The organism is Pseudomonas sp. MAG733B (assembly GCF_036884845.1).
In the GTDB taxonomy this organism is placed as follows: domain Bacteria; phylum Pseudomonadota; class Gammaproteobacteria; order Pseudomonadales; family Pseudomonadaceae; genus Aquipseudomonas.
Map to the genome: position 1 here is coordinate 3,597,123 of NZ_CP145732.1, position 230,686 is coordinate 3,827,808.

Sequence of the window (230,686 nt, forward strand, 5' to 3'; positions counted from 1 at the left end):
CCTGATCGGCGGTGGGCGCAGTAATCATCGGGCCAACGCCCAACTGCACGCCTTCGGTCTTGAGCAGGAAAATATCGAACAAGTTCAGATCACCTTCGCCGGTGCTGTAGCCGCTGTTCGGGTCCGGGCGCGTGCTGATCGGCGCCGTGACACGTATCAATTGCGGGACGCCAATGAAATCGTTGGGCGCAATCGGCAGCGTGCCGCGCACCAACAGGTCATTGGTATGAATATTGGAATCGTAGAACTTCGGGGTGTAGTAATCCTGCAGGCTCATCCCCGGCGCGATGTTCAACGGGTTGTTGCTTTTGTTGGCTGTCTCGGCGTCGTCCGCCTGAGCAAAAATGAAAGGCGCAAGCGAACTCACCAGAATAACGGCGCCCATCCCCATTTTTTTCAACATGATTCCCCCGGTTCCCTGGTGGCTCATCAGATGACTCGGCACTTGCTGGCCGTTACGACGTAATCTCTTTTGGTATCAAGCCTGTAGGACACGTCTGGTTGACGCTAGCAGCTAACCGCGGTTTAGCCAGTCGAAAGGATTAATTCTTTGGTTTTGTGCGCAAAGTCTCACGAGTTTTGTGTACTAAAAGGTTAACAAAAACCAGATGTCAGGCATGTCAGTGTCTGCAATCCGAAAAAGCGATAAATATCTCAGGCATATAAATATGTACCGCACCTGACCTACATCCCATCGACATGCTGTGCCCTACAGACAAGGAGAGACTGTATGGCACAAAACACATTGAACGATGGATCAACAGGTGACGTAGTGATCAGGCCTGGACCGCCGGCCTCCGGCGGTGGTTCGGGTGGTGGACATGGTGGTGGTGGGGGGAATCGGGTCGGTGCTTCGGGCAATTTCGGTGGCCCGAGTGCAAAGACCATAGCCCTCAGGAAACAGGCCAATCTGGAGCGAAAGGAAAAGGAGGCAAGGGAGAAGGCACAAGCCGCAGCAAAAGCTCAACAAGATTTGGAGACGGCCCGTATCCAGACGCGGCAGCAACTGCTCGCAGGGTTGGCGCAGCGTCAAGTCGCTTTTAAAGCTGAGACCGATCGAAACTTCGCTGTCAGGTTTGAACAACTCACGCAATCACTTGAGCATGAAATTTCGGCGGCGCGTAAACCACCCGATGTTGGTGCTTCGGGGGAGCCTTGGCAGCTTTATTCCATCAACAAAATAAAGAGCCAAATCGACGGGCTCAGCGTCCGCAAAACCGCAGATCTCAATGAAAAAAACAGGATTGCGCGCTCATACGATGGACATGATCCATTCTTGCGAACTGCGACCGACTATCTGGCTCGACTGGAGCAGTTCGGCGATGCACTTGCAAGCGGTCATCAGATTTGGGAAAGCGCTTATAACGCGGCACACGAAGCCAGATTGTTGTCGGCACAGATCAATGTTCTCGGCGATAAAAACAACGCGCTGACCAGGGAGCATACCGAGTGGGTCGAAAGGCTTGCGCAATGGGAAAGGCAACGCCAGTACGCCGAGCAACGCGATGCGCGTGTTCGTTTCAAGCGGCAGGCCGATGCAGATACGCGCATCGAGCGAGTGAAGCATGCCAATACCTGTCGTTTTCCGGTCAAGCAGTCGATGGCTGGTATGTCAGCCCTTGCTGTCGCCGGCAGTACGTGGGTTGCAGGCGCGGCGGATGCATTGGCAATCGCCGTAACCCGATCGGTGGTTTTATTGACCGAAGCAGCGGTTACGCTCACTGCCGGTCAAGTTGCGATATTTGTCGGAGGAATGGCTTATCCATCCGAGCTGGGTAACGGCGAGCTAACACCTGAGCAACGAGCTCGCTTGTTTCATGCTGTTGCCGTACCGGCGCACACGCTGGAGCTTCACGACAGTAGAGAGTTGCAAACAATCGCTGACGCGGGCGGCTCGGCGGAAGTGGAGTACCGGCTGAAGCCGTTAGCGACAGACGAGGGCGCTGCAATCATCGCCACCAAAACCGGAGGCGAGATTGATTCGCGGGTTCCAGTGGTGAATGCATCGCTGGATCCGCTAACCGGTGCATACACCGCTGAAATCCCCGGTTCCCCAACCCGTTATGTGGAGTTCACGCCGGACACTGCACCTCAAGCGCAGCTGCCCAACCAGACGCCCTTGGCCGTCACGCAACCACAGGTTCAAGGCATACCGGCCGGTGTCGATTGGCGCATTCAGGATTGCATCGTTTGCGTTCCTGGTCTTGAGCCGATTTACCTGTCTTTCGGCGTTCCACCTATGGGGACGGGAGTCGTCACGGGCACAGGTCAGCAAGGGACCAAAGACTGGTGGAGTTTGGCTACTCAGCCTGTGGGTGCCGCCATTCCGGCGCTAATCGGTGAACAGTTCCGGGGTCGGGAATTCAATTCGTTCGAGGCCTTCGACGAAGCGCTCTGGCGAACGCTGGGAGAGCATCGCGAACTTGTATTGCCGTTCGATGAGTTGAATAAAAAACGCATTGAACAAGGTTTTGCCCCTTATGCGCCGAAAAGCACATGGGTCGGTGAAAACCGCGAGTTCGAACTGCGGTATCAAGAACGTCCGGAGTTCTGGACCGATCCTTTCAATCTCGACCAAATCAGCATCAAGGTGCCGAACAGTGCCGAGGGTTGGATTGGAGTTGTACCTGCGGTTGTTCCTTGGCCGATCCCGCCGGCCAGTAGCTGGAAGCCTTTGGTGCCGCCGGGCAGTGAGCAGCTTGGTTCGACGACATCACCGATCACGCCGACCGATCCGTTGGTTTATCCCGGCAGCCCGGCCATCCCCGTCCTACCGCCAAACGAGACGTTTCCGGCTGTTGACGAAGGGGAGATAGGTGCGAGTATTCCTGGGTATCCGGGGGATATGGAACTGCCTTCGCCGGATGCTCTGTTTCGTGATCGGCGGGATGATCCGGGTGTGGCAATCGGAGTAGGTCCGGCCGTTTCGGGGGTATGGTTGGGTCAAGCGGCCCGTGAGCAGGGAGCGCCGATTCCTTTGCAGATTGCAGATCAGTTGCGATGGCAAGAGTTTCGAAATTTTCATGGGTTTAGACGGGCGCTTTGGAAGGCAATCGCCGCGGATCCAGAACTCAGGACTCAGTTCACGCCCATCGATTTACACTTGATGAAAAAGGGAAATGCACCCTATGCACCAGCAGATGATAGAAACGGAGGCCGAATTAAGTATGAAATCCATCATCTCGAGGAAGTTGCTCAAGGGGGGGCGGTTTACGATATGGGCAATCTGGTAATCATGACGCCAAGACGCCATATCAATTTTCACGGAAAAGGAAATTGAAGATGATTTTCAAAGAAAAATTTGAAGACTATACAGAAGCCGAATTTTTAGAGTTTCTACGTGAGCTTTATGAGGAGAGGGAGGACTTATCCGCGGATGAGTTTGATGAACTCATTATTCAGGGTGTGCACCACTTTGAGTTGATTACTGAGCATCCAGATCGCTCTGACGTTATTTTCTATCCTAAGGACGGTTGCGTAAGTACACCGGAAGATGTGCTTAGGGTCATTAAAGGTTGGCGAGCCGCCAATAACAAACCCGGTTTTAAATCCGAATAAATTTGAGCCTTCAACTTAACGGCACCTGCTTGCAGCGAGCAGGTGCCGTTGACTTCGGCTGTCCGCCAAACAAACGCAAGGAACTACCAAGGATGGAACTTAAAGCATCACTCAAGGAATACACCGCATCGGAATTTCAGACACTGGTCAACAAAATCTGGGCAGTCGATTTGCCCAAACAGGACCATGATGAGTTGATCAACCATTTCGACCGGATCGTCGGTCACCCCCAAGGGGCGGATTTGTTGTTTTATCCGGACGACAGGTTCAGTTCCAACAGCGCAGCGGGAGTTGTACAACTTGTCAGGGGCTGGCATCAAAAACAAGGTATCGCTGCGTTCAAGGAAGAGGCCTTGCCCGTACTGTCTCCATCGCTACCGATGAGCCCTATCACCCGAGGCTACGCCGAAGTGCAAAGGATTGCTGCAGATGTGGCTGTCTCGGATCAGGCGGTTGAAACTGCTTTTGCAGCGTTTGAGCAGAGTACTTCGCACTTGCGAAGTGAGGCAGGTGCCCAATTGGATATCTCTTCTCAAGAATCGAGCATCCGCACGCTCGAACGAACTCAGCGTGAAGCGCTTAATACCATCAGAAAATTCGCGTTCTGGAAGTGGCGCATTGAGAGCGTTAACCGTAGCGTACAGAGCAGTTTGAGGTTTGCTCGGACTGATCAGGGACAGTGGCAGAGCATCGCGTATCAGATCAACGCAACTTACAATCAGTACCTTGCGCGGTTGACGGTTATTAATCCGCGTCATCAAAGGGTTAATGAAGAGGCTGAATCATTGTTGAACATTGCGCAGGAACAATTGATCAGTTCACGTCAGCTTGCAAAACTCGGTCCGGCTCATGTGGCTTTCGTGATCAACGGGATATTGGACTTTGTCGACAATCGTCCTGCCGTGTTGCTACAGGGTGAACCCTCGGCGCTGGAGTTTTTGCAACAGGTTGAACTGCAAAAATCCCTCCGCTCGGCAGTGGCTGAATTTACATGGCAGGACGCTTCCGGTACTTCACGGAAAACAATCGAGCGCGCGCCTGTTCTGAACTTCGGATTTTCCAGTCGTGCAGATACCCAGGTCTTTGGCCTTAGCGTTCCATTGTCCGAGTTGATGCCTATCGAGGGTGAGGCTTGGCAAAACCTCGCGCAAAGCGGGGCTGAAGTGGATGTTCCGTTCAGGATGGGCTCCACAGTTGTTACGGTCGCACCAGGCTCTCAGCTCTTGGGGATAGAGGGCGTCAAGTCAATGTCGCAGGTCTATGTCGCAGCGTCTCAGGCAAGTAATTCAACACTCAAGGTGCCGGTGAAGTTGGCACGTCAAGAACAAGGCGCACAATCGTTCAGTTTTACCGCTGATGGCACTGCGCCGGTTACGATCTGTTGGTCCAATGCGCCTTCTCTTGGAAACAGTCAACTCCGAGACCCGGCACAATCGAATCCGTTGAGCTTTATTCAATCACCACCCGTGCCAATACTTGAACCCTTGAGTGATAACAAAGGTGCTCATTTTGACGACTACATCGTGGTCTTTCCTGCTGAGGCGCGACTGAACCCCGTTTACGTCATGCTTCGAAATCGACAGGAATACCCGGCTTAACGGGTGAACGTCGAGCGTACGACCACGTCCATGGACGAATAGAAAGTCCAGGACGTGATCGCGTGATCAACGTATAGCTTCCTTGAAGGAAGTATTCAGCCCTTGTTCTTCAGCCCAAACACCCGTTCCTCCTGCTCACGCAATTCCGGCGTTAGCTCCGCGCCAAAATCATCCAGCTCGAACACCTGACGAATCTCGATTTCGGCTTCAGTGCCCGGCATCGGGTTGGGGCAGCGTTTGACCCATTCGATCGCTTCTTCTTTCGACTTCACCTGCCATAGCCAGTATCCGGCGATCAGTTCCTTGGTTTCGGCGAACGGGCCGTCTATTACCGTGCGTTTATCTCCGGAGAAGCGCACGCGGGCGCCTTTGCTGCTCGGTTGCAGGCCTTCGCCGGCGAGGAGGATGCCGGCCTTGGCCAGTTCTTCGTTGTAGTTGCCCATGGCCGTGAGCAGCTCTTCGCTGGGCATGATGCCGGCTTCGGAATCCTGGCTGGCCTTTACAATGATCATGAAGCGCATGGCGATGTCTCCGCTGGATTTGAATGATTCAGTGATAGTCGTTTGATGGGATGCGAATTCGACACGGGTTCAAAAAAAGTCTCTGACGGGGCTGGGGCACCACATTCGTTGTGGGAGATCTATGTTGTATGTGCCGCCGTCATCGCGGGCAGCCCGCTCCCACAGGGTATCGGGTTGTCGGTGAGAGCAACTCTCCACAATTTGTATCCGGGGTAGGTCACCGGACAATTTCGTGGTTAACTTCGGCCTCTTCAAAATTCTCTACAACAACGTTCAGAAGGACTCAGTTCATGGCTCAAGTCACTCTTAAAGGCAACCCGGTTCAAGTCAACGGCCAACTGCCTCAAGCCGGTTCCAAGGCGCCAGCCTTTTCCCTGGTTGCCGGCAATCTGTCCGACGTCACCCTGAAAGACTTCGCCGGCAAGCGCAAAGTGCTGAACATCTTCCCAAGCGTCGACACCCCGACCTGCGCCACTTCCGTGCGCCAGTTCAATGCCAAGGCCAGCAGCGTCGACAACACCGTTGTGCTTTGCATTTCTGCTGACCTGCCGTTCGCCCAGGCGCGTTTCTGCGGCGCCGAAGGTCTGGAAAACGTACAGAACCTGTCGACCCTGCGCGGTGCCGAGTTCATCGAGAACTACGGCGTGGCCATCGCTGACGGCCCTCTGAAAGGCCTGACCGCCCGTGCCGTTGTGGTACTGGACGAAAACGACAATGTTCTGCACAGCGAACTGGTCAAGGAAATCGCTGAAGAACCGAACTACGAAGCGGCACTTGCTGTTCTGAAATAAGCATCACTTTACAAAGTTTAACGGCCTGGCCCTGTCCAGGCCGTTTTCATTTGTGTTTCAGTGTCTTGGATAAATCTCCTGTTACGTAAGCCGAAGGTAAATTGCCGGTAAAGGCGCTTTGCTTAAGACCCGCCAGTGCTTATCGTTCAGCCTCATGTAAAGAAAGCTCACGCGCCCAATGGTTGATCACTCAATGCAATCCTCCGCTTCCCGTAGTCCCCGTCGCTGGCTGTTCGGCCTGCTTGTCCTGCTGGTCATCGCCGCTCTGTGCTGGAAATTCTGGCCAGGCAGTGCTGCGCCAAAAGAGGGTGCGGGGCAAAAAGCCGTGGCCGGGCATACCGGCAAGGCGGGCGGAATGCGTCCAGGGTTCGGCGGTGCGACCGGGCCGGTTCCGGTGCGCGTAGCCCCGGCGGTCAAGGGTGATTTCCCGCTGTACTACAAGGCGTTGGGCACGGTCACTGCGCTAAACACCATCAACGTGCGCAGTCGCGTCGGCGGTGAGCTGATGAAGATCAATTTCGAGGAAGGGCAGATGGTCAAGGCCGGCGACCTGCTTGCCGAGATTGACCCGCGTCCGTACCAGAACGCCTTGCTCCAGGCCGAAGGCACCTTGTTGCAAAATCAGGCGCAACTGAAAAACGCCCAGGTGGATGTCGAGCGTTATACCGGTTTGTATCGGGAGGACAGCATCGCCAAGCAAACCCTGGACACCGCCGTCGCGCTGGTCGGTCAGTTCCAGGGCACGGTCAAGACCAATCAGGCGGCGGTCAACGACGCCAAGCTCAATCTCGAATTCACCAAGATCCGCGCGCCGATCGCCGGCCGCGTCGGCCTGCGCCAGCTCGATGTCGGCAACTTGGTAGCAGCCAACGACACCACGGCGCTGGCGATCATCACCCAGACCCAACCGATCAGCGTGGCTTTCACCCTGCCGGAAAACAGCCTCGACACCGTCCTCGCGCGTTATCGCAGCGGCGCTAAATTGCCGGCCGAGGCCTGGGATCGTGGCGATACCAAGTTGCAGGCCACTGGCGTATTGCAGAGCCTGGACAACCAGATTGACGTCACCACCGGCACCCTGAAATTCAAGGCCCGTTACGACAACCGCGACCAGTCGCTGTTTCCCAACCAGTTCGTCAACGTGCGTCTGCTCGCCGACACCCTCAAAGACGTGGTGCTTGCGCCATCCGCCGCGATCCAGTTCGGCACCAATGGCACGTTCGTCTATGCCCTGGACGGCGACAAGAAGGTCAAGATCCGCCAGTTGAAAATCGGCGCCAGCGACGGTGAAAACACGGTGGTCACCGAAGGCCTTTCCGCAGGCGACCGCGTGGTGCTGGAGGGCACCGACCGCCTGAAGGACGGTAGCGACGTGGAAGTGGTCAACGACCCACAACAAGTGCCGACCAATCCGGCCGGCCACCTGCAGGGCAAATCGGCGGCCAACACGCCTGAGCCGGCGACCACTGACAAGGCGAAAAAGGGCGGCGCATGAATCTCTCGCGGCTGTTCATCCTTCGCCCGGTAGCCACCACGCTGAGCATGCTGGCCATTATCCTGGCCGGCGTGATCGCTTATCGGCTGCTGCCGGTATCGGCATTGCCTCAGGTCGATTACCCGACCATTCGCGTCATGACGCTCTATCCCGGCGCCAGCCCGGATGTAATGACCAGCGCCGTGACCGCGCCGCTTGAGCGGCAGTTCGGGCAAATGCCGGGCCTGACGCAAATGGCATCCACCAGTTCCGGTGGCGCCTCGGTGCTGACCCTGCGTTTCAGCCTCGACATCAATATGGATGTCGCCGAGCAGCAGGTGCAGGCCGCGATCAACGCCGCGACCAACCTGTTACCCAAGGACTTGCCGGCGCCGCCGGTGTACAACAAGGTCAACCCGGCCGATACGCCGGTGCTGACCCTGGCCATCACCTCCAAGACCATGTTGTTGCCCAAGCTCAACGATCTGGTCGACACGCGCATGGCGCAGAAAATCGCCCAGATCAGCGGCGTCGGCATGGTCAGCATTGCCGGCGGCCAGCGTCAGGCCGTGCGGATCAAGGTCAATCCCGAAGCCCTGGCGGCCAATGGCCTGAACCTGTCGGATGTGCGCACGCTGATCGGCGCGTCCAACGTCAACCAGCCCAAGGGCAACTTCGACGGCCCGACCCGGGTTTCGATGCTCGATGCAAACGATCAACTGACGTCGCCCAAGGACTACGCCAACCTGATCCTGGCCTACGCCAACGGCGCGCCGTTACGGCTCAAGGACGTGGCGGAAATCGTCGACGGTGCCGAGAACGAACGTCTGGCCGCATGGGCCAACGAAAACCAGGCCGTGTTGCTGAACATCCAGCGGCAGCCCGGTGCCAACGTCATCGAAGTGGTCGACCGCATCAAGGCGTTGCTGCCGAGCATCACCGACAACCTGCCGGCCGGCCTCGACGTCGTCGTGCTGACCGACCGCACCCAGACCATCCGCGCCTCGGTCAAGGACGTGCAACACGAACTGCTGATCGCCATCGCGTTGGTGGTCATGGTCACTTTCCTGTTCCTGCGACGGGCCAGCGCCACCATCATCCCATCGGTGGCCGTGCCGCTATCGTTGATCGGTACCTTCGGCGTGATGTACCTCGCGGGGTTCTCGGTCAACAACCTGACCCTGATGGCCCTGACCATCGCCACCGGTTTCGTGGTGGACGATGCGATCGTGATGCTGGAGAACATTTCCCGGTACATCGAAGAAGGTGACAGCCCGCTGAACGCGGCGTTGAAGGGTGCGAAGCAGATCGGCTTCACCCTGATTTCCCTGACCTTGTCGCTGATCGCCGTGTTGATCCCGCTGCTGTTCATGGCTGACGTGGTCGGGCGGCTGTTCCGCGAGTTTGCCATCACCCTGGCGGTGGCGATCCTGATCTCGCTGGTCGTGTCCCTGACCCTGACGCCGATGATGTGCGCGCGGTTGCTCAAGCGTGAACCGAAGGAAGAAGAGCAGGGCCGTTTCTACCGCGCCAGCGGTGCCTTCATCGACTGGATGATCGCCGCCTACGGACGCAAATTGCAGTGGGTGCTCAAGCATCAGCCGCTGACCCTGATGGTCGCAATCGGCACCCTGGCGCTGACAGTGTTCCTGTACATGGTCGTGCCCAAGGGCTTCTTCCCGGTGCAGGACACCGGGGTGATCCAGGGGATTTCCGAAGCGCCGCAGTCGATTTCCTTTGCGGCGATGAGCGATCGCCAACAGGAACTGGCCAAGGTGATCCTGGCAGATCCGGCGGTCGAGAGCCTGTCGTCCTACATCGGTGTCGACGGTGACAACTCGACGCTCAACAGCGGGCGACTACTGATCAACCTCAAGTCCCACAGCGACCGCGACCTTAGTGCGACGGAAGTCATCGCACGCCTGCAACCGGAACTGGACAAACTGGTGGGCATTCGCCTGTTCATGCAGCCGGTGCAGGATCTGACTATCGAAGACCGTGTCAGTCGCACGCAGTACCAGTTCAGCATGTCGTCGCCGGATTCGGAACTGTTGAGCCTGTGGAGCGGGCGTCTGGTGGAAGCCCTGGCCGAACGCCCGGAGTTGACCGACGTTGCCAGCGATCTACAAGACAAGGGCTTGCAGGTCTATCTGGTGATCGACCGCGATGCCGCCTCGCGGGTCGGGGTGTCGGTGTCGAACATCACCGATGCGCTGTATGACGCCTTCGGCCAGCGGCAGATTTCCACGATCTACACCCAGGCCAGCCAGTACCGTGTGGTGCTGCAATCGCAGTCCGGCGAGAAGATCGGCCCGCAGGCGCTGGACCAGATCCACGTCAAGACCACCGATGGCGGCCAGGTGCGGCTGTCCAGCCTGGCGCATGTCGAAGAGCGTCAGGCGCAACTGGCGATCACCCACATCGGCCAGTTCCCGGCGGTGATGATGTCGTTCAACCTCGCGCCCGGCGTGGCGTTGGGGCATGCAGTCGAGATCATCGAACAGGTGCAAAAAGACATCGGAATGCCGATCGGCGTGCAGACCCAGTTCCAGGGCGCGGCCGAGGCGTTCCAGGCGTCGCTGTCGAGTACCTTGCTGCTGATTCTGGCGGCGGTGGTGACCATGTACATCGTGCTGGGCGTGCTCTACGAGAGCTACATTCACCCGATCACCATTCTCTCGACCTTGCCTTCGGCGGCGGTCGGCGCCTTGCTGGCGTTGATTCTCAGCGGCAACGACCTGGGGATGATCGCGATCATCGGCATCATTTTGCTGATCGGTATCGTCAAGAAGAACGCGATCATGATGATCGACTTTGCGCTGGATGCTGAGCGCAATCAGGGCATGGACCCCGAGACGGCGATCTATCAAGCGGCGTTGCTGCGTTTCCGGCCGATCCTGATGACCACTTTGGCCGCGCTGTTCGGTGCGGTGCCGTTGATGCTGGCCACCGGTTCCGGTGCGGAATTGCGCCAGCCGTTGGGTCTGGTGATGGTCGGCGGCTTGTTGCTGAGCCAGATTCTGACGCTGTTCACCACGCCGGTGATCTACCTGTACTTCGACCGCCTCGGTCGGCGTTGGGGTCGTAAGCCTGAATCCGTGGAAGCGGTAGAGCAGCCATGAACCTGTCAGGACCTTTCATCAAGCGCCCGGTCGCGACCATGCTGCTGAGCCTGGCGATCATGCTGCTGGGCGGTGTGAGTTTCGGCCTGTTGCCGGTGTCGCCGCTGCCGCAAATGGACTTTCCGGTGATTGTGGTGCAGGCCAGCCTGCCCGGTGCCAGCCCGGAAGTGATGGCATCCACCGTGGCCACGCCGTTGGAGCGCTCCTTCGGCGCGATCGCCGGGGTCAACACCATGAGCAGCCGTTCCAGCCAGGGATCGACCCGGGTGATCCTGCAATTCGACCTCGACCGCGACATCAACGGCGCGGCGCGGGAAGTGCAGGCGGCGATCAACGCCTCGCGCAACCTGCTGCCGAGTGGGATGCGCAGCATGCCGACCTACAAGAAGGTCAACCCGTCCCAAGCGCCGATCATGGTGCTGTCGCTGACCTCGGACGTGCTGGAAAAAGGCCAGTTGTACGACTTGGCCTCGACCATCCTGTCCCAAAGCCTATCGCAAGTTCAGGGCGTGGGTGAGGTGCAGATCGGCGGCAGCTCCCTGCCGGCGGTGCGCATCGAACTCGAACCGCAGGCGCTGAACCAGTACGGCGTGGCGCTGGACGATGTGCGCAACACCATCGCCAATGCCAACGTGCGTCGGCCGAAGGGCTCGGTGGAGGACGATCAGCGTTTGTGGCAGGTTCAGGCCAACGACCAGTTGGAAAAGGCCAAGGATTACGAATCGCTGATCATCCACTACAACGGCGGCGCGGCCCTGCGCCTGAAGGATGTGGCCAAGGTCAGCGACGGCGTCGAAGACCGCTATAACAGCGGTTTCTTCAACGACGACGCGGCGGTATTGCTGGTGATCAACCGGCAGGCCGGCGCCAACATCATCGAGACGGTCAACGAGATCAAGGCTCAACTGCCGGCGTTGCAGGCGGTGTTGCCGGCCAGCGTCAAGTTGAACGTGGCAATGGACCGCTCGCCAGTGATCAAGGCCACATTGCATGAAGCGGAAATGACCCTGCTGATCGCCGTGGTGCTGGTGATTCTGGTGGTGTTCCTGTTTCTGGGTAACTTCCGTGCGTCGCTGATCCCGACGCTGGCGGTGCCGGTGTCGCTGGTCGGCACGTTTGCGGTGATGTACCTCTACGGCTTCTCGCTGAACAACTTGTCGCTGATGGCGCTGATCCTGGCCACCGGGCTGGTGGTGGACGATGCCATCGTGGTGCTGGAGAACATTTCCCGGCACATCGATGCGGGCATTCGCCCGATGAAAGCGGCGTATCTCGGTGCCCAGGAAGTCGGCTTCACCTTGCTGTCGATGAACGTGTCGCTGGTGGCGGTGTTCCTGTCGATCCTGTTCATGGGCGGGATCATCGAGAGCCTGTTCCGCGAGTTCTCCATTACCCTGGCGGCGGCCATCGTGGTGTCGCTGGTGGTGTCGCTGACCCTGACCCCGATGCTCTGCGCCCGTTGGCTCAAGCCGCACACGCCGGGCCAGGAAAACCGTTTGCAACGCTGGAGTCAGCGGGCCAACGAATGGATGGTCGGCAAATACGCCACCAGTCTCGACTGGGTACTGCGCCATCGGCGCCTGACGTTGCTCAGTTTGTTCGTGACGATTGGCGTTAACGTTGCGTTGTATGTGGTTGTTCCTAAAACATTTCTTCCTCAGCAAGATACCGGCCAACTGATCGGTTTTGTGCGCGGCGACGACGGTCTGTCGTTCAGCGTGATGCAGCCGAAAATGGAAATCTTCCGCCGCGCCGTGCTCAAGGACGAAGCGGTGGAAAGCGTCGCGGGCTTCATCGGTGGCACCAACGGCACCAACAACGCGTTCATGCTGGTACGCCTCAAGCCGATCAAGGAACGCAGCATTTCCGCGCAAAAGGTCATCGAGCGGCTACGCAAGGAAATGCCCAAGGTTGCCGGTGCGCAACTGATGCTGATGGCCGATCAGGACCTGCAATTCGGCGGTGGCCGCGAGCAAACCACGTCGCAGTATTCCTACATCCTGCAAAGCGGTGACCTGGGAGCGTTGCGCGAGTGGTATCCGAAAGTCGTCACCGCGCTCAAGGCCTTGCCCGAGCTGACCGCGATTGATGCCCGCGAAGGCCGAGGCGCGCAGCAAGTGACCTTGATTGTCGACCGCGACCAGGCCAAACGCCTCGGTGTCGACATGGACATGGTCACGGCGGTGCTGAATAACGCCTATAGCCAGCGGCAGATTTCGACCATCTACGACAGCCTCAACCAGTATCAGGTGGTGATGGAGGTCAATCCGAAATACGCCCAGGACCCGATCACCCTCAAGCAGGTGCAGGTGATCACCGCCGATGGCGCGCGGATTCCGTTGTCGACGATTGCCCATTACGAAAACAGCCTGGAAGACGACCGCGTCAGCCACGAAGGCCAGTTCGCCTCGGAAAGCATTTCCTTCGACATGGCCGAGGGCGTGACCGTGGAGCAGGGCAGCGCCGCCATCGAACGGGCAATTGCCTCGGTGGGCCTGCCGGAAGATGTCATTGCGAAAATGGCCGGCACCGCCGATGCCTTCGCCGCGACCCAGAAGAGCCAGCCGTGGATGATCCTAGGTGCGCTGGTGGCGGTGTATCTGGTGCTGGGCGTGCTGTACGAAAGCTACATTCATCCGCTGACCATTCTCTCGACCTTGCCGTCGGCGGGTGTCGGCGCCTTGCTGTCGATCTATGCGCTGGGCGGCGAATTCAGTCTGATTTCGTTGCTGGGCCTGTTCCTGCTGATCGGCGTGGTGAAAAAGAACGCCATCCTGATGATCGACCTGGCGCTGCAACTGGAGCGGCATCAGGGCATGGCGCCACTGGAGTCGATTCGCAACGCCTGTTTGCAACGTTTGCGGCCGATCCTGATGACCACCCTCGCGGCAATCCTCGGCGCCTTGCCGTTGCTGCTGAGCCGTGCCGAAGGGGCGGAAATGCGCCAGCCGCTGGGGCTGACCATCATCGGCGGGCTGATTTTCAGCCAGGTGCTGACTCTTTACACCACTCCGGTGGTTTACCTCTATCTCGACAAACTGCGCCATCGCTTCAACCACTGGCGTGGGGTGCGTACCGATGCTGCTCTGGAAACTCCGCTATGACTGACCGTTCGCTGTTCAAACTGGCTACACCGCTGATCACCGCCCGAGGCTCGCGTTTGCTGAGCCTGTCGCTGTGCGTGGCGATGCTCAGTGCCTGCGCCATCGGCCCGGATTACCAGCGTCCGCAAACCGCCGAGCCTGCGCAGTACAAGGAAGCGGCCGGCTGGCGTCAGGCCAGCCCGAGCGATTCCCTGGCCCGTGGTGCGTGGTGGGAGCTGTATGGCGACCGGCAACTCAATGGCCTGATCGAAAAACTCAACGCGTCCAACCAGACCGTTGCACAATCCGAAGCCCAATACCGGCAGGCCCAGGCGTTGGTGCGCAGCGCCCGGGGCGCGTTTTTTCCGACGGTGGACCTGACCTTGGGGAAAAACCGTTCCAGCCAGGGCACCGGCAGTAGCAGTTCCAGCCTGACCAGTTCGTCCAGCGGTATTCGTGACACCTACACCGCCCAGGCTGGCGTCAGTTGGGAAGCGGATATCTGGGGCAAGCTGCGCCGAGGCCTTGAAGCCGACACCGCCAATGCCCAGGCGAGTTTTGCCGATCTGGCGGCGATGCGCCTGAGCCAGCAGTCGGAACTGGTGCAGAACTACCTGCAACTGCGGGTGATCGATGAGCAGAAGCGTCTGCTGGAAGCGACCGTCGAGGCCTACCAGCGTTCGCTGAAAATGACCGAAAACCAGTATCGCGCCGGTGTGTCCGGCAAGGACGCTGTGGCTCAGGCACAGACCCAGCTCAAGGGCACCGAAGCCGATATGGTCGACCTGATCTGGCAACGCGCCCAGTTCGAAAACGCCATTGCCGTGCTGATCGGCTTGCCACCGGCCGAGTTCAGCCTGGCGGAGACAGAGAACATTCCGGCATTGCCCGAAGTGCCATTGAGCCTGCCGTCGCAACTGCTGGAACGCCGCCCGGACATTGCTTCCGCCGAGCGTTCGGTGATCGCTGCCAACGCCAACATCGGCGTGGCCAAGGCCGCTTATTACCCGGACCTGACCCTGAGTCTGAACGGGGGTTACAGCAGCAGCACGTCGAAAGATCTGTTCAGCGTACCGAACCGCTTCTGGTCGGTCGGCCCGCAACTGGCCATGACCTTGTTCGACGGCGGGCAGCGCTCGGCGGAGGTGGATCGCAGCGAAGCGGCCTACGACGAAACCGTGGCCAAATACCGCCAGACCGTGCTCGACGGTTTCCGTGAAGTGGAAAACTATCTGGTCCAGCTCAAGGTGCTGCAAGACGAAGCCGTGGTGCGGCAACAGGCGCTGGATGCAGCCCGCGAATCGCTGCGCCTGACCCAGAACCAGTACAAGGCCGGGGTCATTGCGTACCTGGACGTGGTCGTGGTTCAGGCGGCGGCGCTGAGCAATGAACGCAGCAACCTGGACTTGATGCAGAGCCGCCTGATCGCCAGCGTGCAGTTGATTGCCGCGCTGGGCGGTGGTTGGGATGGGCAACTGTAGACGGCTCCTACATGGGCGGGGTGGGTTGCTCTAGAGGGTTTAGGGTCGATCAAACAAGCGTTTCATCGGCTTGATGGCCCTTTGCTAATTTTGTGAGTGCGTTCTCATTTGGAATCAGTACAATCGCGCAAAATTTGCGCCCTCGAGAACGGAAGCAGTACGGGGGTGATTGCGAGACATCCCCATGCTCATCGGTAGTTATTCCCCCACGCTCGTCATCATCTCGCTGTGTGTGGCGATTCTCGCCTCATACACCGCCCTCGACCTGACAGGCCGCATCGCCACTGCCAAGGGCCGCGCCGTGCATTTGTGGACGGCGGGCGGCGCCTTCGCCATGGGGGTGGGCATCTGGTCGATGCACTTCATCGGCATGCTCGCCTTCAAGTTGCCCATCGATCTGGGCTACGACATCGGCATCACCTTGCTTTCGCTGCTGACCGGCATTCTCTCCAGCGGCTTTGCCCTGTGGCTGGTCAGCCAGCCGCGCCTGCCGCTGTGGCAACTGGCGTTCGGTGCGCTGATCATGGGCGCCGGCATCAGTGCCATGCATTACACCGGCATGGCTGCCATGCGCATGCAGCCGGGCATCGACTACGACCCGACACTGTTCGGCGCGTCACTGCTCATTGCGGTCGTCGCTTCCGGCGCGGCGCTGTGGATCGCGTTCCACCTACGCCAGCACACACCTTACGTGCGGCTGATTCGCGGCGGTGCGGCAATGATCATGGGCGTAGCCATCGTTGGCATGCATTACACCGGCATGGCTGCGGCGCGCTTCGCCGATGGCAGTTTTTGCGGAGCCGCGGTAGACGGTTTGAATGGCAAGGGCCTGGATAATCTGGTGCTGATCACCACCCTGGCGGTGCTGAGCATTGCCTTGCTGACTTCGATCCTCGACGCCCGGCTCGAAGCCCGCACCGCAGGCCTGGCCCAGTCGCTGACCGAAGCCAACCGCGAACTGACACAACTGGCGCTGCACGATACCCTGACCGGTCTGCCGAACCGGATACTGCTCGCCGATCGTATAGACCAGGCGATGTCGCGGGTGAACGGCGAGGGCGGTTGTTTTGCGCTGATGTTCATCGATCTGGACGGCTTCAAACCGGTTAACGACGCCTTTGGTCACCATATGGGCGACCAGTTGCTGCGGGAAGTCAGCCTGCGCCTGCGCGAGGACTTGCGCAGTCAGGACACGTTGGCGCGCATCGGCGGCGACGAATTCGTGTTGCTGGTGCAGCTCAGCGAACAAAACGACGCGATGGGCCTCGCGGCACGGCAGGTCGGATTGATTGCCCGTTCGTTCCGGGTCGCCGAGCATGATTTGCAGATCTCGGCCAGTGTCGGCATCGCGCTGTACCCGGGCAACGGCCAGACCGCCCACGAATTGCTGATGAACGCCGATGCGGCGATGTATCACGCCAAAGGGGCGGGCAAAAACGGCTACAGCTTCTTCGACGCCTCGATGAACAGCAACGCGCGCAAGCAACTGCAATTGCTGCAAGACCTGCGTCATGCCCTGGAGCATCAAGAATTCAGCCTGTATTACCAACCCAAGTTCGATGCCAACAACGGCCGGCCGGTCGGTGCCGAGGCGCTGTTGCGTTGGGAGCACCCGACGCAGGGCATGCTGCTGCCGGACAAATTCATCGAACTGGCTGAAAAAACCGGCCTGATCATTCCGATTGGCGAATGGGTGCTCAATGAAGCCTGCCGCCAGATGCGTGAATGGTACGTGCTTGGCTACACCGACTGGCGCATTGCCGTGAACCTGTCCGCCTTGCAGTTCTGCCACGCCGGGCTGGTGCAGAGTGTGGCCAAGGCGCTGGCCACGCACCATCTGCCGGCCAACAGCCTGACCCTGGAAATCACCGAAACCACAGCCATGAGCGATGCCGATGCGAGCATGACGGTGTTGCAGGAACTGTCGGAAATGGGCGTCGATCTGTCCATCGATGACTTCGGCACCGGCTATTCGAGCCTGATGTACCTCAAGCGCCTGCCGGCCAACGAGCTGAAGATCGACCGTGGTTTCGTGCGTGATCTGGAACGTGACAGCGATGACGCGGCCATCGTTTCCGCCATCGTCGCCCTCGGTCAGGCACTGGGGCTGCGGATCGTTGCCGAAGGCGTGGAAACCGGCGTGCAGCAGGACTTCCTGACTCAACTGGGTTGCGATTCGCTGCAAGGCTACCTGCTTGGGCATCCGTTGCCGGCCGAACGCTTCATGGTGGAGATTCATCGCGCGGAGCAATTGGAGCTCGCCTGACTTGTGGCGAGGGAGCTTGCTCCCGCTGGGTCGCGAAGCGGCCCCCGACAACTCTCAGTTCCGCGACTGCTACGCAGTCGAGCGGGAGCAAGCTCCCTCGCCACATCGGTTGGCAACAGGCCCATGCAAAAACCGCAAAGGACGGTTATTCTTGGCCCCGACCGCTTACGCTTGAAACGGGGAAAGCTTGCATGGAAAAAGTCATCGTCATCACCGGCGGCAGCCGCGGCATTGGAGCCGCCACAGCCCTGTTGGCCGCCAGACAAGGCTATCGGATCTGCATCAACTATCAGGCTGATGAGCAGGCAGCGCTCAGTGTGCTGGAGCAAGTCCGCGCATTGGGTGCGCAAGCCATTGCGGTGCGCGCCGATGTCAGCATCGAAGACGAAGTGATCGCGCTGTTCAATCGGGTCGACAGCGAGCTGGGCCGGGTCACGGCACTGGTGAACAACGCCGGCACCGTGGGGCACAAGTCCCGGGTCGACGAAATGTCCGAATTCCGCATCCTGAAAATCCTCAAGACCAACGTGCTGGCGCCGGTGCTGTGCGCCAAACACGCGATCCTGCGCATGTCGCCAAAGCACGGCGGGCAGGGCGGCAGCATCGTCAACGTGTCGTCGGTTGCCTCACGCCTGGGCGCGCCCAACGAATACGTCGACTACGCCGCTTCCAAGGGCGCGCTCGACACTTTCACCATCGGCCTGTCCAAGGAAGTGGCGGGTGAAGGCATTCGCGTCAATGCGGTGCGGCCCGGTTACATCTACACCGACTTCCATGCCTTGAGCGGTGACCCGGACCGGGTCAGCAAACTGGAGTCTGCAATCCCCATGGCCCGTGGCGGGCGACCGGATGAAGTGGCCGAGGCGATTGTCTGGTTGCTGTCGGACAAGGCTTCGTATGCGACGGGGACTTTTGTTGATTTGGGCGGTGGTCGTTGAAGTCGGATTGAACATAGCGACTTTGAAACTCTAGTAGTTTTTCTTTCAAGAATACTAACGCAACAAGCAACGCTTCCTGTAATCAGGGTGCGTTGTTTGTTGCGTTAAATCTTGCTGCGTGGTGTTTGATATATCGTGCATTACATGTGATTTATGTATGGCTTGAAAGTATGGCGTGTCGATCTTACTCTTGAGTCGACTTCGCAGTTGGCGAAGTTTTAATTTAAATAATGGAGATGTGCGTAAATGGATCTTTACAAAGATGAAGTCGCTTTTTGGGATGAATTTGTTTTGCGTTATTTGCACCGGGAATACTCGGGCCTGGCATCGATTGATTATCTGACTGGAGCTGCTTACTTGGCAGACCAGATGATTATTGAACGTCGCAAGCGCAATGTGGTGGAAGACTGATATGAGTCAGGACGATTTGAACAAATCAATTATCGCTCATCTTTTCCTGGCGGGAAAGCCACTGGTGTTGAATTATCAACTGATGGAGAAGCGGCTCGCGCGACCGCGCTTAACATCGGCGCAACGCACGGAATATAACCGTCAACTCAAAAGCGAAGGGGGCTTTTTAACCGTTGCGGATCGCGACGATGATGAGCCATTGTTGATCCATTTTCGCTCGGAAAAAGATCGATACACCTTGCGCGTGGCCACACCCGGGAAGTTTTTTGGTTATTTCCTGAGTATGGAGAAAATACGGGAAACCAACGGGCAGACGACGGACGTCGGAAATATTGTGGTGACGCCGGAGAATCCAACACGCTTTTATATGAATGTGTTTGGTCAGGGTAATCTACGGTTGTTCAATGTCGCTCGAAAGCGTGTTGTGGATCCAGATTTGTCAGTTGCTCCGATTGTGGGTGAAACCGTATCGTTCATACAGGATCAGGTTCAGGGCCCTACTTATATTTACAATAGTAAAACGTCACTCGAAAACGATGGGCAGCAATACTTCTCCGACACATTCCTGAGGGCCGAGCATGTTATCTGGGACCCGGCACCCGCTGAGTTTGAAGTGCAAGTCAGAGGCGCCGGTGTCTTGGAGTTAGACGATATAGGCTGAGGCTTATAAAACAAACTGTGAACCGAGGCTGATCGCCCGGTTCACGTCGGCGCGCGGCCCGGATGCGATGCCGGCCGAGGCCTTCAGAAGGACCTGACAATCCGCCCCAACGTCTCCATCGCCTTTTCTGAGTCCTCGGTCCACGGGCTGCCGTAATTCAACCGAATGCAATTCCTGAAGCGCTGCGCCGGCGAAAAAATCGGCCCCGGCGCGATGCTGATCCCCTGGGCCAACGCCATCTGAAACAACTTCAACGAATCCATCTGCGCCGGCAGCTCCAGCCACAAAAAGTAGCCGCCCGCCGGTTGGCTGACCCGCGTTTGCGCCGGGAAATAGCGGGCGATGGCGGCGAGCATCGCGGCTTGCTGATCTTCCAGCGCATGACGCAATTTACGCAGGTGCCGGTCATAGCCGCCGTGTTGCAAGTAATCGGCAATGGCGGCCTGGGCCGGCATCGAGGCGCAGAGCGACGTCATGAGCTTCAGCCGTTCGATCTTCTGCGCATAGCGGCCGGCAGCGACCCAACCGATGCGATAGCCCGGCGCGAGGCTTTTGGCGAACGAACCGCAATGCATCACCAGGCCTTCGGTATCGAACGCCTTGGCCGGTTTCGGCGCCTGCTGTCCGTAATACAACTCGGCGTAGACATCGTCTTCGATCAGCGGCACTTGATGCTGGCGCAGCAACTCCACCAGTTCCTGTTTCTTGGTCTCGGGCATGGTCGCGCCCATGGGGTTCTGGAAACTGGTCATGCACCAGCAGGCCTTGATCGGGTGGCGTTCCAGGGTTTGCGCAAGCACGCCGAGGTCGATGCCGTCGCGCGGATGCACCGGGATTTCCACGGCTTTGAGTTTCAGCCGTTCCAGTATTTGCAGGCAGGCGTAAAACGCCGGGGCTTCGATGGCCACCAGGTCGCCGGGTTGGGTGACCGCTTGCAGGCACAGGTTCAGCGCTTCGAGGGCACCATTGGTGATCAGCAGTTCTTCCATGGGCAACATCAGCCCGCCGACCATGTAGCGCAGGGCAATTTGCCGGCGCAGTTGCGGGTTGCCCGGTGACATGTCAGTGACCACCATGCGCGGGTCCATCTCGCGACTGGCGCTGGCCAGTGAGCGCGACAGCCGTTGCAGCGGAAACAGCGTGGGGCTGGGGAATGCCGAACCGAAGGGCACGGTGTTCGGGTCCTTGATCGAGTCCAGGACCGAGAACACCAGTTCGCTGACGTCGACTTCCGTGGATTCGTTGACCTGGCTGCTGATCACCGGCTCGGAGAACGGCCGCGGTGCATTGGCATTGACGAAATAGCCGGAGCGCGGCCGGGCGCGGATCAGACCACGGCGTTCCAGCAGGTAATAAGCCTGGAACACCGTGGACGGGCTGACCCCGTAAGTCTGGCTGGCGTAGCGCACCGACGGCACGCGCTGGCCGGGGCCAAGGACGCCGGTGCGGATCAGTTCAGCGATGTCGTCGGCGAATTTTTCGTAGCGTTTCATCGGTATCCCACAATGGAATTGTCTCGAATTGCTGTTGTGGCGAGGGAGCTTGCTCCCGCTGGGGTGCGAAGCGCCCCCAAAAACTTACGACTGCTTCGCAGCCGAACGGGAGCAAGCTCCCTCGCCACAGAGCACCGCAGTCTAAAGCCTTAACGATTCATCGGCGCAACAAACCGGCTCTTGGCCACGCTGTAGATGCCGGGCTCATCACTGTCGACGACCTTGAAGCTGATGCCCTGCGAGCTGCTGCTCGGTCGGTCTGTAGTCATCGCCACCGATACCGGCACGTCGACAATCTCGCCTGGCGCCAGGCTTAAATCGGTCTTGCCTTGCAACTGGAAGCCGTCACCGTCGACGAGCGCCAGTCGATAGTCCTGGCGCTGCTGGGTCTTGTTGATGACCTTCAGGCTGTAGATGTTTTCGATCTGCCCCTGACTGTTCTCGCGGAACAGGCCACGGTCCTTGCTCACGTCCAGCGACACCATCGGCCGCTCGACCAGTGCGACGACCAGCGCGGCGATCATCACCAGCAACACGGCGGTGTAGCCGATCAGCCGTGGCCGCAGCAGGTGAGTCTTGCCACCCTGCAACTGACGCTCCGAGGTGTAGCTGATCAAGCCGCGCTCGTAGCCCATCTTGTCCATGATCGAATCACAGGCGTCGATGCATGCCGCGCAACCAATGCATTCCATCTGCAAGCCATCGCGGATGTCGATGCCGGTCGGGCAGACCTGTACGCAGAGCTGGCAATCGATGCAATCGCCCAGGCCAACCTCGGCCGGTTTGACCTCGCGTTTACGCGGGCCACGGTTCTCGCCACGCGCCACGTCGTAGGAAATGGTCAGGGTGTCTTTGTCGAACATCACGCTCTGGAATCGCGCATACGGGCACATGTGCATGCACACCGCTTCGCGTAGCCATCCAGCATTGATGTAAGTCGCGCCAGTGAAGAACAGCACCCAGAACAGGCTTACGCCGCCCATCTGCAAGGTCAGCAGTTCTTCGGCCAGCGGGCGGATCGGGGTGAAGTAGCCGACGAAGGTCAAACCGGTCAGCAGGCTGATGGCCAGCCACAAGGTGTGCTTGGCCGAGCGGCGCATCAGTTTGTTCAGGCCCCAGGGTGCGGCTTGCAGCTTGATCCGCTGGTTGCGCTCGCCCTCGGTGATTTTCTCGCACCACATGAAAATCCAGGTCCAGGAGCTCTGTGGGCAGGTGTAGCCGCACCACACGCGGCCGGCGAACACGGTAATCGCAAACAGGCCGAACGCGGCAATGATCAGCAGTGCCGAGAGCAGGATGAAATCCTGCGGCCAGAACGTTGCGCCAAAGATGTGGAATTTGCTTTCGGAAAGGTCCCAGAGCACCGCCTGACGGCCGCCCCAGTTCAGCCACACCGTGCCGAAGAACAGCAGAAACAGAAATCCCGCGCCGCTGATGCGCAGGGAACGGAACAGGCCGGTGAAGCTGCGGGTGTGGATCAGGTTGTCGCTGGTTTTGACCTTCATCTTCGGGCGTGAAGGTTCGAATGTTTCAACGGTTCGGACGGGGATTCTCTCGCTCATGGTCTTTCGCTCATCAGCCTCCATCAGGCATGAGCACTATGAGCAGCGATCTGTTTGCATAACAGACTCAGGTATTGCTTTAAAAACCGGATCAGATGCGCATTGCGAAACAGCCTGCGACAAGTTGAAGCACCTGTCTCGGCGGGCCGCCAGCGCCTATATCAGGCGGTGGCGGGGGTTGTTGATCCGGGTCAGTCAAATCACCGAATCACTGTCGGTGGCCTTCAAGTGCCGGCGTCCGTCCACCGCACCTGCTACGGTCAATGCATCGGCTTCTGCTTCGGTGATGTAGATGCGCTGGCCGTTGAGGTCCACCGCCGACATGGCTTTGGCGCCGTCAGTGACGATGGTCACGTCGGGGCACAAGCGAATTTCTTCGCCGTTTTCGGTGGTAAAGAAGCAGGTCTCGTTCTCGATGCGTACGGTCATGACGTGATCCTTTTTCAACGGGTATTAAAACGTTAGGGCGTCTGTACCGGCCATCGTTCTGTGCAACCGATTAATGGTCGACGCGGTCCATCCTCCATGACCCTTCGCGAGTACTTCAAAAGGACAGCACCATGAGCGCCTGGTGGCATGAAGTCTGGGTGACCCTGCAAGCGGAATTCGCCGATATCGGCGATGCCTCGCAACTGACCCGCATCACCGTGCGCCTGTTGATGGCGGCCGTCCTGGGCGGGATTCTCGGTTTCGAGCGCGAGCACAAAGGCAAGGCTGCGGGGGTGCGTACCCACATGCTGGTGGCGATCGGCGCGGCGCTGTTTGTGCTGGTGCCGCAGATGTCGGGTTCGCAGGCCGACGCGATGAGTCGGGTCATACAGGGTGTGATCGCCGGGATCGGCTTTCTGTGCGCCGGCACCATCCTGAAAAACCAGGAGGGCGATGAAGGCCACGTCAAAGGCCTGACCACGGCGGCCGGCATGTGGATGACCGCCGCGATCGGCGTCTCTGCCGGGCTGGGAAAAGAGGCGACGGCGGTGCTCAGTACGTTGCTGGCGCTGCTGATACTTGGGGTGATGCCGCGGATCGTGAGCCTGTTCGAAAAAAACGGGCAGGACGACGGCAAGGATTAGCAGATCAGATCGTTCCCTACAAAACGCGTGGGAACGATCAACTGTCTTCATTCCGGCGCAACAATCACCGGTGGCATGGTCGTCGGCGGTTCTTCCCGTGGCGGTGGCTGGATGCCCGGCGGGTCTTGTTCGGGCACGGGCTGCGGATCGGTCGGTGGAATCACCGGGTTGTCGATGTTTGGATCGGGTGTTTCAGCCGGGAATGGATTGTTCATCTTCCTGCCTCCAGTGGCACATGGCGTGAGTCGTGCTTAAGTTGATTGACCGCTGTGCAAGGGATTTGATTCCAGCCAAATGCCGATGAACTTTTCCCGGTGCCCGTCGCTCGGAACCTAAGTGAGTTCATTCCGGGGCGGATTGCCTGACGGGGTGACAACCAGACACAAGAGCGTCCTTGGGGCGTACAGGAGTGATGCTCGATGACGGCTGAAAAACCGAATGAATTGAGTTACAACCCGCACATTCCACTGTCGCAGGCTTTATTGCTGCCGCGCATCGTGATCGAAAACACCATGCCGATCCTCGATGGCGGGCAGTTCGCCGTCAAGGCCGTGGTGGGCGAGGACGTGGTGGTCACCAGCAAGGTGTTTGCCGATGGGCACGACAAACTGGCCGTGCGCATTCGCTGGCGGTCCGAGGGTGATGAGGTCTGGCAAAGCGAAGCCATGAACGACCTGGGCAACAACGGTTGGCAGGGCCGGTTTCGCGTGGTGAACCAGGGCCGTCATGTGTTTTGCATCGAAGCCTGGATCGACCAGTTCGCCAGTTTTCGTTATGAACTGGAAAAGAAGCACGCCGCCGCGGTGCCGGTCAGCCTGGAATTGCAGGAAGGCCGCCTTCACGTGCAACAAGCCGCCGAACGCAGCGAAGGGCAACTGAGTGAACAGTTGGCAGCACTGCATCATGAATTGTCGGGCCTGCTCGAAACCGAGCAGATTGCGCTGTTTCTGCACCAGCGTAGCGCCGAACTGATGGCCCTGGCCGATCACCGCGCCTACCTCAGTCTCAGTCCCGAGTACCCGGTGGACGTCGAGCGAGAGCTCGCGCAGTTCGCCAGTTGGTACGAATTGTTCCCGCGTTCGATCACTGACGATCCGGCCCGCCATGGCACCTTCAACGACGTGCATTCACGGCTGCCGATGATTCAGGACATGGGTTTCGACGTGTTGTACTTTCCCCCGATCCATCCGATCGGCCGCAGCTTTCGCAAAGGCCCGAACAATTCCCTGACAGCCGGGCCGGATGATCCGGGCAGCCCGTATGCCATCGGCAGCGAAGAGGGCGGGCACGAGGCGATTCATTCACAGCTCGGCACCCGCGAAGACTTTCGTCGGCTGGTGGCGGCGGCCAAGGACTATGGCCTGGAGATCGCCCTCGATTTCGCCATCCAGTGTTCCCAGGACCACCCTTGGCTCAAGCAACATCCGGGCTGGTTCAATTGGCGTCCCGACGGCACGATCAAATACGCGGAAAACCCGCCGAAGAAATACCAGGACATCGTCAACGTCGATTTCTATGCCGCCGATGCGATTCCGAGCCTGTGGGTCGAATTGCGCGACATCGTCGTTGGTTGGGTCGAGGAGGGCGTGAAGCTGTTTCGCGTCGACAATCCGCACACCAAACCGTTGCCGTTCTGGCAATGGCTGATCGCCGATGTGCGGGCGCTTTACCCTGACGTGATTTTCCTCGCCGAAGCGTTCACCACGCCGGCGATGATGGCGCGGCTGGGTAAGGTCGGTTATTCCCAGAGCTACACCTATTTCACCTGGCGCAACACCAAACACGAACTGGCCACGTATTTCAGCGAACTCAACGAGTCACCGTGGCGTGAATGCTACCGGCCGAACTTCTTCGTCAACACGCCCGACATCAACCCGGCATTCCTCCACGATTCGGGACGCCCCGGCTTTCTGATTCGCGCGGTGCTGGCGACCATGGGTTCGGGCCTGTGGGGCATGTATTCCGGTTTCGAACTTTGCGAGTCGGCACCAGTGCCGGGTAAAGAGGAATACCTCGACTCCGAGAAGTACGAGATCCGCCCCCGGGATTTCACTGCACCCGGCAACATCATTGCAGAGATCGCCCAGCTCAACCGTATCCGCCGGCAGAACCCGGCCCTGCACACGCATCTGGGGCTGAAAATCTACAACGCCTGGAACGACAACATTTTGTACTTCGGCAAGCGTAGCGCCGACGGCAGCAATTTTATCCTGGTGGCGGTCAGCCTCGATCCGCATAACGTGCAGGAGGCGAACTTCGAATTGCCGCTGTGGGAAATGGGTTTGCCGGACGACGCCAGCACCCAGGGCGAAGACTTGATGAACGGCCATCGCTGGACGTGGCACGGCAAGTACCAGTTCATGCGGATCGACCCGGCGTATCAGCCGTTCGGGATCTGGAGGATTACCGCCTAAAGAAAGGTGCCTCAAGTGTGGGAGCGGGCTTGCTCGCGAAGGCGGCAGGACAGGCAGCATCCTCGTCGACTGACACTCCCTCTTCGCGAGCAAGCCCGCTCCCACATGGATCTCATCGCACTTGAGAGCGGTGATCGGCTCAGCGGCATATTCGAATTCAACAGGAGTTTCCAATGGCGAAGAAACCCAAGGCAGCCACCTTCATCAAGGACCCGCTCTGGTACAAGGACGCGGTGATCTATCAAGTTCATGTCAAATCCTATTTCGACTCCAACAACGACGGGATCGGCGACTTTCCCGGCCTGATCGCCAAACTCGATTACATCGCCGACCTCGGCGTCAACACCATCTGGCTCTTGCCGTTCTATCCCTCGCCACGCCGCGACGATGGCTATGACATCGCCGAATACCGCGGCGTGCACAGCGACTACGGGACCATGGCCGATGCCAAGCGCTTCATCGCCGAGGCGCACAAGCGCGGCTTGCGAGTGATCACCGAACTGGTTATCAACCACACCTCGGATCAGCACGCGTGGTTTCAGCGCGCACGCAAGGCCAAGAAAGGTTCGGCGGCGCGGGACTTCTACGTGTGGTCCGATGACGACCAGAAGTACGACGGCACCCGGATCATTTTTCTCGACACCGAAAAATCCAACTGGACCTGGGACCCGGTGGCCGGTCAGTACTTCTGGCACCGTTTCTACTCCCACCAGCCCGACCTGAATTTCGATAATCCGCAGGTCATGAAAGCGGTGCTGTCGGTGATGCGCTATTGGCTCGACATGGGCATCGACGGTTTGCGCCTGGACGCGATCCCGTACCTGATCGAGCGTGACGGCACCAACAACGAAAACCTGCCGGAAACCCACGACGTCCTCAAACAGATCCGCGCCGAAATCGACGCCAACTATCCCGACCGCATGCTGCTGGCCGAGGCCAATCAATGGCCGGAAGACACCCAGCTGTATTTCGGCGACACCGACAAAAAGGGCCTGAACGGCGACGAATGCCACATGGCTTTCCACTTCCCGCTGATGCCGCGCATGTACATGGCGCTGGCCCAGGAGGACCGCTTCCCGATCACCGACATCCTGCGCCAGACCCCGGAAATCCCGGCCAACTGCCAATGGGCGATTTTCCTGCGCAACCATGATGAACTGACGCTGGAAATGGTCACCGACAAAGAGCGCGATTACCTGTGGAATTACTACGCGGCCGACCGTCGGGCGCGGATCAACCTGGGGATTCGCCGGCGCTTGGCGCCGCTGATGGAGCGTGACCGTCGCCGGGTGGAGTTGCTCAACAGTTTGCTGCTGTCGATGCCCGGCACGCCGACAATGTATTACGGCGATGAAATCGGCATGGGCGACAACATCTACCTCGGCGACCGCGACGGCGTGCGCACGCCGATGCAATGGTCGATTGACCGCAACGGCGGTTTCTCCCGCGCCGATCCGGCCAGCCTGGTCCTGCCGCCGATCATGGACCCGCAATACGGTTACCTGTCGGTCAACGTCGAAACCCAGTCCGGCGATCCGCATTCGCTTTTGAACTGGACCCGACGTCTGCTCACCGTGCGCAAGCAGTCCAAGGCGTTCGGTCGCGGCACGCTGAAAATGCTGTCGCCGACCAATCGCCGGGTTCTCGCCTACACCCGCGAATACACCGGGCCTGACGGCAAACACGAAATCATCCTGTGTGTGGCCAACGTGTCGCGTAGCGCCCAGGCAGTGGAACTCGACCTGTCCGCTTATGTCGGCATGGTGCCGGTGGAAATGCTCGGCGGTAACGCATTCCCGCCCATCGGCCAGTTGAATTTCCTCCTGACCCTGGCGCCTTACGGGTTCTACTGGTTCGGCCTCGCCGCCGAGAACCAGATGCCGAGCTGGCACGTGGAACCGGCGCAAAGCCTGCCGGACTTCACCACGCTGGTGTTGAAAAAACGCATGGAAGAACTGCTGGAATCGCCGTCCAGAAATACGTTGGAGCAGGGCATCCTGCCGAACTGGTTGCAGAACCGCCGCTGGTTTGCCGGCAAGGACGCGGCTATCGAGCAAGTCAACCTGGCCTACGGTGTGCGTTTCGGTGATGCGCAGCATCCGGTGCTGTTGAGTGAAATCGAAGTCACCAGCGGCGGCCAGACCAGCCGCTATCAACTGCCGTTCGGCTTTATTGCCGAAGATCAGGTTGGCGCGGCATTGCCCCAACAACTGGCGCTGTCACGGGTGCGCCGTGGGCCGCAGGTCGGTTTGATCACCGATGCCTTCAGCCTGGAGAACTTTATCCGCACGGTGTTGCAAGGAATGCACGAAAACCGGGTATTGCCTTCCGATGGCGGCGAGATCCGTTTCGAGCCGACGGCTGAACTGGCGAAACTGGGCCTGACGGCAGAGTCGGAAGTGCGCTACCTGTCCGCCGAGCAATCCAACAGCTCGGTGGTGATCGGCAACAGCCTGGTGCTCAAGCTGATCCGCAAAGTCGCCTCGGGTGTGCACCCGGAACTGGAAATGAGCGCGTATCTGACCAGCGCCGGGTTCGGCAATATCTCGCCGCTGCTGGGTGCGGTGGTGCGTCGGGATGCGGCGGGCGAAGACAACCTGCTGATGATCGCCCAAGGTTACCTGAGCAATCAGGGCGATGCCTGGGAGTGGACCCAGAACAACCTGGAACGGGCGTTGCGCGACGAGCTGGCGGACGCGATGTCCGATCAGGACCAGCACTACAACGCGCTTGGCGAGCTGAAGGATTTCGCGGCCATGCTTGGCCAGCGCCTGGGCGAAATGCATCAAGTGCTTGCAGCGCCGAGCAACAACCCTGATTTCGAACCGCAAAACACCACGCAAAAAGATGCGCTGGCGACGGCCAAGGATGTGGCGGCGCAGATCGAGCATGCGCTGAAGTTGCTCAAACAGCATCAAAACGAACTGAACCCGGCGGACAAAACCCTGGTCAGCCGTTTACTGGACAACAAAAAAGCCATTCTTAGTCACGTGCAGGAGTTGGGCAAAAAGACTGCGGGTGGCCTGCGGATTCGCGTGCATGGCGACTTGCACCTTGGCCAGGTACTGGTGATCAAGGGCGATGCCTACCTCATCGATTTCGAAGGCGAACCGGCGCGACCGCTGCACGAACGCCGGGGCAAGCACAGCCCGTACAAGGATGTCAGCGGTGTATTGCGTTCCTTCGACTATGCGGCGGCGATGACCATCAACGTGCACAACGTCGACAACACGGCGCAGGCACAGGCGGCTCGCAAGCGAGTGGCGGATCGTTATTTGAGTGAAGCAAAACAGGCATTTGTCGACGCTTATCGGCTGGCGGCAGCTACGCTTGGCCATGCGTGGCAAGATCCCGAAGGCGAGGACGCCGCACTGGCGTTGTTCGGCCTGGAGAAGGCGGCTTATGAAGTGGCCTATGAGGCGGAAAATCGTCCCACCTGGCTGCCCGTGCCGTTGCACGGTTTATATGGATTATTGAGTGGGCTTAAACCCTTTTCCGATCTTGGTGGAGAGTAGTCATGAGTTTCTCGAACAAGGAACAGGGTCATCATCACAAAGAAGCGCTGCTACCCAGGGCGCGCGATATCGACGCACTGGTGCGTGCCGAGCATCACGACCCTTTTGCAATTCTCGGCCCCCACGGCGACGGTGCCGGTGGGCAATTCATTCGTGCCTATCTGCCGGACGCCCTGAGCGTGCAGGTGGTGGCCAAGGAATCCGGGGAAGAGCTAGGCAACCTTGAGGCGACCCAGACACCGGGGCTGTTCGTCGGGCACTTCGACCGGGCGCAACCGTATCTGCTGCGGACCCGCTGGGCCGGTGGCGAACAAACCGCCGAAGATCCCTACAGCTTCGGCCCATTGCTCGGCGACATGGATTTGTACCTGTTCGCCGAGGGCAATCACCGGGATCTGAGCAGCGCCCTCGGTGCACAGTTGATGACCGTGGACTGCGTCGACGGTGTGCGCTTCGCCGTATGGGCGCCAAATGCCAAAAGAGTATCGGTAGTCGGTGACTTCAACGTCTGGGACGGTCGCCGTCATCCGATGCGCCTGCGCCACCCGACCGGCGTCTGGGAGTTGTTCATTCCACGCCTGCAAGCGGGCGAAGCCTACAAATACGAAATTCTCGGCAAGGACGGGATTCTGCCGCTGAAGGCCGACCCTATGGCGCTGGCCACGAGCCTGCCACCGGACACCGCGTCGAAAGTCGCTTCGCCATTGAAGATCGACTGGCAGGACCAGGACTGGATGCTGTCCCGAGGCGAACGTCACCGCCCGACCGCGCCGTTGTCGATCTACGAATTACACGCCGGTTCCTGGCAATGCGAACTGGACGACCTTGGCGAAGTGGCTCGCCAGTACACCTGGCCCGAATTGGCCGAGCGGCTGATTCCTTACGTCAAAGAGCTGGGCTTCACCCACATCGAACTGATGCCGGTCATGGAACACCCGTTCGGTGGTTCGTGGGGTTATCAGTTGCTCTCGCAATTCGCCACCAGCGCCCGTTACGGCACGGGGGATGAATTCGCGGCATTCGTTAACGCGTGTCACCAGGCCGAAATCGGCGTGATCCTCGATTGGGTGCCGGCGCATTTTCCTACCGACACCCATGGCCTGGCGCAGTTCGACGGCACGGCACTGTACGAATACGGCAACCCGCAGGAAGGCTTTCACCAGGATTGGGACACGCTGATCTACAACCTCGGCCGCACCGAGGTGCACGGCTACATGCTGGCCTCGGCTCTGCACTGGCTCAAGCATTTCCACGTCGATGGCCTGCGGGTCGATGCCGTGGCGTCGATGCTGTACCGCGATTACTCGCGCAAGGCCGGCGAGTGGGTGCCGAACCGCCATGGCGGTCGGGAAAATCTTGAGTCGATCGACTTCCTGCGTCATCTCAACGATGTGGTCGCCCTCGAAGCGCCGGGCGCATTGGTGATTGCCGAAGAGTCCACCGCGTGGCCGGGCGTCAGTCAGAGCACGCAACAGGGCGGCCTCGGTTTTGCCTACAAATGGAACATGGGCTGGATGCATGATTCACTGCACTACATCCAGCAAGACCCGGTGTACCGCGCGCATCACCACAACGAGCTGAGTTTCGGTCTGGTGTACGCCTGGTCCGAGCGTTTCATCCTGCCGATTTCCCACGACGAAGTGGTGCACGGCAAGCATTCGCTGATCGACAAAATGCCCGGCGACCGCTGGCAGAAATTCGCCAACCTGCGGGCCTACCTGAGTTTCATGTGGGCGCATCCGGGCAAGAAGCTGTTGTTCATGGGCTGCGAGTTCGGTCAGTGGCGCGAGTGGAACCACGACCAGCAACTGGACTGGTACTTGCTGCAATACTCCGAACACAAAGGCGTGCAGAAACTGGTGGGCGACCTCAATCGCCTGTACCGCGAAGAGCCTGCAATGCACGAGCAGGACGATGTGCCGCAAGGCTTCCAGTGGTTGATCGGCGACGATGCGATCAACAGCGTCTATGCGTGGCTGCGCTGGAGCAAGGAGGGGCGGCCGGTGTTGGTAGTGGCCAACTTCACCCCGGTGCCCCGTGAGGCATATCGGGTCGGCGTGCCGTTTGCCGGGCGCTGGACCGAGTTGCTAAACAGCGATTCGGCGACCTATGCCGGTTCCAATTACGGCAACAGTGGCGGGGCGTTTACCGAAGAAGCGCCGAGCCACGGGCAGGCGTTGTCGCTGGTGCTGAATTTGCCGCCGTTGGCGGTGTTGATGCTCAGTCCGGAGGGATGATCCCAGACCGCTGATCGCGAACAAGCTATGCTCCTACAAAGGCAAAAACGCCGAATACCTGTAGGAGCAAGGCTTGCCCGCGATGGCGTCAGCCCAGTCAATACAACTCTTGAGGTCTGTTCCTCACCACCGCATCCGCACACCCAGGCTGCCAATGATCCCGTTCAGATCATTGTCATCCACATCACTGCTGTAATCGGCGCTGACGTACAGGCTCACGGTCGGCGTGACCTTTGCCACCAGCCCCAATCCCAACTCGACCGTTGAAGAGTTGCGACTGCTGCTGATCTTGTCGACCTGATCGAGCGTCACGGTATTACCGGTGTACACCGTGTGCCACAAGTTGGTCCGCACATAGGGTTCGACGGGCAGGCCGTTGATGTCGTAGCTCCCTTTCAATTTGGCACCGACCCGACCGCTCCACGACGTCAAGTCGCTGGAGGACGCATTGGCTGAGCCCGCGTAAGGGGTGTCCAGGGTGATCCGCTGGTTGATCAATTGTGCTTGCGGTTCAACTACCCAGTTCTCGCTGATGCCAATCGGGAAGCCGCCTTCGACCGACAGCGTCACCGCGCTGCCTTCGGTAATTTGCCGCGCGCCTTGATCGTTGCGGCTGACACCGTTGACCCGGCCACCGCTGGCCGACAGATCGACGTGCCAGCCTTGTGGGCCGGTCAGACTGTAGTAGGCGCCGAGGCTTTGGCCTTGCAGGTTGAGGGTGTCGGTGTTCGGGTCGGACATGCCGCGATTGGTCACCAGGCCATTGCTGTTGCCCTGAATCTGGTTGGTGCCGCCAATCAGGCCGACTCGCTGGGTATGGCCGCTGGTGCTTTGCAGGGTCAGGATCGCCGGGCCTTTGAGTTCGCCTGAACCGAAGTTGGTAAAGCCTTGGGCGAGGGCGTCGGTTTGCGCCTGGCGTGACGCCTGTCCGTAAATCTGATCCCAGGCATAGGGCGTTGCGTCTTCGGTGGTGAAGTGGCTACTTCGTATGTCGGGGTTGGGGCTGAAACGGCCGGGGTAGGTGGTGTCGAGAGCAGGCAGGGTAAGCACGGGAATGTCCTGGCGATACCAGGGCGTTACTTCTTCCTCGGCCGGTTGGGCCTGTACTTCCATGGAGGAGCACAGCAAGAGTGAACTCGAGACAGTGCAAAAAGTGACTTTGATCTCTTGTTGGGTGAGTGAAGTTCTCATGGCGGGGCTACCTTGCAATCGCGTGCCGTACTTGCCTTGGCGTCTCTCCTACCCCGAACGAGGGGCGACCGAATGTATGGAGGCAAGCCGGGGGCCGCCCGTGTTCGCGGGTGTCTTGGGGGCTTGCCCCTGATTGTGTTTCCGGGGGTAGTACCGTGAAGTCAAGAAGACCCCTGCCACTGCGTCAAGAAAATGGCCGATAAATGGTAGGGCTATTTTTGCTTCTATAAGTGCCTGATTTACGACGCATCCCTAAGTTCTTGTTTATTGGAAAATTCGTCAAAAAACTCGCGGGCTAGAGCTATTGCTCGGAGTTACCAGCTCAGCCTGATACCCAGGTTGCCGGCCATTCCTCGCTGCTGATTGCTGTCGATATTGCTGCTGTAGTCGGCGTTGGCGTACACGCTGACGCTGGGGGCGAGGGTCAGGATCGCGCCGATACCTAGATCGGCCCATGAAGTCCTTTGCTCGGTGTCGATGTCGGTGGTTCCGGCAAAAGTGACCGTGTCAGTCCCGGTAAAGGTGTGCCACAGGTTGGCGCGCAAGTAGGGTTCCAGTGGCAGGCCGCTGACGTCGTAGCGACCTTTGAGGCGAGCGCCGAAGCGCCCGGTCAAGGCCGGATCGGAATCGAAGGACACCCGGGAAACACCGTCGTCCTGACTGTCGAGATCAATCTGTTGGTGGATGATTTGCGCCTGGGGTTCGATGACCCAGTTGTTCGCCATCGCGAAGGGATAGCCAGCCTCCACTGAAAGGGTCAGGGCATGCCCGTCATTGTCGATCTTCAGACCTCGATCGGAATGGCTGCCACCGTAAAGCCAGGTGTGCATTGCCAACGCATCGATGTACGCATTGCCGGGATCGGTGATTGTCCAATAGACGCCGAGGCTGTCGCCCTCAAGCTCGACCTTGCCGGCGCGTTTGTCTTCGAAGCCCTGATTGAAACCGTCGACATCACCTTTCAAGCGGCTGTGGCCGACGAAGAAACCGCTGCGCTGGGTTTGCCCGCCTGCCAATTGCGAAGCAAAAAGATCGTTGCCGACCTGGAAGCCATTGAGCGAACCGTCGACCCTGGGTGTCACGGTGCCGGCCCAGGTTTGCTCGTAGTTCTTGCCATAGACCCGGCCCCAGCCTGCACCGAAGGATCCGGTCTCGGTCAGCAGACGTTGATCGCCCTGGCGATCGTGGAAGGTGCCGAGGGCGGTCATGGTCAATTGCGCCGCTGCTGGCGGCAACACTGACCAGGTCGGGACTTCCGGACGATACAAGGGGATCGGTGCTGAGCCCGGTGCAGGAACCGGCACCGACGGACTGCCGGCCGCCGCCACTGGCGTGGCTACCAGCGGCACCAGAATCGGCGGCAGCGTCGGGTCGGGGTTGGGCACCGCAACCAGCGGCACTGCCACGGCAGCCGAGCGCAAATACCAACTGTTTTCGCTGCCGACCGTGACACCGCCCTTGTACAGGACGTAATCATAGGCTCCGGCCGATACCGGAGCCTTGAGGCTGAAGGCGTCGCTGTTGCTGACGGCCGTGCCTTGGGCCTGAACCACTTGGATGCCGTTCTGCAAGGTTTCCGCGCCGGCGCCACCCAGGTTGCTCACGGTAATGGCCGTGGTGCCTGTGAGCGTTCCGCCGTTGACCACCAGTTTGTCGCTCGGTGAACTGTCATCGCCCAGCGCACTTTGCACCCACAACTGTCCGCCATTACCTGCGTAATTACCCTGCACCGTCAGCATGTCGCTGGTATTGCCACCGCTCAGATCGATGATCCCGGCGTTGTTCAGGGTAGCGCGTTGGCCGGCGGTGAAAGGCGTGATTCTGCCCTGGGTGGACGTCAGAACGCTGCTGCCGTCGATGTTGAATACGCCGGTGCCGCTGGTGCCGTCACCGAGAACGAAGTTACCGGCGAGATCGAACTGAGAGCCGTTGTTCAGGTTGACCGTTTCCCAATTGACGTAGCGCCCGGCCCCCGCGGTTGTGGTGCGGTCGAAGGTCAGCACATCGATGCCGGTGCTGCCGTTGAGGCTGGGTGTCTGGGCGAGTGTGCTCTCGCCGAGATTGCGCAGGGTTGCACTGTCATTGCCGTCTTCCAGCAAGATTTGCGAACGGATAATGCCGCCGCCATCCCACACGAAGGTGTCGTTGCCGGTGCTGGCACGGACCTCGCCAACGATCTCGCCGCCGGTCACCGTGATGCTGTCGTTGCCGCCGCTGACGCTGATGTTGCCGCCGATCCTGCCCCCGGAAACGATGATGGTGTCGGTGCCGAAACCGGTGACCAGGTTGCCGAGGATCTGCCCGCCGGACAGGTCGAACAGGTTGTTGTCGAGTTTCATGTCGACCCGGCCGATGGTGCCTCCGGTCATCGTGGCGGTGTCACCGTCCTCGAAGGCACCGACAATCGTGCCACCGGTCATGCGGAAGAAGTCACGATTGTCGCCCTGGGCCAGGGACCCGATGCTGCCACCACTCATGGTGAAGTTGTCGATGCCATTGCCCTGGTTGACGGGACCGGTGACCTGGCCGTTGCTGATGTTGAAGACATCGGCGCCATCCCCCTGATCCACGATGCCCACGATACGACCGGAATCCATGTTGATCGTGTCAGTGCCTGCACCGAACGTCACGTCGCCATTGATCGTTCCGGTGCCGTTGGCGGGCAGATTCAGGGTGTTGTTGCCCGCCAGATCGGTCAACGGCCCGCTGCTGGCGCTATCGCATGTGAAGGTGTCGTTGCCGGCGGTCGGGGTAAGGGTGCAGGCGGCTTGGGAGGAGGATGACCATCCGACACAAAGCCAGAGGGAAAAAGCACAGGCGCTGTAGCGGTACTTGGGCAGATCTGTCGAAAAAGTCATGCTCGTCTCCGCGTTGGGGGCGGTGACTGGGCTGAGGCATCAGTCACCCTCGGCAGTGCGGGTTGCTAGACAGAGTCATGAAGGTAAACACCCGTAAATCGAGAACCTTCGGCAACGACGGCCACTGTGAGTCGCATGCCCGTACGATCAATGGTGCACGGACGTCAGCAGCCTAACAGCGGTATTTGGGTGTCGCTACTGTCATAAATAACAGGTAAGTCGGTCCCGATTTAAAAAAAATCCAACCTCACAGCCGCACTTCAACCGCCAATGGCAGATGGTCCGACAGATGCGTCCAGGGTTTGCTGCCGAGTATTTTCGGCTCATGGCTGCTGGCATTTCGCAGATAAATGCGATCCAGGCGCAGCAGTGGAAAACGCGCAGGGTAGGTTTTTGCGGGGCGGCCGTGATGGCGTTCAAAAGCTTCGTGCAGGTAGTCGCGACGGGCGAGGGCGGCATTGCCTTGCAGCTGCCAGTCGTTGAAATCGCCGGCGATGATCACCGGTGCATCGTCGGGCAGGGATTCGAGCAACTGGCAGAGCAATTGAAGCTGCAACTGCCGATGACTTTCCAGCAGGCTCAAATGCACGCAGATCGCATGGACCTCGGCGTGCCCCGGAACGTCCAGCACGCAATGCAGCAGCCCGCGGCGCTCGGGGCCGGTGATGGAAACATCGAGGTTGCGGTATTCGCGAATCGGATATTTCGAAAGCAGCGCATTACCGTGGTGGCCGTCGGGATAGACCGCATTGCGGCCATAGGCGAAATCGCTCCACATGCTGTCGGCCAGGAACTCGTATTGCGAGGTTTGTGGCCAGTCGTTGTAGCGCGAGGAATGCCGATCGTGTTCGCCGACGACTTCCTGCAAAAACACCAGGTCCGCCGAGGTGCTGCGTACCGCTTCGCGCAGCTCCGGCAGGATGAATCGGCGGTTGAGCGCGGTGAATCCCTTGTGAGTATTGACGGTCAGCACACGCAGTCGATGGATGGCCGGTGGTTTGTCCAACGGTACTGATTCGACCGCCTGCGGCTTGGAAGTACTGGTCACTTTCACTCCTCTGAATCAAGGCAAGCTTATCTATGCGACTGATCCTGGGGCGGGCAGTTCAGTTTGAGTGACTTCAGGATAGGCACCGATCAAGTGTGGGAGCGGGCTTGCTCGCGAAAGCGGTGTTTCAGACGACATCAGTGTTGACTGTGCTGACGTCTTCGCGAGCAAGCCCGCTCCCACATACTGGATTGTGATCAATTCAGATGAAGACAATTTCATACGGCAAGCGCATTCGTTCCAGCAGGATCCGTGGCAGTAGCGGGGCGATGCCGATCGCCGGTTCACCGTCGAGCTGGCTGGCGTAGGCATGGGTCGCGTGGCTTTTGCGCGCGACGGTCCAGGTGTCCAGGCGAACCTTGCGGGCACGGTGCCAGGGGATCGAATCCCGGTCGCGCGTCGGCCAGTGCCAGGCCCAGACCGGCACTTCATTGAAGTCGGCACCGGCGATGTTTGCGGCGGCGGCACTGGCACGGCCGACGGCGTCGTGATCGCGGGTACCGTCTTCGGACCAGGTGCTGAACACCACGTCGCCGGGCCGCAGGTAGCGGGCGATGAAGCGGGTCAATGCCTGTTCATGCTCGGCCAGGGCGTTGTCGGTGAAGCCGCCGCGAATCCATTTCAGGCTGTGCATCGGTAACCCGAGCCGGCGCAGGGCTTCAACGCTTTCCTGAGAGCGAAACACGCTGAGGCGTTTCTCCGACCATTGCTGTGATCCCGGATGACTGGCACTGCCGTCGGTTACCGAAATCAATTGCAGCGGATGGCCCATGGCGCTGAGTAATTGCAGGAGTCCGCCGCAGGTCACCACTTCATCGCCCGGATGCGGGGCGATCACCACGGCACGAGCACCGGGCGGGACCAGCGACTGTGTGTTGATAACCGGAATATTGTCCAGTTGCGGGGCGCTGTTCCAGATCTGTGCTGGCAGGCTGTGTTCACTGATGGAAACAGGTTTCATGGGTGACGTCCTTGTTTCGTTTCGCCTTCAGTCGTGCGCAATGCTTGCTGCAGGCAAGCCCGGCAGACCCGTGAGGACGGGTTGTTAGCCCTTCGCGGCACTCCGAACCCTGGAATGCCGCGCATCGAGTATTGCTCATGAAGCGCTATCCGTCGCCTCTGAGCTTGATCCGAAGTGTTTTTTTATCTGACAAGCCTGCGGTTCAGCTCATTCGTCTTCCTCTCGCTGCAATTCGAACAACAGCAGCGAACGGCCGGTGACCGAGTACTCGTGGCCCAACTCGAAGCGTTCCTGGCCGCGAATCGACGGTTGGTTGGTGTCGATCATGCAGGTCCAGAACCCGCCGTCAGGCACTTCCGGCAGCTGGAAGTTGACGATGTCGTGATGGGCGTTGACCACCAGCAACAGGGTGGCGTCGGCTCCTTTGCGGCGGATGCCGGTTTCCTGGGCACGACCGTCGAGCAGCATGCCGAGGCAGCGATTGTGTGCGTCATGCCAATGCTCGGTGGTCATCTCGGTGCCGTCCGCCGCGAGCCAGGTGACGTCCTTGACACCGATGTCCTCGTTGTAATTGCCCACCAGGAAACGCCCACGGCGCAGGATCGGGTAGGCCAGGCGCAGCTTGATCAGACGCTTGACGAACTTGAGCAGGGCCTTGCCGTCCTCGCTCAGGTCCCAGTTGACCCAGCCGATCTCGCTGTCCTGGCAATAGGCATTGTTGTTGCCGTCCTGGGTGCGGGCGAATTCATCGCCGGCCACCAGCATCGGCGTGCCTTGGGCCAGCAGCAGGGTGGCGAAGAAATTGCGCATTTGTCGATGGCGCAGGGCGGTGATCTCAGGGTCGTCGGTAGGGCCTTCGACCCCGTGGTTCCACGACAGGTTGTTGTTGCTGCCGTCCTGATTGTTTTCGTCGTTGGCTTCGTTGTGTTTGTCGTTGTATGACACCAGATCGTTGAGCGTGAAACCGTCGTGAGCGGTTACGAAGTTCACCGATGAGTAAGGGCGCCGGCCGCGCTGGTTGAACATCTCGCCGGACGCCGTCATGCGGCTGGCGAAGTCCGCCAATTGGCCGTCGTCGCCTTTCCAGAAGGCGCGCACGGTGTCGCGAAACTTGTCGTTCCATTCCACCCAACCGGGCGGAAAGTTGCCGACCTGATAGCCGCCGGGGCCGCAGTCCCAAGCCTCGGCAATCAGCTTGACCTGCCGCAGCACCGGGTCCTGACGACAGGCCACGAGGAAACTGTGACGCTCGTCGAAGCCGTCGTGATAGCGCCCGAGAATGGTCGCCAGGTCGAAGCGGAAACCGTCGACGTGCATTTCCGAAGCCCAGTAGCGCAGGGAGTCGGTGACCATTTGCAGCACGCACGGGTGGCTCAGGTCGAGGGTATTGCCGGTGCCGGAATCGTTGATGTAGAAGCGCTTGTCGTCAGGCATCAAGCGGTAGTAGGAGGCATTGTCGATGCCGCGCATGGACAGGGTCGGGCCTTGTTCATTGCCCTCGGCGGTGTGGTTGTAGACCACGTCGAGGATCACTTCCAGGTTGGCTTCGTGCAGGTGCGCGACCATTTCCTTGAATTCGGCGATCTTGCCGCTGGCCAGGTAACGCGGGTCGGGGGCGAAGAAGGCGATGCTGTTGTAGCCCCAGTAATTGGTCATGCCCTTGTGCAGCAAATGCTGATCATTGACGAAGGCATGGATCGGCAACAGCTCGACGGTGGATACGCCAAGTTTACGGATATGTTCGAGTACATCATCGACCATCAACCCGGCGAAGGTGCCGCGCAGATTCTCGGGGACGGAAGGGTGGCGCATGCTGATGCCGCGCACGTGGGTCTCGTAAATGATCGTCTTGTCCCACGGCACACTGACGCGATGGTCGTGGCCCCAGGTGTGCGCCGGGTCGATGACTTTGCATTTGGGCACGAACGGCGCGCTGTCGCGTTCATCGAAACTGAGGTCGGCGTCGGGGTGGCCGATGGTGTAGCCGAACAGCGCCTCGGACCACTTCAATTTGCCGACCAGTTGTTTGGCGTAAGGATCGATCAGCAGCTTGTTGTGGTTGAAACGATGGCCGTTGGCCGGGTCGTACGGACCGTAGACGCGGTAGCCGTAGATCAGCCCCGGATGGGCGTCGGGCAAGTAGCCGTGGTAGATCTCGTCGGTGTATTCCGGCAGTTCGATGCGTTCGATCTCCACTTCGCCGGCGTCGTCGAAAATGCACAGTTCGACCTTGGTGGCGTTGGCGGAAAACAAGGCGAAATTGACCCCCAGCCCATCCCAGGTCGCACCCAGCGGAAAGGGCAGTCCTTCACGGATGCGTGAGGGCTCGGTTTGGGATGCTGGTGTGTCTTTCTTTGGACGGGTCATAAGTGCTCCTGCAGTTTTACCGGGCGAACGCGCCCTCGGTGGCGAGAGAACTCGCCACGCAGTCAATCGGTACAACGCTTGAAAAAGTCAGACCGCCGGCGGTTTCCGCGCTGCGCGAGGCTTTTTCACGGCCTTTTCCCCGGGAGGGATAACGGCAGAGGCCGCCGCCGGTTTGGTTTTGGCCTTTGACGCGGCGACTTTGCTATCGCCGGCCTTGCCATTGAGGGTTTTGCTGGCGGCGGGTTTGCCGGCAGCCGCTTTAGCCGGTTTTTTCGGCGCCAGGGCTTCGGCTTCGGCCAGCTTGCGCGCCATCTCCCAATGCCGGGCTTCCTCGCCTTCTGGCTTACCTTCCGATTCCCAGATCTGATAGGCAAACTCGCGGATGCGTTTATCGTCGGTACTCATCGCAATGCTCCTGAACTGAACTCAAGTGTGGGTAGTTTGGATAATGAGATTGACCGGGAAGTCCCCCAGCGCGGCGCTGATCATCAGCTCCTTGTGTTGTGTGACTGCGACGCTGGAAAAAAGTCCCTTCAGATTTTCTTCGGGTTCGGTGAACGGCAATTTGACCCGGGTGTCGCCCCACAGCGGCGCGTTGACGTGGGGGGCGGCACTGTTTTTCAGCAGTTCGGCACAGCGTATCGGCACGATGACGATGACCCGTTTGCCTTCCCGTTCGCGGACAAAACCCAACACTCGACCGGCCTCGCTGCCCAGTACTTCCAGCGGCTGGTAAGTGCCGCGCCGAAACAGCTCGGCATGCTCTGCACGCAGGTTCAAGGCTTGCGCAATCAAGGTTTGCTTGATGCGCCCGTCGCGCCAGTTGGCCAAAAGGTCGGGAAGGTCGACCGCGTGCTGCAACGCTTGCTCGCGGCCGGCGTAATCCACCGGCCGGCGGTTGTCCGGATCGACCAGGGAAAAGTCCCAGAAGTCGTTGCCCTGATAGAGGTCCGGCACCCCCGGCACGGTCATGCGCAGCAAGGTTTGCGCCAATCCGTTGAGTGCGCCTGGAACGGCAAGGGCTTGCGCCGCTTTGCCCAGGGCCGAGCGCAACAGTTCGCCTTCCGGTGTCAGCAGCAGGCCATGGACGAAGGCCTGGACGGCTTGTTCGTAGGTATCGTTGGGCGCGCTCCAGCTGCTCTGCAATTTGGCCTCGCGCAGGGCTTTTTGTTGCCACTGCCACAGGCGTTCGGCGTAGACCTTCAAGGCCGGGAGATCATCGCTGCGCAGGTCGAGTGGCCAACTGCCGAGAATGGCTTGATACAGGATCAATTCATCCGCCGCCGACGGCAGTTGTTCATCGTTGCGCAGGGGGCGGGCGAGGGCGCGCCACAGGCCGATCTGGTCGGCATACCAGGCGCTGCGTTCACTCAACACTGCCAGACGCGCGCGGCTGTCTTCGCCGCGTTTGTGATCGTGGGTGGCGGTGGCCAGCAAATTGTCGGGAAACGTTTCCAAGCGCTGGATGCACGCCTGATGAAAGTCAGCGACTGGCGCGCTGAATTGTTCAGTGCTGAACCCTACATCGTTGCGCGACAGCAACACGGCCGAGCGATAGAACGCCGTGTCTTCCACCGCTTTCGCCGCCGCCGGTGAAGTGAGCTGTTGAAAGCGCACGCAGGCATGCTTGAGTCGTTTGCGTGCGCGACCCGCCGGGCGTTTGCGCCAAGGTTCGCCGCCCAGCCAACCGGCCAGGTTATCGAGCACCGGCCAGTCGGCTTCGCCAAGGGTTTGTCGGGCACCGTCCATGGCTTGCTGGAAAAAAACGTTGTCCTCAGCGGAGCGTCCCAATGGGCTGATGTAGGTGCGGTACACCGGGAAATGCACGATCAACTCCTGCAACGCACGGCGGATCGCGCCGAGGGTCAGGTCGCGGGTCATCAGGTCGTCCCGGGCCACTTGCAACAAGGCTTGGGCGACACTTTCAAAATCCCCGGCCAGCGAACCGTTGAGGATTTGCTGGCGCGCCAGTTGTGCTTCCTGGCGGAAATCGGCCGGCCGTGCGCTGTGCCGATGCCAGAGTTCACCCAAGGTCTGTTCACCCTGGGGATCGTGTTGCAGCAGGGACAACTGGTTCATGAATTCATAGCCGGTGGTGCCATCCACCGACCAGTCACGGTGCAAAGCTTCACCTTCGCCCAGGATCTTCTCGACATAGATCGGCAGGTGTCGGCCCGGCGCCAGGCTGTCGACCCGTCGCCGCAGTTTGCGGCAGTAACCCCGAGGGTCGGCGAGGCCATCGATGTGGTCGATGCGCAGGCCGTCGATCAAGCCGTCCGCCACCAATTGGAAGATTTTCTCGTGGGTCGCTTCGAATACGGCCGGGCGTTCGACGCGCAAACCGCCCAGTTCGTTGATATCAAAAAAACGCCGCCAATTGATGTCGTCCGCTGCCGTGCGCCAACTGGCGAGACGGTAGCTCTGGCGTTCCAGCAGATTATGCAGGCGCTGGAAACCGTCGGCGGTGAGTGAGTCGTAGGCGCTTAGATTGTGTTCGATGGCCTGAAGCATGAGCGGATCACTGGCCAGCTCGCGCAACTCGTCTTTCAAGGGCTTGGCCAGGCTGTGAGCGTCCATCTGATAGCTCAAGGTGCTGAAGCGGTCGGCCAGTGATTTGAGTTGTTCGTTGTCGGACTTGAGCAGTTCGCCGTAGTCCGCAGGACGGATCGGGAAGTGATGCTCGTAGTGCTCGACATGGAACGCGCCCTTTTGCGCATCGAAGCGCAGGGGCAGGGTGCCGTCCTGCAAGGCAATGCCATAGTCGCTGCCCAGGAATGGCAGCAGCAACTGGCCTTCCATCAACGGATCGGATGAATGCCACTGAATGTCGAAGAACTCGCCGTAGGGGCTCAGGCGCCCCCATTCCAGCAAGTCCAGCCACCAGGGATTGTCGCTACCGCCGACCGCCATGTGGTTGGAGACGATGTCGAGGATCAGCCCCATGTTCTGCGCACGCAATGCCGCGACCAGTCGACGCAACGCCGCTTCGCCGCCCAATTCCGGGTTGACCGAGGTCGGGTCCACCACGTCGTAGCCATGCATGGACCCGGCGCGCGCGCTCAGCAGCGGCGAGGCATACACATGGCTGATGCCGAGGCGGGCGAAGTACGGCACCAGCGGCACGGCATCGTCGAGGGTGAAGCCTTTATGAAATTGCAGCCGCAGGGTCGCCCGCAGCGGCTGCACGGATGCTTGAGTCATAGGTCACGCTCGGCCGCCTGAAGTCGCGCGCAGGCGAGCAGTTCCAGGCGCCGGGCGGCGTCCGGATCGTCGAGCAGGGCTTCGCTGTACCCCGGCAAGCGTCGCGACCAGTTGGGATGGGTGTCGATGGTGCCCGGCAGATTCGCCTGTTGTTCGATGCCCAGCGCATCTTCCAACGGCAGCAACACCAATGGTGCACGGGTGTGGCCGAGGAAACGCACGCTGGCGTCGAGCACCTGATCGGTTTCGTGAGACTCTTCGCGAAAGTTCTGCGGGTCCTCGCTCAACGCCCGGCGCAGGCCTTCGCGCTCGCGTTCACGATGCTGGCGCCACTCGATTTCCCCATTGGCGTCGACCAGCCCGAGGCGCGCGTTCCAGTCAATGTCGCGGCCATGCCACCAGCCGTTGAGCGTCGGCAAGTCATGGGTGCTGGTGGTCGCCAAGGCGTTGTCCGGCCAGTCGAGAATCGGTTTGAAGTGAGTGTTGTCCTGCTCGAACAGCAGCACCCGCATGCCCAGCATCGAGCGGGCAATGAGTTTTTCCCGCAGGCCATCGGGCACCGTGCCGAGGTCCTCGCCGAGGACGATGGCCTGGTGGCGATGGGATTCCAGTGTCAGCAGGCGCAGCAGGTCATCCACCGGGTAGTAAAGATAGGCGCCGTCGGCAGGCGGCGCGCCGTTGGGAATCACCCACAGGCGTTGCAGGCCCATGACATGGTCGATGCGCAGGCCTCCAGAATGGGCGAAATTGGCGCGGAGCATTTCGATGAACGCGCGGAAACCGTTGCGCACCAGACCTTCGGGGGAAAACGCGGAAATCCCCCAGCCCTGACCGGTGCGGTTGAGAATGTCCGGCGGTGCGCCGACGGTGAGTGACGCGAGCAATTCATCCTGGCGACTCCAGGCCTGGCTGCCACCGCCATCGGCACCGACGGCCAGATCGGCAATCAGGCCAATGCTCATGCCGCTGCTGCGCGCGGCGGCTTGTGCACGCTCCAGGCAGCGTGTGATCAGCCATTGGCAGAACACGAAGAAACCGATGCGTCCGGCATTTTCCTCGGCGAATTCGGCCAGGGCAGCACTGCGCGGGTTGCGCCATTGCTCGGGCCATTGTCGCCAGTCGAGGCTTTCACCGTTCGCAGCGCGAGCCTCTTGAATCGCTTCAAAGCGGCAGTGATTTTCCAGGGCTTCACCGCCGGCGTGACGGAAGCTGCTGAAGTCGGGATGCAACGGATGTTCGCCCTGCACAAAACCTTCGTACAGCGCTTGCAACAACCGATGCTTGGCTTCGGCGGCGGCGGGCCAGTCGATCAAAGGCAGCTCTTCAAGATGCTTGAGTTCGATCGCCAGTCCGGTGGCGTCGATGGCAGTACGCAGCGCGCGCGCGCCGAGAATCGCTCCTGGCGCGCAATACAGGCTGTTGAGGAACAGACGGCTGGAAGGCGAATAAGGGCTGTAGCGCCGGGTGTCGCTGGCGAACATCGCGTGCAGTGGACTGATCGCCAGCGCTTCGGCACCGCGCTCACCCGCCACCCGCGCCAGATCCTCCAGAGCCTGGGTGTCGCCGAACCCGCCATCACCGGCGCGGCGCAAGGCGTACAACTGCACGCTCAGGCCCCAGGTGCGCGGAATCGGGCTGTCCACGGCATCGCCGACGCTGTAGCAGCGCTCCGGGGCCACGGCCAGGGTGAAGGTTTGTCCGTCGATGCTGACGTGCTGATAACCGACCGGAATCAAACCCGGCAACACCGCTTCGCTGTCGAGTTTGAGGTTGATCCGCGAACCGTCCTCCAGATGAATCTCGCAGGGCGTGTGCGGTTCAAAGTGATGCCCCAGATTGAGGCCGACGCCGAAGTCGGCGGTGATCAACGGCGGCAGGCGCCGGGTTTGCTGCACTTGCTGCAATTCGAGCAGGCTGGCATCGATTTCCTGTGCACTCCCGGCCGGATGACCGAGGCCGGTAAGAACGTTGCGCAGCACTGAGGGCGCGACTTTTTGCGGGCGACCGTTGGCGTCGATCCAGTCGACCGCCAGGCCCGCACGGCTGGCGAGGATTTCCAGTTGCGCATCGCTCATTGGCGCTCTCCATCAAGGGGTAGCAAGGGGCTTGCGGCGGTGAGGCTGACAAGCGCGCAATACGGGGGCAGCGTGCCTTGATCCAGGCGCGCGGCAGAATGCGGCGGGTGTTCGAACAGCAGCGAAGCACCGGCCGGCAGAGAATGGGGCACCGCTGTGGCGCTGAGGTTCAAGTCAATGCGCAAGTGACTGCCGTCACCCAGCCGCCAGGATGCGCTCACCGCACCTGTGCCGAGCACGTCGACATCCAGCGCCTGGGTGCCGGGCAGGCGCGGGATGATCTGCCGATGGCGGATCTGTAACAGTTGCCGATACAGATCCTGCATGGTGCAAGGTCCGTTGACCGTCAACATGGGCCGCGATGCTTCGAACGTCTGTGGCGCATTCGGGTCGGGAATCTGCTCGCGCTTATGCGGATCAGTAAACGCGCTGAACGCTGCAAACTCGTTACGCCGTCCTTCACGCACCAGTTTCGCCAGTTCACCGTGGTGGCTGGTGAAAAACAGGAACGGTTGCTCGGTGGCAAACTCGTCGCCCATGAACATCAACGGGATCATCGGCGACAGTAGCAACAGCGCGGTGGCGGCTTTCAATGCATCGGGATGGGCCAATCGATGCAAGCGCTCGCCGAAGGCGCGGTTGCCGATCTGATCATGATTCTGCAAAAACAGAATGAAAGCGCTCGGTGGCAAATGCCCGCTGGGCTCGCCGCGCGGCTTGCCGTGACGATCGATGTGGCCCTGAAACACGAAACCCTGGCTCAGGCAGCGCGCCAGTTGTTCGGTGGGGTTTTGCGCGTAATCGGCGTAGTAGGCGTCGGTTTCGCCGGTCAGCAGCACGTGCAGGGCGTTGTGCCCGTCATCGTTCCACTGGGCATCGAAACCCTGTTGCAGCAGGCTGGCCTGATTGTGTTCGTTTTCCACCATCAGCCAGACATGGCGCAGCGGATCGGTCTGGCTGCGAACCCTTTGTGCAAGCTCTTGAAGGAAGTCCGGGTCTTCGATGGCGTGGACCGCGTCCAGCCGCAAACCGTCGAAACGATATTCCAGTAACCACATCAAGGCGTTTTCTATGAAGAAGTCGCGCACCTCTCGGCGCCGGAAGTCGATAGCGGCACCCCAAGGCGTGTGCTTGTCTTCGCGGAAGAAACCCTTGGCGTAGCGATGCAGATAGTTGCCGTCCGGCCCGAAGTGGTTGTAGACCACGTCGAGGATCACTGCGAGACCACAACCATGGGCCGTGTCGATCAGATGCTTGAGCTGTTCGGGCGAACCATAGGACGCCTGGGGTGCGTAGGGCAGGACCCCGTCGTAGCCCCAATTGCGCTCACCGGGGAACTGCGCCACGGGCATCAGCTCGATCGCGGTAATACCCAGTTCAACGAGGTGCGCCAGATGCTGCTCGACAGCCTGAAAACCGCCGAGCGCACCGACATGCAACTCGTAGATCACCGCTTCGTTCCACGGTCGTCCCAGCCAGGTGCTGTGCTGCCACAGATAGGCGTGCGGATCGACCACGAGGCTGGGCTGGTCGATGCCCCCGGCCTGCGCACGCGAGGCCGGGTCCGGCACATCCAGTTCGCCGTCGATGTTGTAGCGATATCGCGTACCCGCCGGGCAGCGGGTATTGATCACGAACCAGCCGTCAGCCTGAGGCAACAACGGCAAGGATTGTCCATTTTCCAGTTCGACACTGACGTAAAACGCATCTGGCGCCCACAACGCAAATTGCGTTTGTTCCGCGTCCAGTTTGATTGCGCCGTGGGGCCAGGTCTCAAGGGTCCGTAACGGCATCTTGTAAACCTCTTACTGTTTGTGCGATTTCCCCAAGGCTTTTGCCACCAGTTGTTCGTAGAGTTCGGCGTAGGGTTCGACCGCCTTGCACCAGTTGAACGGCGCGGCCATCGCCCGGCAGCGCATGGCATTGAGCAGTTCGGGAAAGGCGAAAACCTTGAACGCTCGGCTCAGGGCTTCCTGGTAGCTCTCTACCGTGGATTCATCGAACAGGAAACCGGTCACGCCGTTTTCAATGGTGTCGGCCAGACCGCCGGTGTTGCGTGCCACCGGCAACGAGCCGAAGCGCTGGGCGTACATCTGGCTCAGGCCGCAAGGTTCATAGCGCGAAGGCATCAGCAGGAAATCGCTGCCGGCAAACATCCGCCGGGCATCGGTTTCGTTAAAGCCGATGCGCACGCCGATCTGCCCCGGAAAACGCAGGGCCAGTTCGCGCATGGCTTGCTCTTCTTCCGGTTCGCCACGACCGATGATCGCAATCTGGCCGCCGGATTTGACGATGTATTCGGACACCGCTTCGGTCAGGTCCAGGCCTTTTTGGTAGACCAGTCGCGAAACCACGGCGAACAGCGGACCTTCGGAATCATCCAGGCCAAACAACTGCCGAACATGAGCGGCGTTGACCGCTTTGCCTTCCCACTCGCCGATGCTGAACGGGCAGAACAGATGCGAATCGGTGGCGGCGTCCCAGCTCTCGTCGATGCCGTTGGGGATGCCGCTGAGCAGGCCTTGCTGGGTCTTGGCGGCGAGAAAACCGTCAAGTCCGCAGCCGAAAGCCGGGGTGGTGATTTCCTGGGCGTAGGTCGCGCTGACAGTGGTGATGTGGCTCGAATAGGCCATCCCGGCCTTGAGGAACGACATCTTGCCGTAGAACTCCATGCCTTCCTGTTGCAGCGCGTGATGGGGAATGCCCAGTTCAGGGCACGATCCCAGGCTGGTCACGCCCTGGTAGGCGAGGTTATGGATAGTGAACAGCGTCGGGGTGCGCTGCCCACGCCAGTGCATGTAGGCGGGCGCCAGACCGGCCGGCCAATCGTGGGCGTGCACCAGGTCCGGGCACCAGTGAATTTGTGCGAGGTTGGCGGCGATATCGGCAGCCGCCAGGCCCAGGCGGGCAAAGCGAATATGGTTGTCCGGCCAGTCGCGACCATTGTTGGCGCCGTAGGGTGAACCTTCACGCTCGTAGAGTTCCGGGCAGATCAACACGTAAATGACCAGGCCATCAGGCATGTCCATGCGCCCGATCTGGCACGGTGGCAGTGCGGCATGCCCACCGAGTTCGCCGATGATGTGGATCGGGTTTTCGCTGTGCAGCACCTGCGGGTAACCGGGGATCAACACCCGCACATCGTGCAGATGGGCCATCGCCCGTGGCAGTGCAGCAGAAACGTCGCCCAGGCCACCGGTCTTTACCAGATCGGCAATTTCCGAAGTGACGAACAACACTTTTTTCTTGTTGGGATTCTGGCTGGCCACGGGGGCGAGCGTCTTGGTGCCGGGAACGCTGATCGATTGGGCAGTGGGAGCACTAACGGTGCTGGATTCGCCGACATGCTGATGAGCACGTTCTCCCTGAACATCTAAAGCCGTACTTATCATATGAATCTCCCGTGTTGTTGATCTAATTCTTAGCACTGGCAAACGGTTTTTCATGGCCACTTCCTGTGGCCGGGCGCAAAAGCGCTGCACATCGGTGAGCAAGCGCTGCCCAAATGCGCTGAAGCAGAATGGGTGAATTGACCATTGCAAGGAATGCACCAGTCGCAACGCACCTACCTTTCAGTCGACCGACCACTGGTGGCAAAAGTTTCGCCTTTTTTTCCACTTTGTGACCGGCCGGTTTCGACCCGCGAAAGTGAGCCTAGACCAGAACTTAGAGCGGTAAAGCGCGAATGGCAAAATTGTTCGACAATCGGTTCAAAGAGGTACGGACGTGCCGGATTGCGGGGCGATCGCACCGACGAAGGGCAGGTTTTTTTGAGAAACTGGAAAGAAATGAAGCAGAACTGTCACATCGATGTGCGTGGGTGAACAGTTGGATTGCACCATTGCGGTGCGCGATTCTGCAGGTGTGTTGTCTGTAATGGCCTCATCGCTAGCAGGCTAGCTCCCACATTTGATCTTCAACAGACACAGAACTCGTGCCGAATGGAGATCTCTGTGGGAGCTAGCCTGCTAGCGATGAACGATGACGCGGTATCAGCTCAATACACGAATGGGCTCACCCGCGGACCAAGCCTTGATGTCCTCAATCATCTGCGAAAAGAACAAATGGTAATTCTGCTGGCTGACATACCCGACATGCGGCGTGGCCAGCACATTGTCCAGGGTCCGGAACGGATGATGCGGTGGCAATGGCTCGACTTCGAAAACATCCAGTGCCGCGCCGGCCAGACGTTGTTTCTGCAAAGCCTTGATCAACGCTGCTTCTTCGACGATCGGCCCGCGTGCGGTGTTGACCAGCAGCGCGGTGGGCTTCATCCAGCTCAAGGCCTCGGCGTCCACCAGGCCTCGGGAGCGGTCGCTGAGGACCAGATGAACGGACAACACGTCGGCCTGTTCGAACAGCTCCTGCTTGCTGACGTAGGTCACGCCAACTTGCTCGGCCCGCTCGGCGGTCAGGTTTTCACTCCAGGCGATCACGCGCATGCCGAACACCTGGCCGAATTGCGCAACCCGTTGGCCGATGCTGCCCAGGCCGAGAATGGCCAGGGTCTTGCCATGCAGATCGCCACCCAGGCCTTGTTGCCATTGGCCTGCGCGCAGAGCATTGGCTTCGACGACGAGGTTGCGGGTCGCGGCCATGATCAGCGCCCAGGTCAGCTCCGGGGCCGCGTGTTTGTAGCTGTCGGTGCCGCACACCTGAATGCCCAGCGCCTTGGCCGCGTTCAAGTCCAGGGCGAAATTGCGCATGCCTCCGGTCACCAATAACTTGAGTTTCGGCAAGCGCCCCAGCAGCTCTGCGTCGAATCGGGTGCGCTCGCGCATCACGCAAATCACTTCAAAGTCGCCCAAGCGCTGGGCCAGTGCTTCATTGTCGGCCGGGTAGTCGTGGATGAAACTCACCTGGCCAATGTCTTCCAGCAGCGACCAGTCGACCACGTTTCGGGCGACATCCTGCCAATCGTCAATCACTGCAATCTGCACCGCCATCAGCCTTACCTCATTAACGCACGGGGTTGGTTTTGTTCAGCCAGCCAAGCAACGCCTGGTGAAACTGCGCCGGCTCTTCCATCTGCGGGGCGTGGCCCATGCCGGGGAATTCGATCAGTGTCGACTGAGGAATCAGTTTCGCCACTTGTTTGCCAAGAACGTCGTAGTGACCGATTTTCGCCTTGACCTCGGGCGAGGCGATATCACTGCCGATGGCCGTGGTATCGGACGTCCCGATCAGCAGCAGGGTCGGCATCTTCAGGTTCTGGAATTCGTAGTACACCGGCTGGGTGAAGATCATGTCGTAGATCAACGCCGAGTTCCATGCGACCTGTGTATGCCCCGTACCTTTGTTGAGGCCGGCGAGCATGTCCACCCAGCGATCGAATTCAGGCTTCCAGCGACCGCCGTAATAGGTGTTGCGCTCGTAATTGCGGATGCCTTCGGCGTTGAGTTTCAGCTCGCGCTCGTACCATTGATCCACCGAGCGATACGGCACGCCGAGCGCTTTCCAGTCTTCCAGGCCGATAGGGTTGACCAATGCCAATTGTTCGACCTGTTCGGGATATTGCAGGGCATAGCGGGTGGCGAGCATGCCGCCGGTAGAGTGGCCGAGCAGGGTGGCTTTCTGGATGCCCAGCGCCTTGAGCAATTGTTGAGTGTTACTCGCCAGTTGCTGGAAGGTGTACTGATAGTGATCAGGCTTGCTGGAGGTGCAGAACCCAATCTGGTCCGGAGCAATGACCCGGTAACCGGCGCCGCTCAGCGCTTTGATCGAGGTTTCCCAGGTTGCGCCGCAGAAATTCTTGCCGTGCATCAGCACCACGCTGCGGCCGTTGGCCTTGCCGTGGGCGGCGACGTCCATGTAACCCATTTGCAGGGATTTGCCTTGGGACTGGAAGGCGAAATGCTTGACCGTGTAGGGGTACTCGAAACCTTGCAGCTCGGGACCATATGCCGGGCCTTCGGCATGCGCGATGACAGGCAGGGCGGCAGTCAGCAACAGGCCGGGCAGCCAACGGGGAAGAGTGAAGGGCATAGAGAACTCCATTGGAAATCCGCCGATGCTGGATCGGCATGATTAGGGCGACATTAAACAGGCAATCACCGCATCGGTTGGTTCAACCCATCCAGCCCAAAGTGGCCAAAGCCAGTACGCCATATCGGGCGCCCTTGGCCAGGGTCACGATCAGCAGGAAACGCCCCAGCGGTTCACGCATTACGCCGGCGACCAGGGTCAGCGGGTCGCCGATTACCGGCAGCCAGCTGAGCAGCAGCGACCAATGTCCGTAGCGCTGATAGTGAATTCGGGCTTTTTCCAGATGGGCCGGGCTGACCGGAAACCAGCGTCGATCACGGAAGCGCTCGACGGCTCGCCCCAGCCACCAGTTCACCAGCGAGCCGAGGACATTGCCCAGCGTCGCCACGGCCAGCAGCGCCCACAGCCAGTATTTGTCGCTGAGCAGTAGCCCGACGAGCACTGCTTCGGATTGCAGGGGCAGCAGCGTCGCGGCACCGAAAGCCGCGAGAAACAAGCCGATGTAAGCGCCGAAGATCAATGGGCGGGGTAGTCCGCCACGACCACGTCAGTGCCGTCCTTCTTCAGGCCGATCACTTGATACGCATCGCTCATGCCGTCCATTTCCATGCCGGGCGAGCCCATTGGCATGCCCGGAGCGGCGACACCCAGCAGGTCATCGCGCTTGCTCAGGGCCAGCACTTGATCGGCAGGCACATGGCCTTCGACGAATTTGCCGTTGATCAAACCGGTATGGCACGACGCCAGGCGCGGTGGCACGCCGTGTTGTTGCTTGAATTCGCTCATGTTGGCTTCGACATGGTCCTCGACCTTGAAGCCGTTGGCCTCCAGGTGAGTGATCCACTTTTTGCAGCAACCGCAATTGGCGTCGCGGTGAACTTCGATCGGGATCAGGTCGGCGGCCTGGGCCAGGGAGGAAATGAACAGGGCGCTCAAGGCAGCCAGACGCAGAGGGGTTCGCATGTCGGGATGGGTCTCGGATTGCGGGCGAAAAAACGCATTCTGACCGGTTTTTCCGGGCAGGCATTCACGGTGTGTTTCAAAGTGCTACAGCGCTGCGCAGCTCTATCATCGTAGATCAAGGCTGTCAGGCAGATGAGGGCGACATGACAAAATTGTCAGCTTGGCCGCTGAGCGCCGGGGCGGCGCTCAGGGAGTTAATTTAACGGGGGTCAGCGATGCGGATAATAACCGGGCCCGCCACGATCATCGTAGTGACGGTCATGGTGCCAGCCGCCGTGGGGGAAAACGATGCAGCCACTCAAGGACAGCAGGGCCAGCAGGGGAATCAGCAGTGTGATTCGACGCAACATTTGTAACTCCTCATGGTTATCGCCGCAGTGAAGCCAAAACTCTTCATCGGCTGTAACATGAGACCCCGTTTGCAGCGGCCCATCCCCGAAATACGGTAGGGGCTTGGCATGCATTCGGATACAAAGCGGATACATTTATTCAGATTCAGGAACTGCCAATGACCCAGTCGCAACGTTTGAAATATTCGATTCTGATCGCCCTGGCGGTGCTCGGGATCATGTTTGGCCTGTCGTATTTGCAGAACACCGGCGTCATCAGCGAAAAACAGTTTCAGTACATCGCCATCGGCGTAGCGGTGGTCGTGGTCGTGATCAACGGCGTGATACGTCGCAAGGTCAAGCCCTGAGCCTTGACGCTCAGGAACTTGCCCCGAATTTGATCAGTGGTGGTGCAGAACGGCCGCGGCCCGAGGGTCCAGGCTGTAGCTTTTGTCGGCGTTGAGCACGATCACGCCTTCGCTGCACAGACGCTTCAACACTTCGCGCACACTCAGGAAGGACAGGGGAATATCCAGCTCCAGCAAATGAGTGTGCACACCACGCACACCCAGGCTACGGTCGTTTTCAGCGGCCGTCAGCAGGGCGTCGATGACTTTCAGACGAATCAGACTGGTTCGCAGGCCAAAGCTTTTAAGCAGGAAGCGAATCCGCTCGTTGCCGTGAAGTTCGGTGGGCTGCTCGAATACACCGACTCCAAGGGCGGTGCCCTTTGGCGCTTTGCTACCGTCCGTTGGCAGTTGCGAGTTGTACATGGGAAAACTCCTTTTCAGAGCCTGATCGGAAAAAATGGGCGCTCTTACCTAACAAGACGTATGAGCGATGAAAATCATGAAGACTTAAATGTAGAAATTTTGTCGTCATTACGTCATCGGTCTGTCAGACGCCTCTGTTTCGCGGTGCGCGGTCGCTATTCAATCTCCTAAATTTTTTTCGTTTGCTTCGTCCCTAACAGGATGCGCAGTGCGTGTTTGTACGCAGAACTGTGACCATCGTTTTTCGATCAGGAGCGAGTGTGATTATTTCCAGCCAGTTAACCAGGTTGAGCCTGGCGGGTGTGTTTCTGGGGCTGAGTCTTGCGGCGAACGCGCGCAGCCAGCCTGAGCAGGCCAGTGCCGATATCCGCCGGACCAGTTTCGGCGTGCCGCACATTCGTGCCGAGAACGAGCGCGGGCTCGGTTACGGAATCGGCTATGCCTACGCTCAGGATAACCTGTGTTTGTTGGCTAATGAGATTGCCACGGTGAACGGTCAACGCTCGCGATTTTTCGGCCCGGATCAGCTCACGGTCGAAGAGCGTGAGAACCAGGTCAGCGACCTGTTTTTCACCTGGTTGAACACCCCGCAAGCGGTTGCCGGGTTCTGGCAGGCGCAAACCCCTGAAGTGCGTGAACTGGTGGAAGGCTATGTGGCCGGCTACAACCGCTCGCTGGCGGAGCGTCGTGAACAGGGTTTGCCGCAACAGTGCCAGGGCGACTGGGTACGGGAAATCACCGCAATGGATCTGGTCAAGTTGACCCGCCGACTGTTGGTGGAAGGTGGCGTCGGCCAGTTTGCCGAAGCTTTGGCGGGTGCCACGCCGCCAGCTGCTGTCGCCACAAATACCCGCAAGCAGACAGCGTTCCAGGTGGCGGACATGCGCATGCAGCGTTTTGCCCTGGACCGCGGCAGCAATGCCGTGGCGGTGGGCAGTGATCGTTCCTTCAATGGGCGCGGCATGCTGCTGGCCAATCCGCATTTCCCGTGGGTCGGCGGCATGCGTTTTTATCAGATGCACCTGACCATTCCCGGCAAACTGGATGTGATGGGCGCCGCTTTGCCGGGCCTGCCGATGATCAACATCGGTTTCAACCAGCATCTGGCCTGGACCCACACCGTGGACTCGTCCAAGCATTTCACCCTGTACCGCCTGCAACTGGACCCCAAGGATCCGACCCGTTACCTGCTTGATGGCAAGTCGTTGCCGATGGACAAGCAAACGCTGACGGTCGAGGTGAAGCTGCCGGATGGTTCAGTGAAAGCGGTTTCCCGTGATGTGTACAGTTCGCAATTCGGCCCGATCGTGCAGTGGCCCGGAAAACTGGACTGGGACAATCAGTTTGCCTACAGCCTGCGCGACGCCAACCTTGATAACGACCGCGTTCTGCAACAGTGGTACGCGATGAACCGTGCCGAAAACCTCAAGGATTTCCAGGACAGCGTCCACAAGATCCAGGGCATCCCGTGGGTCAACACGCTGGCATCAGACGACAAGGGGCAAACGCTGTACATGAACCTGTCGGTGGTGCCGAACGTGAGTGCCGAGAAGCTGGCCCAGTGCAGCGATCCACGGATCGGCTTGCAGATGATCGTCCTCGACGGCTCCAACAGCGCTTGCGCGTGGGACATCGACCCGCAAGCCGCACAGAAAGGCATTTATGCGGCGGATAAACTGCCGCAATTGTTGCGCAAGGATTTCGTGCAGCATTCCAACGATTCGGCGTGGATGGCCAACCCGGCGCAACCGCTGACCGGTTTCTCGCCATTGATCAGCCAGGAAAGCCAGCCGTTGGGCCTGCGCTCGCGTTTCGCGCTGGACCGCCTGAACACGTTGGCCAAAGCCGGCCCGCTGGGGGCGGAGGATCTGCAACACATGGTGATGGACGATCAGGTGTATCAGGCCGCGCAAGTCATGCCGGATCTGCTGCAATTCTGCGCGGACGGTTTGGGTGCCGATGCGAAAACGCTGGCACCGCTGTGCGCCAGTCTCAAGGCTTGGGATCGCAAGGCAAATCTCGACAGTGGGCTGGGCTTCGTGCATTTCCAGAATGTCATGGAACCGCTGGAGCAGGCGCCTGAGGTCTGGCGTGTAGCATTCGATCCGCAAGACCCACAACACACCCCGCGCGGCCTGGCGGTTGACCGGCCGGAAGTGGCACAAGCGCTGCGTCAGGCAATGCTCGCGTCGGTGGAGCAGGTCAATGCTTCAGGGCTGAAAAAGGACAGCCGTTGGGGTGACATCCAGGTGGTCAGCAGCGGTGGCCAGCAAACGCCGATTCACGGTGGACCGGGGACTTTGGGCGTCTACAATGCGATTCAGAGCGTGCCGAGAACCGACGGCAAGCGTGAAGTGGTCAGCGGCACCAGTTACTTGCAAGTCGTGACCTTCGATGAGAAGGGACCACAGGCCAAAGGATTGCTGGCGTTTTCGCTGTCCAGTGACCCGGCCTCGAAATATTCCCGGGATCAGACACTGGCGTTTTCGAAGAAACAACTGAATGTGTTGCCGTTTACCGAGCAGCAGATCAAGTCCGATCCGCAGTATCAGTCCCTGACGATCCGCGAACAGGACGAGAAGGCTGCGAAGGTGGCTGCGCAATAATGTGATGAGTGTTTGAGAGACAGACGAAGGCCGCACCCCGCGAGGGTTGCGGCCTTTTAGCTTTTCGGAGGTTTTTGCGGGATGGAATTCAGGACTGGATTGCCCTCTTCATTACGGGTCAGGTAGACCGGCAGCAACTTGGGCAGGGTCGTCACCAGGGTGTTGAGTTCCTTGATGTTGTAGATGCCACCAATGCGTATCGCGCCGGTGCTGTTGTCGGCAACCATCAACGGTGTTTCCAGATAGCGGTTGATCAACGGCAGCGCTTCACTCAGCGCCAGATTGTCGAGTACCAGTTTGCCGTTGAGCCAGGCCAGCGAATTGTCGTTGTCGTAGGTCTGGCGGATCCGCGGAATGTAGTCGCCATGGCCGTAGCTCGCCTGCATCGATGGACCGAGCCTCAAGCCGTCCCCCGGCAAGTCGTCATTGCTGCTGACCAGCACCGAACCTTCGATCAGGTTCACTTTCACCTGGTCTTCATACATCCAGACGTTGAATTTGGTTCCGGTAACGCGAATCTTGCCTTCGGCCGCCTTGACGACAAACGGGTGGCTGCTGTCGTGAGTCACGCTGAAGAAGGCTTCGCCTTTTTTCAGGGTGACCTGGCGACGATCCTTGTAATTGCTGTAGGTCAGCTCGCTGCCCAGGTTGAGTTCCACCTGGCTGCCGTCCTTCAAGGTGACCTGACGCACATTGTTGGTCGCTTCAAAGTGCTGGTACGAATTGGGCAGCCAACCGAGGTTCCAGCCGCTATAGGCCGCCAGCGGCAACGCCAGTGCACATACGGCCGCGGCCATGCCGAATGTGCGCCACGGTGTCTGGTGTTTTACCGGCACCATTGGCACGACGACAGGTTCGGGACGAGGCAGATCCCCCGCGACATCCCAGATTTCCAGCATCGCCTCGTATTCGAATGCGTGAAGCGGGTCAGCATCCAGCCACTGCTCGAACGCCAGACGTTCCTGCGCGGTGCAGTCATCGGCATGCAAGCGCATGCACCAGTGCGCTGCGGCATCGGTGATGGCGTCGTATTCGGCTTGGGAGAGAGAGTGGTCGGTCATTGACTCATCCTGATTTCCGCCATTCTAACCTTGAGGGGCCGCCGCCGAGAACATCTGTCATGGCAATTACCCATCAAAGTGTGTTTATTTTTGCCCGCTGGCGATAAACACGCCAGCGGGCAGCAGTATTCATACCCGGCGTGAAAATTTGATCAAAAAGTTCTCTATTTGCCTGATAGCTGCGCAGAACAGCGGTTTTGCGCAGCTATCAGGGTCAGATCAGGTCTCTGCAGGCACCGGGTCCAGTTGCCGGCCCATCTGACCGATCAAAAAGGCAATCGAGTCGGCGTTGCGCAAGATGACGTCAATCCGCGTATCCGTTTTCAGTGGATCGAGAAAAGCCGTGCGCGCATCGGCCATCGTGGCGCAGCCGGTGATTTTGAGGATCGCCTTGCCCACGTGCTCGGTGCTGACAATGTTGTCCAGACCGACCCAGGCTTGTGCAGCGCCACTCCAGCGGGCGAACAGTTCCTCTGATGGTGTTGCCAGTGACAGTGCCTCGCGCTGAAACACCTGTTGAGTATTTTTCGTGGCCGCGCCATAGGCGGTATTGGGGGCAACGAGATCGCTGAAAGGGCGGCGAGCTTCAAGTGACGCAATGTCCACGGTATCTGAATAAAGGTGCGAAAACTCGTGAATCAGGGTGGAGGCCTGGCTGTGGGCGTCGACATCGAAAGGCTCTGTAAGGCACGACTTGTACCAATCAAGTTGCTGATCGAAAAACTTCTCGGTGAAATGCACGACCTTGCGCGCATCCTTGTCCACCACGAAGGCAATCATGTTGGCGTTCGGGAATCGGTTGGAGCCGATGACAAAACGTTCGGTGTTCATGTAGTCCTCATTCGGGTCCACCAGGGCGTTGCAGACGGGGACAATGGCTTTTTTTATTTTTTCGATCAGTTGCGTGCTAACGCTGGGCACATCAAAGAAGCCTTTGAGGAAGGTATTCAGGCGGGTGCCAGACACAAGGGGCCGGGGCTTCGCCAAATTGTGCAGGCTGTTGAACGCATAAAAGCGCGCCATATCGATGGCCTGCACGATCTGGCGCGCCCGGTCCGGTTGCAACAAGCGAATGGCGGTCATGCCCCGCGCTTCAATGTTCAGCGCTCGGTTGACTTCATGGCTGGTCGCATACTCGTTGTGCATCTTCGACAGGGCCTTGCCGAAATGCACGGTGTGCGCATCAAGGTCCATCACCTGTTGCCCGCCTGGCGTCGTCAGCAGTGAAGGTCCTGCCTGGCTGGCATTGCGCAGTTGCAAGACCGCGCCCGGTTTGTCGACGCGGTAGACTTTTCCGGCGACAGCGGCGAACTGATGTTTGCTGACCGGGTCGAGGAACGTGCCTTCACCTGGCTGACTGGTCAGATCTTTCAAGGCAACGTTTGGAGCTTCGAAGGGCTGCTGCAGCGTGCGCATCGGCGCTGTCGGCTGGATTTTCGACCACTGCGGAGCTTCTACGGTCCTCGCCACAGGTGCGGTTTCGGCAGGCACCGAGGAAGATTCAATGGAGCCTTCCAGCGACAGCCGCCCTAACGAGATCAATTGAACGGCACCGGCGATAAATTCCTCCAGTGCCCGTTTCCAGTGGTGATCCTGCAGATCCTCAGCGGAGGCCTTGGCATCTTTGAAGCTTTGCCACAGGAACTGCGCGTAGGCCAGTTTACCCGGCAACAGGCCGGCAATTCGTTTGATTCCGGAACTGAACAAGTTGACTACCGTGCCCCAGTCCGACTGGGCCGATGTCGACGACAGACTGTCCAGCAGGTGCTTTAGCAGTTTGGTGTTGTCGCTGAACAGTCGAGTCAACAAATTGCCGTCGAGGTGGGTGGAAGCAAGAGTGATCTCGATCGATTGACCGGCGGTGAGCTGGAGCAAGTTGCGGAACACGGACTGCTGGTTTTCCGGCAGTCGGCGAATCAGCAGATCCTGTAACGGACCCTTGGCATGAATCGCATCGAGCAGGGTGGTCTCGCTGTCGAACTCGGTAAAAAGCGAACCTGTGTGGTAAGGCGCATAGAGGATTTGCGGGCCTTTATGTCCGGCACCCGGGCCGATCAGGTACAAGCCCAGAGCGCTGACTGCGGCAGCGCCAGCTGTCTTGATCAACGCCAATGGACGCATGATGGCGTGGGCGCCATGCACCGCCGCCCGGGCAATGTCATCGGGCATGTCCAGAAGCTGCTGGATCAAGTCGAACGCCGCCGCGGACAGTCGCTGTTGAAGGTGCAGGGCATGGGCATGCTGCATGAGTTGCCAGGGCAATTGCTGAATGAAGCGCAGGCATCGCCCCTTGGCCTCATCGCTGTCGTCAGAAAGACGATCAACTATTTTTTTTGCGAATCCTTCCTTGATATCCAGTGATAACAAGAGTTGCCGGACCGCTTTCTGATCGAGGCCGGCGGGAAGCACCGCACCGGTTTTCGATCGAACGCTGAACCCCGAACCCTCGGCAATGCTGGCCGGATTCAACGCGAACCCGGTCAGGCTGAGCGATGGCCCGGTCAAGGCCAGGTCGGGGACTATTTCAATGTCATCCGGCTTGATAACAGCCCCGGGAAAGCGGCTACCAAGCAAGGTCAGCAGCGTATCGTGAACGTACGTTTGCAGGGTAGGCAGGCCGCTGAGATAGTCTTTGTCATCGCTGACATTATTGAGGTACTGCTGCAGCAGTTCGAGGTGCAACTGCTGTGCCTCTACCGGCGCCAAACCGAGCCAGGCCGGCAAGGAGTGTTGGTGGGCAATGGCTTGCGAAAGCTGCGTGGCTCTGCGCAAATTGCTGTCGATAGGGGTTTGCGCCAGTTTGTTAAGCGCGCTGTGTTTTTGAGCCGCGGTGAGCTCCAGTGAACGCACGTGTTCGCAAGCACCCAGAAAATGCTCGATGGCTGATTGCGTCAGTTTCTGCAGAACATTGCCGTCGATCAACCGCAACGAGTTCAGTTTGTAGCGTTGGTGGAACTGGCGCTGTGCAGGGGTGAGGTTTTCCAGCAGCGTCAGGCGCTTTCGAGGGTCCAGCAAGCGTCGGTCCAGTTCCTGTTTTGCACGGTCAACGTCATTGAAAACCTCCAGCCCCGTCGCCGGCGTCCAGAGCAGGGCTCGCCCCGAGTGCTGAATGTCGAGTCCGCCGCGCTCGGTCAGCAGAAAGCAATTGGCCAGCGGCAAGACATAAGCCTGACCGCCACACTCAAGGACCAATGAGTAGGCGTCCGGCCGAAACCCGTTGAGAATGTTGCGATTGGCGCGATCCGGCTGGTCAGGGTTGAACACGGTGTCGACAATGGCCCGATCTGTATTGCGCAACGTTGAACCGAGTTGCCGCAGTCGCGCTTCCCCGCGCATGCCGACGGAACGGGCGTGAGCCAGGCGTGACTTCATGTTTTCCAGATAGACCTTTTGCAGCGCCAGCGTGGTCAAGGGCTGTGCGCCGAATTCAGCGCTGACCAGCGATTCGACGTCGCTGAAAGTCTTGACGAGCGCCGCAGCGGTATCAGCAAGAACCAGGGATGGCGTTTGCCTGCCGGACAGCACGGGCCGGGTGCTCCAGCGCCCGTCAGCCTGTAGCGCCAGCATCCGCTCGCTGATCATGGAGCGTATATCCAGCGCCTTATCGAACAAGGCATGGATATCTACGGCATCGTCGCTGTAACGCAACAGTTGAAGGGCGTGTTCCAGGTTCTGTTGTTGTTTGACGATGATCGCTTCAAGCAGTGTTTTGAAAATCGACCCTGAAATCACTTCACCGGTGACATGGGGTTGCTGGAAACCGATAAACCGGTTGCGCTCGTCCAGGCTCAGCAGGCCGTAAAGTTCGTCTTCGTGACCGGCCGCGCTGAATTTGCTGCGCAAAGTGTCTTTCAAGTCCTGGTAGTCCTTGAGCACCTGTAGCCCGTGGGTGGGAGTGTAGAGACAGGCTTTGGCGTGGCTGATCATCAGCGAACCCGCCAGTTCTACATAATTGGCCTGGTGTTCCCACAGGCGCACGGTTTCCAGGGTAAGGCCGCGAGCTGTTTCGGAAACCGGTTCGATGAGGGTATGCAGCACCGTGCTCTGTTCGGGACTGATGATCTTGGCCTCACGCTTGAGCAGGATGTCTGCTCGTGCCTGTTCACGAATGGCCTTGGCAAAAAACTCCCGTCGTGACACACCATCGGCGCTGGCCGCGCTCCAGAACTGCTCCAGTTGCGTCGACAGCAGGCTGAACAACTTTGCGCAAACGGTTTTGACTGCGAAGTCCCAGTGCTGCTGATCAGTACTTGCTGAGGTTTTTTGCGGGTGGGAAAACTCAACATGCTGACCGGTTGGCCATTGCTGCTCACGGTAATACGACAGAATCGCGGCGCTCAACGACAGTGAGTTGATCCACAGGCGAGCGGGCCCGGCGCTCGGGTCTGTAGGGGAAGCTGCATAGAAATTTACTTGGGTCCGACGCTGGTCGAGTCCGGGAAACGTGGGTGCCAGCAACTCGGCAAGTATTGTACCGAGCAACGAAGTGAGCGTTGGCAGCGCCATCAGTTCATCGAGCATGGCCTGGTCATTCAGGCTCCGGTTATCGTCAATGGCGGCACGCTGGTCTTCGAATACGTCGCCATGGATCGTCTGGTAGGTCACCTTTACATGGGTGGCCGCCGCGAGCTTCTTGCGCCGGTCCAGGGACATGCAGGCGAGCAGCTTGTCGTCTTCAGTTGCTTCGTTCAGTTGCTGTACCAGTTGTTCGGTCAACGCCGCGCGGCTGTAGTACTTCTGAATACCGGTGTAGGGGCTGTAGGCAATCACTCCGTTTTTTTCCGGCGTGGGACTCAACACGAAACTGCCGGCCAGGGGCATCGGTTCCTGGTCGGCAATGCCGAGCAGGATTCTTTCGGCGAGCATCGTTGGTGACTGTTGACTACGTAGGGTCTGAGTAGCCAATTCGATATGTTTGAACCATTCAAAATCCTTTTGCGAAAGTCCGTGGGTTTTGCCCAATTCAGTCCAAAGGCCGGGGGACTGCAGGGCTTCGGGGAAAAACAGCGGAGTAGGGGATGTAGGCATTATCGAGTCTCGAGCAAGGCGCGGCGCAGAGCGCCACTGGATGGAGCGTCGAGACTAAAAGCCGGGGCCACGGCACGGGTGGTAGATAGTTAACGCACGGCAGGCCCATGTTCGTGCAAACAGGCGCAATCGAAGGGTTGACAGCGCACTCGCCGCGCGTTGTTAATCGGCGGTCTACGTACGCTGTTGCCCCCTCCAATAATTAGTCTGGAGCTTCAGATGTCTGCGCCACACGATCATGTGTCTACTGTTGTCTCGCAAAACCTGTCGCTGGCTGAACTGACGGCATTGCTTGAGAAGATCTTCCTGCGTCACGGCACGTCGGCCGATGTCGCTCGGGTGCTGGCACAAAACTGCGCCGGCGCCGAACGCGACGGTGCGCACAGTCACGGGGTGTTCCGCATTCCCGGTTATGTCTCGACCCTCAAGAGCGGCTGGGTGAACGGCAAGGCCGTTCCGGTGGTTGAGGATGTGGCTTCGGGATTCGTGCGGGTCGATGCTGGCAACGGTTTCGCGCAACCGGCGCTAGCCGCCGCGCGGGAATTGCTGGTGGAAAAAGCTCGCAGCGCCGGCATCGCAGTCTTGGCGATCCGCAATTCGCACCATTTCGCCGCGTTGTGGCCGGACGTCGAGCCCTTTGCCTATGAAGGGCTGGTGGCGCTCAGCGTGGTCAACAGCATGACCTGCGTCGTACCCCACGGTGCCGATCGGCCGCTGTTCGGCACCAACCCCATTGCCTTTGCCGCGCCGCGTGCCGACGGTGAGCCGATTGTGTTCGATCTGGCCACCAGCGCCATTGCCCATGGCGATGTGCAGATTGCCGCGCGCAAGGGCGAGCGTTTGCCACCTGGCATGGGCGTGGACGGCCTCGGTCAGCCGACCCAGGACCCGAAAGCGATTCTGGAAGGCGGCGCGTTGTTGCCGTTCGGCGGGCACAAGGGCTCGGCGCTGTCGATGATGGTGGAGCTATTGGCCGCGGCGTTGACCGGGGGCAATTTTTCCTTTGAGTTCGACTGGAAGAATCATCCGGGCGCAAAGACCCCGTGGACCGGTCAGTTGCTGATTGTCATCGATCCGAGCAAAGCCGCCGGGCAGAGCTTTGCCGAGCGTAGCCAGGAATTGGTGCGGCAGATGCATGGTGTGGGGCTGAAGCGGTTGCCGGGTGATCGACGTCATTCTCAACGTGGCAAATCGCAAGCCAATGGCATTGCGCTGGATGAGCCGACGCTGGCGAATTTGCGGGAATTGGCGGGCGATTGAACGAATGTGGGAGCGGGCTTGCTCGCGAATGCGATTTATCATTCAACAAATGCATTGACTGATACACCGCATTCGCGAGCAAGCCCGCTCCCACAGGGTTTGGGGTGTTCAGACGTTTAGCGTCGGGCCAGCAACAACCCCACCACCAGACCAAAACCAGCCGAAACCGCCACGGTTTGCCATGGGTGACCGCCGATGTAGGTTTCGGTGGCTTCGACCGCAGGCAAGGTCCGGTCGCGCACGCTGGTCACGGAGTCACGGGCCTGTTGAAGTTTCTGGGCGATTTGCCCACGCAGTGTCTCGGCTTCCTCACCGACCAGTGAAGCGCTGCTTTTCAGCAGTTTTTCCGACTCTTCGATCAAAGACTGAAGTTCGCTGAAGGCCTGATCCTTGATTTGATCTTCGGCGGCTTGGGCGGCGGTTTTCCGGGCCATTGAAGTACTCCTTGCAGGTAAGTGGACAGTGAACAATGGAGTGCGCCGCGATTGAAAAAGTTGCAGCGACTTAACGTTCTGGCGCAATCCCGAAGAAATCCAGCGCAGGACGTTTCGTCCTACAGTGTAAGATGTCGCCTATTTTACGCAGCAGGAAATTCCCATGAGCTTCAATCTGGCCGACAAACCCCTTGCCGAGCGCGCTGCGCTTGAAGATGAAAAATCCCGTCTGTTCGAACTCTGGCAAAACAACCTGGGCAAAGCCAAGGGCGAAGCTGCACGGTTGTTCGGCGAACGCGCCAAACGCAAAGGCAAATGGGCCGAGTGGGTCCGGGCCGAGCTGGACGGCATGTCGCCACCCGAGTTCTCGAACATGGTGCGCAGTGAAGTCAATCGCCTGATGGCCGCCAGCAAGTAACGATTACGCAAAACTCGCGACAATGGCCTCGCGTACTTTCAACACCACCGGATCGAGCTGGGTGCTGGTGCGCCAGCCCAGTTCGATCGGGTAGCGCGGCAACGCCAAAGGGCAGGGTAGCAACATCAGGCCACTGAGCGCTGCGATGCTGCTGGCGGCATGGGTCGGAATGGTCGCCACCGCCTGACTGCCCTTGAGCAAATGCGGCAATGCCGCGAAATGCGTGGTCGAGGCGCAGACCCGTCGACTCAACCCCAACGCCGCCAGTCCCTCGTCGGTAATGCCGATAAAGCCACCCGACGACACTAGAATATGTTCGCGGGCGACGAATTCCTCAAGGCTGATGCCTTGTTGGTCTGCGGCCAGGCTGAGTGGGTCGACCAGGCACGCGTAACTCCCTTCACCCAACACCTGACGACTGAGCAGCCGTTCGGCAAACCCTCCGGCGGTAATCGCCAGGTCGATGCTGCGCTCCATCAGCGCCTGGGCAACGATCTGGCTGTGGGTCTGGCGAAAGATCAGGCGCAGCTTCGGCGCGCTGCGGGCGACTTCTTCGATCAAACGCCGGCCGTAGGCAATCTCGAAATCATCTGACATGCCCACCGTCACGGAGCGCCCGTCGTAATGGCTGGCGCCCGGATCGACCATCGCCAGGCTCTGCCGGCATTTGTTCAGCGCGTCGCTGATCACCGGTTTGAGTTGATTGGCCTTGAGCGTCGGCGCGAGGCCGCGACCGGTGCGTACGAACAATTGATCGCCATACACCTCGCGCAACCGACGCAGCGCCGCGCTGACCGCCGATTGCGTCACGCCCAGGCGCAGTGCCGCGCGGCTGGCACTGGATTCCTCGTGCAACGCTTCGAAGACTTTCAGCAGGTTGAGATCGATGTTGGCGATATTCATCTGATTCATATCATTCAGCAGTCAATGGGGCTTTATTCATGATCCCGTGACGCCGGAGAATCAGCAACACCTGATGCAAACGGAGTTACCGCGATGCCCAAGTCAATCGTTGCTGCACTGCAAATCGGCGCCTTGCCCGGCGGCAAGGCTGAGACGCTGGAACAGATTCTGTCGTATGAAAGCGCGATCATCGAATCCGCTGCCGCACTGGTAGTGATGCCCGAGGCGCTGCTCGGTGGTTATCCGAAAGGCGAGGGTTTTGGTACGCAACTCGGCTATCGCCTGCCGGAAGGTCGTGAAGCCTTCGCCCGTTATTTCGCCAATGCCATCGATGTGCCGGGCGCAGAAACCGAAGCGTTGGCGGGTCTCTCGGCAAGGACCGGCGCCAATCTGGTAGTCGGTGTCATTGAGCGGTCCGGCAGCACGTTGTACTGCACCGCACTGTATTTCGATCCGCAGGCCGGTTTGGTGGGCAAGCACCGCAAACTGATGCCAACCGGCACTGAACGACTGATCTGGGGCAAGGGCGATGGTTCGACCTTGCCGGTGATCGACAGCCAGGTCGGGCGGATCGGTGCGGTGGTGTGCTGGGAAAACATGATGCCGCTGCTGCGCACCGCGATGTACGCCAAAGGCGTGGAGGTGTGGTGCGCGCCGACCGTGGACGAACGTGAGATGTGGCAGGTCAGCATGCGCCATATCGCCCACGAGGGCCGCTGCTTCGTGGTCAGCGCCTGTCAGGTTCAGGACTCGCCGCAGGCCTTGGGCATCGAGGTTGCCAACTGGCCAGCGGATCGGCCGTTGATTGCCGGGGGCAGTTTGATTGTCGGGCCGATGGGCGATGTGCTGGCCGGTCCGCTGCGGGGTGATCGCGGCTTGCTGACCGCCGAAATTGACACCGATGACCTGATCCGCGCGCGTTACGACTACGACGTGGTCGGGCACTACGCGCGCCCGGATGTGTTCGAGTTGACGGTGGATGAGCGGGCAAAACCCGGTGTGCGCTTCAACACATGACCCTGTGGGAGCTTGCCTGCTAGCGATGGTGTGTCAGCCAGCGTCCATGGCATCTGACACACCGTCATCGCTAGCAGGCTAGCTCCCACATTGGATTTTCAGTGTTGCCGATACAGTCTTACCGGCTGCCGGTGGTTGGTCCCGGCAGGCTGAGCTTGCCACTATCGACGAAACGCATCGTGCCGAACAAGCCTCCGGCGAGTTTGCCGCGCAGGACGTAGGGCATGTTGTTCAGGGTTTGCACCTGGCTCAGGCCGAAGGTCTGGCGCAGCACCGAAAACGCCGAGACGCTGACCGGCACCGTCAACACCGTTTCGGAGAAACGCCCAATGGAGCCTGATTCATCGCTGACCCCGGAGGCGAAGGGTTGGCCGTTGATGTCCAGGTCCAGGGACACGCCGTTGAAACTGATCGAGCTTTCGTTGGGGTTCTGCACGCGAATCTTCACGGCAAAGCGGATTTCCATGTCCTGGCTTTGCAGGGGTTCAATGCCCACCACGTTGATGTTCAGCGGATCGCGATTCGGCAACAGGGCGCACGCGCTCAGGGAGAGCAACAAGAGGGAAAGGATAACGGCGTGTACGCTGCGCATGAACGTGCTCTCACAAGTAAAAAAGGGCTGAACCGCCAGCGGCTCGGCCCTTGAGCATTTGTCTAGCGGTTCAACTGTGCGACAACCGCAGGCCTGGCGGGTTCAGCCTTGGCCGGGACATCCGGGTTTTCCATGACTTGCAGGATCGAGGCTTCAGGATCGAAATCGTCTTCTTCCAGTTCGATGAATTCTTCCGGGAGGAAGATGTTCAACACGATCGCACACAACGCGCCGACGGTGATCGGCGATTCGAAGATGTTGTGCAACGCCTTCGGCAGCTCTCGCAAAACTTCGGGTACAGCCGCAACACCCAAACCCATTCCGAGGGAAATTGCCACGATCAGCATGTTGCGACGATGCAGGCCGGCTTCGGCGAGGATCTTGATTCCGGCCACGGCCACGGTGCCGAACATTACCAACTCGGCGCCACCGAGCACCGGTTTCGGCATCAGTTGCAGCACCGCGCCAATCATTGGGAACAGCCCCAGCACCACTAACAAACCGGCGATGAAAAACGCCACGTAGCGGCTGGCCACACCGGTCAGTTGAATCACGCCGTTGTTCTGCGCGAAGGTCACCATCGGCATGCTGTTGAACACCGCCGCCATCGCCGAGTTGAGGCCGTCGGCGAGCAACCCGGATTTGATCCGGCGAATGTAGACCGGGCCTTTGACCGGTTGCCGGGAAATCATCGAGTTGGCGGTCAGGTCGCCGGCGGCTTCCAGCGGCGACACCAGGAAAATCACCGCCACCGGCACGAACGCCACCCAGTCGAACGAGAAGCCGTACTTGAACGGCACTGGCACGCTCATCAGCGGCACGGCGGGCAGGCTGGCGAAGTCGACCTGGCCCAACAGCCAGGCGACGACGTAGCCGAGGGTCAGACCGATGACGATTGCGCCCAGACGCAGGAACGGCACGTCCACCCGATTCAATACCACAATGGTCCCGAGCACCAATGCCGCCAGGCCAAGATGGCTCGCAGCGCCGAGGTCGGGAGCGCCGAAGCCACCGGCGATGTCGGTCATCGCGACCTTGATCAGTGACAGCCCCATCAGCGTGATGATGGTGCCGGTCACCACCGGGGTGATCAGCATCCGCAACTTGCCGATGAACTGGCTCAACACCACTTCGATGAACGCAGCGAAAAAGCACACGCCGAAGATCGTCGAGAGAATCTCATCGGTGCCGCCACCCTGGGCCTTGACCATGAAACCGGCACTGAGGATCACACTGATGAACGAGAAACTGGTGCCTTGCAGGCACAGCAGTCCCGAGCCAATCGGACCGAAGCGCCGCGCCTGAACGAAGGTGCCCAGGCCCGAGACGAACAGCGCCATGCTGATCAGATAGGGGATTTCGCTTTGCAGGCCCAGGGCGCTGCCCATGATCAACGTCGGCGTGATGATGCCGACGAAACTGGCGAGTACGTGTTGCAGGGCGGCGAACACGGTAGCCGTCAGGTGAGGGCGGTCGTTGAGGCCGTAGATCAGGTCATTGTGGCGCGAGGTTTTTTCAGGGGAGGTCATGGTGGTATGCGTGCCGGAAGGCTGGGCCGGGTCAGAAAAAGGAGGCGCAGGATGCCAGAAAGACCCTTTTGTGGCGAGCGATGAGCCGCTCCTCCAACGCAATCCCCTGTAGGAGCCGAGCTTGCTCGCGATGGCGGTATGTCAGTCCACATCGATGGTGGATGCCAGTCCGCTATCGCGAGCAAGCTCAGCTCCTACAGGGGCGTGGTGAATGCGGCGAGCAGATCCTCTTCAAACGCCCGCTGCGCATCCCCCGGCACCAACGCCCGATGCCTGGCCAAATGGAACGCCACCTCGAAACTCATGCCCTCACGGCGCACCACCCGCAGCAATCCCTTGTCTTCCCAACTGCGGGCAAAGTGGCTGGGCAGGTAGCCGATGTGCTTGCCGGACAAAATGAAGGCGAGGGTGCCTTCGACCTGTTCCGCCCGCGCCGAACACAGCTTGCCCTGGAAAGGCTCATCGCTGCGCAGGAAGCGGTAAGGGTGATCGACCCGGTCGCAGGCTTGCAACGCTAGGTCATCCGGCGCGTCATCGGTGAACAACGGATGGCCGGCGGCGCAATACAGGTGCTGGGTTTCAGTGAACAGTTCGCGGTAGTCAAAGGCGTTCTGGATCTGCGAGAAATAACCGATTGCCAGATCAAGCCGCTGTTGCAGCAGCAAGCGCTCCATTTCGCCGGGCATGGCGCTCATCAATTCGATGCGCACCGATTCATCGCGCTGGCGAAAGCGCCGGATCGCCTCGGCCACCCGTTGCAACACCGATTGATCCAGCGCTTCGGACAAGCCCAGGCGCACTTCGCCGATCAAGCGCCCGGCCACGCCGTTGGATTGATGACGGAACGCTTCGATGGACTCGAACAGGCTGCGAGTGGCGTTGAGCAACTGCTCGCCCTTGGGTGTGACGTTGAAACCTCCCTTGCCACGGCTGCACAGCCGATAGCCGAGGCGGGTTTCCAGTTTGGCCATTTGCTGGCTGATGCTCGACTGGCTCAGGCCCAGTTCACCTTGCGCGGCACTGAAGCCACCGCACTCCACCACACTGACAAACAGGCGCAAGAGTTGCAGGTCCACATCGTGGAGTTGACCGAGCATCAAACATTACTCCTGAGTAATGTCAGGTTAATAAACGTGATATTTCACCAATGTATCCGACGATGCATCCTGCAACCACTTCCTCCGGTCAGGTGATTGTCATGGCTCCCGTGTTCAAGTTGTGTCTACCCGCGTTGTTCCTTGCCATGGCTGCTGCGGCACAGGCTGAGGAGAAAGTCGTCAACCTCTACAGTTGGGCCGATTACGTCGCCCCGGAAACCCTGCAACGGTTCGAGCAGGAAACCGGCATTCACGTGCGCTACGACACCTTCGATGCGCCGGAAGTGCTGGAAACCAAACTGCTGACCGGTGGCAGCGGCTATGACGTGGTGGTGCCATCGTCCAGCGTTCTGGCCCGTGGCCTGGCGGCGGGCGCGTTGAAAGCCATTGCGCACGAAGGTCTCAAGGGCTACGCCAACCTTGATCCGGACCTGCTAGAAAAACTCGCTGCCGTCGACCCCGGCAATCAATATGGCGTGCCCTACACCTGGGGCACCCTGGGGTTGGGGATGAATGTCGAGGCAGTGCAAAAACGCCTGCCGAACGTGCCGCTCAACAGTCTGGACCTGCTGTTCAAGCCGGAATACGCCAGCAAGCTCAAGGACTGCGGCATTGCGATCATCGACTCACCGCAAGAGGTGATCGGCCTGGCCTTGCACTATCTGGGCAAGGATCCCTACAGCACCAATAAGGATGATCTCGAAGCCGCGCAAGCGTTATTGCATCAATTGCAGCCTTCGGTGCTGTACGTCGCCAGCGGTCGGCAGATCAACGACCTGGCCAACGGCAGCGTCTGCCTGGCCCTGGCTTACAACGGTGACGCGAGCATGGCCGCCGATCAGGCGCGCAAGGCCAACAAACCCTACGAAATTGCCTACCGGATTCCCAAGGAAGGCACGCTCGTATGGCAGGACAACCTGGCGATCCCCAAGGACGCGCCGCACCCCGAAGCCGCGCGCCAGTTCATCGAATTCATGTTGCGCCCCGAATCCGTCGCCGCGCTGACCAATACGTTGTTCTTCGCCACCGCCAACCAGGCCGCGACGCCGCTGGTGGATGAAGCGGTGCGCACCGACCCGGACATCTACCCGCCCGCCGACGTACGTGGCCGGCTCTACGCCGACCGCAGCATGAGCCTCAAGGACATGCGCCAGCGCACCCGCGTGTGGACCACTTTCCGTAGCCGCCAATAATAAGGAGCCTTCAATGGACGTCCCAGCGCAGAACGACCAAGCCATCACCCGTGACAGCCTTTACGGAACCGCTGCCGAAAGTACCTACGCCGGTATCACCAGTTTCATGCGTCGTCGCTACAGCCGCGATTTGCGTGGCGTCGACGTAGCGGTCAGCGGCGTGCCGTTCGACACCGCCACCAGCAACCGCCCCGGCGCACGTTTCGGGCCACGCGGGATTCGCGCGGCGTCCACCGGGATTGCCTGGGAAAGGCACTGGCCGTGGACCTTCGATCCGTTCGATCATCTGGCGGTGGTCGATTTCGGCGATTGCGACTTTGATTACGGTTCACCGCAGTCGACCCCGGAATCCATAGAGGCTCACGCCGAGCACATCCTCGGTGCCGGCAGCGCGATGTTGACCTTCGGCGGCGATCACTTCATTACCTATCCGTTGCTCAAGGCTCACGCCCGTAAACACGGTCCGCTGTCGCTGATCCACTTCGACGCCCACAGCGACACCTGGCCGGACGAAGAGGGCAAGCGCATCGACCACGGCACCATGTTCTGGCACGCGGCCAAGGAAGGGCTGGTCGATCCGTCGCGTTCGGTGCAGATCGGTTTGCGCACCACCAACGATGATCATCAAGGCTTTGCGGTGCTGGATGCGCGGCAGGTGCATCGGCGCGGGGTGGATGCGATTGTCGAGGCGATTCGGGCGCGGGTAGGGGACCACCCGGTGTACCTGACGTTCGATATCGACTGCCTCGACCCGGCCTTCGCACCGGGCACCGGAACCCCAGTGTGTGGCGGCTTGAGCACGGTGCAGGCGCTGGAGATCCTCGGCGGTTTGCGCGGGATCAATCTGGTGGGGATGGATGTGGTGGAAGTGGCGCCGGCGTATGACAGTGCGGATATCACTTCACTGGCGGCGGCGACGCTGGCGATGGAGATGCTGTGCCTGTATGCGTCCAAGCATAAGGTCGATCGGTAAATGCGGCGAGCCTGTTGACGCCATCGCGGGCAAGCCTTGCTCCTACAGGAATTTCGCTGAACACAAAATATGTGAACACCACAAAATCTGTAGGAGCAAGGCTTGCCCGCGATGCTTTTTCAGGCCACCGGGACTATCGGCAAGTCCAGGGTTTCACCACCGCTGAACCGCGCAAACGAACCGCTGATGCTTTCATGCGGAACACCTTTGGCCACATCACTGACGCCATCCAGACGCACGAGCTGCTCGGCACTCAACTGCACATTCAACGCGCCCAAGGTCGCATCCAGTTGCTCACGGGTGCGTGAGCCGAGAATCGGAATCAGCGCAGTGGTCGAACGCTTGGCCTTTTCCCGCAGCCAGGCGATGGCCACGTGGGTCGGACTGGTCGCCTGTTCTGCCGCAACAGCCAGCAGGGTGTCGAGCAGGGCGGTCTCACGGGCGCTTTTCTCGGCGTGCACCAGCATGCCCAGTTTGCTCGCGCGGTTGTCGCCCTCGCTGTTGCGGTACTTGCCGGTGAGGAAGCCACCACCCAGCGGCGACCACAGCGTCGCGGCCAGGCCCAGTGCTTCGGCCATCGGCAGTTGTTCACGTTCGGCGGTGCGTTCGGCGAGGCTGTACTCGACCTGAATCGCCGCGATCGGCGCAAAACCGCGCACTTCGGCCAGCAGGTCGGCGCGGGCGATGCGCCACGCCGGGAAGTTCGACAGTCCGGCGTAATGGATCTTGCCGGCGCGTACCAGATCGTCGAAACCGCGAAGGATTTCTTCCATCGGCGTCACGCCGTCGCTCATGTGCGCCCAGAACAGATCGATGTGATCGGTTTTCAGTCGCTTCAGGCTCTCTTCGACGGCGCGAACCATGTTCTTGCGGTTGTTGCCGGTGTGGGAAATGCCGGCGGCCGGGGTCGTGCCCAATGTGTATTTTGTGGCGATGACCAGACGATCGCGCTCGGCAGCGATGAACTCGCTGAGCATGGCTTCGGATTGACCACCCTGATAGCCGTTGGCGGTGTCGATGAAGTTACCGCCAGCCTCCAGGTAGCCGTCGAAAATGGCTTTGGCTTCGTCACGTTCCGCACCATGACCCCAACCGGTGCCGAAGTTGCCGGCGCCCAATGCCAGTTCGGATACACGCAAGCCGGTTTTACGGCCAAACACCTTGTAATGCATGGGGAAGACTCCAGAAGGAAGCGTCGCGGTTAATTTAGATGATCAAAAACATTTATAAAATATGATGCTAGTCATTTAAATCGTCAAGGCGCGTTTTTCTGGAACGCCAAAACCTCGACAAACGGGCGCATCGACTACTGCCAGTTTCTGACAGGGAGCTCTGCTAAGCTCCGACGAATTTTCCGCACAGAGCTGCCGATCGTGTCGCGAACCACCCGTTTACTGACGTTGTTGCAAGTGCTTCGCGGGAAAAGCCGCCCGGTGACGGCGGCGACGCTGGCGGGCGAACTGGAGATCTCCGAACGCACGCTGTACCGCGACATCGCCGAACTCACCGCACTGGGCGCGCCGATCTATGGCGAGGCGGGGATTGGCTACGTGCTGCGCAGTGGTCTGTTCCTGCCTCCGCTGATGCTCAATGCCGATGAAACCGAAGCCATTGTGTTGGGCTTGCGTTACGTGGATCAGCGCGGGGATGAGGTGCTGAGCAAAGCCGCCGCCGATGCCTTGGCCAAGATTGCCGCAGTGCTGGCGCCGGAAGCGCTGGACGCGCTGCACAACCCGACCGTCATGCCGGGGCCGTCCGGTTATGGCTTCGCGCCAAATGCGGTGCCGTTGAATGTGTTTCGTCAGGCTATTCGCAATCAGGCCAAATTGCACATCGATTACGCCGATGCCCAGCAAGTGCCCAGTCAACGGCTGATCTGGCCATTGGCGTTGGGGTTTCTCAATGAAGTGCGAATCATCGTCGCCTGGTGCGAATTGCGCAGCGCGTATCGCACCTTCCGCACTGACCGGATTTCCCAAGCGAGCGAGCAGGGTGAGCGTTATCCGGGGCGACGCAGTGACCTGCTGCGCACCTGGCGCAAGCAGATGCAACTGGATGATGCCGGGCGTTTCACTCCTGACAAGAACTGACACAGCGCTGTTTTAGCATGGTTCCAGAATCAACAAACAAGGAGCTGTAACATGTCCAATCCCGCCTCTGCACTGGCGCCTGCCATCGCCGCCTACATTGCCGCTGCCAACGCTCGCGACACCTCGCGAATCGGCAGTTTCTTCGCCGAAGATGCCAATGTGTTCGATGAGGGCCAGCACCGGATCGGCACCCAGTCCATCGCCCAATGGATGCAGGACACCGCTGAACGTTACCAGCCTCGGGTTGAAGTACTCGGCGTGCAACAGCGCACCGGCAAAGTGCTGGTCAATGGCCTCATCTCTGGCACGTTCCCCGGCAGCCCACTGGAACTGCGTTACATGTTTCGCCTGAACGACCAAGGCAAGATCGCCCGACTGGACATTTCACTGTAGCGGTCGCTGTCTGGTGGCATACTGCCGCGCATGAATGTCGACTCTCCCCTTAGCGCCTGGCAGCACGCCATCGAACAGAAGGGCTTCGTCCAGGACGAAGCCCAGGAATATGCCGTCTGGGCCTTGCAAAAATGCCATGAGGCACTGCACGAAGGGCGCACGCCGATCAGTGGCGTGTACCTCTGGGGCCCGGTCGGGCGCGGTAAAACCTGGTTGATGGACCAGTTTTACCAAAACCTGCGGGTGCCGGCGCGGCGCCAGCACTTTCACCATTTCATGGGTTGGGTGCATCAGCGCTCGTTTCAGCTGACCGGCACTGCCGACCCGTTGAAGGCGCTGGCCCGCGAACTCAGTGAAGAGGTGCGGGTACTGTGTTTCGACGAGCTGTTCGTCAATGACATCGGTGACGCGATCATTCTCGGGCGTTTGTTCCAGGTGATGTTCGAGCAAGGCGTGGTTGTCGTCTGCACTTCCAATCTGCCCCCTGATCAGCTGTACGCCGATGGCTTCAACCGCGACCGTTTCATGCCTGCCATCGCTGCGATCAAACAGCATATGCAGGTGATCGCGGTGGACGGCGGCGAAGATCATCGCCTGCATCCGGGGCAGGGGTTGCAACGATATTGGGTGGCCGCGCCGGGGCAGCCCAGTGCGTTGGCAGAGGTGTTCAAGCTTTTGACCGTTGGCCAAGCGCTTTCCGGCGAGCCCATCAAGGTCGGTTACCGTTCACTGCCGGTAGTTCAAGCCAGTCAAACCGTGCTTTGGTGTCGTTACGCCGATCTCTGCGAACAGCCGTTTGCCGCCATGGATTTCATGGCCCTGTGCGACACCTTCAGCGCTATCCTGTTGAGTGACGTGCCCAACCTCAGCGCGCAAAAGCGTGCCGGACGCATCGCCCGGGGCACTGAAGACGCCGCTGTACGGGTCGAGGCCGGTGACCGTGAATTGCCGCAGTTATCGGTGCATGACGACGGTGTGCGGCGTTTCATCGCTCTGGTGGACGAGTGCTACGACCGCAAAGTGCCGCTGTATCTTGAGGCGCAGGTGCCGATGGATGCGCTGTACACCGAGGGCTATCTGGAATTCCCGTTCCGCCGCACCCTCAGTCGTTTGCAGGAAATGCAGCTGCAACGTTTCGCCGAGGTTTGATATCCAGGAGGACTGACCATGAATCAACCTCTTTCGCACCACTTGCTGACCATGGCTTACCAGAATGCTTGGGCCAATCACCGACTGGCCAAGGCCTGGAGTCAGCTGAGCCCGGATGATCTGGCGGCCCCCCGCGTCAGTTTCTTTCCCAGTATCCGCGCGACCCTCAACCACATCCTGACCTGTGACTGGTTTTACGTGGACGCCCTTGAGCGCGAATTGCGCGGTGATGAGCCGCATCCCGATTGCTTCGTGTTCTTCAAGGACGACGAGCCGTTCACATCAGCCCCGGACCTCAAGCGTGAGCAGGCGCAGGTCGACCGTCGTCTGATCGCCTACTGCGAGCAACTGCGCGATGCCGACTTGGGCAAAGTCGTGACCATCGCCCGGGACACGCCGCAGCACGACAGTCGCTTGCGCATGCTTTCGCATCTGTTGGAACACCAGATTCATCATCGAGGTCAGGTTCACGCAATGCTCAGCGGCACCTCAGTCAAGCCGCCGCAACTGGACGAGTTTTTCTGTGCCGATGAGTCGCATCTGCGGGCCGAGGATTTTGCCGAACTGGGGTGGACCGAGGCGTTGATCTGGGGACATTAGGATTAATCCGATTGTCGCCACAAAGCGCTCGCGCTATCGTCGTGCGGCCTTCCAGAGCGAACTGCGCGCTGGGTCATTTAATGTTTTCGAGGATGGAAATGGATTCCGCAGAAATACTTGTACTGCAAGCCAGCTTCACCAATCCGGTGCATGCCGAGGCGATCGGGTTGGTGCTGAACAGTTACGCCCAAGACCCGATGGGCGGCGGCCACGCCTTGCCCGCCGACGTTCTGGAGCAGTTGCCGGGCGAGTTGGCCAAGCGTCCACATGCGTTCAGCGTCCTGGCCTTCGTCAACGGCGAACCGGCGGGGCTGATCAATTGTTTTGAAGGATTCTCGACCTTTGCCTGTCGGCCTCTGGTCAACGTGCATGATGTGGCCGTGGTGCCAAAGTTTCGTGGATTGGGCCTGAGCCAGCGAATGTTACAAAAAGTCGAGGAAATCGCCCGCCAACGTGGTTGCTGCAAAATCACCCTCGAAGTCCTGGAAGGTAATGCGGTGGCGCAGGCGTCATACGGCAAGTTTGGTTTTGCGCCTGGCGAGTTCGACCCGGCACACGGGCGCATGATGTTCTGGATCAAGCCACTTTAATCCGGGCGAAAAAAGGGCGTCCATCAGGACGCCCAACAGGTTTCTCTGACTGAAGAGCAAGCAGTCAGAGGTGTAACAATCATTTCGGTCTGTAAGACTCGGTCACCTGCGCGGTTTGATCGTCCGGGACGCGCAGTTCTTTCGCCTGTTCTGGCGTGATATTGCCCAGCGCCACTTGCTGGTTGTACTGCAGCGTTTCGTAGTAGTACCGCATCCGTTCGGCGCCGCCTTCGGCAAAGGCGCTGGCGGAGCCCAACGTCATGATGACGGCGAGGATCAACGTAGATCTTTTCATGGTGTGCCTCCCACTTACAGGTGTCGGATGCCTTTCGTCCATGAGTCTATGAATCAAAGTCGAGCCTCATTATCCGCCGATTCCGTTAAATGGGAATTAACATCGCCTAGAGTTTCCAGTCCAGGCTCAGGGTTACTGTGCGCGGGTCACCCCAATACACACCGTTGTAAAACCCGACGTTGTCGTAGTACTTCTTGTCGAACAGGTTGTTGACGTTCAACGAGGCCGACAGGTGCTCGCCGAATTGATAGCGCGACATCAGGTTGACCACGGTGTACGCCTCCTGCTCGATGTTCGTGCGTTCGGTGAGCAGACTGCCATTGGCGCGGCGCCCGATCGGGCGATTGGCCGCGCGGTAGACGTCGCTCTGCCAGTTCACCGCTGCGCCCACGGTCAATGCCTGCCACTCGCCGGGCAGGTGATACGCCGTCGAGAAGCGGAACATGTTCAGCGGTTGGTTGGTGTTGTTGCGCTGATCTTCGCCGTTGACCGAGTGCGTGTAAGTGTAACCGGCGGTCATGTTCCAGCCGCTCATGACTTCCCCTGACAGCTCGGCTTCGAAGCCCTGCACCTTGTTGCCTTTGCCGCCCGATTTATAGAACTCCTCGCCGGTGACCGGATCTGGCGGCACTGAGTCGTCAAGTTCGGCGACGTTGTCCTGCTTGCTCCAGAACAGCGCGGTGGCCAGGTTCAGTCGCTCTTCCAGCAAGCTGCCCTTGAGGCCCAATTCATAGTTGCTACCGACTACCGGCTCAAGGTATTTGCGACTGCTGTCGCGTTCGGACTGCGGTTTGAAAATGTCGGTGTAGCTGATGTAAACGGTGTATTCCGGGGTGAGGTCGTATAGCAGGCCGGCGTAGGGCGTCCACATGTCGTTGTGTTGTTGGCTGCTGCGATCGACGCTGCTCAGTTGAAGGCTATCGTCGTAGCTGTTGGTAGTACTGGAGGCTTTCCAGCTGCCATAGCGGGTGCCGAGTACCGCGTGCAGTTCATCGGTCAGGTTCAGGCGCGTGGCCAGGTAACCCGCCTTTTGCCGGGTGTAGTCCCTGGCGCCGGTCAGGCTGGTGACGGTGTCGGGGAATTTGGCGATGTTGCCCATGTATTTCCAGTCGGGGACATTTTCGTAATCCGCCGCTCGCGGACCGTCCACCGTGTAGGGCGATTCTTCACTGCGCTCGGCCTCGCCATACCCGACCATCAATTCGTGTTCGCGACCCAGCAGCGAGTAGGGGCCGGAAACGTTGAAGTCATAAGCCTTCATTTTCTGCGTGCCGATCATATGGCTGACGTTGGCGACCATGCCGCTACGATCAGCGTTCGGGAAGCCGCCACCGCCGTAATAGATCTTGCCGTCGGTATCGCTTTCGCGATGGGTGTACGCCGCTTTGAGCTGCCAACCGCCGCCCAACTGGTGATCGAGATTGGCGAACGCGGTTTTGTCCTTGAGCGGCCACGAGCTCCAGGACGTCGCCATGTTGGTCGAGCGCCCGAGGTTGGCCTTGCTGCCGTCGGAATTCCAGTACGGCACGGTGCCCCAGGATGTGCCTTGCACGTGTTTGTTCTGATAGTCGTAACCCACCGCCAATACCGTGTCGTCAGTGAGGTCTGCTTCGAGGACCCCGTAACCGACTTCCCGCTGCTGCTGGTATTTGTCCCGGTACGAATCGCTGTCGCGATAGGCCACCACGCCGCGTCCGCGCAGGCGGCCGTCGAAGGCCAGCGGACCGCCGACATCGAGGTAGCTGTAGTAATCGTCATAGCTGCCGCCGCTGACACCGGTCTTGGCTTCCCACTGCGAAGTCGGGCGTTTGCGCACCATGTTGATGGTGGCTGATGGATCACCGGCACCGGTGGTCAACCCGGTTGCGCCGCGGACCACTTCGATGCGGTCGTAGATGATGGTGTCGGAATCGGACTTCATGTAGCTGAAGGTATTCAACATCCCGTCGATCTGGAAATTGTTGATCGAGTAACCACGGGAGGAATAGCTGACCCGGTCCGAGTCATTGTGCTGGACCACCACGCCGGTGGTCTGGCTCATCGCTTCGGACAGCGTGCCGAGTTTGAAATCGTCCATTTGCTGGCGGGTGACCACCGAGACCGATTGCGGAGTTTCCTTGATCGACAGGTTCAGGCGGGTGGCCGTGCTCATGGAGCCGGTGGTGTATGAGTCGGTGTTTTCGGTGGTGCTGCCCAGGTTCTGGGCGGTAACGCTGGTGGCGCCGAGCATGAGCGTGGGCGCCAATGGCGCTGTCTCTTTTTCGGTGTCAGCCAGCAAATCCGGGCTCAGTGCGGCACCGCACAGGCCAAGGGTAAAAGTCATGGAACGGGTGATAGGCGCGAACATCGCAGCCGACTCCTTGTCGTCGAGGGAAAAATTCCGTTTGTTCAAAGACGAAGGAGGGGGGAGGGATTTAGGGTTAAACGAGAATAATTATTATCTTTGAGGGGTTTGCTGGTCGCAAACATGCGTGTAGGAGCAAGGCTTGCCCGCGATGGGGCCGGTACATCCAACATTTTTGTTGGCTGACCTGACGCTATCGCGAGCAAGCTTTGCTCCTACAGACTCACTGCTGTACGACTTCTGCTACCGCCGTCTTCGGCTTGATCAAGCTGAAATCAATCAACGGCCGCTGCTGCCGCTCGTACGGGTTGCCGATCATCAATGGCCGTGGCTTGAAGTTGTCGCTCACCAGGCTCTTGCTGTGATCGAGTTCATCGAAACTGAGGCCTGCCAGATCCGCCCAGGTGTGGATCAGATGCGAGCTGCTGTACGGCCGGCTCAAGTCACCGGCAAAGCTCCAGTCGTGGGTTTCACGCCACTTCGGTGAAGCCCAGGCCATGAACGGAATGGTGTACATCGGTGCGGTGGGTTTGCTCTCGTTGCGGCCAAGGGTGCTATGGCCAGCGGAATCGAACACGTCCTCACCGTGGTCGGAGAGGTACATCAGGAAACCGTTCGGATCAGTCTTGGCGTAGTCCTTGATCAGGCTCGAGACCACGAAGTCGTTGTACAGCACCGCGTTGTCGTAGCTGTTGTACGTCGGCAGTTGATCGTCACGCACGCCGGCCGGAACGCCATTGCGGTCCTTGAACTTGTCGAAGGTCGAAGGGTAGCGGTACTGATAACTCATGTGCGTGCCGAGCAAATGCACCACGATCAGCTTGCGCGGTGCCGCGTCAGCGAGGGCTTTGTTGAACGGCTCGATCACGTCGCCATCGTACTGGGCCGCATTCTGGTTGCGGTTGTTGTTCAGGTACACCTGCTCGTCGGCTTGCTGAGAGAAGGTCGTGAGCATGGTGTTGCGCTTGGTCATCGTCTGCTGATTGGTGATCCAGAAGGTCTTGTAACCCGCCTGTTTCATCATGCTGACCAGCGATGGCGTCGACAGATACAGATCGGGGTTGTCTTCGTCAGCGAAGGTCAGCACCTGTTGCAACGCCTCGATGGTGTAGGGGCGCGGCGTGATGACGTTGTCGAAAACCGCCAGTTGGTCCTTGAGCTTGTCCAGTTCCGGAGTGGTTTCCCGTGGGTAGCCGTACAGGCTCATGCGCTGACGGTTGGTGGATTCGCCGATCACCAGCACCAGGGTCGACGGCTGGTTGGCCATCGAATCCTTGAGATTGTGCAGCGGCGGGATCGTGCTGGCACTGTTCAGCATCTCTTGCATGCCGGCCAAAGTGTCGAGATAGCGGTGATAGGCCACGGCCATCTGCCAAGGCACCGCCGGCTCGATGCGGGTTTCGAACTTCTCGAAGCCACTGGCAAAGCTGCCGGTGCGCAGGGTTTGCTTGATCAGCGGATAACCGATCACGGCAACCAGAATCGCAGTTGCCGCCACCAGCGCGCGACCGCGCGGCATGTACACCGGGCGCAAGCGGGTCCAGAGGAACCAGGCGAATGCGGTATGCGCGAGGAACGCGGCCACCATCCACCAGGCAAAGTATTGCGTCATGTACTCGCCGGCTTCTGACACGTTCGACTCGAACATGATGAAAATGACGCTTTGCGAAAATTCCTGCTGATAGATGAAGAAGTAACCGAGGCTGGCCATGGAGCAGGCCCAGAGCACCACGCCGATCACTGCGGCCAGCAAACGCGTGCGTTTGGGGAACAACAGCATCGGTGCCAGCCAGATCGCGCTCATTACAAACGCCTGGCGGAACCCGGTAAAACCGGAGGTGCCTGTCAGCTGAATCAGCAGTTGGGTGATGCCGGAAAAATACCAGAAGAACAGGAACAGCCAGAGAAACCCTGTCCAATCGAAACCTTTCGCAGACATATCGCTGCGTTTAAACCAAGCCATTCAATGCTCCAGCCAATGATCACTTCCATCGCCAGGCCACAAAAGTCGCCGACGAACGGGGGCGCGCATACCGAGCGGCCACAATGACCCGGAGTATCAACAAGCGGATGTGAAAACTTCGTGAGTTGCCGGAATCGGCGAAGGGCTATGGCAAGCGGAAACAGCTCGGGGCTGTTTCCGATTCAGGCGAGGGAGTCAGGCGTGAGGGGCGCTCTGGGTCACGGGTAAGGGCTGTTGCCCCTGGATCAGCAGGCGCAACTGCGCCAGTTCCTGTTTCAACTGGTCGCGCTCGTCTTTCAACTGGCGCAATTCGTCACGACGGATTGTGACGTAAAGGGTTTGTGCTGGCAGTGCGGTGTGTACTGTGCCCATTGCTCACCTCGCAAATGGCGTGTCTCAACTGTAGAACCGCCTGAAATCGGCGGTATCTCTACTATCGGCGCCAATTTTGATTTCTTTTGCCCGTGAAGGGAACTTTTTTATTTTTCATGGTCGTTGTGTCTTCGGTACGATTCCCGACGTTATCCATCTGGATCGGGCACAATGCCCGGAAACTTCACGCCAACGCTCTGGACTAACCCTCATTAGTCGCGTTGGGCTATAACCTTTGACACACATTTATTTGTAGTAGGGAGCATCAGCACATGCAACTCGGGATTATTGGACTGGGCCGCATGGGCGGAAATATTGCGCGACGCCTGATGCTCAACGGGCATACCACCGTTGTGTACGACCGCAATACCGCCTTCGTCGAAACCTTGACCCAAGAGGGTGCCACCGGCGTATCCGATTTGCCGGCGCTGGTCGCTGGCCTGGCCAAGCCGCGCGCGGTGTGGGTCATGTTGCCGGCGGGCGCGCCGACCGAAGACACCATCAACACCCTGAGCACCTTGCTCGAAGCCGGCGATACCATCATCGACGGCGGCAACACGTTCTATAAGGACGATATCCGCCGGGCGAAAACCCTTTCGGAGAAGGGTCTGCACTACGTGGACGTCGGCACTTCCGGTGGCGTCTGGGGCCTGGAACGCGGCTATTGCATGATGATCGGCGGTGATGCCGAAAACGTTACGCGCCTTGATCCGCTGTTCAAAAGCCTGGCACCGGGCATGGGCGACATTCCGCGTACCAAGGACCGCAAGTCTGACGATGAGCGCGCCGAGCATGGCTACATTCATGCCGGCCCAGCGGGCGCCGGGCATTTCGTGAAGATGATCCACAACGGCATCGAATACGGAATGATGCAGGCCTTCGCCGAGGGCTTCGATATCCTCAAAACCAAAAACAGCGAGAGCCTGCCGCAAGATCAGCGTTTTGACCTCAACGTTGCCGACATCGCCGAAGTCTGGCGCCGTGGCAGCGTGGTGTCCTCCTGGTTGCTCGACCTGACCGCCGACGCGCTGGCCGGTGACCCGAAACTCGACGGTTTCTCCGGCTCCGTAGCCGATAGCGGTGAAGGTCAATGGACCATCGAAGCCGCCATGGAGCAAGCCGTGCCGGTGCCAGTGCTGTCGAACTCGCTGTTCTCCCGCTATCGTTCCCGTGGCCAAGGCACCTTCGGCGACAAGATTCTTTCGGCCCAGCGCTTCGGCTTCGGCGGCCATGTGGAGACACCGAAAAAATGACCCATGCGATCCGCAGGAAATCCAAGACTGAACCCGCACCACCCACCACGCTGTTTCTGTTCGGCGCTCATGGTGATCTGGTCAAGCGCCTGCTGATGCCGGCGCTGTACAACCTCAAGCGCGACGGTTTACTCGGGGATGGACTGCGGATCATCGGCGTTGACCACAACGCCATCAGCGATGAAGGCTTCGCGACGAAACTCGAAGACTTCATTCGCAACGAGGTGGCCACCAAGGTCGGCAAGGGCGATCAGTCGCTTGATCCAGAATTGTGGGCTCAACTCGCCAAAAACATCAGCTACGTCCAGGGCGACTTCCTGGACGACAGCACTTATCAAGCGCTGGCGGCGAAAATCGCCGACAGCGGCACAGGCAATGCGGTGTTCTATCTGGCCACCGCGCCGCGTTTCTTCAGTGAAGTCGTTCGGCGCCTCGGCGCTTCCGGTCTGCTGGAAGAAACGCCCGAGGCGTTCAGAAGGGTGGTGATCGAAAAGCCTTTCGGCTCCGACCTGCCCACCGCAGAAGCCTTGAACGCTTGCCTGCTCAAGGTCATGACCGAGAAGCAGATCTATCGCATCGATCATTACCTGGGCAAGGAAACGGTACAGAACATCCTGGTCAGCCGGTTCTCCAACAGCCTGTTCGAAGCGTTCTGGAACAACCACTACATCGACCACGTGCAGATCACCGCCGCCGAAACCGTCGGCGTGGAAACCCGTGGCAGTTTCTACGAACACACCGGCGCCTTGCGGGACATGGTGCCCAATCACCTGTTCCAGTTGCTGGCGATGGTCGCGATGGAGCCACCGGCCGCTTTTGGCGCCGACGCGGTGCGTGGTGAGAAGGCCAAGGTTGTTGGCGCAATTCGTCCCTGGTCGGTCGAGGAGGCCCGGGCCAATTCGGTACGCGGTCAATACGCTGCTGGTGAAATCGACGGCAAGCCTCTGCCGGGTTATCGCCAGGAAGAAAAGGTCGCGCCTGACAGCAACACCGAAACCTATGTCGCGCTCAAGGTGATGATCGACAACTGGCGCTGGGTCGGCGTGCCGTTTTACCTGCGCACCGGCAAACGCATGAGCGTGCGCGACACCGAGATTGTCATCTGCTTCAAACCGGCGCCGTATGCGCAGTTCCGCGATACCGAGGTTGATGAACTGCAGCCGACTTACCTGCGCATCCAGATCCAGCCCAACGAAGGCATGTGGTTCGATCTGCTGGCCAAGCGGCCGGGCCAGACCCTGAAGATGGATAACATCGAACTGGGTTTTGCCTACAAGGATTTCTTCGAGATGCAGCCGTCCACCGGCTACGAAACCCTCATCTACGATTGCCTGACCGGTGACCAGACGCTGTTCCAGCGTGCCGACAACATTGAAAATGGCTGGCGTGCGGTGCAGCCGTTCCTCGATGCCTGGCAGCAGGATGCCACGGTGCAGCTTTACGCCGCCGGTGAAAACGGGCCTGAGGCCGCTGAAGCGTTGCTGACTCGCGATGGTCGCGTCTGGCACGGCCTCGGATGAGTGAACCTGTCCGCTTTCTACTGAGTGACATGGACGGCACTTTGCTGCTGCCCGATCACAGCCTCAGCCAGCGCACCATCGATTTGGTCCATTCATTGCGCGAGGCCGGTGTGCTGTTCAGCCTGGCCACGGGGCGACCACCCAAGGCGATGTTGCAGACGATCGAAGCTTTGGGCGTCGACCTGCCAACGGCAGCGTTCAACGGCGGGACGATCGTCCATCCCGATGGCAGTTTGCTGGTCGCGCATTATTTGCCGGCCACGGCGGCACTGACCACGTTGGCGCTGTTCGCCGATCAACCGGACATCGAGGTTTGGGTGTTCAGTGGCGGCGATTGGCTGGTGAAAGACCCGAACGGCCCCATGGTGCCGCGTGAACAGCATGGGCTCGGATATCCGCCTGTGGTGGTCGACAGCTTCGAGCCGTATCTGGCGCGCATCGACAAGATCGTTGCTGCCAGCAACAACACTGAACTGCTGATTGAACTGGAGGCGCAGCTGTTGCCGAAAGTCGACGATCAGGCCCAGGTTTCGCGGTCACAACCGGTGTACCTGGACGTGACTGCAATGAAAGCCAACAAGGGCGAGGCGTTGGCGACGCTGGCGGCGTTCCTCGGCGTACCGTTGCAGCAAACCGCCGCCATGGGCGATGGCGGCAACGACCCGGCGATGTTCCACGTGGCGGGATTGTCGATTGCCATGGGGCAGGCGGAAGAGGCGGTGAAGCGTCAGGCGGATGTGGTGACGGGCACCAATGCTGAAGATGGGGCTGCTCAGGCGATCGAGCAGTACATCCTCCCTCGCTAAACACGCAAAACCAATGTGGGAGCGGGCTTGCTCGCGAATTCGGTGTGCCACTCAACATACACGTTGTCTGACAAACCCTTTCGCGAGCAAGCCCGCTCCCACATTTTTGATCGTGTTTACAACCAGTAACTCACTGCATACCAGCCCAAAACTCCCATCACCACGGTGTACGGCACCGCCATCCACACCATCCGTCCGTAGGACAAGCGAATCAGTGGCGCAATTGCCGACGTCAGCAAGAACAGGAACGCCGCCTGACCATTCGGCGTGGCCACGCTCGGCAGGTTGGTGCCGGTGTTGATCGCAATGGCCAATGTCTCGAAATGCTCGCGGGTCATATCACCGGCAAGGAAGGCGCGTTTGACTTCAGTGATGTAAATGGTCGCCACGAACACGTTGTCGCTGATGGCCGAGAGCAGGCCGTTGGCGATGAACAGCATGCCCGGTTGTTGATCGGCCGGTAGTGCCAGCACCCACTGGATCAATGGCGTGAACAGGTGTTGATCGTGAATCACCGCCACCACGGCGAAAAACACCACCAGCAACGCAGTGAACGGCATGGCATCCTTGAATGCGGTGCCGAGGCGGTGCTCGTCAGTAATGCCGGTGAACGCTGTGATCAATACAATCACCATCAAACCGATCAGGCCCACTTCGGCAACGTGGAATGCCAGTGCGATGATCAGAATCAGCGCAGCCACGCCTTGTACGATGAGCGCGGCACGTTGACGCGAAGTACGCTCGGCATTGTCTTCATCAGCGTAGTTGGCCAGCACGGCGCGTACGTTGTCCGGCAGCAGCGTGCCGTAACCGAACCAGCGCACCTTCTCCAGGATGACGCAGGTCACCAGGCCTGCCACCAGCACTGGCAACGACACCGGAGCGACTTTCAGAAAGAACTCAGAGAAGTGCCAGCCCATCTCATGGCCGATCAGCAGGTTCTGCGGTTCGCCCACCAGCGTGCAAACGCCACCTAGCGCCGTGCCGACCGCGCCATGCATCAGCAGGCTGCGCAGGAAGGCGCGGAACTGATCCAGGTCGCCATGATGAAGCGTGGGCAAATTCTGGTCATCACCATACTCGCTGTCCTGACGCGGATCGGTGCCTGAGGCGACGCGGTGATACACCGAATAGAAACCCACGGCGGCACTGATGATCACGGCGGTGACGGTCAATGCATCGAGAAACGCCGACAGGAATGCCGACAAAAAGCAGAACATCAACGCCAGTAGCGCCTTGGAGCGAACCCCCAGCAGCAAACGCGAGAACAGAAACAACAGCAGGTCTTTCATGAAGTATATGCCCGCCACCATGAACATCAGCAGCAGGATCACCGGGAAGTTGTGCAGCAGCTCGTCATAGAGCGCCTGAGGCGTGGTCATTTTCAGCAACAGCGCTTCGACCAGCAACAAACCACCCGGCATCAGCGGATAACACTTGAGCGCCATGGCCAGGGTAAAAATGAACTCCAGTACCAACAGCCAACCTGCTGCCACCGGACCCACAGTCCATAAAACCAGGGCATTGAGAATCAGGAAGCCGACAATACAGGCCTTATACCAGCGGGGTGAGTTGCCGAGAAAGTTATGCGCGAACGCCTGGGCCATGGAACCGGACATCGGCTACTCCTTATCTTTAGAAGCGGGCAAGTTGCCGTAACCGGAACAGAAGATCAAGTGCAGGAAAAATCTATCTTGCTAACCCATATAGCGAGCGACGACGGCCCGATAGTTGCCATCTAATGAGTAGCCACCAACAACGATGTTTCCATCAGGCTGAACAGCCACTGAAGTTGCCGTATCGAGACTGCGTCCCAGGCGTGTACGAATCCATCCGATGCCGTTACCAAATTCGCAGTCGAGTTGTCCATCAGCCAGGTATCGGCCAAGAATAAAGTCGGCCTCGACACCACCAATGGTTGCTCCGGCCGTGACCACGCTGCCATCCGGTTGCACCTGGGCGGCGGTCCATTGGCAGCCGCTGCGGCCGATTTCCAGCAATTGTGACAGACCGCCATTGCAGTGAATGTCTGGGCGACCATTGCTGTGCACCTTCAGAGAAGCGCAACGCATTGGATCACGGCTACTGCCAAGACACTGTATGTCGCCATTGTCTTGCTGGACGATCTGGCTGACTTGAGCGCTTTGACCCTGGGCCTTGAAACTCATGAAGCCATCCACGGCAAAACGCTCATCTAGGCTGCCATCGGCATGATAACGGGCCAGCAAACCTTCTTCGGGGAAGTTGATCGAGCCACCCACCAGAATCCGGCCGTCCTGTTGCAGCATCAGCGTGCTGAGCCAAGTGTTCATCAATAAGTGCCGGACGATGACGAAGCCGAGGCCATTGAAAGTCCTGTCCAGCGAGCCGTCGCTATCCAGCCGTATAAGCAGGCCGGTATGGTCCGCCAGTTCGAAGTGATGATTGGCTATCAACAGGATTCGACCGTCCTCTTGAATGATGGCATCGCAGGCTTCGGCTCCTGGTACACCGGGCGGCAGCCAGGCATCACGAACCCCGTGGGACAGATTGCCCGGCAGACGCACGACGCAGCGACCGTTGTCGCCAAACCCTTGAACCGGACAGCCTTGTGGGTCAAATAACGCCAGGGCGGGGAGTGTGCGATGGGCATTTTCGTAGTGCAGGCCAACGATCAGGATGTGGCCGTCGGGCAGCACCCTGACCTTGCCGGCCATGGCTTCGAAGCCAGGCTCGAATTGTCCGACAACGCTGCCTTGTTTGCCGAATGCCAAGTCCGCCGAACCGTCCTCCAGCAACCGGGCCAGCCCGAAGCGGCTGCCGTCCGGCATGCCGACCTTGGCCGCGACCAACAGGCGACCCTGGGAATCGATGGCGACGCCGTTGGCCATGCTTGAAACGCTACCGGCGAAGTACACCTGGGTATTGCCACCGTTGGCGAAGGTGGTATCGAGGATCCCGGCGTTACTGAAGGTTGTCGGGAAGGCCAGAACGGACTGGGTTGACATGCACGCATCTCCTTGCGAGTCGTCCTTGTCCAGAAGTTGGGATGGCGACTTTATAGGAAGAACATTCAATCCCTGAATGCGCGAATGCACAACTGACATAACTAACAGGTGGAGAGTCGCTGTGTGCCACAACAGTGTCTTTTCGAACCAATGGCAAGCGTGCAAAGAATTCAGCGTGCGCTAGTTCAAATAATGAAGTGTTGCAAGTGCTGGTGGTCGTTAAACCAGGTAACTAACGACTGCGGGAGGAAGGGCGCGGATTACTCCGGAGTAATCCGCAAAACGATCAGTGCGGCATCGACCACGATTGCAGCTTGTAACCTTCCTGGCTCAACTCTTCACGAGCCTGTTGCAGCAAGCGTTCAAGCTGCTCAGGGTCGGTGTAGGCGCTGCTTGGAATCTGCTTGCGGCCTATACTGTTGTTGGTGCGATCGATCACGGTCAGGCTGAGTTCGCCGTTGCCGTCCTGTGGCGCCCAGGCCACGCATTGGAAAGGCTGGAATGCGCGGTCGGCAATCAAAAGAGCTTCGTTGATGCGGAGCGGGGCGTTCATGGGATGTTCTCTCTGTATGCCCAATCAAGTGATGTGCCGATGGTTGGGCTTACCGTTCGGCTGGTTACTTGTACTGATGCCCGCAACCGGGGTTCGGGTCACACACAAAGGAAAGAAATTTCAACTTTCTTTCAAAGAAGCCCGGCAAAAGCCTGCTTTGAAAGCTGAATGAAAGATTGGACTCGTTAGGTAACTAACAAACTTGTTCTTATAACTATTTAAGCAACAACCCTATAGTCAAACGGTACAAGGCTACGTCAAATTCTTGCTAATGTTACAGCCAGGTCTGCCAAATGACTGTTTTTAATAATATTTCCTAGAATTTGGCGCCAAGGAACAGTCATGAGCGAAGCGCCTGCCTTACGACGTCTATTAGTGGTTGATCCCTGCGACGACTGCCATCGTCTATTACCGGGATTACGCTCTGTGGGTTGGGATGTTGACAGCTGTTCACTGGAACACGCTGCCGACCGAACCTGCGATGTGGGCTTGTTACGCTTGCAGCCTTTTCACCTTGAGCGCCCGGATGCCGTCAAAGAGCTGATCAGCCGCAGCGGTACCGAGTGGATTGCCGTCCTGACGCAGGATGTCCTGCGTTTGCAGAATGTCGGCGACTTTGTCTGCGAATGGTTTTTCGACTTCCATACCTTGCCGTTCGATGTCTCACGAGTCCAGGTCACGCTGGGCCGAGCGTTCGGCATGGCGCGCCTGCGCGGGCAGGGCACGGTGCACATTGATCAGCCCGAACATGAATTGCTGGGCGACAGTAAGCCGATACGCGAGTTGCGTAAGTTGCTGAGCAAATTGGCGCCCACTGAGTCTCCGATTTTGATTCGCGGTGAAAGCGGCACCGGTAAAGAGTTGGTGGCCCGCACTTTGCACCGACAGTCCCAGCGTCACAGTAAACCCTTTGTTGCGATCAACTGCGGCGCGATTCCGGAGCATCTGATCCAGTCCGAGCTGTTCGGTCACGAGAAAGGAGCCTTTACCGGCGCCCACCAACGCAAGGTCGGGCGGATCGAAGCGGCCAACGGCGGAACATTGTTTCTTGATGAAATTGGCGACCTGCCGTTGGAGCTACAGGCCAACCTGTTGCGTTTTCTCCAGGAAAAACACATCGAGCGGGTGGGCGGCAGCCAGCCGATTCCAGTGGACGTACGGGTTCTGGCGGCGACCCACGTCGACCTTGAGGCCGCGATCGAGAAAAAGCGCTTCCGCGAAGATCTCTACTACCGCTTGAACGTGCTGCAAGTCGTGACAGCACCATTGCGTGAGCGTCACGGCGACCTGTCGATGCTGGCCAACCACTTCTCCCATTTCTACAGCCATGAAACCGGTCGTCGTCCGCGCAGTTTCAGCGAAGACGCCTTGATCGCCATGGGCAAGCATGACTGGCCGGGCAATGTTCGTGAACTGGCCAACCGGGTACGCCGCGGGCTGGTATTGGCCGAAGGGCGGCAGATCGAGGCGCGCGACCTGGGGCTGATCAGCCAGCAGGCCGTCGCCACGCCGATGGGCACGCTGGAAGACTACAAGACCCGGGCCGAACGCCAGGCGTTGTGCGATGTGCTGAACCGACATAGCGACAACCTGAGCGTCGCCGCCAAAGTCCTGGGTGTGTCGCGGCCGACGTTCTATCGGCTGTTGCACAAACATCAGATTCGCTGAACACAACACGATAAAAAGCCCCGCTGCGATGATGTCGCAGCGGGGCTTTTATCGTGGGTCAGAAGTAGTACGGGAATTTCAGGCTGAACTGGAAGTCCGGAGCATCGTCCGTCATGCCGATGGACAGGTTGGGTACGATCGTCAGGTTATCTGTAGCGGCAATGGTCATGCCGATGTTGAAGTAGCCGGCGTTGGCGTCGCTGGAAGTGACAGACTCCCAATCCCCGCCATCCTGTTTGATTTTGCTCTTGCGTTGCACCACATCAGACACCGAGAACGACATACTCATCTTTTCGTTCAGGGCGAATGCGATACCGGCACCGAGCTGGAAGCTGTCGCCGATGTCCACTTTGCCCGGGTTTTTCTGTCCGACAGTGGAGCTGATGTCGTCGAAGGACTCCTCGAAGTTATGGGTGTAGGACAAGCTACCGAACAGCACGGCCGGATCGTACGTTTTGACCAGAGAGATGCCCGGTGTGATCGACCAGACGCCATTACCGGTAGGCAGTGTGTCAGGTACGAACAGGTTGGAGTTGGCGTCCACCTGACGCAGTTTGATGCCGAACGGGTCCTTGCCGGTAGGTGCCTTGACACGCAAGGTGACTACGGCATCCGGCGTGTTGACCGACTCGTCGAGGAACTTATAGGCAATACCGAAGTTGACGTCGCCGATCTCCGGGTCACGGGTCACGGTTTCTTCGGTTGTCACGCCTGCGGAGCCACCATTGCCGCCGCCTGACTGGTAAGTGGATTCGCGGTAGACCACCGGCACGTTCAGGTCAAACTGCCAGCGGTTGTTGAAGTTGTAGCGACCGGTCAGGTCAAGCGTCCAGGTATCGGCCTTGATCCGGTCAAGGTTGATGTTGCCCAGAAAGATCGAGTCCAGTGCGAGGAATCCGTTAAGGATCAGCTGGCGGGTATCGTACCGGGAGTAGGTCAGCCCGGTTTCTACGCTGAACTTGCCGCCGCCGAAGAATCCGCTGGCCTCGTCATACAGGTTGGAAACGCTTTGTGCCGGTTGAGAATCATCTGCCAGCGATTGTCCATAGGAACTGCCACCCCCGGCCGCTCCCCCTGAAGCGGCTGCGGCGCCAGTGCCGACCGCAACTTGCGAGTTGCCTTTCATGTCTGCCGGTGACTTGGCCAGGCGTTTTGGAGGAGGGGATGCCGGTTGTTCTTCTACCTGGCGGACCCGTTGCTCGAGTACCGCCAGGGCTTTTTGTTGTACTTCGTATCGTTGCTTCAACTCCAGAAGTTCCTGTTTCAGAAGCTCTACTTCCGCATCCGGTGCTGCTTGCACCATCACCGCCGGGAACAGAGTGCTCAAACATACAACAGCACGCAGTGACACTGATCGATACATGAATTAAGCCGTCCCTTGTAATGCCCAATGGTCGAGACTCAGCGTAGTTCAATATCCCAAGGTGCGAAGGGCGGCGAGTTGATTCAGGTTGCAGTCCAATGCGCCGGCACTTGGGCCATTATTATTGAGGACAACATTGAGCTGGGTGAGGTTACTGACCATGTTGCTATTGCCCAGCAAACGGGTGTTTTGCAGAAGGCCGCCCTGGGCAACCTGTTGCATGGCCGAACCTTGATTGTTATTGGCCTGAATGGCCATTTGCACGCCGCCATTGGTTGCGGAAACCGCGATGCTGCCTGCAGCATTGCTGCCGGTGATGGTTTGGCCGGCCATCAATGCCTGACCTTGAGCGGGTACCAGTGCCGGGGCCGAGTTGGCTTCTTTTACATCGATAGCGATGTTGTTGTAAGCGCTGTTGCCGTCCCCTGCGGCGCGTACGCTCTGGGTGATGCCTTGCGTGCCATTCAAGCCTGCGCCGCCAACCACGCTGCCGGTGCCTTGTTGAGAAGAGCCGCCGTTACCGGACTGACTGTATGTTGACACGTAGAATTCGGGTTTGACCGTTGCGGCCTGGATCTGCATGGAGGTAGTCGCCCCGATCAGATCGCCACTGGCGTTGCGCCAGGTACTGCTCATTACAACACCGAAGCTGATGATCCGTCCTGGCATGACATACCGGCCACGCAGTTCGGCAAGCTCCTGATCCTTGATTTCGATGGGTTTGAATCCGTTGGCAAAACCTGAGGTGCTCGCTACCAGACAGGCGGCGGCCACCCAATATGAGGTTTTCATTTGCTGCTCCCGGAGCATCCTGCTCCCTATCATCTAGTTGGCGATTAAAAGAAGTCGCTCTGTATGAAACCAAAGTCCATCAATTCAGCATCTTTGACCGGGTTGAAGTTATCCAGCTTGTTCTTGGCTGTCAGCGGTTCCGGTGGGCTGCGTAGTGCATTGGTTTTTTCGTAGCCGGGTCCAACGATAGCGAAGACAATTCCGTTCCAACCTTTGACAAAGTCATCATGGGAGTAGCGTTTGTGACCGAGTACCGGGTCGCCAATATAGACCCAGTTCTTGTCAGCACGCTGCAACACCACGAAGTGCTTGTAGCCGCGAACTTCCGTCAGTACCACCACCGGAATCGTTACTGCGTCGAGCTTTTCAGGTGGGATTTTGTAGCCCCGGGCACGCATGCCGATGCTTTCTATGTAGCGCTTCATGTCCAGCATGGAGAAACCTTGCGTACGGACAAGGTCCTGGTCTGCATTGACCAGCATGCCTTTGATGATGTGCTCTTCATCGACGTCGAGCCAATAGGCCTGGCGCAAAATCGTTGCCAGTGCGGCGGCGCCGCAACTGAAATCGGTTTTCTGTTCGACGATGTTGCTGAACTTGCGCTCACGCAGACTCTGTACCTGCTTATAGATGAGTGTGCCGCCAGGAAGGGCGGCCACTGACATCTGTGCGGCCTGGGTCAGGCCAGACAGGCAGAGGAGGGCGATGAGTGCAGTCTTACGCATGATCGATACGCCTTTGCGGACTGAGGAAAAGCCCCGTTGCCGGGGCTTTCATTTCGATCGCGATTACAGGCAGGCTCTGCAACCTGCAGCGATGGACAGCGAGTTGCTTTGTTGGTTGCCTACACCAGACGATACGTTGGCGCCGCCGTTGCCGGAGAAGCCATTCATCGAGTTGGTCATTGTAGCAGTGTTGGTTACAGGGTTTTTCCAGCCGTTTGGAGTCATCACTTGTTGGGTGGTTACACCAGCCAGACCGAACACGCCGACAGCAACGAAATCGGACGTGGTATCGCCGTTGCCGCCATGGTTGCCGCCACCATGGTTACCGCCACCGTTGTTGCCGCCACGGTCGTTGTTGTGGTTGTTGCCACCACCATGGTTGCCGCCACCGTGATTGTCGCCTTCGGTCGTCGCAGTGCCTGCCGCTACGAATACGCCAGCAGCGTTAAAGGTACCCACGAGGGTATCTTTGGTGTAAGCCTGAGTAGCGGCGTTGGTGACAGACAGGCCGGTGGACGATTGGTTGGCCGCAGCAGCAGCTTGTGCTACACGGCCGCCCGATACGGCGATGGCCAGGTTGTTTTTCTGTTGGTTGAAGTTGCCGGAGGTTACGTTGATGCCGATGTTGCCGGAGCCGTTGTTGCCGGCGTTGTTCAGGGACGCGGCGTTGGTGTTGGACGAGTTCAGAACGGTGTTGCCACCATTGAGTTGAGTAGCGCTGGAAGCAGCGACTGCGGTGCCGAAGATGAAGCTTTCGTCAGCAGTGGCCAGGGCGGCGGCGTTATCTTGTTGGTTGCCGTCGCCGGCTGCAACGTTGGCGCCCATGTTGCCGTTGGAGCCGTTCAGCGAGCTATCCACTGCAGCACCATTTTTGGTGCCTTGGTTCAGGACTGCGTTGCCGGAGCTGCTTTGCTGATCCATGACGGTGGCCCCAGCACCGGCGGTGATCGACAGAATTTGTTCCAGAGTTGGGCCTTTAGGCTGGTTGTTACCATGCCCGTTGCCGTGACCATTGCCATGACCGTGATCATCATCACGACCGCCTGCTTGTGCTGCGATTGCCATCACTGCTGCGAGAGCGAAAACCAGTGGTTTTAAGGCCATTGTAGGTTTCATGGTGTTTCTCCGTGCTTATTAGTTGGTTAAGTGTTGGTACTTTCCAATCGCACTGCGTTTGGGTCAGTCAGCGACCCGGATGCTCAGGGTGTTAGCCATTCGGTTCCCCACCCCGGCACTCTGGTTCACCTGAATCACCCCTCGGCTGCCGGTGAAGGCCTGGTCGCTTGTCACGACCTGGCGACTGCCGGTTGGGGTGCCAGTTGCTCCTGAGCTTGGTAGCAACGCCACGTTCTGTTGAGAAAGGGCGCTATCGTCAACGGCTTGCGGCGCAGCACTGATGCTGATGCGCATGGCGTTGGCCATCTGGTTGTTGGCCCCGGCGCTCTGGTTGACGCCCAGTACACCGTTGCCATTACTGAAAGAAGTGCCGCCGATGGTGGCCGTCGCGTTCATCGACGGATTGGCGGGCGTATTGAGTTTTTGGTTAACAATGGTGGTCGCCCCGGCTTCGGTGCCGATGGCAATTGCACGAACGTTGGCCTGTTGCTGTTGATCACCGGCGGCCTGGTTGATGTTGAAGTTGCCTCTGTACTGGGTGCCGGAGTCTTGAAGGGTGGCGTTGTTGACTGAGCTGATTCCCGAGTCGGCCATGGCGCTGGCACAGCCGAGCAGGGCAAGAAAAAGGACGGAACGATTCATGTCATTGACCTCCAGCCAGTCTGCCCAGAGGGGCGAGGCCGGAACTCATTGCGCGGTTGATGGTGCCTGAAATCGCGTTGCCACTACCGCCCTGATGACCTGAGCCCATGCCGGGCATACCGTTCGGGTTGGTGACCGTATTCAAGCCTTGAAAGCCAGGACTGTTTTTATTGATGTTGTTGACAGCGATGGATTTGCCGCTGGCGATGTTTGCGAAGTCGCCATCGCTCAGCTCGGTGCTATTGAGTACCGAGGTCACTCGTGCTGAAGGATTGGCATTGACGGTGGTAGGGTTTGGGTCCTTGCCGCCATTGCGACCGAAATGCACGGCCTGGACATCGCGAGTCAAAACGATTGTGCCGTCGCCTTCGGCCTGGGCATTGAACGTGAGTACCGACGTTGCGGCACTTCCTATAAGCAGTAGGCAGGTCATGCCTTTTTTGAAAGTCCCCACGGTGCAATTCCTTCTTCTTGTGGGCTGGCCCTAGTCAGCGTTGTGAAGGAGAGAGCGAAAGCTGTGCCGCTTTTCGAATACTGTTGAAATTCAAGCGTTTGCAGATTCTGTCCGGGAGCAAGAATTTTCAGCTGTTTCAGCGCTGAGACACCACACAGGGCCTACAGCCAGCCAAAGCGCTTGCGATGCTCTAGAACAATGGTTTGCGAGGACGTGTTTCAATGGGTTAACAACCAAGGCCGAATCATGGCACGGGTGCTGAAACAGGCGGTTTGAGACAGAGAGGGTGTTTCAGGAACGGACACTTTCCCCCCAAAACAGGGGAAAGCGCTGGGTAAATCTCCCCAGAATCAGGGAAAGGGCGCAAGCAACCTCGACACGGCTTCGAAGGCCTGAACCCGACGATCAGCCCAGTCGCCACGCAGAATCTGAACAACTCTTCGATGCTGCTCCAGCCAGGCCTGGGTGTCGTTGAAAAATGCCTGGCGTTCGGTCAGTGCCGGTTGGCAGCGCTGGCCATCATCCGTCCAGTCGACGTTTTCCGGCGAAAGCAATAGATGCAGGTCGTATTGCCGGGCCAGCAATGCTTGCTCGATCCACGGCGGGCAATCGCCAAACAACGTCCGGCTCCAGAGCATGTTGCTCAACAAGTGAGTATCAAGGATCAGCAGTTCTGGTTGCCGGGCGCGGGCCTCGTCCTCCCAGCGCAACTGGCCCCGGGCAATCTCGGTGATATCGGCCAGGCAGGTGTCTCGCTGCTCCTGTTCGATGAACCAGCGCACGTACTCGCCCACCAGCAACCCACCGAAATGCGCTTGCAACTCGGCCGACAACCAACTCTTGCCGCTGGATTCAGGGCCTGTGAGCACCAGGACCTTCATGTGCGCAACGCCGGGGCGGTACGCCATTCACGCCAGCCTTGCACGGCGAGCAACAGGAACAAGCCGTACAAAGCGGCGGTCAGGTACATTCCTTTGTAGACGAATAGACCCACAAAGATCACATCCACCACGATCCACAATGGCCAGCATTGAACGCGTTTCTGTGCCATCCACAGCTGCGCCACCAGGCTGAAGCCGGTAAGGGCTGCATCGAGCCAGGGTTGCGCGGCGTCGGTCCAGTGCGCCATGGCCGCGCCCAGCATCAGGCTGCCAGCGGCACCGACGAGCAGACCGAACATCACCGATTGGCCGTCGAGCCGGGTCACTTCGCGCCCTTGTCGCGCATCGCCTGCACGGGTCCATTGCCACCAGCCATAGATCTGCAGGGCCGCGTAGATCACTTGCAGCAACATGTCCGAATACAGCTTCACTTCGAAAAAGATCCAGCTGTAAATCAGCACCATGACCAGACCGATCGGCCAGCACCAGGGGTTCTGCTTGACCGTCAACCAGACGGCAATGACACCGAGGGTGGCGGCAAACAGTTCAAGCCCGGACATGGAGGTTCCTTGGGGAAATCGAATTTGGGGGGCGGATTGTAACCGCAGGCAGCGGTATTTGGTTTGAAGATCAAAAGATCGCAGCCTTCGGCAGCTCCTACAGAACAAGGCGTTGACCTGTAGGAGCTGCCGCAGGCTGCGATCTTTTTGGCGTTACACCCGGAACTGCTTGAGCAATCCGTTCAATTGCTCACTCAAGCCCTTGAGTCGCACACTCGCCACGCTGGATTGTTCCGCTGCCAATGCGGTGCTGTGGGAGAGCCCGGCGGCTTGCGTGACGTTCTGGTTGATGTCCTCGACCACATGCGCCTGCTGCAAAGTCGCGCTGGCGATCGAGGCGTTCAGCCCGTTGAGGTTGCGCAGCGCCTGGCCGATGGCGTTCAGGCTGGCACCGGCCAGACCGGCCTGTTCAATGGTCAGTTGCGAGGCGCGGCTGCTGTCGCCAATGACTTTGACCGCCGCTTCGGAATGGGCTTGCAAGCGTTCGATCATCGACTGGATTTCTGCCGTGGACTTCTGGGTGCGCTGGGCCAGCAGACGAACCTCATCCGCTACGACCGCGAAACCGCGACCTTGCTCACCGGCCCGGGCAGCCTCGATTGCAGCGTTGAGGGCCAGCAGGTTGGTTTGTTCGGCGATGGAGCGGATAACCTCCAGAACACTGCCGATCTGGGTGCTTTCGGCGGCCAGCGTACGGATCACTTCCACGGCCTGATCGATCGTCGAAGACAGCGTGTCGATCTGTTGCAGGCTGCCGTCGATGTTGATCTGGCCTTGCTGCGCCTGCGCTTCGGCATCGCGCATTTCACTGGCGGCATGCTCGGCGTTTTTCGCCACGTCCTGCACGCCGTAGGTCACTTCATTAATGGCCGTGGCCACCAACTCCATCTGCTGCGATTGTTGCTGGCTGCGTTGCTGGGCTTGGGTGGCGTCGTTGCCCAGTTCGCTGGATGACTGGCCGAGGGCGCTCGCCGACACCTGCAACTCACCGATCACCAGCCGTAGCTTGGTGGTGAAGGCATTGAAATGCCGCGCCAGTTGCGTGACCTCGTCCTGGCCGTGGGTGTCGAGGCTGCGGGTCAGGTCGCTTTCGCCGCTGGCGATATTGGCCATTGCGTTCACGGTTTCCTGCAACGGGCGGACGATGCTGCGGGCAATCAGCATCACCAGCGCCACCATGATCAGTGCGATGGCCAGGCCGATCAGCGAAGCTTCCCAGACCTGTCCGTAGAACTCGGCCTGCATGTCATCGATGTACACGCCCGAGCCAATCACCCAACCCCACGGTTCGAACAATTTGACGTAAGAGGTTTTCTCGACCGGTGCGCTGGCACCGGGCTTCGGCCAACGATAATTGACGATCCCGGCGCCTTTGCTCTTGGCGACGGCAACCATTTCGTTGAATACCGCAAAACCGTCCGGGTCGCGGATCGCCGACAGGTTCTGGCCGTCAAGTTTCGGGTTAGCCGGGTGCATGACCATCACGGGCGTCAGATCGTTGATCCAGAAGTAATCGTTCTGGTCGTAACGCAGGCCGCGAATAGCGGTCAGCGCCTGTTTCTGCGCGGCTTCGCGGGTGAGGGTGCCGGCGGTTTCCAGACCTTGGTAATAACTGAGAACGCCGCTGGCGGTCTGCACCACATGCTGGGTCTTCTGCGCCTTGGCGTCGTACAAATCGTCGTGGATCTGCTTGAGCATCATCACGCCCAAGGCCAACAGCATCATGACGGCCACGATCAGGATGAGCCACAAACGGCGGCTGATCGACATATTGCGCAAGCTGTTCATAACGCGGTGCTCCGATTTCTTGTTCTGGGGTTTCTTGTTTTTGTAATGATTGATCGCCAGCATCCTGCCAGGTCCGATAACGCGGCAGCGCTTTTCAGACTTGTCTGATAGGATTTCGGCCCCGCGCGGTAAAACCTGAATACAAATTGATTTTTCACGGGTTTTTCACAGGCGACTGGGATCTTGCGCTCGTGGAATTTCAACTACGCTGAGCGCGATTAACGCTTTGTAAAATACTAACGGGGCATGCGTCGACGCATAGCCTTTTGGGGGATTGATGGATCTTTGGACTGCCTTTCAGGCTTTGATTCTTGGGGTTGTAGAGGGGCTGACGGAGTTTTTGCCCATTTCGAGTACCGGGCACCAGATCATTGTTGCTGACCTGCTCAACTTCGGCGGCGAGCGCGCCATGGCGTTCAACATCATCATTCAGCTCGGGGCGATCCTGGCGGTGGTGTGGGAATTTCGCCGGAAGATTTTCGACGTTGTCATCGGTTTGCCGACGCAGCCAAGCGCTCGACGCTTTACCGCCAACCTGCTGATCGCCTTCCTGCCGGCCGTGGTATTGGGGGTGATTTTCGCCGACCTGATTCACCACTACCTGTTCAATCCGATCACGGTGGCCACTGCGTTGGTGATCGGCGGGATCGTCATGCTGTGGGCTGAAAAGCGCCAACATGAAGTGCATGCCGAAACCGTCGACGACATCACCTGGAAAGATGCCCTGAAAGTCGGTTTCGCCCAGTGCCTGGCAATGATTCCGGGCACCTCGCGCTCCGGCTCGACGATCATCGGCGGCTTGTTGTTCGGCTTGTCGCGCAAAACCGCTACCGAGTTCTCGTTCTTCCTGGCCATGCCGACCATGGTCGGCGCGGCGGTGTATTCGGGCTACAAGTACCGCGACCTGTTCGTGCCGTCTGACTTCCCGGTGTTCGCGATCGGCTTCGTCACTGCATTCATCTTCGCGATGATCGCTGTTCGGGGCTTGCTCAAGTTCATCGCCAGCCACAGCTATGCGGCGTTCGCCTGGTATCGCATCGCATTCGGCCTGCTGATTCTGGCCACCTGGCAGTTTGGCTGGGTCGACTGGACTGCGGCCAAGCCATGAGTGACTCCAGCGCGCGCAACAATCCCGGGCGTAACTCCGGAGGCGAGATCCGCAATCCCCGGCTGAAACTGCTGGTGTTTGCGATCCTGTGCGCGCTGCCGTTGTTCGGTTCGATGTCGTTGTGGCTGCGAGGGGTGTCGCTGATACCGCTGGCAGCCTACGGCATCGTCAGCGTGCTGGCGTTTTTGCTGTACTGGAGCGACAAACGCAAGGCCCGCGCCGATCAATGGCGAACCCCGGAAAACGTGCTGCATGCCCTGGAGTTCGCCGGCGGCTGGCCGGGTGCGTTGCTCGCGCAACAGGTGTTTCGACACAAGACGCGCAAAGTCTCGTTTCAAGTGGTGTTCTGGCTCATTGTGCTGCTGCACCAGGTGTTCTGGATCGACCAGTTGTTCCTCGGCGCGCAGCTGTTCGCGTTGTTCTAAGTTCTAATAAAAGAAGGAATCAGAGCAGCAGCCCGACCTGAGTACGCTTGGGCAGTTTGCTGACCACCAGTTGATGGGAACGCTGCAACAGACCTTGCAGTTCTTCGGCGCCCAAAGGGTAGGGCGTTGCCATGATGATCCACTGGGCACGCGCCAGATAAGGCGCCGGATGAATGCCCGGTCGGTCGCAATGACCGAGAAACAGATCCTTGTCGACCTTGAACGCCAGGGAATCGCCACGCAAATTTTGCAAGGCGAACATCTTGTTCCCGGCAATCGAAAATACCCGCACGCCACCCCATTTGTAATCTTCCCGTGCGCCCGGCAAGGCCAGGCAAAAGGCCGCGACATCCGCTTCGCTCATGCGTCCTGACTTCATATCAAACGATCCCCGCAGGCATTGAATGTTTCGATCAAATGGTCGAGCCAGGCCCGCACGGCCGGCATCACGCCGCGACGGTGAGGATAGACCGCTTGCAACCAGCCACCCGGCAGCGACCAGTCCGGCAGCAGTTGCACCAGCGAACCGTTCGCCAGTTCCTGCTCGCAGTACATCATCGGCAGCGTGGTAAAACCCTGGCCGGCGAGCGCGCAGGTCTTGCGCACAATGAAATCGTCGATGCCCAGTCGCGCTTCAAGGGCCAGTTCGAAGCTTTTGCCTTGGCCGTCCACCAGGCGAATATGCACCATGCGGTCGGGTTCGAGGGCGCCGAGAACCGGCAGGTTCTTCAGGTCCTCGGGACGGTTGATGTCACGCCCTTGCAGGAATGCAGGACTGGCCACCACGAGCATCTGTGCCTGACGCAACCGGCGCGTGACCAGCAGCGGGTCTTCGTCGCCCGGTTCACGTACGCGCAGAGCCACGTCGACACCTTCGGTCACCAGATCGACGCGACGGTTGACCAGCATCACCTCCAACTGCACTTGCGGGTATTTTTCCAGAAAGTTGCTGATCACCTCCGGCAGCATTTCGTGCGCCAATCCAACGGGAGAGGACACCCGCAAGCGTCCTCGTGGCTCGCTGGACATGCTGGCCACGGCCTCGTCGGCCATTTCGGCTTCCAGCAACATCGCCTGACAGTGGCGCAGGTAGCGTTCGCCCACGGCGGTCAGCTTGAGTTGCCGGGTGGTACGCTGCAACAAACGCGCGCCAAGACGCTCTTCCAGCTCTGCAATACGCCGTGACAGCCGCGACTTGGGAATCCCCAGCAAACGCCCGGCGGCCGCGAAGCCACCGGCCTCGACGACTTTGGCGAAGTAATAGAGGTCATTAAGATCTTGCATTGGCGTTACTCAATCGTTCTATCAGTGAGACAAACTATCGCATTGTTGCACTCTAATCAGTTATTGGTTTCGTCTGTAGGATTGTCTCCATCAGATCGCCCTGGCGGCGATCCTCACCTGGAGATCCCACATGAAACTGCTGCATATCGATTCGAGCATTCTTGGTGACAACTCGGCTTCCCGTCTGCTGAGTGGCGAAGTCGTCAAAGCCTGGCAAGCCGCCGAGCCAACCGCCGTCGTGACCTACCGCGACCTGGCCGCCGATGCAATCAGCCACTTCTCCGCCACTACTCTGGTTGCTGCCGGCACCACCGCTGAGCTGCGCAACGCCGCACAACAGCACGAAGCCGAACTGAGCGCCCAGACCCTGGCCGAATTCCTCGCCGCCGACGCCGTCGTGATTGCAGCGCCGATGTACAACTTCACCATCCCGACTCAACTGAAAGCCTGGATCGACCGCATTGCCGTTGCCGGTCAGACTTTCCGTTACACCGAAGCCGGCCCTGAAGGCCTGTGCGGCGGCAAGAAAGTGGTGATCGTTTCGACTTCCGGCGGGCTGCACGCTGGCCAGGCGACCGGTGTTGCCCACGAAGACTACTTGAAAGTGCTGTTCGGCTTCATTGGCATCACCGACATCGAGTTCGTTCGTGCACACGGTCTGGCGTACGGTGACGAAGTGCGCACCAAAGCGATGAGCGACGCTCACACGCAAATCAGCGAGCAACTGTTCGCCGCCGCGTAAGGCTTGCGTAAAAGCAGCAACCGTTCAGGTAATGCCCCAAAAAACTCTGTATTCTGATCACGCAAGTGCCAGATACGGAGTTTTTTGTTTCTGGTCGTTACAGAGGTTGGCCCAGGATATGCAACCAAGGGTTAACGTCTATGGTCTGGTAACAGGTGGGGCATCCGATGATGCGTCTTTGTGCAACTCTTCTGATATGCCTGCTTGGCAGCCTGAATTCAGTGCACGCCGCCCCCGCGCCGCATCCTCACTGGAGCGTCGGTTACCACGAGATGAGTTTTCTCGACCCGCTCGATCTGCAACCGATGCGTGCCATCGCGTTCTATCCCTCCAGCGACAAAGAGCACTCCAGCAAGCTTGAGGGCTACATGGTCGAGGCCGGTGAAGACACCAAGGTCGCCATGGGCCGTTTCCCCATGCTGATGCTGTCCCACGGCAACACCGGAACGCCATTGGCCCTGCATGACCTGGCCACGTCGCTGGCTCGCAAAGGTTTCGTGGTGGTGGCGGTGATCCATCCGGGCGACAACTCCAAGGACCACAGCCGTCTCGGCACCTTGAGCAATCTTTACGGACGGCCAATCCAGATTTCCGAAGCCATTACCGCAACGTTGGGCGACCGCATGCTCGCGCCGTTCGTCAATGCTGACCAGGTCGGTGTGATCGGTTATTCGGCGGGCGGGGAGACGGCGTTGATACTGTCTGGTGCGACGCCGGATCTGGATCGCCTGCGTCGTTACTGCCAGGAACGTCCGGACGACCGCGATGCCTGTAACACCCAAGGCGAACTGATCGTCGATCGTGATGATTTGCAACCGGTGGCCGACGCGCGTGTTCACGCGCTGTTACTGATGGCGCCGCTCAGCCTGAAATTCGGTCGTCACACCCTTGCCGACGTGCATGTGCCGGTGCTGCTGTACAGCGGCGATGGCGACAAACTGGTGCCGTTCGACAAGAACGCCGCCGCACTGGCGCGCAAACTGCCTGTCGCGCCGGACTTCAAGCTGCTGGCGGGAGCAGGGCACTTCGTGTTCATGGCGCCGTGCAACGACGAGCAGATCGTCATCATGCCGGCGCTGTGCACCGATGCCGATGGCGTCGACCGGGAAGACATTCACCGCAATCTGGTTACTGAAGCGGGGCGCTTCTTCTCACGGACCTTGGGTAAAGCGACGCGGGCGGGAATGCAGACGGCGGATCAATAACCCGCTTCTGTAGGAGCGAGCCTGCTCGCGATGAGGCCATCAGGTCCAACATTGATGTCGACTGATACTCCGCCATCGCCAGCAGGCTGGCTCCTACAGGGTTGATGCAAGTCGCTAGGCCATCGAGCGATGCTTGAGCAGTAACGTCAGCCCCAGCGCGGCCACTGACAACAGTGCCGCGCAAAAGAAAATCCACGAATACCCCAGGTTCAGCGCAATGGCCCCCATCAACGGGCCGGCGATCGCCAGTGCCAGATCAAAAAACACTGCATAAGCACTCAGCCCCGCGCCACGGCTCGAGTTGGGCACCTGTTTGATCGCCTCGACGCCAAGCGCCGGATACACCAGCGACAGGCCAAACCCGGTCAGGCCGGCACCGATCAAGGCGTAACCGGTCGACGGCGCGAGCCAGAGCAGCACCAGGCCAACGGTTTCGATGGTCATGCAGGCGATGGCTGAAGTGAATCCGCCAAAACGGCTGATGCTGGAAATGAACAACAACCGCGCCAGAATGAAGCACACGCCGAACACCGTCAGGCAGTACGCCGCGCCGGTCCACCCGCGGTTGATGTAGTACAACGTGATGAACGTCGTCAGGGTGCCATAACCGATGGAGGCCAGGCTCAGGCTCGCCCCGAATGGCGCGATGCGCCCGAACACGGCCCAGAACGGCAGGCGCTCGCCGCGCACCACCGGCACCGACGGTTTGTTACGAATCAGCAGCAACGACGCCAGGGCCAGCACCGACAGGGCGATTCCCAAACTGGCGAAGCCCAGCTCAGCGACCATTACCACGCCCAGCGGCGCACCAATGGCGATTGCACCGTAGGACGCAATCCCGTTCCATGAAATCGAACGCGCCGTGTGTTCTGCGCCGACCTGACCCATGCACCAACTGATGGTGCCGACCCCGATCAAGCCTTGGGCAATTCCGAGTAACAATCTGCCGGCGATCAGGATCAACAGGCTTAATAAAGGAAGGCTTTGTAGCAAGGTCGACAGCAAGGTCAGTCCGCCACTCAAGACGATCCCGGTCAAGCCATAAACAATCGCGCGCTTGGTGCCGATGCTGTCGGACATGCGCCCGGCCATCGGTCGACTGAGCAGGGTGGCCAGGTATTGTGAGCCGATGGTCAACCCGGCGATAACAGCGCTGAACCCAAGCTGTTCATGCACATACCCCGGCAACACCGCAATCGGCAGGCCGATGCAGAGGAAGGCAATAAAGGTATAGAAAACGATAGAGACGATCTGCAGGGTGATCGCCATGGAGCTTTGCGGTGGCTGTTGCTGCGCAGACATGAGGGCTCGTTCGCGGGCGGCGGTGGGAGAGCTGCATGATGGCGTGACGTTGCGATAAAAGAAAGCAGGCTAACGATTAAAAAGATCGCAGCCTTCGGCAGTTCCTACATCAATTATGAGTACACCCTGTAGGAGCTGCCGAAGGCTGCGATCTTTTGATCTTTGAAACAAAAAGCCCCGTCACAAGGACAGGGCTTTTCATTTCAAACCGACGCTTAGAACACGACGCCTTGGCTACGCAGGTAGTCGTCATAGGTGCCGCTGAAGTCGGTCACGCCATTCGGGCTCAGCTCAATGATGCGAGTGGCCAGGGACGATACGAATTCACGGTCGTGGCTGACGAAGATCAGCGTGCCCGGGTAGTTTTCCAGCGCCAGGTTCAGCGCCTCGATGGATTCCATGTCCAAGTGGTTGGTCGGTTCGTCCATCACCAGTACGTTAGGCTTTTGCAGGATCAGCTTGCCGAACAGCATGCGGCCTTGCTCACCACCGGAGATGACCTTGACCGACTTGAGGATCTCGTCGTTGGAGAACAACATCCGGCCCAAGGTGCCACGAATGACCTGCTCGCCCTGAGTCCACTGGCCCATCCAGTCGAACAGGCTGACGTCGTCTTCGAAGTCATGGGCGTGGTCCTGTGCGTAGTAGCCCAGCTCCGCGCTTTCGGTCCACTTGACGGAACCGGCGTCCGGGGTCAGTTCCCCCATCAGGGTACGCAGCAGGGTGGTCTTTCCGATACCGTTCGGGCCGATGATCGCGACGCGCTCGCCGGCTTCGACGGTGAAGCTGAAGTTCTTGAACAGGGTCTTGCCGTCGAAGCCCTTGGACATCTGCTCGATGGTCACGGCCTGGCGGTGCAGCTTCTTGGTCTGTTCGAAACGGATGAACGGGCTCACGCGGCTCGATGGCTTGACCTCGGCCAGCTGGATCTTGTCGATCTGCTTGGCGCGGGAAGTGGCCTGCTTGGCTTTCGAGGCGTTGGCCGAGAAGCGGCTGACGAACGTTTGCAGTTCGGAGATCTGGGCTTTCTTCTTGGCGTTGTCCGACAGCAGTTGCTCGCGGGACTGGGTCGCCGCGGTCATGTACTCGTCGTAGTTGCCCGGGAACAGACGCAGCTCGCCGTAGTCCAGGTCAGCCATGTGGGTGCACACGCTGTTGAGGAAGTGACGGTCGTGGGAAATGATGATCATGGTGCTGTTACGCGCCTTGAGGATCGTTTCCAGCCAGCGAATGGTGTTGATGTCCAGGTGGTTGGTCGGTTCGTCGAGCAACAGCACTTCCGGATCGGAGAACAGGGCCTGGGCCAGCAGCACTCGCAGTTTCCAGCCTGGGGAAACTTCGGACATCGGGCCGAAATGCTGTTCCAGGGGAATGCCCAGGCCCAGCAGCAGTTCGCCGGCGCGGGATTCGGCGGTGTAGCCGTCCATTTCGGCGAACTCGGTTTCCAGTTCGGCCACGGCCATGCCGTCTTCTTCGCTCATTTCCGGCAGCGAATAAATGCGGTCGCGCTCGGCTTTGACCTTCCACAGCTCTTCGTGACCCATGATCACGGTGTCGATCACGGTGAATTCTTCGTAGGCGAACTGGTCCTGGCGCAATTTACCCAGACGCACGTTCGGCTCCAGCATGACCTGGCCGCCGGACGGCTCGAGGTCATCACCGAGAATCTTCATGAAGGTCGACTTGCCGCAACCGTTGGCGCCGATCAGGCCATAACGGTTGCCACCGTTGAATTTGACCGAGACGTTTTCGAAGAGCGGCTTGGCGCCGAACTGCATCGTGATGTTAGCTGTAGAGATCAAAGGTTTTTCCTGCGAAGCATTCAGAGTAGCCAGGGTGCGGCAGTACCGCGCTTGACCCGAATCAAAGTGCGCTGAAAGCGGGTTTTTCCCGTCATCAACGAAGAGGCACGTAAAGTTTGGCGGCGATTGTACTGGTCTGGCTCTTTAAACGATAGGGCAATCAGGCCACAGAGATGCTTTGGCAGCATCGGCCCATAGATTTTCACTGCAACAGGTTAACTATTGGTTACAAACTGTGACTAAAATGCCATCTTTCACCGGATGTCGACATCCGGCATGGCTCACGGACGGGCACCGGGGCCGCTGTTTCGTTTTCAGACGCTGCACAAGACCCGCAGGCCGCTGGCTGGCAGGGGGCGCAGTTTGTTCACTTCTGACGTGTGACGATTTCCGTGAAACTCATCATTGCCGCTATCTACGTTGTATCCGTCGCGTATGTTCACCTGCGTGGTCGGGTGCGCCACAAGCTGGGCCGCCAACTGAGCGATCACTCGACGTTTCTGGCGCCGATCAATTGCTTCCTTTATCTGTTCTCGAAGATCCCCAACAAGCCTTACCTCAATCCAGCGGATTTCCCCGACCTTGCGCCGTTGCAGGCCCATTGGGAAGAAATCCGCGCTGAAGGCCAGAACCTGCTGCGAGCAGGCGAGATCAAGCGCTCGAACCAGTACGACGACGTCGGCTTCAACTCGTTCTTCAAAACCGGCTGGAAGCGCTTCTACCTCAAATGGTACGGCGACAGCCATCCCTCGGCGATGAAGCTTTGCCCGCGCACCACCGAACTGGTGCAGAGCATCGGCTCGATCAAGGCTGCCATGTTCGCCGAGTTGCCGCCGGGTTCCAAACTGGTGCGTCACCGTGACCCGTATGCAGGCTCGTACCGTTATCACCTGGGCCTGGAAACGCCCAACGACGCCGGTTGCTACATCAATGTCGATGGCGAGAATTACCATTGGCGCGATGGAGAAGCGGTAATGTTCGACGAGACGTTCATTCATTACGCGGAAAACACCACGCAACAGAACCGCATCATTCTGTTCTGCGATGTCGAGCGTCCGATGAAGTATCGCTGGGCGGCAGCGTTCAACGGCTGGTTCAGCCGCAATGTGATGTCGGCTGCCGGCGCGCCGAACGAGGCGGGTGACAAGACCGGTGGAATCAACCGTCTGTTTGGCAAGATCTACAAGATTCGTCTGCGTGGCAAAGAGCTGAAGAAGCGTAATCGCAAGCTCTATTACCTCGAAAAGTGGGCGATTTTTGGTGGTTTGTTGGCGGTCTTCATTCTGATCTGAAAGCAGTTGAACGGCTGAAATCGTCATCGCGGGCAAGCCCGCTCCCACTCTTGATCGCCATCCCCCCGAATGAATACAGTCGAATGTGGGAGCGGGCTTGCTCGCGAAGAGGCCTTAACATCCGACACATCACTTACTGGCTTTTTTCCTTGCAGCCGGTTTGGGTTTGGCCACCGTTTTGCTCGCTCCCTTACCCCCAAGACTGCGTTTGAGCAACTCAGTCAAATCAATCACATCCGCTGTCTTACGGGCCTCTTCTCCGGTATCCGTCTCAACGTCCTCGATCTTGCCTTCATGGGCCTTCTTGTCGACCAGGGCCATGATCTTGTCTTCAAACTCATCCCGGTAATCTTCCGGCGTCCATTCGGCGCTCATGTCCTGTACCAGCCGTTTGGCCATGTCCAGTTCACCCTTGGCCAGTTTGGCCTCGGTGACGTCCGGCCCAAGGGCGAGTTCATCCAGGCTGCGCACTTCCGCCGGCCAGCGCAATTTCACCAAAACCAGCGCAGATTCCAGCGGCATCAATGCCGCGAGGTACTGGCGGGTATGCAGCACCACGCGGGCCAGGGCGACTTTTTCGGTTTTGATCAGGGTTTCGCGCAGTAACGCGTAGACCTTGCCGCCGCGTTTATCCGGCGCCAGGTAGTACGGTGTGTCGATGTTCTGCAATGGAATCTGCTTGCCGTCGACAAAGGCAAAAATATCGATGGTCTGGGTCGACATGGGATGTGCCGAGCGGATTTCCTCTTCGCTGAGCACCACGTACCGACCCTTTTCGTAGGCGACACCTTTGACGATGTGCTCCTTGGTGACTTCCTTGCCGGTGACTTTGTTAACGCGCTTGTAACCCACCGGTTCCATGCTGCGGCTGTCGAGCCAGTCGAAGTCCACCCCTTGCGAAGAGGTCGCCGAGACCAGCGCCACAGGAATATGCACCAGCCCGAAACTGATCGCGCCTTTCCAGATTGCCCGTGCCATGGTCGTGTTCTCGCGAGTGATGATCAGGTGACTCTGGGCCTCGGGCAAAAGTTTCCACGGGTTGCAGCCCGCTCGCGGCGGGAGGTCAACTTCGTGTTACATCTTGCGGGCGAGGTTTTGGTTAACAAAACCGAACCCTGGGCGTAGCGTGCTATCGAAGACCTTGTTCACGCGCATGTAGAGAGGCGTTCCATGACACGATACATTTCCGCTCTCATCCTGCTCACCATGACCTGCATCTTCGGCCCATTGGCTCAAGCGCAGGATAGTTCGTCGCGTGTGCCATTGCAGGTCGCCCAGAACCTGCCGAACAGCGGCGGCAACAATCCTTACAACAGCCCGATTCGCCGGGCCAATCCCAATAGCATGCAGGGCACACAACCCAGTGCGCCGGCCATTCGTGGCCCGAACACCGTGCCGGTGCCGCGCCCACCGACCCTCGACAACGGCGGCATCGGCAATCGCTCTCCCCAACAGCGATCGGCGCCCACCGGCGCACCGACCTTCATCCCCAATCCACCTCCTCGAAACTGAGGCCCCCGCATTCGCTTTAAGGCAGGGCAGATGTCCATCCTCATGACAAAAGGAATCGTGCATGTTGCGTAAAACCCTTCTGGCCACTCTTTGCGCCAGCGCACTATTGACCGCCGCGCCGTCGGTGCTGGCAGCGCCCGCCCAGAACATGAAAAGTGAACAGGGCACCCTTGAGGTCACGCCGATCGCCAAGGGCCTGGAGCATCCCTGGGCGCTGGCGTTTCTTCCTGACCGCAAAGGCATGCTGGTCACTGAACGCCCCGGCAACCTGCGTGTGGTGACGGCTGACGGCAAACTCTCCGCGCCCATCAACGGCGTGCCCAAGGTCTGGGCCAAGGGGCAGGGCGGTTTGCTGGATGTGGTGTTGTCACCGGACTTCACGCAAGACCGCACGATTTATCTGTCGTACGCCGAGGGTGGCGGGCAGGGCGACAAGGCGGGCACTGCGGTCGGCCGGGGTCAGCTGTCGGAAGACTTGACGACCCTCAAGGATTTCACGGTGATCTTCCGCCAAGAGCCAAAGCTTTCGGTTGGCAACCATTTCGGTTCGCGACTGGTGTTCGACCGCGATGGCTATCTGTTCATTACCCTGGGTGAAAACAACGACCGACCGACCGCTCAGGATCTCGACAAGTTGCAGGGCAAGATCGTGCGGATCTACCCGGACGGCAAGGTCCCGGATGACAACCCCTTTGTCGGCCAGGCCGGTGTGCGACCGGAGATCTGGGCCTATGGCGTTCGCAACCCGCAAGGCGCGGCGCTCAACCCGTGGAACGGCACCCTGTGGGAAAACGAGCACGGCCCCCGGGGCGGTGATGAAATCAACGTGATTGAGCGCGGCAAGAACTACGGTTGGCCGCTGGCCACTCACGGCATCAACTATTCCGGTCAGGCGATCTCGGAAGCCAAGGGAAAAACCGCCGAGGGCACCGTCAGCCCGCGACACTTTTGGGAAAAGTCTCCCGGTCTCAGTGGCATGGCGTTTTACGACGGTGATCGCTTCAAAGCCTGGCAGCAAAACGTATTTATCGGTGCGTTGGTGACGCAGGAACTCATCCGCCTGCAGTTCGATGGCGATAAGGTCGTACACGAAGAGCGCTTGCTGGGCGAACTCAACAAGCGCATCCGCGATGTGCGGCAGGGGCCGGACGGGTATTTGTATGTGTTGACCGATGAAGAGGATGGCGGACTGTACAAGGTCGGTCTCAAATAACGATCACGTTGCCGGGGCAAACAGGATGACAGCTGCCCTGAGTTTGTCCCGGCCAAAACTGCACATCTTCTCGAACTCCCCATGGCTGACCGGCACATGTTGGCAGTCGATGTGTTGGCGATGCTGGCTGTGGTCCACATCGGGATCGTGCAGATAGATGAAATCGTCGTCGCAATCGGTAACGATCACCCAGTGCGGTGATTTCGAGCGGGTCAGGCGATAGCTGCTGATCAGCACCAGTGGCTGTCCGCCCTGTTCCAGCAACCGCGGCAGATTCAACGCCCCGCCGATTTCACGCTCCACGTCACTGGCAAGCAGCTGTGTGGTGAACTCCTCGTGCACCAGGCGCATTACGTCTTTTTTATGCTCGTTGCGCACGCCGTCGAGGAACAACGGCCCGGTCATGCTCAGTTGCAGACGCACCCGAAACCCACGGTGCGAGGCCGCCAACGCCAAACCCTGAGGGCTGCAACCGCCATGGCCGGAAGTCATGAACACGGTCGTCGCTTCGCGCCAGATCTGCAGTTCCTCGCGACGCTCCAGCAATCGGTTGCGTTGCAGTGCGCCCATGGCCATGAGCAGGCAGGCCGGGCCGCAGGTAAATTCAGTGGTCTGCGGGTAATAGGGTACTTGGATGTTGCGTGATTCGCGGTGCTGAAGGATGCGCTTTTCCAGGCGCAACGCGTCGGCATGGTCCTGGTAGTAGTCATGAATCAGGGCGAAGCGCCGGTAGCCGTTGCGTTCATACAGCGCAATCGCCGCCGGATTGTCGATACGCACTTCCAGGCGTAAATACGCGCAATCGTGCTCCACAGCGCAGGCTTCTATACGATCGAGCAACTGCTTGCCCAATCCTGTGCCCCGGGCCTGTGCAGCGATGGCGATCGAATACAGGCGTGCCAACGATGTACCCCGATGGAAAAGCACCACGGCGTAACCCAACAATTGCTTATCGTGTTGGGCCACCAGCAGTTGCCCGTTGGCACGGGTGATCATCCATTGAAAGCTGCGACTGTTGAGTCGATCGGTGATGAAGCATTGCTCTTCCAGTTGCAGCAACGCGGGTAAGTCTTCCAATACCGCCAAACGAAAAAACGTATTCATATGACCGCCGTAAAAGTTGCGTAACGAAACGGGACTTTCGAAAAACTTCGTGCTTAATAGGAGAGGTCTTGTTCACCAACGGATCAATCTCTATGTCAGCGGTACAAGGTCATTGGCGCGAAGTATCCGAGCAAACTTTGCCGGCGGCAATCACTTCTGAAACTTATTTAAAAGACTCTACTTTAAATTAGTCAGGTAGAACTTCCAGCCAGTTGATTATCATCGTCGAGCGCAAGGAAGACTGGGCCTCTTACTTCCCCAGTGAGGACATCGTCACGGCCCAGGAATACCTGGAACAAACCCGGGACAACGAACAGGGCAAGCGTGTGCAGGTCATCAACCTGTGCCGCAGCTACAAGTACCTGGGGCACGGATACTACTGCTCGCTGCTGGCTGAAGCCCGTGGGCACAAGGTCATTCCGTCGGTGCGGACCATCAGCGAACTGACCCGAAAGTCCTTGTACGGCCTGGCGCTGGACGACTTGGCTAAAACGCTGGAAAAAGCCCTCAGTCATCATGCTTACAGTGATACTGACGGTTTTACCCTGACGCTGTATTTCGGCAAGACCAATATAGAACCCTTGCAGGATTTGGCGCGACAGTTGTTTGAAGTGTTTGCCTGCCCGATTCTGTTAGTTGAATTTAGAAGAACTAACGGCTGGCACATCGAAGGTATAAAGTCGGGTGCGCTGCATAAGTTGCGCGAAGATCAGGAAGATCAATTCGCCCATTCCCTCGACAACTTCAGTCGCAAGATCTGGCGCATGCCGCGATCCCGCCGATTGGCCCGCTACGACCTGGCGATCCTGCACGATCCTCAGGAAGCCTTGCCGCCGTCGAATGCCAAGGCGCTGGATAATTTCGTCAGGGTCGGCAGGACGCTGGGCATCGATGTCGAACTGATCGAGCGCAAGGACTACTCACGGATTGCCGAATACGATGGATTGTTGATCCGCGAAACCACCAGCGTCGACAACCACACGTACCGTTTCGCCAAGAAAGCCGAAAGCGAAGGGCTGGTGGTGATGGATGATCCGGCGTCGATTCTGCGCTGCACCAACAAGGTCTACCTGACCGACCTGCTCAAGAGCCATCATTTGGGCATGCCCGCCACCGAAATCCTCTACAAGGAGCGACCGGAAGATTTCGAACGGGTGGGCGAGCGCTTGGGGTTTCCGCTGGTACTGAAGATCCCAGACGGTTGTTTTTCCCGGGGTGTGATCAAGGTCGAGAGCCAGCAAGCGTTGCTTGAAGCCACCGCCGAGCTGTTCGAACACTCGGTGCTGTTGCTGGCACAGGAGTTCTTCTACACCGAATACGACTGGCGCATCGGCGTACTCAATCGCAAGCCGATCTTTGCCTGCCAGTACTTCATGTCCAAGGGTCACTGGCAGATCTACAACCACAAGGCCAAGGGCCAGGACATCAACGGTGAATGTCGGACCTTGGCTGTGCACGAAGCGCCACGGGCAGTGGTGGACCTGGCGGTGAAAACGGCCAACCTGATCGGCGATGGCCTCTATGGCGTCGACCTCAAGCAGTCCGGCGACAAAGTGGTGGTGATCGAAGTCAACGACAACCCGAACATGGACGCCGGCATCGAAGACGCTTACCTGCAGGACGACTTGTATTCACTGGTGCTGGAAGAGTTCGTGCGACGACTGGAATTGAAACGTCGCGGCCAGGCCTGGTGATCGGCCGATGATCAAGAGTTTTCAATTGGCCGACGGCGCGCTGCACGCCGTTGAACGGCTGGACGCGGAGGTCATACTGTTCAGCAACCCCGATGCCGCCGAGCGGGACTTGTTGCACAGCCACTTCAAACTCGATGAGCATGCTTTGGCTTCGGCGCTGGACCCCGACGAGGTGTCGCGTATCGAGTTTCACCCCGACAACCTGTTCCTGATCTGGAAGCGCCCGGAAAACTACTCCGGCGCCGGTAGCCTGGCGTTCGAAGTGTCATCCTGTGGCCTGCTGTTCAGCCCGGACCGTTTGCTGGTGATCGCCACCGACGACGCGCCCCTCAGCGGGCTCGGCAAGCGGCAGGCGTTGAACACGCCGCTGGATGTGTTGCTCGATCTGCTGTTCAACAATATCCATCACTACCTGGGTCACCTCAAGGTGATCAAACTGGTTGCGCGCGAGTTGCAGCAAAAATTCAACGCGTCGATGCAGAACCAGCACCTGATCCAGATGTTCAACCTCAGCGAAAGCCTGATCTATTACATCAACGCCATCCACAGCAACGGCGCGGTCCTGACCCGGCTGCGTAATCATGCAGAAAAGGAACACTTCGGCGCCCATGCCATTGGCCTGATTGACGATCTGATCATCGAAAACAACCAGTGCTACAAGCAGGCTGAAATCTACTCGACGGTGTTCTCCGGGCTCATCGATGCCCGGGGCAACCTGATGAACAACAGCATGAACAACCTGCTGCGCAAACTGACGCTGATCAACGTGGTGTTCCTGCCGCTGAACCTGATCGCGAGCATTGGCGGCATGTCCGAGTTCAGCATGATGACGGAGGGGACGCCGTGGTGGGTGGCGTATCCGTTGTTTCTGACGGCGATGATGTTGGGAGCGGGGGCGATGGTGGTGGGGCTCAAGCGTTTGGCGAAGTGATTTTTGGTGACTCTCAGGCCGTCATCGCGAGCAGGCTCGCTCCTACAGTGGTTTTGTGCGCATCGACTGGAAATTGACCATTGACTTGCCATCAACGCCCGGCTAATTTCCGGTTATGACTTCCACCGTTTTGCGCTGCCAGCCAAGCATTATTACCGCCATTCCTCATTTGGCGGGCTAGCTCACGACTGCAGCACCCAACCCGCCCTAGAGGCGGGTTTTCATTTTCTGTCTCGGGGCTCTGATCAATGTCAGGAGACGATCATGACCAGTACGCCCGCCCAACAAGCCTTGCTTGAGCACTACGTCAAAAAAATCCTCGCGGCGCCGGTCTATGAACTGGCCATTCGTACACCGCTGCAACCGGCACACGCATTGTCGGAAGCCCTGGGCAACCAGATCCTGCTCAAGCGCGAAGATTTGCAACCGACGTTTTCTTTCAAGATCCGTGGCGCCTACAACAAACTGGTGAACCTGAGCACTACGCAAAGGGCTCGTGGGGTGATCACCGCTTCGGCGGGCAACCATGCTCAGGGCGTGGCACTGGCCGCGCGCGAGTTAGGCATCGATGCGACGATTGTCATGCCCGCCACCACACCGCAGTTGAAAGTACTGGGCGTGCGCAGTCGAGGCGCCGAGGCAGTGCTGCGGGGCGAGAGTTTTCCATTTGCCCTGGCCTATGCACTGGAGTTGGCGCAGCAAACCGGCAAGACTTTCGTTTCGCCCTACGACGATCCGGATGTGATCGCCGGACAGGGCACCGTCGCCATGGAAATCCTGCGTCAGCAGCAAGGGGCGCTGGACGCGATCTTTATTCCTGTGGGCGGTGGTGGATTGATCGCCGGCATTGCGGCGTACGTCAAATACCTGCGACCGGAAGTACGAATCATCGGCGTCGAGTCTGAGCATTCGGCTTGCCTGCAAGCAGCGCTACAGGCCAATGAACGTGTGGTCCTGCCATCCGTGGGCACCTTTGCCGATGGCGTAGCGGTGGCGCAGATCGGTTCTTACGGCTTTGAAGTGTGCAGGTTTTGCGTCGATGAAGTGCTGACGGTGAGCAATGACGAACTCTGCGCTGCAATCAAGAACATCTATGACGATACCCGCTCGATCACCGAACCTTCTGGTGCCCTGGCCGTCGCCGGCATCAAGAAGTACGTGGCGCGCACCGGGATCAAGGGACAGACCTTAGTAGCCATCGACTCCGGCGCCAACATCAATTTCGACAGTTTGCGGTATGTCGCCGAGCGCGCCGCGTTCTGCGATGCCTTGATATAGGTGGATGCAAATGCACTATGTGAGTGCAAATTGCAGGGAAAATTCACGAGGTTCTTGCAAATTGCATGACCGGTGTTAACGCGCAGATACATAAATCCTTGATTTACCGATGAACAGCCGAGCGCAGCACAGGGCATGTTTTATGCTGTAGCTGTTCTCAAGCTGACCGGGATTCCACATGAGCCAGCGTCGATAGTTGATTGGCAGTCTCACAAAAAGGAGAGGGTCGCCATGTTTCTTTCTGCCTTAGAACTTCGCAATATCATCGAAAGCAGTTTTTTGCCTAAACGCTGTCAGTGCGAGCTGTCACCGGAACTGAAGATGACAGTCAAGGTTTACGCTGACGGTCAGACCGATAATATCGATTTTCTGCGCACCGATATTGATGCGCGGCATCTGAACAGTTGTCGGGAAATTCACGAGTTGATTGCCGGCCTGCGCACCGATCTTGCGCATCATCACGTCGAGACCGAGCACCGTCATGTAGTGGGCAAGGCACTTTAGCCCACGGTTTGAAAGCCCAACGAGACGCTTCGGGCCTGGAAAAAAGCCAGGCCCAGCGCCAGTTCAAGCTCAGTTTTGATAACTGCAAGCGTCTGAAAGTTTTCGATAAGCCAGTTCTGCGGGTTGGCCCGACTGCTTATCGATGTATTTCATCGTTGCCGTGATCACCAAGCAATCCATAGTGGTGGGCTCGGTCAGGGCAATCACCTTGCCGACGTGCAATGGCATACCGTAGTGGTACGAAGGTGCTGGTTGAGCGGAGGCGTCGTCAGCCAGGGCAAAACCTGAAAACGAGGCACAGACCAGGGCTGAGGAAACGAGCAATACGCGCGTGTTCATGGGGCAATCTCCAGTGCAGGCTAAAGTCAGCTCGACGTGTTGTCGAACCTGCCGCACTGGGCATCAGAGGGCTCTGAGGGCGTGCGGTCCAGTAAGTGTTGGACTGCACGATTAAGCATTGGTTAATTCACCTGAACGCCACCTGTCGCTTTGCCACTACCGTTCGGCGGATGAATGCTCCTGCAGAGGAATGCTTTGCAACTGTAGGAGCGAGCCTGCTCGCGATGAGCCCATTGAACTCAGCGAAGATCCAACTGCTGCCGATAAGGCAAATCCGGCCCGGTCTTGCTGCAAGTCAGCGCCGCCGCCTGAACCGCAAACCGCATCATCGCTTCGATCTGCTCACGGCTCAGCTCACGCAAACCTTCAACCGAATCCAGTTGCTGCTCAGTCAACCAGGCAATCAATGCCGCCTGAAAAGTATCACCAGCCCCCACGGTATCCGCGATCTTCACCGCACTGGCCGGCACCGACCACGAACCATGCGCCCGACTGAACACCGTCGCGCCCTCACCACCACGGGTCAGGAACACCAACTGACAACGGTGCTGCAACCAGCCGTCGATGACTCGCGCAGGATCCTGCTCGGGATACAACAGATTCAAATCCTCATCGCTGACTTTGATCAGGTCTGCGTGCTCGACTAGCGTGGCAATCCGCGAACGCCACAGTTCGATATTCGGCTCAGGATTGAGTCGCACGTTCGGATCGAGGCTGATCAGGCGTTTACCGCTTTCCCGGCGCACCAACGACAGCAAGGTGTCGGCAATCGGTTGCACCACCAGCGAAAACGAACCGATGTGCAAGCCGCGCACCTCCGGCCCAAATTCCGGCAGATGTTCCGGCTTCAACTGCCGATCGGCACAACCTTCGCCACGGAAACTGTAGTGCGGCGAGCCATTGGCACCGACCGCGACCATCGCCAGCGTAGTGGGCGCGGCGAAATCCAGCAGATAGTCGGTGCGCACACCTTCATCCTGCAGCACTTGCAGCAAACGCCGGCCCAGGTAGTCGGTAGACAACCCGGCAAAGAGTGCCGCGTCTATGCCCAATCGGCGCAAACCTACCGCGACGTTGAACGGCGAGCCGCCGGCAATTGCCTTGAAATTCACTTTTGAAGCCAGGCCGCTGGCGTCGTTTTCACTGAAGAAATCGAACAGCGCTTCGCCACACACCAGATACATAATTGTTCGCTCTCTAAAGGGTTGCGACATGCTGTTGATAGCGTTCGTAGGCCTGCTGGGAGGCCAGTACGTTTTCTGCAATCGGCAAGGTTTCACTGGCCAGATCGAGCTTCACACAGCGCTCGCACAAATCCGCCAGACTGTCCTCGTGCCCGTTTGCCCAGGACTTGCACCACGCCGCCTGAATCGCCGCCCCGAGGGCCGCGGCTTCGCTTTGTTCGGTGCAGATCACCGGCGAATTCATGATGTCAGCGACGATCTGCCGCCACACCGGGCTTTTCGAGCCGCCGCCGATCAGGCAGATGCTGCGGCTTTGTAAGCCATTTTGTCGCAGCAGGTCCAGCCCGTAACGCAAACCAAACGTCGTGCCCTCGACCACTGCGCGACACAGATTGGCCTGGGTCAGGTTGGTCATGGTCAGGCCCAGCACGCTGCCGGTGGCATGGGGCAGGGCGGGAACGCGCTCACCGTTGAGAAACGGCAGCATGCACACGCCTTCGGCACCGATGGGCGCCTGGGATACGAGTGCGCTGAAGCACTCGATATCCAGGTCGAACAATTCACGGATGATCCCGCTGGCATTGGTCAGGTTCATGGTGCAGATCAGCGGCAACCAGCCGCCACTGGAGGAACAAAACGTGGCGACCGCTGCGTCCGGGCTGACGGTCGGCTGATCCGCATAGGCGTACACCGTGCCGGACGATCCCAGACTCATGGTGATCGCGCCAGGCCGGATGTTGCCGGTGCCGATGGCGCCCATCATGTTGTCGCCACCGCCGCTGGAGACCAGCGCTTTCGGGTTTATCCCCAACTGTTCGGCAATGCTCGGCAGAATCGTGCCGACCGCTGCGTGAGCATCGATCAGTTCCGGCAACGCCGCTTGCAGGCGTCCGCTCGGATCGATGTCGCGCAGCAGTTGCAAATCCCACTGGCGAGTGCGCACGTTGAAATAACCCGTTCCCGAAGCATCGCCGTATTCACTGCAACTGCGGCCGGTGAGCCAGAAGTTCAGGTAGTCGTGGGGCAGAAGGATTTTGGCGATTCGGGCAAAAACCGCTGGATGTTGCTCCTTGGTCCACAGCAGTTTGGAGACGGTATAGCCCGGCGCGATGACCACACCGAGACGCTCCAGCGCACCCTTATCACCACCAAGATGTTCGAGCAGACGGTCGTTCTCTGCGGTGGTTTCGGTGTCGCACCAGAGTTTTGCCGGACGCAGGACCTGGCCCTGATCATCCAGCAACACCAGCCCATGCTGCTGACCGGAAACGCCGATCCCGAGGATGGACTGGCCATCGACGTCGGCTGCCAGCAACGCACGGCGGGTGGCGATGGCGAAGGCTTCCAGCCACTGAGTGGTGTCCTGCTCGCGACGGCCATTGGCACCACTGATCAGCGTATGGGCGGCAGCGCCCAGTCCCAGCACTTCACCGCTGACAGCATCGAGGATGATGGCTTTGGTGCCTTGGGTGCCGCAGTCGATGCCGAGGAATAATTGTTGGTTTGCCATGCAATGACCCTACTGAAGATCGTTCCCATGCTCTGCGTGGGAATGCCTCAATGGACGCTCCGCGTCTGCTTCTGGATGGGGACGCAGAGCGTCCCAGGCTGCATTCCCACGCAGAGCGTAGGAACGATCATTTGGACAATATCCGCTCAAGGGTGGATGTCACCCCCACATCCCGCAAACTATTGCAGCACCACTCAAACGCCGCGACAAACTCCGCCGAGCGCGGAATCGCCGTACCAAAGATCTCTTCAACTTCCAGCAACCGCTGGGTGATCAACACATCATCGGCCACCAACGCCTGACAAAACACCGCCCGTGGGTCCGGGATCGAGTAGGTGTCGCCATTCTCATCCACGCCCTTCAAGTACAAGGCCCACGCGGCGACCACCAATGCCGCACGCTTGGTCTCGCGGCCATCGGCGATCAGGCGGTTGATCGTCGGAATGGTGAATTTCGGAAACTTCGACGAACCGTCCGAACACACGCGCTCCAGTTGATCGGCGATCGCCTGATTGGAAAAACGCTCCACCAGCGTGTTCTTGTAGTCAGTCAGGTCAATGCCCGGCACCGGCGACAGCTGCGGCGTCACGTCCAGGTCCATGTAGGCGCGCATGTAGCGCACGAACAATGGGTCGTTCATGGTTTCGTGAACGAAGCGATAGCCCTTTAAAAAACCCAGATACGTCAGAGCCAGATGGCTGCCGTTGAGCAGCTTGATCTTCATTTCTTCGTAAGGCGTGACGTCGTCGGTGAACTGCACGCCAACCTTTTCCCAGGCCGGGCGACCGTTGACGAACTTGTCTTCCAGCACCCACTGCACAAACGGCTCGCAGACCACTGGCCACGCGTCGTCGACGCCGTGTTTGTCTGCCAGTTGCAGGCGATGTTCGGTGCTGGTCATCGGTGTGATGCGGTCGACCATGGCATTGGGGAAACTGACGTTGGCGCCGATCCAGTCCCGCAACCCGGAATCAAGCACGCCGGCAAAGGCCAGCAGCGCTTTGCGGGTGACCGCGCCGTTGTGCGGCAGGTTATCGCATGACATCAAAGTGAACGCAGGCGTACCCGCCGCACGGCGTTTGGCCAGTGCCGCGCAGAGAAAACCGAACACGGTTTTCGGTGCGTCCGGGTTGGCCAGATCGTGCTGGATCTGCGGCAGGTGCGCCATGAACTCGCCGTTGCTGTCGTCGATGCAGTAACCGCCCTCGGTGATGGTCAGCGAGACAATCCGGATCTGCGGATCGGCGAGTTTGTCGATCAGCGCCTGGACGCCGTCCTCGGTCAGCAGCATGTCGCGAATGGCACCAATGACGCGGACTTCGGTGTCGTCGGTATCACCCAATTCGAACAGGGTGAACAGGTAATCCTGTTCTTTGAGGTCATCCCGGGCGCGACGGTCTTCCGCGCGCAGGCCGACGCCGCAAATCGCCCAGTCCAGGCCTTCGCCGGTGTTCATCAGCGCGTCGGTGTAATACGCCTGATGCGCGCGGTGGAAACCGCCGACGCCGATGTGGGCGATGCCTTGGCGCGTATCGCTCAGGGCGTAGGCGGGCAGGACCACCTCAGGGGCGAGGCGGTGGAGGTTCTGTTTATTGAGTTTCATCACAAGCTCTCTGGAATCAGGCGGCAACGCGCAGTGGGCGGGTCAGCGCCACGCCGTCGGCATCGAATAAATGGCAGTGTTCGGCGTCCAGGTGCAGGCTCAGGGTTTCGCCGTAACGGCTCGCCAGGTCACCGCGTACGCGCATGGTCAGGGCTTCACCGGAAGCGGTTCGAACGTGGCAGAAAGTGTCGCTGCCCAGGCGTTCGCTGACGTCGGCGGTGACCTGCAAGGTGCAGTCGCCCGTTTTGGCCAGTTCCAGATGTTCCGGACGAATGCCCAAAGTCACCGCGCCACCGACGCTCAGGTTGGCGCCGCTTAGCGGCAGACTGATGCGAGTGCCGGCGTCCAGTTGCACTTCACAACCCTGGTCATCGACACGGGTGACCTTGCCTTTGAGGAAGCCCATTTTCGGTGTGCCAAGGAACCCGGCGACAAACAGGTTGGCCGGCTGGTGATAGAGGTCCAGCGGCGAGCCGACTTGCTCGATCTTGCCACCGTTGAGCACGACGACTTTGTCGGCCATGGTCATGGCTTCGACCTGATCGTGCGTCACGTAGATCATCGTCGCTTGCAGGTCTTTGTGCAGGCGCAGCAGCTCCAGGCGCATTTGCACCCGCAGGGCTGCGTCGAGGTTGGACAGCGGTTCGTCAAACAGGAAGATTTTCGGGTTGCGCACGATGGCCCGGCCGATTGCCACACGCTGACGCTGACCACCGGAGAGTTGCTTGGGTTTGCGCTCCAGCATCGGCCCCAGCTCAAGGATGCGTGCCGCTTCGCCGACTTTCTTTTCCACTTCGGCCTTGGGCACGCCGGCCAGATCAAGGGCGAACGACATGTTCTTGCGCACGCTCATGTGCGGGTACAGGGCGTAGGTCTGGAACACCATCGCCAGGTCACGCTTCGCCGGGCTGACTTCGGTGATGTCGCGGCCATCGAGTTCGATGGTGCCGCCGCTGACTTCCTCGAGGCCGGCGATCAAGCGCAGCAGAGTGGATTTACCGCAGCCTGACGGGCCGACGAAGACCACGAACTCCTTGTCGTTCACTTCCAGGTCGATGCCCTTGATGATGGAAAAGCCTTCGAAGCCTTTTTGAAGATTCTTGATTTTCAGGTTGGCCATGATGATGGGCCTCCGCTTTTTTGTTTTTTGTAGGAGCGAGCTTGCTCGCGATTAATTTGCAGGCGACGCGTTCATTCAGGCAGCACGCGTCATCGTTCACGTCCATCGCGAGCAGGCTCACTCCTACAGGGGGTCATTTCACGGCGCCAAACGACAGGCCGCGCACCAGTTGTTTCTGGCTGATCCAGCCGAAGATCAGAATCGGCGCACAGGCCAGGGTCGAGACCGCCGACAACTTGGCCCAGAACAGCCCTTCGGGGCTTGAGTACGAAGCGATCAGCGAAGTCAGCGGCGCGGCTTTAGACGAGGTCAGGTTCAGCGACCAGAACGCCTCGTTCCAGCACAGGATCAGCGACAGCAATACCGTCGAGGCCAGGCCGCCCTTGGCGATCGGCAGCAGCACCCGGACCATTTCCTGCCACAGCGTTGCGCCATCGAGGCGGGCGGCTTCGAGGATGTCTTTGGGGATGTCCTTGAAGTAGGTGTAAATCATCCAGACCACGATCGGCAGGTTGATCAGCGTGTAGATGATGATCAGGGCGATGCGCGTGTCCAGCAGGCCGAAACTCTTGGCCAGCAGGTAGATCGGCATCAGTACGCCCACCGGTGGCAGCATCTTGGTGGAGAGCATCCACAGCAGCGTGCCTTTGGTGCGTTGGGTTTCGTAGAACGCCATCGAGTAGGCCGCTGGCACCGCAATTAGCAGGCACAGAGCCGTTGCGCTGAAGGAAATCACCACCGAATTCCAGGCGAAACTGAAGTAATCGCTGCGCTCATTGATGTGCAGGTAGTTCTCCAGCGTCGGCGTGAAAATGAACTGCGGCGGCGTGGCGAACGCATCGATTTCGGTTTTGAAACTGGTCAGCACCATCCAGAAAATCGGGAAGAAAATCAGGATCGCGATGGCCCAGGCCAGAGTGCCGAGCAGCAGGCTTTGCAGACGGCGGGATTGTTGAAGAGTCATGGCGGGCCTCAGGCTTTGTCTGTCAGGTTTTTGCCGATCATCCGCACCAGCACGATGGCCGCGACGTTGGCGATCACCACCGCAATCAAACCCCCGGCGGACGCCATGCCCACGTCGAACTGCACCAGCGCCTGGTTGTAGATCAGGTAGGCAAGGTTGGTCGAGGCGTAGCCGGGGCCGCCGTTGGTGGTGGTGAAGATTTCGGCGAACACCGAGAGCAGGAAGATGGTTTCAATCATCACCACCACCGCAATCGGTCGCGCCAGGTGCGGCAGGGTCAGGTGCCAGAAAATTGCGATCGGCCCGGCACCGTCGAGGCGTGCGGCTTCTTTCTGTTCCTGGTCGAGGGACTGCATGGCGGTCATCAGGATCAGGATCGCGAAGGGCAGCCATTGCCACGAAACAATGATGATGATCGACAGCAGCGGGTAGTGCGCCAGCCAGTCCACCGGTTGCGCGCCGAACAGTTTCCAGACGTAGGCGAGGATCCCCGACACCGGATGAAAAATCAGGTTCTTCCAGATCAACGCGCCGACCGTGGGCATGATGAAGAACGGCGAGATCAGCATGACCCGCACGATGCCGCGACCGAAAAACTCACTGGCCTCCAGCAAGGCACTGATCAGCACACCGAACACCACGCTGATCAACAGCACGCTGCCCACCAGCAACAGGGTGTTGGAGGCACCGGGCAGGAAGCCGGAGTCTGTGAGGAAGTAGGTGAAGTTTTCCAGACCGATGAATTCGTTCTCGCCGGGATTGAGCAAGTTGTAGCGAATGGTCGAGAAGTAGACGGTCATCCCCAGCGGCACGATCATCCACAACAGCAGCAATGCCACCGAAGGGCTGACCAGAAACCAGCCAGGATTGGTCAACCGGCTTTTACGCAGCGGTTGAGGGATTTCCATGTGAGCTTTGGCAGTTGAAGTATTCATGGTGATCACTAGCTCATTTATCAGCGAGTTACTTGTGGCGAGGGAGCTTGCTCCCGCTCGGCTGCGAAGCAGTCGTAAACCCGGCAAATGCGGTCTGTCAGAAAAGACTCAGTTGCAGGGATTGAGGCCGCTACGCGGCCCAGCGGGAGCAAGCTCCCTCGCCACAAAAATGAGTCTTTACGCGTTATTTGGGATAACCGGCGCGCTTCATCTCTCGCTCAGTGGTTTGCTGCGCCGCGGCCAGCGCCTGGTCAACCGTGGTCTGGCCGATCAGCGCCGCAGAGAAGGATTTGCCGACCTGGGTGCCAATGCCCTGAAACTCAGGGATGGTCACCAGTTGAATGCCGATGTACGGCACCGGTTTGGCGCTCGGCTTGCTCGGATCGGCAGCCTTGAGCGATTCCAGCGTGACCTTGGCGAACGGCGCGGCGCTCATGTACGCCTCGCTATAGGTCGAGGCCCGGGTGCCTGGCGGCACGTTGGCGATGCCGTCAGTTTTGGCGACCAATTCGCCGTATTCCTTGGACGTGGCCCAGGCGCTGAAGGTCTTCGCTGCGTCTTTGGCCTTGGAACTGGTCGGGATCGCCAGTGCCCAGGAATACAACCAGGCCGAACCTTTGTCGGTGACTTCATGGGGCGCGTAGGTGAAGCCGACGTGGTCGCTGACTTTGCTCTGGGTCTTGTCGGTGACGAACGAACCGGCGACGCTGGCATCGACCCAGATTGCGCATTTGCCGCTGTTGAATAGCGCCAGGTTTTCGTTGAAACCGTTGCTCGACGCGCCCGGTGGGCCGGATTTTTTCATGGTGTCGACGTAGAAGTTCAGCGCGTTTTTCCACTCGGGACCATTGAATTCAGGCTGCCACTTTTCATCAAACCAGCGTGCGCCATAAGCGTTGGCGACAGTGGTGATCAGGGCCATGTTCTCGCCCCAACCGGCCTTGCCGCGCAGGCAGATGCCGTACTGTTCTTTGTCTTTGTTGGTGAGTTTGCTGGCGAATTCGCTGATCTGGGTCCAGGTCGGACGCTCGGGCATGGTCAGGCCGGCGTCCTTGAACAGGTCGGTGCGGTAATAGGTGATGGAGCTTTCAGCGTAGAACGGCAGGGCATACAACGTGCCTTTCACCGAGAGGCCTTCGCGAACCGACGGGAACACGTCGTCGAGGGCATAACTGGCCGGCAAGTCCTTCATGGGCTCCAGCCAACCTTTGGCACCCCACAGAGCCGCTTCGTACATGCCGATGGTCAGCACGTCGAACTGCCCACCCTGGGTGGCGATGTCAGTGGTCAGACGCTGACGCAGGACGTTTTCTTCGAGCACCACCCAATTGAGCTTGATCTCCGGGTGCTCGGCCTCGAAGGTTTTCGAGAGCTTTTGCATGCGGATCATGTCGCTGTTGTTGACGGTGGCGATGGTCAGGGTCTGGGCGCCGAGGCTGACGCTGCTGAGGGTCATGCAGGTGAGGGCAAGCAGAGCTTTTACAGAAGGTTGCATCGTGCACTCCTTTTCTGCACCCGGCGGGTTGCAGAAGGACAGTTATTGTTTTTGTGTCTTCCGAAGGCAGGAAGAATCTGTGCTGATTACAGCCTTCAATCGAGCACGAGACAAATCATCCATCGCACTTTGATCGATACTTTTTTGCACTGGGGTTTGGAGGTTTAGACACAGGGAAGGGGTTTTCAGCGAAGGTGTGAGATCGAATCCGTACAGGTTTTATAGCTTTGATCAGCAAAAAGATCGCAGCCTTCGGCAGCTCCTACAGTTGGAATGCACCTACCCTGTAGGAGCTGCCGAAGGCTGCGATCTTTTGATTTTTAACCCAAATTCTGCTCAGTCAACCGCTGCACCACCAGCCGCCGATAATGCGAAGGCGTCATGCCCTTGAGTTGCTGAAAGCGCCGGTTGAAATTGGAAATATTGTTGAACCCGGACTCGAAACACACGTCGGTCACCGGTTTATCGCCATCGGCCAGCAACTCGCAGGATTTGCTGATGCGCAGGCGATTGACGAACTCGATGAAGTTGCGCCCGGTGGCCTGCTTGAACACTCGGCTGAAGTACGTCGGCTTCATGCCCAGGTGCTCGGCGACTTCCTCCAGGGTCAAGTCGCGGGCGTAGTGGGTAAAGATGTAATCCACCGCACGGTTGGTACGGTCGATGTTGTGTTCGTCCGCCAGTTGCGGCGTCGTTGCGCCGGACAGCAATTGGTAATCGTCGGAAGCGGCGAGCAATTCCAGCAGGATAAAAAAGTGCCCGAGTCGGGTTACGCCGGTGGTCTCGGCAATGCGTTGCATCAGGTCTATCGCCTTGCGGATGGTGTGCTTGCAGCGAAACTCGATGCCGTACTGCGCCCGCTCAAGCAACGGCGCCAGGGTCTTGAGTTCAGCGAACACCTGATAGCCGCTGTCGAACAACTCGTCCGTGAAGTTGACCAGCATGTCGCGCTTGGGCACCACTTCATCCTCGGCCACCTGGCTGATCCAGTTATGCGGAAGGTTGGGGCCAGTGAGGAACAGGGATTCGGGGTAGAAGTTACCGATGTAGTCGCCAATGAACACCTTGCCGGAACTGGCGACGATCAGGTGCAGTTCGTATTCCTTGTGAAAATGCCAGCGCACCAAAGGGCAGGGGAAACCGTGCTGGCGATAGATGATGGACAACCCGTTATGGTCGTCCATCAGCTCGTAGGAAGGGTCGGTGACTCTGGCGTTTCGGGTCATGTCGGTACACTTTTCTTGTTATCGCGCTTCGATCATGCCCCCAGTGGGGTGGATAACGCCAGTTACAGCGCTACGAAACAGGATTATTCAGGTCGTAGCCGGGCTTTTATTAAGTTGGCGGTCCGACAGTTCCTGACGAGGCGGCTATCTTCGAAAAAATCTGCATTGATTACGCTACAGTTCAGAACCCAATGCCCCGTGTTTGGATCGAACCATTGATTGAGTTGCTCCTTGATATTTATAGGGCCCAGGGCGAGGCTGTAACTCGTCGCGGAGAGCGACCACGGGTTAGAGCCAGTAGGCGGCCGCTGCATGACGCTATCAATGTGGGCCTCAAGTTCATTGATGCTGGTATCGCCTATCCCACTCCAGTGATGGGCGATTTTCGGTTGAAACCAGGCTTGGTGCAGAGCGGGGTGTTGCTGTGCGGCCAGCCATACCCGCTGGACGCCGCTGACTTCTTTCAACTGTCCAAGGCTCAGGTATCTATTGTTGTAGGGAATGATTCTGGGGCCAAGATGGGTGAGCAAAAAACGGTTGAATTCCTGAGGGTCGAATGCCGTATTGCCACTCTTCAGTTCATGGAAGTCCACGAGTACAAACTCATCGGGGTTTTCCTCCAGGAAACGAATCAGCTGCATGACCAGGTTTTCAAGCGAGCGCGAGGATTTCACTCCGTTGTGCTGGAACCAGAACGTGCCTACCCCTCTGGGGTCTACGTCATATTCGACTCGTACATCGAGTGCACGGGCCCCATTGCGCAGTTGATCGTAAAAGGAGTTGTTCTGACACGCTACCCAGTGGGCAACGCCTGGGGCCGCGTAAGTTGCCTTTTTGTCGACTCCACTATTATGGGCACCCGGCAGAATCAATTCGCCAAGCGTTAAGACATCCATACTTGAGGTCGAGGCCATCCAGTGACTAAGTTTGAGGTTTTCCAGTGCGACATTGGTCATTAATGCATCCTTGCATAAGTAATGGCACCCATTTTTGATGGGGCCGATATTCGGTTTGAAGTGCCTGGGTATTTATAGTTTTATATATGCGGCACGCCAAGGCGGAAGGTAATGCAAGAGATGTTCTAGTTGGCGAAGTTAGTTGCTTTGCGCTTTCTCGAATTAAACGGTTGGCTGATTGGATAACTCACTGTTGATGGCGGTTTTTGGCCTCAATCCATTGCGCCATGTATTGGGTACTTTTGTGTTGATGGTGGCGCAGCATGCTGCCGGTGAAGTTATCGCGCCGGATATTGCCCAGATTCCGCTGGCAATCTACCAGTCGCTCGATCAGCGCCGGGCCATGGATGGTCTGCTGGTAACGGCTGGCCAACAAGGCTTGAGCCTGAGTCTGGGCATTCAGCCACTGGGTCTTGTCCTTGTAGAGCTGCACGGCGTCATCGGCGAACTCTCGCGCCGAACGCGTAACGGCACCGGGCCATGGCTCATCACCGTGCATCGCTTCCGCACCCACAGGGGTCGTGACGTTGGGCGTGCCACAGAGCATTGCATCGACGATCTTGCCCTTGATACCAGCACCAAACCGCAATGGCGCCAGACACACTCGCGCCGCCGACATGACTTGCAGGGCATCTTCCGCCCAGTTCAGCACATGAAAGCCCTGCGCCGCGTTGTGCAGTGCGGTGGCCTTGGGCGGCGTGTAAGCGCCGTAGATATGCAGCTGCGCGGCCGGCAACTGTGCACGGATCAACGGCCAGATCGTGGTTTTCAGCCAGAGCACGGCGTCCCAGTTCGGCGCGTGCCGGAAGTTGCCGATGTGCAGAAAGTGCGCGCGATCCTCAAACGGTACAGGCGTATCGGTCGGCAGGTCGACCATCAGCGGGCACCAGTGCAACAGGTTGCGTGGCACCTTGAACTGTTCGACCAGCAATTCGATTTCCACTTCGGAAATCATCAGGTTCAGGTCGCAACGATAGATCGCCGCAATCTCCCGTTTGGCCAGGTCGGTGTCAGCCATGAACTGAAACTCTTCACGTAACGCCGGGGCAAACAATTCGCTGAAGTCGTCGGCATCATCGCTGGCCTTCAAACGTTCCTTGAGTCGCTGATGCCGAGCGTCTCGCAGGCTCTGAAGATCTGAAGTTTCCAGCACCCGCACGGCGTCGGGGCAGTGTTTTTCCACGCGCCAGCCGAATTGCTCTTCCATCATGAAGCGATCGAACAGCACCACATCGGGGGCCAGTTCGCTGATGAAATTGTCGAAACTGCTGTTGTTCAGCTCGATAGGCACTTCGCGAATGCCCAGCGTGGTCAAGTCGGCGCGGTGTTCACCGGTGCCGGCCGGGCTACTGAAGGTGATGTCCCAGCCTTGCTGAAGGAACGTTTCAAGGATTTGCATCATATGGCCACCGGCCGCGGAGGAGCGGGGCTCGGGCCAGACATAACCAATGACCAGGACTTTGGTTGCGTGGGGTTGGATCATGAAGGGGGATTCCTAGATACAAACAGGACAGTAAGGAAAAGGATGAACGAGGCGGGATTAGAACATTAATTACAGGCTGGCGCCCTGATCAGGGGCGCCATGTATCTGGCATCGGAATCCGACGCCGCTTTTTACGGTCAATCAGGACATCGGAGTTTTTTCTGCATTGAGAATATCGTTGATCCACTCAGCATCTGTTGGACTCTCCCAGACCATAGGTCCGTTGGGATCAAGCGAATCAGGTGCCAACAGCATTTTTCCTTCCGTTTTCCATGCCATCATTTCTAAATCAAGCCGTCTGGTAAATAAGTTTGCGGGACAACTGAATCCTCCCCACGGGTCCACGACCCAGGCATTTTCGAAAGCAGGCTCGCTGAAGTCGACGGTTTTGGTAATCGTCCCACGAGGCACGCCTACCACAGTGAACGTATGGCCCGGCATTTGCCAAATTTCGGCAATACCTCCACTCTCATCAATGATTTTTTTGGCAGTCCAGGCCACCTGGTCACAGTTTCCCGCGCCTGTCCTTAATATCAGATCCGCAGCTTCTGGTGAGTCGATCCTTTTATAGGACCATATCACCACAGGCTCGGCGAGCACCTGACGCCTCATATCTATCGGATCGTTTGCAACAACCTTATTGGCCGATCCCAGACCCGTCGCCTCGAACTGGGCATCTACTTTGGATTTTGCCGCTTCGGCATAGAACTTGTTTTGATCCGCGGCTGAAAGCAGGTTGAAGCTGGGGGGCTTGGTAATCGGTTCTACTTTTATGGCTTGGACGGCAACTTCGACGTTTCTTCCTTTGCCTTGATTCCATACTGCAAGAACGAATTCACGTTTCTTTTCATCCGTAAGTAGTGCGACTTTTGCCTTCAAATCTTCGATTTTTTGCAACGTGTAATCTTTATAGTGCACGAGATCCATATAAATGGAATCCAGTGGAGGCAATGCGACAAAATGATTGTTGATCGGTTGACCCACTGCTTTGAGGTATTGGTCTTTTAGTTTGCCATGTTGTTTTATCAGGCCGCTATCGAGGGAATCAGCGAAGCGAAAATCTAGCTTTTTGAGTACAAAGTTGTTGACGGTCGCGGTATCGTATTCGCAATAGTAAAAAAGCCCGGCGTCTGACTCCACGACCAAATAGGTTTTCATTCCCCCGTTCTGGTGGTCGTAATTGACCAGAAAACCTCTGGCGTCTCGTTGGTCTTCTATTCCATGGACAATCCCGTCGATCCTGACCACTCGGGTCTTGCTTTCAAGCTGGGCATCAACTTGTTTTGACGGCAGCCCAAAATGTTGGTCATTGATAATGCTGCCTTTTGTTGTGGATCTGAACAGCAAAGGTTGTGTCAATGGTGATGGAACAAGCTTTTGAGTATTTCCGTTGTCAACGATGGTAAATACCCGGCGTTCATGGACCACCTTACGAATTCCGCCAGATGCTGCACGCGATGGATGCAAACGCTTGTGTTCGATGGATTGCAGTTGTTTCTCTGCGCGGGTTCGTCGGTTCTGGATTATTTTCGAAAAGCAAGGATGAGGGCTACGCTTGGCTCTGTTTCCTATACTGCAAACATCTTCAAAATCTGCCAGTTCTTTGTTGTACGTGGGCGACGTTAAGGCTTCGAGTACAGTTGGTCGAGCCGGATCAAAGCGATAAACCTTATCTCCGACTACTACATCGGTGAATAACGAGCGCTGAATCGCGTGCGAGTTTTCGTTAAAGAGGGGGGAGTTGGCGAAGGCGGTTGAACCATCACTGAACGTTGTCCGCTCCAGTGCAATGGAACTATCGGGTATGAAGTTTTCAAGAGGAGGGCCGTACGGGCGATTAGCGGCCTCGTCAAAGGCATACCATTTACCCTCCTTGAACAACGCTTTGACGTTCTCGGTCTGCCCAGCAACTCGACTTATGTCGACCACGCCTTTGGCGATGTCCGCTCGCTTTAACAGGAAAGCCGGGTCAATGCTGCTTAGACCATAAAGACTCTTGAGCCGGTCGATACCTTTGTCAACAGCGCTGTAAGCTTTCGTGCCTAGTTTGCATACCGCGTTTGCTCCGCCTTTGAACAAATCAACAACCCCGTCGAGAGGGTTTGAGGCGGTGACGACAGTTTTGCCAGCAATCCAAGTCATTTTCATGGCTTTAGGAATGAGCGGGGCACCTGATTTCATGACAGTTCCGATTTTGCCGGCAGCACCGAAACCGGGTACGACGAACCCGCAGGTATCCAAAAGAAAGTCCAGGACTGCGGCCCCGGTATTGCCTGTCTGGATATTCTCAATCATGGATTTAAAAGGCACCAGCGATCCGATGAAGTCCATTGCCTGTTTTGTATATGCCTCCTGTTCTTCCGAAACAGTCATTCCTTTCGCTAATTCATGTAACTTTTCTTTCCCGGTGATGAAATGTTCTTCCACGACGACTTTGGCGATATCTCCAATATGAGAGGCAGGTGAGAACGCATTGGATGGCGAGCTGAAATCATAGTTAGGCCCATAGAGCGTGGCCTGCTACCTTACGGGCTTGATTTCATCTATGATGATGTTTGAAACTGCACCGTCTCGTGGAGCTGTTCCGTTGTTATAGGCGCTCCAATCAAAGGGCTGCGAGGTTGCAGCTTGATATTTAATTGGTGGAAAGAAGTCGTGTGAGGTTTTTAGCTTTCCACCCAGCTTCAGTGGTTCCGTCAGATCCCGCTTTCGGATCTGTGCCGATGAAGGGAATACTTCGTACCATGTTACTTTTTCTTGAAACTCCGATCGTATCAAAATGCCGTGGCGGCCCTTGCTATTATCTAAAGTTTCTTTGTTTTTCCAGCCAGGAGCAACATCAATCTCACTTCTAAGTGAATAATATTTTTGCTTTCCGTATTCAAGGCTTTGCCTATCTTCTAATGGTAGTTGCGAAACCAGATATTTAAAAATTGACTCGGACCCGGTACGCAATTGGGTAAAATATTCATCAAAACTTTTGGTAAACAAATCGCCGACGTTTTTCAGCTCTCTGAGCTTGCTCTCTACCATATCGATGGATAATTGCGGATTCGACGACTGCCATTCGCCAACTGCCAACTTTCCGGTGATGTAGAGATCCGCCAGCGAATAGCCGAATTGCGGCATGGGCGAACCCGTCGCCCTGAAACACGGATCCAGAAAGGGCAAGCCTGCACCGAAAACCCTGGTCAGTTCAGCCAGTCCCAGGCTTTCTCGTGTTGGAACGGGAGCTGAAAGATAGGCCTTGGCCCGTGCGAGTGCTTCGCGGGTCGCCTGGAGCTTTTCAAGGGCAATTTCCAATTGTTGTTGTGTATAGGTTTCGTTGGCATTGCGTGCGATGACACCATGGGCAATCGCCCAATCAATTACCGGATTCGCGGTTAACATCTGCACCGCGATGTCCTGGCCGACGGTAATAGCGGACGTGTTGGCGTATTCCATGACTTGCCCAAAAGTCATCTTGGCGGACGCACCCGGTGCCAGTTGTTCTATACGCGCTACACCGATGCGCAGCATTACCCAGGTATGGGAACTACAGACCAGGTTGTCTGGCAGGTTTTTGACCAAAAACTCTGGTGCTAGACCGGCAAGCAAGACCCGCGCTAAGGCTGGCGCAGTTCCGGCACCGGCCTTACCCGTCCTAATAAGGTGTTTTTCTAGCTCGCTGATCACCTCCGAGGGTTTTGCTGACCAATTCGCCTCTTGGGTCAGGTGATATCCCGCAACGTGATTGCGCTGCTGGCCGTATGCGGGGTCCAAGAAACGTAGCAGCGCCGCCAGCAGCAAATCAGCGCCACTGGTTTGTGTCGTTATGACGTTGAGCTTTGACTCAAGCCTTTTTCCCAGTTCTCTCCCTATATCAGACTCAATCGCGAGCTCCAGACCTTTCTCGGGGGGAGATGTTGTCAACAATTTAACAAAATCCCTGGCTTGAACTTCGGCTAGAAAGGTTTTGAATTCACTGTCAAGAGCATCTAGGTCCGCGGGCTTCAATGGGATCGGATAGGACAGGGCGCCCTGAAAATTACCGTATTTTGGGCTTTCAGGAATAGACGTGGTCAATACATCAACCAGATTGCGTACATCGGCGACGGTCTTCGGAACTATCCAACCCATGGCGTTGATATAGCGATGGGCACTGACCATACGTCTGGATTCGATTGGGTACTTGGCCGCGAACAAGGAGTTTGGTGCGGCAGATATAGCAAGGCTGTCGAGATCCACCGGTTCGTTATCGGGTTTGCTTTTAACGAGATCATTCAAGGCTAATACCAATCCATGATTGGTATAAACGTCTGCGATGTGTTGTTTTTGGGCTTCAACAGCTGCTTCTGATCTTTGCTCTAGCAATTCCGCAGGCACTGTTGCAGAAAATACTGGAGTGTTTTTCAGCTCGGTTGAACGTCGTAGCGCTTCGCTCCTGCTTGCTGGCAATTGCTCTGCATAAAAGCCTGCGACCAATGCAATTGGAACTCGTGAGCCAGAAGGGGACGGAATACTGTCTGCGGTTGAACTGATGACTTTTGCCGCTTTGAGTATATCTCCAGCAACGCTGGCCCAGGCGGTATCATTTAGAGTAAACCCGACCCTGCCACGCTCAGTCTGCCCGGAGATGCTGTTCGATTCCGGGTGAACCTTAACGGTCGAAAGATCCAGCCCTGCTGCATGAGCCCAATCCATAAAGAATGGGTCCCTGAGTGCACTCGCATAATTCAACCAGCATTGACCGAACGTGGAGTGCGTCGGGACAGAAACCTCCAGCGTGGTGCGGCTGGCATCTGCGTCGGTGAAGCTCGCTAACGCCTGGGCGTAGCTAGTCGCTAATTGCCTGTCACCGTTAGACCGCGAAGCATCAGTCCACCCGGCACTGCGTCTGCTGCGCAGCAAGCGGACGACGTCTTGAGCAGTACGCAATTCTGCATCTACTGGCGTGTCGATGTCGTCGTCAACTTCAATGACGGGACGGCGCAGTTCATCCATCGTTGCAAGAAATTGATAAAGGGTTAGCTCCATATCAGAGGCGTTTTGTTCGACATCGCCAGTCAGCGGACGCGCCTCGGCATCGGCTGCATCGCGCTTGACCCTTGGCGAGGCGGACTGAGCGACGTCCTGCGGCCCATGGGTTTGCGCCTCTGCCTCCTGAATCAGTTCGGCATAGGTTCTTGCAGGTTCTTTTGTGCTGTGTTGCTCCAGCAGAGTTTCGATGTTTTGCAGTAATTGAGTGTCGGCGAGCAAGTTGTGCTCGGTGGATTGGTACATTAACTCGAGGATGGACGTTAAAAGAGTTGGTTGGCCCTTTGCGACAGGGGTATCAAGGATTTCCTCGATTTTATCCTCGATCAGCTCTTGGTGAAGGGCAAGGCTTTCTTTGGGGATGAGGTCATCGGCGGGCGCATTTGTGGATATCGGTCCGGTTGACTCAGGCCCTTCGGAGGTTGGCGTTTCTGCGGTCTCGGTAGTTGTGTTGGGTAGCACCGGCTCAGGCAAATTGGGTGCCTGTCCTGCATACCGTTGGTTCAGGTGGTTATAGAGTGCGATTGATCCCGCAATGAGTGCAGCTGTCGAGACGGAGATTGTGCCTGTTCGAAAAGGATGCTCTGTGGCTTGTCGATATGCGGCACTGCCAGCCGCGGTCATGTAGCTGCCTGCTAGCGCAGTCATGCCGGATAATGTCTCGTAAATCCTTGGGCCAATCGTCTCCCACCATCCTGCGGGGGGGGCATGCGGCTCACCTTTCTCTGCCTTTTCAAGTAAAGCCTGAAGGTCATCTAACGGAATATCGGCAGCAGCGGCCTCCGGAAACCTCAGTATATTGTCGATTCGATGCAAAATATCTTGAACTGAATGTACCCACTGGGTCAGCGAAGCTTCCGTCGAGAGCGCCGATGCAGGTTCAGGAGGTGTCGCACTCGAGGTTCCAGCACCGATTGTGTTTTCTGAATGAGTTGCGGGCTGGCGTTTCTCCGAAGAGGCAAACGTGGACTCCGGCAAAATTCTGATTTCAGGGCCGATCGAACCCATGCCTGAATGTAGGGGGGCTTGCGTACCTGCACTGATTTTGAAGTCCGAGTCAGCTCCAGTGTTGGGTTTTACAAGCGGCGCCGCGTTGTACGTTGGATAAGCCGGATTAAAGCTGGTACCTGGCCGTTTCGATTGGGTACCAATTCTCTTCGGTGCAAGAGTGGAGGGTTTTTCAATCGTCATATCTGGCATCAGGGCTGTCAGCACACTTGCAGCATGGAGCAGATAAGTACCCATTGCCCATTTGCTGTCAGGAGGAACAGGGCCCCGAATGTCGACTTCGTTATAAAAACGGGAGCTTTTTTCGATAATGTCCATCTCCGCCAGGAGCTGCGATTGCGGCGGGCGCTGAACCTTATTTGCGGTAGTCGACTTAGCCTTGATGCCAAACTCAAAATCATATGCGACCGCAACTGCGGAGTTCTCAACTCCCCCGAGGCCCGTGGGCTCTGGCCGAGTATCGACAACCTCAATCGCCTTTAACCGCTCGCTGAGCTTCTGCGCCTTTTCCAGAAAGCTCTTTGGCCAACGTTTACGCTCATTGGGACGGGGTTCTTCCATGGCTTCAACAGAACTGGCTATCAGCGACTGGGCTTCTTGCGGTGATGGCCGGACATGAATGAAGTCTTCGAGCTGCCCCAAAAAGTCGTTGAGCTCTTCATCGCTCGAAATGCGAACATATGTACGCATTTGCTGCGTGAAATCGCGCACCGCCTTCCACGTGTCATCATCGAGCAGTTCCCCCGCGGAAATTTTCTGATCACGCACAACAATTGATAGTGTCAATTGCGACTGGATAAGTCCCGTGACCCCCTCACCTGTACTACCGCTAGGAAATTTGACGTTCTCCCCGAAACTGTTCGCCCAGCGCTCAGGTGGCAGGTGACAGATAATTTCCACGAACTCGCGTAACTGTTCCGGTTTGAGCCCGTCCAGCGGCTTGATCGAGCGCATCATCGCCTTGACGAAGAGTGGAGTCAGCACTTTGCCGGTGTCAGTTTGCAAGATGCCGGATTTAAGCACCGCTAACGCATCGTCTTCCGAGACAGCGCCGTTTCGCAGTCGGTTCTCGAGTGATGACCATGCCTTTTCCAGAGACGGTTGATTGGATATAGAGCCTTCTTTTTTAAGACGATCGGGGAGATCTTTGCTTTCCGGGAGTCCGGTGTACACCGGGCATGGAATGGGTAGTTCAGGATTCCGAGGATGGCGGTCTACAGACGCGAGTTGATTCGGAACTGCATAAAACGGACTAGACGCCTGGTTGTTACGCGCACTTGCATCGGACAGTCGATTTTTGGCTTGAGATGTAGCTTGATTGAAAATCGTGGCTGTACGTGACGTTGATGCAGTAGCGGTGGCATTGACGGGGGGCATGTAGACTCTTCCATACGCAAAATGAAGGAAACTCCCGACTCCCTATAAAGGGAGCCAAGGCACCTGGCGCAGAAAGATAAGCGATCCATTTTTTTGAATAGTGATGGAAATCTCTGGAGTTTATCGGGGATCAGACAGGTATTTGTTAATTGCCAAGAATACCTTTGACCTTATCCCGCAACTGATCAATCGAGAACGGTTTGCCAATCAGATACATACCTTCAGGCACATCAATACTTTCGGCATAGCCACTGGCAAACAGGATCGGCAGCGCAGGGCGCAACTTACGTGCCTCAATCGCCAGCTCCCGCCCGTCCATGATCGGCAAACCAACATCGGTCATCATCAGGTCAATGTGCTGATCAACGTCGTTGAGAATTTTCAGCGCCTGCTCGCCGCCGTCAGCCTCCAGCACATTGAACTCCAGTTCCTCCAGCACATCGACAATCAGCATGCGCACGATGGCGTCGTCTTCGACGACCAGGATGGTGGAGGCGTTGGTGGACATAGTGGGGGTCTCAATTTGGATGGGCGGTTGCCGGTCGATCGAAATCGCCGGCCCTCTTGCATGAGTAAGTGGCGGATCCCGACAAGTTCCCAACGCGCTATAAAAAGAATAGAGAGAAGGATAACCGCTCCTTCGGCACGGGAGCAGCTGAATGTAGGACTTCGCGCGTAAACGCGTGAGAAAATTGGATCAATGCGCCAGTTTTGGGGCAAACTCCTTGGTTTTCACCCGTTCAACAAGGCCTGATTATGACCACCGCGTCTTCGGTTGATGAGCAACGATTCCGTAAACTCCTGAGCCGCAACATCAGCCTGCCGCTGGGTGTCGGCGTGATCAGTGCGGTTTTTTTCGTGTCGCTGATTACTTATTTGCTGTCGACGATCCAGTGGGTCGAGCACACAGACCGGGTGATCAATAATGCCAATGAGGCGGTCAAGCTGACCGTCGACCTGGAAACCGGTATGCGCGGCTTCCTGCTCAGCGGCGACGACAAGTTTCTCGAACCCTACGAAACGGCCAAGCCGCGGATCGACGTCGTACTCAATACCTTGCTCGAACTGACCGCCGATAACCCGGCGCAGACCGACCGTTTGCACCGACTACAGGCCTTGCAGCAGGAGTGGGCCGCTTACGCGCAAACCATGATCGACTTGCAGCGCACCAGCGGCGATTATCGCGGCGCGGTCAGGGCCGGGAAAGGCAAGCGCCTGACCGACGAGGTGCGCAAGCAGTTCGAAGACGTGATCGACATGGAGCAACAGTTGCGTGCTACGCGCAACGAGGAAGTGCGCCGCACCACGGTCTGGAGCATCACCCTTTACCTGTTGTTCATCGTTGCTATCAGCGGCTTGCTGGCTTATGTCGGTCGTCGCGATCTGGTCAATCTGTCGCAACAGTACAGCGCCAACCTCGCCAAGCAACAGGCCAGTGCCGAGCGACTGGAACGTCAGGCCTGGCTGCGCAATGGCCAGACTGAACTGGCTGAACAAGTGCTGGGGCAGTTGTCGCTCAACCTGTTGGGACGCAACATCCTGCAATTCTGCGCGCAGTACCTGGGCAGCGCCGTGGCTGCGATTTATGTCCGCGAGGAACATGGCGGCCTGAGGCGCGTAGCGTCTTACGGTCTGTCCCGTGAGCAGGAGGCGGTTGAACAACATATCTACAGTGAAGAAGGCATCGTCGGCCAGGTCGCGCAACAGGCGCGGCTGATTCGCCTGGATAGCGTTCCGAGCGATTACTTCAAGGTCAGTTCCGGCCTCGGCGAAGGTTTGCCGGCCAGTGTGCTGGTGGTGCCGACCAGCGACGATGACCGGGTCAATGGCGTCATCGAGCTGGGTTTCCTGCGTCCATTGGACGAGCGTGACATTGAGCTGCTGGAACTAATTGCCGGTAACATCGGCACGTCCATCGAAGCGGCGCGCTATCGCCAGCGCTTGCAGGAAGTGCTGGCCGAAACCCAGCAGCTCAACGAAGAGTTGCAGGTCCAGCAGGAAGAACTCAAGACTGCCAACGAAGAGCTCGAAGAGCAGTCACGGATTCTCAAGGAGTCCCAGGCGCATCTGGAAACCCAGCAGGTCGAGTTGGAGCAGACCAATGAGCAATTGGCCGAACAGGCCGAGGTGTTGGCCGAGCAACGCGATGCCATGGACCTGAAGAACACCGAACTCAATCAGGCCCAAACTCAGCTCGAGGAGCGCGCCGAAGAGTTGCAGCGCTCCAGCAAGTACAAGTCCGAATTCCTCGCCAACATGTCCCACGAACTGCGCACACCGCTGAACAGTTCGTTGATCCTGGCCAAGTTGCTCGCGGAGAACCCTCAGGAAAACCTCAGCGCCGAACAGGTCAAGTTTGCCGAGTCGATCTACTCCGCCGGCAATGACCTGCTCAACCTGATTAACGACATTCTGGACATTTCCAAGGTCGAGGCCGGCAAGTTGGAAATCCGTCCGGAAAACACCAGCGTGGCGCGTCTGGTGGATGGTTTTCGCGGGATGTTCCAGCCATTGGCAGAAGACAAGCAACTGAACTTCCAGATCGAGTTGCAGGAAGGCTCACCGGCGATGATGTTCACTGATCGCCAGCGTCTGGAGCAGGTGATCAAGAACCTGTTGTCCAACGCGGTGAAGTTCACCGAAAAGGGCAAAGTCAGTCTGAGCGTTGCCACAGCGCCGAACGACGGCATTGCCTTCATCGTCCGCGATTCCGGCATTGGCATTGCCGATGATCAGCAGGAAAGTATTTTCGAAGCCTTCCGCCAGGCCGACGGCACCACCAATCGCCGTTATGGCGGCACGGGGCTGGGCCTGTCGATTTCCCGTGACCTTGCGGCGTTGCTCGGCGGCTCGATCAGCGTGTCCAGCACGCCGGGGCAGGGCAGTGTGTTTACCCTGGTGTTGCCGCAACAATATGTAGAGCCGGGCGAAGGCCCGATTGAGCCGATGCGTTCGCTGCCGGCGGCACCCGCGCCGAGCGTTGTCGCTACGCAGTTGAAACCATTGATCGCCGAAGTCGATATCCCGCGTTTCAACGATGACCGCGCCAAGGCACCGTTTGGCACGCGCTGCATTCTGGTGGTGGAAGACGAACCCAACTTCGCACACATCCTCTACGACCTCGCCCATGAATTGGGTTACCACTGCCTGGTGGCCCACGGCGCCGACGAAGGTTACGACCTGGCCCGGCAGTTCATTCCCGACGCCATCCTGCTGGACATGCGTCTGCCGGATCATTCCGGGTTGACCGTGCTGCAACGCCTGAAGGAACACGCCGAAACCCGACACATCCCCGTGCATGTGATTTCGGTCGAAGATCGAGTGGAAGCGGCGATGCACATGGGCGCCATCGGTTACGCGGTCAAGCCGACCACCCGTGAAGAACTCAAGGATGTATTTGCGCGCCTGGAAGCCAAATTGACCCAGAAGGTCAAGCGCGTACTGCTGGTGGAAGACGACGATTTGCAGCGCGACAGCATTTCACGCTTGATCGGCGACGACGACATCGAAATCACCGCCGTCGGTTTCGCACAAGAGGCGCTGGACCTGCTGCGCACCACGATCTTCGATTGCATGATCATCGACCTCAAGCTGCCGGACATGCTCGGCAACGACCTGCTCAAACGCATGGCCACCGAAGAAATCTGCTCGTTCCCGCCGGTCATCGTCTACACCGGACGCAACCTGACCCGCGATGAAGAAGCCGAACTGCGCAAGTATTCACGCTCGATCATCATCAAGGGCGCACGTTCGCCCGAGCGTTTGCTGGATGAGGTGACACTCTTTCTGCACAAAGTCGAATCCCGGTTGTCCCATGAGCGTCAGAAGATGCTCAAGACCGCGCGCAGCCGCGACAAGGTCTTCGAGGGACGCAAGGTGCTGCTGGTGGACGACGATGTGCGCAACATCTTCGCCCTCACCAGTGCGCTGGAGCAAAAGGGTGCAGTCGTGGTCATCGGCCGGAACGGTCGGGAAGCGATTGATCGATTGAATGAAGTAGAAGACATCGATCTGGTGTTGATGGACGTGATGATGCCGGAGATGGATGGTTTCGAAGCCACCATCGAGATCCGCAAGGACCCGCGCTGGCGCAAGCTGCCGATCATTGCGGTGACGGCCAAGGCCATGAAGGATGATCAGGAGCGCTGCCTGCAGGCGGGCGCCAATGACTACCTGGCCAAGCCCATCGACCTGGATCGCCTGTTTTCACTGATTCGTGTGTGGTTACCGAAAATGGAACGTATCTAGTGGAGAGCAATCTGACTCGCAATAGTGAGATCGAACTGCGGTTGCTGATCGAGGCGATCTACCTCAAGTACAGCTACGATTTTCGCGATTACTCCGGCGCGTCGATCAAGCGTCGGGTGGGTCATGCGCTGAGCCAGTTCGAGTGCAATACCATCTCGGCCCTGCAGGAAAAAGTCCTGCATGACCCGACTGCGTTCATGCAGCTGCTGCAATTGCTGACGATCCCGGTCAGCGAGATGTTCCGCGACCCTTCGCACTTCCTGGCGATACGCCGCGAGGTAGTGCCGCTGCTCAAGACTTATCCGTCGATCAAGATCTGGATTGCCGGTTGCAGCACCGGTGAAGAGGTCTATTCGATGGCGATCCTGCTGCGTGAAGAGGGCCTGCTCGAGCGCACGATCATCTACGCCACCGATATCAATCCGCGCTCGCTGGAGAAAGCCAAGCAAGGGATTTTCTCGATGGAGAATGTCCGCGCCTACACTTCCAATTACCAGCAGGCCGGTGGCCAGCGGTCGTTCGCCGACTACTACACGGCGGCTTACGGTTACGCGATTTTCGACAAGTCGTTGTGCGAAAACGTGACCTTCGCCGATCACAGCCTGGCAACCGACAGCGTATTTTCAGAAACTCAATTAATTTCGTGTCGTAACGTATTGATTTATTTCAATAAAAAACTTCAGGATCGTGCGTTTGGTTTGTTTCACGAATCACTATGCCATCGTGGATTCCTGGTGCTGGGCAGCAAGGAAACCCCGGATTTTTCGGCTTTCGGCAATCAGTTCGAGCCGTTGGTCAAACAAGAACGGATCTACCGCAAAACATGAACAGTGCAACAGCTTTGCCTTCCATAGAAGCGATCGTGATCGGTGCCTCCGCCGGTGGCGTAGAGGCGCTGCTCAATATCCTGGGCCGGCTGCGAGAAGGTTTCGCGTTGCCGATCATCGTTGTCCTGCATTTGCCGAACGAGCGCCGCAGCCAGTTGGCACAAGTCTTCTCCCGGCGCGTGGCCCTGCCGGTGCTGGAGGCCAGCGACAAAACGTCGATTGAAGCCGGAACACTGTATTTCGCGGCGCCCGGTTATCACTTGTCGGTGGAGCAGGACCGCAGTTTTTCCTTGAGCCTGGAGGACCGCGTGCATTATTCGCGGCCCGCCATCGACTACCTGTTCGAATCAGCCGCCGACGCCTACGGCTCGCGCCTGGCCGCCGTGTTGCTGACCGGCGCCAATCGCGATGGCGCCTTTGGCCTGGCGCAGGTCAAGCGGCATGGCGGCCTGACCATCGTGCAGGACCCCAACGAAGCTCAGGTCGCGACCATGCCGCAGGCAGCGCTGGACATCCAGCAGCCTGACCGCATTCTCTCAATCAACGACATTGGCAGTTTGCTTGTCGAGCTGGAACAAATCGCATGCTAAGTAATATCCCGGCCAAACTGCTGATCGTCGACGATCTGCCGGAGAACCTGTTGGCACTTGAAGCGCTGATCAAGCGCGAAGACCGCATCGTGTACAAGGCGCAATCGGCCGACGAAGCCTTGTCGCTGTTGCTGCAACACGAATTCGCCATGGCCATTCTCGATGTGCAGATGCCCGGCATGAACGGCTTTGAACTGGCCGAGTTGATGCGTGGCACGGAAAAGACCAAGAACATCCCGATCGTGTTCGTCAGCGCCGCCGGCCGCGAGCTGAACTATGCGTTCAAGGGCTATGAAAGCGGTGCTGTGGACTTTCTGCACAAGCCGCTGGATATCCATGCGGTCAAGAGCAAGGTCAACGTGTTCGTCGAGTTGTACCGCCAGAGCAAGGCCATGAAACAGCAGGTCGAAGCCTTGGAGCAGAGCCGCCGCGAGCAAGAAGAATTGCTCAAGCAATTGCAGAGCACCCAGCTTGAACTGCAGCAGGCCGTGCGCATGCGCGATGACTTCATGTCCATCGTCGCCCACGAAGTGCGCACGCCGCTCAATGGCCTGATTCTCGAAACCCAATTGCGCAAGATGCACCTGGCGCGGGACAACGCCGCCGCGTTCAGCCTCGACAAAATGCACGCCATGGTCGATCGCGACGAACGGCAGATCAAAAGCCTGATCCGCCTGATCGAAGACATGCTCGATGTGTCGCGCATTCGCACCGGCAAGTTGTCGATCCGGCCGACGCTGTTCGACCTGTCGACGCTGGTGCGTGGCTTGTTACAGAATTTTGCCCAACAGATCGAGGCCGCCGAAGCCTCCGTTTCCCTCGATGCCGGGCAACCGGTAATCGGCAACTGGGATGAATTCCGCATTGAACAGGTGATTTCCAACCTGCTGACCAACGCCTTGCGTTACGGTGCCAAGAGCCCGATCAACGTGAAGGTGTACAGTGAAAACGGCGAGGCGCGGGTCGAGGTCCGGGATTTCGGGATCGGCATCAGCGAAGAAAACCAGCAGCGGATTTTCCAGCAGTTCGAGCGGGTGTCGGCCAAACACGCGGTCGCCGGGCTGGGCCTTGGATTGTTTATTTCCGAACAGATTGTCACCGCCCATGGCGGTACCATTACCGTCGACAGCCGGATTGGCGAAGGCGCCCTGTTTCGCGTTTGTCTGCCGCTGTAGGAAAACAGCCCGATAAACGCAACCTCTGATCGACCCCACGGTCGTATCAGCAGCTATAGACCGAACAAAGGCTTCCCATGAGTGAAGATGCACAAGACGTAGTCCTCATCGTCGAGGACGAACCGGTAATCCTGATGGTGCTGACAGATTACCTGTCGGGGCAGGGGTATCGTGTGTTGCAGGCGGAAAACGGCGAACAGGCCTTCGATATCCTGTCGAGCAAACCGCACCTGGACATGCTGATTACCGACTTCAGGCTGCCTGGCGGAATCTCCGGCGTGCAGATCGCCGAACCCGCGGTGAAACTGCGACCGGATCTCAAAGTGATCTTTATCAGTGGTTACCCGCAGGAAATCCGTGAGACGGGCAGCCCGATCACCACCAAGGCACCGATCCTGGAAAAACCTTTCGACCTGGATGTGTTGGCGGAAATCATGGAAGAGATGCTTTCCTGATTCCCTGTAGGAGCTGCCGAAGGCTGCGATCCTTATCTTGATGTTAAAAGATCGCAGCCTTCGGCAGCTCCTACAAGATCAGGCACTGATCATCTCCCGCACCTTCGCCGTCAACAGGTCGAAGGTGAACGGTTTGGTAATCATCTGCATGCCCGGGTCGAGGAAACCACCGCGCACCGCCGCGTGCTCGGCGTAACCGGTGATGAACAAAACCTTGAGCTCAGGCCGGTACTGCCGGCCTATTTCCGCCAGTTGCCGGCCATTCATGCCGGGCAACCCGACATCGCTGATCATCAGATCGATACGCTGCCCCGAGTCGAGAATCGGCATCGCGCCGTCCGCATCGCCGGCCTCGACGAAGGCGTATCCCAGCTCGCTCAGTACGGTACTGACCAACACCCGCACCGCCGGATCATCTTCGACGATTAGCACCGTTTCACCGTTTTGCGCGAACAGCGGATGCTGGCTGTCTACCGGACTTTCTTGCAGTGGCTCGCCACCGAAGCGCGGCAAGAACAGGTTCACGGTGGTGCCTTCACCCTCTTTGCTTTGAATCGCCACGTGGCCCCGCGATTGTTTGCTGAAGCCATAGATCATCGACAAGCCAAGACCGGTGCCCTGGCCGATCGGCTTGGTGGTGAAGAACGGATCGAAGACGCGGTTGATGATGCTGTGCGGCATGCCGCAGCCATTGTCGGTAACGCTGAGCACTACGTAATCCCCCGGTTCGAGGTTGCTGTGGGCTTCGGTGAAGTCGGCGTTCAGACGCTGGTTAGAGGTTTGCACCACCAGCCTTCCGCCATCGGGCATGGCGTCGCGGGCATTGATGACCAGGTTGAGCAGGGCGCTTTCCAGTTGATTGGGGTCGGCCTCGGCCACCCATAACTGCTCGCACAACTGCATGTCCAGGCGAATGCTTTCGTTGATGCTGCGCTGCAGCAGTTCACCCATGGACACCACCAGGGTGTTCATTTCCACGGGTTTGGAATCCAGCGATTGGCGACGGGAAAACGCCAATAGCCGGTGAGTCAAGCCGGCGGCACGGTTGGCGGACGTCACCCCCAGATCGATCAGACTGTCCAGATCTTCAGTGCGGCCGCGGCTCAGGCGCCGACGCAGAAGCTCCAGACTGCCGATGATCCCGGTCAGCATGTTGTTGAAGTCGTGGGCAATACCGCCGGTGAGTTGGCCGACCGCTTCCATTTTCTGCGATTGGCGCAGCACTTCCTCGTTTTGGCGCAGTTGAGCGGTGCGTTCTTCAACCTGTTGCTCGAGGGTTTCCAGGGTGTTTTGCAGGCGCAATTCGCTTTGACTCAAGTCCACCAGCCGATCCCTGGCTTCATACTGTCGTCGTCGGCCACGCAGGGCGGTGGTCACCAGGCTGACCAAGGTCTCAGGATGAAAAGGCCGCTCGAGGAACGTGACGTTGCCCAGTAGCGGGCCGAAGCGTGAGGCGGGGTTCTGCTCCGGGCCGCCGTGATGCGTCAGCAACACAATCGGCAGATCCGACCAGGCCGGCTGTTGTTCTATCAGCACTAAAAGCGGTTGGAGATCAGTGCCAAGCAAGGCTTCGGAGGAAATCAGCAGCAAACCCGCGCCTTGTTCCAGTTCCGTGCACAGCCCAATCAGATCAGCACTGATGACCCCATCGAAACCTGCCTCCTTGAGCAGCATCAGCGCAATCTGACTGTCACGTCCCAGCGGCGCGAGAATGATCGCGCGCTCGGACGTTGCTGGCTGAGGCATCACGGCGCTTCATCCCCGAGCAAGGGAATGCTCGCACCCAGGTAAGTCGGAACGCCGCGCAACACGCCCTGGAACGCTTCCAGCGGTTCACCGATGGTCATGCCTGTGGAGCTGATGCGATATTCACGGATGGTTGATTCATGGCTGCCGGTTCGTTTCTTGATGATCGAAATCGCTCGGCGCACTTTGCCCAACGCTTCGAAGTAGCGCAGCAGAATCACCGTGTCCGCCAGATACGTGATATCGACTGGCGCCTGCATGTCACCGACCAGACCATGCTGGGCGACGGTCATGAAGGTCGCGGCGCCCTTGCGGTTGAGGTACAGCAGCAACTCGTGCATGTGCAAGACCAGGGCGTTTTCTTCAGGCATCGCCGCTTGATAGCCGTTGATGCTGTCGATCACCACGGTTTTGATCTCGCCTTCATCGACGGCGCGCCGCACGCGGTGGGAAAACTCGCCGGGGGACAATTCGGCAGCGTCCACTTGCTCGATCAGCAGGTTGCCGGTGTCTTGCAGCGCCTGCAGGTCGATGCCCATGTTTTTCATGCGTTCGAACAGCAAACCGAGCTCTTCATCGAAGATGAACAACGCGGCTTTCTCGCCTCGGGCCACGGCCGCCGAAGCGAAAATCATGGCGATCAGGGATTTGCCGGTGCCGGCCGGGCCCAGTATCAATGTGCTGGAGCCGGTTTCGATGCCGCCGCCGAGCAAGGCGTCCATTGCCTTGATGCCGCTGGTCAACTGTTGGCGCAAGTAGGCGCCTCGATGCTCGGCGGCCACCAGGCGCGGAAACACATGCACGCCGTCGCCCATGATGGTGAAATCATGGAAGCCGCCACGGTATTTCTGCCCGCGATACTTCACCACACGAATACGCCGGCGTTCGGCGCCGTAGTTTGGGGTCAGTTCTTCCAGACGAATCACCCCGTGGGCCACGCTGTGCACGGTTTTGTCGAGGGATTCGGTGGTCAGGTCGTCAAGCAGCACCACGGTGGCGTCGTAGCGTACGAAGTAGTGCTTGATCGCGAGGATCTGACGGCGATAGCGCAGGGAGCTTTGCGCCAGCAAGCGGATCTCGGACAGGCTGTCGAGCACCACGCGGCTCGGCTTGAACCGTTCGACCACTTCGAAGATCTGCCGGGTGGCTTCACCCAGCTCTAGGTCTGAGGAGTACAGCAGCGATTGCTGATGCTCGGCATTGAGCAGGTTTTCCGGCGGCGTCAGTTCGAAGATATAGACGTTGTCGTCCAGTTCCCAACCGTGGGAGCGCGCACCCTGGCGCAATTCGCGCTCGGTTTCGGACAGGGTGATGTACAACGAGCGCTCGCCGGCTCGGGCGCCGGCCAATAGAAAGTGCAGGGCGACCGTAGTCTTGCCGGTGCCGGGCTCACCTTCGAGCAAAAACACGTGGCCGCGGGACAATCCGCCACTGAGGATGTCATCGAGGCCCTCGATACCGGTGGCGGCTTTTGCGCTGATCAACTCGTTGGATGTAGACAAAAAATGCCCTCTCTTGACTAAGGGGAACGAGGCAGACTGGCACGAGTGCCACTATGGGCTGCCTGTTTCACTTGACCCTTGGCCGAGACGACGGTTCAACGAAATTTGCGCTGGATATCAAAGCCCTTGCTGCAAAGCCGGGTCGTCGGGATTAAGCTGTTCGAGTTGGGCCAACAGAATCTGCACGTTCTGCAACTGGCCGCTTTCCTTCCAGTAATTGATCAGCAGCACCCGCGCCCGGCGATCGTTTGGGTGGCGCTGGACGATTTCCTGCAACTGCTTCTGCGCCGCTTCGAGTTCCTGCTCGTCATGCAGCGTGGTTGCCAGGTCATAGCGGTAATCCTTGTTGTCCGGCTCCAGCTCTACGGCTTTCGAAAGGCCCAGCAAGGCGAATTCGCTTTGGTCGTGATGCAGCAACCAGAGCCCCAAGGCGTGTTGCAGGTAGGCTGAGTCGGGCTGCGCCTTGAGTTGTTTGGCCAGCAGTTGTCGGGCGGCTTCGTTCTGGCCCAGTTTGTCCAGCACTTCGATCTGCATCACGAGCGCCGGCAGGTTGTCTGGCGCAAGGCGCAAGGTGTTATCCAGCGCCTGCTGGGCTTCCTTGAATTCGGCATTGTGCAGATACAGGCGGGCCAGCTGATATTCGTTTTGCGCACTTTGTGGTGCATTTTTCAGCACTTGCTGCCAGGCATCGATGGCTTGCTCCAGCGGCCCGAAATACAAGCCAAGATCATCCGGTGACAACCCCAGCAATGCGTTGACTGCCGCGAAGCGTACGTTCTGGTCGCTGTCATCGAGCAACGGCCCCAGCAACAGGCTGCGCTGACCGCTGGGTACCAGACCACTGATACTTTTGATCGCGGCAATGCGCACATCGGGCGACTCATGCTGCAAGTCGGCATCCGACAGTTTCAGGGCGACGGAACTGGGGTAATTGGGCAATTCGGCATGCAACCAGACGCGACGCTTGGGCGAAATATCAGGTCGCGCCAATTGTTGGTAAAGCACCCGCGCGGCCCCCGGCTGCCCGTTGCGTGCTGCCGCCAGTGCTTCGCTGTAACCACGCTTGATCGCCTCCGGCACCACGGGGGTCGTACTGCGCAGGAACGCCCACGCAAGGCCGATGGCAAACAGGATAGACAGGCTGATGAGCAGGTTGCGGCGGGACTTGGGCATGCAGAATCCGGAAGCTGGCAAGCTTTGGCAAAGTTGCCAGCTTCGGTCAGGTGGGGCTTTGAGTCAAACAATAGGCGATTTATGAAAGAGGTATTTCTGGTGCCTGAATAAACTTGATCAACGTAACTTTGACGGAAATGAAAAAATGCCACTTGCCTTGAATTCTACGAGTACCAGGGGCGTGTGGGCACGCCCGACAACCAATGTCGGGGCACAGCCGCGAACCTCAACTTCAAATACTGTCCTGGCTGCCGGCAACAGTACTGGTCGCCTGCGACATCCCGTTACCGAGCATTTGCCGGCTCGTATTGCGCCGGACAGTGACATCGCGCCTCCGGTACTCGACTGCTCCTCATTGGCGTTCAAGCCAGTGTTTGCCGATCAGGCCGATCTTGATCAGCGATGGGCAGCACTCAAACAATATCTGGCGAGCGCAACGCTCCCGGAGCAGGAAATACTCGATGTGCTCAGTAGCGGCATTCTGCAAACGGACACCGGCAAGGCCATGAGCGGATTGTTTGCCAGTGCAATGCTGCGTTCAATCCGGCGGCCATCGACGCTGAGCAAGGCAAGACTGAAGAACATGGTTGATGTGCTCTGCCATCTTCCACCGAGTCAATGGCAAGCAGCGCTTGGAGAAAAAACAAGGTTTTCGAGTGACCAAGGCGCGAAGGGTGTTGTCGATTACATCCAGTCCAGGCTGGATGTTTCGAGCGCACTTCGGGACCGGAAAATTGCAGGTAAAGATCTGGTGTCCGATGCACAGTGGGAAGCCATCAAGAGCATAACCCAGGATACCAGGCAATATGTGTGCTCCATTAACGCCGATCTCTTCAGCGCGTGGCTGATGCTCAAGGACGACTGTGAACTGCGTCCTTCACCCAAGGATGCGCTAAAGAACCTGACTGAGTTGATCGCTGCATTTAGCAATACATTGCCGGGAAACGATCACTTTGTTGATAAGGTCGAGGCCGTCTGCGATCAGTTCAAGCCCGGTTATCAGGGTGTTTCACCTGCGCCAATGGAAGGGAAACCAGATGCATTGATTTCACTGAGGTTTAACAGACCGCTGAAGTCGGAAGTCCGCTCTGGAGCCGATAACGTTGAGCCGTTATTGAAGCCAATCCAGCCACAAGATCCCGCTCCGACGTTGCTGGGTGACTTTCAACGTTTTGAGTCCCACGCTAACTTTTACACGAGCGCTGGTAACTCGGGTCCGCGTATACCCGAGAGTTTTGCAGGTAAATTTTTGTACGTCTGCAATGCACTGGATACTTTCGGCGCTTTAAAACTGGACAGTAGCCATATATCAACCGGCCGACCGCTCGATTTTTCAGGCAAACCCGAGACTGAGGGTGGGATCAGCAATTTGCAGGCGCCGTCGATTGATTTTTCTGGACCTCAATCCGATGCGACGCCCATTACGGTTCTGTCGCCGGCTACATTAAGGCAATTCGCAGCGCAAGTAGACGACATTTTCAACCGGGTCTTGAGCAGCATTACTCCCTGGAGCAGTGCCTATGCCGACGAGCTTGATGAAGTTGTGGTCATGCTCAATCAAAAGGACAAAGACCTGACAGCCGAGGGTTCGGTTTGGTCCAGCTTGCCAGACACTGCAGTATTGGGAGAGCGATTGCGCGATTGGCTCGCCAGGATGAGTGGCCGCTTACTCGATTCGGGCGTTGCGGTGTTGAGTCAAACGGGTAACTTGATTGAGCGTAATCCGGGACGTTCCTTGGCTACGTTTAGCCTTTATGTCGCGCTGACGAATCTATACAACCATTGGTTTCTGCCTGACGTTAAAGATTGGGTTGACCCTTTGGCAGGCGTAGCTCCCGAACCGGACGATACGCCGGATGAGGCGTTTTTTATCTTTGAAAAAACACTCGAAGGCATTGATGAGATATTTGAAGAGCTACCGGAATTTGCTGACGCGGTGAGAAATCGTATCAGCGAGTCGGAATATCTGGACCCTTCTGATGACCCACAACTAATAGAAGATATCGAGGCAATCCTGCAACAGTCTGTACCTGGAATGGGAACTGTGACCTATCAGGATTATCTGCAAGATGTCATCGAGTTGGCCCGTTTAGACGCACAAAGTGAGTTCGAGATTGGGCCAGAGAATGATTCAGCGACCTTCCCTGAGCCCACTCAAAATAGTGTATCGACTCTGGACGCAGCAACCGCCAAAGCGCGTAATAAACGTAGCGGGGAGGAGGATGCGGCGCCTTCCAGCTCGAAAAAAGCAGTGAGTGAAGTGTCCGCACCTGTATCGGCACCTGCACATTGGCTGATCGAGGCGGGGCAACGCTCATTAAATGCGGACGATTCAGCGACAGTGGGTGAAAAAAACACCGCAGATGTCATGGTCGGTCAGGCGGCGGAAAGCTTTATAAAGGCTCTTGATGATCTGCAGTTGATTTCAGACCCCTCGATATTTATACGCACTGTCATTGACGAAGCGATTGCCAGCTCTAATCTGCCCGCACATCTAAAATTCAGACTTAATTTCAAAAAAAAATTCAAGGTTGAATTTAGGCTGCGCAGTACGGAGAGGGAGGATCACAAGCCACTTTTTCAGTATAGATATAAAGAATTTGACCTTGCTCAGTTGTTTGCGGGGCAACACAAGAAAGAAAGAGCGTGGCGTGAAGAAATTTTCATATCATGGCCTGATGGTTGCACCGCAGAATTTAAAGCCACAATAGAACAGAACGACTTCGAAGCCGCCTACAAACTGAAAATTGACGAGGTGCTTTCTCAGCCTGGAATATTTGAGCTTTGGAAGCTTGATAAGCAGAATGAACTGCGAAGAATTCTCAAGGTTTATCTGCAACAACCAGGGCTCTCGGCCGAAAACCAAAAGATTGCCAACGATTTTCTTGATGGCAAATTAAAAGCCCAGACGATATCTATTCGTGACGGGGCTCTAAGCACGCCGGATGAAGTGAGTAACGCGCTCTATCTACGCGGTCCCAAGGATTCTCCCGGGTTGTTTGTGTTTTTTGGAGTTAATAGCACTGTTATCGAGTACCCCCTTGATTTGTTGCAAGGAACGAAGTCAATAGAAAAATTTCCGGAGCTCAGAGACCAATTATCCAAGCGGATATCCCTAAAGGAGTTTTTGGGGCGTGACGCTAGCGATTTCAAATACAATCTGGGTGGTTTTTATCCAGCAAATTCGAAGATTGAAAAACCTGGTTTTTTCGATTTTTTTCGCTTTGATTCTAAAATATTTGATCACATCGACTACAAAATAGCATATGACCCTATTCTATTTGGATGGGAAGACAGCGCGGCAGAGCCGATTTTTACAGAACTCTTCAAGCGACAGATTGAACAAGTAACCATCGGTGTCGACATACTAACCTCTACCTCAAGCGAGCGCATTACCGATGCGATATTGCAGTTTGTAGCTGATGCGCTGGCGATGCTGGCAACTTGTACAGCATTTTTGCCCGCGCCGGGTGCTGTAACTGCGGGTTTGTCCATGCTGTTTGGTTTCGGGTCTGCGGGAACTGACTTCGTAAGAGGTGAACTGGAAGATGATCAAGAGCTTGCGGCGCAGCATAAAGCCAACGCCTTGCGCGGAGCAGTTTTTGAGCTGATCGGGCCCTTTGTTAGCAAACGAATAGGTAAAGTCTTATCAGGTCGTGAAAAGTCGCGAATTCACTCAGAGATTTTTAATCGCTTGAGGTCATCAGGGCGCCTACCTGATGATGTCGCTAAATACATTCCGATAAAAAAGTCCCGCCCAGCCATTATAAAAAAAGCTCAAAAGCTGCCTAAGTGGATCCCGCCTGTCGCGAGGGACAGCTTTGAAATCAATTCGGTGGTTAACAGGAAGTTCATCAATTATCGCACTGCCAATAGAATGAGTCGTTTGGGAGAAGGCCCAGAGGTTGCGCAAAAACTAATGGATACGACCGGCATTACGTATTATGCAGGCCCCGAAAAAGGCTACGTGTATAAAGGCGTGGTCATGCGTGGAGACATGAGGCCTCCAAGCGAAGTTTTTTCAGAGGGGTTCCAATTGCGCACCTCTGTATCCGACATCAATCAGGTGAATGGAATGCGGGGAGGATTTGGCGGCGGGAAAGATGCACTCGATCCTGATGGTATGGGAATATCGACGTCGGCTTTTTACAAGAAAAGTGGCGCAGGTGCCTATCAATATGGCGGCGCAAAAGGTGGTTACACCTACGTGATCAACGGTAAGGACCTTGAAGGGTTTCATCTGTATCGCAACCACAATCTGGCGGCTCATCCGCGCTCAAGGCTGGGATTCGAACCTCTCGAAATCAACTACGGAACGAACATTCCACCGTCAAAAATACTGGGCGCCTACGATGCAAATGGTGTTTTTTATCCAAACCCAAACGCCCTGGCCGGCAACATCGCGTCAAGCACGCCACCGGCGCCACCGATGAGAAACCCGGCGCCTAAAAAATCGAGGAAGGCGAATACAACAACCACCTCACCAACAACCCGCAGTTGAAAGGCGAGGCGAGAGCAAACCAGGGTCCGGATGAATAACCTGGACCTGCTTCAACACTGATACCTGTCGAGGCCTCCAGCAATGACTACGCTTGCTGGAGGTGTCTCGACGAGCAGTCCCATGCAAGCGTTGCTTCAATACTTCAAAGCGATCCTCCACCCCGGCCCCGGGGTGTTGCTGTTTGCCTTGCGAACCATCGCGGCCGGGCTGTTGACCCTGTACCTGGCGTTTTTGTTTGATCTTGAACAACCCAAGTGGTCGATCATGGCTGTGGTCATCATCAGCCAGCCGTTGGGTGGCATGGTCCTGGCCCGCAGTTTTGGTCAGGTCATCGGCACCACCGTGGGTGCGGCCGTGGCCGTGATGATCATGGCCATCTTTCCTCAGGCACCAGTGCCTTTTCTGATTACCTTGTCGTTGTGGCTGGCACTGTGTACCGCCGGTGGAACCTTGTTGCGCTACACCAGTTCCCAGGCGTTCGTGCTCAGCGGCTATACGGCGGTGGTGGTTGGATTGTTGGCGGTTCCTGATCAGGACGGCACCTTTTTGCTGGCCGTGACCCGGGTGACCGAGACGCTGCTGGCGGTGGCCTGTGTCTGCGTCGTCAGCCTGCTGACCGCGCGCCCGGAGGCCGTGGCCAAGGATTACTTCGCTCGGATCGATCAAGTGATCAAACTGCTGGCGACTCATGCCAGTGCTGTCATCCGAACCGAGGAAAGCGAAGAGGATTTCCATCGTCGACAAATGCAGCTGCTGGGGCAGATCAGCGCACTGGAAGGTGTGCGCCGGCACCTGTATTACGACGCGCCGCGTTTGCGCAGTGCCGACGACCTGGTGCAGTTGCTCGGCAATCAACTGGTGCTGCTGACGGCGCGGCTCACCGCGTTGCGCCATCAGCGTGAGCTGTTACTGGCGCGCTGGGAAGGCGAGATACCTGAAGAGATTCGTCTGTTGCTCAGCGAAGAACTGGTCTTTCTCGATGAACTGGCCCACCAGGGACGTGCGCTACCGGCCGAGCAGCGACGGCAGTTTTCGCAGTTGCAACAGCGTTTCGATGCACTGGCTTACCGTGCGGAACAACTGGTTGAGCCCTTGAAGGCTACCTTGCGCTCGCTGTCCTGGTCCCTGCGCTGGGAGCAGGCGCGCATGCTGCAGCAGCTTGAGACGATTCTGGAATTGAGCGATGTGATCCAGAGCGGGCGCGGGGCCAGCAGCGTCTATCGCGGCCAAAGCAACCCGCTGCACCTGGATTTCACCTTGGCAACGATGAATGCTATCCGCGCGTATTGTGCGCTGATGGTGGCGGGCCTGATCTGGATCGAAACCGGTTGGGATGGCGCCCGGGGCGGGATGGTGGTGACCGGGATTCTTTGCTCGCTGATGGCGACGTTTCCCCGGCCGTTGCTGGCTGTGCAGAGTTATGCGCGCGGATTGGGATTGGCGCTGGTGGTGTCAGCGGTGTTGCAGTTTGCGCTGGTGCCGATGATCAGCAGTTTCGAGATGCTGGCCTTGTTGTTGGTGCCATTGCTGTATGCCGTTGCAGTGGGGCTGTCCAGCCCGCCCACTACGGGGACGGGGATCGGTCTGGGATTGACCACGTTTTTGTTGTTGGGGCCGCAAAATACCGGATTGGGGCAGAACACCGCGATCCAGTGGTTCGAATTTGCCGGCGCCTACGTCTGCGCCGCCACGCTGGCGTTGAGCGTCTACGCGTTGATTTTCCCGTTCAGGCCGGTACTGCGTATGCGTCGGCTGTACCAAGAGAATTGCGAACAGGTCAACGCCTTGTTGAAAACCCCGCCCACGGACGACAACCAGTTTGCCTTCGAGAGTCGCATGGTCGACCGCCTGACCATGATGCTCGGCCTGTTGCCCGCCATCCAGGACAAATCCGCGCGTGACCTGTTCGAAGTCAGCCTCGGCTGTATGGCGCTGGGCATCGCCTTGAACCAGCTCAGGCAGCAGGCGCAAGGCAACGCGCTGCTGAGCCAACAAACGCAAGATCGGTTGGCCGCCACCGTTCGGGAAACCGGGCGACTGGTCGCCGGTCGGCCGAATATCGAGGTCGATCGTGTGCTTGAAAACCTGCATACCCTGGGCGATGAACTCGACACGTTGCATTCCAGCGTTCATGAACACCTGTGGTCAGTGTTTCGCATGCGCGTTGCGTTGCTGATCGTGGTGTCATTTTTGGAACGGCATCGCCGCCACTTCGAAGCCGCAGAACCCCAAGGAGAACCCACTCTTGCCCATTGATCTGGAAATAGGCGGTGTCTACCTGCCGCCAATTGCTCAAGCACTGCTGCTGGGCCTGCCGATTTTCCTGATGCTGGACTGGACCCTGCGGCGCATTGGCGTGCTGCGGTTCGTCTGGCATGAAGCCTTGTTCGAAGGCGCGCTGTACGCCTGCGTGTGCGCAACGCTGATTCTGGTGATGGGAGCCTGATGCCTTGAAGAAGATCCTTGCCCACCTCTCGACATTGGCCGTGGTCCTGCTGGCTTTTGTGCTCGGCTGGTTTGCCTGGGAACATTACACCCGTGCGCCCTGGACCCGGGATGCGCGGGTGCGCGCCGATGTGGTGACCCTGTCCGCCGATGTCGCCGGACGCATCGTCAAACTCAACGTGCAAGACAACCAGCATGTGGACAAGGGCCAACTGTTGCTCGAAATCGACCCCTCGCGCTACGCCCTGGCGGTGGAACATGCCAGGCGCGCAGTGGAAGTGTCGAAGGCCTCGCTGGGACAGTCGCAAGCAACAATTGTCGCCAGCCAGGCGTTGCTCAGGCAGCGGCAAAGCGAGGAACGGCGACGGCGGACCCTCAAGGAGCGCTCGGCGATCTCCGGCGAAGAATGGGAAAAAGCCAATACCGATGTGTCGGTGGCCGAGGCCGATTTGCTGCGCAACCAGGCCAACCTGAGTTTTGCCCAGGCCAACGTGCAACTGGCGATCGCTGCATTGGCCGAGGCTGAACACGATCTTGAGCGAACGCGGGTGGAATCGCCGGTCAGCGGCTATGTCACCAACCTGCTGACCCGCCAGGGTGACTACGCGACAGCGGGCGGTCCGCTGGTGGCGTTGGTGGACAGCGATTCGTTTTATGTCAGCGGCTACTTCGAAGAAACCAAGCTGCCACGAATCGGCGAGGGCGACCGCGTCGATATCGAGTTGATGAGTGGCGAGCGTTTTGGCGGCACCGTGCAAAGCATCGCCTTCGCCATCGCCGACCGGGAAAACCTGCCGGGCGGACGTTTGCTGGCCAACATCAACCCTAGCTACACCTGGGTCAAACTGGCGCAGCGGGTGCCGGTGCGGATCAAGATCGATGGGGACTATGCGGGTAAGGACAAGTTGCGGGCGGGGACGACGGCGACGGTGACCGTGCAGGAAGACCACAATTCTCAGGTTCACCCTTGAACCCTGTGGGAGCGGGCTTGCCCGCGATAGCGGTGGATCAGTCACCTCAATGTTGAATGTGCCTACGTCATCGCGGGCAAGCCCGCTCCCACAGGTGACGATGGTGAATTCAATATTCAGCAGGCAAAAAAAGCCCCGCGACCGAATGATACGCGGGGCAAAAAAATTGGTTGGTTGCGGCCAACCAAAGGAGCTCTTTAGAAAACCGTATTACTTGCTGGCGACCGTCTCCGGTTGCCAGCCGCCACCGAGGGCCTTGTAGATCGCGACGATGCCGCGATACAGATCGACTTCGGCCTGGGCCTGGGTGTCTTCGGCCGCCAGGCGTTCACGCTGCGCATCCAGCAACACCAGGAAATCGGCAGTGCCTTCGCGGTAGCGGATCTCGGCGAGGTTGGCAGCGGAGCGGCTGGACTCACTCTGACGAATCAGCGAAATCAGTCGCTGCTGACGTTTGCCGTAATCACTGAAGGCGTTTTCCGATTCTTCCAGCGCCAGCAACACTTGCTGCTCGTAGGTCGCAAGCGCGCCTTCGGCATCGGCGTCGGCGCCACGCAAACGGGCGCGCACACTGCCTAAATCAAATGCTGCCCAGGTAATGCTCGGGCCAAGCGCCCAGGCATTAGCCGCTGACGAGCCGATCTGCGAACCACGCCCGGCGGTGAAACCGAGGAAGCCGCTGAGGCTGACACGCGGGAACAGATCCGCCTTGGCCACGCCAATCCGCGCCGTGGCCGAGGCCAGTTTGCGTTCGGCGCTGAGGATGTCCGGACGACGTTGCAGCAGTTCACCCGGATCACCGATCGGCAGGGCCTTGGCAATCGCCGGCAAGTCTTTCGGGCTCAGGTCCACGGTCAACTTGTCCGGACGCTCACCCAGCAATGTGGCGATGCGGTTTTTCTGCCGCACCTGCTCGGCCTGCAATTGCGGCACGCTGGCTTCAACCGAGGCCAGACGCGCATCGGCGCGCTCCACATCGAGCTGATCACCGACGCCGGCATCACGCAGGCTGATGGTGATCTTGCGCGACTCCTGCTGGTTTTCCAGGTTGGCCAGGGCGATTTTTTCCCGCAGTTGTGCACCGCGCAATTGACCGTAGGCATCCACCAATTCGGCAATCATGGTGACTTGCAGCTGGTACAGGTCGGCCTCGATCGCTTGTTGCTCGGCGTTGGCCGACTCCAGGTTGCGCTGGATGCGGCCAAACAGGTCGATCTCCCACGCCATGTCCAGTCCCAGGTCGTAGCGTTCGCTATTGACCCGGTCGGTGGTCTGGCCGGGAATCTGGCCCTTGCCCAAATCACTGCTGACCCGGCTGGTGATGGTCGGCATCGCGTCATTGCTGACGTCATCGCGGATCGCCCGTGCCGCTTTCCAGCGAGCGAAGGCGACACGCAAATCACGGTTGCCCTTGAGCGATTCGGTGACCAACTGGTTGAGGGTCGGATCTTCGAATTGCTGCCACCAGATGCCTTCGAAACGCGAGCGGTCAAAGTTTTTCTGACCGGCCGTACCATCGGTAGCGGTGGTGATGTTGGCCGGTTCAACGGTTTGGGTCTTGTAGTCCGGGCCGACGGCACAGGCGCTCAGCGCCAGTACCAGCAGGCTCGGCAGGAAAGCTTTCAAACTCATCAATGCGACTCCAGCTTCAGGGTGGCCTTGGCAGCTTTGCGCTTCTCGCCGCGCTCGACAAAGTTACGAATCAGTACGTAGAACACTGGCGTCAGCAACAGACCGAAGAACGTCACCCCGAGCATCCCGGAGAACACCGCCACACCCATGGCATGACGCATCTCGGCACCGGCACCGCTGGAGAACACCAGTGGCACCACACCCATGATGAACGCGAAGGAGGTCATCAGGATCGGCCGCAGACGCAGGCGGCACGCTTCGAGTACCGCCGCCAGCGGGTTCATGCCTTCCAGCTGTTTATCCTTGGCAAACTCGACGATCAGAATCGCGTTCTTACAGGCAAGCCCCACCAGTACGATCAATCCGATCTGGGTGAAGATGTTGTTGTCGCCACCGGAGGCAATCACGCCGGTAATGGCCGACAGCAAGGTCATCGGTACGATCAGGATTACCGCCAGTGGCAGGCTCCAGCTTTCGTACTGGGCAGCCAATACCAGGAACGCCAGCAATACGCAGAGCGGGAACACGAACAGCGCGGTGTTGCCGGACAGAATCTGCTGGTAGGTCAGGTCGGTCCATTCGTAGGTCATGCCGTTCGGAAGTTCTTCCTTGAGCAATTTCTCGATGGCTTTTTCGGCCTGGCCGGAGCTGTAGCCGGGGGCTGCCGCACCGTTGATTTCAGCGGTGATGAAGCCGTTGTAGTGCATCACGCGGTCCGGACCCGATGTATCGCTGACCTTGATGAAGGTCGCCAGCGGGATCATCTCGCCTTTGTTGTTACGCACTTTCAGCTGACCGATCTGGTCGGATTCGAGGCGGAACTGCTGCTCAGCCTGAACGTTGACCTGATAGGTACGACCGAAGCGGTTGAAGTCGTTGGCATACAGCGAACCCAGGTAAATCTGCAGGGTGTCGAAGATGTCGCTGACGGCCACGCCGTGGGTCTTGGCTTTTTCACGATCGATAGCGGCATCGACCTGCGGCACGTTCACGGTGTAGCTGGTGAACAGGCCTGCCAGTTCCGGCACGTTGTGGCTTTTGTTGATGATGTTCATGGTTTCTTTGTACAGCTCTTCGTAGCCCAGGTTGCCCCGGTCTTCGATTTGCAGGCGGAAACCACCAATGGTGCCCAGGCCTTGTACCGGCGGCGGCGGGAAGATCGCCATGTAGGCTTCCTGAATCCCGGCGAACTGGCCGTTCAAGGCACCGGCAATGGCACCGGCGGACATGCTCGGGTCTTTACGCTCGTCGAACGGTTTCAGGGTCACGAACACGATGCCGGCGTTCGGGCTGTTGGTGAAGCCGTTGATCGACAGGCCAGGGAAGGCCACCGCACTTTCCACGCCAGGCTGTTTCAGTGCCAGGTCGGACATGCGCTTGATCACGTCTTCGGTTCGGTCTAGGCTCGCCGCATCCGGCAATTGCGCGAAGGCCACCAGGTATTGCTTGTCCTGGCCGGGTACGAAACCGGTCGGGGTGCTGGAGAAACCGAAGAAGGTCAGGACCATCAGGCCGGCGTACAGCAGCAGGGCGATACCGCTTGAGCGAATCACACGGGCAACAGTACCGACATAACCGTGGCTGGCCTTTTCAAAGAAGCGGTTGAACGGACGGAACAACCAACCGCCAAACACCTTGTCCAGAATCCTGGAGAAACGGTCCTTCGGCGCGTCGTGGCCCTTGAGCAATACCGCAGCCAGTGCAGGCGACAGAGTCAGCGAGTTGAAGGCCGAGATCACCGTCGAAATCGCAATGGTCAGGGCGAACTGCTTGTAGAACTGCCCCGTCAGACCGGAGATGAACGCTGCCGGAATGAATACCGCACACAGCACCAGCGCCGTGGCAATGATCGGGCCGGTTACTTCGCCCATGGCTTTTTTGGTCGCTTCGACCGGCGTCAGTCCGAGTTCGATGTTCCGCTCGACGTTTTCCACCACCACGATCGCATCGTCGACCACGATACCGATCGCCAATACCAGGCCGAACAGCGACAAGGCGTTGAGTGAGAAGCCGAACAAGTGCATCACCGCAAACGTACCGATCAACGATACCGGCACCGCCACCAACGGAATGATCGAGGCGCGCCAGGTTTGCAGGAACAGGATCACCACCAGCACCACGAGGATCAGCGCTTCGAAGAGGGTGTGAACCACCGCCTCGATGGAACCGCGCACGAAGATCGTCGGGTCATAGACGATGCTGTAGTCCATGCCCTGCGGGAAGTTTTTCTTCAGTTCATCCATCTTGCCCCGAACCTGGTTCGAGATGTCGATAGCGTTGGAGCCAGGACGCTGGAAGATCGGGATCGCCACCGCCGGCTGGTTGTTCAGCAGCGAACGCAGGGCGTATTGGCTGGAACCCAGTTCAACGCGAGCGATGTCCTTGAGACGTGTGATTTCACCGTTGTCGCCAGAGCGAATGATGATGTTCTCGAACTCTTCCTCACTGACCAAGCGGCCCTGAGTGTTGACCGACAGCTGGAAGCTTTGGGCATTCGGGGCAGGGGGCGCGCCCAGTGCACCGGCAGCCACCTGACGGTTCTGTTCACGAATCGCGTTGACCACATCGGTGGCGGTCAGGTTGCGCGAAGCGGTCTTGTTCGGATCGAGCCACACACGCAGCGAGTAGTCGCCCATGCCGAACAGTTGCACATCACCGACACCGCCCAGACGCGCCAGCTCATCCTTGATGTTAAGCAGGGCGTAGTTGGACAGGTAGAGCATGTCGTAGCGCTTGTCCGGCGAGGTCAAGTGCACAACCATCGTCAGGTCGGGCGACGCCTTGTCCACGGTAATACCGATGCGCGTCACTTCCTCGGGAAGTTTTGGCTCGGTCCGCGTCACGCGGTTCTGCACCTGTACCTGTGCGTTGTCCAGGTCAGTGCCCAGCGCGAAGGTGATGGTCAGGGTGATCTTGCCGTCAGCGGTCGACTGCGAGGACATGTACAGCATGTTCTCGACGCCGGTGATTGCTTGCTCCAGCGGAGCGGCCACGGTTTCACCGATGACTTTAGGGTTGGCACCCGGGAAGTTGGCGCGGACCACAACGGTCGGCGGCACCACTTCCGGGTATTCGCTGATCGGCAACTGGAACAGCGAGATCGCGCCGGCGATCAGGATCAGCAGCGAAAGCACCGCTGCGAAGATCGGCCGTGAAATGAAGAATTGGGAAAAATTCATCGGAGTCGTTATCCCTTAACCGCGTGGGGTCGCTGCAGCCAGTTTCACAGCCGTACCCGCTGCGGCCTTGGCAGGCGCGACTTGGGGCAGGTTGCTGGCTTCCAGCGCTTGTCGTTGTTGTGCAAGGGCCGCGAGGGTTTGTTCGCTGGCCATCGGGATCACTTCAGGGGTGACTGGCGAGCCTGGACGCACTCGTTGCAGACCCTTGACGATGATGGTGTCGTCCTTGTTCAGGCCGTTGCGCACGATGCGCAGACCTTCGATTTTCGGACCCAGCTCGACCGCGCGGTAAGCGGTGTTGTTGTCGGCATCCATCACCAATACGAATTTCTTGCCAAGGTCGGTACCGACGGCTTCGTCGTTGATCAGCATGGCGTTGTAAGTGCCGCTGCCCACCAGTTTCAGGCGTGCATACAAGCCCGGGGTGTAGCTGCCGTCGCTGTTGTCGAACACGGCGCGACCACGGATTGTGCCGGTCTTCGGGTTGACCTGGTTGTCGACGAAGTTCATCACGCCCTGGTGCGGGTTGCCGTCTTCGTTGGACAGGCCCATGTAAACCGGGGTGGTGGCGCCGCGTTTGCCTTGGCGGGCGAGCTGGGTGTACTTGAGGAACACACGCTCGTCAGCGTCGAAGTAGGCGTAGACCTTGTCGGTGGAGACAAGGCTGGTCAGTGGAGTGGTATCGGCGGTGACCAGGTTACCGGCGGTGATTTCCGCGCGGCTGACGCGACCACTGATTGGCGCGGTGACGCGGGTAAAGCTCAGGTTCAGCTTGGCCAGGTCCAGTTGCGCTTGCAGGGCGCCGACAGCAGCGCGGGCTTCTTGCGATGCGCTGGTCCGCGAGTCAGCCAATTCGGCGGAAATCGCGTTGCTGGTGCGCAGGCGCTCACCGCGCTGGGCTTCGTTTTCGCTGCGGGTGGCATTGGCGCGAGCCTGGGCTACCAGCGCTTCGAGGCGGCGGACCTCAGCCTGGAATGGACGCGGATCGATCTGGAACAGCAGGTCGCCTTTCTTGACCAGTGCGCCTTCAGTGAAGGCCACTTCGTCGATCTGGCCGGAGACCCGTGGACGAATCTCTACGGTTTCTGGCGCTTCAAGGCGCCCGGTAAATTCGTCCCACTCGTTGACTGGTTGCTCCAGCACCTTGGCCACGCTGACTTTCGCCGCTGGCATCGTGGCGGCAGTTTCCGGGGCCTTGCCGCAGGCGCTCATCACCAGTACGGCCAACATGGCCAACGGGAAGCGCAAATGTTTGAGTGACTGTTCCATGGATGCATCCGCCAATGTGTTGAGATTGGCGAATGATGCTCGGCGGGTTGGTATCGCACGAATCGAATGAGGCGAAGGTAACTATCATTCGGAATGATATAAGATCCGATTCAGCCCTCTAGCATGCCCCTTTGGTTAGTGGGCTATCAATTGGGTCGATGGCAATTCTGTCTTGCTGAAAAAGCATTAATCAGGTTTGAAACCGAGGTGCGTCCATCGCTAGCAGGCTAGCTCCCACAAGAGATTTGTGAACGCCACAGATCCAATGTGGGAGCTAGCCTGCTAGCGATAGGGCCATCATCCTCAACGCACAATCCGGATCAGGCCAGACTATCCGGATCCCCAAAAAACATCTGAATCCGCGACCGCAACCAACGCTCACCCGGATCATTGTCCTGCGACCCACGCCACGCCATGTGCAATTCAAAGCTTTGCACCGGCATCGGTGGATCTTCCGCTCGCACACCACCAGCCGCTGTCAGCGCCTCAGCCGTGTAGTCCGGCACGGTGGCGACGATGTCGGTGCCGCTCAGCAATGTGCTCAGCCCGTTGAACTGCGGCACAGCGAGCACGACATGCCGTTTGCGCCCGAGCTTTTCCAGTTCTTCATCTATAAAGCCGCTGAGGTCGCCAGCGAACGACACCAACGCATGGGGACGTGCGCAGAAGTCATCCAGGCTCAACGGCCCTGGCACGGTGTCGGCGCGCAACAGCTTCGGCGAGCTGCGGCGCAGGACTTTGCGCTTGGCATTTGCCGGCAAATCGGTGGTGTAACTGACGCCGATGGAGATTTCGCCGGACGCCAGCAATCCCGGCATCAGGATGTAGTTGACCCGCCGCACCACCAGCACGATCCCCGGGGATTCGGCGCGCAGGCGCTTGAGCAGCATCGGCAGCAGGGCAAATTCGACATCGTCCGACAGCCCGATGCGGAACACCGCGGTGCTGGTGGCCGGGTCGAATTCGGCCGCCCGACTGACGGCAGTGGAAATCGAATCCAGCGCTGGAGAGAGCAGGGCGAAGATTTCCACGGCTCGCGCGGACGGCTCCATGCTGCGGCCGGTGCGTACAAACAGCGGGTCATCGAACAGCCCGCGCAGGCGCGAAAGCGCCGCGCTGATGGCCGGCTGGCCGAGGAACAGCTTCTCTGCAGCGCGGGTCACGCTGCGTTCGTGCATCAGGGTTTCGAATACGATCAACAGGTTCAGGTCGACACGCCGCAGGTCATTACGATTCATCTGGAGTCCTGGCAGAGTCAGCAAACTTGACGTGAGCGGCCATATGAGAACAATGGCCAGCAGGAATATTACGGGGAAAGGCTGGTACTCTGCACCGAGTAATTCAGTTTTCCTACAAAGGCTGCTTTGGTTTCTTACGACATTTGACGACGTTGCCGCTCATGCGGAATCAATGACAGGCATGTCGACTATTAATAGCCACTGATAGTGTTGGGTTGAAAGCCCAGCTAGAGTTCATGGCATTAGAGGTTCATTTGGCGAGGTTTGCGATGTCCCGCACGATCCGTTTTCACAAGTTTGGTCCAGCCGAGGTGCTCAAATGCGAAGAGCATGCGGCCGCTCTGCCTGCACCGGGTGAAGTGCAGGTGCGCGTCGAAGCCATTGGCATCAGCTGGTATGACACGCTCTGGCGTCAAAACCTGGCGTCGTCCCGTGCTCAACTGCCATCGGGCCTTGGTCAGGAAATGGCCGGTGTCGTCACTGCGGTCGGCGAAGGTGTCGATGACCTGGCGATAGGTGACAAGGTCGCCAGTTTCCCGGCTCAAAGCCCGAACGACTATCCGGTTTATGGCGAGTTGATTGTGCTGCCACGCTCGTCGCTGACCCGTTACCCGGATGTGCTCAACCCGATTGAGGCCAGCGTGCATTACACGCCGCTGTTGATCGCCTATTTCGGCTACGCCGATCTGGCACGGGTCAAACCCGGGCAATTTGCCTTGGTCACTGACGCCAGCCACTGCGCCGGCCCTTCGTTTGTGCAACTGGGCAAGGCCTTGGGTGTACGGGTGATTGCCGCGACCAAGTCAGCGGACGAACGTGAGTACCTGCTGTCGCTGGGTGCCGAGAAAGTGATTGTCACCGAGGAAGAAGATCTGCTGATGCGGATCAACAAGATCACCGACAATCGCGGCGTGGACGTGGTGTTCGATGGTCTGGGTGGCCCGCAGATGTCGCTGTTGGGCGACGTGCTGGCACCGCGTGGCAGCCTGGTCCTGTACGGCCTGCAAGGCGGCAACCAGACGCCATTCCCGGCCTGCGCAGCGTTCCAGAAGAATATTCAGTTCTTTGTGCACTGCATCGGTAACTTCACCGGCAAGCCGGAACTGGGCATCGTCCAGGACCAGGTCGCACTGCAACGTGCCTTGCGTGACATCAACCAGCTCACCGCTGACCGCGTGCTGCTGCCGCTCAAGACTCGGGTGTTTCCTTTTACCGAGTTTGTCGAAGCCCACCGCTACATGGACGAATGCCCATGCCGCGAAAGGGTCGCCCTGCAGGTCGAACCGGCGTAACCCACCTCAAAGAGTCCGTACCCCACGGACTCTTTTTCTTTCAGCACTTTCCTACACGAGATATCCCATCGAATCGTCGATGGGACCGTTCAGCAACTGAACTGGTTTTTGCTCTCGATCTGTATCTTCTAATCAGCAACTAAGCCCTGATAATTGGATGATTACTTTCATCTCAAGGAATGAGTCATGGACGGGTATCAGTTCGATACTTTTCGATGCGCTGCGGGAATACCTATTCAAAAAGTAGCGCGCTCTTACACGATTGCCGAACTATCGCGTGCTAGTTCTTTCTTTATTTTATGTATTAAACGTCTGTGGGACGTTGTCGGACATTTCCTAGGATGTCGAGAGCAACCCGCAGCAACCCCTTCAGCGCGGGGCTTCCAGCCTGTGCCAAGCGTGCGCCGCTTGCGGCAACGCCCAGCCGCCGGAATGTTGGCTTGAAAACTTAAGTGCTAGCATTCGGCAATAACGTTCAACTTCAAATCTTGTTCAGGCCATTCCCTGCGCTGTGCGTGCAGTTGTTTGCGCAATATCAAGCTTATAAGCATCAGGTAAATTAAGATGACCAACATCCATGACCAAGCGATGAACTACGTCTATCAACAAATACTGCAGCGATTGGTGGGTTTCTTTTCCCGAGCCGAACGCACGGCATTGCAGTTGTTGATGCAACGCCTGGGAGTTGCAGCCGGAGGCATGGAGCGCATAGGCGATTACAAGGTGCTGGCGATCCAGTCGGGCTCCCGTGACAGTTGCTACACCCTGGCGCTGCTGCGCGCCGCCCAACTGACGATCGCCAGCCGCGCGCCGGCGACGTTCCAGTTGCGGGTGGCGACCTTGCGTTTGAACGGCAGCAACCCGACGGCGCTGGAAAACATCCATCGCACCTACAGCGCGCTGTTTCTCTACGACGATCCACGGGTTGAGGTCCTGATGGTTGATAACCGGGAAGTCCTGCCGTTCGACCATGCAGCACCGATTTCCCTGGCTGCCAGCGAAGCCAATCGGACGAACCTGCTGATGCTGGGCCATCGCCGTGATTGCGACGGACCGCTGCACCTGTGGGATGACGCCTATCTGGCCACCGGTGAGTTCTACGGGCAAATCGCACGCTGGAACCATGGCGTCGATGCCTTGGTCATCAGCGACACTCCGCGCCAGCAGAAACTGTTCATGGAGGGATTGAAACGAGCGGCCGACAAGGCAGGATTTCATCCTTCGAACCGCCATGAGCCAGGCTACGCCGGGCTATTCAGCTTGCTGGACGAACTGGGTCGCGAAGACTTTCGGCGGTGCTACGCCGAGGATGGCCTGGCATCGTGGCGCCCGGCCGAACAGTTCGAAACCTGTCGTCGCTCGACACTGATCGACATCCACGACATGTTGGTCAGTAACCTGGAAGAGCGTTGGCCGCTGCTTACCGAGTTTCTCGGATTCCAGGCAGACGAATTGGCCGCGCAGCTCAGTGATAACGAGTACGTCAGCCTCTCGGTTTCGGCACACCTGCGTGGGCTGCAAGCGTGTTTCGTACAGGGTCGCAGCTACGAGGCGGGTGTCGCCGAATACCTGCAACGAGCCCTGGTGATGATGCGCCGCAAGCAACTGCCGGAGCGCTTGTGCGAACAGGCGGAGGAGGTGTTCGGCAACCCGTCGACACTGGCGCAATTGCGCACACGCACGGCAACCGAGGCGCAACACAGTCTTGGCCTGACCGAGGCTCAACTGGTATGCCTGTTGTTCGCGCCGTTCAATGACAATGCTGCGAACCTTGAACGTTTTCTGCGCCAGTGCCATCCCGGCATGCTGGTAGCCATGCCGGATTTGCACCGGGCCATGCAGGGCAAACCGGTTGCGGATCAGATCATGCAATGGATGGTCGACGTCAGTGGGTTGCCGGTCAGTCTGATTGGCAAGCTCTATAGTCTCGGCCCGGTGCCTGTGCATCAGGGCTGGGCGCTGGAGCCGGCAACTGACGAACCGGACCTGGGCACCGAAGCGGCGGATGACGATATCTCGGTGGCGAGTGAATGGTCAGCAGGTCGTTAACCGTGCACGGTTGCTTGCCATGAAAGGTCCTCGCGAAACGGATTTCGCCTACCAGGCCGTTTACCGTTACCTCACCGGACTGATCGGTGAAACTGTCAGCCACACGCGGGTGCGTTTGCCTTCGTTGCGTGAATTGGCCGAGCGTCTGAACGTTTCGATCTCGACCATTCAGTACGCGTACTCGTTGCTGGAAAAAGAAGGCCGGGTGTATTCGGTGGCCAAGTCCGGTTATTACGCGCCGCCAGCCCCCGCCATCAACACGCTCTACAGTGGCAACGACTTGCTCGAAAGCGTTTACGTCAATGCTCGCCGCCCAGGCATGCTGGTCCTGAGTGGCGATGAACCGGCATTGTTGCAGCCGATCGACAGCCCGCTGTTACTGCTGGAGAGAGAGTTGCTGCGCCAGTATCCGCGCCAGCCGCAACCGAACTCGCAACCTTGTGGCGAACTGGAACTGCGTATGGCGCTGGCCGCACGCTACACCACCTCGCCGGTGCGTTGCTGGCACGCCGATGATGTGTACATCGGCGCAGACCTTCGCGGAGTGCTGGAAATACTGATAGCTGTGTTGGACCTCAAGGACGCCACGGTGGTGATCGAATCACCTTGCGACTGGGGGATATTGCGCCTGCTCCAGGCGGCGGGCGTGCGAGTGATCGAATGGCCGCTCCGGGCCGATGGCAGCCTTGACCGCGAGCACCTCAGGGACTTGCTTGAAACCGAGCCCGTGCGCCTGGTGATGGTTTCATCCGGGCTGAATATGCCTCGCGGCAGTCAGGCGCCGGAGGAAAACCGGCGAACCATTGCGCAGTTGCTGGAACGGTATGACTGCTGGGTCTTGGAAAACGACTGTTACGGTGAACTCGCTTTTGAATCCGAAGGCCTGCGGTTTCGCGATCTGCTGGCACCCGAGCGCCTGATCGTGTTTTCCACGTTCGAGAAAATCGTCGGGCCGGAAGCGCCCTACGGTTACTTGCTCTCGCGGCATTTGGCCGTCGAATGGCAGCGGCACTTTCTGCTGCGCGCCTTTCGCCTGTCACCGATCCGCCAGAAAGCCATTGCCCGGCTGTACAGTAACGGACGCATCGATCAGCACTTGCAATTGCTGCGGCGCAGGCTCAAGGACAGCAAGGAGCAAATGACCCAACTGCTGTGCGAACGGCTGGGTGATGCCCTGCAATTCGTCGAGCCCGAAGGTGGCGCAACGGTTTGGTTGCGCACATTGCCGCGGGTCGATATGCGTGAGGTGTTTCAGCGCCTGCTCAAGCAACAGGTGGTGATCGCGCCGGGGGAGTTGTTCAGTCTCCAGGGATTGCACACGCAACATCTGCGCTTGAGTCACAGCTTCGGCAGTGACCACGATCTCGCCACTGCGCTGGGTCTGCTGGGCGACGCGTTGCGCAGGGCGTCGGTCGACTGAGGGCGGCTGAGGATTTATAACATTGAGCGTCAGTTCAGCCGGGATCGATAACGTCGCGCTGCGGTCAAACTGCCAGTAAACTGCGTTCCAATTCCTGAACCACTCTATTCCAGAGGTTTTGCATGACACTCAGTCATTTTGCGGGCAAACCGGCACCGGCAGAATTGTTGGTCGACATCCCGCGACTGGTAACGGCGTACTACACCGGCCAGCCAGATGCCGCCATCTCCACCCAGCGTGTGGCTTTCGGCACGTCCGGGCACCGAGGCAGCTCCTTCGACTTGAGTTTCAACGAATGGCACGTTCTGGCGATCAGCCAGGCGATCTGCCTGTATCGCGAGGTCCAGGGCATCGATGGCCCGCTGTTCGTCGGTATCGATACCCATGCGCTGTCCACTCCGGCCGGCGTTAGCGCCCTGGAAGTGCTGGCGGCCAACGGCGTGACGGTGATGATTGCCGAAGGCGACGAGTACACGCCGACCCCGGCGATATCCCACGCGATTCTCTGCTACAACCGCGGCCGCACATCGGGCCTGGCGGACGGCATCGTGATTACGCCGTCGCACAACCCGCCGCAAAGCGGTGGCTACAAATACAACCCTACCAATGGTGGCCCGGCCGATACCCACATCACCAAGTGGATCGAAGCCAAGGCCAACGAACTGCTGGGCAACAAACTCGCCGGCGTCAAGCGCATCAGCTTCGAACAAGCCCTGAAGGCCAGCACCACCCATCGTCACGATTATCTGAACACCTACGTCGCCGACCTGATCAACGTCATCGACTTCGACGCCATTCGTGACGCCAAGCTGCGTCTGGGTGTCGATCCGCTGGGCGGAGCAGGGGTGCGCTACTGGTCGGCGATTGCCGAGCATTACCGTCTTGACCTGGACGTGGTGAACAAGGAGGTCGATCCGACCTTCCGCTTCATGACCGTCGACTGGGATGGCCAAATTCGAATGGACCCGTCGTCCACTCACGCCATGCAGGGCCTGATCGGCCTTAAAGAGCGTTTCGACGTGGCGTTTGCCTGCGACCCTGACCACGACCGTCACGGCATCGTGACCCCGTCCGGTGGCTTGCTGGCACCGAACAACTACCTCGCGGTCTCCATTGATTACCTGTTCCAGAATCGTCCGCACTGGCGCGCCGATGCTGCCGTGGGCAAAACCGTGGTCAGCAGCGGCCTGATCGATCGCGTGGCCAAGCGTCTGGGTCGTCGCTTGTACGAAGTGCCGGTCGGCTTCAAGTGGTTTGCCGATGGCCTGTTCGACGGTTCTTTGGGCTTTGGCGGTGAAGAAAGTGCCGGCGCATCGTTCCTGCGCAAGGATGGCGGCGTCTGGAGCACCGACAAGGACGGTTTGATTCCGGCGTTGCTGGCCGCTGAAATGACCGCCCGCACCGGTCGCGACCCAAGTCAGGCCTATCGTGCCCTGACCGATGAACTGGGCGAACCGTTCTCCGTTCGCGTCGACGCCAAGGCCAACCCGGAACAGAAAGCGCTACTCAGCAAATTGTCACCGGCGCAGGTCACTTCGACCGAACTGGCAGGCGAAGCCATCCAGAGCATCCTCAGCCACGCACCGGGCAACGACCAGGCCATTGGCGGTCTGAAAGTCATGACCGAGAACGGCTGGTTTGCGGCACGTCCGTCGGGCACTGAGGATATCTACAAGATCTACGCCGAAAGCTTCGTGAGTGACGACCACCTCAAGCAATTGGTGGCAGAGGCTCAGACGTTGGTGGATGGCGCTATTTCTGGGAAGTGAGTTTCGCGTAACCCTGTGTGCGAGCCTGCTCGCGATGGCGTCAGTCAAAGTAGCGCTGAATAAAAAGGGGCGACCATTACCGGTCGCCCCTTTTTTTGCCCGAAATCTATCGGATCAAGCCAGATCCACCAACACGATCTCACTGTCCTCAATCGCCGTCACGCGCAACACCTGCTCATCGGCAACCGCAATGCCGTCTCGAGCTTGTGCGCGCAAGCCATTGACTTCAATGACGCCGGTAGCCGGAACCAGATAGGCGCGGCGACCGTTGTCCAAGTGATACTCGGCGGACTCGCCAGCCTTCAGATTCGCCGCGACCAGTCGTGCATCGGCACGAATGCGCAAGCTTTGATCGTCGCCTTCCTTGCCGCTGGCCAGGGTCACGAAACCTTCGCGGTCACCTTTCGGGAACGGTTTGGCGCCCCAGGACGGTGCCAGGCCGGATTCATTGGGGATGATCCAGATCTGGAAGATCTTGGTCGGCGTCGCTTCCAGGTTGTATTCACTGTGGGCAATGCCGGTGCCCGCGCTCATAACCTGAACGTCACCCGCCTCGGTGCGGCCCTTATTGCCAAGGTTGTCCTGGTGGGTGATGGCGCCTTCACGCACGTAGGTGATGATTTCCATGTCCCGGTGCGGATGCTGCGGGAAACCGGTGCCGGGGGCGATCACGTCGTCGTTCCACACCCGCAGGTTGCCCCAGTTCATGCGCTTGGGATCGTGGTACTCGGCGAACGAAAAATGGTGATGGGCATCCAACCAGCCGTGGTGTGCGCCGCCAAGCGAGTTGAAAGGTCTGAGTTCAAGCATGATCGTCTCCTGAAAAGGTTCGTCATGGGGCGGGGCGCCTGGGCCATGAAGCGAGACCGGTGGTTGATGACGGGCATCATCCTTCAGCCAACAATCGATAAAAAGCGTAAAAAATGCCTCATAACCATCGAATGATTTGATATGAAATAACCTCGAAACATTCTCACCCAGCCTTCAATTCAACGCATAAGCCAATGAGTCATAAGCATTTCACTAGAACTGGGCGGCAAATAAAGACACCATAGCCCTCAACAGCCTCACACCCTGGAGTCCGTCCGCGTGTCGCAACACACCCCCGATCTTCCGCCTGAACTTCGTCCTCTGGCCGAGATGCCGCTGCTCAAGCGTCTGGCCGCCCGTTTCTTTGGTCATGGCCTGACACGACTGCGCGCACAACACCGCGCCTCCTGGATGCATGGCCAGGCGGATGGCTTTCGCAGCGGCCATACGGCCGGCGTGGAATATGGCTATAAGGAAGGCAAGCTCGAGGGGCTGGAGGAAGGCCGACAGGTCCTGCTGATCCGCGACTCGCGCAGCACCGAACATCGGCCACCCAACATCGATGAACATCTGTTCGATGATTGGCGCCTGCCGCTGACCGCTGAACTGAAGAAACGCATGAAGGCCGATGTCGCTCGATTGCTGCCGGCCCACGCGCAACCCAGCGCTGCGCAGTGGAAGATGATCTTCAGCGACACGCCTTCAACGTCGGTGATCGCCGGTGCCGGTGCGGGCAAGTCGACAACGCTGGTTCTGCGCATCGTGTTGCTGACGCATTACCTCGGGTTCGAGTTGAGCTCGATGACCGTGGTGACGTTCACCCGCGAGTCGCGCAAAGACTTCATCAACAAGTTGATTGAACTGTTCGCGCTCTGGGGGCGGGCGCTCAGTTTCAAAGAGGCGCGGGATCTGGTGCGCACCTTCCACTCGCGGATTCTACCGATGGTTCGCAGCCTGCCGGGCTTCGAACGCCTGCAAGCCTTCGAAAATCTCAGCCTGCGCACGCAAAATGGTGATGACGAGGCGGACAGCAATCCGTTCGACCTGCGCATCAACGAAGCCCAACGCCAACAACTCAATGCCTGCTACCACGCCTTGCACACCCGCGATGAACGCTTCCGCGAACTGATCAAGCCGTTGTCGCGTCACGCCTTGCAACTCAAGGAGCTGGAGCGCGATCACCCGGACGTGCAAAAGCGCATGGCCGTGACTGAACTGGCCGCCAAGCGCGATGAAGAGCTTTGTGACACGGTTGAGGATTTGTGGTTCCGGGCCAAAGCCTGGCCGATCAAAGGCATCGAACCCAAGCGCCAGTCTTTCGATATCAACGGTTCAGCATTCCACTGCCACGGCTACATTCCGTCCCTGGATGCCTGGGTGGTACTGGGTTTCGATCCTCGGGAGAACCCGCAGGTCTCCCGTCCAAATGCCAAGCTGACGGTGCGCGCAGAGTGGGCGGTAAAGCGCACACTGTTTCAAGCTTTCTGCCGTAAGCCTTTGATATGGATCGATAGTTACGAGTCATCGAAGCGTGTTTTGGCTTCCTTGGCTGGCGACGCCAGTGCTGGACCGGGCTTCGATTACAAGGTCAAGGGCGAACTTGCCTCCGCGCCGTTGCTCGATTGTTTTGTCGCTGCCGCCGGGTTCATCGAAAACCTCGGTCTGGATGTGCCGACGGCAGTGGGCCATATGAGTTTTGGCAAGGACGACCCGGATCGGTTTTTCTTCGAGGCCTTGAGTCTGTACTGGCGAGCGCTGGAAGATCATTTGCTCGATCAGAAACCACCAATCATGACCTACAACCGGATGTTCGCCTTGTTCAGCGAGCATTCACCGGAAAATCTCAAGCTGCTGAGTGATGAGTTGCTGCGGCCGCTGTCGCACCTGATGATCGATGAGTTTCAGGACGTATCGCCGCAGATCGTTTCCTGGATTCGCGCCAGCCTGGCTGAAATCCGCAGTCGCGGCCCGGCGATGCACGTAGGACGGGGCGCCCAGCGCTCATCGTTGCTGTGCGTCGGGGATGATTGGCAGTCGATTTACGGCTGGCGCGGGAGTTCGCCGAGTTACTTCATGGAGTTCAACAAGGAATTTTCCTCGCCGAGCACCACCAAAGTGATGCTCAGCGACAACTACCGCAGTCACCAGCACATCATCGACGCTGCGGAGCATATCGTGCGTGCCGCGCCGGCGATTGCCGGCAAGAAGGCCAAGGCCAGCGGCGAGCCGAAGGATCTACTGCCGGTGAATGTGCTGGATCGCGACGACTCGGGCATGGCCCAGCGCCTGATGGAGCATTACAGAAAGGGCGATTCGATCTTGATGCTTTATCGAAAAAGTAGCGATAAGTTGTTGATAGAAGAGCATATTCAGCCTGTAGTTAATGTTGATTCTAGCTTGCCGTACCAATCTCGACGCCTGAAACAATTGACCTACCACAGCGCCAAGGGCTTGCAGGCCGATGCTGTTTTCCTGCTCGGCGATTGCCAGCACCTGACCAGTTCACCTTACAAGAATCAGGTGTATCGAATGGCAGGATTGGGCAAGGCCGGCGACAGCGAACCGTACGACAACGCGCAAAAGGACGAAATCCTGCGCCTGGCCTACGTGGGCATCACCCGGGCCGTGAGTCATTGCTATTGGTATGTCGATGGGCAGGACAATCAGGCGGTGAACAGCCCGAAGGCTTCGGACCGGATCGGCAAGGGCAAGGCGTTCTTCGCCGATCATCGGCAGAGTAAATCCACAGCCTGAGACCTGAAAACCGCCCAAGAAAAAGCCCACATGACGTGGGCTTTTTGCGATCACTCGGCCTTCAGGCATAACTCCTGAGGGCTACAGGGGGAATGAATGTCTCAAGCTCATCCTCCACGGCTTCGATTATTCGTTCGACATCGGCGGCATTCATGACCGTCGCGCAGGGGATCCCGGCAATGGCGATCATGGTCTCGCCAGTGGCTCGGTCAAACAGACGGGCAATCATGCTGCCCGGGGCATCCATGCTCGCCTCGAAACCCATGGGATGAAAATGCCAGCGCATCAGCTGGCAGGCGTTTGGAAAAGTGACCTTACTGAACCCTTTATTCATGTGTTGCCCGCCTTCTTCATCGAGCGCTTCCTTTAGCCCACGTTAGGAGGGAAGAACCTTCAATGGCTCAACCAGTGACAGACTTTAAAAGTAGCACCTGGATGTGAAAAAAATGTGGAATTTTCAGGCCGTTTGGCGATTGCTTCGCATTTTTTATTCGCACCGTCACGCGCAAACGTTTTCGGCAAAAAGCCGATACAGGTTTAGTCGTTGAAGCAGCCGCAGAAGTTGGGCAAGCTTCGTTTTTTTCGTCGAGACCTTTATGCACGCCGAGGATGATGGCCCACAGCAAACCCAGGCCACGGGCGAGACGGTCATGCGCTACCACTTGCGCTGGAAACACCGGGATCTGGACGGTGTCATGGCGCTGTATCACCCCGAGATCCAGTACTGCGATTTTTTCCAGAACCGGGTGATGGGTCTAGGCGAATTGCGTGAATACGTGCGCAGCAGCATGCCCCGCGATCCGGACGAGGCGCTGGAGCATTCGGATCGCATTCGTCTGGACGGCAACACGGCGTTCATTCAGTACCGCATTACCCTGCGCGGCGGCGAAGGGTTGGTCTCGTTTCGCGCCAGTGAGGCGATCACGGTCAAGGACGGATTGATCTGGCGGGTCAATGAATACGCCTCACTGGTGCATGAACAACCTGCGAGCAAAGCCGCCAGTAATCAGCGTCCGGCCGTCAGTCGCCTCGGCCTGTCTCCGCGCCAACTGAGCTTCATGGCCGACGATCTGCAGCAGTACTTTCAGCGCCAGCAACCCTATCTTGACCCTGAACTCGACCTGCAACGGGTGGCGAAGGAGTGCGGATATAGCCGCAACCAGATTTCCTATCTGCTCAATCAGGTGCTCGGCCAGAGCTTCTATCGCTACGTCAACCAGGCCCGCCTGCAACATTTGCTCGACGCGCTGGATAAAGCCACGCCGCCGTTGCGTATCGATGAACTGGCGTTCGCCGCCGGGTTCAATTCGTTGTCGGCGTTCTACAGCTGCTTCCGCCAGCACACCGGTCTGTCGCCCAAGGCCTACGCCAAACAAATTTCTTTGCGTGCACGCGCGCAAGACACCGTCTAAGCCCACGCACTAGGATCGACGCCATCGAAGTTTTGAGTGGCGGAGTCTTGCATGCCGGCGTGGCGCACTATCAGTTTGTGGATGGACCAACTCGACGAGCCGTTCCTGGCGCGTCCGGCGCTGGAACAGGATGTGGATATCGACGTGGCGATCATCGGCGCCGGTTACACCGGGCTGTGGACCGCGTATTACCTCAAGCGTCAGGCGCCCGAGCTGAAAATCGCCATCATCGAGGCGCAAACCGCCGGTTTTGGCGCCTCGGGGCGTAATGGTGGCTGGTTGATGGGCAATCTGCTGGGCGAAGATCGCCTGCTTGCAGATTCATCCCCCGAGCAGCGCCGCGCCTCTTACGACGTGCTGCACAACATCCCCGATGAAGTGGAGATTGTCCTCGAACGCGAAGGCATCGACTGTGATTATCGCAAGGGCGGGGCGCTGTACTGTGCCGCCCGGTATCCGGAACAGGAAACCAGCCTTCGCCAGTATCTGGACAAGCTCTACAAACAAGGCCTAAACGAAAGCGATTACCGCTGGCTGAGCCCGGAGCAGTTGGCGCAGCAAATTCGCGTTGCCAAACCTTATGGCGGCATTTATGCCCCGCACGTAGCGACTATTCACCCGGCGAAACTGGTGCGCGGACTGGCACGTACGGTGGAGCGCATGGGGGTGCGGATTTATGAGAACAGCCCGGTGACTCAATGGCAGTCGGGCAGCCTGCGCACAGCCAAAGCCTCGGTGCGCAGCCATTGGGTGGTGCCGGCGGTCGAAGGTTACTCGGTGACGTTGCCGCCATTGGGCCGCTATCAGTTGCCGGTACAAAGCCTGATCGTCGCCACCGAGCCGCTGTCCGCCGCCACTTGGGACGAGATCGGCCTGAGTCGCGGCCAAGCCTTCAGCGAAAGCAGTCGCCAGGTCACGTACGGCCAGCGCACCGCCGACAATCGATTGATCTTCGGCGCCCGTGGCGGCTACCAGTTTGCCGGACGGTTGCGCCATGACTTCGACCTGAGCAGTAGCGAAATCGAGCTGCGCCGCTATCTGTTCGGCGAACTGTTCCCCCAACTCAAGAACGTGCAGATCACTCACGGCTGGGGCGGCAACCTGGGCATGTCCCGGCGCTTCAAGCCGCACATGCTTTGCGACCGGCCCAGTGGGATTGCCCTGTCCGGCGGTTATGGCGGCGAGGGTGTGGGTGCCAGCAACCTCGGCGGGCGAACCTTGGCCGACTTGATCCTGCAACGCGACACTGAGCTGGTCCGTCAACCGTGGGTCATTCCACAGAGCGGCCTCAATGCGCTCAGGGCCTGGGAACCCGAACCCTGCCGCTGGCTCGGCTACAACGCGATCATCCGCAGCTTCGTCAACGAAGACCAGACCCTGGCCAACCCGGCCACCGCGCCCTGGCGGCGCAAGCTCGCCAGTGGGGTCGCGGGGTTCATGGAAGGTTTCATGCACTAAACAACGACGTTTTTTTCGACAGGTATTCCCATGAGCATCACGCAATTCAAGAACACCGCAACCCTGAAGCTGGAAGAGTCCAATCCGGTCGCCGTGCCTTTGGGCACGCCCGTGGCGGTGGCGTCGACCACCAGCGTCGAGCGCGACGACGGCGTCGAAACCGGTGTCTGGGAATGCACGCCCGGCCGCTGGCGGCGGCAGATTGTCGCCCAGGAATTCTGTCACTTCATCCAGGGCCGCTGCACCTTCACTCCGGACGGCGGTGAAACCTTGCACATCGAAGCGGGCGACGCACTGATGTTGCCGGCTAACAGCCTGGGTATCTGGGATATCCAGGAGACAGTGCGCAAGACCTACGTTTTGATTTTCTGAAATCTCTAAAAAACTAAAAGCTGATCCTTTGATTGCCTGCCAACAAAAACAAACCCATACAGGAATCGACTCATGATCCGAAAGACCCTGACCCTGGCGCCGCTGATGCTCGTGGCTTCAATCAGCCAGGCGGCTGACACCGTCAAAATCTACAACTGGTCTGACTACATCGCGCCGGATACCACCAAGAACTTCCAGAAAGAAACCGGCATCGCCTTCACCTACGACGTCTACGACAGCAACGAAACCCTCGATGGCAAGCTGATGACCGGCAAATCCGGTTACGACGTGGTGTTCCCGTCCAACCACTTCATGGCGCGGCAGATCGAAGGCGGGGCGCTAAAAAAGCTCGATAAAAGCCAGTTACCGAACTGGAAGAATCTCAATCCTGTATTGCTCAAGGCTTTGCAAACCAACGATCCGGGCAACGAGCACGGCTTCCCGTATCTGTGGGGCAGCACCGGCATCGGCTACAACATCGCCAAGGTCAAAGCGGTGCTTGGCGACAACGCCCCCGTGGATTCCTGGGACCTGATTTTCAAGCCGGAAAACATGCAGAAACTGCAGAAATGCGGCGTGGCCATCCTCGATAACGGTCCGGAACTGTTACCTGCCGCGCTGAATTACCTGGGCTTGCCGCACCACAGTAAAAATCCGGAAGACTACAAAAAGGCTGAGGCGTTGCTGCTGAAAGTCCGGCCGTACGTCAGCTATTTCCACTCGTCCAAGTACACCAGCGACCTGGCCAACGGCGACATCTGCGTGGCGGTCGGTTTCTCCGGCGACATCCTGCAAGCCGAGAATCGCGCCAAGGAAGCCAAGAACGGCATCGACATCGGCTATTCGATTCCCAAGGAAGGCGCTGCGATATGGTTCGACATGGTCGCCATGCCGGTCGATGCCCCGGACGAAAAGGCCGGCTACGCCTTCATGAACTACCTGTTACGCCCGGACGTGATGGCCAGCATCAGCAACTACGTGCACTACGCCAATGGCAACGAACAGGCGGACAGCCTCATCGACCCGGCGATCAAGAACGACACCAAGGTCTACCCGAGCCCGGACATGATGGGCAAATTGTTCGCCCTGGAAGCGATGCCACTGAACATCGACCGGATTCGTACGCGGGTTTGGAACAAGATCCGGACCGGTAGTTAAGTCATCGCTCAAGTATTCGGGACAGGATGTCCCGATACCTCGCCGACGCAAAGCAGTAGCGGGTCCTCAGTCTTCCTGCCGAATCGTGCTCACTTCATCAGCCTTGACCTTCACCTTCGCCCCGGAAATATCCTCGAATTCGAAGAAGCCGTCCTTGGTCTTGGTTTTCGGCATGTCCTTGGTCAAATACTGGGTGCCGTTCTGCAGGGTCACCACTGTGGGCGTCGAGCAACCGGCCAGGGCCAGAAAGGCGGCTACCGCCAAAGGCAAACCCAATGTCTTGATGTTCATAACCACCTCTCATCCTTCAAAAAATCGCCACGACTGTCGAGCACGACAGCACCTCTAACGCGGTTGGTGCCACGGATCGGCAGAAAGTTCTACGTGCCAAAAAAATTACCTGGCAGCGCTTCCGCCCATCCTTTTCCGATTGCGCCGGGCTGGGCTTGCTGGTATCTGTACGCATAACCAGTACTTGCTCGCCATGGCCCATTTTCCTGTGACTCCAAACCCGCTCGACGATCCATTCTATTACCTGAACAACTTCATGCAAGTGCTTGATTGGCTTGGGCTTCGCTATGCCGATGTACTCAGCGTTGAAGAGCAACGGTTCATTGTCGACTTCAATGGATTGCCGCGCGAGTCCCGGGCGTTGCTGGTCCGGATGGTCATGCGCAAGGGGATTCATTTCCGGGCCAGCAAGCTGCACTACGCCGAAATCGGTGACATCGCCAACGCAGCCAAACCGCTCGTGGCCCTCGGTTGGGTCGATGAACAGCTGCCGTTGTCGGTCGAGACACTGTTCGAGGTATTGCTCAAGGCTGAAGTCGTCCAGTGCCTGGGGAGCGCCATCGACCAGCCCAAAGGCAAGAAGGCCGATTGGCTGCCAACTGTGTGCGAGCTGTTTCCCGAGCCGCGTAGCTTCGGAGACTGGTGTCCCTCGCTGGCGGATCGCCTGTTCAGTCTGACCATCATGGGCCTGTGCGATCGCCTGCGCTTGATGTTTTTCGGCAATCTTTACCAGGACTGGTCCGAATTCGTGTTGGCTGACCTTGGCATCTACACCTACGAGAAAGTCGAATTCTGCTCCGATTCCAGGGGTTTGCGCAGCCGTGAGGACGTGGACGCCTGCATGTTCCTCTATGAATGCCAGCAACACTTCGAGGCCGGTGAAGCGGTGGCTGAGATTGTCGAGCGGATCCACCGTCTGACGCTGATCAATCCCTGGCTGCAAAGGCGTCGCGACAAACTGCTGTTCCAGATGGCCCAGCACTGCGAACGCATCGTTGATTTTTCCACAGCGCTGACGTTGTACCGCCAGTGCGCCTACCCCGGCGCACGCGCGCGAATGATCCGCGTGCTGGAGCGTTGCGGGGAGTACGAATTGGCCCTGGATCTGGCCACTGAGGCGCAACAGTCACCGCAAAGCGCCGCCGAACAGCAGCAATTGCTCCGCGTGTTGCCCCGGTTGCGCCGCAAGCTGGGCGGGCCAGCGATGAAACGTGCGACTCCGCGGGAAATGCTGCGCCTGGACCTGCAACTGCCCAGGACCGATCCGGTGATGTCGGTGGAGTACTACGTTCAGGAGCACTTGTCGGAAGAGTCGGCACCGGTGCATTACGTCGAAAACAGCCTGATCAATTCGCTGTTCGGCCTGCTGTGCTGGCCGGCGATTTTCGCGCCGCTGCCGGGGGCGTTTTTCCACCCGTTCCAGCGCGGTCCGGTCGACCTGCTCAATGAAGATTTCCATGTGCGTCGGGCTGACCTGTTCCAGGCCTGCCTCGGGCAACTCGACGACGGGCGCTATCGGCAGACCATTCGCCAGCGCTATGCCGAGAAATGGGGCGTGCAGTCACCCTTTGTATTCTGGGGTGTACTCAGCGAGGAACTGCTGGAACAGGCCCTCGACTGCTTGCCGGCCGAGCACCTCAAACACTGGTTCAATCGCTTGTTGCTGGACATCCAGGCCAATCGCGCCGGCATGCCCGACCTGATCCAGTTCTGGCCGGAGCAAAAGACCTACCGCATGATCGAAGTCAAAGGGCCGGGGGATCGGCTTCAGGATAACCAGTTGCGCTGGCTGGAGTTCTGCCATGAGCACCGCATGCCGATTGCCGTGTGCTACGTGCAGTGGGCGGAGCAGGACGCTTGAGCTACAACATCGCCGTGCGGGCACTGTGTGAGTTCACCGCCAAGGTCGGCGACCTCGACCTGCGTTTCACCCCGTCACCGACTGCCCTGGAAGGCATTGTCGGCCATCGTACGGTCGCCTCGCGGCGCAGCGAAGGCTACCAGAGTGAAGTGGCCCTCGAAGGCCATTACCAAAGCCTGACCGTCAAGGGCAGGGCGGACGGCTACGATCCCGCGCAAAACTGCCTGGAAGAGGTCAAGACCTACCGGGGCGACTTGAGCAAGCAACCGGACAACCACCGACAATTGCACTGGGCCCAGGCGAAAATCTACGGCTGGTTGATGTGCCGCAAACTGGATCTTGAGCAGATCAATTTGGCGCTGGTGTATTTCGACATCGTCAGCGAAAAGGAAACCTGTCTGGTCGAGTCTTTCAGTGCCCCGCAACTGCAATTGTTCTTCGAGCAGCATTGCGCACGGTTCCTGCGCTGGGCCGAGCAGGAAATGGCTCATCGCGAAGGGCGCAACCGGGCGGCGCAACAATTGGCGTTTCCCCACGCCGGCTTTCGGCCAGGGCAGCGTCATCTGGCCGAATCGGTGTTCAAGGCCGTCAGTACCGGCCGGTGCCTGATGGCCCAGGCGCCGACCGGGATCGGCAAGACCGTTGGCACCCTGTTTCCGATGCTCAAGGCCTTGGCGCCACAGCAATTGGACAAGGTGTTCTTCCTCACGGCAAAGACCCCGGGGCGAAAACTGGCACTGGATGCCGCGCAGGTAATCCTTGATCGCGCCGATGCACCGCCCTTGCGGGTTCTGGAAATGATCGCCCGGGACAAGGCTTGCGAGCATCCCGACAAGGCCTGTCACGGCGAATCCTGCCCGTTGGCCCAGGGTTTCTATGATCGCTTGCCGGCAGCGCGCCAGGCTGCCAGTGAACAGAGCCAGCTCAATCAGAGTGCGTTGAGACAAATCGCGCTCGACCACAAGGTGTGCCCGTATTACCTGAGCCAGGAGATGGCCCGTTGGGCCGACGTGGTGGTTGCCGATTACAACTATTACTTCGACTTCAGCGCGCTGCTGTTCGGATTGGCACAGGCCAATAACTGGAGAGTCGCGGTACTGGTGGACGAAGCCCACAACCTGGTGGAGCGCGGTCGTCAGATGTACAGCGCCAACCTCGATCAAGCGACCCTCAATGCTGTCCGAAAAACCGCCCCAGAAGCGTTGAAAAAGCCTCTGCAAAGGGTCAATCGCGAATGGAACACCCTGCACAATCAGCAACCCGGCGCCTATCAGGCTTATGACAAGGCCCCGGAAAAACTGCTCCAGGCGTTGTCATCGTGCAGCGCCAGTATCGGCGACTACCTGAACGATCACCCGCAAGGACTGGACAGCGCACTGCAGAACTATTACTTCGACATGTTGCAATTCAGTCGAGTGGCCGAGCTGTTCGATGAGAACTTTCTGTTCGATATCAGCAAGCGCGATCAGGAGCGCAAACGAAGTCTCTCGCAGCTGTGCTTGCGCAATGTGGTGCCTGCCGGCTTCATCGGGCCGCGCCTGACGGCAGCGCGCAGCACCGTGCTGTTTTCGGCAACGCTCAGCCCGCGCCACTATTACGCCGATCTGTTGGGGACGCCGGCAAACACCGTGTGCATCGACGTCGAATCGCCGTTTGCCGCCGACCAGTTGCAAGTGCACATCGTCGACCGGATCTCTACCCGTTTCGTCCATCGGCAAGCCTCCGTGGTACCGATTGTCGAGCTGATCGCCAACCAGTTCGGCCAACGGCCAGGCAACTATCTGGCGTTTTTCAGCAGCTTCGATTACTTGCAGCAAGTGGCTCAGGCACTGGCCGAACGGCATCCGCAGATCAACCTGTGGTCGCAATCCCGGGGCATGGGAGAAGAGCAACGCCAGCAGTTTCTCGATCAATTCACCGAAAGCGGCGAGGGCATCGGCTTCGCGGTACTGGGCGGGGCGTTTGGCGAAGGCATCGACTTGCCCGGTGCACGATTGATTGGCGCGTTCGTCGCGACCCTGGGGCTGGCACAACTCAACCCGGTCAACGAGCAGCTGAAACGGCGAATGGCCGCGATTTTCGGTTCCGGCTACGACTACACCTACCTGTTTCCCGGCGTACAGAAAGTGGTGCAGGCCGCAGGACGGGTGATCCGTACGCAGCAAGACCAAGGGGTGGTGATGTTGATCGACGACCGGTTTGGCGAGAGCAAAGTCAGGCAATTGCTGCCGCGCTGGTGGTCGATCGAGTCGACGTTTTCTCCCGCATACCCGTAGGATTATTTACCTTTAAAAACAGCGACATAACTTGATGCAAACGCTCATTTGAACAATTGGCGAACGCACGCTTTATTGAAAGGGCTGGACACCACTGCCCAACTCTTTGATAAGGAAATCAAGACATGTCGCAAGCACCGAGTTACACCTACACCGAAGCGGACGTGACCAAAGCGTTCGATGACATCACGGCCACGTTGTTCACTGATAAAACCGCCGACGCCGTACCCAAACTGCTGATCACCGCAGGATTGCAAGGCTCAGGTAAAACCTACCTGCTGGAAAAAAGCCTGCTGCCGTCTGGGCGCTACGCCAATTATGTTCGTCTGTATTTGCCCGAATACCGAGAAAAGCACCCGCAATACGCCGACATGATCAAACTGGGGGTACTGCACGCGTATACCCATACCGAGAACTTTGTCCGGGAGCTCGGCGCAAAAATCTTCATCGAGGTGTTCACACGCAAATACAACATCATCATGGAGTGTGCGTTCGACAGCATCGACTTTGCCGGTATCGGGACTTACGCCAAACCCGCCGGTTATCAACTGGAAGCCCATATCGTGGGCTGCAATCAAGCGTTCGCTCACCTGTCGAGCATCAAAAGGGCGTTGAAAAGCCTGGAGCAAAAAGAGCTCGAACGGTTTGTCAGCCTCTCGGCGCTGGAAGCGAGCATGAGCAACGCCCAAGCGATCATTCTCGCGTTCGAAACGCTTGCCAAGGCCATCAGCGGTTCGCAGCTCTATTTATACGAGCGTGGCCTTGGGGTGTTGAAAGAACGAACCTTGCGCGGCCACAGCACCTACACCCAAGCAGCCAATGGTGATCTCACCATAACTTCCACCGGGGAGCCGTACTCGTACAACGCCTACAGCGCCATCATCAACAACCACATCTACGCCATGGCGGAGCGTGACGAAATGGTCAAGGAATGCCATCTGGCGCTACTGAAAGCCGGAACTTACGGCAAACAGGTTCCCGACTTTGTCTTCAACGACCTGTACACCTACATCATCAAACACGTATATCGTTAACAGGCTCGATTTGATCAGTAAACTGCCGATATACCGGCTTTTCAAATCGGCAGTTTGTCGCATACTCCAGAAATACAATCATGACGCGAGAACTCAATGAGCGTGGATCGAACCAGGGCGGACGTGAATGATGAAACGCGCTTTCGTCTGCTGATCGATGCGGTGGTCGACTATGCGATCTACATGATTGATCCCGCGGGCATCATCAGCAGCTGGAACGCTGGCGCCAGGCGTTTCAAGGGCTATGAAGAAGCCGAAATTCTCGGTCATCATTTTTCGCAGTTCTACACCGAAGACGATCGCCGTGCCGGTTTGCCCCAACGGGCGCTGGACACGGCGCTTCATGAAGGACGTTTCGAAGGCGAAGGCTGGCGGGTGCGCAAGGACGGCACGCGCTTCTGGTGCCATGTGGTGATCGACCCAATACGCGACGCGTCGGGCACTTTGCTCGGTTTTGCCAAGATCACCCGCGATCTGACCGATCGCAAGATGGCCGAAGAAACCCTCAAGCAAAGCGAACAGCAATTTCGCCTGTTGGTGCAAAGCGTCACGGATTACGCCATCTACATGCTCGCTCCGGATGGATGCGTGACCAACTGGAATCCCGGGGCGCAGCGCATCAAGGGCTACCGGCCTGAAGAAGTCATCGGCCAGCATTTTTCCATGTTCTACACCCCGGAAGATCGGGCCGCCGACGAGCCACAGCGCACGCTGGAGATTGCGGTACGCGACGGGCGTTTCGAGAACAAAGGCTGGCGTCAACGCAAGGACGGCACGCGTTTTTTTGCCCATGTCGTGGTCGACCCGATCTGGGGCGAAACCGGTTTATTACTCGGCTTCGCCAAGATCACCCGCGATATCACCGAGGCAACCCAAGCGCAGCTGGCCCTTGAGCAAACCCGTGAGGCACTGTTCCAGGCGCAGAAAATGCAGGCCATCGGCCAACTCAGCGGCGGGATTGCCCACGACTTCAACAATCTGCTGACCGTGATCCTCGGCAATCTGGAAATTGTCCGCAAGCGCATGCCGGACGATCCGAGAATCGCCCGCTTACTGGAAAACGCCACCCAAGGCGCCTTGCGCGGTGTGTCCCTGACCCAGCGCATGCTGGCATTTGCCAGACGTCAGGAGCTCAAGGCCGAACCCGTCGAGATTCCGGCTCTGGTGCAAGGCATCACCGGACTATTGCGCAGCTCCCTTGGGCCTTCGGTGAAAATCGAAACCTGCTTTTTACCTGAGCCCGAACCCGTCCTGGCCGACGTCAATCAGCTGGAGTTGGCGGTACTCAACCTGGCAACCAACGCCCGCGATGCGATGCCCAATGGCGGAAAAATCGTTATCGGCACTCGCACCGAAGTCGTTCTTGAGCAGCCACATCCATCCCTGGCACCGGGACGTTATGTCTGTCTGAGCGTGACCGATACCGGGGAGGGCATGGACACGATAACGCTGGCATCGGCGATGGATCCGTTTTTTACCACCAAAGGCGTCGGCAAAGGCACGGGCCTCGGGCTGTCGATGGTGCATGGTTTTATCGAACAGATGGGTGGGCGTTTCATCCTCAAGAGCAAGAAAGAAGAAGGCACCACCGCCGAACTCTGGTTGCCCGTGGCCCGGGCAGGATCGGTGGTCGAATCTGTAGTCAAAGAACCGGACGTACCACAGGTTCCGAGATTGAATGTGCTGGTGGTCGATGATGACAATCTGGTGTTGACCAGCACTTGTCTTCTGCTGGAAGACCTCGGGCATCGTGTCAGCATCGCCGAGTCCGGCGCGCAGGCGTTGCGGTTGATCGAAAGCGAGCAGCACTTCGATCTGGTCATCACCGATATGGCCATGCCACAAATGAATGGCGCGCAACTGGCACAGGCCATTCGAATCTTGAAGCCAACGATACCGATCGTCCTGGCGACCGGTTACGCCGAAAGCCTGGAAGGCTTTGCCGCCAGACTCCCGCGCCTGCCCAAGCCCTTTACTCAAGACAATCTGGTGGAAATCATTGCCTTGGCAATGAAGTGAGCTGACGGCTGTGTCGTTCATAACGCGCCAGCATCGGTTGGGTGCTGATGCCGTGCAGCAGAATGCTCAGCGCCACCACCGACAGCGTAAGGTCGGTGCATACGGCGGCCACCGCTGGGGGCAGGTCGTGGTTCAAGGCGTAGAACAGGTAGTAAAAGCTACCGATGCCGCGAATCCCGAACCAGCCGATCAACAGTCGTTGCGGGCCAGTCAGCAAACTCCCCCATGGCACGAGGGCAACACTCACGGGGCGAATCACGCAGAACAGCACCAGGGATATAGCCACCGCGCGCCAGTCCCAGTGGCCAACCAGTACAACTCCGAGCAGGGTTACCAGAAACACCTCCATGGCCCGTTCCACCAGACTGCCGAAGGACAGCATGTCGCCCATCATTATTCCGGCAGCGACCTGGGTGTCCTCCAGGTTTTCCACATCGCCATGTACGGCGGCGCCGGGTTCGACGTTTTGGTGACCGACCACTGGCTGCACCAGGTGCTCGGCCGGGGTGTGCGAATCTCCCGTTGTTTTGACCTCCGCCCGGCGCAACCCCAGACCGGCAGCGAATACCGACAGAAAGCCATAGCCATGAACTGATTCGGCGGCGACATACGCCAGCGCAATCAGGGCGAATGTCAGGTAGTCGTTGGGGGAAAGGGTGCTGTCGGCATTGCGGATGCGCATCGACAGGATCAAACGGCCGATTCCGCGGCCCATGCAGTAACCGATCAGCAAACCGGCGGGCACGGCCCACAACAGGCGTTTGAGCGCCCAGTCATCGAGCCAGGCAAGGGAAGAATCGGGACTCTGTTGCAGAAACAACAAGCCGAGGATGACAAACGGGAAGGCAATGCCGTCGTTGAGCCCGGCCTCACCGGAGAGGCCAAAACGGACAGGGTCGTCATCCTTGGCATCGTTGACTTGCACCAGCGACGCCAGCACCGGATCGGTGGGCGCCAGAATCGCCCCGATCAGCAACGATGGCCCCCACGCCAGCCCGAAGACAAAATGCAGCAACAAACTGACGCCGATGATAGTCAGGACCATCACTGGCCCCGCGAGCCCGTACGCCACTCGCCACTTGCGGTCCTTGAGCGGCAACCGCAGCTTGAGCCCGCAAACGAAAAGCGAAAACAGCACCGCGACTTCCGTCAGGTGCTCCATCCAGAACGTCGCGTCGTTGATGTCCAGCCTGAGCCAACCCAATCCTGCCGGACCGATGGCCACCCCCAGCCCCAGACACACAGCCGATGTGGTCACCGGCATCCAGCGCAGGTATGACGAAGTCAGTGCCAGTGTCAGCAGCACGGCTCCAAGCACCGCGACCCAGACAATGAAGCTCATGGCTTCGGGTCGTCAACCGACGGTGGCGCGAATGTATTCAGGCGTCAGCACGTTAAACCAGACCAGGATCATTTCCACCAGAATGGTGACCAGCACCAGCAACCCGACCCCCCAGACGCAGGCGGAATTGAGCAGACCCTGTTCCTTGCGTTCGTGCATGAATGTTGGCAAGCCCACGAACAGCAGGAACGTTGAGTAGGCCGAAGCCGCCATCAGCACCAGGATGGCCAGCCAGCGACTCGGGTACAGACCGGCGATACCGGCCAGAAAAAACGGCGTCACGGTATAGGCGGCAAAGCCGATGCACTGATTGACTGTCGGCCGGGCGTCGAAAGTGCGCGACATCCAACGGATGAACAGCCCCATCACGGCAACGCCGACCAGAATGCTCACGTACAGCAAGACGCATAGATGCAAGGCGCTTCGGGCGCTGAGCCGGACGGTTTCGTTTTCCGCCAGGCTCCAGCCGACGTAGGTGGTGCCGATGAACAGGCACACCGGTGGAATCAGGGCGAGCAGGATCAAATGGGCGAGGTAGTGGCGCGGATGGGCTTCCTCTTCCTTGCGGATATCCGTCCAGGCGAAGTTCGGTTGAGTGAACAGCTTGACGATAGGTGCGGACATGGCGACCTCCAGATATCGAAGGGCCCGCCATTACCGGGCCCATAAACTGTGGAGCGCCGCAATTGCACCGGGGTTCCATTTTTACGTCAGAGAATCGGCTTGCCTCCGGTTACGCCAAAACGCTGGCCGGTGATGTAGCTGCCTTCATCGGAAGCCAGCAGCACGTAAATCGGCGCCACTTCCACCGGTTGGCCAGGGCGGCCTAACGGGGTATTGGCCCCAAAGTTCTGCACCGTTTCCTCGGGCATGGTCGAGACGATCAACGGCGTCCAGATCGGCCCCGGAGCCACGCTGTTTACGCGGATGTTCTTAGGCCCGAGCATTTGCGCCAGACCGGCGCTGAAGTTGGCGATTGCGCCCTTGGTGGTGGCATAGGCGAGCAGGGTGGGATTGGGAAAGTCCGAGTTGACCGAACTGGTGTTGATGATCGAACTGCCGGACGGCATGTGCTTCAGCGCAGCCTGACAGATCCTGAAAATGGCGGTGATGTTGACGTCGAAGGTCATTACCCATTCTTCATCGGGGATGTCTTCGAGAGTTTCATGGGTCATCTGGAATGCGGCGTTGTTCACCAGAATATCGATGCGGCCGAAGCGCTCGACGGTTTTTTCCACCAGTGCCCGGCAATGCACCTTGTGCGCCAGATCACCGGGCAACAACAGGCATTGGCGGCCGGCCTGTTCGACCCAGCGTGCGGTTTCTTCGGCGTCTTCCTGTTCGTCGAGGTAGGCAACCGCTACATCGGCGCCTTCACGGGCGAAGGCGATGGCGACCGCGCGGCCAATTCCGCTGTCGGCACCGGTAATCAGGGCGATCTTGCCATTCAAACGACCCGAGCCCTTGTAGCTCTGCTCGCCGCAATCGGGATACGGGTCCATCTTGCGTTGCGAGCCGGGCACGGGTTGCTGTTGTTTGGGGAAGGGTGGTTTTGGGTAGTCGTTCATCATCCATCTCCGTTCTCAAGGTTAAGGAGTCAAAGGGTTGACCCTGGCGTTTTGGCTTGAGTTCGGTTGGATTTTTGATGTCCTGGACAGGTCTCAAAAAACACAGAAATCCCAATGTGGGAGCGGGCTTGCTCGCGAAGGCGTCGTGTCAGCCGGCATTTTTGCTGTTTGACACACCGCCTTCGCGAGCAAGCCCGCTCCCACAGGGGATTTCGCTGTTACTGAGGGCTTATCAGGCTTTGAGGTTACGCAAACTACCCTCCATCCGCGCAATCCCTTCTTCCAGCAACGACCGTGGGCAGCCGAAGTTCAGGCGCACGAACTGTTTGCAGTCGTCGCCAAAGTCCAGACCCGGGCTCAGACCGACCTTGGCCTGTTCGAGGAAGAATTGTTGCGGGTTATCCAGCCCCAGCGCCGTGCAGTCGAGCCAGGCCAGGTAAGTGCTTTGCGGCACGTTCATGGTGACGCCCGGCAGGCGGGTGCGCACGGCGTCGACCAGATAATCGCGGTTGCTCTGCAAATAATCCTTCAACTCGGCCAGCCACGGTCCGGCTTCGCTGTAGGCGACGCGGGTGGCTTCCAGGCCCAGCGGGTTGACGCTGTCGACCATGCCGCAACGGGCGTGGTTGACCTTCTCGCGCAGGTGGCGATCCTGAATGATCATGAACGAGGCTTTCAGCCCGGCGATGTTGTAGGCCTTGCTCGCAGACATCAGCGTGATGGTGCGCTGGGCGATCTGCGGGCTCAGGGTTGCCATCGGAATGTGCTGGCGACCGTCAAAGCACAGCTCGGCATGGATCTCGTCGGAGATGATCCAGGCGTCGTGTTCCAGGCAGATGTCGGCGATGGCTTGCAGTTCTGCCCGAGGGAACGCCTTGCCCAGCGGGTTATGCGGGTTGCTCAGCAAGAGGGCGCCGCCACCTTGCAGCGATTGGCTCAGGGTATCCAGCGGCGTGACGTAAGTGCCATCGGCTTGCGGGTCAAAATTCAGCTCGACCTTGTTCAGGCCCCAATGGCCCGGCGCGTGGCGCAGCGGCGGGTAGTTCGGCACCTGCACCACGACATTCTGTTGCGGCTGGACCAGCGCCTTGAGCGCCATGTTGAAGCCCGACTCGACGCCCGGCAGGAAAATCACCTCCTGCGGCTCGACGCGCCAGGCGAACTTGTTCCACAGATCGGCAACGATGGCTTCGCGCAGATTGTCCGGGGCCACGCTGTAGCCGACCATCGGGTGTTCCAGACGCTTTTGCAGGGCCTGGATGATCATCGGCGGTGCGGCGAAATCCATGTCGGCGACCCACATCGGCAACACGTCCGCCGGGTAGCGGCTCCATTTGGTACTGCCGGTGTTGTGGCGGTCGAACACCTGATCAAAATCGAAAGTCATGCGCAGTCTCATAAAAGGCTGGGTTGGAATGCCGACCATGATAATCGCCAATCCCCTGTAGGAGCGAGCCTGCTCGCGAAGCGGAGTGTCCTTCGGCTTTTATGTTGGATGTGCTGACGCCATCGCGAGCAGGCTCGCTCCTACAGAGGTAGGCCAAGGCCGACGGTCGGTTGTCATGGTGAATTCGACAGCCTTGTCTAGAATTCACATGTCGGCAGCCCGTCTGCCGCAACCGTGATTGTCCAGAAGAATCCGGCAAAGCACCGGATCTCCACCTGATCAGGAGTGCACGATGGACCTCAGCCGTCGTCAGTTCTTCAAGGTCGCTGGTATCGGCCTTGCGGGCTCGAGCCTGGGCGCGTTGGGCATGGCCCCCACGTCAGCCTTCGCCGAGCAGGTGCGCCACTTCAAGCTTGCCCACACCCATGAAACCCGCAACACCTGCCCGTATTGCTCGGTCGGCTGTGGGTTGATCATGTACAGCCAGGGCGATGACGCGAAGAATGTCGCGCAAAACATCATCCACATCGAAGGCGACGCCGACCACCCGGTCAACCGCGGCACCCTTTGCCCCAAAGGCGCAGGCTTGCTGGACTTCATTCACAGTCCCGGCCGCCTGCAATACCCGCAGGTACGCAAGCCTGGCAGCACGGAATGGACGCGAATCTCCTGGGATGAAGCGCTTGATCGCGTCGCCGACCTGATGAAGGCCGACCGCGACGCCAACTTCATCGAGAAGAATGAGCAAGGCCAAACGGTGAACCGCTGGCTGACCACCGGGTTCCTCGCGGCATCGGCGGCGTCCAACGAAGCGGGCTACATCACCCACAAGGTCATTCGCAGTCTCGGCATGCTGGGGTTTGATAACCAGGCGCGTGTCTGACACGGCCCGACGGTGGCAAGTCTTGCCCCGACGTACGGCCGTGGTGCCATGACCAACCACTGGACCGATATCGCCAACGCGAATCTGGTTCTGGTGATGGGCGGCAACGCAGCAGAAGCGCATCCGTGCGGCTTCAAATGGGTGACCGAAGCCAAGGCGCACAACAAGGCTCGGCTGATCGTGGTCGATCCGCGTTTTACCCGGACCGCTTCGGTGGCCGACTATTACGCGCCGATTCGTACCGGCACCGACATTGCCTTCATGGGCGGACTGATCAACTACCTGCTGACCGAAGACAAGATCCAGCACGAATACGTGCGCAACTACACCGACGTGTCGTTCATCGTCAAAGCCGGCTATGGCTTTGAGGATGGCATTTTCAGTGGCTATGACGCGGCCAAGCGTCTCTATACCGATAAATCCGGCTGGGGCTATGAACTCGGTGAAGACGGCTTCGCCAAGGTCGACCCGACCCTGCAAGACCCACGCTGCGTCTATCAATTGATGAAGCAGCATTACAGCCGCTACAACATCGAACTGGCGAGCCAGATTTGCGGCATGCCGGTCGATGCCATGCAGAAAATCTGGGAGGAAATCGCCACTTGCTCGCAACCGGGCAAGACCATGACCATTCTGTATGCGTTGGGCTGGACCCAGCATTCGATCGGCGCGCAGATCATTCGCAGCGCGGCGATGGTGCAACTGTTGCTGGGCAACGTCGGCATGCCGGGCGGAGGGGTGAATGCCTTGCGCGGGCACTCCAATATCCAGGGGCTGACGGATCTGGGACTGTTGTCCAACTCATTGCCGGGTTACCTGACGCTACCCGGCGATGCTGAGCAGGATTACGCCGCCTACATCACCAAACGCACGCAGAAACCGTTGCGGCCGGGGCAGCTGTCCTACTGGCAGAACTACAGCAAGTTCCACGTCAGCCTGATGAAATCCTGGTATGGCGCCAACGCTACGGTCGAGAACAATTGGGCCTACGACTATCTGCCGAAACTGGACATCCCCCAATACGACATCCTCAAGGTGTTCGACTTGATGGGCCAGGGCAAGGTCAACGGCTACATGTGCCAGGGCTTCAACCCGATTGCCGCACTGCCTGACAAGAACCGGGTGATGGCGGCACTGGCCAAGCTGAAATGGTTGGTGGTGATGGATCCGCTGGCCACCGAGACGTCGGAGTTCTGGCAGAAGGTCGGTCCGTATAACGACGTGGATAGCGCCGGTATCCAGACCGAAGTGATTCGTCTGCCCACTACCTGTTTCGCTGAAGAGGACGGTTCTCTGGTCAACAGCAGCCGCTGGCTGCAATGGCACTGGAAAGGTGCCGACGGCCCCGGCGAAGCGCGCACCGACGTGCGGATCATGGCCGAGTTGTTCCTGCGTCTGCGTGAGCGTTACCAGGCCAAAGGCGGCAAGTTTGCGGATCCGCTGCTCAAGCTGTCGTGGCCGTATAAAATCCCCGACGAGCCTTCGCCAGAAGAACTGGCCAAGGAAATCAACGGGTCTGCCACCACCGACTTCACCGACGCCACGGGCGCGGCGATCAAGGCCAATGCGCAACTGGCCGGTTTCGGCCAACTCAAGGATGACGGCAGCACGGCGTCCGGCTGCTGGATTTTCTGTGGCAGCTGGACCGAACTGGGCAACCAGATGGCCCGCCGCGACAACAACGATCCGTTCGGCATGCATCAGCATCAGGGTTGGGCCTGGGCCTGGCCGGCCAACCGGCGGATTCTCTACAACCGTGCATCGTCGGACCTGCAAGGCAAACCGTGGGATCCGAAAAAACGCCTGGTGTGGTGGAACGGCAAGGCCTGGGCCGGCACCGATGTGCCGGACTACAAGGCTGATGTACCGCCGGAAGCGGGGATGAATCCGTTCATCATGAACCCCGAAGGCGTGGCGCGATTCTTTGCCGTCGACAAGATGAACGAAGGGCCATTCCCCGAACACTACGAGCCGTTCGAGACGCCCATCGGCATCAACCCGCTGCACCCGAACAACAAGCAAGCCACCAGCAACCCGGCGGCGCGGATTTTCGATTCGGTGTGGGACACCCTCGGCGTGGCCAAGGATTACCCGTACGCGGCGACCAGCTACCGGCTGACCGAGCATTTCCACTTCTGGAGCAAGCACTGCAAGCTCAACGCGATCATCCAGCCGGAACAATTCGTCGAAATCGGCGAGGTGCTGGCCAAGGAAAAAGGCATCGTCGCCGGTGATCGGGTTCGGGTCAGCAGCAAGCGCGGCTTCATCGAAGCGGTCGCGGTGGTGACCAAGCGGATTCGTCCGCTGCAGGTCAACAATCAGGTGGTGCACCAGATCGGCATTCCGCTGCACTGGGGTTTTACCGGGCTGACGCGGCACGGTTACCTGACCAACACCCTGGTGCCGTTCCTCGGCGATGGCAACACACAGACCCCGGAATCCAAGTCATTCCTGGTCAACGTGGAGAAAGTCTAAATGGCCAGCCAAGACATCATTGCCCGCTCGGCCACCACCACTGCCGCACCGTCGGTGCGCGGTGTGGAGGAAGTCGCCAAGCTGATCGACACCACCAAGTGCATCGGCTGCAAGGCCTGCCAGGTCGCCTGCTCGGAATGGAACGAGTTGCGTGACGAAGTGGGTCACAACCTTGGCACCTACGACAACCCGCACGACCTGACCGCCGACACCTGGACGCTGATGCGCTTCACCGAGCACGAAACCGACGCCGGCAACCTGGAGTGGCTGATCCGCAAGGACGGCTGCATGCATTGCGCCGAACCCGGCTGCCTCGCGGCATGTCCCAGCCCCGGCGCGATCATCAAGCACGCCAATGGCATCGTCGATTTCGATCAGGACCATTGCATCGGTTGCGGTTACTGCATCACCGGGTGCCCCTTCAACATTCCGCGTATTTCGCAAAAGGACCACAAAGCCTACAAATGCACGCTGTGTTCGGACCGCGTCGCAGTGGGGCTGGAGCCGGCCTGCGTGAAAACCTGTCCGACCGGCGCCATCGTGTTCGGCACCAAGCAGGACATGAAGGAACACGCCGCCGAGCGCATCGTCGACCTCAAGAGCCGCGGCTTCGACAATGCCGGCCTGTACGACCCCGAAGGTGTGGGCGGCACCCACGTGATGTACGTGCTGCATCACGCCGACACACCGAAAATTTATGCAGGCCTGCCGGCCGATCCGGTGATCAGCCCGTTGGTGGGTCTATGGAAAGGCATCAGCAAACCCTTGGCGCTGCTCGCCATGGGTGCGGCGGTGCTGGCCGGTTTCTTCCACTATGTGCGCATCGGACCGAATCGGGTCGAGGAGGATGAGCACCCGGATCCACCGGATACGTCGGTGCATCAGGTCGATCCGGCAGTGCACACCTTTGATCCACGCGGGGAGGGCAGGCCATGAACAAGACGATCCTGCGCTACACCAGCAACCAGCGCACCAATCACTGGCTGGTGGCGATTCTGTTCTTGATGGCGGGTCTGTCCGGGCTGGCGCTGTTCCATCCGGCAATGTTCTGGCTGACCAATCTGTTCGGCGGCGGGCCCTGGACACGCATCTTGCACCCGTTCATGGGCGTGCTGATGTTCGTGTTTTTCCTCGGTCTGGTGTTTAGCTTCTGGCGCGCCAACTTCTTCATCGCCAATGATCGGCTATGGCTAAAGCGCATTGATCGGGTGATGGCCAACAATGAGGAAGAAGTCCCACCGGTGGGCAAGTACAACGCCGGGCAGAAGTTGCTGTTCTGGACTTTACTGCTGTGCATGCTGGTGTTGCTGTTCAGCGGACTGGTGATCTGGCGTGCCTATTTCAGTGCGTATTTCGGCATCACCAGCATTCGCTGGGCGATGCTGCTGCATGCGCTGGCGGGTTTCGTGCTGATCCTGAGCATCATCGTGCACATCTACGCCGGCATCTGGATCAAGGGTTCGGTCAGCGCGATGATGCATGGCTGGGTCAGCCGCCCCTGGGCGAAGAAACACCATGAACTCTGGTATCGCCAAGTTACCCAGGATGAGATTCGCGACGAAACTCCTAAGCGACCGATCACGAAAAAGGGCTGACCCTTGCCAACCATTCTCGAACCCGGACAAATCGAAGCGGCGGCCAGTTCGCCGCCGTTTCTGCACCTGCCGCCGCACAATCTGTTCACCCTGCGCGCACAACGCCTTGAGCAACTGGCCGTGGATCACCCGCTGGCTGACTACCTGCTGTTGATCGCAGGCTTGTGCCGGGTGCAGCAGCAGATCCTGGACGATCCGCCGCGGAGCGAACCGCTCGACCCGCAACGCATCGAACTGTGCCAGCAACACGGCTTGCCACCGTTTGCGGCGGACAGCCTGACCCGCGAGGACGACTGGCAGCGCTATCTCGACGCCTTGCTGCAACGCTATGCGATGCCGTCTCAGCCTGCTGTCACCGAAGCATTGGCGACGTTGCGCGGCGCCAGTGCGGGTCAACGTCGTGTCTGGGCCGTGGCGCTAGTCAGCGGCCAGTATTCGCTGGTGCCGGCGGCGTTGGTGCCGTTCCTCGGTGCAGCCTTGCAGGCAGCCTGGAGCCATTGGCTGCTGAGCACGCCGAATCTGCAACTCAAGCCCGGCGACAGCCTCAGCCAATGTCCGTGTTGTGGCTCGCCGGCCATGGCCGGGGTGATTCGGAATCGCGGCAAGCACAACGGTTTGCGCTATCTGGTCTGTTCGTTGTGTGCCTGCGAATGGCATGTGGTTCGGGTCAAGTGCGTGTACTGCGAGCAAAGCAAAGGCCTGGAATACCTCAGCCTTGAAGATGATCGCCATGCGGCCAATCAGGCACCGCTGCGGGCCGAAATGTGCCCGAGCTGCAACAGCTATCTGAAATTGCTCTATCTGGAGAACGATGCCCACGCCGAAGCACTGTCGGCGGACTTGAGCAGCCTGATGCTCGACATGCGCCTGGCCCAGGACGGCTATCAGCGTTTGGCACCGAATCTGTTGCTGGCTCCGGGAGACGAATGACCACAGCGTCTACACTCTGGCGCGACGGTCTTTCGAATTCAGGAGCGCCAGATGTCTGCCAGCGGTGCCAGCCCTAACCTGCGTTTGCCTTCCATCGACAGTTTGTTGCGGCACCCGGCGTGCCAGCCTTTGGCCGAACGCTACGGGCGCGATGCGCTTCTGGCAACGTTGCGACAATTGCTCGATGAGTTGCGCGAAGCTGTACAACTGGGGCTGTTGCAGGCGATTGAAGTCAGCCCTGAAGTGCTGGCGGGGCGGGTCGGTGAGCGTCTACAGGTTCAACACCGCAGCCATGTACGCCGGGTGTTCAACCTCACCGGCACCGTGTTGCATACCAACCTCGGGCGAGCGTTATTGCCGGATGAAGCCATAGACGCGGTGCAAATGGCCGCACGCTATCCGCTGAATCTGGAATTTGACCTGCACAGCGGCAAACGTGGCGACCGCGACGATCTGATCGAGGGTTTGATCCGCGAACTCACCGGCGCCGAAGCGGTGACCGTGGTCAACAACAATGCCGCCGCAGTGCTGCTGACCCTCAACAGCCTTGGCGCACGCAAGGAAGGCATTATTTCCCGAGGCGAGCTGATCGAAATCGGCGGCGCCTTCCGCATCCCCGACATCATGGCCCGCGCCGGGGTAAAGCTGCATGAGGTCGGCACCACCAACCGCACCCATGCCCGCGACTACGAAGCCGCCATCGGCCCGCGCAGCGGCTTGATCATGCGCGTGCATGCGAGCAACTACAGCATTCAGGGTTTCACCACGAGCGTACCCACCGCCGAACTGGCGCAATTGGCCCATCAGCACGGTTTGCCGCTGCTCGAAGACTTGGGCAGCGGCAGCCTGCTGGACCTGACACGCTGGGGTTTGCCCGCCGAGCCGACGGTGCGCCAGGCGTTGCTCGATGGCGCGGACATCGTCACCTTCAGTGGCGACAAATTGCTCGGCGGCCCGCAGGCCGGGTTGATTGTCGGGCGCAAAGACTTGATCGCCAAGATCAAGAAGAACCCGCTCAAACGCGCATTGCGGGTCGACAAACTGACCCTCGCCGCCCTGGAAGCGGTGCTGGGTTTGTACCGCAATCCGGATCGACTGGCCGAACGTTTGCCGAGTCTGCGTCTGTTGACCCGGCCACAGGCCGATATTCTTGCTCAGGCCGAACGCCTGCAACCGTCGCTGGCCAAGCTGTTGGGCGAAAACTGGAGCGTCAGCGCGTTGCCCGCGCAAGGGATGATCGGCAGCGGCAGCCAACCGGTGGCGCGTTTGCCGAGTGCCGCGTTGTGCCTGCGCCCGAATACCAGCAAGCGGTTGCGCGGGCGATCATTGCTGGATCTGGAAGCTGCGTTTCGTGCGCTGCCGATTCCGGTGCTCGGCCGTATCGATGACGACGCCTTGTGGCTGGATCTGCGGCAACTGGATGACGAACCTGCGTGGCTGGCGCAACTTGATCAATTGCATGTGGAGGGCCGGGCAGGGTGATTGTCGGCACGGCGGGGCACATCGACCACGGCAAGACTGCACTGCTCCAGGCGCTGACCGGGCAGGCCGGTGATCGACGCCGGGAAGAACGTGAGCGGGGGATGACCATCGACCTCGGTTATCTCTACGCCGCGCTGGAACCGGGCGCGCCTCTGACCGGTTTCATCGACGTGCCCGGTCATGAACGTTTCACCCACAACATGCTCGCCGGGGCGCAGGGCATCGATCTGGTATTGCTGGTGGTGGCCGCCGATGACGGCGTGATGCCGCAAACCCGGGAACATCTGGCCATCGTCGAACTGCTGGGCATTCCACGTGCCGTGGTGGCGATCACCAAGTGCGACCGGGTCGACCCGTCACGGGCGGAAGAGGTGCGCGAGCAGGTCAGCGCATTGTTGGCGCCCGGGCCCTACGCCGATGCGCCGCTGATTGAACTGTCGAGCGTGACCGGGCAGGGCGTCGACACCTTGCGTCAGACGCTATTGCAAGCTCAACACGAAGTCGCGCAACGCAGTATTGAGGGTGGTTTTCGGCTGGCGATCGATCGGGCGTTCAGCATGGCCGGCGCGGGTATCGTTGTCACCGGCACGGCGGTGTCCGGGCAGGTTGCAGTGGGCGAAACGCTTATGCTCGGTCCGCTCGGCAAAACCGTGCGGGTGCGCGGTTTGCACGCGCAGAATCAGGCCGCAGAAGTCGCGGTCGCGGGTCAGCGCGTGGCGTTGAACCTGAGTGGCGAACGGCTGGCGCTGGAGCAGATTCATCGCGGGCAATGGCTCTCGGCCGAGTGGCTGTACGCGCCGACTCAGCGCCTGGATATCGACTTGCGGTTACTGCCGAGCGAACCGCGCGCCTTTGAGCATTTTCAGCCCGTGCATGTGCACATCGGGACCCAGGATGTGTCGGGGCGCGTGGCTTTGCTGGAAGGCTCTAGCCTGGCGCCGGGTGAGCGGATGTTTGCGCAAATCCTGTTGAACGCGCCGGTGCAAGCGGTGAAGGGCGATCCGTTGATCCTGCGCGACCAAAGTGCACAACGCACGCTGGGCGGTGGACGGGTGCTTGATCCGTTCGCCCCCAGCCGACATCGACGCAGCGCTGAGCGTTTGGCGCAGCTAAAGGCATTGGCTGTCAGCAATTGCCTGGAGGATGTGTTGCCACTGTTGTTGGCCAATAGCGAAATCGGGCTTGATCCGCAACGACTTGAGCGCCAGTTCAATTATCCGCGGGGGAACTGGGCACTGCCCGATGACGTGCAACTGATCGAAACACGGCAGGCACCGGTCTTGTTCGGCACTGCCCGTTGGCATGCGTTGCAGGCCGAAGTGGTGCAACACCTGGCGCGTTTTCATGAACTGGAACCGGATCAAATGGGGCCGGATCGCGATCGTTTGCGACGATTCACCGCAAGCGCACTCGATCGCTCGACGTTTCTAAGTTTGCTCGACCATTTATTCGCCAGTGGCGCCATCGCCGCCAGCGGCCCGTGGTTGCATTTGCCTAATCACCAAGTGCGCCTGAGCGAAGCGGACGAAGCCCTCTGGCAAACATTGCAACCCGCGTTCGAGGCGGCGGGGTTCAATCCGCCGTGGGTGCGTGAATTGGGTCACGACGAAGCCGCTGTGCGTACGCTGCTACGGAAAATGGCCCGGTTGGGCTTGCTGCATCAAGTGGTTCGCGACCTGTTTTACACCGCCTCAACGATTCAGCGTTTGGCGGCTATGCTGTTGCAACTGGCCGATGACAATCCGGTGATCGAGGTGGCGGCGTTTCGTGATGCGGTGGGCCTGGGCCGCAAGCGCAGCATCCAGATTCTCGAATACTTCGACCGCCTCGGCCTGACACGGCGAGTTGGCGACCGTCGGCAGATTCGCCACGACAACGCCCTGGCGCGGCGAACAGAGCTCTGATTTCAAGGAAGGTAATCGCGCCCGGTGGCGCGGCCGGGCTTCAAACCCGGTTGGGGACGGCATCCGTTCCCGGGCAGGTTCGACTCCGGCTACCTTCCGCCATTACTCCTCGCGCTGACAAGCGAAAACAGACTTAACGTCTATGCTGGGCTTACCAGCTTCCTACCTTCACAGTGAACTGCCAGGAGAACTCCATGGAGCCCATGCCGCTGTCAGAGAAGGCCTTGTCCCGCGGGTTGCTTGACGTGCTGATCCGCGCCGGACTGATCGTCGTTCTGGTGCTGTTCTGTTTTGAAATATTCCGCCCGTTTCGTGACCTGATGCTGTGGTCGGTGATCCTGGCGATCACCTTGTACCCGCTGCAACAAAAACTGAAAGGCCCGTTGGGGCAAAAGGATGGACGCATTGCGACCGTGATCGTGCTGGTTGCGATCATCATTCTGATGGTGCCGATTTACCTGCTGGGCACATCGATCGCCGACTCCGTGGAAAACGCCATGAGCGTGGTCAGGGACGAGGGCGTGCAAATTCCGGCACCGGCGCCGTCCGTGGCTGAATGGCCGCTGGTGGGCAATCAGGTGTTTGCACTTTGGCAGCAAGCGGCCACCGATCTTCCCGGGCTCACGGCCAAATACATACCGCAAATCAAGGGTGTCAGCCTCGGCTTGCTGGGCAAACTGGCCGGCGTCGGCATGGGTTTCCTGACCTTCATTTTCGCGCTGATCATCGCCGGGATTTTCATGGCTTATGGCGAAGCGGGCAGCCGCGCCTCGGTGCAGATCGCTTCGCGGGTAAGCGGGCCGGAGAAAGGCGCAAGTGTCGCCGCCTTGTGCACCGCGACCATCCGCGCCGTGGCGCTCGGCGTGGTCGGTATCGCTTTCATACAAATGTTGCTAGTGGGGCTCGGCTTTGTGTTGAAGGGCGTTCCCGGCGCCGGCCTGCTGGCACTGGCGATCCTGCTGCTGGGCATCATGCAATTGCCCGCGACCCTGATTACCGTACCGGTGATTGCCTATGTCTTCGCAACGGAAGGTCCCAACACCATCACCATTGTGTTCGCCATTTACGTCTTCGTGGCCGGTCTTGTGGACAACGTGCTCAAGCCGTTGCTGCTGGGCCGCGGCGTCGACGTGCCGATGCCGGTGGTACTGATCGGCGCCCTCGGCGGGATGGTCACCAGCGGCATAATCGGTTTGTTCATCGGCCCGGTGGTGCTGGCAGTGGGTTACCAATTGTTCTGGCAGTGGGTGCTGGACCGACCATCGGTGCAATGAGGGATCCAGTCCGGTGCCGGAACCGGACGGCATGAACATCAGCCAGTCGGCTCAGCCGTACAACTCATACCCGCTGAGCCTGGCTTCTGGAACAACGCTGTATTGCCGTCCTGCCGGAAGCTGTAGCTGCCCTGGAAATCCTTGCCGATGTATTGGGTGCCGAAATCACTCGGCACCTGGTTCAGCGTGATCGCACTTTTCGCCCAGGTCAGGTAAACGACGCCCGGTTGCGTGGTAAAGAACGTGGCGGCCAGCAGCGCGTTCAGCCCCGCACAGCGAAACGCCAGGGGGCCTTCGGTGAGTCTGTTGGGGTCTTTGGTCCTGACGATGGCCGAGCCTTGGCGCAACTGGTGCGCGCGCTTGGCATAACTTCGGATTGTGCACGCCTTGATGTCTGACTCCGAAGCGCACTGATTGCGCTCCTCGACCCAGAACTGCTGGTCGATCAGGACTTTATCCGGGAGCGGCACTGAGTGTTCATCCGTGAGCGCCAGGCGATAGAGGCGCATCAGTTCGATATCCATCTGCGCCAGTTGCGAGTCGCGACAGATCAGCTTTTCGACGGAAGCCGTTGCCGTGGCGCAGTCGTAGCTGGTGGTGAAGGATGCAGCGATGGCACAGGTGCTCGTCGCCATGCCGATGCTGGCAGCGAACACAGTGGTGAAAAAGGCTGTGACCGTTTTCATGTAGGTGTCACCCGGATCACCGTAATGCTGTGGGACCTATCGATCCTTTGAGTAGTCATTCGTTCGCGTTGGGTGTATCGCAGTGTAAGTCAGTGTTCAGAACTTGCCACATCGGCTGACGGCTGGGTGGCAGAAGGCGCTGGCGCAAACACCATGCTAGCTTTTACGGAGCGGGTCCGCGGCAGAGCGGTGATCATTGGCCTGAACTGGAGATTCCAGATGCTGTCCTTGTTCTCTGAACGTCCATTGATCTTCGGTCTGGGCTTGATCCTGATCGATATGGTGATGTGGCGTGTCGTCGGTTCCCACCGGTACACCTGGAAAGTGCTCGCGCGGCTGGTCATTTTTTTGTTGTACAGCGCGCTGTTGTTCCATGAAGGCTTGAGTCCATGGGAGCCGGCGCCCCCGATCGATGACGCACCGCTGCAATTCGCGCACACGGTGCTGCAGATCATGTGGTGGTTGTTCGGCGCGCGAACCCTCACGGTGATGATCGGCGCCGTGATGATGTATCGGGTAGGGCACACCGGGCGGCTACTGCAGGACTTGCTCGGCGCGGTGATTTTCCTGGTCGCGGTCATCGCCGCCCTGGCCTATGTGCTCAATCTGCCTGTCAAGGGGGTTCTGGCGACATCCGGTGCCTTGGCGATCATTGTCGGTCTGGCCTTGCAAAGCACGCTTAGCGATGTGTTTTCCGGAATCGTCCTGAACACCACCAAGCCCTATCAAATCGATGACTGGATCGCCATCGACGGCACCGAAGGGCGGGTGACCGATATCGATTGGCGTGCCACGTTCCTGCAAACGTCCCAGGGCAGCATGATCGTGATTCCCAACTCGATGGCAGCCAAGGCCAAGATCACCAATTTCAGCCGGCCCAGCGATATGTTCGGGGTCTCGATCAGTTTGCTCATCAGCCCGCTTGTGCGCCCGAACCGGGTGTTCGATGCGCTTGAAAGGGCTTCGCAGGGCTGCCGCATTCTGCTGACCAAACCGGCCCCCAAAGTGACGATCAAAAGCACCGGTGGCAATGGCGTGGAGTACGAAGTCAGCGGTTTCGTGGTGTCGATGGATCAGAAACGCACTGTACGCAATCAGCTGTACGATCTGGCGTACCGGCATTTGCAGGCGGCCGGGATCAACTGGTTGTCGACGGTTGAATCGGGTCTACCCCAGGCGCAGTCAAAACAACGTTCGCTGCTGGACAACACGAGTATTTTCGCGACGACGTTGAGTGAGGAAGAGAAGGATGACGTCAGCCAGAACATGACCCGGCAAATCTTTGAGCCGGGCGAAGTCATTTTGCCGGCCGGACAGGTCAGCGAACACCTGTACATCATCGAATCGGGGGTGGTGACGGTGGCTTTGAGCCGTGCAGGCGTCAAGTTCGAAGCCGGGCGCATGGGGCCGGGCGAGGTGATTGGCGAAGGCGGGATCGTCTCGGGTACGGCGCTACCGGCGGAGTTCGCCGCCCTGACGTTCTGCCATCTGTACCGGATCGAGAAGGAGTTCTTCAGGCCATGTGTGGAAGCCCGCCATGATATCGGCGTAGCGATGAAGGCGTTGTTGGAGTTCCGTCTGCAAATTGCCAGGACGATGACGCAGGAAGAAGCGAAGATCATTGAGAAAAAGGGTTTTCTGCAGTGGCTGCGCAGCCGGATGTGATCGGTAAAGGGCTGCGCGCGGTTGACGTATTGTGAACCCTGTAAAAAACGCCGCGTTTGACGCGGCGTTTTTTTTCGTCAGTTTTCAGAGCGCACGTTGAGTCAACCCGGACCAGAACCCTGTGCTGCCGGCCGCAATCGCCGCCTGGCCAAGGACTTCTGCCCACTGCGCATCACTGCCGAACTCATCCCGCCAGGACCACAAGCGGCGGGTGTTGAAGTGCAAGGTGTGTTCGTGGGTGAAGCCGATCGCACCGTGAACCTGATGCGCCACTGAAGTGGCGAGCGTTGCTGCCTCTCCGGCGCAAACCTTGGCCACGGCCACATCAAACGCCAGGCAACTGCCGTTTCCGGATTCGGTTTGCAGGGTCTCGCATGCGCTGCGCAACGCCACCTGGGTCGCCATGCGCGCGGCGGCGATACTGCCGGCCATTGCAGCCAGTTGCTGCTGAATCGCCTGGAATTTGCCGATTGCCTTGCCGAACTGCGAGCGGTCATTGGCATAGCTCACAGCCTTGTCCAGGCTCGATTCAAGGGCACCGACCAGCATGCAGGCACGCATCAGCGCACCGAACACCCAGACCGGTTCAGCCACATCCGCCAATTGCAAATGGCCGACGGCATGCACGGCAGCGTTGGAAAAATGTACGGTATCGCGCTCTTCTCCGGCGAAATTGCTGCCGGTTTCCACAGCGACCGCCGTCAGATGAAGATCGACCAAGGCAATGCGACCGGGATCGGCTACCACAGCCCAGCGACAACTGCGCGCCCAAGGCACATTGAAGGCGCGACCTTCGAGATGGCCATCCTCGCTCAACTTGAGCTCACCAAGACGTCCGGCCTGGATCAGCGTGATGGGCCCCTCCGGCACTTGCAGTCCCGCGCGGGCCAGCAGCAGCGAGGCCACCATGGTTTCGCTCAACGCCAGTGGTGCACTCCAGTAGCCAATGGCCCGCAACACCGGACTCACTTCCAGCCAACTGGCACCGCTACCACCCGATTCTTCAGGCACAAGGGCGCCGGGTAAACCTTGGGCCACCACCTGTTGCCACAGGTCGCTGGCCGCGTGACCGGTTTCGAAACGGGCGAGCAATTGGGGCGTGATCTGTTCGGCGAACAAGCCTTCTACGCTGTCGGCGATCATCGATTGCAGTTCGGACGGGGCGCCGTCGTCGGCGTGTTGAAAATTCAAAGCCTGGTTCATCGCAGTCCTAAGCCTCTGGCAATAATGCCGCGGAGAATTTCGCGGGTGCCGCCACGCAGGGAAAACGACGGGGCGGTCTGGGTCAGGTAACGCATCATCTGGTCGAGTCGGGAGTCGGGTTGGCGGACACCGCCAAACAGGTCATGGGCAAGGTCAGGCAGCGATTGCTCAAGCAGGGCCCCCTGATCCTTGACCAGCGCCGCCGGTGTGGCCGGGTTCTCACCGCGAGCGAGCATGCCGGCGACGCCCAGCGACATTTGCCGCAAAGCCGCGTAACGCGCGGCGACGCGGCCAAGGCTGACGGCGTGGCGCAGGTTCTGCGGATCGGCTGCGTCGAGCATTTCCAGATACAGTTGGGTGCAGCTCAGATAACGCTCCGGACCACTGCGCTCCAGTGCCAGTTCGGCGCCCACCTGTTTCCAGCCGTCGCCGGGCTGGCCGATGAGGAAGTCATCGGGCACGAAGACGTTTTCCAGGAACACTTCATTGAAGTCGTGCTCGCCGATCATGTTGTAGATCGGGCGAACCGTGACGCCGGGTGCCTGCAAGTCGACCAGCAGTTGCGACAGCCCCGCGTGACGGTTGCTTTCATCCTTCGGCCCGGTGCGCAGCAGGGTGACCATGTACTGGCTGCGGTGTGCGCCGGTGGTCCAGACCTTGCTGCCGTTGACCACCCAGCCGCCATCGACCTTGACGGCACGGGTGCGCACCGAGGCGAGGTCAGAGCCGACGTCCGGCTCACTCATGCCGATGCAGATCATCAGCTCACCACGGGCGATGGCCGGCAGAAAGCGCGGGGCCAGCACCTCAGGCGAGAACTTCATCAATAGCGGCCCGGACTGGCGTTCGGCGATCCAGTGCGCATTCACCGGCGCGCCGGCCGCCAGCAACTCTTCCAGCACCACATAACGCTCCAGGGCGCTGCGTTCGTGTCCGCCGTAACGCTTGGGCCACGTCATGCCCAGCCAACCGCGCTCACCCAGCTTTCGGCTGAACTCGAGGTCGGCGCCGTTCCAGTTTTTGGCGCGTTCGTGGGGTGGGAAGTCTTTCAGCGTTTCGGCGAGAAACTCACGCACTTCGGTGCGCAAGGCTTGCACCTGCACGCCAAGATGACAGGGCCGAATATCGAGTGCCTGCATGGCTTAATGCTCGTGTGAAAAAGGAAAAGGGGTTGAGGTTTTCTAACTTGCTGAACGCCCAACAAGTAAATAAGCTAACAGCAACCCCGGTGGCGAGCAAGCCGCCGTCAATCCGAAATAAATCCGTTGCTTCTGGAGTCTCCATGTCGACGCACAGCGCTTTTAACCCCGGCCGCGGCCTCACCCTGGACCTGCAAGGTCATGTCGCCACAGTCAGTTTCAATCGACCACCGCTGAATTTCTTCGATGCCGAACTGATCCAGGATCTGGCCAATACCCTGCAATTTCTCGATGACTTGCCCGAGTGCCGGGTGGTGATTCTTCAGGCCGAAGGCAAGGTGTTTTGCGCCGGTGCCGACTTTTCCGGGCCAGAGCAGTGCGATCCGCAATACCCACGCCGCGTCTACAAATCCGCCGTGCGTCTGTTTCGCAACCGCAAGCCGATGATCTGCGTGGTCGAAGGTGCGGCGATCGGTGGCGGGCTGGGTCTGGCGCTGGTGGCAGACTTTCGGGTGACCAGCGAGAAAGCGCGGTTTTCGGCGAACTTCAACCGTTTGGGCATTCATCAGGGGTTCGGGATTTCGGTTACCATGCCGCGCGTGGTCGGCGTGCAGATGGCCTCGTTGCTGATCGCCACCGGGCGTCGCATCGATGGCCGCGAAGCCGTGCGCATCGGCCTCGCGGATGTGCTGGCAGAACCGGGCCAGGAGCGGCAAAAAGCCCGCGAGCTGGCTGAAGAAATCGCCGCTTCCGCACCGGCGGCAGTCATGTCGAGTCGCGAAACCCTGCGTATGGGATTGGCCGATGCCATCGACCGGATCATCGATCGCGAAGCCAGCGAGCAGGAGTGGCAGATTGTCAGTGCCGACTTCGCCGAGGGCACTCGCGCCATGACCGAGCGCCGCACTCCAGTGTTTACAGGACAGTAAGGAATACCCGATGGAACCCGTTGAAAAAACCGCCCAGCCTGCTTCGCGTCGTACCCAGCCCGAACGTCGCGCCGAAGCCGAGCAGCGATTGCTGATCGCCGCGCGACAGATCGTCGCGCGCAACGGCTGGGTCGGCATGACGTTGTCACAGGTCGGGGAGGAGGCCGGCTACAGCCGTGGTCTGGCGACTCATCACTTCGGCAACAAGGCCGGGCTGTTGCGCGCCCTGGCGGGTTTCGTCAATACCAGCTTCATGGCGCTGGTGGCGGACAAGGCCTCGCAGTGGCAACCGGGAATGGATGCGCTCAAGGGTTTTGTCGGGGTTTATCTGGTGCGCACCGACGGCGACTGGGTCAACACCCGCGCGCTGTTGGCGTTGATGTCTGAAGCGGTGACCCAGGATTCGGAAACCGCGCAAATACTCGCCGAGTACAACCGCTCGGTGCAGCAGCATCTGGCCGGCTACATTCGCGCCGGTATCGACAACGGCGAGATTCGGGCCAATGTCGACCCGCTGGCCGGCGCGCTGCTGATCCTGGGGACTTTGCGCGGCACGATGCTGCAAGTCTTGCTCGACCCCACAGACGTCGACCTTGGGGTCTTGCATGAGCAATTGCTCGCCTTCATTGAAAACGCGCTGGCGTCCGTGCCAACGACCTGAGTTCGGGGCTTACTCCAGCAAGCCCAGGGTCCGTGCGATTGAAACCGCTTCCGTGCGACTGCTGGCGCCGAGTTTGCTGTTGATCTTGCGCAAGTGCGATTTAACAGTCAGCTCGGACAGGAACATCTTTTCGGCAATCTCACGATTGCGATAACCCAACGCCAACATGCGCAGCACCTGCAATTCACGGGCGGACAGGCTGGTTGGCGAGTCTTCCTCGCTCTTCGATTCGATTTCCTTGGCGCCACTGTTGCGCTGCAGCAACTGGCTGACGAATCCAGAGCGGATGCCCAAGGCCTCTACCTGGCCGTGAAAGGTCACCGACCAGCGTTCCAGCAGTGCCGCCAAAGGTGCGCCTTCATCAAGGAACGTGCGGACGAAGCCGACATGGCTGGCGAAACGCAGGGCCAGGGTCAGTTGCTCGAGCGCTTCCTTGTGCAGTTTCGCGCCATCGAGCGCCGTCGCCAGCAACAGGCGCAACTTCAGAGCGCGGCGGTATTGGTGACGTTGCAGGGCGATGTCCATGGCCTGACGCAGGCGTTCGATGGTGCTTTCGTCACCCTGGGCAATGCACAGGCGCTGACGCGTGATGAACGGTGCGTCGACATCGTTGGCGCTCAGCACCACCCCCGGTTGTTCCCAGTCGCTCAGTTGTTCGGCGGCGCGCATGGCGTGATCAGCGGTTTCCAGACGGTTTTCCAGGGTCGCGATGCGTGCCCGCTCCAGCCAGGCAGAGCAGAGGATGCGCGTCGAGCCGGCCACCTGGCCGAACTGGTCGAGATCGGCCAGATAGCGCATCCATGCCGCACGATCACCCTTGAGGTAGGCAATGCGTGCCTGCAACACGTGGGTGGTGATCAAGGAATCCGGCGCGGCATGTTCCTTGGCGTAAGGCAGCAAAACGTCGAGACATTGCTGCGCCTCTTCCAGTGCGTCGGTTTCATAAAGCACGACACAATGGATGGTTTGCAGCACCGGAAAACCCACCGGCGGTGTACCGGCAAAAGACTCGCGACTGCGCTGCACGGCCGTGGTTACACGGGTTAGCGCGCTGTCCAGCTGACCTTGAGTCAGATCGAGCATGGCTTGCAGTGCATCGGTGGTGTCGCGCAGGTAAGTCGTTTCACGTTGTGCTTCACGCAACCCGGCGCTGCCGAGCTTTTGCCGGGCCTCATCGTAACGACCGGTGTAAAACAGACCACAGACCTGCACAAAAGCAGTGACCCTAAATTGCAACTTGTGCTCTGGCCCCAGTTGTTCCAGCAGCTCAGTGCTGGCTGCCAGCGCTTCGGGAATACGGTCGCCGATCAACAGCAGCAACGGATGGACATAGTGGTGTTCCCCCGCGAGCGCAGGGCTTTCCAATACTTGCAGGGCATCTTTGTGGCGACGGGCATGGAGCAACGCCCACGCGTAGGCAATGCCCAGCCCCGGATGCAACTCGCGAATCTCGTTCGGAATTCGCGAGAGCCAACGCATCAACAGGCTGGCGTGACCGTTCTCCACCAGTTCGTCGATATGCAGCACCAGTTGCGCGGCGGCTTCATCCAGCAAGTCGGCGGCGAACAAATGCTCAACGGCCTCGACAGGCTGGCCGTCGGCGAAACACCAGCGCGCTGCATGGCGACGTAGCTGTTCGGACAGGCCCGGATGTTGTTCCTCAAGCGTTTGCCGAAGGAAATCGGCGAAAAGCGAGTGATAGCGGAACCATTGGCGCTCATTGTCCGTGGCGACGATGAACAGGTTGCTGCGCTCCAGATCTTCGATCATCGATTTGCTGTCGCTGCGATCGCCGACGGCATCGCACAGGGCCGGACAGAACTGTTCCAGCACGCTGGTTTGCAACAGGAACTGGCGGCATGGCTCGCTCTGCCGCGCGTACACGTCTTCGGCGAAGTATTCCGCCAACGCAACGTTGGCGCCGCTGAACGAGAAAATGAATGCGGCCGGATCGCCATGCCATTGCAGGGACAACGTGGCCAGATAGATACCGGAAATCCAGCCTTCGGTGCGCTCATGCAGACTGGCGATTTCTGGTGCGGCGAGGGACAGTTGACGCTTTTCCCGAAGGTAGCGGGTCGTCTCATCGAGGCTCAAGCGCAATGCTTCGGTGCCGATTTCCAGCAATTCGCCGCGGGCGCGTAGACGGCCCAGATTGATCGGCGGTGTGGTGCGCGTCGCAATGGCGACCGTGGCGCGGGCGGGCAACGCCTTGAGCAGGTGCTGGAAAAAATCCATGGCCGCTGGATTGTTGATGGCTTCGAACTCATCCAGCAGCACAGCGAATGACTCGTTTATCGGAGCGATGTGCTCAAGCAACCATTGCTGCGCTTGTGCGGCATCGTCGCTACTCGGCGCGCCCGCGCTGTCGGCGATCAGGCCAAGATCGCGCAGCCCCGTGTACAGAACGCTGACCAGGCGTGCCACATCGTTGTCCGCCGCGTCGAGATTGCACCACAACACCTGCCGCCCTTCAGCGAGGCAGCGTTCGCGGTACTGCTGCAGCAATGCGGTTTTGCCGTAACCGGCACCGGCGTTGATCAGGATCAGGCGTGCGCTTTCCCGTTGCGCCAGTTGTGCAAGCAGGGCCGAACGTTCCAATTGCCCGGGCAGGCTCGCCGGCGCCAGGAATTTGCTGGCGCGGATGTGCAGTTTTGCTCCCTGGGCTGGTTCGTTGGAACTACGTTCAAAACCTTCCATGCATCCTACCTTTGGTTGTCGTCGTGTCGGGGTGGCGCTTTCTAGTATCGCTCGTCATGAGCCAGATCCGATCCATGGTGCGAGCCCGCCAGTGTAGCGGCCCGATACCTGATTGACAGCTCCCCGAACCGACCATTGCATGGAAGTCGAAACACCATGAGTGCCAATGAAAACCTGTGTGCTGCCGAGATCCGCGTCATTCTCGACAAACAACGCGCCGCCTGTCTGGCCAACGAGCCGTGGACGGCGGAACAACGCTGTGAACTGATCGACCGCGCCATCGGCCTGTTGGTCGACTACCAAGGCGAAATCATCGAAGCCCTGGCCGCGGACTTCGGTCACCGCAGCCCCGATTTCTCGCGTCTGTTCGATGTGCTGGGGCCGCTGGCCTCACTGAAGTATACCAAGGCAAAAATCGCCGAATGGATGAAGCCTGACCAGCGAGCCACCGACCGTGGCGAGGCGTGGGTGCAGTATCAGCCGTTGGGTGTGGTAGGTATTCTCACGGCCTGGAATTTTCCGGGGAATATGGTCTTCAACGGTCTGGCAGGCGCATTGGCTGCCGGCAACCGGGTGATGATCAAGGTTTCGGAATACAACCCGAAAACCTCCGAATTGCTCGCGCGGATGTTCCGCTCGGTGTACGCCGAAGATGAAGTTGCGATCATTACCGGTGGACCTGAAGTCGGCCAGGCGTTCAGCAGCCAGCCGTTCGACCACCTGCTGTTTACCGGTGCCAGCAGCATCGGCAAGCACGTCATGCGCGCCGCCGCCGAGAATCTGGTGCCGGTGACGCTGGAACTGGGCGGCAAGTCGCCGGCCATCATTTCCCGCAGCGCTGACTTGAAAACCGCCGTCAGCAAAATCATCACTGGCAAACTGCACAACGCCGGCCAGATCTGCCTGGCACCGGATTACGTATTCGTTCCTGAAGAACTGCAGGACGCGTTCGTCGCCACCGTCAAGGAAGTGGTAGCCAAGCTATACCCGACGCTGCTGGAGAATCCGGACTACACCTCGGTCATCAATGCCCGCCATTTCGAGCGCCTGAACGAATACCTCGACCAGGCGCGCAATGCTGATGTCGAGTTGATCGAACTGAATCCGGCCAACGAAGATTTCAGCGGCCAGCCGCATCACAAGATCGTCCCGACCTTGCTGCGTGATCCGGGCGACGAACTGCTGGTCATGCAAGACGAAATCTTCGGTCCGTTGCTGCCGTTCAAGCCCTACAAGGATTTCGCCGAAGTGGTGGCCTACATCAACTCGCGCCCGCGTCCGCTGGGCCTGTACTACTTCGGCAACGATGCCACTGAAGAATCTTTCGTCCTCAATCGCACCACCTCCGGCGGTGTGACGCTCAACGACGTCCTGCGCCACGGCGGTGTCGAGACGCTGCCGTTCGGCGGTGTCGGCCACAGCGGCATGGGCAGCTACCACGGTTTCGACGGTTTCCGCACCTTCAGCCACGGCAAATCGGTACTGCGCGCCGCCGACGGCCCGGACCTGATGCGCCCGCCCTATGGCGAACAGATGCGTCAGATCGTCGGTTCGCTGATCAAGCGCTAAGGCGTTCCCAGTGATGACCCGAGCACCCGCCATCACCAACCGATTCCTGCTTCCAATAAGAGAATAAGAATATGAAAGCTGCCGTATTTCACAAACCCGGTACGCCACTGACCATCGAAAACGTCAGCATCAGCAAACCCGGCCCACGGGAAGTGCTGGTGCGTACCGTTGCCGTTGGCGTTTGCCATTCCGATCTGCATTTCGTCGATGGTGCTTATCCGCATCCGACCCCGGTGGTGCTCGGTCACGAGGCCTCGGGCATCGTCGAACAGGTCGGTTGCGATGTGCGCACCGTAAAACCGGGCGATCACGTGGTGACGTGCCTTTCCGCCTATTGCGGGCACTGTGAACATTGCGTCACCGGCCATCTGTCACTGTGCATTTCGCCCGACACCAAGCGCGGCGCGGACGAAGAACCACGCCTGACCTACGTACAGAAGCCGATGACCCAGTTCATCAACCTGTCGGCCTACGCCGAACAGATGCTGGTGCATGAGCACGCACTGGTCGCCATCCGCCGCGACATGCCGCTGGACCGCGCAGCGCTGCTCGGTTGTGCGGTCACCACCGGCACCGGCGCGGTGTTCAATACCGCCAAGGTTCGCCCGGGTGAAACCGTGGCCGTGATCGGTTGCGGCGGTATCGGCTTGGCTACCATCAACGGTGCGGCGCTGGCCGGTGCCGGCCGGATCATCGCCATCGACATGCTCGATTCCAAACTGGAACTGGCCCGGCAATTTGGCGCCACCGACGTGGTCAACGCCAAGGACGGTGACGCCGTGAAAATGGTCCAGGAATTGACCCGTGGTGGTGTGCATCACTCCTTCGAATGCATCGGCTTGAAGCAAACCGCCGAGCAGGCTTTCGCCATGCTGGCTCGCGGCGGCACGGCCACGATCATCGGCATGATCAAGCCTGGCCTGAAGCTGGAAATCGATCCGCTGGCGTTGCTCCACGAGCGGCGCATCCAGGGTTCGTTCATGGGTTCCAACCGTTTCCCGGTCGACCTGCCGCGTTTGACCGACTTCTACATGCAGGGCCGGCTCAAGCTCGACGAAATGATTTCGCAGCGCATCAAGCTAGAGCAAATCAACGAGGCCTTCGATGAACTGCGCCACGGCGAACTCGCACGCTCGGTCATCGTCTTCGACCAGTGATTGGCCACTGCCGTCGCGGGTACAGCCCGTGACGGACCCTCACGCCCACAAAGACCGGCCGCACGCCGGCGTATGATTATTGAGGTAGTCGATGGACATCCAGTTCAGCCCTGAGGAAGTCGAATTTCGCGAAGAGGTCCGCGCCTTTCTACGGGACCAGCTACCGGCGGATATCGCCGCCCGAATCAACCAAGGCAAGAGCGTCTGCAAAGACGATCAGGTGCGCTGGATGCGCATTCTCAATGACAAGGGCTGGCTGGCTGCAAGCTGGCCGGTGGAGCAGGGCGGCACCGGTTGGGGCGCGGTGCAAAAGCATATTTTCGACGAAGAGTGCTCAGTGGCGGGCGCACCCAGAATCGTGCCGTTCGGCGTGAACATGGTCGGCCCGGTGATCATCAAGTTCGGCACGCCCGAGCAAAAGGCGCATTACCTGCCGCGCATTCTCAATTGCGATGACTGGTGGTGTCAGGGCTATTCCGAACCCGGCGCCGGCTCCGACCTGGCCAGCCTGAAAACCCGTGCCGTGCGCGATGGCGACCATTATGTGGTCAATGGCCAGAAAACCTGGACCTCCACCGGCCATATGGCCGACTGGATGTTCTGTCTGGTGCGTACCGATGTCGAGGCGCAGCAGCAACGCGGAATTTCCTTCCTGCTGATCGACATGAAGACTCCCGGCATCACCGTGCGGCCGATCATCACCCTCGAAGGTGGTCACTACGTCAACGAAGTGTTCCTCGACAATGTACGCGTGCCGGTGCAGAACCTGGTCGGTCGTGAGAACGAAGGCTGGACCTGCGCCAAATACCTGCTCACCCATGAGCGCACGACCATCGCCGGTATCGGCATTGCCAAGGCCATGCTCGCGCGCCTGAAAAAGATCGCCAGTGTCGAGAAGCGCAACGGTAAACCGCTGATCGAGGACCCGGGCTTTCGCGCACAAATCGCCGACGTCGAAATCCAGTTGATGGCTATCGGCATGAGCAACTTGCGCATCCTCGCTGCGGCCCGCGATGGCGGCGTCCCAGGTTCGGAAAGCTCGATCCTGAAAATCAAGGGCACCGAGATCCGCCAGGCCATCACTTACCTGTTGACCAAGGCAGCGGGGCCTTATGCCGTGCCGTTGCTCAAGGACGAGTTGGGTTACGACTTCGATGGCGAGTTGCTGCACAACGCCTACAGCACCACGTCGACCTGCCAGTACCTGGAAATGCGCAAAGCCTCGGTCTACGGCGGGTCCACGGAAATCCAGAAGAACATCATCGCCAAGATGATTCTCGAACTGTAAGGGGCAGACCATGGACTTCAAACTTTCAGAAGAGCAGCAAATGCTGCAAGACACCGCTGCCCGACTGGTTCGCGACACCTACGGTTTCGAGCACCGCGAGCAATTCCGCGAAAGCGCACAAGGCTTCAGCGGCGAGTTCTGGCAACAGCTGGGCGAACTGGGCCTGACCACGGTGCCGTTTGCCGAGGCCTACGGTGGCTTTGGTGGCAATGGCGTCGATGTGATGCTGGTTGCCCAGGAACTGGGGCGTGGCCTGTGTCTTGAGCCTTGGTTGCACTCGGTGATTTTCGCCGGTGGGCTGGTCGAGCAGCTCGGCAGTGCGGCGCAGAAAAGCGAACTGCTGCCGCAGGTTGCCAGTGCGCAGCTGCAATTGGCGGTGGCTGTCGACGAGCCGCAGAGCCATTACCAGTTACACGACGTGCAGACCCGCGCCGTGGCGGTTAACGGCGGCTGGGCCCTCTCGGGACACAAGTCGCTGGTGGTGGGCGGGCAGAGCGCCGGTCTGATTCTGGTATCGGCGCGCGTCGCCGGCGATGAACGCGACGAAGCTGGCATCAGCCTGTTCCTGGTCGATCCGGCGAGTCCGGGGATCAGCATCCGCGAGTACCCGACCATGGATGGCCGCCGAGCCTGTGACCTGTTCCTCGACAATGTGTTTGTCAGTTGCGCCGCCGTGCTGGGCGCGGACGGCCGGGCACTGGATGCATTGCGCTACCAGCAGGGCCGTGCCATCGCAACCCAGTGTGCCGAAGCGGTTGGCAGCATGGAGGCCACGTGTGCGTTGACACTCGATTACCTCAAGACCCGCAAGCAATTCGGTCAGGTCATCGGCAAGTTTCAGGCTCTGCAACACCGCATGGTCGACATGCACATCGAACTGGATCAGGCGACGTCCATGGCCATGCTCGCGGCCTGTGTGGCCGACGAGTCGGACAGTCCGGAACGTAGCCGCACGCTGGCCGCTGCCAAGTACATCGTTTGCCGTGCCGCGCGTTATGTCGCCGATCAGGGCATCCAGTTGCATGGCGGGATCGGCCTGACCTGGGAATACGTCCTCTCTCACCACGCCAAGCACCTGCTGATGGTGGCTCGCCAGTTCGGCGATGACGACCATCACCTGCAGGAATACAGCGCACTCATGCAGGCGGTCTGAGTCCGGAGCCAGGGGGGAGGGTGGGCCTACCACCCGAGCCGGGCGGTGTTGGGGGCAGGGATACGCATGCACAATCTTTCTACACCACCGGATGCTCAGTCATCGCACTGGTTTGTCATTGACCGGGTCAGCTCCCGGCATTTTTTGGAGTCATCAAATGAAAGTCCTCGTAGCCGTCAAGCGCGTGGTCGATTTCAACGTCAAGGTTCGCGTCAAGGCGGACCATTCCGGCATCGACCTCGCCAACGTAAAAATGGCCCTGAACCCGTTCTGCGAAATTGCCGTGGAAGAAGCCGTGCGCCTGAAAGAGCAGGGCATAGCCACTGAGATCGTCGTGGTTTCCGTAGGGCCAACCACGGCTCAAGAGCAATTGCGTACCGCCCTGGCATTGGGGGCCGACCGCGCGATCCTCATCGAAAGCAACGATGACTTGAACTCGCTGGCCGTGGCCAAGCTGCTCAAGGCCGTTGTCGACCAGGAACAGCCGCAACTGGTGATCCTCGGCAAACAAGCCATCGACAGCGACAACAACCAGACTGGCCAGATGCTTGCCGCACTCACCGGGTTTGCCCAAGGCACCTTCGCATCCAAAGTTGCGATCAGCGGAAACACGGTGAGCGTGACCCGTGAAATCGACAGCGGCTTGCAGACCGTCGCCTTGAGCCTGCCTGCCATCGTCACCACCGACCTGCGCCTCAACGAGCCGCGCTATGCGTCGTTGCCGAACATCATGAAGGCCAAGAAAAAGCCGCTGGAAACTGTCACGCCCGCATCGCTCGGGGTGAACACGGCGTCCACCGTCACCACCCTGAAAGTAGAAACACCGCCAACCCGCAGCGCCGGGATCAAGGTCAAGTCGGTGGCGGAACTGGTCGAGAAACTCAAGAACGAGGCGAAGGTAATCTGATGACTATCCTGGTTATTGCAGAGCACGAAGCCGGCGCAATCGCCTCGGCAACCCTGAACACGGTTGCTGCGGCGCAGCAGATCGGCGGTGACATTCATCTGCTGGTGACGGGTTCCGATGTCAGCGGTGCAGCCGAGGCAGCCGCCAAAATCGTCGGCGTGAGCAAGGTGCTGGTGGCCGATAACGCTGCCTACGCCCACCAATTGCCGGAAAACATCGCGCCGCTGATCGTGGAGCTGGCCGGGGCTTACAGCCACATTCTGGCGCCCGCCACCTCCAATGGTAAAAACATCCTGCCGCGTGTTGCCGCGCAACTGGACGTTGACCAGATCTCCGAGATCATTGCCGTTGTATCGGCGGACACGTTCAAGCGCCCAATCTATGCCGGCAACGCCATCGCGACCGTGCAGTCTTCGGCATCGGTGAAAGTGATCAGCGTGCGTGCCACTGGCTTCGACGCCGTTGCCGCAGAAGGGGGCGCGGCGGATGTCGTGCACGTAAACGCCGTCCATGACACCGGCCTATCGGCATTCGTCGCCGAAGAATTGGCCAAGTCCGACCGCCCTGAACTGACCGCTGCGAAAATCGTCGTGTCCGGTGGTCGCGGCATGCAGAACGGCGACAACTTCCAGTACCTGTACTCCTTGGCCGACAAGCTCGGTGCCGGTGTTGGCGCCTCGCGGGCGGCGGTCGATGCCGGTTTCGTGCCCAACGACATGCAGGTCGGCCAGACCGGCAAGATCGTTGCGCCACAGTTGTACATCGCCGTCGGTATCAGCGGCGCCATCCAGCATCTGGCGGGGATGAAAGACTCGAAGATCATCGTCGCGATCAACAAGGACGAAGAGGCGCCGATTTTCCAGGTCGCCGACTACGGTCTGGTGGCGGATCTGTTCGAAGCAGTACCGGAGCTGGAACAAGCCCTCTGAATCAATCAACCCGCTCAACCGAGCGGGTTTTTTGTCCCACGCACAAGGAACGCAGCATGAGTCAAGCAGCGGAGCAGTACCTGCCGATAACGTCCGACTATTCAGAACAGCAAACTCGTCTGGTTTACCGCAAAGTGATTTTGCGGTTGTTGCCTTACCTGTTCCTGGCCTACGCCATCAACACTATCGACCGCTTGAACGTGTCCTTCGCCAAGCTGCGCATGGCTGAAGACATCGCCCTTACAGACGCGGCCTACGGCATCGGCGCGGGCATTTTCTATCTGGGTTACATCCTCTTCGAGGTGCCGAGCAACGTCTATCTGCAGCGCATCGGCGCCCGCGCCACGCTCACGCGGATCATGCTGCTGTGGGGCATGGTGACGGTGGCCACGGCTTTCGTGACCACGGCGAATCAACTGATCTTCGCGCGGTTTTTGCTCGGTGTGGCGGAAGCCGGGTTTTTTCCCGGCGTCATCCTGTACCTGACTTACTGGTTTCCGGCCGCGCTGCGTGCACGTATCACCGCCGTGTTCCTGATGGCGGCGATGATCGCAGGCATCGTCAGCGGACCGCTGGCCGGCACCATCATGAGCCATTTCGATGGCTGGCTGGGACTGCGGGACTGGCAGGTGCTGTTTGTTGTCGAGGGGATTCCGGCGATGTTGCTGGGGGTGTTCGGCTGGTTCTGGCTGGTCGATAAACCAGAAGAGGCGCGCTGGCTCACCGCACAGGAAAAACACGTACTCGCTTCAGCCCTCGCTCAGGGACGACCGGCAGACACTCCCAATGCCAAGCTGACTGAGGTGCTGCGCAATCCTCGCGTGTATATCGCCGGGTTGGTGTTCTTTTGTATCTACAGCGGTTCGAACACGGTGTCCTATTGGATGCCGACGTTGATTCGCGGCTTTGGCGTTCAGGACCTGAAGACCATCGGCCTGTTGGCCAGCGTGCCTTACATGTGCGCGTTGGTCGGCATGTACCTGCTGGCGCGCAGTTCCGACAAACGCCTGGAGCGGCGCTGGCACGTGAGCTTGACCCTGCTGCTGAGCGCGACCTGCTTCTTTCTGCTCGGCCCGTTCCAGGACCACTTGCTGTTTTCGCTGCTGTTCATGAGTGTCGGCGCGGCTGCCGCGTTGTCCGCTTTGTCGTTGTTCTGGAGTATTCCACCGGCCTTGCTGTCGCCTTCGGCGGCGGCGGTGGGCATTGCGGTCATCAGCTGCATCGGCGGCATGGCCGGTGTGGTCAGTCAGATCGTGGTGGGCGCGATCAAATCGGCGACGGGGGATTTGTACCTGGCGTTCGATGTGATCGCCGGCGTGTTGGTGGTGGGCGCCGTGGTGTTGCTGGTGGGCATTCCTGCCAGGCAATTGACTGAACGCGTTAAGCCGTAACGCACTGTCCGGCCCATCGCGGATTTGCCCGCGATGGGCCGTGAGCGTTCAGGAGATCCAGCCTTTCGCTCGGGCAATCGCCAGGGTTTCGGTGCGTCCCTTGGCATCGAGCTTTGCGTAGATCTTCTGCAAGTGCGATTTCACCGTGAACTCGGAGAGGAATACTTTCTCGGCGATGTCCTTGTTGCGATGCCCGGCGGCCAGCAGTTGCAGGATCTGGTATTCACGCACCGTCAGTACTTCGTGGGCACCGTTATCGTTGCGTGCGCCATCCATGTTGCCGCCGATGACACCCAGCTGTTGCAACAGCTTCTCGACGAAGGCCGGTTCGATGCCCAGTTCCTTGCAGCGAGCCTTGCCGGTTGCGGCCCAGCGTTGCAGCAGTCCGGCCAGTCGATCACCTTCCTCGATGAACGTGGCGAGGAAGCCATCATGGCTGGCCAGGCGCAATGCATCGTTGAGCGCCAGGAAGGCTTCTTGTGGTTGCTGCAGGCTGTCCAACGCCATCGCCAGAAGGATGTGCAGCTTCAGTTCGCGACGGTGATGTTGCCAGCTCCGTGCCTGCTCGATCGCCCCACGCAGCGCCTTGACCGCTGCGGCGCCTTCGCCCTGGGCAATGCGCAAACGCTGGCGGGCGATACTGGGAGTATCGACGTCATTGGCGAAGCGGATGAACTCGGGGCGATCCCAGTCGCCGGTCAGGTCCGCCGAATTCAGCGCTTGCACGGCCGTGTCCAGACGCTGTTCGAGCAATGCCACGCGAGCGCGCTCCAGCCACGCCGAGCATTCGACTCGACGCGAGCCGACCTGCCGGCCAATCTGTTCCAGCTCCACCAGACAGCGCATCCAGGTGGTGCGATCACCACGGCTGTAAGCGATTCGCGCAGTCAGCACGTGGGTAACAATCTGGTTCTCTGGAGAGCTGACCTGCTTGGCGAAAAACAGGCTACGCGACAGGTATTTCTCTGCTCCTTCAAACTCGCCGCTTTCGTACAACAGCAAGCCGTGGAGGATGTCCATCGACAGCTTGGCTTCGTGCGGCTTGCGCTGGCCGTTGTTTTGCGGACTGTCCGGCGTGCTCTGCATGCGCACGATGGCGTTGCTCAGGCGCCCCTGGATCAGGTCCAGAATGCTCTCGTTGACGCTGAAGGTATGGCGCAAAAAGCTCGAATGAATCCGTGGGTCGCGTTGCAGCGCATTCGACAACAGGTTGCGCGCTTCATCGTAACGGCCGCTGGCGACCATGTTCATGGCTACCGAGCTGGCCAGCACCATGTACAGGTGGACCTCGTCGTCGGGTATGCGTGCGAGTGCTTCGATGCCTCGACGGCAACATTCCTCGCTGTGATCGGTAACGCCCAGGTGCAGGCAATGCAGGACTTCGGTGACGTAGGCATAGGCAGGTCCCGACTGACGCTCAAGACGTTCGGCAACCTGCATGGCTTCTTTCAAACGAGTCGTCGTCCCCAGCAACCAGGCACAGACCTGATTGAGTTGCGGGTACTGGTCGCGGGTTTCCAGCGGAATGCGGTCCAGCCAGCGCAGCAGCAGACGCGTGCGGCCGCTGTCGATCAGCGTATCCAGGTGGGTGTTCAAGCCCTCGGCGGCTTCGTCCAGCAGGCCGGCGCTGAACAGGTGCTCGATGGCCGGAATCGGTTGCTTCGCCTGGAAAAACCAGCGAGCGGCCGTTTCATGAAGCGTCCTGGCCATGCCCGGATACAAGCGGTCCAGGGCGTGCCGCAAGAAACTGGCAAACAGATGATGGTAGCGAAACCACTGTTGCTGACTGTCGACCGGCACCAGGAACAGGTTGGTCCGGTCCAAATGGTCAATCATCGCGCGGCTGTCACTGCGGCCGGTTACCGCTTCGCAAAGAGGCACGCAGAACTGTTCAAGGACGCTGGTTTGCATCAGGAACACGCGGCAGTCTTCGCTCTGGCGCGCAAGGATGTCCTCGGTCAGGTACTCGGCCAGCTCAAGGTTGGAGCCGGAAAAGGATGAGATGAACGCGGCATGATCCTCGCGATCCTTGAGCGACAGGCTGGCCAGATAGAGCCCGGCGATCCAGCCTTCCGTGCGGCGGTACAGGGTTTCCAGTTCATTGTCGTGCAACGGGATTTGTCGCTTTTCGCGAATGAAGGCCATGGCCTCGTCGGGGGTGAAGCGCAGGTCACTCGGCCGGATTTCCAGCAACTGGCCACGGGCACGAATGCGACCCAGGCCAATGCCCGGCGTCGAGCGCGACGCCATCACCACGACGCTGCCCGTGGGCAATTGCTCGACCAGTTGCTGGAGAAAATCCAGGACTTCGGAGTTCTGGATGACTTCAACTTCATCAAGCAGGATGGCAAACGGCGTTGTACTGGCGGCGATCTGCTCCAGCAGGTCGCCGGCGCTGTGCTGTTCATCGCCCAGCGATTCGGCGGTCACCGGCAGCAAGCCGCGCAGGCCGTTGTCCAGTAAACCGACAAAACGTTGCAAGTCATTGTCGGCGGCTTCCAGGTTGATCCACAGCACATGTTTGCCGTTCGCCAGACTGCGTTCGCGGTATTGCTGCATGAGCGTGGTCTTGCCGAACCCGGCGGCGGCGCGGATGAGGATCAGACGGGCGGTGTCCGCCTCGGCCATTTGCTGCAACAGGCGTGAACGTGAGAGGTGGCTGTCAGCGGATTTCGGACTGGCGTATTTGATGGAGACACTTCGAGTGACAGACGTCTCGCCCGGGGCAGTTGCGCTGGAAGGGGCGACGGGCATGATCCCAGGGTTGTCCCAGTGAGCAGGCATTGAGCAAATCTCCATACAGGTCACTTGCCATTTGAACAGGGCGGCAAGGCTGACCATTTTATTATTCTGGGTCCGAGCATAGTGCCACGGTTGGCCAATGTCCGAGACTTTGGTCTAACGCGTTCCGCCCGGCGCATTGATGTGCCTCGCCCCATTATTGTGCGTTCGTCCCCTTCTGCAAACCCGCCCCCCCTGTGAGGGTGGCTCTCCTGCCACTCGGCCCGTGCAACGATTGCTGCAACACGATGGAGCGGGCTTTTCCCGTTTTCCCCTGCAATCGGGCTGTGGTGAAAGGTTACCGGATGGACGTTCAGCGCAAGATCTACCGCGAAGACCATGAAATGTTCCGCACCACCGTGCGGCGCTTTCTGGAGCGTGAATACCTGCCGGGCCGGGAACACGGCGACGATGTCGATCGCAGTGTCTGGCTGAAGGCTGGGCGCGAGGGATTGCTGTGCGTGATGTTGCCGGCGCAATTCGGTGGCGGCGGCGACTTCGGTCATGCGGCGGTGGTTCGTGAGGAGTTCGCCCGGGCCGGTGTCTGCGACGGGGCGTTGTCCCTGCATTCGGACGTTATCGCGCCGTGCATTGCCCTGCTGGGCAGTGAAGAACAGCAACGCCGCTGGTTGCCCGGCGTTTGCAGCGGCGAGGCGATTCTGGCACTTGCGGTCGCCGAGCCTCAGGGCAAATTCAAGAAAACCTTGCCCACTCAGGCTATCCGCAACGGTGATCAGTACGTGATCAACGGCAGCAAGGCCTGTGTCGGCAATGGCATGCAGGGCAACCTGATCGTGCTGGCCTGTCGCATCGGGGCGGATGAAGGCCTGAGCCTGATCATGGTCGAAACCGATCGGGCAGGATTGCATCGCTCGCGCAGCCTGCAAAGTGGCGGACAAGCCAGTGCCGCCGAACTGTTTTTCGACAACGTGCGCGTGCCCCTCGGCAACTTGCTGGGCGAGGCGGGCCGGGGTATGGAATACCTGAATCAGGCGTGGGGCCAGGAACACCTGCTGCTGGCGATTTTCGCCGCCCGGCGCCTGGAACATTTGCTCCAGCAGACCCTCGCCGATGTGCAACAGCCCGATGGCAACGGCGGTTCACGCTGGGATTTGCCGTACACCCGCCTGAAGCTGGCCGGGATCAAGGCGCGAACCGTGGGTTTGCGCATCCTGGTCGATTACTACCTCGGGGCACGCCTGCGTCACCCGTTGTCCGCCGAGCATTCGGCGATCGCCAATCTCAATGCCAGCGAAACCCTGCGCAAATGCAGCGATGAGCTCACACGGCTACGCGGCACCGGCGGCGCCTTGCGCACCCACTCCACGGCCAATGCCCTGACCGAACACGGCGGGGCCGGCAAAGCCATGCACGAAATCATTGCCCACGCGTTGTGAAATTCCCCATTCCACCGAAAAGCCAGGATCTATCCATGAGTGAAAAAGTGTTAGTAGCCGGAGTCGGCATGATCCCTTTCACCAAGCCAGGCGCGAGCCCAAGCTATATCGACATGGGCGCCGAAGCGGTGCGCATGGCCCTGGCCGACGCAGGCCTCAGCTACGACCAGGTGCAGATGGCGTTCGCCGGTTACGTTTACGGCGACACCACCTGCGGCCAGGCTGTGCTGTATCGCGTGGGCCGTACGGCGATTCCGGTGTTCAACGTCAACAACGCCTGCGCCACCGGTTCGAGCGCGCTGTACCTGGCGCGTGCCGCCGTCGAGAGCGGGCAGGTCGAATGCGCCCTGGCAGTCGGTTTCGAACAGATGCGTCCGGGGCCGACCCGTTCCAATTTCGACGACCGTCCGTTGCCCCGTGGCGACTACCTGCCGATCCAGGACGAATTGTGCGGCGATGCCGGTGACATTCCGCGCAACCTGATCACCTTCGGCGGTGCGGGCCGTGAGCACATGCGCAAGTACGGCACGCAAATGAGCACCTTTGCCGCGATCCGCGCCAAGGCCAGCCGCCATGCCGCCAACAACCCGTTGGCGCTGTTCAAGAAAGTCGTGACCACCGAAGAGGTGATGAATGACCAGCTCATGTGGGAAGGCGTGATGACCCGCATGATGGCTTGCCCGCCAACCTGTGGCGCTGCCGCCGCGATCATCTGCTCGCCGGCGTTTGCCCGCAAACATGGCCTGCGCACCGACGTGGCGATCCTCGCCCAATCGCTGGTGACTGACCCGACGGAGTCGTTCGAGCCGAAAACCATGATCGGTTTCGTCGGTTCGTACATGGCCGAGCGCGCCGCCAACGAAGTCTACGAAAAGGCCGGTGTTGGCCCGCAAGACATCCGTGTGGTCGAGCTGCATGACTGCTTTGCCCACAACGAATTGCTGACCTACGAATCCCTTGGTCTGTGCCCGGTCGGCGGCGCCGAGAAATTCGTGCTCGACGGCGACAACACCTACGGCGGGCGAGTGGTGACCAACCCGTCCGGCGGTTTGCTTTGCAAAGGCCATCCGCTGGGCGCTACGGGCCTGGCGCAGTGCTACGAGTTGAGCCATCAGCTGCGCGGCACCGCCGGAGCGCGGCAGGTCGAAGGCGTGCAGCACGCGTTGCAGCACAACCTCGGCCTGGGTGGCGCCTGTGTCGTCACGCTGTTCGGCAGGAACTGAATCCCTTTGGCCGCGCGCCGTCGCGGCCTTTTTTCAACACTCAAACAAGAAGAACACCATGGAAAAAACACTCGAAGGTAAAGTCGCCATCGTCACCGGTTCCGGTCGCGGCATCGGTCGCAGCGTGGCGCTGAAATTCGCCGAAAAAGGCGCACGGATCATCATCAACGACCTGGACGAAGGTCCGGCCAATGAAGTGATCGCTGAAGTTCGCGCCCTGGGCAGCGATGCCGTCTCCTGCATCGGCAACGTCTCGGCGCCGGACTTTGGCGATCGCATCGTCAAGACCGCACTGGATGCGTTCGGTCGACTCGACATCATCGTCAACAACGCCGGCTTCACCTGGGACAACGTGATCCAGAAAATGGGCGATGAGCAGTGGGACGCCATTCTCGACTGCCACCTCAAGGCGCCGTTCCGCATTCTGCGCGCGGCTTACCCGTACTTCCGCGAAGCCAGCAAGGCCGAGGCCGAAGCCGGGCAGGAAGTGTTCCGCAAAGTGGTGAACATCTCGTCGGTGTCGGGCACCCAGGGTAATGCGGGCCAGGTCAACTATTCCTCGGCCAAGGCCGGCATCATGGGCATGACCAAGACGCTGGCCAAGGAGTGGGGCCGCATGAAGGTCAACGTCAACTGCGTGGCTTTCGGTTTCATCGAAACCCGCCTGACCCAGCCAACCACCGAAGAAAAAACCGTGCAGGTCGAAGGCCGCGACATCAAGGTCGGCGTGCACCCGGATCGCATCCTCGCCGCCAGCCGTGAAATCGCCCTGGGTCGTCCGGGCACTGCCGAAGAGGCAGCCGGTTCGGTCTACATGTTCTGCATTCCGGAATCCGACTACGTGACTGGCCAGACCATCATTTGCGGCGGTGGTCGCGGCGGATTCTAAGCAACCGACGGGCTCATGACTGCCGCGAACCGGGCTTGGGGGAGGGTACTGCTCCCGGCCTGTCAGCGGCGGTTCATTTTGCACGCTGCCTCTGTGCACTGGCCATAAGAGAAGGAGTCCAATGATGACTACCACTGCCGAAGATTCACCCGACCGTATTCTGCTGCATACTCGCGAAATCACTTGCAAGGGCTATCAGCGCAGCGATGGCCTGTTCGATATCGAAGGGCGTCTGCAAGACCTGACCAACGAACCGACGGATCTGCCGTTTCACCACCTGGGCCATGGCGGCACCATTCATGACATGCGCCTGGTGATGACATTCGATGCCGACATGGTCATCCGCCACGTCACCGCACAGACAGCCACGGGCGCCAGTCCTTTTTGTGCCGGTGCAGCCCCGGCCTATTCCGCGTTGGTGGGGCTGACGATAGCCTCCGGTTTCAAGCAAAAACTCAAAGCGATTGTCGGCGGTGCAAATGGCTGCACGCACATGACCGAATTGCTTGAACGCATGGCGTCGACGGCGATGCAGACCATCTTTTCCACCTACCGCACTGAAGCCACCCGTCGCAGAGCTGCCAGCGCGCAACGGGAAATCGCCGTGCGGCCGTGGGTGATCGGTACGTGCCACGCCTACCGTGAGGATGGCGAAGCAGTAAAACTGCTGTGGCCGCAGGGATTACCCAAGTCCTGACGAGCGTGCGAATGAACGGTGCGCATTGTCCGGTCGATACCAAAGCCGTATCGGCAAACGACGCGTCTGGCCTTACAATGCGTAGCGACATTTCATACAGCGCGGAGGGCGCTTTACTCCCTGTTGTTCGTCGCTTGGCCCGTCATTCCGGAAAGTGTCCACCTATGTCTTTTCCCCCTGTAACTGGCACTGCTTCTTGCCCGTCAGCCGACGCTGACCAGTCCATCGCCGATACCAAGGTTGTGCCGCCGCGCGGGGCCCGGCTCCTGGTGCCACGCGAGGACTTGCTGGCGCGTTTGCAGGAAGTCCGCCGGCAACGTTGCGTGGTGATTCAGGGGCCTGCCGGGTGTGGCAAGACCAGTACGTTGCTGGCTTGGCGACGCGAGTTGCTGGCCATGAATTTTGATGTGGCCTGGCTGTCGCTGGCGGCCGAAGACGACGATCTGGAACGTTTCTCTCGTTGCCTGCAAGCCAGTCTTGCTGAAGTCGTGCCGGAGCGAGTGCGCGATGCCGGCTTCCTGCTGGGTCGCGACAACGACGAGATGGCTGTCGAACATTGGGTGATCACCCTGGTTCAGGGCATTGCCCAGCATCCGCGAGAGCTGGTGCTGATGCTCGACGACATGCACCACTTGCAAGACCCGCGCATCGTCCAGGCGCTGCAATGGCTACTCAATTACGGGCCGGAAAATCTGCATCTGGTGTTCGGTTCCCGCGCCGGCATGCCTTTTCCATTGGCAGGCTTGCGGGCCCGCGCCCAGGTCAGCGAATTCGATCTGCGCGATCTGCGCTTCAGCCGTGCCGAATCGGAGCATTTCCTGCGTGAGCACCTGGGCACCATCGACCCGCGCGACGCTGCCGTGCTGCACGAACTCACCGACGGCTGGGTTGCTGGCCTGCAACTGTTTGCTGTCGATCTCAAGGCCAAGCAAATGACCCGGTTTGACCGGGTGCAGATCCGCGATGCCGACGCCTTCGCCGAGTATTTCGAACGTGAAGTGCTGGTTCGCCTGGAATCTGAAGATCTGCGCTTGCTGACGAGCGCTTCGATCTGCGAGCGCTTCTGCGCCTCGTTGTGCGCGACGTTGCTCGGCCAACCCCACGCCATCGCGGGCATGATGACCCAACTGGCGCGGCTCGACGGCGACAATCTGTTCATTACTCAGGTCAAGAGCCACGACCGCGAAACCTGGTATCGCCTGCATCCGTTGCTGTGCAGCGTATTGCGTGCGCGTCTTGAGGCCAGCCCGCTGCAAGAGCGACAAGCCCTGCACGCAGCCGCGCGCGGCTGGTTCAGTGACCATGAACACCTCGATGAAGCGGTGCGCCATGCGGTGCAGGCCGGTGATCCCGAGGCGGCTGCCGATATCGTCGAGGCCTGCGCCACCGACCTGTTGGCCAAGGGCAACCTCAGCCAGGTTTCAGGGTTGTTGAAGGGGTTGCCGGCGGAACAGACCGCCGAGCGTTTTGGCTTACAGGTGGTCATGGCGCACCTGCAACTTTATGCGCGCAATTTCCCGGCCTTGCAGCAGACGTTGCAGCATCTGCGAACCCATCACGAAAAACTCGACCGCAAGCAGCGCCATGCACTCACCGTGTTGCAAGGCAGCCTGGCCATGCAGCAAGACGATTCGGCAGCGATGCTGGCGACATTGCCCGAGCTGCTGGCGATCCCCACCGATGCCGACGATTTCTCCTATTCCGGACGCAGCAATACGCTGGCGTGGTTCTACATGTACCAGGGCGAATACGAGAAGGCCCGCGAGGTAATTGAAGGCGGGGAACGACTGCAGGGTTCGCCCCGACGCAGCCTGCTCGGTCGTTGCATGAGCGGCATGAGTCTGGCGCTCGAAGGCCGCATCACCCAGGCCGAACACCTCTACCGCGAAGTACTGGAAGAAGCCGAAGCCCATGGCGTCGGTTATCTGGTGGTCAGCACCATGGCCGCGGGCCTGCTGGGTACGGCGCTGTACGAACAAGGCGACTATGAAGCGGCCTGCCAGTTGCTGGAGCGGCGTATAAAACTGGTGGAGCGGGTGGCGATTCCCGACACGGTGTTGCAGTGCATGCAGACACTGGCCATGGCCCATTGGCTGGCTGGACGACGGGCCGAGGCTTTCACCTGCCTGGAGCGGCTGGAACATCACGCAACCCGCTATGACCTCGGCCGATTGCTGGTGTGTGCGCTGCTGTTGCGCATGCGCTGGTTGCAACAGGTCGGTGATGAGTCAGCGGCCGACGTGGCCCTGCAACGCATCCAGCACACGGCGCAGCAGTATCCTGCGTCGGGTACCGGCACCGCAGCGGAGATTCAGGTAATCGCCCGTCGGTCTCTGATTGAGCGGCAACTTCACACTGGGAACTTCCGCGCCGCCGCCGAGCGCATGCCGGCACTGATCGAAGTTTCGCAGTGCGACCGACGCTGGCGCCGCGTAGTGCCGATGCGCGTGCAAATGGCTGTCATCGAACAAGGGTGCGACAGACCGTTAGAGGCTCGCCAACACTTGATCGAAGCACTACGCCAAGGACATCGCCTCGGGTTGTTGCGCAGTGTGCTGGACGCGTGGACGAACGTGCCGTCGATGCTTGAAACATTGCTGGCTGATAACGCGCTTGATCCAGTGCTGACGTTCTACGCGCAACGCTTGCTCGACATCGCCCGCAGTGCACAGGTCAGCAACGAGCAAATCCCAAGCGTTGCGGCGAATCTGCTCAGCGCTCGGGAACTCGACGTGATGGGGCTGGTGGCCCAGGCGCTGCCGAACAAGAAGATCGCCCGAGTGTTGAACCTGTCACCGGAAACGGTGAAATGGCACATGAAGAATATTTTCTACAAGCTGGGCGTTACCGGTCGCGACGAGGCGATAGCCAAAGTGCGCGACCTGGCGCTGAAGCTGCCGGGTAATCCTTCCGTTTGATCTTCGTGCGAATCAGCCGTTTCGCAGCGGCCAGCGGTACAGCAGCGGCTGCTTGCGCATGAACCGCCCGGTGGCGTCCTTGAGATAGCTGGAGGTCACGGCAATCGCTTGCGCATTGGCTTCTTCACCCAATTGACTGTGCAGGCCGTTGCTCAATGAATGGTCGAGCAAGCGTCTGGTCATGGCGAATGTCGTCCCCGACAGATTCGCCATGTTTTGCGCCAATTCCAATGCCCGAGCCCGGTAGCTGTCGACAGGCAGCACTTCGAGGGCGATGCCGAGTTTCAGCGCTTCAGCCGCCGAAACCTCTCGTGCCGAATAGATCAATTCCTTGGCTTTTTGTACGCCGACCACACGGGGCAGGGTCCAGGTTGCGCCCAGATCGGGGACCGCACCGATGCGCGAGAACACCATGCAAAACCGTGCACGATCAGAGGCGACGATGAAGTCCGCCATCAGCGCCAGGCTGAACCCGGCGCCATAGGCCACGCCATCCACGGCCGCGATCAGCGGACGCTCAAGCCCGGCAAATGCGGCGGGCAGTTGATTGAGTTCACTCATGCGCGTGCACATCTGGCTGGCATCGCGGTCATTGCGGGACATGACGTCGACATCGCCACCGGCACAGAAGTCGTCGCCGGCGCCTGTCAGCACTACGGCGCGGATGTCGGCGTCGCGGCGAATATCGGAAAGGGCATCGAGCATGGCTGTGCACATGTCCGAATTGAAGGCGTTCTTGCAGGCGGGGCGGGACATGACCAGTGTGGCCACGCCGTCGGTTCTGGTTACTTCGAGCACTGACATGGGAAATCTCCGATTGTTTTTATTCTGGAGTCTTGTCCTGCGGGGCATGGCTCACCGAAGGCAAGCCATGCCTCGATCCGCGCGGTTACAGCGTGCGCGCGATCAGTTCTTTCATCACTTCGTTGGAGCCGCCATAAATGCGCATCGGCCGGGTGTTGATGTGCAGCCGCGCGATCGGGTATTCCAGCATATAGCCGTAGCCACCGTGCAGTTGCAGGCACTCGTCAATGATGTTGCAGGCCTGGGTCGAGGCCCACCACTTGGCCATCGCCGCCGTGGTTGCGTCCAGTTCGTGCCTGATCATCTTGTCCAGGCAATCGTGGACAAAGGTGCGGGCAATGGTGACGGTGGTCTGCATTTCCGCCAGTTTGAAGCGGGTGTTCTGCATGTCCAGCAGCGGCTTGCCGAACAGTTTGCGGTCGTTGGTGTACTTGATGGTTTCCTCGACCGCACGCTCCATGGCGCCCAGTGCGTTCATGGCGATGAACATGCGCTCCTCGGGCAATTGCTGCATCAACTGGACGAAGCCTTTGCCTTCTTCCGGGCCGAGCAAATTGGCTACTGGTACGCGCACGTCATCGAAGAACAGCTCGGAAGTGTCCTGGCCTTTCTGGCCGAGCTTGTCGAGGATGCGTCCACGACGGAAACCCGGCAGGTCATTGACCTCCAGCACGATGATCGACATGCCCTTGGCGCCCAGGCTCGGGTCGGTCTTGCACACCAGCAGCACCAGGTCGGCAAGGTAGCCGTTGGTGATGAACGTCTTCGAGCCGTTGATGACGTAGTGGTCACCATCGCGAATGGCTTTGGTCTTGACGTTCTGCAGGTCGGTGCCGGCGCCCGGTTCGGTCATGGCAATCGCGGCGACCATTTCCCCGGTGGCCATTTTCGGCAGCCACCGCTGTTTTTGCTCTTCGCTGGCGTAGCGCAACAGGTAATGCGCGCAGATCGCACTGTGCACGTTGGTGCCCAGGCTGGTGGCAACGGCGCGGGCCAGTTCATAGCCGATGATTGCGTTGTGCGCATGGCTGCCGCCGCTGCCGCCGTACTCTTCCGGAATCGCCGGGCAGAGCATGCCCATCTCGCCGGCCTTCAGCCAGGTTTCACGGTCGACGTGTTTTTGATGGGCCCAACGCTCTTCATGGGGCACCAGTTCTTCGGCGGCAAAACGGCGGACCGACGCCTGGAAGATCGCCAGGTCTTCGGTTAGCCACGATGGTCTGTATTCGCTCATTTGAATCCTCGGTAGGTGAGGGGACGGGGACTCTTGCCATGCTGGGCGCAGCCCGAAATTTCGGCGAGCGCCGAAGGGATGATGCTGTGGAGTAGGTGGGGGATCGTTCGAAGGGATGTTTTGGGGGAGTAGTTTTTTGATGGTGTGAATATCCGTTTCTGCGGTAACGGCTACTTATGGTTCCGCCCTTACGGCGAGTCCCTTTGGCAAACGCCCCGAAGGAACCAAAGGTCTCGCCCCTTACGTACGGCCCCTCGCTGAGGCTCGGCGTTCCTTCGCTCCGGCATTCATCCGGGGGCATCGCCTCCGGTCTGCTTCGCGACGACCTCCTCTCGATGTGTGCGGCTTCGCCGCACGGCGCTGCGCGCCTAACCCCCGGATGAACGCCTCCACTCAGCCTTCCGATGGGGCGGGTGGATCAAAAGCGGCAGGCGAGCTAACGCTCGGCCTGTGGAGTGGTGAAAAGCGTGAATGCACCCCGACCCACTGTGGGAGCTGGCTTGCCAGCGATGGCGGCCTGACAGCCAACCAATCTCTTTCAGACATATGCCGATCCCCTGTGGGAGCCAGCCTGCTGGCGATGACGGTCTGACAGTCGACCAGAATTTTGCGGATGCACCAGATCAAAAGATCGCAGCCTCATTGCACTCGACAGCTCCTACACAAAAATGCGCACGAACTTCCGATCAGGTCGGCCGGTAGGCCGCCTCGCGGTGCTGTTGCGGTAGTCGCCCCCTCGTGAGGCCGAGCGCAGGTTCTGCGCAGTGGGCAACCCGGCAAGGATGCCGGGTTAGCCGCCCCCGGCCATGGATGGCCGATGGCGGCGGGCCCACGGAGCAGGACCGGAGCGAGGGCATGCCGAGCCACAGCGAGGCACCGAACGAAAGGGGCAAAGCGCTTTGGTTACTTTCGTCTGGGCCGGCATTCCGGCTCTTCGAAAGTGACCCGCTGTAAGAGCGGAACCATAAGCCGCCGTTACCGCAACAATGGATATGCCCACGATCAAACCCCCAATCACCTACCG

General features: G+C 59.0%; 174 protein-coding genes, 1 tRNA gene and 1 pseudogene (1 of these 176 running past the window's edge). 89 read left to right on the forward strand and 87 right to left on the reverse strand.

Going from position 1 to position 230,686, the window contains the following annotated elements; all coding sequences use genetic code 11:
• A protein-coding gene (locus V6Z53_RS16680) for a hypothetical protein (RefSeq protein ID WP_338580699.1) crosses the window boundary here: on the reverse strand, positions 1 to 403 show its 5' portion. It extends 389 nt beyond the left edge of the window; only the first 403 of its 792 coding nucleotides appear in the window; the start codon lies at positions 401 to 403; the stop codon falls past the left edge of the window.
• A 327-nt stretch (positions 404 to 730) separates the two neighbouring features.
• Here V6Z53_RS16680 and V6Z53_RS16685 point away from each other — a divergent pair, with 327 nt between their 5' ends.
• The 3 genes from V6Z53_RS16685 (at position 731) to V6Z53_RS16695 (ending at position 5,156) form a co-directional block, all read left to right on the forward strand.
• Positions 731 to 3,280, forward strand: coding sequence for an S-type pyocin domain-containing protein (locus V6Z53_RS16685; RefSeq protein ID WP_338580700.1), 2,550 nt, complete (start codon positions 731 to 733; stop codon positions 3,278 to 3,280).
• A 2-nt stretch (positions 3,281 to 3,282) separates the two neighbouring features.
• The gene (locus V6Z53_RS16690) at positions 3,283 to 3,558 is read left to right on the forward strand and encodes a bacteriocin immunity protein (RefSeq protein WP_338580701.1); all 276 of its coding nucleotides are present in this window, start codon (positions 3,283 to 3,285) and stop codon (positions 3,556 to 3,558) included.
• Between the two features lie 92 nt (positions 3,559 to 3,650).
• A complete protein-coding gene (locus V6Z53_RS16695; RefSeq protein WP_338580702.1) occupies positions 3,651 to 5,156 on the forward strand; it encodes a bacteriocin immunity protein in 1,506 nt (501 codons plus the stop codon).
• Positions 5,157 to 5,251: 95 nt separating this feature from the next.
• Here V6Z53_RS16695 and V6Z53_RS16700 read toward each other — a convergent pair whose 3' ends face one another.
• Positions 5,252 to 5,677, reverse strand: coding sequence for a YciI family protein (locus V6Z53_RS16700; RefSeq protein WP_338580703.1), 426 nt, complete (start codon positions 5,675 to 5,677; stop codon positions 5,252 to 5,254).
• A 290-nt stretch (positions 5,678 to 5,967) separates the two neighbouring features.
• On the opposite strand from V6Z53_RS16700, the gene tpx reads away from it, so the two are divergent.
• The 9 genes from tpx to V6Z53_RS16745 all read left to right on the forward strand — a co-directional run bounded on the left by tpx (position 5,968) and on the right by V6Z53_RS16745 (position 19,904).
• Complete coding sequence (gene tpx / locus V6Z53_RS16705) at positions 5,968 to 6,468, forward strand: thiol peroxidase (protein ID WP_338580704.1); 501 nt, start codon at positions 5,968 to 5,970, stop codon at positions 6,466 to 6,468.
• A 178-nt stretch (positions 6,469 to 6,646) separates the two neighbouring features.
• On the forward strand, positions 6,647 to 7,963 hold the full coding sequence (locus V6Z53_RS16710) for an MdtA/MuxA family multidrug efflux RND transporter periplasmic adaptor subunit (RefSeq protein ID WP_338580705.1): 1,317 nt from the start codon (positions 6,647 to 6,649) through the stop codon (positions 7,961 to 7,963).
• Complete coding sequence (locus tag V6Z53_RS16715; RefSeq protein WP_338580706.1) at positions 7,960 to 11,064, forward strand: MdtB/MuxB family multidrug efflux RND transporter permease subunit; 3,105 nt, start codon at positions 7,960 to 7,962, stop codon at positions 11,062 to 11,064. Before V6Z53_RS16710 ends, V6Z53_RS16715 begins: the two co-directional genes overlap by 4 nt.
• Positions 11,061 to 14,168, forward strand: coding sequence for an efflux RND transporter permease subunit (locus tag V6Z53_RS16720; RefSeq protein ID WP_338580707.1), 3,108 nt, complete (start codon positions 11,061 to 11,063; stop codon positions 14,166 to 14,168). Before V6Z53_RS16715 ends, V6Z53_RS16720 begins: the two co-directional genes overlap by 4 nt.
• On the forward strand, positions 14,165 to 15,628 hold the full coding sequence (locus V6Z53_RS16725) for an efflux transporter outer membrane subunit (protein ID WP_338580708.1): 1,464 nt from the start codon (positions 14,165 to 14,167) through the stop codon (positions 15,626 to 15,628). Before V6Z53_RS16720 ends, V6Z53_RS16725 begins: the two co-directional genes overlap by 4 nt.
• A 184-nt stretch (positions 15,629 to 15,812) precedes the next feature.
• The gene (locus V6Z53_RS16730; RefSeq protein WP_338580709.1) at positions 15,813 to 17,894 is read left to right on the forward strand and encodes an EAL domain-containing protein; all 2,082 of its coding nucleotides are present in this window, start codon (positions 15,813 to 15,815) and stop codon (positions 17,892 to 17,894) included.
• Between the two features lie 191 nt (positions 17,895 to 18,085).
• Positions 18,086 to 18,832 (forward strand): SDR family oxidoreductase, encoded by a 747-nt coding sequence (locus V6Z53_RS16735; protein WP_338580710.1) that lies wholly within the window; start codon positions 18,086 to 18,088, stop codon positions 18,830 to 18,832.
• 246 nt (positions 18,833 to 19,078) lie between these two features.
• Positions 19,079 to 19,243, forward strand: coding sequence for a hypothetical protein (locus V6Z53_RS16740; protein ID WP_338580711.1), 165 nt, complete (start codon positions 19,079 to 19,081; stop codon positions 19,241 to 19,243).
• Between the two features lies 1 nt (position 19,244).
• Positions 19,245 to 19,904: a hypothetical protein gene (locus V6Z53_RS16745; protein ID WP_338580712.1), complete on the forward strand. Its 660-nt coding sequence runs from the start codon at positions 19,245 to 19,247 to the stop codon at positions 19,902 to 19,904.
• 83 nt (positions 19,905 to 19,987) lie between these two features.
• On the opposite strand, the gene mapR is transcribed toward V6Z53_RS16745, so the two are convergent.
• The 3 genes from mapR to V6Z53_RS16760 all read right to left on the reverse strand — a co-directional run bounded on the left by mapR (position 19,988) and on the right by V6Z53_RS16760 (position 23,388).
• On the reverse strand, positions 19,988 to 21,397 hold the full coding sequence (gene mapR / locus V6Z53_RS16750) for a GntR family transcriptional regulator MpaR (RefSeq protein WP_338580713.1): 1,410 nt from the start codon (positions 21,395 to 21,397) through the stop codon (positions 19,988 to 19,990).
• A 149-nt stretch (positions 21,398 to 21,546) separates the two neighbouring features.
• On the reverse strand, positions 21,547 to 22,959 hold the full coding sequence (ccoG, locus tag V6Z53_RS16755; RefSeq protein WP_338580714.1) for a cytochrome c oxidase accessory protein CcoG: 1,413 nt from the start codon (positions 22,957 to 22,959) through the stop codon (positions 21,547 to 21,549).
• A gap of 195 nt (positions 22,960 to 23,154) precedes the next feature.
• Positions 23,155 to 23,388 (reverse strand): DUF3203 family protein, encoded by a 234-nt coding sequence (locus V6Z53_RS16760; protein ID WP_046818117.1) that lies wholly within the window; start codon positions 23,386 to 23,388, stop codon positions 23,155 to 23,157.
• A 131-nt stretch (positions 23,389 to 23,519) separates the two neighbouring features.
• On the opposite strand from V6Z53_RS16760, the gene V6Z53_RS16765 reads away from it, so the two are divergent.
• The gene (locus tag V6Z53_RS16765) at positions 23,520 to 24,032 is read left to right on the forward strand and encodes an MgtC/SapB family protein (protein ID WP_338580715.1); all 513 of its coding nucleotides are present in this window, start codon (positions 23,520 to 23,522) and stop codon (positions 24,030 to 24,032) included.
• Positions 24,033 to 24,079: 47 nt separating this feature from the next.
• Here V6Z53_RS16765 and V6Z53_RS16770 read toward each other — a convergent pair whose 3' ends face one another.
• Positions 24,080 to 24,247, reverse strand: coding sequence for a hypothetical protein (locus V6Z53_RS16770; protein ID WP_338580716.1), 168 nt, complete (start codon positions 24,245 to 24,247; stop codon positions 24,080 to 24,082).
• A gap of 204 nt (positions 24,248 to 24,451) precedes the next feature.
• Here V6Z53_RS16770 and V6Z53_RS16775 point away from each other — a divergent pair, with 204 nt between their 5' ends.
• The 4 genes and pseudogenes from V6Z53_RS16775 to glgB all read left to right on the forward strand — a co-directional run bounded on the left by V6Z53_RS16775 (position 24,452) and on the right by glgB (position 32,198).
• Positions 24,452 to 26,446, forward strand: a complete 1,995-nt coding sequence (locus V6Z53_RS16775) for an alpha-1,4-glucan--maltose-1-phosphate maltosyltransferase (RefSeq protein ID WP_338580717.1) — start codon at positions 24,452 to 24,454, stop codon at positions 26,444 to 26,446.
• Positions 26,428 to 26,550 (forward strand): annotated as a pseudogene (locus tag V6Z53_RS16780) (metal ABC transporter ATP-binding protein); the annotation flags it as partial. The gene V6Z53_RS16775 and the pseudogene V6Z53_RS16780, both read left to right, overlap by 19 nt.
• A 69-nt stretch (positions 26,551 to 26,619) precedes the next feature.
• Positions 26,620 to 29,961 carry a maltose alpha-D-glucosyltransferase gene (gene treS, locus V6Z53_RS16785; RefSeq protein WP_338580718.1) on the forward strand — a complete coding sequence of 1,114 codons (3,342 nt, stop codon included), beginning with the start codon at positions 26,620 to 26,622 and terminating at the stop codon, positions 29,959 to 29,961.
• A gap of 2 nt (positions 29,962 to 29,963) precedes the next feature.
• A complete protein-coding gene (glgB, locus tag V6Z53_RS16790) occupies positions 29,964 to 32,198 on the forward strand; it encodes a 1,4-alpha-glucan branching protein GlgB (RefSeq protein ID WP_338580719.1) in 2,235 nt (744 codons plus the stop codon).
• A 123-nt stretch (positions 32,199 to 32,321) separates the two neighbouring features.
• On the opposite strand, the gene V6Z53_RS16795 is transcribed toward glgB, so the two are convergent.
• The 15 genes from V6Z53_RS16795 to V6Z53_RS16865 form a co-directional block, all read right to left on the reverse strand.
• Entirely contained in the window at positions 32,322 to 33,389 is a 1,068-nt protein-coding gene (locus V6Z53_RS16795; protein WP_338580720.1) for an autotransporter outer membrane beta-barrel domain-containing protein, read from the reverse strand.
• Between the two features lie 314 nt (positions 33,390 to 33,703).
• Complete coding sequence (locus tag V6Z53_RS16800) at positions 33,704 to 36,247, reverse strand: autotransporter outer membrane beta-barrel domain-containing protein (protein ID WP_338580721.1); 2,544 nt, start codon at positions 36,245 to 36,247, stop codon at positions 33,704 to 33,706.
• A 247-nt stretch (positions 36,248 to 36,494) separates the two neighbouring features.
• A complete protein-coding gene (locus V6Z53_RS16805; RefSeq protein ID WP_338580722.1) occupies positions 36,495 to 37,295 on the reverse strand; it encodes an endonuclease/exonuclease/phosphatase family protein in 801 nt (266 codons plus the stop codon).
• Positions 37,296 to 37,497: 202 nt separating this feature from the next.
• Positions 37,498 to 38,256, reverse strand: a complete 759-nt coding sequence (locus V6Z53_RS16810) for a PIG-L family deacetylase (protein WP_338580723.1) — start codon at positions 38,254 to 38,256, stop codon at positions 37,498 to 37,500.
• Positions 38,257 to 38,463: 207 nt separating this feature from the next.
• Positions 38,464 to 40,623 carry a glycogen debranching protein GlgX gene (gene glgX / locus V6Z53_RS16815; protein WP_338580724.1) on the reverse strand — a complete coding sequence of 720 codons (2,160 nt, stop codon included), beginning with the start codon at positions 40,621 to 40,623 and terminating at the stop codon, positions 38,464 to 38,466.
• Positions 40,624 to 40,710: 87 nt separating this feature from the next.
• The gene (locus V6Z53_RS16820) at positions 40,711 to 41,028 is read right to left on the reverse strand and encodes a DUF2934 domain-containing protein (RefSeq protein WP_338580725.1); all 318 of its coding nucleotides are present in this window, start codon (positions 41,026 to 41,028) and stop codon (positions 40,711 to 40,713) included.
• A gap of 21 nt (positions 41,029 to 41,049) precedes the next feature.
• The gene (locus V6Z53_RS16825; protein ID WP_338580726.1) at positions 41,050 to 43,824 is read right to left on the reverse strand and encodes a malto-oligosyltrehalose synthase; all 2,775 of its coding nucleotides are present in this window, start codon (positions 43,822 to 43,824) and stop codon (positions 41,050 to 41,052) included.
• Positions 43,821 to 45,899 carry a 4-alpha-glucanotransferase gene (malQ, locus tag V6Z53_RS16830; protein WP_338580727.1) on the reverse strand — a complete coding sequence of 693 codons (2,079 nt, stop codon included), beginning with the start codon at positions 45,897 to 45,899 and terminating at the stop codon, positions 43,821 to 43,823. Before malQ ends, V6Z53_RS16825 begins: the two co-directional genes overlap by 4 nt.
• Entirely contained in the window at positions 45,896 to 47,692 is a 1,797-nt protein-coding gene (gene treZ / locus V6Z53_RS16835; RefSeq protein WP_338580728.1) for a malto-oligosyltrehalose trehalohydrolase, read from the reverse strand. The genes malQ and treZ overlap by 4 nt, the downstream gene beginning before the upstream one ends.
• 12 nt (positions 47,693 to 47,704) lie before the next feature.
• A complete protein-coding gene (glgA, locus tag V6Z53_RS16840) occupies positions 47,705 to 49,291 on the reverse strand; it encodes a glycogen synthase GlgA (RefSeq protein WP_338580729.1) in 1,587 nt (528 codons plus the stop codon).
• A gap of 600 nt (positions 49,292 to 49,891) precedes the next feature.
• The gene (locus tag V6Z53_RS16845; protein WP_338580730.1) at positions 49,892 to 50,845 is read right to left on the reverse strand and encodes a D-2-hydroxyacid dehydrogenase family protein; all 954 of its coding nucleotides are present in this window, start codon (positions 50,843 to 50,845) and stop codon (positions 49,892 to 49,894) included.
• A 13-nt stretch (positions 50,846 to 50,858) separates the two neighbouring features.
• A complete protein-coding gene (locus V6Z53_RS16850; protein ID WP_338580731.1) occupies positions 50,859 to 51,884 on the reverse strand; it encodes an alpha/beta hydrolase in 1,026 nt (341 codons plus the stop codon).
• Between the two features lie 82 nt (positions 51,885 to 51,966).
• Entirely contained in the window at positions 51,967 to 52,401 is a 435-nt protein-coding gene (locus tag V6Z53_RS16855) for a YqaA family protein (RefSeq protein WP_338586506.1), read from the reverse strand.
• Positions 52,401 to 52,847, reverse strand: coding sequence for a DUF411 domain-containing protein (locus V6Z53_RS16860; RefSeq protein ID WP_338580733.1), 447 nt, complete (start codon positions 52,845 to 52,847; stop codon positions 52,401 to 52,403). The genes V6Z53_RS16855 and V6Z53_RS16860 overlap by 1 nt, the downstream gene beginning before the upstream one ends.
• 209 nt (positions 52,848 to 53,056) lie before the next feature.
• Positions 53,057 to 53,197: a hypothetical protein gene (locus V6Z53_RS16865; protein ID WP_170948656.1), complete on the reverse strand. Its 141-nt coding sequence runs from the start codon at positions 53,195 to 53,197 to the stop codon at positions 53,057 to 53,059.
• 158 nt (positions 53,198 to 53,355) lie between these two features.
• On the opposite strand from V6Z53_RS16865, the gene V6Z53_RS16870 reads away from it, so the two are divergent.
• A complete protein-coding gene (locus V6Z53_RS16870) occupies positions 53,356 to 53,544 on the forward strand; it encodes a hypothetical protein (protein ID WP_338580734.1) in 189 nt (62 codons plus the stop codon).
• A gap of 33 nt (positions 53,545 to 53,577) precedes the next feature.
• Here V6Z53_RS16870 and V6Z53_RS16875 read toward each other — a convergent pair whose 3' ends face one another.
• Complete coding sequence (locus tag V6Z53_RS16875) at positions 53,578 to 53,949, reverse strand: fe2+ zn2+ uptake regulation protein (RefSeq protein ID WP_338580735.1); 372 nt, start codon at positions 53,947 to 53,949, stop codon at positions 53,578 to 53,580.
• Between the two features lie 260 nt (positions 53,950 to 54,209).
• Here V6Z53_RS16875 and V6Z53_RS16880 point away from each other — a divergent pair, with 260 nt between their 5' ends.
• Positions 54,210 to 56,555 (forward strand): acylase, encoded by a 2,346-nt coding sequence (locus V6Z53_RS16880; RefSeq protein ID WP_338580736.1) that lies wholly within the window; start codon positions 54,210 to 54,212, stop codon positions 56,553 to 56,555.
• A gap of 56 nt (positions 56,556 to 56,611) precedes the next feature.
• Here the strand turns inward: V6Z53_RS16880 and V6Z53_RS16885 are convergent, their stop codons facing one another.
• Complete coding sequence (locus V6Z53_RS16885; RefSeq protein ID WP_338580737.1) at positions 56,612 to 57,616, reverse strand: FecR family protein; 1,005 nt, start codon at positions 57,614 to 57,616, stop codon at positions 56,612 to 56,614.
• A gap of 219 nt (positions 57,617 to 57,835) precedes the next feature.
• Positions 57,836 to 62,644: a DUF6543 domain-containing protein gene (locus tag V6Z53_RS16890; RefSeq protein WP_338580738.1), complete on the reverse strand. Its 4,809-nt coding sequence runs from the start codon at positions 62,642 to 62,644 to the stop codon at positions 57,836 to 57,838.
• Between the two features lie 219 nt (positions 62,645 to 62,863).
• On the opposite strand from V6Z53_RS16890, the gene V6Z53_RS16895 reads away from it, so the two are divergent.
• Positions 62,864 to 63,904 (forward strand): Ldh family oxidoreductase, encoded by a 1,041-nt coding sequence (locus V6Z53_RS16895; RefSeq protein WP_338580739.1) that lies wholly within the window; start codon positions 62,864 to 62,866, stop codon positions 63,902 to 63,904.
• Between the two features lie 116 nt (positions 63,905 to 64,020).
• On the opposite strand, the gene V6Z53_RS16900 is transcribed toward V6Z53_RS16895, so the two are convergent.
• Positions 64,021 to 64,338 (reverse strand): DUF883 family protein, encoded by a 318-nt coding sequence (locus tag V6Z53_RS16900; protein ID WP_338580740.1) that lies wholly within the window; start codon positions 64,336 to 64,338, stop codon positions 64,021 to 64,023.
• Positions 64,339 to 64,501: 163 nt separating this feature from the next.
• Here V6Z53_RS16900 and V6Z53_RS16905 point away from each other — a divergent pair, with 163 nt between their 5' ends.
• Entirely contained in the window at positions 64,502 to 64,756 is a 255-nt protein-coding gene (locus V6Z53_RS16905) for a hypothetical protein (protein ID WP_034146621.1), read from the forward strand.
• A 3-nt stretch (positions 64,757 to 64,759) separates the two neighbouring features.
• Here V6Z53_RS16905 and V6Z53_RS16910 read toward each other — a convergent pair whose 3' ends face one another.
• Positions 64,760 to 65,668 carry a LysR family transcriptional regulator gene (locus V6Z53_RS16910; RefSeq protein WP_338580741.1) on the reverse strand — a complete coding sequence of 303 codons (909 nt, stop codon included), beginning with the start codon at positions 65,666 to 65,668 and terminating at the stop codon, positions 64,760 to 64,762.
• Positions 65,669 to 65,752: 84 nt separating this feature from the next.
• On the opposite strand from V6Z53_RS16910, the gene V6Z53_RS16915 reads away from it, so the two are divergent.
• Positions 65,753 to 66,676, forward strand: coding sequence for a carbon-nitrogen hydrolase family protein (locus V6Z53_RS16915; RefSeq protein ID WP_338580742.1), 924 nt, complete (start codon positions 65,753 to 65,755; stop codon positions 66,674 to 66,676).
• A 118-nt stretch (positions 66,677 to 66,794) separates the two neighbouring features.
• On the opposite strand, the gene V6Z53_RS16920 is transcribed toward V6Z53_RS16915, so the two are convergent.
• The 3 genes from V6Z53_RS16920 to V6Z53_RS16930 form a co-directional block, all read right to left on the reverse strand.
• Entirely contained in the window at positions 66,795 to 67,268 is a 474-nt protein-coding gene (locus V6Z53_RS16920; protein ID WP_338580743.1) for an LEA type 2 family protein, read from the reverse strand.
• Positions 67,269 to 67,330: 62 nt separating this feature from the next.
• Entirely contained in the window at positions 67,331 to 68,797 is a 1,467-nt protein-coding gene (locus tag V6Z53_RS16925; protein WP_338580744.1) for a nucleobase:cation symporter-2 family protein, read from the reverse strand.
• A gap of 194 nt (positions 68,798 to 68,991) precedes the next feature.
• Complete coding sequence (locus V6Z53_RS16930) at positions 68,992 to 69,894, reverse strand: LysR family transcriptional regulator (protein WP_338580745.1); 903 nt, start codon at positions 69,892 to 69,894, stop codon at positions 68,992 to 68,994.
• Between the two features lie 101 nt (positions 69,895 to 69,995).
• Between V6Z53_RS16930 and V6Z53_RS16935 the strand changes: the two genes are divergently transcribed.
• Positions 69,996 to 71,087, forward strand: a complete 1,092-nt coding sequence (locus V6Z53_RS16935) for a polyamine ABC transporter substrate-binding protein (protein ID WP_338580746.1) — start codon at positions 69,996 to 69,998, stop codon at positions 71,085 to 71,087.
• A 13-nt stretch (positions 71,088 to 71,100) separates the two neighbouring features.
• On the forward strand, positions 71,101 to 72,060 hold the full coding sequence (gene speB / locus V6Z53_RS16940) for an agmatinase (RefSeq protein ID WP_338580747.1): 960 nt from the start codon (positions 71,101 to 71,103) through the stop codon (positions 72,058 to 72,060).
• Positions 72,061 to 72,179: 119 nt separating this feature from the next.
• On the opposite strand, the gene V6Z53_RS16945 is transcribed toward speB, so the two are convergent.
• Complete coding sequence (locus V6Z53_RS16945) at positions 72,180 to 73,232, reverse strand: aldo/keto reductase (protein ID WP_338580748.1); 1,053 nt, start codon at positions 73,230 to 73,232, stop codon at positions 72,180 to 72,182.
• Positions 73,233 to 73,433: 201 nt separating this feature from the next.
• On the opposite strand from V6Z53_RS16945, the gene V6Z53_RS16950 reads away from it, so the two are divergent.
• The 5 genes from V6Z53_RS16950 (at position 73,434) to V6Z53_RS16970 (ending at position 76,882) form a co-directional block, all read left to right on the forward strand.
• Entirely contained in the window at positions 73,434 to 74,150 is a 717-nt protein-coding gene (locus V6Z53_RS16950; protein WP_338580749.1) for a YafY family protein, read from the forward strand.
• A 51-nt stretch (positions 74,151 to 74,201) separates the two neighbouring features.
• A complete protein-coding gene (locus V6Z53_RS16955; RefSeq protein ID WP_338580750.1) occupies positions 74,202 to 74,543 on the forward strand; it encodes a nuclear transport factor 2 family protein in 342 nt (113 codons plus the stop codon).
• A 30-nt stretch (positions 74,544 to 74,573) separates the two neighbouring features.
• On the forward strand, positions 74,574 to 75,692 hold the full coding sequence (zapE, locus tag V6Z53_RS16960; RefSeq protein ID WP_338580751.1) for a cell division protein ZapE: 1,119 nt from the start codon (positions 74,574 to 74,576) through the stop codon (positions 75,690 to 75,692).
• A gap of 18 nt (positions 75,693 to 75,710) precedes the next feature.
• The gene (locus V6Z53_RS16965) at positions 75,711 to 76,292 is read left to right on the forward strand and encodes a DinB family protein (protein WP_338580752.1); all 582 of its coding nucleotides are present in this window, start codon (positions 75,711 to 75,713) and stop codon (positions 76,290 to 76,292) included.
• 98 nt (positions 76,293 to 76,390) lie between these two features.
• Positions 76,391 to 76,882, forward strand: a complete 492-nt coding sequence (locus V6Z53_RS16970) for a GNAT family N-acetyltransferase (RefSeq protein WP_338580753.1) — start codon at positions 76,391 to 76,393, stop codon at positions 76,880 to 76,882.
• A gap of 79 nt (positions 76,883 to 76,961) precedes the next feature.
• Here the strand turns inward: V6Z53_RS16970 and V6Z53_RS16975 are convergent, their stop codons facing one another.
• The 4 genes from V6Z53_RS16975 to V6Z53_RS16990 form a co-directional block, all read right to left on the reverse strand.
• The gene (locus tag V6Z53_RS16975; protein WP_338580754.1) at positions 76,962 to 77,177 is read right to left on the reverse strand and encodes a hypothetical protein; all 216 of its coding nucleotides are present in this window, start codon (positions 77,175 to 77,177) and stop codon (positions 76,962 to 76,964) included.
• A 106-nt stretch (positions 77,178 to 77,283) separates the two neighbouring features.
• Positions 77,284 to 79,524, reverse strand: a complete 2,241-nt coding sequence (locus V6Z53_RS16980; RefSeq protein ID WP_338580755.1) for a TonB-dependent siderophore receptor — start codon at positions 79,522 to 79,524, stop codon at positions 77,284 to 77,286.
• A 220-nt stretch (positions 79,525 to 79,744) separates the two neighbouring features.
• A complete protein-coding gene (locus tag V6Z53_RS16985) occupies positions 79,745 to 81,484 on the reverse strand; it encodes a phosphoethanolamine transferase CptA (protein WP_338580756.1) in 1,740 nt (579 codons plus the stop codon).
• A 195-nt stretch (positions 81,485 to 81,679) separates the two neighbouring features.
• On the reverse strand, positions 81,680 to 81,856 hold the full coding sequence (locus V6Z53_RS16990; protein WP_338580757.1) for a DUF6026 family protein: 177 nt from the start codon (positions 81,854 to 81,856) through the stop codon (positions 81,680 to 81,682).
• Between the two features lie 272 nt (positions 81,857 to 82,128).
• Between V6Z53_RS16990 and gnd the strand changes: the two genes are divergently transcribed.
• Genes gnd through V6Z53_RS17005 form a run of 3 tightly spaced genes read left to right on the forward strand, consistent with a single transcriptional unit; the run spans position 82,129 to position 85,435 of the window.
• Positions 82,129 to 83,109: a phosphogluconate dehydrogenase (NAD(+)-dependent, decarboxylating) gene (gene gnd, locus V6Z53_RS16995; RefSeq protein WP_338580758.1), complete on the forward strand. Its 981-nt coding sequence runs from the start codon at positions 82,129 to 82,131 to the stop codon at positions 83,107 to 83,109.
• Positions 83,106 to 84,629, forward strand: coding sequence for a glucose-6-phosphate dehydrogenase (zwf, locus tag V6Z53_RS17000; RefSeq protein ID WP_338580759.1), 1,524 nt, complete (start codon positions 83,106 to 83,108; stop codon positions 84,627 to 84,629). The genes gnd and zwf overlap by 4 nt, the downstream gene beginning before the upstream one ends.
• Positions 84,626 to 85,435: an HAD family hydrolase gene (locus tag V6Z53_RS17005; RefSeq protein WP_338580760.1), complete on the forward strand. Its 810-nt coding sequence runs from the start codon at positions 84,626 to 84,628 to the stop codon at positions 85,433 to 85,435. The genes zwf and V6Z53_RS17005 overlap by 4 nt, the downstream gene beginning before the upstream one ends.
• A 116-nt stretch (positions 85,436 to 85,551) precedes the next feature.
• On the opposite strand, the gene nhaB is transcribed toward V6Z53_RS17005, so the two are convergent.
• The 3 genes from nhaB to V6Z53_RS17020 all read right to left on the reverse strand — a co-directional run bounded on the left by nhaB (position 85,552) and on the right by V6Z53_RS17020 (position 88,975).
• On the reverse strand, positions 85,552 to 87,054 hold the full coding sequence (nhaB, locus tag V6Z53_RS17010; protein ID WP_338580762.1) for a sodium/proton antiporter NhaB: 1,503 nt from the start codon (positions 87,052 to 87,054) through the stop codon (positions 85,552 to 85,554).
• Between the two features lie 78 nt (positions 87,055 to 87,132).
• Positions 87,133 to 88,422, reverse strand: coding sequence for a hypothetical protein (locus V6Z53_RS17015; protein WP_338580763.1), 1,290 nt, complete (start codon positions 88,420 to 88,422; stop codon positions 87,133 to 87,135).
• Positions 88,423 to 88,708: 286 nt separating this feature from the next.
• Positions 88,709 to 88,975, reverse strand: a complete 267-nt coding sequence (locus tag V6Z53_RS17020) for a hypothetical protein (protein WP_338580764.1) — start codon at positions 88,973 to 88,975, stop codon at positions 88,709 to 88,711.
• A gap of 342 nt (positions 88,976 to 89,317) precedes the next feature.
• Between V6Z53_RS17020 and V6Z53_RS17025 the strand changes: the two genes are divergently transcribed.
• Positions 89,318 to 90,643 (forward strand): sigma-54 dependent transcriptional regulator, encoded by a 1,326-nt coding sequence (locus V6Z53_RS17025; protein WP_338580765.1) that lies wholly within the window; start codon positions 89,318 to 89,320, stop codon positions 90,641 to 90,643.
• 58 nt (positions 90,644 to 90,701) lie between these two features.
• Here the strand turns inward: V6Z53_RS17025 and V6Z53_RS17030 are convergent, their stop codons facing one another.
• The 9 genes from V6Z53_RS17030 to V6Z53_RS17070 all read right to left on the reverse strand — a co-directional run bounded on the left by V6Z53_RS17030 (position 90,702) and on the right by V6Z53_RS17070 (position 98,964).
• Positions 90,702 to 92,006, reverse strand: coding sequence for a hypothetical protein (locus V6Z53_RS17030; RefSeq protein ID WP_338580766.1), 1,305 nt, complete (start codon positions 92,004 to 92,006; stop codon positions 90,702 to 90,704).
• 48 nt (positions 92,007 to 92,054) lie between these two features.
• Positions 92,055 to 92,816: a hypothetical protein gene (locus V6Z53_RS17035; protein ID WP_338580767.1), complete on the reverse strand. Its 762-nt coding sequence runs from the start codon at positions 92,814 to 92,816 to the stop codon at positions 92,055 to 92,057.
• Positions 92,817 to 92,842: 26 nt separating this feature from the next.
• On the reverse strand, positions 92,843 to 93,523 hold the full coding sequence (locus V6Z53_RS17040) for a C39 family peptidase (protein WP_338580768.1): 681 nt from the start codon (positions 93,521 to 93,523) through the stop codon (positions 92,843 to 92,845).
• Between the two features lie 63 nt (positions 93,524 to 93,586).
• The gene (locus V6Z53_RS17045) at positions 93,587 to 94,639 is read right to left on the reverse strand and encodes a heme utilization protein (protein ID WP_338580769.1); all 1,053 of its coding nucleotides are present in this window, start codon (positions 94,637 to 94,639) and stop codon (positions 93,587 to 93,589) included.
• Positions 94,640 to 94,702: 63 nt separating this feature from the next.
• On the reverse strand, positions 94,703 to 95,281 hold the full coding sequence (locus tag V6Z53_RS17050) for an adhesin (protein WP_338580770.1): 579 nt from the start codon (positions 95,279 to 95,281) through the stop codon (positions 94,703 to 94,705).
• 1 nt (position 95,282) lies between these two features.
• Positions 95,283 to 95,735, reverse strand: coding sequence for a hypothetical protein (locus V6Z53_RS17055; protein WP_338580771.1), 453 nt, complete (start codon positions 95,733 to 95,735; stop codon positions 95,283 to 95,285).
• A gap of 350 nt (positions 95,736 to 96,085) precedes the next feature.
• A complete protein-coding gene (locus V6Z53_RS17060; RefSeq protein WP_338586508.1) occupies positions 96,086 to 96,616 on the reverse strand; it encodes an AAA family ATPase in 531 nt (176 codons plus the stop codon).
• On the reverse strand, positions 96,613 to 97,176 hold the full coding sequence (pnuC, locus tag V6Z53_RS17065; protein WP_338580772.1) for a nicotinamide riboside transporter PnuC: 564 nt from the start codon (positions 97,174 to 97,176) through the stop codon (positions 96,613 to 96,615). The genes V6Z53_RS17060 and pnuC overlap by 4 nt, the downstream gene beginning before the upstream one ends.
• A 153-nt stretch (positions 97,177 to 97,329) precedes the next feature.
• On the reverse strand, positions 97,330 to 98,964 hold the full coding sequence (locus V6Z53_RS17070; protein ID WP_338580773.1) for a methyl-accepting chemotaxis protein: 1,635 nt from the start codon (positions 98,962 to 98,964) through the stop codon (positions 97,330 to 97,332).
• 277 nt (positions 98,965 to 99,241) lie between these two features.
• Between V6Z53_RS17070 and V6Z53_RS17075 the strand changes: the two genes are divergently transcribed.
• Together V6Z53_RS17075 and V6Z53_RS17080 are read left to right on the forward strand one after the other, a co-directional pair.
• On the forward strand, positions 99,242 to 100,072 hold the full coding sequence (locus V6Z53_RS17075; RefSeq protein ID WP_338580774.1) for an undecaprenyl-diphosphate phosphatase: 831 nt from the start codon (positions 99,242 to 99,244) through the stop codon (positions 100,070 to 100,072).
• Positions 100,069 to 100,497 (forward strand): DUF1294 domain-containing protein, encoded by a 429-nt coding sequence (locus V6Z53_RS17080; protein WP_338580775.1) that lies wholly within the window; start codon positions 100,069 to 100,071, stop codon positions 100,495 to 100,497. Before V6Z53_RS17075 ends, V6Z53_RS17080 begins: the two co-directional genes overlap by 4 nt.
• A gap of 19 nt (positions 100,498 to 100,516) precedes the next feature.
• On the opposite strand, the gene V6Z53_RS17085 is transcribed toward V6Z53_RS17080, so the two are convergent.
• Positions 100,517 to 100,876 (reverse strand): MmcQ/YjbR family DNA-binding protein, encoded by a 360-nt coding sequence (locus V6Z53_RS17085; RefSeq protein WP_338580776.1) that lies wholly within the window; start codon positions 100,874 to 100,876, stop codon positions 100,517 to 100,519.
• Positions 100,873 to 101,781, reverse strand: coding sequence for a LysR substrate-binding domain-containing protein (locus V6Z53_RS17090; protein ID WP_338580777.1), 909 nt, complete (start codon positions 101,779 to 101,781; stop codon positions 100,873 to 100,875). Before V6Z53_RS17090 ends, V6Z53_RS17085 begins: the two co-directional genes overlap by 4 nt.
• A gap of 130 nt (positions 101,782 to 101,911) precedes the next feature.
• On the opposite strand from V6Z53_RS17090, the gene V6Z53_RS17095 reads away from it, so the two are divergent.
• The gene (locus V6Z53_RS17095) at positions 101,912 to 102,523 is read left to right on the forward strand and encodes an FMN-dependent NADH-azoreductase (protein WP_338580778.1); all 612 of its coding nucleotides are present in this window, start codon (positions 101,912 to 101,914) and stop codon (positions 102,521 to 102,523) included.
• A 167-nt stretch (positions 102,524 to 102,690) separates the two neighbouring features.
• Positions 102,691 to 103,728 (forward strand): dienelactone hydrolase, encoded by a 1,038-nt coding sequence (locus V6Z53_RS17100; RefSeq protein WP_338580779.1) that lies wholly within the window; start codon positions 102,691 to 102,693, stop codon positions 103,726 to 103,728.
• A 114-nt stretch (positions 103,729 to 103,842) separates the two neighbouring features.
• On the opposite strand, the gene V6Z53_RS17105 is transcribed toward V6Z53_RS17100, so the two are convergent.
• Together V6Z53_RS17105 and V6Z53_RS17110 are read right to left on the reverse strand one after the other, a co-directional pair.
• Positions 103,843 to 105,030, reverse strand: coding sequence for an MFS transporter (locus V6Z53_RS17105; RefSeq protein WP_338580780.1), 1,188 nt, complete (start codon positions 105,028 to 105,030; stop codon positions 103,843 to 103,845).
• A 215-nt stretch (positions 105,031 to 105,245) separates the two neighbouring features.
• A complete protein-coding gene (locus tag V6Z53_RS17110) occupies positions 105,246 to 106,832 on the reverse strand; it encodes an ABC-F family ATPase (RefSeq protein ID WP_338580781.1) in 1,587 nt (528 codons plus the stop codon).
• A gap of 392 nt (positions 106,833 to 107,224) precedes the next feature.
• On the opposite strand from V6Z53_RS17110, the gene lpxO reads away from it, so the two are divergent.
• Entirely contained in the window at positions 107,225 to 108,124 is a 900-nt protein-coding gene (gene lpxO, locus V6Z53_RS17115; protein WP_338580782.1) for a lipid A hydroxylase LpxO, read from the forward strand.
• A gap of 129 nt (positions 108,125 to 108,253) precedes the next feature.
• Here the strand turns inward: lpxO and V6Z53_RS17120 are convergent, their stop codons facing one another.
• Positions 108,254 to 109,102, reverse strand: coding sequence for a Ku protein (locus tag V6Z53_RS17120; protein WP_338586509.1), 849 nt, complete (start codon positions 109,100 to 109,102; stop codon positions 108,254 to 108,256).
• 192 nt (positions 109,103 to 109,294) lie between these two features.
• On the opposite strand from V6Z53_RS17120, the gene V6Z53_RS17125 reads away from it, so the two are divergent.
• Together V6Z53_RS17125 and V6Z53_RS17130 are read left to right on the forward strand one after the other, a co-directional pair.
• The gene (locus V6Z53_RS17125) at positions 109,295 to 109,636 is read left to right on the forward strand and encodes a hypothetical protein (RefSeq protein WP_338580783.1); all 342 of its coding nucleotides are present in this window, start codon (positions 109,295 to 109,297) and stop codon (positions 109,634 to 109,636) included.
• Between the two features lie 61 nt (positions 109,637 to 109,697).
• Positions 109,698 to 110,849 (forward strand): PQQ-dependent sugar dehydrogenase, encoded by a 1,152-nt coding sequence (locus tag V6Z53_RS17130; protein ID WP_338580784.1) that lies wholly within the window; start codon positions 109,698 to 109,700, stop codon positions 110,847 to 110,849.
• Positions 110,850 to 110,852: 3 nt separating this feature from the next.
• Here V6Z53_RS17130 and V6Z53_RS17135 read toward each other — a convergent pair whose 3' ends face one another.
• Positions 110,853 to 111,953, reverse strand: coding sequence for a GNAT family N-acetyltransferase/peptidase C39 family protein (locus tag V6Z53_RS17135; RefSeq protein ID WP_338580785.1), 1,101 nt, complete (start codon positions 111,951 to 111,953; stop codon positions 110,853 to 110,855).
• Between the two features lie 212 nt (positions 111,954 to 112,165).
• Here V6Z53_RS17135 and V6Z53_RS17140 point away from each other — a divergent pair, with 212 nt between their 5' ends.
• The 4 genes from V6Z53_RS17140 to V6Z53_RS17155 all read left to right on the forward strand — a co-directional run bounded on the left by V6Z53_RS17140 (position 112,166) and on the right by V6Z53_RS17155 (position 116,360).
• The gene (locus V6Z53_RS17140; RefSeq protein ID WP_338580786.1) at positions 112,166 to 113,647 is read left to right on the forward strand and encodes a RimK family protein; all 1,482 of its coding nucleotides are present in this window, start codon (positions 112,166 to 112,168) and stop codon (positions 113,645 to 113,647) included.
• A gap of 7 nt (positions 113,648 to 113,654) precedes the next feature.
• Positions 113,655 to 114,578 carry a magnesium transporter CorA family protein gene (locus tag V6Z53_RS17145; RefSeq protein WP_338580787.1) on the forward strand — a complete coding sequence of 308 codons (924 nt, stop codon included), beginning with the start codon at positions 113,655 to 113,657 and terminating at the stop codon, positions 114,576 to 114,578.
• Positions 114,579 to 114,842: 264 nt separating this feature from the next.
• Positions 114,843 to 115,856, forward strand: a complete 1,014-nt coding sequence (ilvA, locus tag V6Z53_RS17150) for a threonine ammonia-lyase, biosynthetic (protein WP_338580788.1) — start codon at positions 114,843 to 114,845, stop codon at positions 115,854 to 115,856.
• A 231-nt stretch (positions 115,857 to 116,087) separates the two neighbouring features.
• A complete protein-coding gene (locus V6Z53_RS17155; RefSeq protein WP_338580789.1) occupies positions 116,088 to 116,360 on the forward strand; it encodes a DUF1652 domain-containing protein in 273 nt (90 codons plus the stop codon).
• A gap of 69 nt (positions 116,361 to 116,429) precedes the next feature.
• Here the strand turns inward: V6Z53_RS17155 and V6Z53_RS17160 are convergent, their stop codons facing one another.
• The 14 genes from V6Z53_RS17160 to V6Z53_RS17225 form a co-directional block, all read right to left on the reverse strand.
• The gene (locus tag V6Z53_RS17160) at positions 116,430 to 116,699 is read right to left on the reverse strand and encodes a DUF2790 domain-containing protein (protein ID WP_338580790.1); all 270 of its coding nucleotides are present in this window, start codon (positions 116,697 to 116,699) and stop codon (positions 116,430 to 116,432) included.
• Between the two features lie 239 nt (positions 116,700 to 116,938).
• Complete coding sequence (locus V6Z53_RS17165) at positions 116,939 to 117,883, reverse strand: carbohydrate kinase (protein ID WP_338580791.1); 945 nt, start codon at positions 117,881 to 117,883, stop codon at positions 116,939 to 116,941.
• A gap of 13 nt (positions 117,884 to 117,896) precedes the next feature.
• The gene (gene xylB / locus V6Z53_RS17170; protein ID WP_338580792.1) at positions 117,897 to 119,393 is read right to left on the reverse strand and encodes a xylulokinase; all 1,497 of its coding nucleotides are present in this window, start codon (positions 119,391 to 119,393) and stop codon (positions 117,897 to 117,899) included.
• A gap of 127 nt (positions 119,394 to 119,520) precedes the next feature.
• On the reverse strand, positions 119,521 to 120,996 hold the full coding sequence (locus tag V6Z53_RS17175; RefSeq protein WP_338580793.1) for a mannitol dehydrogenase family protein: 1,476 nt from the start codon (positions 120,994 to 120,996) through the stop codon (positions 119,521 to 119,523).
• A 16-nt stretch (positions 120,997 to 121,012) separates the two neighbouring features.
• The gene (ugpC, locus tag V6Z53_RS17180; RefSeq protein ID WP_338580794.1) at positions 121,013 to 122,116 is read right to left on the reverse strand and encodes a sn-glycerol-3-phosphate ABC transporter ATP-binding protein UgpC; all 1,104 of its coding nucleotides are present in this window, start codon (positions 122,114 to 122,116) and stop codon (positions 121,013 to 121,015) included.
• Positions 122,117 to 122,249: 133 nt separating this feature from the next.
• The gene (locus V6Z53_RS17185) at positions 122,250 to 123,080 is read right to left on the reverse strand and encodes a carbohydrate ABC transporter permease (RefSeq protein WP_338580795.1); all 831 of its coding nucleotides are present in this window, start codon (positions 123,078 to 123,080) and stop codon (positions 122,250 to 122,252) included.
• Between the two features lie 8 nt (positions 123,081 to 123,088).
• A complete protein-coding gene (locus V6Z53_RS17190; RefSeq protein ID WP_338586510.1) occupies positions 123,089 to 123,988 on the reverse strand; it encodes a sugar ABC transporter permease in 900 nt (299 codons plus the stop codon).
• Between the two features lie 211 nt (positions 123,989 to 124,199).
• Positions 124,200 to 125,510 carry a sugar ABC transporter substrate-binding protein gene (locus V6Z53_RS17195; RefSeq protein WP_338580796.1) on the reverse strand — a complete coding sequence of 437 codons (1,311 nt, stop codon included), beginning with the start codon at positions 125,508 to 125,510 and terminating at the stop codon, positions 124,200 to 124,202.
• A gap of 320 nt (positions 125,511 to 125,830) precedes the next feature.
• Positions 125,831 to 126,736 (reverse strand): AraC family transcriptional regulator, encoded by a 906-nt coding sequence (locus V6Z53_RS17200; protein WP_338580798.1) that lies wholly within the window; start codon positions 126,734 to 126,736, stop codon positions 125,831 to 125,833.
• A gap of 83 nt (positions 126,737 to 126,819) precedes the next feature.
• Entirely contained in the window at positions 126,820 to 127,692 is an 873-nt protein-coding gene (locus tag V6Z53_RS17205; protein ID WP_338580799.1) for a phospholipase, read from the reverse strand.
• Positions 127,693 to 127,879: 187 nt separating this feature from the next.
• Positions 127,880 to 129,175: a glycosyltransferase gene (locus tag V6Z53_RS17210; RefSeq protein ID WP_338580800.1), complete on the reverse strand. Its 1,296-nt coding sequence runs from the start codon at positions 129,173 to 129,175 to the stop codon at positions 127,880 to 127,882.
• A 141-nt stretch (positions 129,176 to 129,316) separates the two neighbouring features.
• Entirely contained in the window at positions 129,317 to 131,602 is a 2,286-nt protein-coding gene (locus tag V6Z53_RS17215; protein ID WP_338580801.1) for a hypothetical protein, read from the reverse strand.
• Positions 131,603 to 131,695: 93 nt separating this feature from the next.
• Positions 131,696 to 136,576, reverse strand: coding sequence for a hypothetical protein (locus V6Z53_RS17220; RefSeq protein ID WP_338580802.1), 4,881 nt, complete (start codon positions 136,574 to 136,576; stop codon positions 131,696 to 131,698).
• 145 nt (positions 136,577 to 136,721) lie between these two features.
• On the reverse strand, positions 136,722 to 137,084 hold the full coding sequence (locus tag V6Z53_RS17225; protein ID WP_338580803.1) for a response regulator: 363 nt from the start codon (positions 137,082 to 137,084) through the stop codon (positions 136,722 to 136,724).
• Between the two features lie 248 nt (positions 137,085 to 137,332).
• Between V6Z53_RS17225 and V6Z53_RS17230 the strand changes: the two genes are divergently transcribed.
• From V6Z53_RS17230 to V6Z53_RS17250, 5 genes are all read left to right on the forward strand, one after another.
• Entirely contained in the window at positions 137,333 to 140,824 is a 3,492-nt protein-coding gene (locus V6Z53_RS17230) for a response regulator (RefSeq protein ID WP_338580804.1), read from the forward strand.
• Entirely contained in the window at positions 140,824 to 141,651 is an 828-nt protein-coding gene (locus tag V6Z53_RS17235) for a protein-glutamate O-methyltransferase CheR (protein ID WP_338580806.1), read from the forward strand. The genes V6Z53_RS17230 and V6Z53_RS17235 overlap by 1 nt, the downstream gene beginning before the upstream one ends.
• Positions 141,648 to 142,241, forward strand: coding sequence for a chemotaxis protein CheB (locus V6Z53_RS17240; RefSeq protein ID WP_338580807.1), 594 nt, complete (start codon positions 141,648 to 141,650; stop codon positions 142,239 to 142,241). The genes V6Z53_RS17235 and V6Z53_RS17240 overlap by 4 nt, the downstream gene beginning before the upstream one ends.
• Positions 142,235 to 143,416 (forward strand): hybrid sensor histidine kinase/response regulator, encoded by a 1,182-nt coding sequence (locus V6Z53_RS17245; RefSeq protein WP_338580808.1) that lies wholly within the window; start codon positions 142,235 to 142,237, stop codon positions 143,414 to 143,416. Before V6Z53_RS17240 ends, V6Z53_RS17245 begins: the two co-directional genes overlap by 7 nt.
• A 77-nt stretch (positions 143,417 to 143,493) precedes the next feature.
• Positions 143,494 to 143,871, forward strand: coding sequence for a response regulator (locus V6Z53_RS17250; protein ID WP_338580809.1), 378 nt, complete (start codon positions 143,494 to 143,496; stop codon positions 143,869 to 143,871).
• Positions 143,872 to 143,949: 78 nt separating this feature from the next.
• Here V6Z53_RS17250 and V6Z53_RS17255 read toward each other — a convergent pair whose 3' ends face one another.
• The 3 genes from V6Z53_RS17255 to V6Z53_RS17265 all read right to left on the reverse strand — a co-directional run bounded on the left by V6Z53_RS17255 (position 143,950) and on the right by V6Z53_RS17265 (position 148,292).
• Positions 143,950 to 145,617 carry an ATP-binding protein gene (locus V6Z53_RS17255; protein ID WP_338580810.1) on the reverse strand — a complete coding sequence of 556 codons (1,668 nt, stop codon included), beginning with the start codon at positions 145,615 to 145,617 and terminating at the stop codon, positions 143,950 to 143,952.
• The gene (locus V6Z53_RS17260; protein WP_338580812.1) at positions 145,617 to 147,119 is read right to left on the reverse strand and encodes an ATPase domain-containing protein; all 1,503 of its coding nucleotides are present in this window, start codon (positions 147,117 to 147,119) and stop codon (positions 145,617 to 145,619) included. Before V6Z53_RS17260 ends, V6Z53_RS17255 begins: the two co-directional genes overlap by 1 nt.
• 117 nt (positions 147,120 to 147,236) lie before the next feature.
• Entirely contained in the window at positions 147,237 to 148,292 is a 1,056-nt protein-coding gene (locus tag V6Z53_RS17265; RefSeq protein ID WP_338580813.1) for a tetratricopeptide repeat protein, read from the reverse strand.
• A 145-nt stretch (positions 148,293 to 148,437) separates the two neighbouring features.
• Between V6Z53_RS17265 and V6Z53_RS17270 the strand changes: the two genes are divergently transcribed.
• The 4 genes from V6Z53_RS17270 (at position 148,438) to V6Z53_RS17285 (ending at position 156,209) form a co-directional block, all read left to right on the forward strand.
• Positions 148,438 to 152,793, forward strand: a complete 4,356-nt coding sequence (locus V6Z53_RS17270) for a hypothetical protein (RefSeq protein ID WP_338580814.1) — start codon at positions 148,438 to 148,440, stop codon at positions 152,791 to 152,793.
• 120 nt (positions 152,794 to 152,913) lie between these two features.
• Positions 152,914 to 155,049 (forward strand): FUSC family protein, encoded by a 2,136-nt coding sequence (locus V6Z53_RS17275; RefSeq protein WP_338580815.1) that lies wholly within the window; start codon positions 152,914 to 152,916, stop codon positions 155,047 to 155,049.
• On the forward strand, positions 155,039 to 155,239 hold the full coding sequence (locus V6Z53_RS17280) for a DUF1656 domain-containing protein (protein WP_338580816.1): 201 nt from the start codon (positions 155,039 to 155,041) through the stop codon (positions 155,237 to 155,239). Before V6Z53_RS17275 ends, V6Z53_RS17280 begins: the two co-directional genes overlap by 11 nt.
• Before the next feature lie 4 nt (positions 155,240 to 155,243).
• A complete protein-coding gene (locus tag V6Z53_RS17285; protein WP_338580817.1) occupies positions 155,244 to 156,209 on the forward strand; it encodes an HlyD family secretion protein in 966 nt (321 codons plus the stop codon).
• Positions 156,210 to 156,419: 210 nt separating this feature from the next.
• Here V6Z53_RS17285 and V6Z53_RS17290 read toward each other — a convergent pair whose 3' ends face one another.
• The 4 genes from V6Z53_RS17290 to V6Z53_RS17305 form a co-directional block, all read right to left on the reverse strand.
• The gene (locus V6Z53_RS17290; RefSeq protein ID WP_338580818.1) at positions 156,420 to 157,841 is read right to left on the reverse strand and encodes a TolC family protein; all 1,422 of its coding nucleotides are present in this window, start codon (positions 157,839 to 157,841) and stop codon (positions 156,420 to 156,422) included.
• Complete coding sequence (locus tag V6Z53_RS17295; protein WP_338580819.1) at positions 157,841 to 161,020, reverse strand: efflux RND transporter permease subunit; 3,180 nt, start codon at positions 161,018 to 161,020, stop codon at positions 157,841 to 157,843. Before V6Z53_RS17295 ends, V6Z53_RS17290 begins: the two co-directional genes overlap by 1 nt.
• A gap of 15 nt (positions 161,021 to 161,035) precedes the next feature.
• Positions 161,036 to 162,289, reverse strand: a complete 1,254-nt coding sequence (locus tag V6Z53_RS17300; RefSeq protein WP_338580820.1) for an efflux RND transporter periplasmic adaptor subunit — start codon at positions 162,287 to 162,289, stop codon at positions 161,036 to 161,038.
• Positions 162,290 to 162,609: 320 nt separating this feature from the next.
• Positions 162,610 to 163,527 carry a LysR family transcriptional regulator gene (locus V6Z53_RS17305; RefSeq protein ID WP_338580821.1) on the reverse strand — a complete coding sequence of 306 codons (918 nt, stop codon included), beginning with the start codon at positions 163,525 to 163,527 and terminating at the stop codon, positions 162,610 to 162,612.
• Between the two features lie 269 nt (positions 163,528 to 163,796).
• On the opposite strand from V6Z53_RS17305, the gene V6Z53_RS17310 reads away from it, so the two are divergent.
• The 4 genes from V6Z53_RS17310 to pgm all read left to right on the forward strand — a co-directional run bounded on the left by V6Z53_RS17310 (position 163,797) and on the right by pgm (position 170,057).
• Positions 163,797 to 164,819: a zinc-dependent alcohol dehydrogenase family protein gene (locus tag V6Z53_RS17310; protein WP_338580822.1), complete on the forward strand. Its 1,023-nt coding sequence runs from the start codon at positions 163,797 to 163,799 to the stop codon at positions 164,817 to 164,819.
• A gap of 564 nt (positions 164,820 to 165,383) precedes the next feature.
• On the forward strand, positions 165,384 to 166,868 hold the full coding sequence (locus V6Z53_RS17315; protein ID WP_338580823.1) for a hypothetical protein: 1,485 nt from the start codon (positions 165,384 to 165,386) through the stop codon (positions 166,866 to 166,868).
• Positions 166,869 to 166,887: 19 nt separating this feature from the next.
• Positions 166,888 to 168,288: a PLP-dependent aminotransferase family protein gene (locus V6Z53_RS17320; protein WP_338580824.1), complete on the forward strand. Its 1,401-nt coding sequence runs from the start codon at positions 166,888 to 166,890 to the stop codon at positions 168,286 to 168,288.
• Positions 168,289 to 168,410: 122 nt separating this feature from the next.
• Positions 168,411 to 170,057, forward strand: a complete 1,647-nt coding sequence (gene pgm, locus V6Z53_RS17325; RefSeq protein WP_338580825.1) for a phosphoglucomutase (alpha-D-glucose-1,6-bisphosphate-dependent) — start codon at positions 168,411 to 168,413, stop codon at positions 170,055 to 170,057.
• Between the two features lie 114 nt (positions 170,058 to 170,171).
• Here the strand turns inward: pgm and V6Z53_RS17330 are convergent, their stop codons facing one another.
• Positions 170,172 to 170,867: a pirin family protein gene (locus V6Z53_RS17330; RefSeq protein WP_338580826.1), complete on the reverse strand. Its 696-nt coding sequence runs from the start codon at positions 170,865 to 170,867 to the stop codon at positions 170,172 to 170,174.
• Positions 170,868 to 171,146: 279 nt separating this feature from the next.
• Here V6Z53_RS17330 and V6Z53_RS17335 point away from each other — a divergent pair, with 279 nt between their 5' ends.
• Positions 171,147 to 173,621 carry a UvrD-helicase domain-containing protein gene (locus tag V6Z53_RS17335; RefSeq protein ID WP_338580828.1) on the forward strand — a complete coding sequence of 825 codons (2,475 nt, stop codon included), beginning with the start codon at positions 171,147 to 171,149 and terminating at the stop codon, positions 173,619 to 173,621.
• Positions 173,622 to 173,682: 61 nt separating this feature from the next.
• Here V6Z53_RS17335 and V6Z53_RS17340 read toward each other — a convergent pair whose 3' ends face one another.
• Complete coding sequence (locus tag V6Z53_RS17340; RefSeq protein ID WP_047538622.1) at positions 173,683 to 173,955, reverse strand: DUF1652 domain-containing protein; 273 nt, start codon at positions 173,953 to 173,955, stop codon at positions 173,683 to 173,685.
• A gap of 262 nt (positions 173,956 to 174,217) precedes the next feature.
• On the opposite strand from V6Z53_RS17340, the gene V6Z53_RS17345 reads away from it, so the two are divergent.
• The 4 genes from V6Z53_RS17345 (at position 174,218) to V6Z53_RS17360 (ending at position 178,021) form a co-directional block, all read left to right on the forward strand.
• Positions 174,218 to 175,033: a nuclear transport factor 2 family protein gene (locus V6Z53_RS17345; protein WP_338580829.1), complete on the forward strand. Its 816-nt coding sequence runs from the start codon at positions 174,218 to 174,220 to the stop codon at positions 175,031 to 175,033.
• 51 nt (positions 175,034 to 175,084) lie between these two features.
• A complete protein-coding gene (locus V6Z53_RS17350; RefSeq protein ID WP_338580830.1) occupies positions 175,085 to 176,491 on the forward strand; it encodes an FAD-dependent oxidoreductase in 1,407 nt (468 codons plus the stop codon).
• 30 nt (positions 176,492 to 176,521) lie between these two features.
• On the forward strand, positions 176,522 to 176,863 hold the full coding sequence (locus V6Z53_RS17355; protein WP_338580831.1) for a cupin domain-containing protein: 342 nt from the start codon (positions 176,522 to 176,524) through the stop codon (positions 176,861 to 176,863).
• Positions 176,864 to 176,935: 72 nt separating this feature from the next.
• Positions 176,936 to 178,021 (forward strand): polyamine ABC transporter substrate-binding protein, encoded by a 1,086-nt coding sequence (locus V6Z53_RS17360; protein ID WP_338580832.1) that lies wholly within the window; start codon positions 176,936 to 176,938, stop codon positions 178,019 to 178,021.
• Between the two features lie 66 nt (positions 178,022 to 178,087).
• Here V6Z53_RS17360 and V6Z53_RS17365 read toward each other — a convergent pair whose 3' ends face one another.
• Positions 178,088 to 178,312, reverse strand: coding sequence for a YgdI/YgdR family lipoprotein (locus V6Z53_RS17365; protein ID WP_059407112.1), 225 nt, complete (start codon positions 178,310 to 178,312; stop codon positions 178,088 to 178,090).
• A 193-nt stretch (positions 178,313 to 178,505) separates the two neighbouring features.
• Here V6Z53_RS17365 and V6Z53_RS17370 point away from each other — a divergent pair, with 193 nt between their 5' ends.
• The 4 genes from V6Z53_RS17370 (at position 178,506) to V6Z53_RS17385 (ending at position 185,502) form a co-directional block, all read left to right on the forward strand.
• On the forward strand, positions 178,506 to 180,173 hold the full coding sequence (locus tag V6Z53_RS17370) for a VRR-NUC domain-containing protein (RefSeq protein WP_338580833.1): 1,668 nt from the start codon (positions 178,506 to 178,508) through the stop codon (positions 180,171 to 180,173).
• Positions 180,170 to 182,449, forward strand: a complete 2,280-nt coding sequence (locus V6Z53_RS17375; RefSeq protein WP_338580834.1) for an ATP-dependent DNA helicase — start codon at positions 180,170 to 180,172, stop codon at positions 182,447 to 182,449. The genes V6Z53_RS17370 and V6Z53_RS17375 overlap by 4 nt, the downstream gene beginning before the upstream one ends.
• Positions 182,450 to 182,574: 125 nt before the next feature.
• The gene (locus V6Z53_RS17380; RefSeq protein WP_338580835.1) at positions 182,575 to 183,483 is read left to right on the forward strand and encodes a zeta toxin family protein; all 909 of its coding nucleotides are present in this window, start codon (positions 182,575 to 182,577) and stop codon (positions 183,481 to 183,483) included.
• Between the two features lie 96 nt (positions 183,484 to 183,579).
• Complete coding sequence (locus tag V6Z53_RS17385) at positions 183,580 to 185,502, forward strand: PAS domain S-box protein (RefSeq protein ID WP_338580836.1); 1,923 nt, start codon at positions 183,580 to 183,582, stop codon at positions 185,500 to 185,502.
• On the opposite strand, the gene V6Z53_RS17390 is transcribed toward V6Z53_RS17385, so the two are convergent.
• The 4 genes from V6Z53_RS17390 to V6Z53_RS17405 all read right to left on the reverse strand — a co-directional run bounded on the left by V6Z53_RS17390 (position 185,480) and on the right by V6Z53_RS17405 (position 189,799).
• Positions 185,480 to 186,844 carry a sodium:proton antiporter gene (locus V6Z53_RS17390; RefSeq protein ID WP_338580837.1) on the reverse strand — a complete coding sequence of 455 codons (1,365 nt, stop codon included), beginning with the start codon at positions 186,842 to 186,844 and terminating at the stop codon, positions 185,480 to 185,482. The two genes, V6Z53_RS17385 and V6Z53_RS17390, sit on opposite strands and share 23 nt — an antisense overlap.
• 12 nt (positions 186,845 to 186,856) lie before the next feature.
• Complete coding sequence (locus V6Z53_RS17395) at positions 186,857 to 187,468, reverse strand: Yip1 family protein (protein WP_338580838.1); 612 nt, start codon at positions 187,466 to 187,468, stop codon at positions 186,857 to 186,859.
• A gap of 86 nt (positions 187,469 to 187,554) precedes the next feature.
• Positions 187,555 to 188,412, reverse strand: coding sequence for an SDR family oxidoreductase (locus V6Z53_RS17400; protein ID WP_338580839.1), 858 nt, complete (start codon positions 188,410 to 188,412; stop codon positions 187,555 to 187,557).
• A 232-nt stretch (positions 188,413 to 188,644) separates the two neighbouring features.
• A complete protein-coding gene (locus tag V6Z53_RS17405) occupies positions 188,645 to 189,799 on the reverse strand; it encodes a PatB family C-S lyase (RefSeq protein ID WP_338580841.1) in 1,155 nt (384 codons plus the stop codon).
• Between the two features lie 292 nt (positions 189,800 to 190,091).
• Between V6Z53_RS17405 and fdnG the strand changes: the two genes are divergently transcribed.
• The 8 genes from fdnG to V6Z53_RS17445 all read left to right on the forward strand — a co-directional run bounded on the left by fdnG (position 190,092) and on the right by V6Z53_RS17445 (position 200,342).
• Positions 190,092 to 193,157, forward strand: a complete 3,066-nt coding sequence (gene fdnG, locus V6Z53_RS17410; protein ID WP_338580842.1) for a formate dehydrogenase-N subunit alpha — start codon at positions 190,092 to 190,094, stop codon at positions 193,155 to 193,157.
• Positions 193,158 to 194,093 carry a formate dehydrogenase subunit beta gene (fdxH, locus tag V6Z53_RS17415; RefSeq protein ID WP_338580844.1) on the forward strand — a complete coding sequence of 312 codons (936 nt, stop codon included), beginning with the start codon at positions 193,158 to 193,160 and terminating at the stop codon, positions 194,091 to 194,093.
• The gene (locus V6Z53_RS17420; protein ID WP_338580845.1) at positions 194,090 to 194,752 is read left to right on the forward strand and encodes a formate dehydrogenase subunit gamma; all 663 of its coding nucleotides are present in this window, start codon (positions 194,090 to 194,092) and stop codon (positions 194,750 to 194,752) included. Before fdxH ends, V6Z53_RS17420 begins: the two co-directional genes overlap by 4 nt.
• A gap of 3 nt (positions 194,753 to 194,755) precedes the next feature.
• Positions 194,756 to 195,682 carry a formate dehydrogenase accessory protein FdhE gene (gene fdhE, locus V6Z53_RS17425; protein WP_338580846.1) on the forward strand — a complete coding sequence of 309 codons (927 nt, stop codon included), beginning with the start codon at positions 194,756 to 194,758 and terminating at the stop codon, positions 195,680 to 195,682.
• A gap of 51 nt (positions 195,683 to 195,733) precedes the next feature.
• Positions 195,734 to 197,164 carry an L-seryl-tRNA(Sec) selenium transferase gene (gene selA / locus V6Z53_RS17430; RefSeq protein ID WP_338580847.1) on the forward strand — a complete coding sequence of 477 codons (1,431 nt, stop codon included), beginning with the start codon at positions 195,734 to 195,736 and terminating at the stop codon, positions 197,162 to 197,164.
• Positions 197,161 to 199,068: a selenocysteine-specific translation elongation factor gene (gene selB, locus V6Z53_RS17435; RefSeq protein ID WP_338580848.1), complete on the forward strand. Its 1,908-nt coding sequence runs from the start codon at positions 197,161 to 197,163 to the stop codon at positions 199,066 to 199,068. The genes selA and selB overlap by 4 nt, the downstream gene beginning before the upstream one ends.
• Positions 199,069 to 199,074: 6 nt before the next feature.
• A tRNA-Sec gene (locus tag V6Z53_RS17440) sits at positions 199,075 to 199,170 on the forward strand.
• A gap of 92 nt (positions 199,171 to 199,262) precedes the next feature.
• Positions 199,263 to 200,342: an AI-2E family transporter gene (locus V6Z53_RS17445; protein WP_338580849.1), complete on the forward strand. Its 1,080-nt coding sequence runs from the start codon at positions 199,263 to 199,265 to the stop codon at positions 200,340 to 200,342.
• A gap of 38 nt (positions 200,343 to 200,380) precedes the next feature.
• On the opposite strand, the gene V6Z53_RS17450 is transcribed toward V6Z53_RS17445, so the two are convergent.
• Positions 200,381 to 201,028: an MliC family protein gene (locus V6Z53_RS17450; protein ID WP_338580850.1), complete on the reverse strand. Its 648-nt coding sequence runs from the start codon at positions 201,026 to 201,028 to the stop codon at positions 200,381 to 200,383.
• Between the two features lie 219 nt (positions 201,029 to 201,247).
• Here V6Z53_RS17450 and V6Z53_RS17455 point away from each other — a divergent pair, with 219 nt between their 5' ends.
• Positions 201,248 to 202,693 carry a mechanosensitive ion channel domain-containing protein gene (locus tag V6Z53_RS17455; protein ID WP_338580851.1) on the forward strand — a complete coding sequence of 482 codons (1,446 nt, stop codon included), beginning with the start codon at positions 201,248 to 201,250 and terminating at the stop codon, positions 202,691 to 202,693.
• An 84-nt stretch (positions 202,694 to 202,777) separates the two neighbouring features.
• On the opposite strand, the gene V6Z53_RS17460 is transcribed toward V6Z53_RS17455, so the two are convergent.
• Positions 202,778 to 203,896, reverse strand: coding sequence for an acyl-CoA dehydrogenase family protein (locus tag V6Z53_RS17460; protein WP_338580852.1), 1,119 nt, complete (start codon positions 203,894 to 203,896; stop codon positions 202,778 to 202,780).
• On the reverse strand, positions 203,893 to 205,035 hold the full coding sequence (locus V6Z53_RS17465; protein ID WP_338580853.1) for an acyl-CoA dehydrogenase family protein: 1,143 nt from the start codon (positions 205,033 to 205,035) through the stop codon (positions 203,893 to 203,895). The genes V6Z53_RS17460 and V6Z53_RS17465 overlap by 4 nt, the downstream gene beginning before the upstream one ends.
• Before the next feature lie 143 nt (positions 205,036 to 205,178).
• On the opposite strand from V6Z53_RS17465, the gene V6Z53_RS17470 reads away from it, so the two are divergent.
• A complete protein-coding gene (locus tag V6Z53_RS17470) occupies positions 205,179 to 205,964 on the forward strand; it encodes an enoyl-CoA hydratase/isomerase family protein (RefSeq protein WP_338580854.1) in 786 nt (261 codons plus the stop codon).
• A 10-nt stretch (positions 205,965 to 205,974) separates the two neighbouring features.
• Positions 205,975 to 206,625 (forward strand): TetR/AcrR family transcriptional regulator, encoded by a 651-nt coding sequence (locus V6Z53_RS17475; protein ID WP_338580856.1) that lies wholly within the window; start codon positions 205,975 to 205,977, stop codon positions 206,623 to 206,625.
• A 9-nt stretch (positions 206,626 to 206,634) separates the two neighbouring features.
• Here the strand turns inward: V6Z53_RS17475 and V6Z53_RS17480 are convergent, their stop codons facing one another.
• A complete protein-coding gene (locus tag V6Z53_RS17480) occupies positions 206,635 to 209,325 on the reverse strand; it encodes a LuxR C-terminal-related transcriptional regulator (protein ID WP_338580857.1) in 2,691 nt (896 codons plus the stop codon).
• 156 nt (positions 209,326 to 209,481) lie between these two features.
• On the opposite strand from V6Z53_RS17480, the gene V6Z53_RS17485 reads away from it, so the two are divergent.
• From V6Z53_RS17485 to V6Z53_RS17515, 7 genes are all read left to right on the forward strand, one after another.
• Positions 209,482 to 210,894 carry a coniferyl aldehyde dehydrogenase gene (locus V6Z53_RS17485; protein WP_338580858.1) on the forward strand — a complete coding sequence of 471 codons (1,413 nt, stop codon included), beginning with the start codon at positions 209,482 to 209,484 and terminating at the stop codon, positions 210,892 to 210,894.
• A gap of 71 nt (positions 210,895 to 210,965) precedes the next feature.
• Complete coding sequence (locus V6Z53_RS17490; protein WP_338580859.1) at positions 210,966 to 212,051, forward strand: Zn-dependent alcohol dehydrogenase; 1,086 nt, start codon at positions 210,966 to 210,968, stop codon at positions 212,049 to 212,051.
• A gap of 91 nt (positions 212,052 to 212,142) precedes the next feature.
• Positions 212,143 to 213,339, forward strand: a complete 1,197-nt coding sequence (locus tag V6Z53_RS17495) for an acyl-CoA dehydrogenase family protein (protein ID WP_338580860.1) — start codon at positions 212,143 to 212,145, stop codon at positions 213,337 to 213,339.
• 10 nt (positions 213,340 to 213,349) lie between these two features.
• Positions 213,350 to 214,492 (forward strand): acyl-CoA dehydrogenase, encoded by a 1,143-nt coding sequence (locus V6Z53_RS17500; protein WP_338580861.1) that lies wholly within the window; start codon positions 213,350 to 213,352, stop codon positions 214,490 to 214,492.
• A gap of 157 nt (positions 214,493 to 214,649) precedes the next feature.
• Entirely contained in the window at positions 214,650 to 215,399 is a 750-nt protein-coding gene (locus V6Z53_RS17505; RefSeq protein ID WP_338580862.1) for an electron transfer flavoprotein subunit beta/FixA family protein, read from the forward strand.
• A complete protein-coding gene (locus tag V6Z53_RS17510) occupies positions 215,399 to 216,328 on the forward strand; it encodes an FAD-binding protein (RefSeq protein WP_338580863.1) in 930 nt (309 codons plus the stop codon). The genes V6Z53_RS17505 and V6Z53_RS17510 overlap by 1 nt, the downstream gene beginning before the upstream one ends.
• Positions 216,329 to 216,384: 56 nt before the next feature.
• The gene (locus V6Z53_RS17515) at positions 216,385 to 217,719 is read left to right on the forward strand and encodes an MFS transporter (protein ID WP_338580864.1); all 1,335 of its coding nucleotides are present in this window, start codon (positions 216,385 to 216,387) and stop codon (positions 217,717 to 217,719) included.
• Between the two features lie 48 nt (positions 217,720 to 217,767).
• Here the strand turns inward: V6Z53_RS17515 and V6Z53_RS17520 are convergent, their stop codons facing one another.
• Entirely contained in the window at positions 217,768 to 220,503 is a 2,736-nt protein-coding gene (locus tag V6Z53_RS17520) for a LuxR C-terminal-related transcriptional regulator (RefSeq protein ID WP_338580865.1), read from the reverse strand.
• A gap of 302 nt (positions 220,504 to 220,805) precedes the next feature.
• On the opposite strand from V6Z53_RS17520, the gene V6Z53_RS17525 reads away from it, so the two are divergent.
• From V6Z53_RS17525 to V6Z53_RS17545, 5 genes are all read left to right on the forward strand, one after another.
• Entirely contained in the window at positions 220,806 to 221,897 is a 1,092-nt protein-coding gene (locus V6Z53_RS17525) for an acyl-CoA dehydrogenase family protein (RefSeq protein ID WP_338580866.1), read from the forward strand.
• A gap of 35 nt (positions 221,898 to 221,932) precedes the next feature.
• On the forward strand, positions 221,933 to 223,120 hold the full coding sequence (locus V6Z53_RS17530; RefSeq protein ID WP_338580867.1) for a lipid-transfer protein: 1,188 nt from the start codon (positions 221,933 to 221,935) through the stop codon (positions 223,118 to 223,120).
• 58 nt (positions 223,121 to 223,178) lie between these two features.
• The gene (locus V6Z53_RS17535; protein WP_338580868.1) at positions 223,179 to 224,009 is read left to right on the forward strand and encodes an SDR family NAD(P)-dependent oxidoreductase; all 831 of its coding nucleotides are present in this window, start codon (positions 223,179 to 223,181) and stop codon (positions 224,007 to 224,009) included.
• A gap of 124 nt (positions 224,010 to 224,133) precedes the next feature.
• Positions 224,134 to 224,706, forward strand: a complete 573-nt coding sequence (locus V6Z53_RS17540) for a DUF2889 domain-containing protein (protein WP_338580869.1) — start codon at positions 224,134 to 224,136, stop codon at positions 224,704 to 224,706.
• Between the two features lie 164 nt (positions 224,707 to 224,870).
• Complete coding sequence (locus V6Z53_RS17545; protein ID WP_338580870.1) at positions 224,871 to 227,624, forward strand: LuxR C-terminal-related transcriptional regulator; 2,754 nt, start codon at positions 224,871 to 224,873, stop codon at positions 227,622 to 227,624.
• 12 nt (positions 227,625 to 227,636) lie between these two features.
• Here the strand turns inward: V6Z53_RS17545 and V6Z53_RS17550 are convergent, their stop codons facing one another.
• Positions 227,637 to 228,428, reverse strand: coding sequence for an enoyl-CoA hydratase/isomerase family protein (locus V6Z53_RS17550; protein WP_338580871.1), 792 nt, complete (start codon positions 228,426 to 228,428; stop codon positions 227,637 to 227,639).
• 85 nt (positions 228,429 to 228,513) lie between these two features.
• On the reverse strand, positions 228,514 to 229,662 hold the full coding sequence (locus V6Z53_RS17555) for an acyl-CoA dehydrogenase family protein (protein WP_338580872.1): 1,149 nt from the start codon (positions 229,660 to 229,662) through the stop codon (positions 228,514 to 228,516).
• Between the last annotated feature and the right edge of the window lie 1,024 nt (positions 229,663 to 230,686).

What these genes read in the sequence shown, in the direction of transcription:
- V6Z53_RS17105 (WP_338580780.1), bottom strand. Translation starts at nt 105,030, where the DNA reads ATGTCTGCGCAGCAACAGCCACCGCAAAGCTCCATGGCGATCACCCTG.
- treZ (WP_338580728.1), bottom strand. Translation starts at nt 47,692, where the DNA reads ATGCCGTTACGGACCCTTGAGACCTGGCCCCACGGCGCAATCAAACTG.
- V6Z53_RS16695 (WP_338580702.1), top strand. Translation starts at nt 3,651, where the DNA reads ATGGAACTTAAAGCATCACTCAAGGAATACACCGCATCGGAATTTCAG.
- V6Z53_RS16875 (WP_338580735.1), bottom strand. Translation starts at nt 53,949, where the DNA reads ATGTACAACTCGCAACTGCCAACGGACGGTAGCAAAGCGCCAAAGGGC.
- V6Z53_RS16910 (WP_338580741.1), bottom strand. Translation starts at nt 65,668, where the DNA reads ATGAATCAGATGAATATCGCCAACATCGATCTCAACCTGCTGAAAGTC.
- pnuC (WP_338580772.1), bottom strand. Translation starts at nt 97,176, where the DNA reads ATGTCCGGGCTTGAACTGTTTGCCGCCACCCTCGGTGTCATTGCCGTC.
- V6Z53_RS17350 (WP_338580830.1), top strand. Translation starts at nt 175,085, where the DNA reads ATGCCGGCGTGGCGCACTATCAGTTTGTGGATGGACCAACTCGACGAG.
- V6Z53_RS17060 (WP_338586508.1), bottom strand. Translation starts at nt 96,616, where the DNA reads ATGAAGGTCCTGGTGCTCACAGGCCCTGAATCCAGCGGCAAGAGTTGG.
- V6Z53_RS17200 (WP_338580798.1), bottom strand. Translation starts at nt 126,736, where the DNA reads ATGACCCGAAACGCCAGAGTCACCGACCCTTCCTACGAGCTGATGGAC.
- V6Z53_RS17355 (WP_338580831.1), top strand. Translation starts at nt 176,522, where the DNA reads ATGAGCATCACGCAATTCAAGAACACCGCAACCCTGAAGCTGGAAGAG.
- V6Z53_RS16765 (WP_338580715.1), top strand. Translation starts at nt 23,520, where the DNA reads ATGAGCGCCTGGTGGCATGAAGTCTGGGTGACCCTGCAAGCGGAATTC.
- V6Z53_RS17270 (WP_338580814.1), top strand. Translation starts at nt 148,438, where the DNA reads ATGCCACTTGCCTTGAATTCTACGAGTACCAGGGGCGTGTGGGCACGC.
- V6Z53_RS16735 (WP_338580710.1), top strand. Translation starts at nt 18,086, where the DNA reads ATGGAAAAAGTCATCGTCATCACCGGCGGCAGCCGCGGCATTGGAGCC.
- V6Z53_RS16865 (WP_170948656.1), bottom strand. Translation starts at nt 53,197, where the DNA reads ATGTTGCGTCGAATCACACTGCTGATTCCCCTGCTGGCCCTGCTGTCC.
- glgA (WP_338580729.1), bottom strand. Translation starts at nt 49,291, where the DNA reads ATGATAAGTACGGCTTTAGATGTTCAGGGAGAACGTGCTCATCAGCAT.
- V6Z53_RS16725 (WP_338580708.1), top strand. Translation starts at nt 14,165, where the DNA reads ATGACTGACCGTTCGCTGTTCAAACTGGCTACACCGCTGATCACCGCC.
- V6Z53_RS17385 (WP_338580836.1), top strand. Translation starts at nt 183,580, where the DNA reads ATGAGCGTGGATCGAACCAGGGCGGACGTGAATGATGAAACGCGCTTT.
- V6Z53_RS17220 (WP_338580802.1), bottom strand. Translation starts at nt 136,576, where the DNA reads ATGCCCCCCGTCAATGCCACCGCTACTGCATCAACGTCACGTACAGCC.
- V6Z53_RS17090 (WP_338580777.1), bottom strand. Translation starts at nt 101,781, where the DNA reads ATGCAAGATCTTAATGACCTCTATTACTTCGCCAAAGTCGTCGAGGCC.
- V6Z53_RS17510 (WP_338580863.1), top strand. Translation starts at nt 215,399, where the DNA reads ATGACTATCCTGGTTATTGCAGAGCACGAAGCCGGCGCAATCGCCTCG.
- V6Z53_RS16720 (WP_338580707.1), top strand. Translation starts at nt 11,061, where the DNA reads ATGAACCTGTCAGGACCTTTCATCAAGCGCCCGGTCGCGACCATGCTG.
- V6Z53_RS17030 (WP_338580766.1), bottom strand. Translation starts at nt 92,006, where the DNA reads ATGTATCGATCAGTGTCACTGCGTGCTGTTGTATGTTTGAGCACTCTG.
- V6Z53_RS17395 (WP_338580838.1), bottom strand. Translation starts at nt 187,468, where the DNA reads ATGTCCGCACCTATCGTCAAGCTGTTCACTCAACCGAACTTCGCCTGG.
- gnd (WP_338580758.1), top strand. Translation starts at nt 82,129, where the DNA reads ATGCAACTCGGGATTATTGGACTGGGCCGCATGGGCGGAAATATTGCG.
- V6Z53_RS16890 (WP_338580738.1), bottom strand. Translation starts at nt 62,644, where the DNA reads ATGCCTACATCCCCTACTCCGCTGTTTTTCCCCGAAGCCCTGCAGTCC.
- V6Z53_RS16905 (WP_034146621.1), top strand. Translation starts at nt 64,502, where the DNA reads ATGAGCTTCAATCTGGCCGACAAACCCCTTGCCGAGCGCGCTGCGCTT.
- tpx (WP_338580704.1), top strand. Translation starts at nt 5,968, where the DNA reads ATGGCTCAAGTCACTCTTAAAGGCAACCCGGTTCAAGTCAACGGCCAA.
- V6Z53_RS17075 (WP_338580774.1), top strand. Translation starts at nt 99,242, where the DNA reads ATGGATCTTTGGACTGCCTTTCAGGCTTTGATTCTTGGGGTTGTAGAG.
- V6Z53_RS17550 (WP_338580871.1), bottom strand. Translation starts at nt 228,428, where the DNA reads ATGTCAGTGCTCGAAGTAACCAGAACCGACGGCGTGGCCACACTGGTC.
- V6Z53_RS17515 (WP_338580864.1), top strand. Translation starts at nt 216,385, where the DNA reads ATGAGTCAAGCAGCGGAGCAGTACCTGCCGATAACGTCCGACTATTCA.
- V6Z53_RS17205 (WP_338580799.1), bottom strand. Translation starts at nt 127,692, where the DNA reads ATGACCAATGTCGCACTGGAAAACCTCAAACTTAGTCACTGGATGGCC.
- V6Z53_RS16955 (WP_338580750.1), top strand. Translation starts at nt 74,202, where the DNA reads ATGTCCAATCCCGCCTCTGCACTGGCGCCTGCCATCGCCGCCTACATT.
- V6Z53_RS16980 (WP_338580755.1), bottom strand. Translation starts at nt 79,524, where the DNA reads ATGTTCGCGCCTATCACCCGTTCCATGACTTTTACCCTTGGCCTGTGC.
- V6Z53_RS17050 (WP_338580770.1), bottom strand. Translation starts at nt 95,281, where the DNA reads ATGAATCGTTCCGTCCTTTTTCTTGCCCTGCTCGGCTGTGCCAGCGCC.
- glgB (WP_338580719.1), top strand. Translation starts at nt 29,964, where the DNA reads ATGAGTTTCTCGAACAAGGAACAGGGTCATCATCACAAAGAAGCGCTG.
- V6Z53_RS17495 (WP_338580860.1), top strand. Translation starts at nt 212,143, where the DNA reads ATGGACATCCAGTTCAGCCCTGAGGAAGTCGAATTTCGCGAAGAGGTC.
- glgX (WP_338580724.1), bottom strand. Translation starts at nt 40,623, where the DNA reads ATGACCCGTCCAAAGAAAGACACACCAGCATCCCAAACCGAGCCCTCA.
- V6Z53_RS17210 (WP_338580800.1), bottom strand. Translation starts at nt 129,175, where the DNA reads ATGATCCAACCCCACGCAACCAAAGTCCTGGTCATTGGTTATGTCTGG.
- V6Z53_RS16800 (WP_338580721.1), bottom strand. Translation starts at nt 36,247, where the DNA reads ATGACTTTTTCGACAGATCTGCCCAAGTACCGCTACAGCGCCTGTGCT.
- V6Z53_RS17025 (WP_338580765.1), top strand. Translation starts at nt 89,318, where the DNA reads ATGAGCGAAGCGCCTGCCTTACGACGTCTATTAGTGGTTGATCCCTGC.
- V6Z53_RS17295 (WP_338580819.1), bottom strand. Translation starts at nt 161,020, where the DNA reads ATGAATTTTTCCCAATTCTTCATTTCACGGCCGATCTTCGCAGCGGTG.
- V6Z53_RS16810 (WP_338580723.1), bottom strand. Translation starts at nt 38,256, where the DNA reads ATGAAACCTGTTTCCATCAGTGAACACAGCCTGCCAGCACAGATCTGG.
- speB (WP_338580747.1), top strand. Translation starts at nt 71,101, where the DNA reads ATGGACGTCCCAGCGCAGAACGACCAAGCCATCACCCGTGACAGCCTT.
- V6Z53_RS16825 (WP_338580726.1), bottom strand. Translation starts at nt 43,824, where the DNA reads ATGACTCAAGCATCCGTGCAGCCGCTGCGGGCGACCCTGCGGCTGCAA.
- V6Z53_RS17160 (WP_338580790.1), bottom strand. Translation starts at nt 116,699, where the DNA reads ATGAACACGCGCGTATTGCTCGTTTCCTCAGCCCTGGTCTGTGCCTCG.
- V6Z53_RS17445 (WP_338580849.1), top strand. Translation starts at nt 199,263, where the DNA reads ATGGAGCCCATGCCGCTGTCAGAGAAGGCCTTGTCCCGCGGGTTGCTT.
- V6Z53_RS17310 (WP_338580822.1), top strand. Translation starts at nt 163,797, where the DNA reads ATGTCCCGCACGATCCGTTTTCACAAGTTTGGTCCAGCCGAGGTGCTC.
- V6Z53_RS17420 (WP_338580845.1), top strand. Translation starts at nt 194,090, where the DNA reads ATGAACAAGACGATCCTGCGCTACACCAGCAACCAGCGCACCAATCAC.
- V6Z53_RS17505 (WP_338580862.1), top strand. Translation starts at nt 214,650, where the DNA reads ATGAAAGTCCTCGTAGCCGTCAAGCGCGTGGTCGATTTCAACGTCAAG.
- V6Z53_RS16685 (WP_338580700.1), top strand. Translation starts at nt 731, where the DNA reads ATGGCACAAAACACATTGAACGATGGATCAACAGGTGACGTAGTGATC.
- V6Z53_RS16710 (WP_338580705.1), top strand. Translation starts at nt 6,647, where the DNA reads ATGGTTGATCACTCAATGCAATCCTCCGCTTCCCGTAGTCCCCGTCGC.
- V6Z53_RS17465 (WP_338580853.1), bottom strand. Translation starts at nt 205,035, where the DNA reads ATGCAGGCACTCGATATTCGGCCCTGTCATCTTGGCGTGCAGGTGCAA.
- V6Z53_RS17080 (WP_338580775.1), top strand. Translation starts at nt 100,069, where the DNA reads ATGAGTGACTCCAGCGCGCGCAACAATCCCGGGCGTAACTCCGGAGGC.
- V6Z53_RS17135 (WP_338580785.1), bottom strand. Translation starts at nt 111,953, where the DNA reads ATGAATACGTTTTTTCGTTTGGCGGTATTGGAAGACTTACCCGCGTTG.
- V6Z53_RS17400 (WP_338580839.1), bottom strand. Translation starts at nt 188,412, where the DNA reads ATGAACGACTACCCAAAACCACCCTTCCCCAAACAACAGCAACCCGTG.
- V6Z53_RS17035 (WP_338580767.1), bottom strand. Translation starts at nt 92,816, where the DNA reads ATGCTCCGGGAGCAGCAAATGAAAACCTCATATTGGGTGGCCGCCGCC.
- V6Z53_RS17345 (WP_338580829.1), top strand. Translation starts at nt 174,218, where the DNA reads ATGCACGCCGAGGATGATGGCCCACAGCAAACCCAGGCCACGGGCGAG.
- treS (WP_338580718.1), top strand. Translation starts at nt 26,620, where the DNA reads ATGGCGAAGAAACCCAAGGCAGCCACCTTCATCAAGGACCCGCTCTGG.
- V6Z53_RS17370 (WP_338580833.1), top strand. Translation starts at nt 178,506, where the DNA reads ATGGCCCATTTTCCTGTGACTCCAAACCCGCTCGACGATCCATTCTAT.
- pgm (WP_338580825.1), top strand. Translation starts at nt 168,411, where the DNA reads ATGACACTCAGTCATTTTGCGGGCAAACCGGCACCGGCAGAATTGTTG.
- V6Z53_RS17265 (WP_338580813.1), bottom strand. Translation starts at nt 148,292, where the DNA reads ATGCCCAAGTCCCGCCGCAACCTGCTCATCAGCCTGTCTATCCTGTTT.
- V6Z53_RS16985 (WP_338580756.1), bottom strand. Translation starts at nt 81,484, where the DNA reads ATGGCTTGGTTTAAACGCAGCGATATGTCTGCGAAAGGTTTCGATTGG.
- V6Z53_RS16730 (WP_338580709.1), top strand. Translation starts at nt 15,813, where the DNA reads ATGCTCATCGGTAGTTATTCCCCCACGCTCGTCATCATCTCGCTGTGT.
- zapE (WP_338580751.1), top strand. Translation starts at nt 74,574, where the DNA reads ATGAATGTCGACTCTCCCCTTAGCGCCTGGCAGCACGCCATCGAACAG.
- V6Z53_RS17365 (WP_059407112.1), bottom strand. Translation starts at nt 178,312, where the DNA reads ATGAACATCAAGACATTGGGTTTGCCTTTGGCGGTAGCCGCCTTTCTG.
- fdxH (WP_338580844.1), top strand. Translation starts at nt 193,158, where the DNA reads ATGGCCAGCCAAGACATCATTGCCCGCTCGGCCACCACCACTGCCGCA.
- V6Z53_RS16745 (WP_338580712.1), top strand. Translation starts at nt 19,245, where the DNA reads ATGAGTCAGGACGATTTGAACAAATCAATTATCGCTCATCTTTTCCTG.
- V6Z53_RS17145 (WP_338580787.1), top strand. Translation starts at nt 113,655, where the DNA reads ATGATCAAGAGTTTTCAATTGGCCGACGGCGCGCTGCACGCCGTTGAA.
- mapR (WP_338580713.1), bottom strand. Translation starts at nt 21,397, where the DNA reads ATGAAACGCTACGAAAAATTCGCCGACGACATCGCTGAACTGATCCGC.
- V6Z53_RS16970 (WP_338580753.1), top strand. Translation starts at nt 76,391, where the DNA reads ATGGATTCCGCAGAAATACTTGTACTGCAAGCCAGCTTCACCAATCCG.
- V6Z53_RS16715 (WP_338580706.1), top strand. Translation starts at nt 7,960, where the DNA reads ATGAATCTCTCGCGGCTGTTCATCCTTCGCCCGGTAGCCACCACGCTG.
- V6Z53_RS16975 (WP_338580754.1), bottom strand. Translation starts at nt 77,177, where the DNA reads ATGAAAAGATCTACGTTGATCCTCGCCGTCATCATGACGTTGGGCTCC.
- ccoG (WP_338580714.1), bottom strand. Translation starts at nt 22,959, where the DNA reads ATGAGCGAGAGAATCCCCGTCCGAACCGTTGAAACATTCGAACCTTCA.
- V6Z53_RS17155 (WP_338580789.1), top strand. Translation starts at nt 116,088, where the DNA reads ATGTTTCTTTCTGCCTTAGAACTTCGCAATATCATCGAAAGCAGTTTT.
- V6Z53_RS17175 (WP_338580793.1), bottom strand. Translation starts at nt 120,996, where the DNA reads ATGAAACTCAATAAACAGAACCTCCACCGCCTCGCCCCTGAGGTGGTC.
- V6Z53_RS17455 (WP_338580851.1), top strand. Translation starts at nt 201,248, where the DNA reads ATGCTGTCCTTGTTCTCTGAACGTCCATTGATCTTCGGTCTGGGCTTG.
- V6Z53_RS17390 (WP_338580837.1), bottom strand. Translation starts at nt 186,844, where the DNA reads ATGAGCTTCATTGTCTGGGTCGCGGTGCTTGGAGCCGTGCTGCTGACA.
- V6Z53_RS17225 (WP_338580803.1), bottom strand. Translation starts at nt 137,084, where the DNA reads ATGTCCACCAACGCCTCCACCATCCTGGTCGTCGAAGACGACGCCATC.
- V6Z53_RS16895 (WP_338580739.1), top strand. Translation starts at nt 62,864, where the DNA reads ATGTCTGCGCCACACGATCATGTGTCTACTGTTGTCTCGCAAAACCTG.
- V6Z53_RS16930 (WP_338580745.1), bottom strand. Translation starts at nt 69,894, where the DNA reads ATGCTCGGTCAACTCCACGATGTGGACCTGCAACTCTTGCGCCTGTTT.
- xylB (WP_338580792.1), bottom strand. Translation starts at nt 119,393, where the DNA reads ATGGCAAACCAACAATTATTCCTCGGCATCGACTGCGGCACCCAAGGC.
- V6Z53_RS17360 (WP_338580832.1), top strand. Translation starts at nt 176,936, where the DNA reads ATGATCCGAAAGACCCTGACCCTGGCGCCGCTGATGCTCGTGGCTTCA.
- V6Z53_RS17255 (WP_338580810.1), bottom strand. Translation starts at nt 145,617, where the DNA reads ATGCCTCAGCCAGCAACGTCCGAGCGCGCGATCATTCTCGCGCCGCTG.
- V6Z53_RS17300 (WP_338580820.1), bottom strand. Translation starts at nt 162,289, where the DNA reads ATGGAACAGTCACTCAAACATTTGCGCTTCCCGTTGGCCATGTTGGCC.
- V6Z53_RS16920 (WP_338580743.1), bottom strand. Translation starts at nt 67,268, where the DNA reads ATGCGCAGCGTACACGCCGTTATCCTTTCCCTCTTGTTGCTCTCCCTG.
- V6Z53_RS17405 (WP_338580841.1), bottom strand. Translation starts at nt 189,799, where the DNA reads ATGACTTTCGATTTTGATCAGGTGTTCGACCGCCACAACACCGGCAGT.
- nhaB (WP_338580762.1), bottom strand. Translation starts at nt 87,054, where the DNA reads ATGTCCGGTTCCATGGCCCAGGCGTTCGCGCATAACTTTCTCGGCAAC.
- malQ (WP_338580727.1), bottom strand. Translation starts at nt 45,899, where the DNA reads ATGAGCGATGCGCAACTGGAAATCCTCGCCAGCCGTGCGGGCCTGGCG.
- V6Z53_RS17450 (WP_338580850.1), bottom strand. Translation starts at nt 201,028, where the DNA reads ATGAAAACGGTCACAGCCTTTTTCACCACTGTGTTCGCTGCCAGCATC.
- V6Z53_RS17130 (WP_338580784.1), top strand. Translation starts at nt 109,698, where the DNA reads ATGTTGCGTAAAACCCTTCTGGCCACTCTTTGCGCCAGCGCACTATTG.
- V6Z53_RS16935 (WP_338580746.1), top strand. Translation starts at nt 69,996, where the DNA reads ATGGCTCCCGTGTTCAAGTTGTGTCTACCCGCGTTGTTCCTTGCCATG.
- V6Z53_RS17340 (WP_047538622.1), bottom strand. Translation starts at nt 173,955, where the DNA reads ATGAATAAAGGGTTCAGTAAGGTCACTTTTCCAAACGCCTGCCAGCTG.
- V6Z53_RS16860 (WP_338580733.1), bottom strand. Translation starts at nt 52,847, where the DNA reads ATGCGAACCCCTCTGCGTCTGGCTGCCTTGAGCGCCCTGTTCATTTCC.
- V6Z53_RS16885 (WP_338580737.1), bottom strand. Translation starts at nt 57,616, where the DNA reads ATGACCGACCACTCTCTCTCCCAAGCCGAATACGACGCCATCACCGAT.
- V6Z53_RS17230 (WP_338580804.1), top strand. Translation starts at nt 137,333, where the DNA reads ATGACCACCGCGTCTTCGGTTGATGAGCAACGATTCCGTAAACTCCTG.
- V6Z53_RS17475 (WP_338580856.1), top strand. Translation starts at nt 205,975, where the DNA reads ATGGAACCCGTTGAAAAAACCGCCCAGCCTGCTTCGCGTCGTACCCAG.
- V6Z53_RS16870 (WP_338580734.1), top strand. Translation starts at nt 53,356, where the DNA reads ATGACCCAGTCGCAACGTTTGAAATATTCGATTCTGATCGCCCTGGCG.
- V6Z53_RS17500 (WP_338580861.1), top strand. Translation starts at nt 213,350, where the DNA reads ATGGACTTCAAACTTTCAGAAGAGCAGCAAATGCTGCAAGACACCGCT.
- V6Z53_RS17480 (WP_338580857.1), bottom strand. Translation starts at nt 209,325, where the DNA reads ATGGAAGGTTTTGAACGTAGTTCCAACGAACCAGCCCAGGGAGCAAAA.
- V6Z53_RS16990 (WP_338580757.1), bottom strand. Translation starts at nt 81,856, where the DNA reads ATGGGCACAGTACACACCGCACTGCCAGCACAAACCCTTTACGTCACA.
- V6Z53_RS17005 (WP_338580760.1), top strand. Translation starts at nt 84,626, where the DNA reads ATGAGTGAACCTGTCCGCTTTCTACTGAGTGACATGGACGGCACTTTG.
- V6Z53_RS17555 (WP_338580872.1), bottom strand. Translation starts at nt 229,662, where the DNA reads ATGAGCGAATACAGACCATCGTGGCTAACCGAAGACCTGGCGATCTTC.
- V6Z53_RS17540 (WP_338580869.1), top strand. Translation starts at nt 224,134, where the DNA reads ATGACTACCACTGCCGAAGATTCACCCGACCGTATTCTGCTGCATACT.
- V6Z53_RS17380 (WP_338580835.1), top strand. Translation starts at nt 182,575, where the DNA reads ATGTCGCAAGCACCGAGTTACACCTACACCGAAGCGGACGTGACCAAA.
- V6Z53_RS17460 (WP_338580852.1), bottom strand. Translation starts at nt 203,896, where the DNA reads ATGAACCAGGCTTTGAATTTTCAACACGCCGACGACGGCGCCCCGTCC.
- V6Z53_RS16820 (WP_338580725.1), bottom strand. Translation starts at nt 41,028, where the DNA reads ATGAGTACCGACGATAAACGCATCCGCGAGTTTGCCTATCAGATCTGG.
- V6Z53_RS17545 (WP_338580870.1), top strand. Translation starts at nt 224,871, where the DNA reads ATGTCTTTTCCCCCTGTAACTGGCACTGCTTCTTGCCCGTCAGCCGAC.
- V6Z53_RS17320 (WP_338580824.1), top strand. Translation starts at nt 166,888, where the DNA reads ATGAAAGGTCCTCGCGAAACGGATTTCGCCTACCAGGCCGTTTACCGT.
- V6Z53_RS16945 (WP_338580748.1), bottom strand. Translation starts at nt 73,232, where the DNA reads ATGCATTACAAGGTGTTTGGCCGTAAAACCGGCTTGCGTGTATCCGAA.
- V6Z53_RS16700 (WP_338580703.1), bottom strand. Translation starts at nt 5,677, where the DNA reads ATGCGCTTCATGATCATTGTAAAGGCCAGCCAGGATTCCGAAGCCGGC.
- ugpC (WP_338580794.1), bottom strand. Translation starts at nt 122,116, where the DNA reads ATGGCCAACCTGAAAATCAAGAATCTTCAAAAAGGCTTCGAAGGCTTT.
- V6Z53_RS17165 (WP_338580791.1), bottom strand. Translation starts at nt 117,883, where the DNA reads ATGTATCTGGTGTGTGGCGAAGCGCTGTTCGATTTCTTCAGTGAAAAC.
- V6Z53_RS17250 (WP_338580809.1), top strand. Translation starts at nt 143,494, where the DNA reads ATGAGTGAAGATGCACAAGACGTAGTCCTCATCGTCGAGGACGAACCG.
- V6Z53_RS16740 (WP_338580711.1), top strand. Translation starts at nt 19,079, where the DNA reads ATGGATCTTTACAAAGATGAAGTCGCTTTTTGGGATGAATTTGTTTTG.
- V6Z53_RS16925 (WP_338580744.1), bottom strand. Translation starts at nt 68,797, where the DNA reads ATGACCTCCCCTGAAAAAACCTCGCGCCACAATGACCTGATCTACGGC.
- V6Z53_RS17485 (WP_338580858.1), top strand. Translation starts at nt 209,482, where the DNA reads ATGAGTGCCAATGAAAACCTGTGTGCTGCCGAGATCCGCGTCATTCTC.
- V6Z53_RS17520 (WP_338580865.1), bottom strand. Translation starts at nt 220,503, where the DNA reads ATGCCTGCTCACTGGGACAACCCTGGGATCATGCCCGTCGCCCCTTCC.
- V6Z53_RS17085 (WP_338580776.1), bottom strand. Translation starts at nt 100,876, where the DNA reads ATGAAGTCAGGACGCATGAGCGAAGCGGATGTCGCGGCCTTTTGCCTG.
- zwf (WP_338580759.1), top strand. Translation starts at nt 83,106, where the DNA reads ATGACCCATGCGATCCGCAGGAAATCCAAGACTGAACCCGCACCACCC.
- V6Z53_RS17290 (WP_338580818.1), bottom strand. Translation starts at nt 157,841, where the DNA reads ATGAGTTTGAAAGCTTTCCTGCCGAGCCTGCTGGTACTGGCGCTGAGC.
- V6Z53_RS16770 (WP_338580716.1), bottom strand. Translation starts at nt 24,247, where the DNA reads ATGAACAATCCATTCCCGGCTGAAACACCCGATCCAAACATCGACAAC.
- selA (WP_338580847.1), top strand. Translation starts at nt 195,734, where the DNA reads ATGTCTGCCAGCGGTGCCAGCCCTAACCTGCGTTTGCCTTCCATCGAC.
- V6Z53_RS17040 (WP_338580768.1), bottom strand. Translation starts at nt 93,523, where the DNA reads ATGCGTAAGACTGCACTCATCGCCCTCCTCTGCCTGTCTGGCCTGACC.
- V6Z53_RS17470 (WP_338580854.1), top strand. Translation starts at nt 205,179, where the DNA reads ATGTCGACGCACAGCGCTTTTAACCCCGGCCGCGGCCTCACCCTGGAC.
- V6Z53_RS17195 (WP_338580796.1), bottom strand. Translation starts at nt 125,510, where the DNA reads ATGCAACCTTCTGTAAAAGCTCTGCTTGCCCTCACCTGCATGACCCTC.
- V6Z53_RS17190 (WP_338586510.1), bottom strand. Translation starts at nt 123,988, where the DNA reads ATGGAAATCCCTCAACCGCTGCGTAAAAGCCGGTTGACCAATCCTGGC.
- V6Z53_RS17330 (WP_338580826.1), bottom strand. Translation starts at nt 170,867, where the DNA reads ATGCTTGAACTCAGACCTTTCAACTCGCTTGGCGGCGCACACCACGGC.
- V6Z53_RS17305 (WP_338580821.1), bottom strand. Translation starts at nt 163,527, where the DNA reads ATGAATCGTAATGACCTGCGGCGTGTCGACCTGAACCTGTTGATCGTA.
- V6Z53_RS17490 (WP_338580859.1), top strand. Translation starts at nt 210,966, where the DNA reads ATGAAAGCTGCCGTATTTCACAAACCCGGTACGCCACTGACCATCGAA.
- V6Z53_RS16845 (WP_338580730.1), bottom strand. Translation starts at nt 50,845, where the DNA reads ATGGCGGTGCAGATTGCAGTGATTGACGATTGGCAGGATGTCGCCCGA.
- V6Z53_RS16900 (WP_338580740.1), bottom strand. Translation starts at nt 64,338, where the DNA reads ATGGCCCGGAAAACCGCCGCCCAAGCCGCCGAAGATCAAATCAAGGAT.
- ilvA (WP_338580788.1), top strand. Translation starts at nt 114,843, where the DNA reads ATGACCAGTACGCCCGCCCAACAAGCCTTGCTTGAGCACTACGTCAAA.
- V6Z53_RS16850 (WP_338580731.1), bottom strand. Translation starts at nt 51,884, where the DNA reads ATGCCCTTCACTCTTCCCCGTTGGCTGCCCGGCCTGTTGCTGACTGCC.
- V6Z53_RS17535 (WP_338580868.1), top strand. Translation starts at nt 223,179, where the DNA reads ATGGAAAAAACACTCGAAGGTAAAGTCGCCATCGTCACCGGTTCCGGT.
- V6Z53_RS17240 (WP_338580807.1), top strand. Translation starts at nt 141,648, where the DNA reads ATGAACAGTGCAACAGCTTTGCCTTCCATAGAAGCGATCGTGATCGGT.
- V6Z53_RS17120 (WP_338586509.1), bottom strand. Translation starts at nt 109,102, where the DNA reads ATGGCACGGGCAATCTGGAAAGGCGCGATCAGTTTCGGGCTGGTGCAT.
- V6Z53_RS17525 (WP_338580866.1), top strand. Translation starts at nt 220,806, where the DNA reads ATGGACGTTCAGCGCAAGATCTACCGCGAAGACCATGAAATGTTCCGC.
- V6Z53_RS17020 (WP_338580764.1), bottom strand. Translation starts at nt 88,975, where the DNA reads ATGAACGCCCCGCTCCGCATCAACGAAGCTCTTTTGATTGCCGACCGC.
- V6Z53_RS17015 (WP_338580763.1), bottom strand. Translation starts at nt 88,422, where the DNA reads ATGTCAACCCAGTCCGTTCTGGCCTTCCCGACAACCTTCAGTAACGCC.
- V6Z53_RS16915 (WP_338580742.1), top strand. Translation starts at nt 65,753, where the DNA reads ATGCCCAAGTCAATCGTTGCTGCACTGCAAATCGGCGCCTTGCCCGGC.
- V6Z53_RS17125 (WP_338580783.1), top strand. Translation starts at nt 109,295, where the DNA reads ATGACACGATACATTTCCGCTCTCATCCTGCTCACCATGACCTGCATC.
- V6Z53_RS17185 (WP_338580795.1), bottom strand. Translation starts at nt 123,080, where the DNA reads ATGACTCTTCAACAATCCCGCCGTCTGCAAAGCCTGCTGCTCGGCACT.
- V6Z53_RS17245 (WP_338580808.1), top strand. Translation starts at nt 142,235, where the DNA reads ATGCTAAGTAATATCCCGGCCAAACTGCTGATCGTCGACGATCTGCCG.
- V6Z53_RS16690 (WP_338580701.1), top strand. Translation starts at nt 3,283, where the DNA reads ATGATTTTCAAAGAAAAATTTGAAGACTATACAGAAGCCGAATTTTTA.
- V6Z53_RS17095 (WP_338580778.1), top strand. Translation starts at nt 101,912, where the DNA reads ATGAAACTGCTGCATATCGATTCGAGCATTCTTGGTGACAACTCGGCT.
- V6Z53_RS17070 (WP_338580773.1), bottom strand. Translation starts at nt 98,964, where the DNA reads ATGAACAGCTTGCGCAATATGTCGATCAGCCGCCGTTTGTGGCTCATC.
- V6Z53_RS17530 (WP_338580867.1), top strand. Translation starts at nt 221,933, where the DNA reads ATGAGTGAAAAAGTGTTAGTAGCCGGAGTCGGCATGATCCCTTTCACC.
- V6Z53_RS16760 (WP_046818117.1), bottom strand. Translation starts at nt 23,388, where the DNA reads ATGACCGTACGCATCGAGAACGAGACCTGCTTCTTTACCACCGAAAAC.
- V6Z53_RS17045 (WP_338580769.1), bottom strand. Translation starts at nt 94,639, where the DNA reads ATGAAACCTACAATGGCCTTAAAACCACTGGTTTTCGCTCTCGCAGCA.
- V6Z53_RS17100 (WP_338580779.1), top strand. Translation starts at nt 102,691, where the DNA reads ATGATGCGTCTTTGTGCAACTCTTCTGATATGCCTGCTTGGCAGCCTG.
- V6Z53_RS16795 (WP_338580720.1), bottom strand. Translation starts at nt 33,389, where the DNA reads ATGAGAACTTCACTCACCCAACAAGAGATCAAAGTCACTTTTTGCACT.
- V6Z53_RS16965 (WP_338580752.1), top strand. Translation starts at nt 75,711, where the DNA reads ATGAATCAACCTCTTTCGCACCACTTGCTGACCATGGCTTACCAGAAT.
- V6Z53_RS16775 (WP_338580717.1), top strand. Translation starts at nt 24,452, where the DNA reads ATGACGGCTGAAAAACCGAATGAATTGAGTTACAACCCGCACATTCCA.
- V6Z53_RS17275 (WP_338580815.1), top strand. Translation starts at nt 152,914, where the DNA reads ATGCAAGCGTTGCTTCAATACTTCAAAGCGATCCTCCACCCCGGCCCC.
- V6Z53_RS17315 (WP_338580823.1), top strand. Translation starts at nt 165,384, where the DNA reads ATGACCAACATCCATGACCAAGCGATGAACTACGTCTATCAACAAATA.